A 230,177-nucleotide genomic window follows, 5' to 3' on the forward strand; every position below is an offset into this window, starting at 1 on the left:
TGCAGGATTTTCTGAAAGCCCAAACGCCTGGGGCCGAGCAAGACACACAAGGCATAAAGGGAGACAAATCATGACTGCTTTGACATTGACCGTGAATGGCGGCATTGCCCGCATCACGCTGACCCAGCCCGAGATTCGCAACGCCTTCAGCGATGAAGTGATTGCCGAGCTGACTGCCGCCTTTCGCAACGCCGGTGACCGCCCGGACGTGCGCGCCATCGTGCTGGCCGCTGAAGGCCCGGCTTTCTGCGCAGGTGCCAATCTGAACTGGATGCGCCGCATGGCCGATTACTCCCGCGACGAGAATCGCGTGGATGCAGGCCTGCTGGCCGAAATGCTGCGCGTCATCTACGAATGCCCCAAGCCCACCATCGCGCGGGTGCAAGGCGATGTGTATGCCGGCGGCATGGGGCTGGTGGCCTGCTGCGATATGGCAGTGGCTGTGGATACCGCAGGCTTTTGCCTGAGCGAAGTCAAGATTGGCCTGATTCCCGCCACCATCAGCCCCTACGTGATTCGCGCCATGGGCGCACGGGCTTCGCATCGCTACTTTCTGACGGGTGAGCGCTTTTCCGCGCAGGAGGCACTGCGCATCGGCTATGTGCATGAGGTGGTAGAGGCCGAGCAGCTGGACGCGGTGGTGGACGGCTGGCTCAAGCATCTGCTCAGCGCCGGGCCTGCGGCAGTGCGTGCCTGCAAGCGTCTGGTGCTGGATGTGGCTGAGCGCGAAATCAACGAACAGCTGGTGGCTGCGACGGTGGAGCAGATTGCCACCATCCGCGCCAGCAGCGAGGGCAAGGAAGGTGTGCAGGCCTTCCTCAACAAACGCAAACCCAACTGGCTTCCCGGTTGAAGACAGGACGAAACAGAGCTGAACTGACAAATCCTGGGCCTGTGACGCTTTAGAGTGCGCCCCATAGCCACTCGGCACGCAGACAAGGAAACACACCATGGATATCTGGCAAACCATCATCGACTGGCTGCATCGCGCTGGCCTGCATGTGGACCCCGGCACGGCTGAAGCCGTGGGGCACGCGGCAGACCAGATTGGCGATGTGGCGGCCAAGGCAGGCAATGCCGTGGGCCAGATGGACATGGGATCCATGCTGGCGCTGGCTGCCGCGCTGGGCTGGGCCAGTGGCTTTCGCCTTTACGCAGTGGTGTTTGTCGTGGGCTTGCTGGGCGCTACGGGCTTGATGCCGTTGCCGGGCGGGCTGGGCGTGCTCAGCCACCCCATGGTGCTGGTCATCAGCGGCGGGCTGCTGTTTGTGGAGTTTTTCGCAGACAAGATTCCGCTGGTCGATTCGGCCTGGGACATGTTTCAGAGCGTGCTGCGCATTCCAGCAGGTGCCGCGCTGGCTGCCATGGTGTTTGGGGCCGACAACGCCACCATGGCCACGGCAGCCGCGCTGATGGGCGGCACGCTGGCGGCCACCAGCCAGGCGGCCAAGACGACGACGCGTGCGCTGATCAACACCTCGCCCGAGCCGTTCTCGAACGTGGGCGCAAGCCTGGCAGAAGACACGGCCTCCGTCGGCGCCATCTGGCTGGCGCTGACCAACCCGCTGGTGTTTGGCGGCGTGCTGTTGGTTGTGGTGATTGTGATGTGGCTGGTGATATGGGCGCTGTGGCGCTTTCTGAAGGCGATTTTCAGGCGCCTGCGTGGCGATGCAAGCACGCAGGAGGCATTGCAAAAAACATAGCTGCTTGCGCTTGAAGGATATGCGCTAGGCGGTGATTTGAATGGAAACCGGAGACGATATGTTTAAAAAAATTCTGATTGCCAATCGTGGTGAAATCGCCTGCCGGGTTGCGGCCACTGCCCGTCGCATGGGTGTGCAAACCGTCGCCGTCTATTCCGACGCTGATGCGCAGGCCAAACATGTGGCGGCCTGCGACGAAGCCGTGCACATTGGCGGCAGCGCCCCCAAAGACAGCTATCTGCGCTGGGAGCGTATTCTGGAAGCCGCCAAGGCCACGGGCGCCGAAGCCATTCACCCCGGCTACGGTTTCTTGAGCGAGAACGAAGACTTCGCCAATGCTTGCAAGTCCGCGGGATTGGTCTTTATCGGCCCCCCCGCCAGCGCCATTCGCGCCATGGGCTTGAAGGCCGAATCCAAGCAGTTGATGGAAAAGGCGGGCGTGCCCCTGGTGCCCGGCTACCACGGTGCGGGCCAGGACCCTGCCATGCTGCACAAAGAGGCTGACCGCATTGGCTACCCCGTGCTTATCAAAGCCAGCGCGGGCGGCGGCGGCAAGGGCATGCGTCTGGTGGAAAAGACCGAAGATTTCGCCGCATCGCTGGAGAGCTGCAAGCGCGAAGCCATCAACAGCTTTGGCAACGATGCCGTGCTAATCGAAAAATACGTGCTGCGCCCCCGCCATATCGAAATTCAGGTGTTTGGCGACACACATGGCAACTGCGTGTACCTGTTCGAGCGCGATTGCTCAGTGCAGCGCCGCCACCAGAAGGTGCTGGAAGAGGCTCCTGCCCCCGGCATGACCGAAGCCCTGCGCAAGCAAATGGGCGAGGCCGCCGTAGCTGCAGCAAAAGCCGTGAACTACGTGGGCGCAGGCACGGTGGAATTCATCGTCGAGCAGCCCGGTGGCTACGACCAGCCCGACGCCATGAAGTTCTACTTCATGGAAATGAACACCCGCCTGCAGGTGGAGCACCCCGTCACCGAAGCCATCACCGGCGAAGACCTGGTGCAGTGGCAACTGCTGGTGGCCAGCGGCAAGCCTTTGCCCAAGCAGCAGGGCGATCTGAAGATCATTGGCCACGCCATTGAAGCGCGTATCTGCGCAGAGAACCCTGAAAACAACTTCCTGCCCGCCACCGGCCATCTGGCCGTTTATCGCAAGCCTGAATGCAGCAGCTTCGAGATTGCCAATGTGCGTGTGGACGATGGCGTGCGCGAAGGCGATGCCATCAGCCCTTTCTACGACAGCATGATCGCCAAGCTCATCGTGCGCGGTGACGACCGTGCGCAGGCGCTGGCACGGCTGGATGCGGCGCTGGCCAAGACCCATATCGTGGGCCTGACCACCAATGTGCAGTTTCTGCGTCAGGTGGTGAAGAGCCAGGCTTTCAGCAATGCCTTGCTGGATACCGCGCTGATCGAGCGTGAGCGCGATGCCCTGTTTGGCAAAGACTTTGTGGGCCGTGATCTGGCTGCAGCAGCGGCCATTGCCCATCAGCTGCAGCAGGAGCAGGCCGCGCAAGGCGCAGACCCCTTCAGCCGCCGTGATGGCTGGCGCATGTCGGGCCGCTATGAGCGCCCGTTTTCTTTTGACTACCGTGGCGAGGTGTTCAACGCCGGTCTGGCCTATGGGCGTGATGCCCAGCTGCACCAGCTGGGCGTGGGCGAAGGTGAAACCCGTACCGATGCCACGCTGCAATGGCGTGCGCTGCCCGACGGTCGGCTGGAGCTGAATCTGGGTGGCCAGCGCACTGTGGCCGTGGTGCATGCACAGGGCGATGTGCTGTCCATCTTTACCGATGCTGGCAGCAGCCAGATCACCGTGGTGGATCAACTGGCCCACGCCGCAGGCGGTGGCAATGAAGGCGGCCGCCTGACAGCACCCATGCCCGGCAAGGTGGTGTCGTTTGCAGTCAAGGCGGGCGACAAGGTCAGCAAGGGCCAGCCGCTGGCGGTGATGGAAGCGATGAAGATGGAACACACCATTGCAGCACCTGCTGACGGGACCGTGGTTGAGCTGTTGTTTGCCCCCGGCGATCAGGTCATGGATGGCGCAGAGCTGCTGCGTTTGAGCGTCGCCTGACGGAATGCAATGGCGCCCTTGTTCGGGTTGGGTCGCGGGGCTATGGTTTGCGGCCATGGCCTGGATTCAACCTGCCTGTGCGGGTGCCATGCCTGAGGTTGCAAAGCACAGTAGCCAGCCGGTCGATGTGCAGATTGACTTCTTCCGCGCCGTTGAGCGTGGCGATACTGCAAAGGTTCGCTCGTGGCTGGCTCGCGGCATGGATGTCAACAGCGGTCAGAGCTATGGCTTTGATGAAGGGCGAACGCCTTTGATCGTTGCTGCTGCAAGTGGCAATGCCGAGATGGTGGATTTTTTGCTCAAGCAGGGCGCCAAGGTGAACCTGCGTGAATCGCGCAGCCAGGAAACGGCCTTGTTCCGGGCGGTTCGCTTCTCGGGAAGTGAGGGCATCAGCGATCATTACCGCATCGACTTCCCGCGTACCGTGACGCTGTTGCTCAAGGCCGGGGCGGATCCCAATGTGCCAGATGGCAACGGCTTTGTGCCTCTGTATTTTGCACCGAGCACCGTAATCCTGAGCATGCTGCTCAAGGGCGGAGCCGATCCAAATATCCGAACCGAACGGCCACCGTTGCTGGAGCATGCAGGAGACGTGGAGCGCCTGCGGCTATTGCTCAAAGCGGGAGCCAACCCCAATGCAGTCGATGCATCGGGTCGCACAGCCTTGCATCTTGCGGCGTTGGGTCAGATCGCCGCCGTGCGTTTGCTGCTGCAGAACATGGCTCCGGCTGGGGTGCGTGCTGTGGATGTAGATGGCAATAGTGCGCTGGATATTGCGGCAGGCGCTGGTAGAGCGGATATCGTTTCACTGTTGCTGGCTCAAGGGTTGGAGCCGACTGCGAACGGCTGGTCCCGCGCGTTGAGTGGCGGGTGGTTGCAGACTGCGGCCATGTTGGAGCAAGCACACCATGGTGACAAATGGCCTTTGCCTGAGGCAAGTGAACTCGACGCGGCACGGCTTTACGGCTTGATTTTGCGTGGGGAAAAAACACAAGCGCGCCAGACTTACGAGCAATCCCAGAATAGTGCTTGTGGCCGACTGACACCCTTGATGCAGGCCGTTGAAATGCACAATGAAGAGGCGGTACGTGCCTTGCTTTCTTTGGGCATTGATGTGAACTTTCAGGCGCCTGCGGCGATTCGCTCGGTGTCTTTCGTGCCCGCCATGTCATCGTCGGGGCGTGCAGTTCAGCAGTATGTGTTGCCACCGCCTTGTGCAGACAAGCCAGTGGCGGTCGTCAGCAGCGGTAGCTCGGCCCTGATGCTGGCCGTTGCCAATCAGTCTTTGGGTATTGCGCAACTGCTGGTGGCTGCAGGGGCAGACCCTGCTCAGCGTAGCCACTATGGGGCTCAGTATTCGGCGCAGAGTCTCTGGCAAACCCAGACATTGCAAAACAAGAGCGATCATGCTGCTTGGAAGCGTGTTTTACGTCTGGCTTGATCGCAAAGAGTTAATAACAAATGACCGCAGTGAGTCCTTCAAACCGTTAGGCTTCACACCTATGAAAATCGCTTTTTGCTGTGAAGATACGCGGCCAGAACCCTGGCTCAAAGGTTTGAATGAGGCTCTGCCCGGTGCCGAGATCGCTATCTGGGAGCCGGGTGTGGCGCAGGCTGATTACGCCTTGGTCTGGGCGCCTCCCCAGCAGTTCATCGACGAGCAGGCTACGGGCCTGAAAGCCATGTTCAACATCGGCGCGGGGGTAGATGCACTGCTGCCGCTGACGATTCCTGCGGAGCTGCCCGTCTACCGCCTGGAAGACGCGGGCATGGCAGTGCAGATGGCCGAATATGTGGCGCAGGCGGTGATTCGCTTCTTCCGTGGGCTGGACCAGTACGAAGCCGACATGGCGGAGGGTGTGTGGCAGCACCAGCGCAATCCCAAGCGTGCAGACTATCCCGTGGGTGTGATGGGCCTGGGCAAGATGGGCGAGCGCGTGGCCAAGGCGCTGACGGTGTTTGATTTCAAGGTCAATGGCTGGAGCCGCTCGCTGCGCGACATGGATGGTGTGCAGTGCTTTGGCGGCATGGCGCAGCTGGACGACTTCCTGCGCCAGAGCCGTATTCTGGTCAATCTGCTGCCGCTGCATGCCGAGACAGAAAATATCATCAACGCCCGCACGCTGGCGCTGCTGCAGCCCGGTGCTTATGTCATCAACGTGGGGCGTGGCGGTCATCTGGTGGATACGGACCTAATTGCGCAGATCGATTCCGGTCATGTCAGCGGCGCCATGCTGGACGTGTTTCGTGAGGAGCCTCTACCAGAGTCACACCCCTTCTGGAAGCAGCCAAAAATCATACTTACCCCCCATACTTCGGCCCGCACGCTGGCGGCAGACAGCATTGCTCAGATCGTTGGCAAGGTCGCCGCCATGAGCCGAGGAGAGTCCGTCTCAGGTCGCGTTGATCTGAGAAAAGGCTATTGATTCCAAGGAGATAGAAATGAAGTACCCCGCACGCGTGAAACTCATCGACGTAGGCCCGCGCGACGGCCTGCAGAACGAAAAGCAGCCGGTGCCCGCTGACATCAAGATTGAGCTGGTGCAGCGCCTGCAGGACGCGGGCCTCAAGGAGATTGAAGTCACCAGCTATGTGTCGCCCAAGTGGGTGCCGCAGATGGGTGACAACGTCGAGGTGATGGCAGGCATCACGCGCAAGAGCGGGGTACTTTATTCGGTGCTGACGCCCAACCTCAAAGGCTTTGAGGCGGCTGTGGCATCCAATCCCGATGAGATTGTGGTGTTTGGCGCGGCCAGCGAGGCCTTTAGTCAGAAGAACATCAACTGCTCGATTGCTGAAAGCATTGAGCGTTTTGCGCCCGTGGTGCAGGCTGCGCTGGATGCTGGCATTGCCGTGCGCGGTGCCATGAGCTGCACGGTGGGTTGTCCGTATGAGGGCGAGATCGCCCCCGAGAAGGTGAGCTATTTGGCGGGCCTGATGAAGAACATCGGCGTGCAACGCGTGGACGTTGCCGACACCATTGGCGTGGGAACGCCCATCAAGGTGCAAAAAGCGCTGGAGGCCACGCTGGCGCACTTTGATATCGACCAAGTGTCTGGCCATTTTCACGACACCTATGGTCAGGCCTTGAGCAACACGCTGGCGGCGCTGGAGGTGGGCGTGTGGAATTTCCAGTCGTCAGTGGCCGGTCTGGGCGGCTGCCCGTATGCCAAGGGCGCAACGGGCAATGTGGCGACCGAAGACGTGGTTTATCTGCTTCACGGCATGGGCATTGAGACCGGCATTGATCTGGACAAGCTCATCGATGCAGGTCAGTTCATCAGCGAGTTTCTGGGGCGTCCTACGCAGTCGCGTGTGGCCAAGGCTTTGCTGACCAAGCGTGCTGGCTGACGCATGGGGGCATTGGGCGGCGCTAGGATATTGGGCATGCCAAATCAATCTCGTCATGCCCTGAAACGTCTGGGCTTTGCCTCGCTGACTCTGTCCCTGGGCCTTCTGCTTTCTGCCTGCGCTGGCATGGATGCCCAGGAGTGCAAAGACACCGACTGGGCCTATCTGGGCCAGCTGGATGCCATGGATGGCAAGCTCGACATCAACACACGGGGCAAGCGCCATTTCAGAACCTGTAAGGACAACGGTGTGCAGATGGATGCGCGCGCCTACCAGCAGGGCTGGATGCGTGGCCTGAGGGATTTCTGCACGGCAGAGAGCGGCAAAGCCTTTGGTGAAGCAGGTCGTAAATACCAGTACGGATATTGCCCTGCACAGCTGGAGCCCGCCTTTATGCAAGGCTATGGCCCGGTGCGCGATCGCCGTGAGGTGCAGGAAGAGATGCAGCAGCTGGAGCGTCGCATCGACATGAAGAAAAAAGAGCTGCGTGAAGCCCGCAGCGCCAAGAACAGCGCCAGTCACATCGCCTATGTGGAAAAGGACTTGCGTGATCTGAATATCGAAATGCTGCAGCTGCGCTTCAAATTCGCGCAGATGCCTCAGCCATGAGCCACATGCAGACGGCGGCGGATTTCATTGCAGCGCTTGATGTGGATGAGTCCGTCAAGGCCATGCAGCTGGAGTCGGTTTCTCGCGCACTCATGCCCTGGCTGCAGCAGGCACCTGCCGCAGAAGTCAATCAACTGGCGCAAGGGCTGCTTGCCGCCAATACGCGCTGGCATGTGACGCTGCACGATACCCTGTCCTGGCTGGCCGATGAAGACTGGCCTGCGCTGGTGGATGCAGCGCTGCGCAGCGCACAGGCGCGCGCCAGCATGAGCGAGGCAGAGCGCACGGTGCTGGAGGCAGCCAGTTATCAACAGCCTGAACTCATCAAACCTTTGATAGCTCAGCTCGTAGACCTGGACTTCGATGTAGAGCTGTTTGAGACTGAAATGCAGGAGCAGACAGCGCAAGCTGCTATGCATTTGATATTTCCGCCGCGCTATCTGCAGCGTGAAATTGCATGGATTCCCCGGCACTGGCACCCCAGCTGGAATCTGCAGCCCGGCCCTGAGAGCTATTGCTTTGGAGGCCCGGGTGAGGGCCACTGCCAGCATTGTGGCAGGCAGTTGCAACACCTGATCAGCCTGCCTGCAAGCCAGGTGTTTGGCTGCGATCAGCCAGCAGGCAAAACCGTGCATCTGCAGCTGTGCCTGTCCTGCATGGAAAGCGGCGTGGGCGAGCTGCATTACCGCCATGACTCAGAAGGTGTGGCGCATTGCCTGAATGCGGCGCAGGATGGGCAGTTGCAGGAGCCAGACATGGAGTGCGGCCCTTTGCGTGCTACCGAAGCTGCACTGTCTGCAACGCCCGCACGCTGGCAGCGTCAGGACTGGGGGCAGTCCAACGGCCGTGAGAATCTGTATCGCGTGGGTGGTACGCCTGCATGGATTCAATCACCATGGGTGCCAGTGTGTACCTGCTGCGGCCAGAGCATGCGTTTTGTGCTGCAGCTGGATTCTCAGATTCCGCAGGCCGATGGCGCAGTCGCCCATTACTGGGGCAGCGGCGGCATGCTTTACGGCTTTGCCTGCGCTCCTTGTGCTCACAGCGCCTACATCACTCAGTACACTTGATGCGCAGGGCGCGGTGGGCGCTCTTTCTTCGAGAGTTTGTATGTGTGGATCAGAACTTCACGCGCTGCCGGAAGGGGTGCAGCGCGTCAGCCGCTTTTTGCAGGATGCTGGCCATCCCCTTGCGCCGCAGATGCTGGACGGTGCTGCCCGCACAGCGCAGGAAGCGGCAGATCAGCTCAGCATTCTGGTCGGCCAGGTTGCCAAGAGCATCATTTTCAAGCGCAGGTTGGATGGCGCTGCCGTGCTGGTGGTGACATCAGGCGACAAGCGCGTGGATGAAAAAAAAGTGGCAGAGCTGGTGGGCAAGATTGGCCGTGCAGATGCGGACTTTGTCAAAGCCAGTACAGGCTTTTCGATTGGCGGAGTCAGCCCTGTGGCGCATGCCAGCAAGGTGGTGACGCTGATCGATCAGGAACTGCTGCGCTTTGATGTGGTGTGGGCAGCGGCAGGCCACCCGTATGGCGTGTTTCCCGCAACGCCTACCCAGTTGCAGGCGCTGACCGGCGCCCCATGGTCCGATGTGGTGGAGCAGACATGAGTGAAATTCTGAACGAGCAAACGCTGCAAGAGCAGCAGGCGCAACAGCAGCAGCTGGTGCAACTGGCCACCAGGGCCGAAGTGGCACTGGCCTGGGCTGAGGCCGATCAGCCCGTGGCATCGCCCTGCATCAATGTCTGCCGCATGACGGAAGACCGCAGCCACTGCAAGGGCTGCTTCAGAACCATTGATGAGATTCGTGCATGGTCCAAGGCGGACAGCGAGCAGCGTCAGCAGATCTGGACGCAGCTGCTGCAGCGCGCTGGATTGCAGGACCCAAGAGTTGCGGATTTGTGAGCGACAAAGGCAGGCAGGACATGAAGCACATCACTTTCTATCTGGATTTTGTTTCCCCCTACGCCTGGCTGGCGCTGGAGCAGATACCGCAGGCCTTGCAGGGCATCAGCCACCATATTGAATACCGACCTGTGTTGCTGGGGGCCTTGCTGCAGGGCGATGCGAACCCCGGGCCGGCTGGCATTCCCGCCAAGCGCACCTGGACGTATCGGCATGTCAGCTGGCTGGGGCAGTCGCTGGGGATTCCATTGCAGATGCCTGCACAGCATCCTTTCAACCCTTTGCCTTTGCTGCGGCTGGCGCTGGCCCATGGGCGTAACGGCAGCATCAACCGCTTTGTGGCACAGGCGGTGATGCAGCATGCCTGGGTGGGAGGTTTGGATGCAAATGCGCCAGAGCGCTTGCAGGTACTGCGTGAGCTGCTACTGGAACAGAAGCATGCGGAAGAAGCAGGCGAGGACGTCAAGCAATGGCTGCGCAGCAATACCGATCAGGCCAAGCAGGTCGGCGTTTTTGGCGTGCCCGCCTGGGAGGTCGATGGCAAGGTGTTCTGGGGCCAGGATGCGCTGCCCATGCTGCGCAGCTACTTGCAGGGTGACGCATGGTTTGAGCCGCAATGGGAAGCTGCGGCGCAGGTGGAGTCAGGACTGAAGAAGAGCTGATGCATGACCAGAATCAGCAGAAACGGCGACTTGGGTTGATGTCGCTGTTCATAAAAAAGGAGCTTTATCGGCTCCTTTTTTTTGAGGGCGCAATGGGTTTCAGGAAACAAAGACTTCCGTGATGGGCTGGCCCAGGCTGATCAGTTGAGCGGCTAGTTCTTCCTGGCGCACTTTGTCCTTGCCGCCCGCCCATTTTGCGTTGATGGGGTGGGTATCCGCGCTCCATGCTGCTTTGAAATCCACCTTGAATTTGTCGAGCGCGCCGTACATGTCGAGGACAGTGGCCAGAACGTGAAGGTGGTCAACGCGGGTTGCAAATTTGCCGGTCTTGACGCGATTGGCGGGGCCGTAAAACAGTGTGGTGATCGGGTCGTGACCATACATATAACTGGTCTTGCCGCCGAAATAGGTGTCCATGCCGACGTTGGCTACGCCGTTGCTGGAATCTGTGAAGCCGTCTTCATCGGTGGTGATGATGAGCAATGCGTCGTTGGCCTTGGCCCAGTCGGCATAAGGCTTGATGTGTGTCTGCAGCCAGTCGTCGGCCGCCTTGAAGGTGCCGGTATGGATGTTTTCCATATTGTTGGGCACGACCAGGGAGACCGTTGGAAGCGCATCGAAGGATGCGGCTTTACCCTCTTTGTCCACCGCAAATCCAGGGTACTTGCTGCCATCTGCATCGACCGTGTTGGTCATGGCCAGGTTGGTGCTCACGGGCAGCGTAAAGCGCAACTTATCGCTGGGAACCGTCTTTCCGTAGGCAGGGAAGTTGATCCAGTTGATGGCCGGGTTGTGGCGGCGTGCATAGCCATCGGCAACGCCAGCGGGGTTGAACGCTTTTTCGTTGTACGAGGGGTAGGGCAGCGACGAAGAGAAAGTCGCGAAGGTGAAGCCTTTGTCAATGATGGCCGAGCCCAGATTGGGGGTCGTAAAAGGCAGCGACACATTGGGAAAGCTGGTGACCAATTCGTTCGATAGACCCACTTCTGCTGAAAAATTGGGTGCAGGTTTTCCGCTGGCATCAACAAGCGTGTTGCCATATTGGTCGGCATAGGCAGCCACGGCGGCAGGGCTTGTTTTACGGCCCGAGCCGGGGGACTCGAACCAGTCTGGCAGAAAGCCCTGGTTGTGCCCCGCAAACTGGTAGAAGTAATTGGTCTGGCTACCGCGTGCAGGTACGGGGTGCACGAACTGAGGGCCCATGCTCCAGGTGCTAGTGCCTGGGCTTTTGGGGTCTGAGGCAATCACGGCCCCGCCCACAGGGATTCGGCCATACGGCGTGGGGGCTGCATAGGAGGCCGTTAGCAGCGCGCTGGCAGATGCCAGCTGGTTGAGGTACGGCATTTCCTGGTTGTCTATCAACTGCGAGAAAGACTTGTTCTCCAGTATCACCACCACCGTCTTTTTGGGCGCCCAGCGCGCCGTGACCTTGTCTTTGTTGTCGCTTTCCGTGCTGTCATTTCCGCCGCCGCAAGCGGTGAGCAATGTGGCGCCAAAGCCGCCTGTCAAACCGGCAGCAACGGCACCTCGCAGAATCTTGCGGCGCGAGATATCTGTGCTCAAAGAAGCGTTTTCGTGAGCGTTCGGGGATTTTTGATCAGGCATTTTTATGGCGTCGTGGGAGTCAATAGCGGCGAACTCTACGGTGTGGATATGACGAAGCTGTGACGAGTGCCCTGGTTCATGCATCTGTCATACGCATGTCATGTCCATGACAAAAATGCAGGTCTTCAGATCTCCTGCGACTGCTGCGCATATGGCCCTGCTGTATCGGCCTTTGCGCTTTTTCCTTTGTTCGAATGAAAAGTCTTTCTTCGCTTGCATCCCCCGCATTTCTGTTGACTGCAATTGCCGCTGGTGTGCTGCTGGGCGCTTGCAGCGAGGGTGGAGACAATTCAGAAAAGGCTGCAGTGAAGCCGCAAGCCACGGCTGCTATGAGCCCTACTGCGGAGCTGGGAAAAAAGCTGTTTTTCGACAAGTCACTATCAGCATCGGGTGCCATGTCTTGTGCCACTTGTCATGACCCCGCATATGCCTATGGGCCGCCCAATGCGCTGGCGGTGCAAATGGGCGGATCTGCGCTCGACAAACCGGGTTTGAGGGCGGTGCCTTCGCTGCGCTACAAGCTGGTAACGCCTGCGTACTCTGATGCTTTGTTTGACCCAGATGGCGCAGAGCCGCCGGGGCCTGGCGGAGGCTTTAACTGGGATGGCCGTTCCAATACCCTGGCAGAGCAGGCGGCGCAGCCTTTGCTCAGTGATTTTGAGATGGGCAACCGCTCTGCGCAGGAGGTGGTGGATAAGGTGCGCCAGGCAAGCTATGCGCCCATGTTTCTGGAGGCATTTGGAGGCCAGGCGTTTGCCGATGCTGACAAAGCCTTTGTCTTTATCACCCAGTCGCTGGAAGCTTTTCAGAAAGAGGACCCGGACTTTCGCCCTTACTCCAGCAAATTTGACGCTTATGTGATGCGTGGTGAAGGCGTTCTGAGCGTGCCAGAGCAAAGAGGCAAGGCTGTTTTTTATGACCCAAGGCGTGGCAATTGCGCGGCCTGCCATATCCCGGATCTCAATCAGTTCACAGACCAGATGTATGCCTCCATTGGCGTGCCGCGCAATCCGGCGATTCCGGCCAATGGCAGTGAAAAATTCTATGACCTGGGGCTGTGCGGGCCGCTGCGCAAGGGGTTTACAGGGGCTGTTCCTGATTCATCGGACGAGTTGTGCGGCATGTTCAAGACGCCAACATTGCGAAATGTGGCTACGCGCAGCGTGTTCTTTCATAACGGCGTCATCACCTCTCTGGAGCAGGCGATTCGCTTCTACAACACACGCGATACGCATCCGGAAATCTGGTATCCGACGAAGGGTGGTGTTCCTCGTTCCACACCGTCTGCCAGCTTCCCTTCGTATGGGTTGGTCGCTACGCAGTACGACGGCGGCAAGGTCCAGAAGTTCAACGATCTGCCCGAGCGTTATCGAGAAAACATTGATCCGCAGATGCCCCTGGATGGACGGGCACCAGCATCTGCTCCTGCCATGAGTGAGCAGGACATTGCAGACCTGATCTGCTTTCTCAATACCTTGACGGATGGGTTTGTAAAGCCTGCTGGCAAGGATGCAAGCTCAGGAAAGTGCGTGAGCTGATTGAGCGGAAGAAATACCAAAAAGGAGCGCATTGAGCGCTCCTTTTTGGTGTGAGCCTGCAGTGAAGGCTACAGGTGAGTCGTTGGCGATTGGCGGGCTATCAGTGACCCGAAGCACCCGATGCACCCAGGCCCGTTTCGGAGCGGACTTGCTGCGCTGCGAAGGCTGCTTTTTCCTTTTCTGCCTGGCCGCTCTTGTCGAGCACCGAGAACAGCCACACGCCCACGAAACCGATGGTCATAGAGAACAGAGCGGGTGAGGTGTAGGGGAACCAGGCCGAGCCAGCAGGGTTGCCCAGGGTGGCTTCCCAGACGGATGGCGAGACGATGGTCAGACCCACGGAGGAGATCAGGCCCATGAAGCCGCCAATGACGGAGCCCTTGGTCGTGCAACCCTTCCACAGCACCGACAGCAGCAGCACAGGGAAGTTGGCCGATGCGGCGATGGCGAAGGCCAGTGCCACCATGAAGGCGACGTTTTGCTTCTCGAACACAATGCCCAGCAGCACGGCGATGACGCCCAGGGTCAGCGTGGTCAGACGCGAAACCTTCAGCTCCGAAGCGCTGTCGGCCTTGCCGTTCTTGAACACGGTAGCGTACAGGTCGTGCGACACGGCAGAGGCGCCCGACAGGGTCAGACCGGCCACCACGGCCAGAATGGTGGCGAAGGCCACGGCAGAGATAAAGCCATAGAACACATCGCCGCCCACGCTCTTGGCCACCAGCACGGCAGCCATATTGGCTGTACCTGCGCCGCCCTTGATGACGCCCTTGACGGTGTCAGACATTTCGGGGTTGGTGAGCACCATGGTGATGGCGCCAAAGCCGATGATGAAGATCAGGATGTAGAAGTAGCCGATCCACACCGTGGCCCAGCCCACGGACTTGCGGGCTTCCTTGGCGTCAGGCACCGTGAAGAAGCGCATCAGGATGTGGGGCAGGCCCAGCGTACCGAACATCAGTGCCATGCCGAAGCTGATGGCGGAGATGGGGTCCTTGATGAAGCCGCCTGGGCCCATGATGGATAAGCCTAATTTGGCCGCCACATCAGGCTCTTTGCCGCTGGCAGCTGCAATTTCGGTCTTGACGCGCACACCGTCGGCGAACAGCTTTTCAAAGCTGAAACCGTAGTGAGACATGATCATGAAGCCCATGAAGGTCACGCCGGCCAGCAGCATGCAGGCCTTGATGATCTGCACCCAGGTGGTGGCGGTCATGCCGCCGAACAGCACATAGACCATCATCAGCACGCCCACCAGCACCACGGCAATCCAGTAGTCCAGGCCGAACAGCAGCTTGATCAGTTGGCCTGCACCCACCATCTGGGCGATCAGGTAGAAGGCCACCACCACCAGCGTGCCGCTGGCGGCAAACATGCGGAACGGGCCTTGGGCAAAGCGGTAGCCGGCCACGTCGGCAAAGGTGAACTTGCCCAGGTTGCGCAGGCGCTCGGCCAGCAGGAAAGTCAGGATGGGCCAGCCGACCAGAAAGCCGATGGAGTAGATCAGGCCGTCATAGCCGCTCATCATCACCTGAGCGGAAATGCCCAGGAACGATGCGGCAGACATGTAGTCACCGGCAATGGCCAGGCCATTCTGAAAGCCGGTGATGCCGCCGCCTGCGGTATAGAAATCCGCAGCGGATTTGGTGCGTCCAGCAGCCCATTTGGTGATCCACAAAGTGGCCAGCACGAAGACGGTGAACATGATGATCGCCGTCCAGTTGGTGGCCTGTTTGGCGACATTGCCGATGTCGCCACCGGCGGCCAGGGCAGAACCAGCAGCCGAGAGCAGGACAGAGGTAGCCAGCGCTGGAGCCAGCGCGCGTTGCAGGGAGCTCTTCATTTCTGGGCGTCTTTCAGAATCTGCTGGGTCATCTGGTCGAACTCGTTATTGGCACGACGGATGTAGAACAGGGTGATGACCACGGTGAACACGATCACAAACAGGGCGATGGGAATGCCCAATGTGGTGACGCCAGAGCCAAGGGGCTGGGCCAGGAATTCCTTGTCAAAGGCAATCAGGGCCACATAGCCGTAGTAAACGATGAGCATCAGCAGCGTCAGCACACCGCCCAGTCGATTTCGCTTGCTGCGCAGCTGCAGGTAGGCAGGGTTGCGCTGAATTTTTTCTATCACCGGATCATTCACAGTGTTGTCTCCTTGGAAGGCATGCCTGCTCGCTTTTATCGATATGAATTGCTGTGCAGGTCGAGCCATTCTGTGAACCCCATCTGACCGCCTCCTTACTTACGATATGGGTGTTTTCACTGGGTTTTTCATATCGAAAAAAAGTGGGTTCGGGTTAATCCTGAAAGGGTCGGGAAAAGCCTTGTCCCAATTTTTGACAAAGCAAATTTTTGTAAGTTAGCGGTCAGTTGCCACTTTGATATTGGAAAAACAGGCGGGTTGGCGGCGCCTGAAATCAATATTAAGGAGACAAACATGGCCATCAATGCGACAGCAAATGCGGGAGGTAAATCGGCTTCACGGCCGATGAGTTCAGAAGAGCGCAAAGTCATTTTTGCGTCATCACTTGGCACGGTGTTCGAGTGGTACGACTTCTATCTATACGGCTCGCTGGCGGCCATCATCGCCAAGCAATTCTTCAGTGGGCTGGATGCGGGGTCAGCCTTCATCTTTGCGCTGCTGGCTTTTGCGGCTGGTTTCATCGTGCGGCCGTTCGGGGCGCTGGTGTTCGGCCGTTTGGGTGACATGATCGGGCGCAAGTACACCTTTCTGGTGACGATTCTGATCATGGGCCTGTCCACCTTCATCGTGGGCATCTTGCCAACCTATGCCAGCATTGGCGTGGCAGCTCCCATCATTCTGATTGCCTTGCGCATGCTGCAAGGTCTGGCGCTGGGCGGTGAGTATGGCGGCGCTGCCACCTATGTGGCTGAGCATGCGCCTGATGGCAAGCGTGGTGCCTATACATCCTGGATTCAGACGACTGCGACACTGGGCCTGTTCCTGTCTCTGCTGGTGATTCTGGGTGTGCGCACCTCGGTGGGCGAGGAAGCATTTGTGGACTGGGGCTGGCGCATTCCATTCCTGGTGTCCATCCTGCTGCTGGCTATCTCGGTATGGATTCGCATGACGCTGTCCGAGTCGCCTGCGTTCCAGAAAATGAAGGCCGAGGGCAAGGTTTCCAAGGCGCCGCTGAAGGAATCCTTTGGTCAGTGGAAGAACCTGAAAGTCGTGATTCTGGCCCTGCTGGGCCTGACGGCAGGGCAGGCTGTGGTCTGGTACACAGGTCAGTTCTACTCGCTGTTCTTCCTGACGCAGCAACTCAAGGTTGACGCGGTGACCGCCAACCTGATGATTGCCGCCGCACTGCTGCTGGGCACGCCTTTCTTTGTGATCTTCGGAACGCTGTCCGACAAGATTGGCCGCAAGCCCATCATCATGCTGGGCTGCATTCTGGCGGTGCTGACTTATTTCCCCGCATTCAAGGCGCTGACCGAAGCGGCCAATCCTGATCTGGCCGCTGCGCAAGCCAAGAACAAGGTGGTCATCGTGGCAGACCCTGCGGAGTGCTCGTTCCAGTTCAACCCCACAGGTACAGCCAAGTTCACCAGCTCATGCGACGTTGCCAAGCAAGCTCTGGCCAATCGCTCTGTGAGCTATGAAAGCGAAGAAGCACCTGCAGGTACACCCGCTGTTATCAAGATTGGCGCAGACACCATTCCCAGCTATTCCCTGGCAGGCCTGAGTCCTGATGATCTGAAGGCCAAGGGTGCGGAGTTCAGCAAGGCTGTGACGGAAACCCTGAAGAAGGATGGCTATCCTGACAAGGCTGACCCCAGCAAGATGAACAAGCCCATGATGATTGCCATCCTGTTCTATCTGGTGCTGCTGGTGACCATGGTCTATGGCCCGATTGCAGCCATGCTGGTGGAGCTGTTCCCCACCCGTATCCGCTACACCTCGATGAGCCTGCCCTATCACATCGGCAATGGCTGGTTTGGTGGGCTGCTGCCCACCATGTCCTTCGCCATCGTGGCGCAGACCGGCAATATGTATAACGGCCTGTGGTACCCCATCATCATTGCCGGTGTGACGGCTGTGATCGGGACGCTGTTCGTGTCCGAAACCAAAGATCGCAATATCTACGCAGAAGACTGATGAACGCATGGGCGCTGCACTTGTTGCAGCGCTGCAGCCAGAGCCCGCAAGGTGAATGCCCTGTGGGCTTTTTGCTTTATCTAGGGTCTGTTGAGAATTGAGCGAGGTCGCGAAGGATTCTGGCCGCTTGCCAATCTAGGCGCGTGACGCCGTGCGGGTGCTCACCCGCACAAGAAGCGCAACGACGAGTGGCGGGCGGCCAGATTCCTTCCCTTCGGGTTGCCGCGACAGGAGACCGTCTGCGTTGTTGCATGCCCTCGCAAGGCATGAGCATTGCTTCGGCCATGCGCCTAGCATCCAGCTTCCTGTCGCTGCAACGCGATCCTCGCCTAAATCTCAACAGACCCTAGCGATCATGAGTTACAGCAGTGTGGCAACAAAGCATCAGTGCTTCATTTTTTTAAGCGGCAAATCAAGCTTTTGAGAGCCTCCCGCCTAGAATCACTCCTAGCCGCGAGAGGGCCAAAAGCCTACAAGCCAATGCGGTGCAAAAACACTATCTCAAGATTCAGGAGCATTGAATGACCAAGATGACTCGCATCGCACTGGCCGCACTGGCTGTGATGGGCGCAACCACTGCAATGGCACAGAGCAGCGTGACGCTGTATGGCCGTATCAATACCACTGTTGAGCGCCAGAAAATTGGTGACCAGAGCAACACAGTAATGCAAGACAACAATTCGCGTTGGGGCATTCGTGGTACAGAGGATCTGGGAGGTGGCCTGAAGGCTGGCTTTATCTTGGAAAGCGGCTTTAAGTCTGATACCGGTGCAGGCTCGGCAGCCGGCGGCATGACTTTCGGTCGTCAAAGCGAACTGAACCTGTCCGGCAACTTCGGTATGGTTCGTCTGGGTAACTTCTTCCCTGAGTCGTATTTCGCATCCGCCGACTATGTCAGCATGCATAACCATGACACCGGACCTTCCAGCGACGCTCTGTATCAAGATCCCAACTGGATGGGTGCTTCTGCAGGCGGTCAAGGTGGTGCAGGTGGTGTAGGTACTACCAATAAGGTTGCCTATCGCACGCCTTCCATGAGTGGCTTCTGGGCGGAAGGCTCTGTATCTCTGCACGAAAAGGCAGCAGGCACTGCCAACAAAAATGGCTATGACCTGGCTGCCAACTATGCCGCAGGCCCTCTGCACCTGGGTGCCGCATACAGTAACTGGAACAGCAACTGGCAAGCTTCGTTGCGTGGTCTGTACTCCTTTGGTGCTGTGACCTTGGGTGCTTACTACCAGCGCAATGATGAGACTTTTGCGGGTTCGCGCAACAACTTCCGCCTGTCCGCTATGTACGCTATGGGTGCGTCTGAGTTCCATGCGAACGTGGGTCGTGCAAATAGCTGGAGCAATATCAGCAACTCTTCTGCAACTCAATACACATTGGGTTACAACTACAATCTGAGCAAGCGTACGAAGCTGTATGGTTACTACACTCGTGTTAACAACAGCACCAATGCTTTCTATGGGTTGAATGCTGCAGACAAGGGCAAGGACTTCAGCTCCTTCGCTCTGGGCGTGCGCCACAACTTCTAATTTGTGCACCGCGTAAGCGGTGTCTCCAGCACCTGCAGCTGATAATGCAGACCATTACTCCAAGTTCATACCCCATGTCGAAAGGCATGGGGTTTTTTCGTATGTGTTTTGGCTGCTGTAGTAAGCCATGTGAAAACTCCATATTGCTCAATGTTCAGGCGTGAGAGGGAGAGCGTTTCTTGCGCACTCATTCAACAACTTCGGAGACGTCTATGTGGAAGATTGCGATCGGGTTCGTGGTGTTTGCGGCGATATCGCTGTTTGTGATCTTCAAGGCTGGTGACAGCGTTGATATGAGTGGAGAAAAGCATGGGGCGGATGCCATTCATGCGCCAGCAGAATCAAAATGAATAACGCCTTATCTGGCTGCAGGCCCCGCATGACGGGGCTTTTTTGCATCTGTTGATGTGGTGGGCAAAGCCTTAATGCACATGCCACGCCAAGGTGCATATCAGGACTGCCTAGAATGTTTGGCCTCCATAGAAAAGACCGCAGAACATGACGCAGGGCCTGATCCGTATCCGTGGTGCTCGCCAGCACAATCTTCGCAATCTGGACATCGATATCCGCACTGGTGAGCTGACCGTCGTCACCGGCCCCAGTGGCTCGGGCAAGTCCAGTCTGGTGTTCGACACGCTGTATGCCGAAGGTCAGCGTCGTTATGTAGAGACTTTCTCCGCCTATGCACGCCAGTTCCTGGATCGCATGGACAAACCGGCGGTGGACAAGGTCGAGGGCGTGCCTCCTGCCATTGCCATCGATCAGACCAACCCGGTGCGCAACTCGCGCTCCACCGTGGGCACGATGACGGAGATCAACGATCACCTCAAGCTGCTGTTTGCGCGCGCGGCCAAGTTGTTTGACAGCAAGACCGCCATGCCGGTGCATCACGACACCGCAGATTCGATCTATGACGAGCTGACACGGCGCTGCGAGGCGGCGGGCGCCCCGCGCATTGCCATCACCTTTCCGGTGGAGTTGCCCGTCAACACCACGGCCGAAGAAGTCGAGCAATGGCTGTCTGCCAGCGGCTTTACCAAGGTACAGGCCGAGCGCGAAGTGGAGCGTGCTCAGCCTGTGGCGGATGAGGCCGCCAAGGGCAAGAAGAAAGCCAAGGCGGCGCCTGAGAAGATCAAGGTGCTGGATGTGATTGCAGATCGCTTTCGCCTGAGCAAGGCTGAGCGCTCGCGTGTCATGGAGGCGATCGAGGTAGGCCTCAAGCGCGGCAGCGGCAGGCTGACTGTGTATGTACTGCCTGAAAGCGGTGCAGAGAGCGCTGAACCTGAGCTGTGGAAGTTCTCGCAAGGTCTGCATTGCCCGGAAAGCAACCTCTCCTATCAGGAGCCGATTCCTTCGCTGTTTTCTTTCAACTCGGCGGTGGGGGCCTGTGATGCCTGCCGCGGCTTTGGTCGCGTGATCGGAGTGGATTGGGGGCTGGTGATTCCCAACGAAAAGCTCACGCTGCGCACCGGTGTTATCAAGCCGATTCAGACGCCGGCCTGGAAGGAGATTCAGGACGACCTGATGCGCCACTCCGAAGCCGAGGGCATTCCACGCGACACGGCCTGGTCCAAGCTGACCAAGGAGCAAAAGGACTGGGTCATTGAAGGCTCGCCCAACTGGAATGGCAAGTGGAGCCAGACCTGGTATGGCATTCGCCGCTTTTTCGAGTACCTCGAAAGCAAGGCTTACAAGATGCATATCCGGGTGCTGCTGTCCAAATACCGCAGCTACACCGAATGCCCGACTTGTGGCGGGGCTCGTCTCAAGACCGAAAGCCTGCTCTGGCGCATTAGCGGCAAGCAGGCCGCGGACGCCGTGCTGCCACCCGGCGATGAAAGTGGCCGATACCAGCGCTTTATGCCGCAGGGCGTGGGCTGGAGCCGTGAGCAGCTGGACGGCTTGCCGGGCCTGTGTTTGCACGATTTGATGCGCTTGCCCATCACTCGATTGCGCGAGTTTTTTGCGCAACTGGCCCCCAGTGCGGCGGACAAGAACGATGGTGAAGCACAGGCCCTCAAGATGCTGCACGCAGAGGTCATGACGCGGCTGCAGTATCTGTGCGACGTGGGTATTGGCTACCTCACGCTGGACCGCCAGAGCCGCACACTGAGCGGCGGCGAGGTGCAGCGTATCAACCTGACCACTGCCCTTGGGACCTCGCTGGTCAACACTTTGTTTGTGCTCGACGAGCCATCGATTGGCCTGCACCCGCGCGATATGGAGCGCATTACCGAAGCCATGCAGCGCCTGCGCGATGCGGGCAATACGCTGGTGGTGGTGGAGCATGACCCCGCCGTGATGTTTGCCGCCGACCGCATGATCGACATGGGGCCTGGACCCGGCGCACGCGGTGGTCAGATTGTGTTTGACGGCACACCCGAGGATTTGCGCAAGGCCGACACCTTGACGGGCGCCTATCTGGGCGGGCGCAAGCAGGTGGGCTTTGGCCTCAAGCGCATGGTGACGGAATCCACGCCGCGCCTGATTCTGGAAGGTGCACGTGAGCACAATCTGCGCGATATCAGCGTGGACTTTCCGCTGCAGCGCCTGGTCACCATCACCGGGGTTTCAGGCTCAGGCAAATCCACGCTGATTCAGGATGTGCTGGTGCCCGCGCTGATGCGCCATTTCGGCAAGCCCACCGATGCGGCGGGCGCATTCGAGCGCCTGCTGGGCGCCGACCATCTGGCCGATGTGATGTTTGTGGACCAGTCGCCCATCGGCAAGACGGCGCGCTCCAACCCGGTCAGTTATGTGGGGGCCTGGGATGCGCTGCGTGAGCTGTTTGCGGTGGCGCCGCTGTCGCGCCAGCGCGGCTACACCGCTGCCAAGTTCAGCTTCAACAGCGGTGATGGCCGTTGCCCCACTTGCGGCGGCTCGGGCTTCGAGCATGTGGAGATGCAGTTTCTCTCGGACGTCTATCTGCGCTGCCCCGATTGCAATGGCACACGTTATCGCCCCGAGATTCTGGAAGTGAAGATCGAGCGCAACGGCCAGTCGCTGAATGTGGCCGATGTGCTGGAGCTCACTGTCGCCGAAGCCGCGCTGCTGTTTGCGCAGGATCGCGATGTGATCCGCGCGCTGCAGCCCATCGTCGATGTGGGGCTGGAATATGTGAAGCTGGGCCAACCCGTGCCCACGCTGTCGGGTGGAGAGGCACAGCGCCTCAAACTCGCAGGTTTTCTGGCAGAGGCGGCCAAGGCGCAGTCCAAGAGCAAACAATCGCTGGCCAAAAAAGGCACGCTGTTCCTGTTCGACGAGCCTACGACGGGCCTGCACTTTGAAGACATTGCCAAGCTCATGCGTGCGCTGCGCAAGCTGCTCGAAGCCGGACATTCGCTGATCGTGATTGAGCACAATCTCGACGTGATTCGCGCCAGCGACTGGCTGATCGATCTGGGCCCAGAAGGCGGTGATGGCGGTGGACTGGTGGTGGCCGAAGGCTCGCCCGAAGATGTGCGCAAGGTCGATGCCTCCTATACCGCGCAGGCCTTGCGCGAATACGATCTGGCCATGGGCGTGGGTGGCGAAGCGGTGCGTGAAGTGGCCCCCATGCTCTATAAACCAGAGCGCAAGGCCAAGGCGCAGCAGGTTCAAGCGGGCAAAAATGCCATTGAAATCGTCAACGCCAAAGAGCACAACCTCAAGTCGCTGACGGTGGATGTGCCGCGTGGCAAGTTCAATGTGGTGACGGGGGTCTCGGGCTCGGGCAAGTCCACGCTGGCATTCGACATTCTGTTCAATGAGGGCCAGCGCCGCTACCTCGAATCGCTCAATGCCTATGCGCGGAGCATCGTGCAGCCTGCGGGCCGCCCTGAGGTGGATGCGGTCTATGGCATACCGCCCACGGTGGCGATTGAGCAGCGCCTGTCGCGTGGTGGTCGCAAATCTACGGTGGGCACAACCACTGAGGTCTGGCATTTTCTGCGCCTGCTGTATGTGAAGCTGGGCGTGCAGCACTGTGTTCACGACGATGCCATCGTGCAGCCGCAGACGGAAGAAAGCATTGCCGCGCAGCTGATGACGAGTTTCCGTGGCCAGACTATTGGCCTGCTGAGCCCGCTGGTCGTCAACCGCAAGGGCGTCTATACCGAGCTGGCCGACTGGGCGCGCCCCAAGGGCTACACGCATTTGCGCGTGGATGGCGAGTTCTTGCCAACCACGGGCTTTCCGCGCATTGACCGCTTCAAGGAGCACACGATTGAGCTGCCCGTGGCCAGCGTGACGGTCACGGCGGCCAACGAAAAAGAACTGCGCGGCCATCTGCGTCAGGCGCTGGAGATTGGCAAGGGCGTGCTGCATGTGCTGTCCGGTATCGAGAATCTGGCCGAGGCCATGCAAGGCGGCCAGAGCACAGCGGGTATCGGTGCGCTGCAGGTGTTCTCCACCCAGCGCGCTTGCCCGGTCTGCGCCACCAGCTATGCAGAGCTGGATCCGCGATTGTTCAGCTACAACAGCAAGCATGGCTGGTGCCCCGACTGCGTGGGCACGGGCGTGAAGCTGACCAAGGACCAGCGCAAGGTGTATGACGACACCTTGCTTGCAGACGATAACCGGGGCCGTGAAGTGAAGTTCGAGGGCCAGGAGGTGGAAGACCTGGCGGAAGTTGTTTGTCCCAAGTGTCAGGGCACACGTTTGAACCCCGTGGCGCGGGCCGTGAAGTTCCATGACGAAGCGATTACCGATATTGCGCAACTGTCGGTGAGCGATGTGCGCCGCTGGGTGCAAGGGCTGGACCTGTCGGGCCGCGAAGCCGATATTGCCCGTGATCTGATTCCCGAGATCCAAAGCCGTCTCGAATTCCTTGAAGAAGTCGGCCTCAACTATCTGACGCTGGACCGCGGAGCGCCCACGCTCAGCGGTGGCGAGGCACAACGTATTCGCCTGGCAGCGCAACTGGGCAGCAATCTGCAGGGCGTGTGCTATGTGCTGGATGAACCCACGATTGGCCTGCATGCGCGTGACAACCAGATTCTGCTCAATGCGCTGCACAAGCTGGGTGACAAGGGCAACACGCTGGTGGTGGTGGAGCACGACGAGGATACGATTCGCCGCGCTGACCATGTGATCGATATCGGCCCCAGCGCTGGTATTCGCGGTGGCCGTCTGGTCGCCGAGGGTACGGTTCAGGACATCATGGAGGCCAAAGATTCGGTCACGGGCCGCTATCTGCTGCATGCCATGCGCCATCCCTTCAAGCCACGACTGTGGGTTGGGGAAGGGGAACCCCCTGCTGCACCGGCTGCTATCAATGCAGAAGCTGCTACCGTTGTTGAATCAGCCGTTGCAGAGAAAAAAGTCAGTAAGGCCAAGAAAAGCAAAGCGCAGGCAGCTACTGAAACGGTAGCAACGGAAGAGAGCAAGGCCTTGCACTGGCTCAAGGTGCTGGGCGCCAATATGCACAACCTGCAGGGCGTGGATGCACGCGTGCCGCTCAAGCGCCTGGTGGCGGTGACGGGCGTTTCCGGCTCAGGCAAATCCACGCTGGCGCGTGATGTGCTGCTGACCAATGTGGCAGCCTGGGTGCAGCAGCGATCGACCAAGGCCGGGCGCGATGCCATGGACGAAGGAAAGTCCCCCGCGCTGGTGGGCTGCAAGGGTATCAAGGGCTTTGAGACGGTGGACCGGGTGCTGGAAGTGGACCAGACGCCCATTGGCAAAACGCCGCGCTCCTGCCCTGCGACTTACATCGGCTTCTGGGACACGATTCGCAAGCTGTTTGCCGAAACGCTGGAGGCCAAGGCCCGTGGCTATGCGGCGGGGCGCTTCAGCTTCAACACTGGCGAAGGCCGTTGCCCGGCCTGTGAAGGCCAGGGCGTGCGCACCATTGAAATGAGCTTTCTGCCCGATGTGAAAGTGCCTTGCGAGACTTGTCACGGCGCGCGCTTCAACCCCGAGACGCTGGCCGTCACCTGGCGCGGCAAAAGCATTGGCGATGTGCTGCAGATGGAAGTCGATGAGGCGGTGGAATTCTTTGCCTCCATGCCTTCGATTGCCCATCCGCTGCAGTTGCTCAAGGACGTGGGCCTCGGTTATCTGACGCTGGGCCAGCCGTCGCCCACGCTGTCGGGTGGCGAGGCCCAGCGCATCAAGCTGGTGACCGAGCTGACCAAGGTGCGCGACGAGGTGGGGCGGCGCGGGCAGAAGGCGCCACACACGCTGTATGTGCTGGACGAGCCCACCGTCGGTCTGCACATGGCCGATGTGGACAAGCTCATCCATGTGCTGCATCGTCTGGTCGATGGTGGCCACAGCGTGGTGGTCATTGAGCATGATCTGGATGTGATTGCCGAAGCCGACTGGATCATCGACCTGGGCCCCGAAGGCGGCAAGGACGGCGGCCGGATTGTGGCCACGGGAACGCCTGAAGAGCTGGTGGCGATCGGCACGCACACCGGCAAGGCGCTGGCGCCCGTGCTGGCGCGCGCATAGGGTGGTGATTTGCGCAAGATCTACACAAATGTTCTAAGAGCACTCCAACTATGTAAATCTTGCTCAAACCATGGTTTTCAGAGGCTCTAAATTCCTCGGAAAACCATAGGCTCGCTCAATAATGACGGTCAGAAAAGAGCGGCGCCACCAGGTTCGGAAGCACGGTTGCTCCGGGTAAGTCCGCTGACCCCATGTCCGACACTATTGTTTTGCGCGGGCCAGAACGGCCAGACCTTTTGCGCCAGGAGGTGCTGGCCGATATTTTTGAGGCCACGGCTCAGGCTCATCCGGCGCAGATTGCGCTGATGGAAGGTCAAGGGGAGACTTTAAGGCAGCGTAGTTATGCACAGCTCGATGCCGATGCCAGCCGCGCTGCCCACAGGCTGATAGAGGCTGGCATACGCCCCGGCGATATGGTGGGGCTATGGCTGCCACGTGGTATCGAGCTGCTGACCCTGCAGCTGGCCATTGCCAAGACGGGTGCGGCCTGGTTGCCGTTTGATGCCGAAACGCCGCTGGAGCGCATTGCCACCTGTCTTGAAGATGCATCGGCCAAAGCGCTATTGATAGCGCAGCAGCATGCGCAGTCTGTACAAGCGCAGAAGGACATTTCTGCACAGACTTTTACGGAAGCTGATCTGCTGGCTGACCTGCCTGCAGATACCGTGCTGCATCAGCGTCAGGGCGCATTGCCCGAGCATCCGGCCTATGTGATCTACACCAGCGGCTCAACGGGCAAGCCCAAGGGCATTGCCATTACGCAGGGCAGCATCTGCCACTTTCTGCGCAGTGAAAATGCACGGCTGGGTGTGCGCCAGAGCGACAAGGTTTATCAGGGTTTCTCGGTGGCCTTTGATATGTCCTTCGAGGAAATCTGGATCAGCTATCTGGTGGGTGCCACGCTGTGGCTGGCTCCGCGCGAGATTGCGGGTGACCCCGAGGCCTTGCCCCGCGCACTGATGGAGCAGCAGGTCACGGTATTGCATGCGGTGCCTACATTGCTGGCGCTGTTTGCCCAGGACGTTCCGAACCTGCGCCTGATCAATCTGGGTGGCGAAATGTGCCCGGAATCGCTGGTGGCGCGCTGGGCCAATGCATCGCGTCAGATGTTCAACACCTATGGCCCCACCGAGGCCACGGTGTCTGCCAGTCTGGCAGAGCTCAAGGCGGGCGAGCCGGTGACGATTGGTACGCCGCTGCCCAATTACAGCCTGGTCGTGGTGCAGGTGATAGAGGCTGACAGCTTTCCTGCAGGCACGGCACCCCAACTGGTGGGGCTGCCCCAGGGCGAGGTGGGTGAGCTGTGCATTACCGGGCCTGGCGTGGCCGCGGGTTATCTGGGCCGGCCGGAACTGACGGCTGAAAAATTTCTGCTCAACCCCTGGCCCAGCGGGCCGCATGACACACGCCTTTATCGCACGGGCGATTTGGCCCGTATCGATGAGCATGGGCAGATTCATTGTCTGGGCCGGGCCGACGATCAGATCAAAATTCGCGGCTTTCGCGTAGAGCTGGGCGAGATCGAAGCTGTGCTGGCTCAGCAGCCCGGCGTGGGTACCACGGCGGTACTGCTGCGCAAGGATGACGGCATGGATCAACTGGTGGCCTTTTATGTGCCTGCCGATGAGCCTTGCACCGTAAACCAGTTGCGTGCGGCACTGGCGGAGCGCCTGCCGCCTTATATGGTGCCTGCGCGATTTGAGGCGCTGACCGAGATGCCGCGCCTGACATCGGGCAAGATCGACCGCAAGGCGCTCAAGGCCATGGAGCTGGCGCAGGCAACTGGGCCAACCGACTCGGATGTGGCGGAAACAGAAGCAGAGCAGGTGCTGTTCGCGGCGCTGGCCCAGATTTTTCCGGGGCAGGCGATTCACCGTGGCCAGGATTTCTTTAGCGACCTGGGCGGCCACTCGCTGTTCGCGGCACGGCTGACATCGCTGCTGCGCGCAGACCCGCGTTTTGCTCAGGCGACGGTCAGCACGGTCTATCAGCAGCGCAAAGTGGGCTTGATTGCCGAGGCCTTGCAGGCCGTCATGACCGTGGGTGGCTCTACAGAGCAGCAGCGCCCCTTCCGCATTCATTCGGCGTGGCGGCGCTGGCGCTGCGGTGCGGCGCAGTCTGTGGCCATTCCACTGCTGGTCTTGATCAAGATGGCGCAGTGGCTGGCGCCGTTTTTCACCTATCACTTCTTCACGGGTGACGAAAACGATTCCGTGGCCTTTGCGGTGGCCATGTCGGTGCTGGCCTTTGCCGTCGCCACCGTGGCAGAGTTTGGCATTGCCTGGGCTGGCAAATGGCTGGTGGCTGGACGATTGAAGCCGGGGCGCTATCCGCTCTGGGGTGTGACGTATTTCCGCTGGTGGTTCGCCGACCGTCTGGTTGAAGCGGTGCCCATTGCCATGATTACCGGCTCATCGCTGCATCCGGTGTGGCTGCGTGCGCTGGGGGCCAGGGTTGGGCGTGAAACCAATCTGGGTTCGATGACAGTGCGCGCCCCTGATCTGCTGCGTATCGGCGACGGCGCCAGCATTGGCAACGCCGTGGCGCTGGAAAACGCACGCGTTGAAGGCGGTGAGTTGATACTCGGTCGCATCGATATTGGCAACGAGGTCTGCATCGGCTCGTATGTAGTGATCGAAGGCAACACCCGGCTGGAAGACTGGGCGCATCTGGATGGGCAATCCGCGCTGGCAGATGGCTCGGTGCAGCCTGCACGCAGCATCTGGGCGGGCTCGCCTGCGCGTGCGAAAGGGGTTTTTGACCCTGCTACTTTGCCGCAAAGACAAGTGGTCAGCCCACTGCGTCATGCGCTGGAAATGCTGGTGTTTGTCTTTGGTGGCCTGCTGGTGGCGACCTTGTTCTTCATGCCTGTGTTTCCGACATTCATGTTGATTGACACGCTGGACATCGAAGCCATTTCCGTGCGCCCTTTGTTGGAGCAGGGTGTGGTCGATGCGGGCGGAGCCTTCATCCTGCGTCTGCTCAAATTCTTCATGCTGGCGCTGCCATCCAGTCTGGTGCTGGTGGCCTGCACGGTACTGGTCGCAGCCCTGGTTCGCTATCTGTTTCTGCCCAGAACCCGGGCCGGTACCTGGTCTGTGCACAGCGGGCGCTATCTGGGCAAGTGGATGGTCAACCAGATTCAGGAGGCCAGCTTGGGCACGCTGCACGGCATTTATGCCACGGTGTATTCATCGACCTGGTACCGACTGCTGGGGGCCAAGGTGGGCAAGCAGACCGAGCTGTCCACCGCTCTGGGTGTGGTGCCAGACATGCTGACACTGGGAGACGAATGCTTTGTGGCCGATGCCGTGATGCTGGGTGACGAACATATCGATGGAGGCTGGATGACGGTGCAGCCCACGGTGGTTTCGCGCCGCAGTTTCATTGGCAATGGTGCTTATGTTCCTGATGGGTCCACCATTCCCGAAAACGTGCTGATTGGCGTCATGACGGCAGTGCCGCGCAATGCCGATATGAAAGATGGCGATACCTGGCTGGGCTCTCCGGCCATCAATCTGGCCGCACGAGAGGTGGCGCAGGGCTACCCTGAGCACCTGACGTTTGCGCCATCGCCATGGCGGCGTCTGGGGCGTGGTCTGGTCGAGGCTGCACGCATCGCCGTACCCCATGCCGTGGTCATTGCCGTCGGTTATGCGATTGTTCTGGACGCCATGCCGCTGGCATCCGAAGGGCGCTGGGGCGCTGTGGTTCTGGATCTGGCTGTGGCTGGCATCATTTTTGGCTTGGTTGCTTTCCTGGTCGTGGCCTTGTTCAAATGGCTGGCTGTCAGGCGCTACGCGAAGACGGCGGTTCCCATGTGGACACCGTTTGTCTGGCTCTCCGAGGCGGCAACCAATATGTATGAAGGTTTGGCCATTCCGAACTTTCTGCGCTATTTGCGCGGCACGCCATGGCTGCCGCTGGCCATGAATCTGATGGGCAGCAAGATCGCTCCCAGTGTCTATCTGGACACCACAGACATCACCGAGCATGACTGCGTGACCATTGGTGAGCACAGCGAGCTCAATGCGCTGTGCTGCCCGCAGACACACTTGTTTGAAGATCGTGTGATGAAGATCGACGAAGTCATCATCGGCAAGCGCGTCACCATGGGCGCGCGCTGCACGGTGCTCTATAGCGCCAGTGTGGGCGACGATGTGCAACTGGGCCCGCTGACGCTGGTGATGAAGGGCGAAACCCTGCCGGCCCGCACGCGCTGGGAAGGCACGCCCGCTGCACCCGTGCGCCAGCCAGTCTGATGCAGATTCAGCCCTGCTGCCTGGATGGAGCTGCTGGAGGCAGGCCGCAGCTGCGGCTGGTGCAGGGGCTGGATGAGGGCGACAGGGAGGTTGCCCGGCTGCAGGCCAGGGCTGCGCTGGTTTGCTGTCTGGCGGCAGAACTGGGCTGTGCAGAGGCGGAGCTGAAAATCAGCAATCTGCGCGGCCAGGCTCCGCAAGTTCAGCTGCGTGGGCAGTTGCTGAAATCCTTGCATTGCTCTATCAGCCATGCGCAGGGAATGGCGCTGCTGGCCTGGCACTTTGGGGCGGCGGTTGGTGTAGATATTCAGGCGGTGGACAGACATGTGTCCCGACCGGAACTGCAAGCGGTAGCGCAACTTTTTTTTGCGCCTGAAGTGGCTGAAGTCCTTTCAGATATTGCGGTAGATGCTCTTTTTTTTGAAGCGTTTGCGCAGGCCTGGGCAGGGCAGGAGGCGCGGCTTAAATGCGCGGGGCTGGGCCTGGTGGAGTGGAGTGGCGAGCTGGAGGCAGGTCTGGCGGGTATTCACAGCGCATCAGTGCCACTGCCCATGTCTTTCACTGCCCTCGTCTGCAGGGCAGCTGTGGCCTGGCAAGACAAGGTCGGCGAAGACAGTGCTACCTGACGCATCAAGGCCGAAACATCACTGCAACCAGCCACCGCGTTTGGCATGAATGCGAGTCCAGGCGTCGTCCAGTCTGTCGTTATGAATTTCGCAGGAGGCCTGCTTGTTGGCAGAACCCTCGGAAGCAATCCCCCACTGGTTGGTAGCGGAGTAGCGCACCGGAATGGTGATGGTCACCACCCGCCTGTCTTTGGTGTAGTCCAGATACATGGCGTCTAGCGGCAGCTGCATCTCTTTCTTGTACCAGTCCAGACACATGCGTGCTTCGCGCTCATAGACCGCGGTGGGCAGGTGACTGGAGGGCGCTGGAAGTGGCTGGCTGGGTTCCTGCGGAAGGGAGATGACGCGCCCGCTGCCCGATAGCGGTGCGCTCTGCAAAGGTGCTGCAGGTGCCATGGAAGTGCTGTTGCTGCCAGCGGGGCAGGCCATATCCTGATACCAGACTCTGCCACCCCCTTCGCAGCGCTGAATGGCCGAAGCCAGAGAGCACAGGCTGGCGAGCAGTACAAAAGGCAGCAGTTTCTTCATGATCGGTGCTGTAGTTGTGTAGGTGGGCCTATTGTCCTGAAACGTGTCGTCTGATTGATTTCAACATGACCGTACCGCAACGAAAAAGGGCTGCACAAGGCAGCCCTTTGAGAGAAAGCAGTGAGGCTTACTGGAAACCCAGCGTATGCGGCAGCCAGGTTGACAGCGCGGGGATGAAGGTCAGCATGCACAGCACGATGAAGTGGGCCAGCAGGAACAGCGGCATCTCGCGCGTCAGGTCGGTAATCGATACGCGTGTGGCGACCGAAGTCACGAACAGCAGGCCACCCACTGGCGGTGTAATCATGCCCAGCGTCAGGTTGACGATCACCACCATGGCAAAGTGCGTGGGGTCGATGCCCAGAGTGAAGGCAATCGGTGCAAGGATGGGCACCAGAATCATCACGCCAGGCAGTGGCTCCATGAAGATGCCGAAGACCAGCAGCAGAATGTTCACGGCGATCAGGAACATGGTGGGCGACAGGTCCCAGCTCACGATCAGTTCAGACAGATACTGCGGAATGCCTTCCACCGTCAGCACCCAGGCAAAGGCTGCCGAGGTGGCCATGACCAGCAGCACCGAGGCAGTCAGCATGGCTGAGCGGGCCAGAATGCCTGGAAGGGCAGACCATTGCAGCGTGCGGTAAATCCATTTACCGCAGATCAGCGCATAGAACACCGCCACGACGGAAGCCTCTGTCGGCGTGAAGATACCGAAGCGGATGCCGACCACGATCAGCACAATCAGCATCAGTGCGGGGATGGCCTTGAAGCTGTTGACCCACATCTCGCGGGCGCTGGGGCGTGGCTCGGTGCTGCGGTAGTCGCGCTTTTTGCAAACCCACCAGTTGACCGCAGCCATGGCCAGTGCAATCAGAATGCCGGGGATAAAACCGGCCATGAACAGCCCGCCCACGGACACGTTTTCATCCTGCAGCGCATAGATGATCATGCTGACTGAGGGCGGAATGATGGGGCCGACGATGGCCGTGCTGGCTGTCAGCGCCGCCGCATAAGGGCGGCCGTAGCCAGCCTTGTCCATCATCTTGACCATCATGGAGCCGGGGCCGGCGGCATCGGCCAGAGCCGAGCCAGAAATGCCCGAGAACAAGGTCAGCGACAGCACGTTGGCATAGCCCAGACCGCCACGCAGATGACCGACAAACTGCGCCGCAAAGCGCAGCAGCACAGCGGTGAGTGCGCCGCCTGACATCAGCTCGGCGGCCAGAATGAAAAACGGCACGGCCATCAGCGGAAAGCTGTCGATGCCCGTGAACATTTCCTTGAAAACGATCAGCTGTGGATAACGTCCACCGACAAAGACCGCCAGCGCCGCCGAAATGGCCAGCGCAAACGCCACCGGAAAGCCCAGCGTGAGCAGGACGATGATGGCAACAAATAAAGTGATACCCATGATGTTTAACCTGCTAGCTCTTAGATGGACGCTGCGGCGTCTGCGTCCATTTCGTCGGATTCAGCAAAGCTGCCGGCGGTGATGTAGCCGCGCGCAATGAACAGCAGGTGAATCAGCATCAGCACAAAGCCCACAGGCATGGCGCCGTAGATATAGGAGATCGGGATGTCCGTGGCTGCAGTGGTCTGAAAGCGCGTGGCGTAAACGTACTGCGACGCGGTCACGGTCATCACGACAAAGAACACAGCCAGACTGACCACGACAATGCCGCGAATGATCTGTGCGCTGCGTGTGCTGACGGTGCGGTGCAGATTGTCGATGGCCACATGGCCACCAAAGCGCAGCACCAGGCCAGCGCCTAAAAAGGTGACCCAGATCATCATGTGGCGGGCTACTTCTTCAGCCCAGACAATGGAGTCGCCCGTGGTGTAGCGCAGCACGACGTTGGCAAAAACGATGCAGGCCATGGCCAGCAACAGCAAGATCAGCAGCCAGCGATTGCAGGCTACGAGAATGCGTTCGATACGATCAAGCATAGGAGTGGGGGTGAGCAGTCGCGGCAGTGAAGTCGCTGCCGACGTGGACTGCGTCACGAAGTTGGGGCTGCTTCATCATTGGCATGAATTGGCGCAAGTCCATTCGTGCTGACCACAGCCGGGCAAAGCGGGCTTTGCCAGTGAGATGAAAAACTAGCAGGCCCGCTGCAGGGGGCGCAGGCCTGCTGCGGGATTACTTGACGGCGGTGATGGAGTCCAGTGTCTTCTGGCCAAACTTTTTGGCGTATTCCTTGTACGCAGGCTCCAGTGCAGCGCGGAATGCGGCCTGGTCAATCTTCTCCACAACCTTCATGCCATTGGCTTTGGCTTCTTCGACGCCCTTCTTTTCCACGTTGTCCACAAAAGCGCGCGAAGCCAGAGCGCCCTTCTTGGCAGCTTCGGTGAAAGCGGTCTTCTGGGCTGCGTTCAGCGAACCCCAGAACGAGGGAGAGACGATCAGCGCCATGGGAGCGTAGACGTGAGCGGTGAGTGTCAGGTGCTTTTGCACTTGCCACAGCTTGGCCGAGCTCAGCACGGAGATGGGGTTCTCCTGACCGTCAATCGTGCCCTGCTGCAGCGCGCCGATCACTTCGGGCCAGGACATGGGAGTGGGCGATGCACCCAGCGTGCGGAAGGCCGTGATGTGCACGGGGTTCTCGGTCACGCGGATTTTCAGGCCCTTGAGGTCAGCCACGCTGGTGACAGCGTGCTTGTTGTTGGTCAGGTGGCGAAAACCTTGCTCACCCCAGGCCAGCGCAACCAGGCCGCGCTTCTGGAACTTGGCCAGCAGATCCTGGCCAAATGCGCCATCCATCACGGCACGAGCGTGATGGGTGTCACGGAACAGGAAGGGAATATCGACCACGCCCACATCGGGCACGAAGTTGCTCAGCGCGCCAGTGGAAACGATGGCGGCTTCCACGGTGCCCAGTTGCAGGCCTTCGATCAGTTCACGCTCGCCGCCCAGTGCGGACGCGGGGAACTGCTTGAACTTGTAGGCGCCGTTGGTGCCTTTTTCCACGCCTTCAGCCCAGGCGTTAGCAGCTGCGCCGTAGTGCGAATTGACCGCCAGCGCATAGCCAATCTTGACTTCCTTGCCTTGGGAAAAAGCGGTACCTGCGGTCAGTGCGGCGGTAGCTGCCACAGCGGAGGCGACGAAAGTGCGGCGAATCATGCGCATGGTATGGGTCTCTCGGAAATGTTTTGAAATAAATCAAAAATTGTAGTGAGTACCAACCGTGGGTTTTTACGCATCAAGGGGTCGTCTTATGCGTGTATGTGCATCGTGGTTGACGATGGATGAGGCGTAAAAAAGCCCGCAAGGTATCAAGTTGCGGGCTTTGTGGTGAGCGTGTTCGGCGCTCTCTATCGATAGATATCAAGGCAATTCATCGCTGAAACCTTTAATTAATAGGCGCTGGCTGCTCTTATTTTTGAGTATTTAGAATCTGATTAGCCAGCTGCACAAAGCCGTCGCCGCGCTCGGCGGTGGTGACATAGCGCGGCAGGTGGTGCAGCTGCGGCACAAAGCGCGCGATATTGGCCACGCCCACGGACAAGGGCATGTGCTGGAACATCAGCTGGTCGTTGGTCGAATCGCCGATGTAGATCCACTGGCCCAGTGTGGCGTCCAGGTCGATATCGAACAGCTCGCGCACAATCCAGCGCGCACCTTCGAGCTTGTTGTGGCCACCAAACCAGCCGTTGATGTGGATGGAGCTGACCGTGGCGTTCATGCCCGCGTCGCGCATGATCTGCACGCACTGGTCAATCTGCGCCTGGGGCATGTGGGTGAACTCGCTGTGGTCCACGGCAATATCGCATTCGCGGCCCATCGAATCGGTGGCCCGGTTGGCACCGGGCACGGTGGCTTCGATCTGGCTCAGCACCTCCTGCATGCGCGCAAAGTTGCGGGCGCGTTCAGCATCGCCCTGCTGGTAGAGCTTGTCCAGGCCCGCCGCGCTATTGCGGCGCAGTGCCACGGCGCCGTTTTCGGCCACGATGGCATCCACCGGCCAGGCCGATGCAAACGGCACGCTCCAGCCCACCGGGCGGCCGGTGATGGGCACCACCTTCAGACCCGCGTCTTTCAGGCGCGCGATGGCCGCCACCACATGGGCGGGCACTTCCCCCTCGGTGGTCAAGGTGTCGTCGATATCGGTCAGCACGCCCAGCAGGTTGGCGGGAACCGGCAGTTCCGACAAAGGGCGCAGAAATTCGTTACTCACAAAAGCTCTCTCAATATAGATCCACGCATAACATTGGCGAGGCCCAACTCAGAGACATCGAGCAAGAGCCGCCTCGCAGCGAGGATGTCGTCCCCCTCCGGCGCGCAGCGCCAGAGAGGGGGAAGCGGCAAAGCCGCTCAGGGGGTGAGGCTCAGTTCGCTGAGCCTAGTGCCAGTCCAGCGTGTTCACGCAAGGGGTGGAAGTGGATTTTGGGGAAGCGCTCTTGCGCCAGTCGCACGTCATACGGGCTGGTGCACAGATAGGCCAGCGTGTCGGCGGCATCGTGTGCCAGGCGCATGGGATAGGCGTTTTCAAATTCGCGCAGCTCGGCGGGAGAGTCGGCCGTGATCCAGCGCGCACCGGTGTACTGGCAGCCTTCCAGGCGCACATCGCAGTCGTATTCGGTCTTCAGGCGGTGTTGCACCACTTCAAACTGCAGCTGACCGACAGCGCCCAACAGCATATTGCCGCCGACATCGGGCTTGAACACCTGAATCGCGCCTTCTTCGCCCAGCTGCATCAGACCTTGCTGCAGCTGCTTGGTGCGCAGCGGGTTCTTCAGCACCACGGTCATGAACATTTCCGGGGCAAAGAAGGGCAGGCCGGTGAACTGCAGGTTGGGACCATCGGTGATCGAATCGCCCAGCTGCACACCGCCGTGGATGGTGAAACCGATGATGTCGCCCGCATAGGCTTCGTCCACTGCTTCACGACGCTGCGACATAAAGGTCACCACGCTGGTGGGGCGCAGTTCTTTGCCGGTGCGCTGCACCTTCATCTTCATGCCGGGGGTGTACTTGCCGCTGGCCACGCGCACAAAGGCGATGCGGTCGCGGTGGTTGCTGTCCATATTGGCCTGCACCTTGAACACCACGCCCGAGAAGCCGCTGTCTTCTGGCTTGATGATGCGTTCTTCGCGGTTGCGGTTCACTTCCGTGAAGGCCACGCGCGGGCCGGGTGGGGGCGACATGTCCACCACCGCGTCCAGCACTTCCATCACACCGAAGTTGTTCACACCCGAGCCGAAGAACACGGGCGTCAGCTTGCCGGCCAGAAAGTCTTCGTGGTTCCACTCGGCCGAGGCGCCTACGGCCAGCTCCATCGACTCCAGAGCGTCGTCATAAGCCTTGCCAAAGCGGGCGCGCAGCTTGTCGCCTTCGCTCAGGGGAATGACTTCAAAGTCCTTGGGGCCGCGGTCGCTGCCGGGGGCAAACACCGTCATGCTCTGCGTGCGCAGATTGATGATGCCGCCGAAGCTCTTGCCCTGGCCCACGGGCCAGGTGATGGGGCAGCAGGGCATGCCCAGCTCGCGCTCGACTTCGTCCATGATGTCCAGCGGGTCGCGCACTTCACGGTCGAACTTGTTGATGAAGGAGATGATGGGCGTGTTGCGCTGGCGGCACACCTCGATCAGGCGGCGGGTTTGCGATTCCACACCGTTGGCCGCATCAATCACCATCAGCGCCGAGTCCACGGCCGTCAGCACGCGGTAGGTGTCTTCCGAGAAGTCCTTGTGGCCGGGGGTGTCGAGCAGGTTGATCACGTGGTCGCGGTAGCTCATCTGCATCACCGACGATGCCACCGAGATACCACGCTGCTTTTCAATCTCCATCCAGTCGGACGTGGCGTGGCGCGACGCCTTGCGGCCCTTGACGGCGCCAGCAATCTGGATCGCACCCGAGAACAGCAGCAGCTTTTCGGTCAGCGTGGTCTTACCCGCGTCCGGGTGGGAGATGATGGCGAACGTACGACGGCGCCGGGTTTCTGGGGCGTATGACACAGTATTGAGAGCTGTAAATACAGCCGGAGAACGCCGGCTGTGACAACAAAAGGTGCAGCGGTCCGCTTGCTGCACAAGGCCGCGACCAGACGGACGGGCCTGTGAATAAGGCTTGAGGGCGCTTATTTTAACGGCAGGGGCAATTCATGGAGGCGGCGCGGAATTGAGAGCCTTCCGTTCGCATTGGCTGGGGCTGGGCACAGATGGTGAGGCTCTTGCCGAGAGCACAATAGCTGCATTGCCCCAGGTTTTTGCTTTCCCGCCATGAACAGCGCTCCACGCGATGTGAATACAACCTTCGCCACCCAACCGCAAGATTCTGCTGCCCCTGTATGGATACAGCGCGGAACAGCCCAGTACTGGCGGGTCAGCGTGGCCTTGTTTCTGGCGGGCTTTGCTACTTTTTCGCTGCTGTACTGCGTGCAGCCATTGCTGCCTGAGCTATCTCAGACTTTTGGCGTAAGCCCTGCGCAAAGCGCGCTGGCGCTGTCTGTGTCCACGGCTTGCCTGGCGGCTTCCATTGTGCTGGCGGGCGCTTTGTCCGAAGGGCTGGGGCGGCGCAAGCTGATGTTCATCTCGATGGCGCTGGCGGCACTGTGCAATCTGGTGGCTTCGTTTTTGCCACAGTGGCATGCCATGCTGGCTGCACGTGCGCTTGAGGGCATCTTGCTCGGCGGCGTGCCTGCCGTGGCCATGGCTTATCTATCGGAAGAGATCGACCCCAAGGGCCTGGGCTTTGCCATGGGTCTTTATGTGGGCGGTACGGCACTGGGTGGAATGCTGGGCCGCATCGGTATGAGTGCCATGACGGAGTTCTGGGGCTGGCGCCATGCCATGGCAGCTCTATCGGTGCTGGACTTGCTGGCGGCGCTGGGCTTTGTCTTGCTGCTGCCCAATTCGCGCAACTTCGTCAAGAAAACAGGGCTGGGCGCCCGCTATCACCTGCAGGCGTGGGGCCGTCATCTGCACCACAAAGGGCTGCCGCTGCTGTTTCTGATTGCATTTGGCCTGATGGGCGTGTTTGTCAGCATCTACAACTACGCCGGCTTTTTGCTGAGCGCGGCGCCTTACGGCATGAGTCAGTTACAGATCAGCCATATCTTCTACGCCTATCTGTTTGGCATGGTGGCCTCGCCAATGGCTGGCGGTCTGGCTGACCGTCTTGGTCGTGGTCCGGTATTGATTGCGGGTGCGTTGCTGATGGCAGCAGGCGTGGTACTGACCCTGTTCCATGCGCTGGCAGCCATCGTGCTTGGCATTGTGTTGCTGACGGCAGGCTTCTTTGTGGCCCACTCTGTCGCCAGCGGCTGGGTGGGGCGGCTGGCCACGCAAAGCAAGGGCCATGCGTCATCGCTCTATCTCTGGGGCTATTACATGGGTTCCAGCGTGCTGGGTGCCGGTGCAGGCTGGTTCTGGTCGCGCTGGGGCTGGAATGGCGTGGGCATGGTCTCCCTGCTGGTGCTGACCCTGGTGATCGGGCTGGCGCTGCGCGTGCAGTGGCTGGCTGCGCAGGCGGCCAAGCGTGCGCTGCAGGCTTGATCCATCCACATCTATACGCCGTCTTGATACGGCTGGCGCCAATCTCTACTCGCCCTTGACGGGCTGACTTCTACATTTCCTCCATCACAAACGGGCCGCAACGGCCTGCGGGAGGAAATAAATGCACATCACATGGATTGAGACCCTGGCCGCCATCACGGCGGCAGGGCTGTTTGCCTATCTGGGCTATGCGCTGCTGCGCCCCGAGAAGTTTTGAGGGGGCCGCCATGCAAGTGCTGCAAGACCTCATTTTTGTGGGCCTGACGCTTGTCTGCTTTGTTGGGCTGCTGGGCTTCCTGCGCGCTCTGGCGCGGATCTAAGAATTACCCCCTGAGGCGCTGTGCGCCTTCCCCCAAGGGGGACGGCGCCGTCGCTGCGGGGCGGCCCTTGCTTGGCACCTCTTGTTTGGATGGTGCAGGTGCGAACGCAAGCGGCTGAATCGGAGAAATTTTATGTGGTTACCCTGGATGGAATTTGCCGCGGTGCTGACCGTGGCGACCTTGCTGACCATTCCCATGGGGCAGTGGCTGGCGCGCTGCTTTACCAGCGAGCACCACAGCTGGCTGGAGCGCGCCACCTATGGCGCCCTGGGCGTGAACCCGGCCGAGCGCATGGGCTGGCAGCGCTACGCCAGCGCTCTGGTCTTGTCCAACGCAGCCATGTTGCTGCTGGGCTATCTGCTCTTGCGGCTGCAAGGCAGCTTGCCGTTGAACCCGCTGGGCATTGCGGCGCAAACGCCCGATCTGGCCTTCAACACCGCCACCTCGTTTCTGACCAATACCAACTGGCAGGCGTATGCGGGTGAGAACAGCTTGAGTAATGCCACGCAGATGGCCGCCATCACCTTTCTGATGTTTGCCGGTGCTACCACGGGGGTAGCGGCTTGCGCAGGTTTTGTGCGCGGTCTGGCACGCTCCAGCAGCCAGGATGTGGGCAATTACTGGGTGGACTATGTGCGCGTGTTCTGGCGCGTGCTGTTGCCGCTGTCGTTTGGCATGGCGCTGGTCTATGTGTGGCAAGGCATGCCTCAGACCCTGGGCACCGAGGCAGTAGCCAGCACGCTGGAAGGCGCCCGGCAGCAGTTGCTGATGGGCCCGGTGGCCAGTTTTGAAAGCATCAAGCACCTGGGCACCAACGGGGGCGGCTTCTTCAGCATGAATGCGGCCCACCCGTTCGAGAACCCCACGCCGCTGACCAATCTGCTGCACATTTTGTCGATGCTGCTGATCCCCGCCGGGCTGACCTATGCCTTGGGTTCCATGCTGCTGCGCCGCAAGCAAGGCTGGGTGCTGTTTGGTGCCTGCATGGTGATGTTCATCGGCTTTCTGGCACTGGTGTTTACGGCCGAGCAAAACGGCAGCAGCCTGCTGGCCCGCGCCGGTGCCGACCAGCAGTGGAGCACCACGCAAAGCGGCGGCAATATGGAAGGCAAGGAGCTGCGTTTTGGCATTGCCGACACCGCCTTGTTTGTGACCACCACCACGGCGGCCACCACGGGCTCGGTCAACGCCATGCACGATTCGCTGACCCCGCTGGGCTCCATCACGCCGCTGGCGCAGATGATGCTTAACTGCGTGTTCGGCGGTGATGGCGTGGGCCTGATCAACCTGATCCAGTACGCCATCCTCACGGTGTTTCTGGCCGGCATGATGATTGGCCGCACACCCGAATTTCTGGGCAAGAAGATCGAGGTGCGCGAGATCAAGCTGGTGATGCTCTCGGTGCTGGCGCATCCTGCCGCCATCCTGGGCTTTACCGCGCTGGCCGTGCTCTGGCCTGATGCGGTGGCCAGCTTGAACAACCGCGGCCCGCACGGCTTCTCGGAAATCCTCTACGCCTATGCCTCGGGCACGGCCAACAACGGCTCGGCCTTTGCGGGGCTGAACGCCAACACGCCGTTCTTCAACACCACCATCGGCTTGGCCATGCTGGCGGGGCGCTTCTTGACCTTGCTGCCCCTGCTGGCCGTGGCCGGCAGCATGGCCGCCAAGGCCACGGTGCCCACCGGGCCCGGCACCTTTCCTACGGCCACGCCGCTGTTCATGGGGCTGTTGGTGTTCGTGGTGCTGGTGGTGGGCGGGCTCACTTTCTTGCCGGCCCTGGCGCTGGGGCCGATCGTGGAGCACCTGCAGATGCTGGTGGGCCAACTGTATTCCTGAAGCCACCGAATCGCACCTATTTTGCCAACGAACTGCGGTCGCCCTCTTGTGCGCTGACCGCAGTCCAAGGAGCAAGTTATGAAATCTTCTTCTCAAACACTTTCCACAGGGGCGGTGTCTGCTGTGGTGTCTGCACAAGGCGATGTGCCGGCGGCCTCCTGGGGCCGTTTGCTGGCCAGCAGCGTGCGCGCGGCCGTGGTGGTGATGCTGGTGGGCGGCATCGCCTATCCGCTGTTCACCACCGGTGTGGCCCAGGCGCTGTTTCCCCATGCGGCCAACGGCAGCCTGATCGAGCGCAACGGCCAGACCGTGGGCTCGGCGCTGATCGGTCAGCAGTTCGACGGCGCCCGGTATTTCCATGGCCGGCCCAGCGCCACCACGGCGCCTGATCCTGCCAAAGAGGGGGCCAGCATTGCCACGCCTTACAACGCGGGCCTGTCGGGCGCCAGCAACCAGGGCGCCACGCACAAGGACCTGGCTGATGCCGTAGCCCAGCGGGTGGCGCAGTACCGGGCCGACAACGGCCTGGCGCCGGATGTTGCCGTACCGGTGGATGCGGTCACGGCCTCGGCTTCGGGGCTGGATCCGCATATCTCCGTGGCCAATGCCCAGCTGCAACTGCAGCGTGTGGCACAGGCACGCGGGTTGAATGCCGATCAGGTACACACCTTGATGAATGGCGCGACCGAGTCGCGCACCCTGGGCCTGCTGGGCGAGCCGCGCGTCAACGTGCTGCGCCTCAATCTGGCTCTGGATGATTTGACTCAACAGCCTGCAGCGCGCAAGGAGTAATCGATGTCAGCTATCAAAACAAAAGCAGGCAGTGGCCTGCTGGATGCTGCGCTGGTTCGCAGCGCGCTGTGGGGTGCGCTGTGCAAGCTCTCGCCGCGCACGCAATGGGCCAACCCGGTGATGTTCGTGGTCTACCTGGGCGCCATGCTGACCACCTTGCTGTGGGCGCAGGGACTGGTGGAAGGCGAGGACAGTAAGTCCGGCTTCACGCTGGCGATTGCGCTGTGGCTGTGGTTCACCGTGTTGTTTGCCAACTTTGCCGAAGCCCTGGCCGAGGGCCGCAGTCGCGCCCAGGCTGCCAGTTTGCGGGGCATGAAGCGCGACACGGTGGCCAAGGTGCTGGAGCAGCCGCGCCACGGCAGCGCCTGGATTCCGGTGCGCGCCAGCGAGCTGCGCAAGGGCGTGACCCTGCTGGTCGAAGCCGGCGACACGATTGCGCTGGACGGCACGGTGATCGCTGGTGTGGCCTCGGTGGATGAAAGCGCCATCACCGGCGAATCGGCACCCGTGATCCGTGAGGCAGGCGGCGATTTTTCCTCGGTCACCGGCGGCACCCGCGTGCTGTCGGACTGGCTGGTGGTGGAAGTCACCGTCAACCCCGGCGAATCGTTTCTGGACCGCATGATCTCCATGGTCGAATCGGCCAAGCGCCAGAAGACCCCCAACGAGCTGGCGCTGACCATCTTGCTGGTGGGCCTGACCTTGGTGTTTTTGATGGTCATCGTCACGCTGTGGCCGTTTTCGGCCTTTGCCGTGGCGCAGACCGGTACCGGTCAGGTGGTGGGTATTGCGGTGCTGATTGCGCTGCTGGTGTGCCTGATCCCCACCACCATTGGCGGGCTGCTGTCGGCCATTGGCGTAGCCGGAATGAGCCGCATGATGCAGGCCAATGTGATTGCCACCTCGGGCCGCGCGGTGGAGGCCGCAGGCGATGTGGATGTGCTGCTGCTGGACAAGACCGGCACCATCACCCTGGGCAACCGCCAGGCCAGCGAATTTCTGCCCGCGCCCGGCACCACGGCCCAGCAACTGGCCGAGGCCGCGCAACTGGCATCGCTGGCGGATGAAACCCCCGAAGGCCGCAGCGTGGTGGCGCTGGCGCAAGAGCGCCACAGCCTGCCCGCACGCAATGCCGCTGAGTTGCTGGCCGAGTTTGTGCCCTTCACGGCCCAGACGCGCATGAGTGGTGTGGATTTATCGACACCCCAAGGCCCGCGCAGCCTGCGCAAAGGCGCGGCTGATGCCGTGCGCCGCCATGTCGAGGCATTGGGAGGCAGCTTCCCCGCACCGGTGCAGCAGGCGGTGGACAACGTCTCGCGCAAGGGCAGCACGCCGCTAGTGGTGGCCGATGGGGCCAAGGTGCTGGGCGTGATCGAGCTCAAGGACGTGGTCAAACCCGGCATGAAAGAGCGCTTTGCCGAGCTGCGCCGCATGGGCATTCAGACCGTGATGGTGACGGGCGACAACCCTTTGACCGCAGCCGCCATCGCCGCCGAAGCGGGCGTGGACGATTACCTGGCCGAGGCCAAGCCCGAGGACAAGCTGCAGCTGATCCGCAACCACCAGGCCGCAGGGCGTTTGGTGGCCATGACTGGCGACGGCACCAACGACGCGCCCGCGCTGGCCCAGGCCGATGTGGCCGTGGCCATGAACAGCGGCACGCAGGCGGCCAAAGAGGCCGGCAATATGGTGGACCTGGACAGCAATCCCACCAAGCTGATCGAGGTGGTGGAAACCGGCAAGCAAATGCTGATGACGCGCGGCGCGCTCACCACCTTCAGCATTGCCAACGATATGGCCAAGTATTTCGCCATCATTCCGGCGGCCTTTGTGGGCACCTATCCACAGCTGGCATCGCTCAATGTGATGCAACTGCACAGCGCCGATTCAGCCATCCTGAGTGCCGTGATCTTTAACGCGCTGATCATCATTGCGCTGGTACCGCTGGCCCTGCGCGGTGTGCCGTACCGCGCCGTGGGCGCCGCCGTGCTGCTGCGCCGCAATCTGCTGATCTATGGCCTGGGCGGCCTGATCGTGCCCTTTGTGGGCATCAAGATCATCGATCTGTTGCTCACGGTGCTCGGCCTGGTCTGAGCGTTCCTCTGGTATTTGAGCTTCGCCCTGTGTTGCCCGCGCTTTGTTGCGGCGGCAGGGGCAAGCCTTGTCTCTTGTGAATTCCTATGTGCAAATCTGCCGTCAAAACATTCCTGGCCAAACGTTCCTTCGCCATTGCATCGACGTTGTTGCTGATCGCGATTTCTTATGCTAGTTCGGTCAAAGCCGAGGAAAATAAATATCAGGATGCTACTGAAAATGCAGCAAATGTACCCGCCGAACACAAGCTGCCGCTGACCGGCAGCCTGAGCCTGCTCAGCGACTATCGCTTTCGCGGCATCTCCCAGACTTGGCAGGGCGCTGCCGTGCAGGGCGGGGTGGAACTGGCCCTGCCCCAGGGCTGGTATCTGGGCACCTCGCTGTCCAATGTCTCCACCAACAGCTATGGCCTGGGCCAGGGACTGGAGCACGATATCTATGGCGGCTGGCGTGGCGAGGTCGCGCCCGACTGGCAGCTTGATGCCGGCCTGCTGCAGTACCGATACCCCGGCGCCCGCCTGGCCACAGACAGCGGTGGCAGCAAGCGCTTTGATACCACCGAAGCCTATCTGGGTACCACGCATGGCGGCTTCAGCGCCAAATGGTCAGTGGCGTTGACGCCGTATTTCGGCCTGCGGGACAGCACGGCCGGATCGGCCTTTGCTTCGGCGCTGCCCCCTGAAGGCAGCAGCCGTGGCAGCCAGTATCTGGATCTGAACTACCAGCATCCGCTGGGCGACTGGGCCACACTGGGTCTGCATGGCGGCTATACCTATGTGCGCAACTACAGCGCGGTGTCTTATGCCGACTGGCGCGTCTCGCTGGCCAAGACCTGGGGCGCATGGACGGCCAGCCTGGCCTATGCCGGAACCTCGGCCAACGAGCGCTATTACAGCGCCGTCAACAGCCAGGGCCAGTGGCGCAGCCTGGGCCGCAGCGGCTGGGTGCTGGGCCTGAGTGCGGGCTTCTGAGCCTGTATTTGAGTGATACGCTGAACGCCTGATGCCATCTTCTTCCTCTTCCTCCCCTGTGCTACGCCCCGATCCCGATGCGCTGGTCGCCCAGTTGCAGGCCGAGCAGGCTCAGGCCGCACGCGGCAAGCTGCGCATCTACTTTGGCTCCAACGCAGGCGTGGGTAAGACCTATGCCATGCTGGCCGCCGCCCAGCGCGAGCGCCAGTCCGGCCGCGCGGTGCTGGTGGGCCTGGTCGAAACCCACGGCCGGGCTGAGACCGAGCAGCAACTGCACGGCTTGCGGCAGCTGCCGCGTAAGCCTTTGCCCTATCAGGGGCGGCGGCTGCCTGAGTTTGATCTGGATGGTGCGCTGGAGCAGCACCCCGATGTGCTGCTGCTGGACGAGCTGGCGCACAGCAACGTGCCCGGCGCGCGCCACCCCAAGCGCTGGCAGGATGTGGAAGAGCTGCTGGCCGCCGGCATCAACGTGTGGACCACGCTGAACGTGCAGCACCTGGAAAGCCTCAACGATGTGGTGAGTGGCATCGTCGGCATCCAGGTGCACGAAACGGTGCCCGACCATATCTTTGACGATGCCGACGAAGTCATCGTGGTCGACATCCCGCCCGAGGAGCTGCTCAAGCGCCTCAAGGCCGGCAAGGTCTATGCGCTGGAGCAGGCCGAGCGCGCCTCGCACAACTTCTTTCGCCTGGGCAATCTGCTGGCGCTGCGCGAGTTGGCGCTGCGCCGCACGGCCGACCGGGTGGACGAGGACATGCGCGACTACCGGCGTGAACGGGCGATTGGCGATGTCTGGCCCGCGCGCGAACGCCTGCTGGTGGGCGTGGGTGGCCGCGCAGGAGACGACGCGCTGGTGCGCCAGGTGGCGCGGCTGGCGCGTCGGCTGGAGGCCGACTGGGTGGTGGTCTATGTGGATGCCCCCGCGCGCCAGCACCGCCCGCGTGCGGCGCAGGAGCGGGTTTTAAAGACGCTGGCCCTGGCCGCCCGCCTGGGCGCCGAAACCGCCACCATTCCGGGATCGGATGTGGCGCAGGCGCTGGTGGACTTTGCGCGCGAGCGCAATGCCAGCCACCTGGTGCTGGCGCGCGTGGACCGAGGCCGGGTCAGCCGCTGGCTGCCTTGGAGGCCAGCCAGCCTGCCGGAGCAGATTGCCCAGCACAACCCCAATCTGGATGTGCTGCTGTTGTCCACCGCGCACAGCAAAAATGAGAGCGCCTTGAGCGCGCCGGTAGCGCGCGAGAAGGGTTTTTCGTTCATATCCTATATCGGCGCCACGCTGGCCTGCCTGGCCGCCACTGGCGTGGCCGAGTTGCTGCTCAATGTGTTTGACCCTGCCAATGTGGTCATGCTTTTTTTGCTGGTGGTGGTGCTGTCGGCACTGCGCTGGGGGCAGGGGCCGGGCGCCTGGGCAGCGCTGGTGTCGGTGCTGCTGTTTGACTACTTCTTTGTGCCGCCGATTGACTCGTTCAGCGTCAACGACACACAGTACATCTTCACCTTCTGCTTGATGCTGGGCGTGGCCCTGGTCTGCGGCCAGCTCATGGCCAGGCTGCGCCACGAGGCACGTGTGGCGGCAGAGCGTGAACGCCGCGCCGGTGCGCTGGCGCGCCTGGCGCGCGATCTGTCGGGTGCGCTCAAGCAAGAGCAGGTGGTGCAGATTGCGCTGGGCACCGTCAGCGGCGTGTTTGATGCACAAACCGGTTTGCTGTTGCCCGATGCGGCAGAGCAACTGCATGTGGCCCAAGGCAGCGAGGGCAATATCGACATCAGCATCGGCCGCTGGAGCATGGAGCACGGCCAGAGCGCCGGGCAGGGCACCGATACGCTGGCGGCATCGCCCGCGCTCTATGTGCCGCTGATGGCGCCGGTGCGTGCGCGCGGCGTGCTGGTGCTGCACCTGCGTGCGCCGGAGCGCCTGCGCGTGCCCGAGGAGCGCCGCCTGCTGGACGCCTGTGCCAGCCAGATTGCGCTGGCGCTGGAGCGCGTGCACTTTGTGGAGGTGGCGCAGCAAACCCAGATCGCCATGGAGGGCGAGCGTATGCGCAACACGCTTCTGTCCGCCGTGTCGCACGATTTGCGCACGCCGCTGACCGGCATTCTGGGCGCGGCGCAAACGGCCTTGCCCCATGCGGCGCCTGGCCCGGTCAACGACATGCTGGTGCAGATCCGCAACCAGGCCCAGTCCATGCAGCAACTGGTGGACAACCTGCTGGCCATGGCACGGTTGCAGCAGGGCGGCGTGCACCTGAAGCGCGAATGGCTGCCGGTGGAAGAACTGGTGGGCAGCGCACTGCGCCAGATGCACGAACGCCTGGCAGGCCACACCGTGCGCACCGCGTTGCCGGTCGATCTGCCGCTGCTGCAGGTGGATGGCGTGTTGATGGAACGGGTGCTGGTGAACCTGCTGGACAACGCCGTCAAATACACGCCCCAGGGCACGGCGATCGAGATTGCGGCCCGGATGGAGGGGCAGGATTGCCTGTTGGTGCTGCAAGACGCCGGCCCCGGCCTGCCGCAGCACCTGAGCGCCCAGGCGCTGTTCGAGCCATTTACCCGGGGCGTGAGTGAATCCTCGGTGGCCGGCATGGGCCTGGGCCTGACCTTGGCGCAGCGCATTGTGCAAGCCCATGGCGGATCGCTGCAGGCGCAGCCGCTGGCAGCGGAGACGGCTGGCGAAGGTGGCACGGGCACGGTCTTCACCATCCGCCTGCCTGTGCCCGAGCAGCCGCGGCTGGACGAATAATGGAGAGTTATGGATCACAGCCCCCGCATTTTGCTGATTGAAGACGATGCCAGCATCCGCCGCTTTGTGCGCCTGGCGTTGGAAGACGAAGGCTGGCAGGTGTTTGAATCCGAGACCGCCAAGCGCGGACTGATCGACGCCGCCAGCCGCCAGCCCGACGCCGTGGTGCTGGATTTGGGTCTGCCCGATGCCGATGGCAAAACCGTGATCGCCGAGCTGCGCGGCTGGAGCCAGCTGCCCATCCTGGTGCTGTCGGCGCGCGAGCGCGAAGAAGAAAAAGTGGCCGCGCTGGATGCCGGTGCCGACGACTACCTGACCAAGCCCTTTGGCGTGCCCGAGCTGCTGGCCCGCCTGCGCGTGATGCTGCGCCGCCGCCAGCAGGTGACCACGGCCGACAAACCCCGCAGCCGCGCGCAGTTTGGCGAGGTGCTGGTGGACCTGGCCACGCACGAGGTCAGCCGCGCCGGCCAGGCCGTGCACCTGACGCCTATCGAGTTCCGCCTGCTGGCGGCACTGATTGCGGGCCAGGGCAGGGTGATGACGCACCGCCAGCTGCTGCTGCAGGTCTGGGGCCCGGAATACCTGGATCGTCCGCACTATCTGCGCGTGCACATGGCCAATCTGCGCCAGAAGATCGAGGCCGACCCGGCCCAGCCCGCCCATCTGCTGACCGAGCTGCAGGTGGGTTATCGGCTGGTCGGTCTGGCGCTCTGACAACAGCTTGCCGGTATAATCGCGGCTCATCCGAGGAGCGTTGCAGCGTTCCCCAGCCGCACCATTAGCGCGGCATCAGCGGGGCGTGAGGCTCGGATTCATACCCCCGCAACGACGCTCACCCACGCTTTCTGTGCGGTGAGACGGCTTTTCCTTCTTGCGCAGAACGTGGTTTTTCATTCATTTTTTGGAGAAAACCATGAACGCTGCTGTGCGCTTCAACCCCGCCGATTCGGCCATTACCGACATTTCCCTGGCCGCTTGGGGCCGCAAGGAAATCAAGATTGCCGAAACCGAAATGCCTGGCCTGATGGCTGTGCGTGAAGAGTTCGCTGCGAAGCAGCCCCTGAAGGGCGCGCGCATCACCGGTTCGCTGCACATGACCATCCAGACCGCCGTGCTGATCGAGACGCTGACGGCGCTGGGCGCCCAAGTGCGCTGGGCTTCGTGCAACATCTTCTCCACCCAGGACCATGCTGCCGCCGCCATCGCCGAAACCGGCGTGCCCGTGTACGCCATCAAGGGCGAGTCGCTGAAGGACTACTGGGATTACACCCACGCCATCTTTGAATTCGGCGCCAAGGGCACCGAAGGCGAAGGCCCCAACATGATTCTGGATGATGGCGGCGATGCCACCATGCTGATGCACCTGGGCAAGCGCGCCGAGAAGGATATCTCCGTGCTGGCCAACCCCGGTTCGGAAGAAGAAAAGATCGTCTTCGCCGCCATCAAGGCCAAGCTGGCCGTGGACTCCACCTGGTACAGCCGCAAGTCGACCCAGATCATGGGCGTGACCGAAGAAACCACCACCGGTGTGCACCGCCTGAACGAAATGTCGGCCAAGGGCACGCTGCTGTTCCGCGCCATCAACGTGAACGACTCGGTGACCAAGTCCAAGTTCGACAACCTGTACGGCTGCCGCGAGTCGCTGGTGGACGGCATCAAGCGCGCCACCGACGTGATGATCGCCGGCAAGGTGGCTTGCGTGGCCGGTTACGGCGACGTGGGCAAGGGCTCGGCCCAGGCACTGCGTGCTCTGTCTGCCCAAGTGTGGGTGACCGAGATCGACCCCATCAACGCCCTGCAAGCCGCCATGGAAGGCTACAAGGTCGTGACCATGGAATACGCTGCCGACAAGGCCGATATCTTTGTGACCACCACCGGTAACAAGGACATCATCCGCCACGAGCACATGGTGGCCATGAAGGACCAGGCCATCGTCTGCAACATCGGCCACTTCGACAACGAAATCGACGTTGCTTCCATCGAGAAGTACAAGTGGGAAGAAGTGAAGCCCCAGGTCGACCAGATCGAGTTCCCTGACGGCAAGAAGATCACCCTGCTGGCCAAGGGCCGTCTGGTGAACCTGGGCTGCGCCACCGGCCACCCCTCGTTCGTGATGTCCAACTCGTTTGCCAACCAGACCCTGGCGCAGATCGAGCTGTTCACCCGCCCCGACGCCTACGAAGTGGGCAAGGTCTATGTGCTGCCCAAGATCCTGGACGAAAAGGTCGCCCGCCTGCACCTGAAGAAGGTGGGCGCCATGCTGACCGAGCTGACCACCGAGCAAGCTGCCTATATCGGCGTGAGCAAGGAAGGCCCTTACAAGCCTGAGACTTATCGCTATTAAGCACCCCCTGAGGCGCTGCGCGTCTTCACCCCTCTCTCTACGCGCTGCGCGCTAGGGGAGGGGGACGACAGCTTCGCTGCGCGGCGGCGCTTGCTCGCTGTCACTTTGCTAGGCTCTGCCAGTATTAGTGAGCGGCTGTCGTGGTTTAAATTTGATAGCTGCTTGCACACGTTGTTTCTTGATTTCAGATGCATATTTATCTGAAATTAAGGTGTATCAAGCGCAAACAGCTATCTAAAAAGATTTCTTTTGCCCGCTGCGCATCAAGTGCAGCGCTTGGCGCCGGTTTATTTCAAAGGAAGCGACGCTATGCGCGCAGATGTTTTTTTGGTGGAAGCAGGTCATGCTTCCACGCGCTCACAGGCTCAGCGTCTGATTGCTTCGGGCGTCGAGTGGCGCCTGACACCTCTGGCACCCTGGAAGAAGGTTGCCAAGAACGGCGACGATATTCCTGCGGGCGCAGAGCTGAACTTGCTGGATGCCGCAGAGGCCAAGTACATCTCGCGTGGCGGCCTCAAGCTCGAAGGCGCCTTGGCTGCGACGGGTATTGCCGTCAAGGGGCTGCGCTGCCTGGATGTGGGGCAGAGCACCGGTGGCTTTACTGATTGCCTGCTGCAGGCCGGTGCCGCGCAGGTGATTGGCATTGATGTGGGCCACAGCCAGCTGCACGACCGTCTGCGCAGCGATGAGCGCGTGGTCTGTGTGGAGAGCTTCAATGCCCGCACGCTGACGCCTGAATCGCTGGAAAAAGCCTGTGACGAAGCGCTGTGCGACGTCATCGAGGAAGAAGAAGACAACGACACCCAGCCCGTTGCCCCTTATGCATGGATGCGCAACGGCGGTCAGGTCGATGAAGACTATGACGACAGTGACGACGCCAAGGAGCAGGACGTCGAAAACTTCAAGGCCGAGCGCGCCGCCAAGGCCAAAGCCAGGGCCGAAGGCTCCTCGCCCGTGGAACTGCAGCGCCGCGAAGGGACTGAGAACATCGACATCACGCCCGCATTTGACTTTGTGACGGGCGATGTGTCCTTTATCTCGCTCACGCTGGTGCTGCCTGCCGTGGTGCAGGTGCTAAAGCCCCATGGCCAGCTGCTGATGCTGGTCAAGCCCCAGTTCGAGCTGCAGCCCGGCCAGATTGGCAAGGGCGGCATTGTGCGCGATACGGCGTTGTACGCTGAAGTGGAAAAGCGCATTCGCGATTGCCTTGCAGAGCTGGGCCTGACGGTCAAGCAGTGGCTGGATTCGCCCATTGAAGGTGGTGACGGTAATCACGAATTCTTTGTCTGGGCCCAGCAGGGCGCAGAAATCAAGGCACCCGCACCGGTGGCTGCAGAAGACGCGGAAACCGCCAAACCCGCTGTCAAGACTGCCGCCAAGCGCCCTTCGCGTGCCGATATCAAGGCCCAGCGCGCCAAGCAGGAGCTTTATGAAGACCCTGAGGCGGCCAGCTTTGGTCAGCCCGGCCCCGGTCGTGCCAAGCAAAAGAAGCGTAACGAACGCTGAGGCCTGAGCCCTCGGTCAGATTCACAGAAACCAGAGACAAAAGCAGCCATGAGTTTTCCCGTCAGCTTTGAGTTTTTCCCTACCAAGACCCCCGAAGGTGCGGCCAAGCATGTGGCTACGCGCCAGGCCCTGTATGCGCGCAAGCCCCAGTTCTGCTCCGTCACCTACGGGGCAGGCGGCTCCACCCAGTCGGGCACGTTTTCCATGGTGCAGGCCATTCAGAACGAGGGCATGGCTGCGGCTTCGCACTTCTCCTGCATCGGCGCCACGCATGAATCCGTACGTACCGAGCTGAGCGAGCTCAAGGCCATGGGCGTCAAGCGCATCGTGGCCCTGCGCGGCGACCTGCCAAGCGGTTATGGGCTGGGCGGCGAGTTCCACTACGCCAGCGATCTCGTTGCATTCGTGCGACAGGAATTTGGCGACTGGTTTCATATTGAAGTGGCCGCTTACCCTGAAACTCACCCTCAAGCCAAGTCCCCACGCAGCGATCTGGACGCATTTGTTGCTAAAGTACGCGCTGGCGCAGATTCCGCCATCACGCAATACTTCTACAATGCCGACGCGTACATGCGCTTTGTGGACGAGGTGAAGGCCCTGGGGATTGAGACTCCCGTCGTTCCCGGAATCATGCCTATCACCAGCTCTACACAGCTGATGCGTTTCTCGGATGCCTGCGGCGCCGAGATTCCGCGCTGGATTCGCCTGCGTCTGCAGGCGTTCGGAGATGACACAGCATCCATTCGTGCGTTCGGCCTGGATGTCGTGACCCATCTATGCGAGCAGTTGCGCAGCCAGGGGGCTCCCGGGCTGCACTTCTATACGATGAACCAGAGCGTCGCCACTCTGGAGATCTGCGACCGACTCGGGCTCTGAGCACCTGTGTGCCTGGCCCCTGGCCGGGCCAGTCTTGGGCGGCACTCACTTGAGGCAATCAAGGAGGCAATCCGCCCATGTCCCGCATGAACCGCTGCTGGCGATCGTGCCGCTGGCTGGCCCTCGGCGTTTTTAGCGCCGCGCTGGCTGGCTGTGCACCGACCACAGAACGCGAAGGCGCTGATCCAGTGCAGATCAGTGCCGCTGCTGCGCCTGCGCTTCCCCCTGCCTCTGCCAAACGTGTGGCCACCACCGAACTGGGTGTGGATGGCTATGACCTGTCTTCGCGGGTGATGGGCCCACCGGAGGTCGAGCGTCCTGATAGCGCCGCCATGCCGCAAGTTGTGGATAACTACATCTCCAGCCATTACAAAGATAAAGGCCTGGGTGTGAAGGCGGTCCGTCCACCGGTTGAGCCGCGTGTGGATGCCGATGACCCCGATAAATACGAACTCAAGGCCCCGGCCCGTGACAGTGACCAGCAAGGTCAGGCGTCCTGGTATGGCGAGCAGTTTCATGGTCGCCGTACCGCCAGCGGAGAGCGCTTTGACCTCAATGAAATGACAGCGGCGCACCGCAGCCTGCCTTTTGGTACCAAGGTGTGCGTGCGCAGTGCCGTGACTGGCAAGTCCGTGGTCGTGCGAATCAATGACCGCGGCCCGTTTGCACCGGGGCGTGTGATTGATCTGAGCAAAGCTGCCGCCAAGGAGCTCGGCATGATGGGCCTGGGTATCAAGCCCGTGGAAATCTGGCGTCTGGGTAAAAACGAAGAAGCTTGCCCTGAAGTAATGCTGAATGCCGGGCACAAGGGCAAGTCACAAACCGTGCAGGCCAAAGTGGAAAAGCGCAAGGTCAGCACCAGGCAGCACGCCAGACGCCGCTGAGGGGCTGGCCAGCAGACGGTTCAACGAAAAAGGCACCCGAGGGTGCCTTTGTGCTTTTTGGTCAGCTCTTGTTCTTGAGGCTCAGTGCCCGCCAGATTCCAGCGTGAATGTCGCGTTGGGGTCCTGGCCCAGCAGCTTGACCAGTTGCGGCATGGCGGGCTTGAGCTGCTCTTTCAGGCTGAACGGCGGGTTGATCAGGAACATGCCGCTGGCAGGCAGGCCGCCGCGCTCGGAGGTCTTGTTGCTCTTGACGGTGAGTGTGGCGTGCAGCCAGCTCTTGCCAGCCTTGGTGGCCATCGTCTTCAGGCGCTTGGGCAGGTCATGCGCCTCGGGGCGCGGAATGATGGGGTACCAGACGGCATAAGTGCCGGTGGGGAAGCGCTTGAGGCTGTCTGCCACCATATCCAGCACGCGGCCATAGTCGCTCTTCAATTCATAGCTGGGATCGCACAACAGCAAAGCGCGGCGCGATGGTGGAGGCAGAAACTTCTTCACGCCCTCAAAGCCGTCTTCCAGCAAGATGGCCACCTGACGCTTGACTTCCAGCTGGGCCATATTACCCGTCAGAGAGCGCATGTCCGTGGGGTGCAGTTCGAAAGCTTTCAAACGGTCATGACCACGCAGCAGCGACTGGGTGATGAAGGGCGAGCCGGGGTAGTTGCGGATGGTATTGCCCTGGTTGAAGCTGCGCACCAGCTGCATATAGGTCTGCAGTACGGGGGCGAGTTCTGCCTCATTGGCAGCAGCCAGGCGCAGCACGCCGTCTTCGGCTTCGCCGCTCTTGCTGGCGTAGTCGCCATCAAGACGGTACAGACCGGCTCCGCCGTGGGTGTCGAGCACCGTCAGCGCAGCCTCTTTTTGCGTGAGGTATTGCACGGTGGCAATCAGCACGGTGTGCTTGAGCACGTCGGCGTGATTGCCTGCATGGAAGGCGTGGCGGTAACTGAACATAGAAAGGGATGGTAACCAGCAGGGCAAGAGGGGAACAGCACTTTTTACCCTGTGGTCTTTAAAGGCTGTTGGCGCCTGTGTGCAGAGCGGGAAATGGCCTTTGGGGGCTGATTCACAACAGGCTGCTGCACGAAAACGCGCGGGTTCCGGCGTTTTTGTATAATGGCGGGCTTCGCAGCGATTTTATGGTTCCCGCGGCGAAGGCTTGGATCTCGGTTCAAGTAACCCCGCCTAAGAGGCTTCCTTTAAAGACTCGTCTTTTCAAGAAGAAGCACCGACCGCGGAAAAGGGACCGCCAAACCCTCTTTGAAAGAGAAAACTCATGTCTACATTCAGCGCAAAGCCCGCTGAGGTGCAACACGAGTGGTTTGTGATTGACGCCACCGATAAGGTGCTCGGACGTGTCGCCAGCGAAGTGGCACTCCGTCTGCGCGGCAAGCACAAGGCCATTTACACACCTCACGTTGACACCGGTGACTACATCGTCATCATCAACGCCTCCAAGCTCAAGGTCACTGGCACCAAGAACCTGGACAAGGTGTACTACCGTCACTCCGGTTTCCCCGGTGGCATCACTGCTACCAACTTCCGCGACCTGCAAGCCAAGTTCCCTGGCCGTGCACTCGAGAAGGCCGTCAAGGGCATGCTGCCCAAGGGTCCTCTGGGTTACGCCATGATCAAGAAGCTGAAGGTTTACGGTGGTGCTGAGCACCCCCATACCGCACAGCAGCCTAAGGCTCTGGAAATCTAAGGAGACCTAGATGATTGGTGATTGGAACAACGGTACAGGCCGTCGCAAGTCTAGCGTCGCTCGTGTTTTCCTGAAGAAGGGCTCCGGCAAGATTACTGTGAATGGCAAGGACATTCAGCAGTACTTCGGTCGCGAAACCTCCATCATGATCGCAAAGCAACCCCTGGTTCTGACTGAGAACCTGGAGACTTTCGACATTCAAGTGAACGTCCATGGCGGCGGTGAATCCGGTCAAGCCGGTGCAACTCGTCACGGCATCACTCGTGCCCTGATCGACTATGACGCAGCTCTGAAGCCCGTCCTGAGCCAAGCTGGCTTCGTGACTCGCGATGCTCGTGAAGTCGAACGTAAGAAGGTCGGTCTGCACTCCGCACGCCGCGCCAAGCAGTTCTCGAAGCGTTAATTCGTTTCCACTGCTGGAAAGGTTCTTCGGGGCCTTTCCCAAAAAAGCCGCTCAGAACGCAAGTTCCGGGCGGTTTTTTTATGGGCGTTTGCGGGCGGGGTTGCTGCAGTGGGGCAAAGCCCCCACTTGCTCTGGCGACAAAGCAATGCGACCGGTATTCCCGAGCCCCTTGCTGTACCATTTCGATCAATCAAGAAACTACGGAGTATTGCCATGAGCGCCGTTGCTGAAACCACGACTACCGAAATGCCTTCCCCCATCGTCTTCACCGACAGCGCCGCTGCCAAGGTGGCCGATCTGATTGCCGAAGAAGGCAATCCTGACCTGAAGCTGCGCGTGTTTGTGCAAGGTGGTGGCTGCTCCGGTTTCCAGTACGGTTTCACCTTTGATGAGATCACCAACGACGACGACACCACCATGACCAAGAATGGCGTCTCTCTGCTGATCGACTCCATGAGCTACCAGTACCTGGTGGGCGCCGAGATCGACTACAAGGAAGACCTGCAAGGCGCTCAGTTCGTGATCAAGAACCCTAACGCCACAACCACCTGCGGTTGCGGCTCCAGCTTCTCGGTCTAAGCACCATGCATATCAGCGTGCCAGCCACCTCGGTCTGGCATGCGCACACCATTCAAGCCGCTGCTTCCCAGCGGCTTTTTTGTTTTTTGAGCTCCGGAGTTGCCTATGGGTGAAACGCCCGCCGTGCACAGCAGTGCGCCTCATAAAGAAAGATTGCTGTGGCTGGTGGCCATAGGCTTTTTCATGCAGTCGCTGGATGCCACCATCCTCAACACGGCGCTGCCTGCCATGGCGCGGGAGCTGGGCGAAAGCCCCATGAAGATGCAGTCTGTCATCGTCGCCTATGCGCTGACCACGGCCATGCTGATTCCGGCCACAGGCTGGGTGGCAGACCGCTTTGGCACCCGGCGCGTCTATGGCTGGGCGATTGCTCTGTTTGTGCTGGGCTCGGTGCTGTGCGCGCTTTCGCCCAGCTTGCCATTTCTGGTTGCTGCGCGTGTGGTGCAGGGCGTGGGCGGTGCCATGATGCTGCCCGTGGGGCGGCTGGCTGTGCTGCGCACCTATCCGCGCGGTGAGTTCATCCGGGCCATGAGCTTTATTGCGATTCCCGGCCAGATCGGCCCGTTGCTGGGCCCGACGCTGGGTGGCTGGATGGTGGAGTACGCCAGCTGGCACTGGATTTTCTGGATCAACGTGCCCGTGGGCCTGATCGGGCTGTGGGCGACCTGGCGCTGGTTCCCGCAAAGCATGCCCGTGCCTGTGCACCGTTTTGATGGCAAGGGCTACGCCATGCTGGCCTTTGGCATGGTGGCCATATCTGTGGCACTGGATGGCCTTTCCGGCATGGGGCTGGGCATGGCGCTGGTGGTGGTGCTGATGGTGTTTGGCCTGGCCAGTCTGGCCAGCTACTGGATGCATGCGCTGAAGGTGGAGGAGCCGCTGTTTGCCCCGGCACTGTTCAAGGTGCGTTCGCTGCGCGTGGGGCTGCTGGGCAATTTGTTCACCCGTTTTGGCAGCGGCGCTGCACCGTTTCTGATTCCGTTGCTGCTGCAGATTGGCCTGCAGATGTCGCCCATGAATGCCGGCATGATGATGCTGGCAACCGTCACGGGCAGCATGCTGGTCAAGCGCTTTGCCGTCAGCACCGTGCAGCACTTTGGCTACAAGCGGGTGCTGCAGATCAACTCGGTCATGCTGGCGCTGATGCTGGCGTCGTTTGGCCTGGTGGTGCCTGGCATGCCAACCTGGCTGCTGCTGGTGCAGCTGTTCATTTTTGGTGGCTTCAACTCCATGCAGTTTTCGGCCATGAATTCTGTCACCCTCAAGGATATGGAGGGTGAATTTGCCAGCAGCGGCAACAGCCTACTGTCCATGGTGCAGATGCTGGCCATGAGCATGGGCGTGGCGCTGGCGGGTGCGCTGCTGACCGGCTTTACCGAGATGTGGCCGGGCCAGAGCGATGAGCGCATGCTGGCCATTCGCGCCACGTTTGTGACTGTGGCGCTGATGACGCTGGCCGCCACGCTGGTGTTCAGCCAGCTCGATAGTGATGAGCCTGTGCGCCCTGCCCCGGATGGTGGTGATGCCTGAAAATTGATAGCTGCTTGCGCTTTTGGTACATGTATTTCAATTGAAATTCATAATGAATCACCTATCTATAAAGCGCTTGTAGCTATCAATTGGTGAGTGGTGCTCATCCTCCTTGGCAAGAGGTGGGCCTGGTACTTACCCGTGGAACAGGGCATTTTCCGCGGGTTCTCCCTTGATTTTGGTCATGGATATATGCAGCGCTACATAGCCGCTATGAGCACTGTCATATGAGAAGCTGTCGTGGCACGCGTAGTCTTGCCTGATTGACAAATGCTGCGTGTGGAATACATCTTGCATGCAGGCATTTCTTCTCTTTTTGTCCCACGATCATGAGCCATAACCAGAACACACAACCCATACGCTTTTTCCATCGAGGCGAGGTGGTCGAGGTGCAGGGCCCGCATCCCACCCGCTCCGTGCTGCAGTGGCTGCGTGAAGATGCGCACTGCACAGGCACCAAGGAAGGCTGCAACGAAGGGGACTGCGGCGCCTGCACTGTGGTGATTGGCGAGCTGGCTGAGGCGGGTGATGCCCAGGCTATCAACGGCCTGAAGCTGCAGACCGTCAACGCCTGCATCCAGTTTCTGCCCAGCCTGCATGGCAAGGCGCTGTTCACGGTGGAAGATCTCAAAAGCCAGTGCCCTGCCAAGGGGGCAGGCCAGGGCGCTTGTGCTGGCAAGCCTGCGGCTCAGAATCTGCACCCCGTGCAGCAGGCCATGGTGGACTGCCATGGCTCGCAATGCGGCTTTTGCACGCCCGGCATTGTGATGTCGCTGTGGTCGGCCTACGAGCATCACCAGCAGCAGGGCACGCAGCCCTCGCGTCAGCAACTGGCTGATGAGCTGTCGGGCAATCTGTGCCGCTGCACGGGCTACCGCCCCATTCTGGATGCGGGCCAGCGCATGTTTGACCTGCCTTCCGTGCGGCTGGACACTGCACCCGTCGTGGCAGCGCTGCAAAGCCTCAATGCCGAGGGTGCAGGGCTGAACTACGCGGCTACGCAGAATGCGCGCACCGACCATTTCCATGCACCGCGCACGCTGGTAGACCTGGCCAGCCTCTGCGAAGCCAAGCCCAAGGCGCGCATCGTGGCGGGGTCCACCGATGTAGGCCTCTGGGTGAACAAGCAGTTTCGTGATCTGGGCGACATGATCTATGTGGGCGATGTGGCTGAGATGAAGCGCATCGAGGTGCGACCTGATGCTGAAGGTGGCGAGCTGTACATCGGTGCCGGTGCTTCGCTGGAGGCCGCTTGGAGCGCGCTGGTGGCGCGTGTGCCCAGTCTGGCTGATGTGTGGCTGCGTTTTGCTTCCACGCCTATTCGCCACGCGGGAACCATGGGCGGGAATGTGGCCAATGGCTCGCCCATTGGCGATTCGCCGCCGGTGCTGATGGCGATGGATGCGCAGATCGAACTGCGTAAGGGCGAGCGCGTGCGCCGCATGCTGCTGCAGGATTTCTATGTGGACTATATGAAGAACCAGCTTGAGCCTGGCGAATTTGTGCAGGGCATGGCCGTGCCGCTGCCCGCCATGCAGCGCCAGGTGCGTGCGTACAAGATCAGCAAGCGCTTTGACTGCGATATCTCGGCTCTGTGCGCAGGCTTTGCGCTGGAGCTGGATGGCGACATCGTCAAGGCTGTGCGGCTGGCTTTTGGGGGAATGGCTGCTACGGTAAAGAGAGCTGCTGGCGCTGAATCTGCCTTGCTTGGGAAGGCATGGAATGCTGAAAGAGTCAAGGCTGCGCAGGCAGCACTGGCGCAAGACTTCAAACCCATGAGCGATATGCGCGCCAGCGCTGATTACCGCCTGAAGGTGGCGCAGAACCTGATTCAGCGCCTGTGGCTGGAAACCCGTGTCGATCAGCCCATGAATACACAAGCCACCAGCGTCTGGAGCGTCATGCCCCATGCTATTCCCGTCGCTGCAGCGCAAGGAGTCTGAGATGAACCACCCGCATGAACTCAAGAGCGAGATGGTCGCCGAAGCCTTTGCCGACTACCGCAAGAACACCGCCTATCGCGTCAATGAAGGCGCGGAGGCCAAAGCCCATGAACAAGGCACCCGCGTGGGTATCAGTCGCAAGCATGAATCTGCCCATTTGCACGTGGCGGGCGAGGCTGCGTATATCGACGATCTGCCCGAGCTGGAAGGCACGCTGCACTGCGTGCTGGGCCTGTCGCCCGTGGCCCATGGCCAGTTGACGGCGCTGGCGCTGGATGCCGTGCGCGCCATGCCCGATGTGGTGGATGTGATGACGGCGGCTGATATTCCGGGCGTCAACGACTGCGGCTCCATCATTCACGACGACCCGATTTTGTGTGACGGCGAAATCCGCTACGTGGGCCAGCCCCTGTTTGCCGTGATTGCCCGCAACCGCGATGCGGCCCGGCGTGCTGCCGCTCTGGCCAAGAGCGTTGCCACCATCAGCGAGCTGCCTGCTGTGCTGACGCCGCACAAGGCCCATGAGCTGGGCCAGTATGTGATGCCGCCCATGCATCTGGCGCGCAGCACCCGCGAGGGCGGGGCGCGTGCGGCACTGGAACAGGCGCCCCATCGCTTCAAGGGCAGCTTTGATGTGGGTGGCCAGGAGCAGTTCTATCTGGAAGGGCAGATCAGCTACGCCATCCCCAAGGAAGATGGCGCGGTGCATGTGCATTGCTCCACCCAGCACCCCAGCGAGATGCAGCACTTGGTGGCGCATGCCCTGGGCGTGGCCTCGCACAGCGTGCATGTGGAATGCCGCCGCATGGGGGGCGGCTTTGGCGGCAAGGAATCGCAATCAGCACTGTTTGCCTGCGTTGCGTCGGTAGCGGCCACGCGTTTGAAAAAGCCGGTGAAGCTGCGTCTGGACCGTGATGATGACTTCATGATTACAGGGCGCCGTCATTGCTTCTGGTACGAATACGAAGTGGGGCATGACGACGAGGGGCGCGTGCTGGGCGTGGAAATTTCCATGGTCTCGCGTGCGGGCCACTCGGCAGATCTGTCTGCGCCGGTGATGACGCGTGCGCTGTGCCACTTCGACAATGCCTACTGGTTGCCCGATGTGGACATGCACGGTTATATGGGCAAGACCAATACTCAGAGCAACACCGCATTTCGCGGCTTTGGCGGGCCGCAGGGTGCGATCGCGATCGAGAACATTCTGGATACGGTGGCGCGCAATCTGGGGCGTGATCCGCTGGATGTGCGGCGCATCAACTTCTACGGCAAGGGGCAGAACAATGTCACGCCCTACGAGCAGGCCGTCAGCGACAACGTCATTCACGAACTGGTGGCCGAGCTGGAGGCATCCAGCGACTACCGTGCCCGGCGTGAAGCCATCAATGTGTTCAATGCGCAAAGCCCTGTGCTCAAGCACGGGCTGGCGCTGACGCCGCTGAAGTTCGGCATCTCGTTTAACGTGGCCCACTTCAATCAGGCGGGCGCTCTGGTGCATATCTACACCGATGGCTCCATTCTGGTGAACCATGGCGGCACCGAAATGGGGCAGGGCCTGAATACCAAGGTGGCCCAGGTGGTGGCGCATGAGCTGGGTGTGGCTTTCGAGAAAGTGCGCGTGACGGCGACGGACACTAGCAAGGTGGCCAATACCTCGGCCACGGCAGCATCCACCGGCGCTGACCTCAATGGCAAGGCCGCCCAGGATGCGGCCCGCCAATTGCGCGAGCGACTGGCCGCATGCGCAGTGCGCCTGCACGGCGGTAGCGAAGCCGATGTGCGCTTTGGCAATGACTGCGTGCAGGTCAACGGTCAGAGTGTTGCCTTTGCCGATCTGGTGCGCAGCGCCTATCTGCAGCGTGTGCAGCTATGGTCTGACGGCTTTTATGCCACGCCGGGCCTGCACTGGGATGGCAAGGCCATGAAGGGGCATCCTTTCTTCTATTTCGCTTATGGCGCTGCTGTCAGTGAGGTGGCCATCGACACGCTGACGGGTGAATGGAAGCTGCTGCGCGCTGATGTGCTGCACGATGTGGGCCGCTCGCTGAACCCTGCCGTGGACGTGGGCCAGGTCGAGGGTGCTTTCATTCAGGGCATGGGCTGGCTGACCACGGAAGAGCTGGTCTGGCATCCGCAAAGCGGCAAGCTGATGACGCATGCCCCCAGCACCTACAAGATTCCGACGGCCAATGACTGCCCGCCGGTTTTCAATGTGCGCCTGTTTGAGGGCGAGAACTACGAGGACTCGATTCACCGCAGCAAGGCCGTGGGCGAGCCACCGCTGCTGCTGCCGTTTTCGGTGTTCTTCGCCATTCGCGATGCTGTGTCGGCTGCGGGAGATCACCGCGTTGACCCACCGCTGCAGGCGCCCGCAACATCGGAATCCATTTTGCGAGCAGTGGATGCCGTGCAGGGGCACACTGCCTAGCTTTTCCTCAAGGGTGTTGTCGCCCCGCGGGCGGCAGCCAATCTGAATCATGGCTGATTGCTGCGGGGCAAGGTCATGTGCTGCACCGCCAATGCAACGGGGGCAGGAGTTGGCGCGTTCCTCACGTTGCGCCTTGCATGTAAAACAACACGGAGACTATGCAATGAACTGGACAGAGCGGATTTTCAAACTCAACGAGCACCACACCAATGTGCGAACGGAGCTGGTGGCAGGGCTGACCACCTTTCTTTCAATGGCCTACATCATGTTCGTCAATCCCTCGATTCTGGGGGATGCGGGCATGCCCAAGGGGGCGGTGTTTGTCGCGACCTGCCTGATCGCAGCGCTGGGCTCCACCATCATGGCGCTCTATGCCAACTACCCCATCGCACTGGCGCCAGGCATGGGGCTGAATGCCTATTTTGCTTATGTCGTGGTGCTCAAGATGGGCTACACATGGGAAGCTGCGCTGGGGGCCGTGTTTGTTTCCGGCTGTCTGTTTCTGATCTGCACCATGCTGGGCCTGCGTGAGCTCATCATCAAAGGCATTCCTCAGTCCATACGGGTATCCATCACTGTGGGTCTGGGCCTGTTTCTGGCGTTGATCGCGCTGAAAACTGCGGGCGTGGTTGCCGCGGATCAGAATACCTATGTGACGCTGGGCGATCTGCACAAGCCCGAAGTCATCATGGCTGCGGTGGGCTTTTTGCTGATTGTGGTGCTGGACCGGCTCAAGGTGCCCGGTGCGCTGTTGATCGGCATTCTGGCGGTGACGGTTGGCTCATTCTTCTTTGGCGGCAACAAGTTCAATGGCGTGTTCTCCATGCCACCGTCCATCGAGCCAACCTTCATGAAGCTCGACATCAAGACCGCCGTGACGAGCGGTATTCTCAATGTGGTGCTGGTCTTCTTTCTTGTGGAACTGTTTGATGCCACTGGCACGCTGATGGGCGTGGCACGCCGAGCAGGCCTGCTGGTGCCTGAGCGTATGGGTCGTTTCAACCGTTCGCTGCTGGCGGATTCTGGAGCCATTTTCTTTGGCTCCATCCTCGGCACTTCCAGCACCACGGCCTATGTGGAAAGTGCTGCTGGGGTGCAGGCCGGTGGCCGCACGGGCCTGACGGCGCTGACGGTTGCCGTCCTGTTCCTGGCATGCCTGTTCATCGCGCCGCTGGCCGGTGTGGTGCCCGGTTATGCGACAGCGCCTGCGCTGCTGTTTGTGGCCTGCCTGATGCTCAAGGATCTGACAGAGGTGAAATGGGAAGAGACCACGGAGTCCGTGCCTGCGGTGATTACGGCGCTGATGATGCCTTTCACCTACTCGATTGCCAACGGTCTGGCCTTTGGTTTCATTACCTATGCCGTGCTCAAGCTGTTCACCGGCAAAGTGCGCGAAGTGCACTGGATCATGTGGGTGATTGCAGGCCTGTTCCTGTTCAAGTTCATCTATCTGGGCGGCCACTGAGGCACAGCCCCTGAAATGAAAAAGGCGACCGCTGGGTCGCCTTTTTTTGTGCTCGCTTTGTCAGGCCGGATAGATGGCACCCAGAATGCGCGGGCCTTGCGCGCCAGTGACGCTGGCCAGATTGCCGGGCAGGCCCCGCATGCATTGGCGTGCCAGCCAGGCAAAAGCGGCGGCTTCAACCTCCAGCGGCGGCAGGCCACGGTCTGCGGTGGTGGTGACGCGGACATTGGGCAGCAAGGCTGCCAGCCTCTGCATCAGACAGGTATTGAGCGCGCCGCCGCCGCACACCAGCAACTCCTTGCCGCCTTTGCCAAAACGCTTCACCGCATCAGCGCAACTGGCGGCAGTGAATTCGGTCAATGTGGCTTGCACATCGGCGGGGCTGGCATGGGCCGCATGCTGGCGCAGATGCTCCGCTAGCCAATCGGCGTGGAACAGATCGCGGCCCGTGCTTTTGGGGGGGCTTTGTGCCAGATAGGGATCGCTCAGCATGGCGGTCAGCAGCCCGACGATGACTTGCCCGCTGGCCGCCCACTGGCCGCCCGCGTCATAGGGCTTGCCAGTGTGGCGCAGGCACCAGCCGTCCATCAGCGCATTGCCGGTGCCTGTGTCAAAGCCAAGCACCGAGCCATCAGCGCCCAGCACGCTGAGGTTGGCAATGCCGCCGATATTGAGCACCAGCGCCGTTTCCTGTTCTTTCCCAAACACGCCTTGATGAAAGGCCGGTACCAGTGGTGCGCCCTGACCGCCAGCGGCCACATCGCGGCTGCGCAGATCGGCCACAACGGTGATGCCCGTCAGTTCGGCCAGTAATGCGGGGCTGTTGAGCTGCAATGTATAGCCAGTGCCATCAAACATCTGAGGGCGATGGCGAACGGTTTGACCATGTGCCCCGATGGCCGCAATCTGGCTGGCCTGCAGGCCGCTGGCTTGCAGCAGCTGCGCAACGACCTGCGCATAGTGGCGAGCAATGGCATTGGCTGCCAGTGCGGCGCGGTGCAGCTCGTTATTGCCATCCGGACTGTTCAGTGCCAGTAGTTCTGCACGCAGCGTGCTATCAAAATCACAGCTGGCATGCTGCTGAACCTTTGTGCCCTGGCTGAAGTCCACGATCACGCCATCCACACCATCGAGCGAGGTGCCGGACATCAGCCCGATGTACAGAGATCGTTGGGCAGCTTGTTCAATGGCGTTGGGCATGAAAGGCATTCGAGAAGAAGGTGTGCACTATCTTAGCTGTAGCGCATGGCGCTTGATGGATAAGCGCTAGCGGCGATACGGATGCTGAACCCATGAAAAAGGGCTGCATCTGCAGCCCTTGAGAGTCGTCGCCCGGAAAAAGGGGCTTACTGTGCGCTTGCCATGGCGTAGGAGCGAGTGCCTGCAGCGAGTTCTACGCGCATCTGTGCGGCCAGCTTGTCAAAGGCTGGACGGGATGCTTTGGAGATGGCTTTGGCCGAGTCTGTTGCCTGAGCAATCGTCAGAGGATCGCGCTGTTCACCCTTTTCGCGGAATTCGAAGTGCAGGTGCGGGCCCGTTGCCCAGCCTGTTGATCCCACGGCGCCGATCACGTCACCTTGCTCAACGCGCTGACCCTGTCTTACATCCATGCTGCTCAGGTGGGCGTACACGGTGGTGCGCTGGTTGGAGTGCTCAACAAACACAACGTTTCCGTAGCCGTTTTGCACGCCGGCAAAGGAGACTGTGCCTTCACCAACAGTACGCACCTTGGTGCCTGTAGGGGCGGCAAAGTCGGTTCCCAGGTGGGCACGCCAAGTGTTTTGAATGGGGTGCAGACGCATGGCAAAGCCGCTGCTGATGCGGGAGAACTCCACGGGGTAGTTCAGGAAAGCCTGCTGTTTGCTCTTTCCATCCAGCGTGTAGTAGCCACCCTTTTGCCCAGGCTCCTGGAACCAGATGGCTTGCAGAGTCTTGCCACTGTTGTGGAACTCGGCGCTCAGCACGCGTCCAGCGCGCAGAGGTTCTCCGTCGGCCTCCAGGGCTTCATACGCAACGGCGAAGCGATCACCTTTGCGAATGCCGCGATGGAAATCAAGCTCGCTCTGAAAAATATCGGCCATCTGCACCGCAATGCTGTCGGGAATGCCTGCGTCATCGGTGGTGGTGAAGAAGGAGTTGCGGACGATGCCGCCAGCCAGGCGCGGCGTGGCCACCAGCTTGTCTGTTTCCGTGCGGGTAGCCAGTTTGCCGTCCTTGCGCTCGACGATAAGACGCTTGAAGGTGCCATCATCATCAGGCGCCCAGCGCACGGTCAGCTTGGAGAGTTCATGCTGGGATGTAACCTCAGCACTGACGAGTCTGCCAACGCGGCCTAGTATGTTCTGGCGAACATCGTTGTTCGAGCGCATGAAAGCTGCAGCCTGAGGGTCTGCAATTCCCAGGCGCTGCAGGAGCGACTCGGAACTGTCGTTGTTACGAACAGTCTCGGAGCGGTAAAGGGAGAACGCCTGCAGGTCTGTCAGCTCGGCCAGGTCATGGCCGGTGGCCAGAGACACAACGGGTTCTGTCAGTGTGCGAACGGGGAGATCGGCGGGGTCGGGGCCCAGGTTGGCCACAGCGAAGGCGCCACTGCCACCGGTCAGCAAGACAGCCGCCAGCGCAGCCGAGGCGCGCTTGGGGTGTTTTTGCAAAGCCGATGTCAGCCGTGCCATCAGTGTACCGCCGGCATTTTTCAAGCCAGTCATCAAAATCGGAGATCCTTGGAAAACGTGTCTGAGAAGTTGGCATAAGTCGCGGCTGACACGTCTCCAGCAGCTCAACCGTGCCATAAGTCCATCCAAAGAGGTCACTATGAGGGAGCAGTCTAGAATTGGCCGCGAGACCAAACCCCCAAGTATATCGATCGCGTCCTACCGCGCCTGCCGAAAAACCCTTATGAATCAATCTGCTGTTACAACTTACCCCGTGACCGACAGAGTGAACCAGGCCCTGGAAGTCACTCTTCGCGGAGTCGATGAGCTGCTGCCCAAAGACGAATGGGTCCAGAAACTGGCCAAGTCCGAGGCCACGGGTGTGCCTTTGCGCATCAAGCTGGGTCTGGATCCAACGGCGCCCGACATCCACCTGGGTCACACCGTGGTGCTCAACAAGATGCGCCAGCTGCAGGATCTGGGCCACCAGGTGATTTTCCTGATTGGTGACTTCACCACGCTGATTGGCGACCCTTCTGGCCGCAACAGCACACGCCCGCCACTGACGGCCGAGCAGATCAAGGTCAATGCCGAGACTTACTACACCCAGGCCGCCAAGGTGCTGGACCCGGCCAGGACCGAGGTTCGTTACAACAGCGAGTGGTGCGACAAGCTGGGCGCGCGCGGCATGATCGAACTGTCGGCCAAGTACACCGTGGCCCGCATGATGGAGCGCAACGACTTTCACACGCGCTTTACCGAAGGCAGCTCCATCAGCCTGCACGAGTTTCTGTACCCGCTGCTGCAGGGCTATGACTCGGTGGCGCTCAAGGCCGACCTGGAACTGGGCGGCACGGACCAGAAGTTCAACCTGATGATGGGGCGTCACCTTCAGGCTGAATATGGGCAGGAGCAGCAGTGTGTGCTCACAATGCCGCTGCTGGTGGGGCTGGATGGCGTGCACAAGATGTCCAAGTCCAAGAACAACTACATCGGTATCACCGAAGACGCCAACACCATGTTTGCCAAGGTGCTGTCGATTTCGGACGACCTGATGTGGGACTGGTTCACCCTGCTGTCCTTCATGAGCCTGCCCGAAATCGCAGCGCTCAAGCTGGAGATTGAAGGCGGACGCAACCCCAAGGACGCCAAGGTGCTGCTGGCCAAGGAAATCACGGCGCGCTTTCACAGCGCTGCGGCAGCCGAGGCGGCGGAGCAGGACTTTATCAACCGCTCCAAGGGCGGCATTCCTGATGACATTCCTGAAGTGAGCGTGTCCGGCGCGCCCATCGGCATTGCGGCCCTGGTCAAGCAGGCCAATCTGGCCGCCTCCAACGGCGAAGCCAACCGCCTGATCGACGGCGGTGGTGTGCGCGTGGATGGCGTGGTCATCAGCGACAAGGGCTTGAAGCTGGACGCTGGCACCTTTGTGCTGCAGGTGGGCAAGCGCAAGTTTGCGCGAGTGACCTTGAGCTAACCCCCTGAGGCGCTTTGCGCCTTCCCCCTTTCTCTACGCGCTGCGCGCTAGGGAAGGGGGACGACAGCCTCGCTGCGGGGCGGCCCTTGCTTGCTGTCTCTTGGTTGCAGTGCCCTGCTTTTAAAAAGAGAGCTGTTCGCGCTTGATGCTGCTGTGTTTCAAATCACTTTGTGTTTGAACACTGCATAGATCAAGCGCTGGCAGCTCTCTTTTTATGACTCGGCGCTTTGCATGGCGCTGCAGGTTTGTTGCGCCTCAGCCATCAGCCACTGGCAAAAAGCCTGTACTTCGGGGCGTTCCTTGCTGCGCGGGCCTTGCAGCAGCCAGTACGACAGGGGAGATGCCAGGCGTTGCTGTGGCAGCACTTCTACCAGATGGCCCGCAGCCAGCGCATCGGCCACCAGCGGCAGGCGGGCAATGGCCAGGCCTTGCCCGGCCAGGGCGGCCTGCACAATCTGGTGCGCGTAGTTGAAGTACAGCCAGCGCGGCGGCTGCAGCTGATCGCAGTGGTTGGCGGCAAACCAGCGCTGCCAGCTCAGCCATTCCAGCTGGGGCATGCGGTGTACATCGCCGGTTTCGATCAGGGTATAGAGCGCGGCGTCGGCAGGCTTGTGCAGCGGCGGGCCGTTTTGCAGCAGCGCGGGGCTGGCGACGATGACCAGTTCTTCGCCAAACAGCGACTGGGCAGATGCATCACTCACGCTGGCACTGTAGCGTATGGCCAGATCTACGTCGGTGGTTTCCAGATCGACCACGGCATCGCCCGTGTCGATGCGGATATCAATATCAGGGTGGGTGCGCTGAAAAGCCTCCAGGCGCGGAATCAGCCACATGGCGGCAAAGCTGGCCCAGGTGGTGATGGCCACGCTTTTGCGCCCCACGGTCTGGCGAATCTGGCGCACCGTGGCGTCAATGGACTCCAGCGCGGGTTGCACGGCATGCAGCAACTGGGCGCCAGCGCCGGTCAGCTCCACAGCGCGGGAATGGCGCAGAAACAGGGGTACGCCCACTTCGTCTTCCAGTGATTGAATCTGGCGGCTGACGGCAGACTGGGTCAGTGCCAGCTCATCGGCGGCTGCACGAAAGTTCAGATGCCGGGCCACGGCCAGAAAAGCGCGCAGATGGCCAGCGCCAATGGCGCGGGTGCGAAGCAGCGGGGTGGGGCTGGTGGTGGCGTGGGGCATGAAGCCACAAGCATACGGCCTTGAATGCCGGTTTGATGCCTTTGTTGCACGGGCTGACGGGTACGCAGCCGGGTATGGGTCGATAATTGGCTGGTTATTGACCTCACGAACAACTATGACCGCACCTCTGGACATCGTCATCATGGCCGCCGGCAAAGGCACCCGCATGAAAAGCCGCCATCCCAAAGTGCTGCAAAAGCTGGCCGGTCGCGCCCTGCTGCAGCATGTGCTGGATACGGCCGCGCAGCTAAAGGCGCGCTCTGCCGTGGTGATTACGGGTCATGGTGCTGCAGAAGTGGAAGCAGCTCTCACAGGCGCACAAAGCGCTGAAGCCGGTTTTGACTTGCTGTTTGCGCGTCAGGAGCCCCAGCTGGGAACCGGCCATGCGGTGCAGCAGGCAATTCCCCAGCTGGCCGATGACGGCCTGGTGGTTGTGCTTTCGGGAGATGTGCCCCTGACGCAGGCCGCCACATTGCAAGGCTTGGTGGATGCAGCGGGCAGCGACAAGCTGGCGCTGCTGACGGTGAGCATGCCCGACCCTACAGGCTATGGCCGCATTGTGCGCAACGAGGCTGGCACGGTGCAGCGCATCGTGGAGCAAAAAGACGCGAACGATGCTGAGCGCGCCATCACCGAGATTTACAGCGGCATCATGGCCGTTCCAGCCAAGCATTTGAAGGTCTGGCTCTCCAAGCTCAATAACAACAATGCCCAGGGCGAGTACTACCTGACCGACATTGTCGCCATGGCCGTGCAGGATGCCGTGCCTGTGGTGGGGCATCGCATCAGCGATGTGCTGCAGGTGGCCGGGGTGAACAGCCCGCTGCAACTGGCTGAGCTGGAGCGTGCGCACCAGTTGCGCCAAGCCCGCCAGTTGATGGAGCAGGGCGTGCGCATGGCCGACCCCAAGCGCTTTGACGTGCGTGACGACACGCGCGGCACCAAGGCGCGTCTGTCTTGCGGGCAGGATGTGGAGATTGATGTGAACTGCATCTTCACTGGCAATGTGACGATTGGTGCGGGGGCCCGGATTGGTGCCAACTGCCATATCAGCAATGTGAACATTGCCGAAGACGCCGTCATTCACCCCTTCACGCATATCGACGGTGAAAATGCCGGGATTGAAGTGGGTCAGGGCGCATTGATTGGCCCGTTTGCGCGTCTGCGTCCCGGTGCCAAGCTGGGTCGCGAAGTGCATATCGGCAACTTTGTGGAAGTGAAAAACTCCACCATGGCCGATGGCGCCAAGGCCAATCATCTGGCCTATCTGGGCGATGCCACGGTGGGCGAGCGTGTGAACTACGGCGCTGGCAGCATCACAGCCAATTACGACGGAGTGAACAAGCATCGCACCGTGATAGAGGCTGATGTGCACATTGGCAGCAACTGCGTGCTGGTGGCTCCGGTGACGATTGGTGCGGGCGGCACTGTGGGTGGCGGCTCTACCGTGACCAAGAGCACCGAGCCCGGCAGCCTGACGGTGGGCCGTGGCAAGCAGGTCAGCATCAGCAACTGGCAACGCCCTGAAAAGCTGCCAAAGCCCTGATGGATAAAGCGCAGCAAGCTTTAGAAAGCATAGCGCCTCAGACGCTGGAAGAAGCGCTGGCGCTGCTGGCGCGGCGCGATGCTGAGCTGGCTGCGCTGCGCAGTGCCCAGCAGCAATGGGTGCATGCGGTCTCGCATGATTTGCGGGCGCCGCTGCGCCACTTGCTGGCATTCAACCCCTTGATTGCCGAGCTGCTGCAGCAGCCCAATCCCGGGGCCGATGACCTGCAGGAGGCTTGCAGCTTCCTGCAGACCATGGATCAATCGGCGCAGCGCATGGGTGCCATGTTTGATGGCCTGCTGGTGCTGTCACGCGCAGCACGTCAGCCGCTGCAATGGCAGGCGGTGGACTTGCAAGCCATGCTGCAGCGCATTCAAAGCCAGTTGCAGCCGCAATGCGCGGGCAGGGCGATTGAGTGGCAACTGCCCTCATGCAGTGTGCAGCTTGAGGCGGATGCGCCGTTGCTGGAGCAGGCTTTGACGGCTGCGCTGTCCAACGCTGTCAAGTTCAGTCGCCAGCAGGCACTGGCCCGTATTGGCGTGGCGGTGCAAGCGGTCGAAGGCGGCTGGCAGATGGTGGTGAGTGATAACGGCTGCGGCTTTGACGGCTCTCGCGCCGATCGCCTGTTTGGTATTTTTCAGCGCATGCACCGTGAAAATGAGTTTGAAGGCGTGGGCACGGGGCTGGCCTTGATTCAAGGCATTTGCCAGCGCCATGGGGGGCAGGCACACATACAGGCCCAGACCGGGCTGGGCTGCGAACTGCATATGTTCTGGCCGCAGGTAGCTGCTGCCCAATAGAGTGCCTCAGGGTTGGCTCAAACCACGGCATCCTGCTCTCTGGCTGGCAGAGCGGTTTTGCCCTCGGGCATTGGAATGGTGGCCGGGCTATTGCTTGGACGATTCGCAGGCGGATGGGTGGCATCTATTACCTGGTCGCGCCCTGCGGTTTTGGCGCTGTAAAGGGCCGAGTCGGCCGCATTGATCCAGTCGGCCACCGATTCAAAGCTGGAATCTGCTGCTGCCACACCAATACTGGCACTGATGCGCAATTGCGGATGCTCACGCACCCGAATCTGCGCCAGTTTGTCGCGAATGCGCAGCGCCACAAAATAAGCGTCTTCCGCTTTGGCATGCTTGCACAGCACCGTGAATTCATCACCGCCATAACGGCCAGCAATATCGTTGCTGCGCAGGCACTGACGAATGCTCAGTCCAATCAGTTTCAGGACTTCATCGCCAACGATATGGCCGTATTCATCGTTGATGCGTTTGAAATGGTCAATATCAATGACCAGCAGGCATGTCTGTTCATTACGGGTGTGCTGCAGGCGCAGTGCAGTGCGGGCCTTTTGCCACCAGTAATCGCGGCTGTAAACCGTGGTCAGCGGGTCTATGCGGCCCAGTAATTTGAGCTGCTGATTCTGCCGTGCCAGTTCCTTGAGTATTCGGCGAGTTGAATGGCTGGTATAGGCTGTATGCAGAATAACCAGCGGCAGCAGACTGATCTGCACCCCCAGAGGCGCCAGCCACTGAGGGCTGGGCTGTATCAGCGCAGCCATGATGCCTGCGCCCAGCAGCAAGGCAATGACAAAGTGCAGCCAGCGTTCTTTCAAACCCAGAAACGAGCGATCTGACAGGCTGATGGCCATGATGCAAATACTGGGCAGCAGGCTCCAGTGCAATAGTGCAATCCAGCAGCCCACGATCAGTGAATCAACCAGCGCATTCAGATATTCGGATTGAACCGGGTCGCGCTGGCGACAGGAATGCCAATACGCAATATGTGGCCAGGCCAGAGCACTGACAGCAGTGAATGCCCACCAGACCATATTCGCCGGTTGATAAGCCAGACTCGCGGCCACTACCAACCCGCCCAGTCCCATATGGGAAGCGCGCACGGGATAGGTTCTGCGATGAATCCTTTGATGCAGGGGCATCGGGCGAATGCGTGGGTTCAAAAGAATGAAGAATAATTCAAATCAATTAACTTGTATCAATTTATAACAATTGCGAGAGGTGTTTATGCCACAGCTGAAATAATCTAATGTGGAGTACGAAGGCAGTGATTGCTTGCGTCGTTCAGGGCATTGGCAGCTCAGTGGTGAATTTCGCGCGCTTTACTGCAAAGAACGCTTTCACATTGCGCACATTGGCATCCTGTGTAAACAGCTTCTGGCTGAGGGCCAGATAGGACGGCATATCCAAGGTGGCAATGATGAGTACAAAGTCTGGTCCCGGGGAAACACGCCAGCATTGCTGAACACTGCTTTGCGCAATGGCTTTGTGCTCAAACTGCAGCAGGGAGCTGCTGTCTTGCCTGTCCAGAGACACTTCGACAATGGCCTGCAGGCCATGACCTGTGACTTGTGCCAGTTGTTCCCGGTTCAGTATGGCGACCTGCTTTTCGATCAGACCCAGTGAATGCAGGCGTTTGACGCGGCGCAGGCAGGTGGGGGGCGACAGGTGCAGCAAAGCGGCCAGCGCCTGATTGCTGAGGCTGGCATCGCGCTGCAACTGGCGCAGTAGTTGCAGATCGACCGAGTCCAAAGATATGGAATTTTCATTCATTGATCTGAATTTTATTGAATAAAAATTCAAACAAGGTATTTGTAGAAATTTATAGTCACTTTTGACTAAAAATTGAATGAAAATTTCTTTTTGCTGCGCGTAGCATGCGCTGCAAATTAACACTGAAGGTGTGCATCTATGTGCGGCATTGTGGCGGCGGTTTCTCACCGCGATATCGTTCCTGTTCTGGTTCAAGGCCTGCAGCGTCTTGAATACCGTGGCTATGACTCCTGCGGCGTGGCGGTGCAGGCAATGGACTCCAATGGTTTGAGTCTGGGTCTGCAGCGTGCTCGTTCAACGGCACGTGTGGCAGAGCTGATGGAACAGGTCAAGACCGAGCATGTGGATGGCCTGACCGGTATTGCCCACACCCGCTGGGCCACCCATGGCGAGCCTGCTGTGCGCAACGCCCACCCCCACTTCAGCCATGGCCCCGGCATTTCAGCCGTGGCTGATGCGGATGCCCCTGCCCGTGTGGCGCTGGTGCATAACGGCATCATCGAGAACTACGAAGCTCTGCGCGCAGAACTGCAGGCCAAGGGCTATGTGTTCGCCAGCCAGACTGATACAGAAGTGATAGCGCACCTCGTAGATAGCCTCTACGCTGGAGACCTTTTTGAGGCCGTTCAAACCGCGACAGCACGACTGCACGGTGCATACGCTATTGGCGTGATGCACAAGGATGAGCCGCATCGCGTGGTGGGCGCTCGTGCCGGTTCCCCCCTGATTCTGGGCGTTGGCAAGGATGGCAGCGAGAACTTCCTGGCCAGCGACGCCATGGCTCTGGCCGGTGTGACGGACCAGATCGTCTATCTGGAAGAAGGCGACCTGGTGGATCTGCAGCCCGGCCGTTACTGGATTGTGAGCAAGAGCGGCGAGCGCCTGACGGACAAGCAACGCCCCGTCAAGACCGTGCTGGCGCATAGCGGCGCTGCCGAGCTTGGCCCCTATCGCCACTACATGCAAAAGGAAATCTTCGAGCAGCCACGCGCCATTGGCGACACCCTCGAAGGTCTGCAGAACATCGTGCCCGAACTGTTTGACGGCGTGACCCCGGAAGGCAAGACCGGTGCGGCTGCCTGGCGTGTTTTCAAGGAAATCGACCGTGTGTTGATTCTGGCCTGTGGCACCAGCTATTACAGCGGCTGCACCGCCAAGTACTGGATCGAATCCATCGCCGGCATCCCCTGCAATGTGGAAGTTGCCAGCGAATATCGCTACCGCACCAGCGTTCCTGATCCCCGGACGCTGATCGTCACCATCAGCCAGTCAGGCGAAACGGCCGACACGCTGGCGGCGCTGCGCCATGCCCAAAGCCTGGGCATGAAGCACACCCTGACCATTTGCAACGTGGCCACCAGCGCCATGGTGCGCGAATGCGAGCTGGCCTATATCACCCGCGCAGGTGTGGAAATTGGCGTGGCTTCGACCAAGGCCTTCACCACCCAGCTGGCAGGACTGTTCCTGCTGACACTGGCGCTGGCCCAGTCCAAGGGGCGTCTGCCTGAAGAAAAAGAGCAGCAATACCTGACCGCCATGCGCCACCTGCCCGTGGCCCTGCAGTCCGTGCTGGCGCTGGAGCCGCAGATCATCAGCTGGGCTGAAGACTTCGCGAAGAAGGAAAACGCACTCTTCCTGGGTCGTGGCATTCACTACCCGATTGCACTGGAAGGCGCGCTCAAGCTCAAGGAAATCAGCTACATCCACGCCGAAGCCTACCCCGCCGGTGAACTCAAGCATGGCCCGCTGGCACTGGTGGATAACGCCATGCCCGTGGTCACAGTTGCTCCCAACGATGAGCTGCTGGAAAAGCTCAAGAGCAATATGCAGGAAGTGCGTGCGCGCGGCGGTGTGCTGTATGTACTGGCCGATGCCAAGACCAATATCGACAGCGCAGAAGGCATGCATGTGATTCGCATGCCTGAAAATTACGGCTCGCTCAGCCCCATCTTGCATGTGGTGCCGCTGCAGCTGCTGGCCTATCACACGGCCGTGGCGCGTGGCACTGATGTGGACAAGCCCCGTAACCTGGCCAAGAGTGTGACGGTGGAATAAGAAGAAAGCGCTCCTTGTGAGCGCTTTTTTGTATGCGTTCAGGCCTGTTTCAGCTCATGCACCAGCAGCGAAAACCGGTGCAGCGAGATATAGCGACTGCCACGTCTGCTGCATTCTCGCAGCAGGCCTTCATGCGTAAATCCTGAGGCGGTCAGCAGCCGAATGGAGGCCTGGTTTTCGGGCTCCACATAGGCTACGCAATTGTGCAGTTGCAGTCGCGCAAAGGCAGAGGGGAGCCACTGCGGCAAGGCTGAACGCATCAGGCCAAGTCCCCAGTGGCTGGGCAGCAGCCAATAGCCTAGCTCTGCGCTGTTGCCATCCTCTTCCAGGTCGTAGATGCCTATTCCTCCAACGACCTGGCCGGAAATGCAGATGGCCTGCCACCAGCCATCGCCATCTTTGGCAAGCTCCTGATACCAGGCCAGTTGCTCCTTGGCAATGGCGCGGGCGTCGGTCTGTGCTGTCTCAAGCCCATAGAACTGCGTGACCCTTGTGTCTCCCATTGCACTGGCCAGGGTGGGTAGATCTGTAGCGCTGAAATCGCGAAATTGCAAGGTGGTGGTCATGTTCGTAAATGTGCGGGCAGGTCAGCCCCTTGGCCAATGAAAAGAGCACGCTGGCGGCGTGCTCTTCTGCGGGGCGGCCAGCCTTACATATGGTTGGGCAGCACTGTCACGATCTGCGGAAAGATCCAGAGTATGACGAGTGCAATCACCATCAGCACAAAGTAGGGCAGGCAGACTCGGGCCAGGTAGGTGATCTGCTTGCCGGTCATGCCTTGCAGCACAAACAGATTGAAGCCCACGGGCGGCGTGATCTGGGCGGTTTCTACCGTAATGACGAGAAAGATGCCGAACCACAGAGGGTCGATACCCGCCGCCTGGATGATGGGAAGCACCACGGCCGATGTCAGCACGATGGTGGAGATGCCATCCAGAAAGCAGCCCAGCACGATATAGAACAGGCCCAGCACCACCATCAGCATGGCGGGCGACAGGTTCAGGCTGCCCACATATTCGGCCAGTTGACGCGGCAGGCCGATATAGCCCATGGACAAGGTCATGAAGGCCGCGCCCGCCAGAATCAGCGCGATCATGCAGTACAGGCGTGTGGCGCCAAATAATGCGGCTTTGAAGTTGTCCCAGGTCAGCGCGCCCTGCACGGCGGAAAGAATCAGCGAGCCCACCACGCCAATGCCAGCAGCCTCCGTAGCGGTGGCAATGCCGGTGTAGATGCTGGCGATGACCGAGGCAATCAGCAGCACCACAGGAATCAGATGGCGGGATTCGTAGATCTTTTCCTTGAAGCTCAGGCTTGAATCGGCCTTGGGCACCTTGCCGGGGTTCATCAGTGCCCAGACGATGATCCAGCCGCTGAACATGATGGCCAGCATGATGCCGGGGAGCACGCCTGCCATGAACAGTTTGGAGATCGACAGCTCGGCCGATACGCCATACACGATCAGGATGATGGACGGCGGAATCAGCAAGCCCAGCGTGGCAGGCCCGCCCAGCGAGCCAATCACCATGTTCTCGGGGTAGCCGCGCTTCATCAGCTCGGGCACGTTCATCTTGCCCACGGTGGCGCAGGTGGCGGCCGATGAGCCGGACACTGCCGCAAAAATGGTGCAGCCGATCACATTGGTGTGCAGCAGGCGCCCGGGCAGGGCGTTGACCCAGGGGGCGAGACCCCGGAACATGCTTTCGCTCAGATTGGTGCGGTAGAGGATTTCACCCATCCACACAAACAGCGGCAGGGCTGTCAGCGTCCAGCTGCTGGCAGAGCCCCAGATGGTCATGGCCATGGCATCACCCGCCGCGCGTGCCGTGAAAAATTCCATGCCAAACCAGGCAACGCCTGCAAGCGTCAGGCCCACCCAGACGCCGCCGCTGAGCAAGACAAGCAGCACCACAATGAGGAGGATGCTGGCGGTAATTTCATTCATGGTGCGCGTCCTCGTTCACTGCGTTTTGGCGTTTTCCTTGTAGCTCCAGCACCAGATCATCGAGCAGTGCTATGAAAAAGATAACGGTGCCCAGTGCCATGAAGATCTGCGGTATCCACATGGGGGTGGCGTCGATACCTACCGAGATGTCTTCAATATCCCAGGACTGCCAGGTCAGCCGGACCGAATAGAAAGCCAGAAAGCCGCTCAGAAGCGTTGCAATGCTCAGTGCTAGGACTTCCATCACCTTGAGTGGAGTTCCCTTGAGCGCACCCAGCAACAGCGTGACGCGGATGTGCTCGCCTTTTTTGAAAGTGCTGGCCAGTGCCATAAAGCCAGCGCCTGCCATGGCGTAACCGGCATAGGCATCTGTGCCGGGGGCGCTGAAGCCGACCAGGCGGCTCAGAATGGTGAGCAGCACCATCACCAGAATGCCGATCATGGCCAGCCCCGCCAGCCATGCGGCTGTGCTGTACAGGCCGTCGAGAAGTTTGCGCATGTATGAGCTCCAGCGCGCTACGCCCATCTGCGGTGGCGGATGGGCGTAGCTGTGTAAGGAGGAAAAAGTGTCTCGAATGGCGCGGGCCTTATTTGGCTTTGTAGGCATCCAGAATGGCTTTGCCATCTGCGCCAGCCTTCTCGATCCATTCCTTGATGACGGTGTCGCCCACCTTGGCCAGGTCAGCCTTCAACTGGGCAGAGCCGGGGTCTACCGTCATGCCACCGGCTTTCAGTGCGGCGATGGATCGGACATCCACCTCCCGGGATTCCTTCCAGCCGCGCTCTTCGGCGGTGGCCGCAGCTTTGAGGAGAGCATCCTGCTCGGACTTGCTCAGCGCGGCAAATGCCTTTTTGCTCACGGTGACGGCATTCTTGGGAATCCAGGCCTGCACGTTGTAGTAATACTTCAGGCTTTCGAACAGCTTGTTGTCCGCACCTGTGGCGCTGGATGTGATCAGGCCATCCACCACGCCAGTAGCCAGTGCCTGGGCCAGTTCGGCTTCCTGCACGGTTACCGGCTGGGCTCCAATGAGTTCGCCGATGCGGGCTGTGGTGGGTGAATACACACGCCACTTCATGCCTTTCAGGTCGGCAGCCGAATTGATGGGCTTCTTGGTATAGATGCCCTGGGGCGGCCAGGCCACGGAATAAAGAAGTACTTGTCCTTGCTTGTCCAGCAGCTTTTGCAGCGCAGGCTTTTGGGCTTGGTAGAGCTTGAAGGCCTCGTCATAGTTGCTCACCAGAAAGGGCAGGCCGTCCACGCCAAAGATTTGCGATTCGTTCTGGAAGCTGACCAGGAAGAACTCACCCATCTGCGCATTGCCAGTCTGCACAGCGCGTTTGATTTCGGGCATTTTGAACAGCGATGCACCAAAGTGCGGTGTGATCTTGAGCTTGCCGCCGGTGGCTGCGTCCACATCCTTCACAAAAAGCTCGTTGTTCTTGGAGTGAAAGTTGCCGGGGCCATATGCCGTGGCGAAATCCCATTTGGTCTGGGCTGCCGCTGCGCTGGCAAAGCCGATGCTGGTAATCAAAGTGGCGGTGGCGCAGAAGATGTGACGCTTCATGGTGACTCCTGTGTAAGTGAGACATTCAGCCTGCGGTGCAAGCCTCAAGGTAGTGACGAATGACTAGCAAGTTGCAGGCCAAAACTATCACCGCTGTCTCAGATAAGGCACTAGGGATTTCAACAATGAATTGTTTTTGTTGGAGTTTTTTGGCGTGTTTGGTGAATTTCGTGGCTGAGATTGTTGAGCGAGTTGCCGTGTGTTGTGGGTGGAGCTAAGGCTTTTCTTGCCAGAGGTCCTCGTTCAAGATCAGCTGCTGAAGCAAGGCTTCGTCTCTTTGAGTCTGTTCAGTATCTGCATCGTCATGGTCTGCTGGCCAGACATTGAAGCCTTCGCGTGCATTGGCAACAGGTGTGGCGCAGTACAGGCAGCGTGGTGTGATGCCAAATTTGAAGTGTCCGGTGCAGGCGCAGGGCCGAAGGCGGGCTTCCACCGCTGGCATGACAAGGCCCAGATAGTTGCTGTCCATTTCCTGTGCGGTGTGCGTGTCGCTGACCTGTTTTTCAATCTCTTGAAAGACGCTGTCATACACGCTCACATCCACGCGCCTGGGGCAGGTGTCGCAGTACAGGTAGTAGCCGTTTTCAAACGGCGAATGCTCCAGCATCAACAGCGTTGCCTGGCATTTGTCGCAGTGAACGGGGTAACTGGCCAGCCAGTGATTGTCATCACCGTCTTCGGCGGGCAAGGGTGTTGTGCTCTCAGTCATAAAGCGTCTCCATACCTGCAAAAGGCATCGCTTACACGCTCTTGATGCCGGCTTCCGCCAGTTGGCGGGCGTAGGCAGCGAGGATGATGCGCTCTGAATGCACCAGGTAATCGTGCAGCTCTGCTGCTGCATCTGCAGGCTTGCTGTTTTCAAAGGTTTGCAGGATGTGCTGGTTCATTTCTACATAGGGCGCATGCAGAAAGCGCGGGTCGCGCAGCAGGCCAAAGGCCAGGCGCAGCTCGGCCAGCAGGTGCGAGAACATTTCATTGAGGCGTTCGCTATCGGCCAGGGCCACGATGGCTTTATGAAACGCCATATTGGCCGTACCGACTTCGGCCCAGTTCTCTTGTTCGCTGAAGCGCAGCCCATCGGCTACTGCCTGATGCATCAGCGCACGGGCCGGGTGCATGGGGTAGGCCTGGGCCAGTGCCTGGCACTCGATCATGCGGCGCACGCGGTAGATGTCGATGATGGACGCCATGCTGGGGACGGCCACCGACACGCCCTTGTTGGGCTCGTGCACCAGCAGACCTTCCTTGGTCAGTACGCGAAACACTTCGCGCAAGGTGTTGCGCGAGATGTCCAGCGCTTCGCTGAGAGCGGCTTCGGACAGGCGCTGCCCTGGTGCCAGCTCTGCGTTGACCAGCTTTTCTCGTATCTCGTCGGCTATCCGCTCGGTCAGATTCTGGGTGTCTGTTGCGGCTTTCATAGGTCTCCCATCAGTCATGGCCTGAGTGTAGCGACTGCTGGATTGGGCCAATTTTTCCCAAAAAAATGCCAAAACCTAGGGTTTGCCCTGTAATTGTTATTTAATTGTTCTTTAGAAAATGAAATTTGTGCAATCAATTGATATTGATTGTTCAACAATGTGAAAGACCCGGAAGCTGCTGAAAGTTGAGGATGGGTGCTTTCAGTCGAAGTGAAAGGGCAGCGCGGGACATGTTTCTTCGTTGTCCGAGGTTGGCTTTCTTCTATTGAAAAGCTTGTTTCTGGAGGCTCACATGCCTGTTGACATCAATTTGTGGCCGCTGATTGGCGTGCTCATCATCATTGCGGGCTTCGCGCTGCGCTTTAACCCCATGCTGGTGGTCATCGTGACCGCCATCGGCACGGCCTTTGCGGCGGGCTTTCCGCTGGACAAGGTGCTGGCCGCCATTGGCACCGGTTTTATCAAGACGCGCAATCTGCCGCTCATCATCTTGCTGCCACTGGCCGTGATTGGTCTGCTGGAGCGCCATGGTCTGCGTCAGCATGCGCAGAACTGGATCAGCTCCATCAAGTCGGCAACGGCCGGTCGCCTGCTCATCGTCTATCTGGCTGCGCGCCAGTTGACGGCTGCTATTGGCCTGACCAGCCTGGGCGGTCACCCCCAGATGGTGCGCCCGCTGTTGGCCCCCATGGCTGAAGGCGCAACGGAAAGCCGCTACGGCAAGCTGTCTGCGAAGGTGCGTGAAAAGCTGCGAGCCATGTCTGCCGCGACCGACAACGTGGGTCTGTTCTTTGGTGAAGACATTTTTGTGGCCTTTGGTGCCATCGTGCTGATGACCACCTTCCTGAAGGAAGCGGGTATCGAGGTTGAGCCGATTCATGTGGCGCTGTGGGGCATTCCGACGGCGACCTGCGCGTTCTTGATTCATGCGTTCCGCCTGCACCGTCTGGACAAGCAACTGGCGCGTGAAATTGCTGCAGAACAGAAAGCAGCCCAGGGAGAACAGGCATGACCATCACCATTCAATACCTGTACTACCTCGTCGGCGTGGTGCTGGCGGTTACCGCCGTCATGACGCTGCGCGATGCCAGCAACCCGCGCCGTTTCTCGGCGGGCCTGTTCTGGGCGCTGTATGCGCTGGTGTTTCTGGTGGGCGACTTGCTGCCACCCGCATGGGTGGGCGCGGTGGCCATCGTCATGGCGCTGATCGCCGGCTTTGGTGGCGTGCTGGGTGGCAAGCACCAGCCACGCACGGATGCGCAATACCTGGAAAGCGCCAAGCGTCTGGGCAACAAGCTGTTTGTGCCCGCGCTGGCCATTCCGCTCATCACCATGGTGGGCACGCTGTCGGCCAAGCATCTGGTTTTTGGCGGTGTGCCCTTGATCGACCCCAAGAACAGCACGCTGGTCAGCCTGGGCATTGGCTGCGTGATTGCGCTGGGGCTGGCCTGCAAGATGACGCGTGAAACCCCGGTGCAAGGCCTGCGTGAATCGCACCGCCTGATTGATGCACTGGGCTGGGCCCTGGTGCTGCCGCAGATGCTGGGCATGCTGGGCCTGGTGTTCTCCGATGCGGGTGTGGGCAAGGCCGTGGCCTATGTCACCACCACCTACATCAACATGGACGTGCGCTTTGTGGCCGTTGCCGTGTATGTGATTGGCATGGCGCTGTTCACCGTCATCATGGGCAATGGCTTTGCGGCCTTCCCGGTGATGACCGGCGGTGTGGGCGTGCCCGTGCTGGTGGGTGTGTATCACGGCGACCCCGCTGTGATGGCGGCGGTGGGCATGTTGTCGGGCTACTGCGGCACGCTGTTGACGCCCATGGCGGCCAACTTCAACCTGGTGCCAGCGGCGCTGCTGGAAATTGACAAGAATGCGGTGATCAAAGCGCAGGTGCCTACGGCCATCACGCTGCTGATCGTGAACGTGTTCTTGCTGAACTTCCTGATGTTCCGTTGATGGAAAAAACTGCTATGACTGCGCCTGCTGCCCCCCGCATTCTTTTGACCGGCTTTGAGCCTTTTGACCAAGACACCGTCAACCCCTCCTGGGAAGTGGCGCGTGCGCTGAATGGCGAGCTGATTGCCGGTGGCCAGGTGCATGCCGTGCAACTGCCATGTGTATTTGGCGCGGCCATGCAGGTACTGGATGAAGCGTTGGCGCAGCTGCAGCCCACGCTCATCATCAGCCTGGGTCTGGCGGGTGGGCGCACCGACATCACCCCCGAGCGCGTGGCCATCAATATCGACGACGCACGCATCCCCGACAACGCGGGCAATCAGCCTGTGGATGCATCGGTGGTGGAAAAGGCCCCCGCGGCCTACTTCTCCACCTTGCCCATCAAGGCCATGGTGCGCCATCTGCGCGATGCAGGCATTCCCGCTTCGGTGTCCAACACTGCGGGCACCTTTGTCTGCAACCACGTGTTCTACGCGCTCATGCACCGCCTTGCGCGCCGGGCTGCGCCGGGCGTGCGCGGCGGATTTATCCACATACCGGCGCTGCCGCAGCAGGCAGCGCAGCACCCAGGTATGGCCAGTATGGCGCTGGAGACGCAGGTTACAGGCATACGCGAAGCCATTCGCACAGCGATGACAGTGCAGCAGGACTTGCTGGAAAACGCAGGTCAGCTGCACTGATCGCGAGGAGAGAGAAATGAAAATGGATTTGAACAGCGACCTGGGCGAGAGCTTTGGCGCCTGGACCATGGGCGACGATGCCGCCATGCTGGACATCGTCAGCAGCGCCAACGTGGCTTGCGGTTTTCATGCGGGCGATGCGGCTGGCATTCTGGCCACGCTCAAAGCTGCCAAGGCCCGCAACGTGGTGGTGGGGGCGCATGTGGCCTACCGCGATCTGGCTGGCTTTGGCCGCCGCAATATGGATGTGGCCAGCAGCGATCTGGTGGCTGATGTGATCTACCAGATCGGCGCCTTGCAGGGCCTGGCGCAGGTGGCAGGCACCACCGTGAAGTATGTGAAGCCGCATGGCGCGCTGTACAACACCATTGCCCAGGACAAGCGCCAGGCCACCGATGTGATCAACGCCATGAAGGCGATTGACCCGTCGCTGGTGCTGATGGCGCTGGCCGGCTCGCCCCTGATTGGCTGGGCACGCGATGCCGGCCTGACCGTGGTGGCCGAAGCCTTTGCCGACCGTGGCTACACGCCCAGCGGCGCGCTGGTGTCGCGCCGCGAACCCGGTGCGGTGCTGCACGACGAGGCCCTGATTGCCCGGCGCATGCTGACCTTGGTGCGCGACGGCGTGATCGAGGCTGTGGATGGCAGCATGGTGCGCGTGGAGGCTGACTCCATCTGCGTGCATGGCGACAGCCCCGGCGCCGTGGCCATTGCTCGCACGATCCGCCAGCGCTTTGAACAAGAAGGCGTGCAGATCGCCTCGTTTGTGGCTTGAACGGGATAAGCGAGATGCGTTTTCTTCCCGTCAACCGCCAGGCGATTCTGGTGGAGCTGGCCGATCTGCAGCAGACACTGGTGCTGCTGGCTTCGCTGCAGGCACAGCCCATTGAAGGCGTGCAGGAACTGGTGCCCGCTGCACGCACCATCCTCGTGTATTTCTCGCCGCAACGTATTACCGCCGCAGCACTGGTGCAGGCCATTGCCGGTCGCGACCTGCAGGGATCGGTCCAGCGCTCGGATGTGCTGGTGGAAATCCCCGTGCACTACGACGGCGAAGACCTTGCCGAAGTGGCGCAGATCCTGGGTATCAGCGCCGATGAAGTGGTGCGCCGCCATACGGGCAGCGAATGGTCGGTGGCCTTCACCGGATTTGCGCCGGGCTTTGCGTACCTGAGCGGAGGCGACGCCACCTTCAATGTGCCGCGCCGCGCCACACCGCGCACCAAGGTGCCTGCGGGCGCCGTGGCGCTGGCCGGTACCTTCAGCGCGGTCTACCCGCAGGCCAGCCCCGGCGGCTGGCAGATCATTGGCGTGACGGATACGGCCATGTGGGACCTGGAGCGTGATCTGCCTGCGCTGCTGCAGCCTGGGTACCGCGTGCGCTTTGTGGATGCAGAGAAAACCATAGCTGCTTCAGCGCCTGAATTAAACCTTTCCTTGTCAAAAGATATGGAAATCGAGAGCGGGTGCGCTGAACCTGCTCCTGAAAAAGAGTGCGCTGCATTGCGCGTGCGGGCCACGGGCCTGCTCACCGTGTTCCAGGATCTGGGTCGCCACGGTCAGGCCGGGCAGGGTGTATCCGCCTCCGGCGCCATGGACCAGGCCGCGCTCAAATCGGCCAATCGTCTGGTGGGCAATGCCAGCAATCTGCCCGCACTCGAAACCGTGGGTGGCGGTCTGGCGCTGCAAAGCGTGGGCGAGAACGTGGTGGCCGTCACCGGGGCCGATGCACCGCTGACCATTACCACCGCCCAAGGCCAGCGCTGGAGCGCACCGTCTTACGCCGCCGTGGCACTGGCCGATGGCGATACCTTGACCGTGGGCCAACCGGTGGCTGGCGCCCGCTGCTATGTGGCAGTGCGTGGCGGCTACCAGGTTGCACCGGTGTTGGGCAGCGCCGCTACCGACACGCTGGCCCATGTTGGCCCACCCGCTTTGCAAGCAGGGCAGTTACTGGCCGTGCAGCCCGCCGCGCATGCGGTGACGGCTGCGCCGGAGCTGCCGCCTGCGCATCTGCCAGCCGTGGATGCAGAAGTCGTGCTGGATGTGGAATTGGGCCCGCGCACCGACTGGTTCACGCCCGAGGCCGTGGCCCTGCTGGCCAGCCAGCGCTGGCAAGTCACTCCGCAATCCAACCGCGTGGGCCTGCGCCTGGCGGGAGATGTGGCACTGACCCGCGCTATCACCGCCGAGCTGCCCAGCGAAGGCACGCCACTGGGCGCGATTCAGGTGCCCGCAAGCGGCCAGCCCGTGCTGTTTCTGGCCGATCACCCATTGACCGGCGGCTACCCCGTAATCGGCTGTGTGGCGCCGCACCACCTGGATCTGGCGGGGCAAATTCCCGTTGGCGCCTGGATTCGTTTTAACCCTGTACGTTCTTTTGAAGAACTCACTCCCGCCCCGTGAGGTCCTTCCATGATTTCTAAAGTTCTGATTGCCAACCGTGGTGAGATCGCCGTCCGTATCGCCCGCGCCTGCGCCGACTATGGCGTGAAGTCCGTAGCCGTTTACGCCAATGCCGATATCGACGCCCTGCATGCACGCATGGCCGATGAAGCGTTTGGTCTGGATGGCGACAAGCCTGCAGACAGCTATCTGAATATCGACAAGCTGATTGCCATTGCCAAAAAATCCGGTGCCGACGCCGTGCACCCCGGCTACGGCTTTCTGTCGGAGAGCGAAGCCTTTGCGCGCGCCGTGCTGGATGCCGGCCTGATCTGGATTGGCCCGCGCCCCGACACCATTGCCCAGCTGGGCGACAAGGTCGAGGCACGCAAGATTGCGCTCAAGGTGGGGGCGCCGCTGGTGGCGGGCACGGCCGACCCCGTGAAAAACGCCGACGAGGTGCTGGCGTTTGCGCAACAGCACGGCCTGCCCATCATCATCAAGGCCGCGTTTGGCGGCGGCGGGCGCGGCATGAAGATCGCGTGGCGCATGGATGAGGTGGCTGAGCTGTACGAGTCGGCCGTGCGCGAAGCCGTGACCGCTTTTGGCCGTGGCGAATGCTTTGTCGAGCAGTTCCTCGACAAGCCGCGCCATATCGAAGCCCAGGTGATTGCCGATACGCACGGCCATGTGGTGGTAATGGGCACGCGCGACTGCTCGCTGCAGCGGCGCAACCAGAAACTGGTGGAAGAGGCGCCTGCACCTTTCATCACTGAAGAGCAGCGCGAAAAAATTCATAGCGCTGCACGCAATATCTGCGCCGAGGCTGGCTATATCAGCGCGGGAACCGTGGAGTTTTTGCTGTCTGCCAATGGCGCTATCTCTTTCCTCGAAGTGAACACCCGGCTGCAGGTGGAGCACACGGTGACCGAGGAAACCACGGGCGTGGATCTGGTGATTGAGCAGCTGCGTGTGGCCGATGGCCTGCCGCTGTCCATCACTGCAACGCCAGCGCCGCGTGCGCACTCCATTGAATTCCGCATCAATGCCGAAGATGTGGGGCGCGGCTTTCTGCCCACGCCCGGCCCGGTGGTGAAATTCCTCCCGCCATCAGGCCCCGGTGTGCGCGTGGATTCGGGGGTGGAATCGGGCTCCATCATTCCTGGCACTTTTGATTCGATGATGGCCAAGCTCATCGTCACCGGCGCCACGCGCGAGCAGGCCATGGCCCGTGCCCGCCGCGCGCTGCGCGAGTTTCAGATCGAAGGCGTGGCCTCGGTGCTGCCGTTTCACAAGGCGGTCATGGATCACCCCGACTTTGTGGGTACTGATGGCTTCAAGGTGCATACGCGCTGGATCGAATCCGACTTTGCCGAACCGCTGGCCGCTGCCGTGCGTGCCGAGCCACTGGCCGACACCAGCTTGCTGCGCACCGCTATCGAAATCGACGGCCGCCGCGTAACCCTGGGCTTGCCGGCCGTGCTGCTGCAGGGCTTGGCAGCAGGCGCTAATGGCGGCGTCACTGCAGCTGCAGAAAAAGAAACGATCGACCCGGCCGCAGTGGCCTCGCCCATCGCTGGCAATCTGCATGCGTGGAAAGTCGCTGATGGCGATGAAGTCAAGGAAGGCGATGTGATCGCCGTGATGGAAGCCATGAAAATGGAGATGCAGGTCTCTGCGCACAAGGCGGGCCGCATTTCGCTGGCCGCACAGGCGGGCACTGCACAGGCGCTGGGCGCGGTGATTGCGCATATCCGCTGATCTTTTTTGCTCTCAGCGCAACGCGGCCCTGGAAAATTTCTAGGGCCGCGTTTTTGTTTGCACGCAGCTCATGGCCATGGCGACCAGCATGTCCAGAAAGGCATCACCTCGTGCAAGTTCGGGAACATCCTGCACGGCGCTGTGAATGATTTCACGCAGACCTTTGCCCAGCAGGTAGGCCGCCAGTTCTGGCGTATCAGTCTGCACTTCGCTGGCATGCATCTGCAAAAGCGGCAGCCAGGTGGTGTTGATAAATTCCTGTGTGCTGCCACGCGGTGCATGCCACTGACCCAGATGCAAGGCGGTGCTGTAGCGCATGTGAAAGCCCTGGCTCAGGTCACGCAGGCGCAGCTCCACGCGAATCATATTGGCGAAGACCTGGCGCAATATGGCCTGCAGCTGCAGGCCTTTGAGCTGCTCGCGCATTTCGTAGAGCTGGCTTGACTCCTGATCGAGGATGCGCTCGTACACCGCCGCAATCATTGATTCCTTGTGCGGGAAGTACTGGTAGATGGAGCCGACGGTGGCGCCCGAAACCTCGGCAATCCGGTTGACCGTCAGCGCATCTTCACCTTCCTTTTCCAGAATGCGTAAACAGGCTTCGGCGATGGCATCGACCAGCGCCCGCGAGCGTGCCTGCACAGGCTGCTTGCGAGGCTGGGGCAACTGGTGCTTGGGGCTTGGGGCGGAGGTGGCGTCCATGAAATGCAAGTGCTATGAATCTAGTGGCGTGAAAAGTCCATAAAAGCAATGTTTATCAACAGCTTGCATTGCATTATTTTGGCTGGCAATGCGAGTGGAAAAACCTCTTTGAGCTCTCTAGACTTTGTCCGTGGCAGCCCTGAATCCTAGCGGTAAAGAGCGGCCGCCAGTATGGATAAAAAGTACCTGGAATCAAGAGGAGACATTACACCGTGCCAACCCCATTCACCCTCAATCCACTGGGTCCGCGCATAGGCGCAGAGGCCTTGCAGCTGGATCTGGCGGGCAAGCTTTCCGAGCAGACCTTGCAGGCGCTGGAAGCGGCCCTGATCAAGCATGAAGCGCTGGTGCTGCATGTGCCGGAAATGACGCCCGATCAGCATCTGGCCATCGCCAGCCATTTTGGTGAGTCAGAAGTTCACACCTTCTACCCGAACCTGGGTGGTGGCTATGAGCAGATTACGGTCATCGACTCCAAGCTGGGCGACCGCGCCGATATGTGGCACCACGATGAGAGCTTTTTACCCAGCCCGCCCATCGTCACCATGACCCATGCGCAGATTCTGCCCCCCACAGGTGGCGATACCTGCTGGATCAGCATGACCAGTGCCTACGATGCGCTGTCGCCGCGCATGAAGCAGTACCTGGATGGGCTGAGTGCCTGGCATGACATGAATGCGCCCATGACCGCAGCGCTGCAGCAGGGCGTTGTCACCCATGAGCGCTATGTGCAGGTGGTGGCGCAGAACCGCCGCCATCTGCACCCCATGGTGCGTGTGCATCCGATCACCGGGCGCAAGGCGCTGTACATCAGTCCCACCTATGTCACGCACATTGATGGCGTGCCGCCTGCAGAGAGCCGCGCCATTCTGGAGTATCTGCATCAGCATTGCATGCAGGTTGAATTTCTGTTCAAGCACCGCTGGACACAGGGTGACATGGTCATCTGGGACAACCGCAGCGTGATTCACAACGCCATCCTTGATTACAAGCCGCACCAGCGCCGCATGCACCGTGCATCGGTGTTTGCACGCCAGCCTGAAACCACATCTGCTCCACAAGACAAGGAGGCCGCATGCGCCACGACGGTTTGAACCACGAATTGCTGGCCCGCTATGCACCGCGTCCGGGGCGCAAGCCTTTGCTGCAGGAGCTGACTGAGCGCCAGCAGGTGGCACTGCTATGCCGTGTGCTCTCGCGTGAAGGCTATAACGACCATATTGCAGGCCATGTCACGCTGCGACTGGATGACGGAACATATCTGGCCAACCCCTGGGAGCTGACCTGGAGCGAATTGACCGCCTCCGACATCTTGCGGCTCGATGCCAAGGGTAATGTCATCGAAGGGGACTGGAATATCACCCCAGCCATTCAGCTGCACATGGACATTCATGACAAGCGTCACGATGTGCGGGTGGTGATTCACAACCACCCGGAGTGGAGCTCTGTCTGGTCCGCTACAGGCCGCATTCCTCCTGTATATGACCAGACATCGGCCCTGGTCGATACCGATCCCGTGGTCTACGACGAGTACCGCGGCACGGTGGAACAGCGCGAACTGGGCAATGCGGCGGCTAATGCATTGGGGCAGGAGAAATGGGCGCTGCTGGCCAACCATGGTGCGGTGGTGGTGGGCTCCAGTATTCGTCAGCTGCATCTGCGCGCCATCACGCTGGAGTGGCGTTGCCGCCTGGCATGGCGGGTTGAGGCGCTGGGCGGCGGCAAGCCGCTGTCGCCTGCGGTGGTGCAGGCCACGGGTGGGCGCACCGACCTCAATGGCTTCCCGTTCCTCTGGGAGGCCATGTGCCGCGAAGAAGTCCGGCGCGATCCGTCGGTTCTGGAGTAAGCACTGCATTGCCTCCCATCGCATTGCGGATGGGGGGCAAGAAGATCTATTTTTTGAAAGTACAAGCCATGATCTGTCAGGCCGCGACCCCGCACCTGCTGTTGTTCACGCCCGTGCCGCCTGCGATGCGAGCCACGCTGGAGCAGCGCTTTGCATTGCATGACGATGCCTTGCTCGATGAGGCAGAGCGGAGGGCGCTTTCAACCCAAGTCCGTGCGCTGCTGTGCAATGCGCAATCAGTGGTCAGCAAGGTGCAGATGCAGCAATGGCCCGCGCTGGAGTTGATCTCCGTGATTGGCGTAGGCATGGATGGCATTGATCTGGAGGCGGCGGCTGAGCGAAACATCACCGTGCGCAACACGCCCGATGTCTCGACCGAAGACATTGCAGACCACACCATGGCTTTGCTGCTGGCCGCCACACGGAAAGTGGTGCAAGCCCATCAGTTTGTGCAGCAAGGCGAGTGGGCGTGGGGGCGCTTTGCACCCACCCCCAGGTTCTGGGGCAGGCGTCTGGGTATCGTGGGGTTGGGGTGCATTGGGCGCGCAGTGGCCAGGCGGGCACAGGCCTTTGATTTGTCGATTGCCTATACCGGACGCTCGCCCAAGCCTGATGTTGCCTATCACTGGTATGCCGATGTTGAGGCGCTGGCACACCATGTGGACTTTCTGGTGGTTTGCGCCAGTGGCGGGGCTGAAACACAGGGAATGATCAATGCAGCGGTGTTAGAGGCTTTGGGCCCGGATGGTGTATTGGTCAACATTGGTCGTGGCTCCATCGTCGATGAAGTTGCACTGCAGCATGCATTGCAGAGCAGAACAATTGCAGCGGCAGCGCTGGATGTGTTTGCCAATGAACCGCAGGTTTCGCAGTCCTTGTGCAGCCTGAGCAATGTGGTTGTGACGCCGCATATGGCCAGCTCCACCCAGCAAGGGTTGCAGGCCATGGTTCAGCAGGCGCAGGACCATTTGCTGGAGCACTTCTCCATGCCTGAAGTCGCAAGCTGAGGCTTGAAATGAGGACATCGAAAAGCGCTTGACCTTTACATGATGTCAATCTCTACAGTGCATGCCATGTGAATGGAGAACGTGATGAATGCACTGAGCAAGACGAGCGCTTTCGAGCTGTCGGTGGAAGGAATGACCTGCGCATCCTGCGTGGGCCGGGTGGAGCGTGCGCTCAAGAAGGTGCCCGGTGTGCAGAACGCGGTGGTCAACCTGGCCACCGAGAAAGCCAGCCTGACGGTGGATGACCCCGCACAGGCCGCTGCTGTGCTGCCATTGGCGGTGGCTGCGATTGAAAAAGCGGGTTACGCCGTTCCAGCGCAAAACGTGGATTTGCAGGTGGATGGCATGACTTGCGCATCCTGCGTAGGCCGTGTGGAACGGGCGCTGAAAAAAGTGCCGGGCGTGCAAAACGCCGTGGTGAACTTGGCCACCGAACGCGCCAGCGTGCAGATCAGCGACGGCACCGACGTGGGCGCGCTGATTGCCGCCATTGCCAAGGCCGGTTACGAAGCAGCGCCAGTGCCCAAGGCGGGTGAGGGCCAAGCCGTGGAAGACGCCACGGCCCAGCGCCAGGCGGCAGAGCGCGACGCACTCAAAAAATCGCTGATCTTTGCCACCGTGTTTGCGCTGCCCGTGTTTCTGCTGGAAATGGGGGGGCACATGGTGCCCGCGTTTCACCACTGGATTGCGCACTCCATTGGCACGCAAAACAGCTGGTACATCCAGTTCGTGTTGACGGCGATTGTGCTGTTCGGTCCGGGCCGTCGTTTCTTTGAAAAGGGCGTGCCTGCCTTGCTGCGTGGCGCGCCGGACATGAATTCGCTGGTGGCAGTAGGCACCACGGCGGCCTTTGCCTTTTCGGTGGTGGCCACTTTTATCCCGAGCTTGCTGCCCGCAGGCACGGTGAATGTGTATTACGAAGCCGCCGCCGTCATCGTGGCGTTGATCCTGCTGGGCCGCTTTATGGAGGCACGGGCCAAGGGCAATACGTCCGAGGCGATCCGGCGCCTGGTGCAGCTGCAAGCCAAGACAGCCCGCGTGCGCCGCGATGGCGCAGTGCAGGAGCTGGACATCGCCCTGGTGCGCAGTGGTGATGTGATCGAAGTGCGCCCCGGTGAGCGCATTCCCGTGGATGGCGAGGTCATTGAAGGCCAGAGCTTTGTTGATGAATCCATGATCAGCGGCGAGCCCGTGCCGGTCGAAAAAGCCGTGGGCGCTGAAGTGGTGGGCGGCACCGTCAACCAGAACGGTGCGCTGGCTTTCAAGGCCACCAAGGTGGGTGCCGATACCTTGCTGGCGCAGATCATCCGCATGGTGGAGCAGGCCCAGGGCAGCAAGCTGCCCATCCAGGCGCTGGTGGACAAGATCACCATGTGGTTTGTGCCTGCGGTGATGACAGCGGCGCTGATCACCTTTATGGTCTGGCTGATCTGGGGCCCCGACCCCGCGCTGAGTTTTGCGCTGGTCAATGCGGTGGCCGTGCTCATCATCGCCTGCCCATGTGCCATGGGGCTGGCCACGCCCACGTCCATCATGGTGGGTACGGGCCGCGCCGCCCAAATGGGTGTGCTGCTGCGCAAGGGTGAGGCGCTGCAACAGCTCAAAGATGCCAAGGTGGTGGCGGTGGACAAGACCGGCACCTTGACCAAGGGCCGTCCCGAGCTGACCGATCTGGTGTTGGCCGATGGCTTGCAGCGCAGCACCGTGCTGGTGCAGGTGGCTGCCGTGGAAGACCGCAGCGAGCACCCGATTGCCCGCGCCATTGTGGATGCGGCCAAGGCCGAGGGCCTGCAGATTCCCGCTATCAGCGACTTTGAATCCGTCACTGGCTTTGGTGTGCGCGCCGTCGTGGACGGCAGCAAGGTGGAGATCGGTGCCGATCGCTTTATGCGTGAGTTGGGCCTGAGCGTGGACGGCTTTGCTGCCGAAGCCCAGCGCCTGGGCAGCGAAGGCAAGACGCCGCTGTACGCCGCCATCAACGGCCAGCTGGCCGCCATGATTGCCGTGGCCGACCCTATCAAGCCCACCACCAAGCCCGCGATTGACGCGCTGCATGCGCTGGGCTTGAAGGTGGCCATGATCACCGGCGACAACCGCCACACCGCCGAAGCGATTGCCAAGCAGCTGGGTATTGACGAGGTGGTGGCCGAAGTGCTGCCAGGCGGCAAGGTCGATACCGTGCAGCGCCTCAAGGCCGAGCACGGCACGCTGGCCTATGTGGGCGATGGCATCAACGATGCGCCCGCGCTGGCCGAGGCGGATGTGGGCATCGCCATTGGTACGGGCACCGATATCGCGATTGAAGCGGCCGATGTGGTGCTGATGTCGGGCGATCTGTCGGGCGTGCCCAATGCGATTGCGCTGTCCAAGGCCACGATGAAGAACATTGGCGAAAACCTGTTCTGGGCCTTTGCCTATAACGTGGCGCTGATTCCGGTGGCCGCCGGCCTGCTGTACCCATTCAACGGCACGCTGCTGTCGCCCGTGTTTGCAGCGGGGGCCATGGCGCTGTCCAGCGTGTTTGTGCTGAGTAATGCGCTGCGGCTCAAGCGCTTCAAAGCACCGCTGTAAACGCAGTCAGGCTGCGCCTGTCATAGAGCGCAGAAGGTCTTGATCTACGATGCGGGCTATGACAGGTCGAATTTCTCGGGCATCCGCAGTGCGGATGCCTTGTTTTTGGGGGCTGCTGCAGCGTGGCCTGTGGGGCATGGCGCTGCTGTGGGCCTTGCTTTGCGGTAGTGTGCAGGCCGCAGCGGCGGCGACAGCACCCGCTTGCGCGCCACAGCTCCTGGGCAGCTGGGGCGCTCAAGAAACCGTCGATGGTCAGCGGCCTGCGGATGGTTGGCAGGCCTTGAAAATCCCCCATGCAGCCACCCAGACTTGGGTCGACTGGAGCGGGCCGGTCTGGTACCGCCTGGATTGGCAGCTCCATTGCCAGCCCGGCGCAGCGGCGAGCGATGCACAACTGGCGCTGGCGATTGCGGGCATACGGCTGGCAGGCACGGTGTACTGGAACGATGCGCTGCTGTGGAGTGATCGTTCATTGGTGGAGCCGTTTTCGCGCAGCTGGAATATGCCGCGATGGTGGCCGGTGTCGGTGCACAACGTCAACGCCGTGCAAACCGTGTGGGTGCGCGTGGTGTCCCCGCAGGCGGAGCTGACCGGCATAGGCTATGTGAAGCTGGGGCCTGTCGCTGCGATCCAGGAAGAATATGACGCCCGCTTCTGGCGCCAGCGCACCAGCTATGTGCTCACGGCCGGGCTGTCGCTGACCATCGCCTGCGTGGCCTTGGTGGTGTGGCTGTGGCGGCGCAGTGAAAAGCTGTATCTCTGGATGGGACTGATGCAGCTGTGCTGGACACTGTACCTGTCGGTTGTCCTCAGCCTGAAGGGATGGCCGGGCATCAGCAGTGGCACGCTTTCGCTGCTGAACCTGGTCTTTTTCATGCTCTATGGCCATTGCTTCTTGATCTTTGTGCTGCGCTTTCACGGGCAACGCAAGCGCTGGCTGGAGCGTGCCGCATGGACGGCGTTGGCGGTCTGGATTGTCTATATCACGGTGGATTCCAGCCGCATGCGATTGATTGGCGAGCTGTCCTTGGTGTGGGGTGTGGTGGTGTTCAATGCAGGCTGCCTGTATGCCATCTACAGGGCCTTGCGCGTGCGGGCACCTCAGAACCTTCTGCTGGGCGCTGCCTGCGCCGCAATGGTGGTGGTGGCGGTGCACGATATTGAAGTGGCACTGCGCCGCTGGGACAACGACCTGACCTGGTCGTATTTTATCTGGCCTTTGAATATGCTGGTTCTGGCTGTGCTGCTGGGCTGGCGGGTGGCCCAGTACATGCGCCGCATGGAGCACTTCAACGAAGAGCTGACCGCGCATGTGGCCCAGGCCCGTGCCGAACTGGCGCAGTTTCTTGAGCGACAGCACGCCAAGGATTTGCAAAGTGCCAAGCTGCAGGAGCGGGTGCAACTGGCCCATGACCTGCACGACGGGCTGGGTGGCAGTCTGGTGCGTTCCATGGCGCTGGTAGAGCAGGCGCCGCAGCAACTGAGCAATGAGCGCGTGATGTCGCTGCTCAAGACGCTGCGCGATGACTTGCGCCAGGTCATTGACTCGGGCTCCAGTGGCGGTGCAGCGGTACCGGAAAGTCCTGTGCAATGGCTGGCACCGCTGCGCCACCGGTTTACGCAGGTGCTGGATGAAATGAATATCTCCACGCACTGGCAGGTAGAAGCGCAGTGGAAGCAGCCACCCAGCACCTTGCAATGCATGGGGCTGGCCCGTTTTCTGGAAGAGGCGTTCACCAACATCATCAAGCACAGCCGCGCGACGGAGGTGTGTGTGATTTGCACCATGCCAGATGCCAATCTGCTGGAGCTGAGCGTGGAGGACAACGGCCTAGGCTTTGATGTGGATGCCGTGCTTGCGGCCAGCATGGGGGTGGGCATGCGCAGCATGCAGCTGCGCGTGCGACGCATTGGGGGCGAACTGCAGATCAGCTCACGCCCGGGTCAAAGCCTGCTGAAGGCCTGTGTTGCAGTACACAGAATGTAGTGAGTTTGCTATTTAATAGATAGCTTTCTACGCTTGAAGTACAAGGTGTTGCGGCAATTTTTAGTGAAAAAACTGTCAGGCTGGACATTTCTTGTCCGGCCCGCAGTCTTTTAACGTGGCCGGTACATCAGCAGCTTCTGCGTATCGCTGACGGTGAAGTAATCGGCCGGGCCACCGCCACGCAACAAGGGCTGGCCTGCGGCGGTCTGATAGATACCGTCCTTGAGCAGGCGCTCATCGATATGCACCATCACCACTTCGCCCAGCACCAGCCAGGTTGGCACCTTGCTGCCATCAAGGCCTTGCAACTGCAGAATCTGCGTGCAGCGGCACTCCATGCTTACAGGGCTGGCTTGCACGCGGGGTGGTTGGATGAGCAGGGATGGCTCGGTCGCAAGGCCTGTGAGTTCAAATTCGTTGACATCAGGTGCAACGGCGGCGCAGCTCTGGTTCATCTGCTGGGCCAGCGGTTCGCTGGCCAGATTCCAGACAAACTCGCCCGTGGCTTCGATATTGCTCAGCGAATCTTTGCGCCCGATGCTGGCAAAGCCAATGATGGGCGGCACATAGTTGAAGGCGTTGAAGAAGCTGTAGGGTGCCAGGTTCAGCACGCCGTCAGCACTCTGGCTGGAGATCCAGCCAATCGGGCGCGGGCCGATGATGGCGTTGAACGGGTCATGCGGCAGGCGGTGACCGTTGCGGGGCTCGTAGCTGTGAATACTCATGGCTGCGGCAACGTCTCAAGAGGAAATTTTGGGAACGTCCACAAAGTCATCCAGGCTCAACCCCTTTTCGGCCAGCAGCGCTTCCAGTACGGGCTTCAGGCGGCCCAGGCTGGCCTCTACGGTTTCGCGCACGGTATCGACCACAACTTGGGTGCTGCGCTCGATCTCGATATTGACCTGATCGCCCACCTTCTTGGCGCCAAACACTGTCATGCGCAGTGTCTCGGGAATCAGCCAGACCTCGAACCAGCCTTCTTTGCGGTTGACTTCGGCCACCGTCAGGCTGGCACCGTTGACGGCGATATAGCCCTTGGCAAATACGTAGGGGCGGAACGCTTCGGGAATGCCAAAGCGAATCTTGTGATTGGTGTCGGTCTTGACGATTTCCAGCAGCGGTGCGGTGAAGTCCACATGGCCGGACAGTGGGTGGCCGCCAATCTCGGCGCCATCCTTGGCGGCGCGTTCCACGTTGATGGCATCGCCCACCTGGTACTGGCCCAGTGTGGTGATGTTCAGGCTTTGTAGCATCACATCAAAGGTGGCGCTGGTGGGGGAGAGGTTTTCCGTCACCGTCAGGCATACGCCATCGTGCGAGACGCTGGCGCCAATGGCCAGGTTTTCGCAAAAGCCTGCGGGAAATTCCATGGTGAAGGTGCGCAGACCATCCTGGTCGCGCAGCGCGGCAATGGTTGCCACGGCCTGAATGATGCCGGTAAACACGGGTGGACTCTCTTCTCAGCAGGTCAAAAAAGCTATTTTGCCTGCTTGCCGGGTAACCTGACTGGGTTCAGGCGAAGGAGGCCTGAGGCTCCCAGAAGCCGCTGATAAGCCCCTTGGGCTTTTTCATCGCCCGCACCCAGGCGCAGTCAGGCCATGCATCCATCTGCACATTCATGCCTGCAAATACGCCATAGCCATCGCCTGCGGAAATTTCGCCATCGGATTGCAGCGTCTCGCCCGTGCGGATGCTGCAGGCCGCGCGAATATCGCCCAGCGCCTTGATGCCCCAGCCCGCCTGAATGTGGTTGCCGCACTCGATGTGGCTATTGCTGGCAATGCCGTGGCCCACTTCCAGCAGGCCTTGCACCTCGACGGCATCGCCTGCACGAAGGCCCTTGGCGCATTGCATATCGCCTTGCACATCGACTTCCCGGCCAATATGGGCACTGCCTTTGAGCTTGACGTTGCCCTCGCAGCGCAGCTCCCAGCCGGTGCGCAGGTCTTCGGCGCGAATATCGCCTTGCACTTCCATGCTCCAGGCGGTCTTGATACTGCCGCCAGCCTGCAGCAGTTCATCGGCAAAGATGGCGCCGCCGCACTGGATGTCTTCACCCACTTCCAGCTTGCCTGCGCGAATGCCGCCGCCCGCCTGCAGGCTGCGGCCGACCAGCAACTGGCCGGGCACGCGCACATCGCCATGCACGATCAGCGTTCCGGCATAGACAAAGTTATCGGCTTCCAGATGCTCAAGCTCCAGCACGCTGTTGGTAGAGCCGAAGTTCTCCAGCAGCCAGCGAGCGTCTTCAACGCGCCCGGCAGCCACCTGGGTGTCCATGGCGGCCTGATAGTCGCCCCCAGCCAGGTTGTTGCGCACAAACCAGCGGTAACCCATGGCGCAAGGGTTTTTGCCGCGCAAGAAATTTTGAGTGAGTTCCATGTCCATGGCTGACCTCCGGATCGTCCGTTGAGCAAATGCGGCGCGTGGCAGGACGTGACCTTGCGGTCGTGGACGTACCTGCCCCTTGCACCTGGGGTTGTGCTGTTCTGGAAGGCCGTGCGGAGGATGTGAGCTGTGGTGCTTCAAGCCATCCGCACGGCGGCGGAAAGCATGGCCGTGACACCGCTCAGGCTCACGAATGCGGTCGGAATGCCATGGCGGCGGGTGTGCAGAGCACGCAGCACGCAGCCACATGCGGGCAGCTCTGCCTGAAGGGCAAAGCGGCGCAGGCGGGCAGCGGTGGACAGGTGCTTGATGGCCATGGGGATAAGAAGAAGGAGTGCCCCCAATTATGCCCGCACTGCTTTTTTGCAGTGCGGCGCTGAGTTATCCATCAATGGCTGGTCTGGAACATGAGCGCTATCTGCAGCTTGAACATTTCGCTGGTGGGCAGCTTGTGCCGGGGCTGAATGACTTCGTTGTTCATCATGCCCAGCCACAGGGGCGCCAGCAATTGTTCCGGGTACTGAAGAATGAGCGGGTTTTTGAGCTCGCCCCTGTCATCCGCCAGTTTTGTCAGGCTGCGTATGCGCTCGACCAGGGGCAGATGCGCGTGGCGGGCATACATCTGGGCAAGCAGGGGAAATTCCAGACCTTCTGCAACAACAAATCGCGCCGTGGCTGCGCGCCCGCTTTTTTCCAGTTGCGCCATGACGGGGGCCAGCACGCGCAGCAGAAAGTCGCCCACCAGCTCGCCTTCGGAAGGCTCAAGCTGCTGCATGGTGAAGGCCGCAGATGCAATGTGCCGCTGAATCACCGCGTCGAACAGGGCTTCCTTGGTTTCAAAGTAGCGAAACATGGTTGCCTTGGACAGCTGCGCCCGCTGGGCAACGCCAAGCATGGTGGTGCGAGCGTAGCCGCGCTCCAGAAAGTCAGCGTATGCCGCATCAATGATGGAGAGACGTGTGGCATCCGTTTTTTGCGGGCTTGGCCCGCGCGGCGTGCGTGCAGGTTTGGCCGAATCGGTCTTTTCCGGGGTCTTGCGGGGCTGCTTCTGGCTGTCTTTGTGGTCGCGCATGCCATGGATTGTGGCTCAGCGCATAGGGCCGGCATCAGGCAGTGCCGTCAAAGGGTTTCTTTAAAATAAAACCATGAAGTCTCATTTTGAATAGAATCGGGCTGCAACTCTTGTAGAAGACAGGTGCTGGGCGCCGCGAAACGCGGCGTCATTGCCAGCGGAACCCTTGTCTTGCGTTGCCATGCCATTGCGCAATTGCCGTGGCGTTCCAGATTCCCTTGAAAGCGAGAGATGACAACACTTCGTTCTGAGGCCGGCAAGGCGTCAGGCCACAAGCCTGCACGCCTGTTTCCGGTCATATTCTTTTTACTGGGCCTGGTGCTCGCCATTGGCGGCGGCCAGCTCGCGGGCCTGGGTGGCTCCTGGTACTACCTGATTACCGGCGTGGCGCTGCTTGCCAGCAGCGTGTTGATCTGGCGTGGCAATGCGCTGGGCGGCTGGCTGTATGCCGCAATGCTGGCCTGGACGCTGGTGTGGTCGCTGGCCGAAGTGGGTCTGGATTTCTGGACGCTGCTGCCACGTCTGGCACTGCTGTTTGTGCTGGGCCTGTGGCTGCTGACGCCGCTGTACCGCCGCAGTGTGGTGACCGGCCCTGTCTCTGCACAGGGCGGCAAGGCTGCAGCCGGTGTGCTGACCGTGGCCATGGCTGCTGTAGTCGTGGTTGGTCTGGCCAAGGGCGACAAGCATGAAACCAAGGCGGCGCAGGCTTTGCCTGAAATTCAGCAGGCTGCTGCGCAGGAAGCCGCGCAGGATGAGTGGCACTACTACGGCAACAACCAGGGTGGCCAGCGCTTTTCACCGCTGGAGCAACTGACACCCGAGAACGTCAAGGGCCTGGAAGTGGCCTGGACTTATCGCACCGGTGACTATCCGCCCAGCGAAGGCCCCAAGCGCCGTTTTGAAGCCACCCCGCTGAAGATTGGCGACAGCCTGTACTTCTGCACACCGCGCAACGACATCGTGGCGCTGAATGCTGAAACGGGTGAAGAGCGCTGGCGCTTCAACGCCAAGGTCAATCTGCGCGGCGTGACGGGTTCTGCCGCCTGCCGTGGTGTGGCCTATACGAAGCTGCCTGAGCCGCAGCCCAATGGCGTGTGCCAGGAACGCATTTATGGCCCCACGGTGGATGCCCGCCTGCTGGCAGTGGATGCCAAGACCGGCCAGCCTTGTGCCGACTTTGGTGTGAATGGCCAGGTTGATCTGAAGAAGGGTATGGGCGACATCATCCCCGGCTATTACTACGTCAGCTCCATGCCCCAGGTCGTGCGCGGCAAGGTGGTGATGGGCGGCTGGGTGTCCGACGGTCAGATGACGGGCGAGCCCTCGGGCGTGATCCGCGCGTTTGATGCCAAGACCGGTGCCTTCTCCTGGGCGTTTGACATGGGCAAGCCAGACTTCCACGGCGAGCCTGCCGAGGGCGAGCACTACACCCGTGGCACGCCCAACTCCTGGGCGCCCATCAGTGCTGACGACAAGCTGGGCATGGTTTACATCCCCACCGGCAACGCCACGCCTGACTACTACGCCGGCCACCGCACCGAACTGGACAACAAGTTCAGCGGCTCGGTGCTGGCCATCAATGCCGACAACGGCAACCTAGTGTGGAACTTCCAGACCACGCACTACGACGTGTGGGATTACGACGTGGCTTCGCAGCCCAGCTTGCTGGACCTGAAGGTCAAGGGTGAAACCGTGCCCGTGTTGGTGCAACCCACCAAGCGCGGCCAGAACTTTGTGCTGGATCGCCGCACCGGCAAGCCCGTGTTTGATGTGCAGGAATTGCCTGTGCCCCAGGGTGGTATTGAAGACCCGGCCCGTCTGTCCAAGACCCAGCCGCATTCCACGGGCATGCCAACTTTTGCCGGTCTGGACCCCAACGAAACCTATGGTGTGGGCGAAAAGGACATGTGGGGCATGACCATGCTGGACCAGATGTGGTGCCGCATCCAGTTCAAGAAGGCCCGCTGGGAAGGTCCGATGACACCCGCAGGCAAAGACACCGTGTTCTTCTTCCCAGGCTCGCTGGGCGGATCGAACTGGGGCAGTGTCTCGTTTGACCCCGAGCGCCAGATCATGGTGGGCAACTGGAACCGCGTGCCCATGCTGCTCAAGCTGATTGACCGCGAAGAAGCCAACAAACGTGGACTCAAGGCTGCCGATGGTTCGCCCGGAACCTCGGTGGGCGGTGCTGTGCCGCAAGAAGGCGTGCCTTACGCCGCAGACTTGAAGCCCTTTCTGTCGCCCATGGGTGCACCGTGTATTGCTCCTCCTTTTGCACTGGTAACCGCCATTGACCTGAACACCCAGAAAGTGATCTGGGAACGCCGCAGCGGAACGGCTGAAGACTCTGGCGTGGCCGGTATCCGCACGCACCTGCCCATCCCCATGGGCGTGCCGGGCCTGGGTGGCTCCATTACCACCAAGGGTGGTCTGGTGTTTGTGGCTGCTTCGGGCGAGCAATCGCTGCGCGCCCTAGACTTGAAAACAGGCGATGTAGTCTGGAAGGGGCGCCTGCCAGCCGGTGGTAATGCCACACCGATGACCTATGAGTCCAAGGAAAGCGGCCGACAGTTTGTGGTGATCGCCGCTGGCGGCCACAACCTGATGCAGACCCAGCCAGGGGACTACCTGGTGGGTTATGCACTGCCCAAGCAAGCCAAAAAATAAGCCCCATTTCACCGTGGCCTGTGTCTGCAGGTTGCGGTGACTTTGCAGGTTTCACAAAACACAAGAGCGAAAGTCTCCGTTTCGCCCACCTCGAAGGTATTTCGCGGTGGGCGATTGTCTTTGCGCTCTCAACTCACCTTGATTGAAAAAATGAAAAAACACTCACAGGCAGCGCATATTGCCGCTGCTTTTCTGGCCGTCTTCAGCGTGCAGGGCGCGTTTGCCGCAGATTCCAGCTCTGGCTCTTCCGTCACGCTTTACGGTGTGGTGGACACCAATGTGCGCGTGAGTACACACGAAAACGCATCGGGTGGCAGCAAGACGCAGATGGATGCGGGCGGCCCCATCACCGGCAGCCGCTGGGGCCTGCGCATGAAGGAAGACCTGGGTGGCGGTCTCTCCGCATTCAGCATTCTGGAATCTGGCTTTGACACCGGCACCGGCCAGCTGCTGCAGGGCGGCAGAGCCTTTGGGCGCCAGTCGCTGATTGGTTTGCAAGGTGCATGGGGGCAGGTCACGGCAGGCCGCCAGTACACCGTGGCCCATGAAATGGCTGCAAGCTATGAGGCGCTGGGCATTGCCAACAACTCTTTGCTGGGCTTCCAGTCCGGATACACCAATCTGCGCCAGGACAATCTGCTGCGCTATGCAGGCAACTTCGGCCCCGTCTCGCTGATTGCGGGCTGGACTTTTGGCGAACAGGCCGGGTCGGGGCAGAAAGGCGCAACCAAGGCGCTTGCTGCTGCCTACAAAAATGGCCCGCTGCGCATTGGCGGCACACTGCAGCGCAGCAACAACGTCAGCACCTATCTGGGCACGGCAGTGGCGGAGAGCCGGGAAGACTTCTACTCGCTGGGCGGCACTTACGACATCCAGAAAACCAAGCTCTTCTTCAGCTTCAACCGCCATCGTCTGGACAACGCAGGCTATGCCAATAATGCCGTCACCGTCGGCATGAATATGCCGGTTTCAGCGCGTGTGACCTTGATCGGCACGGCCATGGTCGATCGCATGCAGCATGCACAAGGCAGCGGCAAACGCATGGTGGCGGGCGGCGTGCTGGAATATGCGCTCTCCAAGAGTGCGACGCTGTATGGCGTGATTGACTACACCCACCTGAGCGGCGAGTGGATGAATGTGGCCACTCAGCCCGGCTTTGCCACGCCGTTTTACGGCAACGACAACACCCGGCTGGGGCTGGGTCTGGGAGCCCGGGTACGGTTCTGATCTGGACTGAGCGCATGGCACCAGAGCGCCTGTGCTACCCCGTCTGCAGCGGGGCATAGGCCCAACCCTTAAAATCAGACGCTTCGACGGGCTGCCACTGTGCGCCCCTCACTGATTTTGAATCGTCCGTGACTGGCTGGCTGTCAATGCCATCTGGGCCAGAGAACGGGCGCCTGCTGGTGCTTTCATGAACAACACCCCCCCATCTTTTTTGAGCCGCATCGCCATTGCGATCGGCAGCTTTTTTGCCATCCTCGGCAACGGCCGCCTGGCCGCCGACGTGACCCGCGTTCGCGCGGGTGAAGCCTTTGCCGCCGATGTGGCGCCCAAGGAAGTGCGCGTCGAAGTTCCGGTCGAGAAGATCGTGGAAAAAATTGTGGAAACGCGCATCGAGGTGCCTGTTGAGAAGATTGTCGAAAAAGTCGTAGAAAAGCGCGTCGAAGTCCCGGTGGAAAAACTGGTCGAAAAAACCATCGAGGTCACCAACAACGCCGCCGCCCTGCAGTTGCTGGGCCTGATGCAGCGCGAGGCGCGCTTTGTCGATTTCATCCAGGAAGACGTGGCGCCCTATACCGATGCCGAAATTGGCGCCGCTGCCCGCGTGGTGCACGAAGGCTGCCGCAAGGTGCTGCGCGACAACTTCACCATTGCCCCCGTGCGTACCGAAGCCGAAGGCAGTCGCATCACCTTGCCCGCCGGTTTTGACGCCGCTGCCGTGCGCCTGACCGGCAACGTCGTGGGCCAGGCTCCGTTCACTGGCACCTTGGGCCACCGCGGTTGGCAGGCCACCGAAGTGAAGCTGCCACAGCTGACCGACAGCAAGGCCGCCAATGTGATCGCCCAGGCGGAAGTGGAGCTGTAAACCATGAGCGTTTTTTCCTCCATCGCCCAGTCGGGCAGCGCCGCCGCATCCCAGGGTGAAACTACCAATTCCGTAGCTGCTCCAGCGCCTGCAGCAAGCGCTACAGGCCAAAACGATGTGAAATCGACAGCCGCGCACTACAGCATCGGTATCGACCTGGGCACCACGCACTGCGCGCTGTCCTTCGTCAACAAGACCGCCAGCGATGGCGAGAAGGTGGTGCAAGGCGTGCTGGACATTCCCCAGCTCACGGCGCCCGCCAGTGTGCAAGCCCTGCCGCTGCTGCCGTCCTTTTTGTACCTGCCGCATGAAAGCGAGCTGACCGAGGCCGAGCGCCGCTTGCCCGGCGCAGCGGCGCAAAACTTCATCACCGGCGAATTTGCCCGCAGCCGTGGCGCGGCCACGCCCATCCGCTTGGTGAGCAGCGCCAAGAGCTGGCTTTGCCACCCCGGCGTGGACCGCCGCGCAGGCATCTTGCCGGCCGATGCGCCCGAGGAAGTCAGCCGCATCTCGCCATTGACGGCCTCCATCCGCTATCTGGAGCACCTGCGCTGGGCCTGGGAGCAAGCCCACCCCGAGGCACCGTTTGCCCAGCAAGACATCACCGTCACCATCCCCGCGTCCTTCGACCCCGCCGCGCGCGAGTTGACGGCCGAGGCCTGCAAGGCCGCAGGCTTTGCCAACCTCACGCTGCTGGAAGAGCCGCAGGCCGCGCTGTACAGCTGGATTCAGGCCAGCGGCGGCAACTGGCGCAAGCAGGTCAAGCATGGCGACATCATCCTGGTGGTGGACGTGGGCGGTGGCACCACCGACCTCTCGCTGATCGCCGTGCTGGAGCGCGAAGGCAACCTGGAGCTGCAACGCATTGCCGTGGGCGAGCACATCTTGCTGGGTGGCGACAACATGGATTTGGCGCTGGCCTACGGCGTGGCGCGCAAGCTGGCCGCCGAGGGCAAGCAGCTGGACGCCTGGCAGACCCGTGCCTTGTCGCACGGCTGCCGCGCTGCGAAGGAGCAACTGTTGGCCGACGCCACGCTGCAATCCGTGCCCGTGGTCGTGCCCAGCCGGGGCAGCAAGCTCATCGGCGGCAGCATCCGCACCGAAGTCACGCGGGACGAAGTGCTGGCCATGCTGGTCGAAGGCTTCTTCCCGAAGGTGGCAGTCAGCGACAAGCCCAAAACCCGCGCCCGTGGCGCGCTCACGCAGCTGGGCCTGCCCTATGCGCAAGACGCCGCCGTCACGCGCCATCTGGCCGCCTTCCTGACCCGTCAGGTCAACGCTCTGGCCGAGATTGATGGGCTGAACGGCGACCAGGTGGAAGGCTCCACCTTTCTGCACCCCACGGCCATCCTGTTCAACGGCGGCGTGCTCAAGGCTCCGCAGATCGAGCAGCGCATTCTGCAAGTCATCAACGGCTGGCTGGACGAAGAGGCCTGCGAGCCCGCCCGTCTGCTGGATGGTGCCAATCTGGATCTGGCCGTGGCACGCGGCGCGGCCTACTACGGCCACATTGCCACCAGCGGCCGCGGCGTGCGCATCCGCGGCGGCACAGCGCAAAGCTACTACGTGGGCGTGGAATCGAACATGCCCGCCATCCCCGGCATGGAGCCGCCCATTTCCGCCCTGTGCCTGGCTCCGTTCGGCATGGAAGAAGGCACCGAAGTGGCGCTGCCGGATGAGGAGTTTGGCCTGGTCGTGGGCGAGCCCGTGCGCCTGCGCTTCTTCGGCTCCAGCGTGCGCCGCGCCGACACCGTTGGCACCATGCTGGACTTCTGGGGCGCGGAAGAGCTGATCGAGCTGCAAGAAATTGAGCTGAATCTGCCCGCCGAAGGCCGCGCCGCTGGCGAGGTGGTGCCTGTGACATTGGCAGCGCGGGTGACCGATATCGGCACCTTGGAGCTGAACGCCGTGCCCGTGGGTGGCACGGAGCGCTGGAAGGTGGAGCTGGATGTGCGGGCGGAGACCGCTGCTGACGAGTAAAACCTGCGCTGCCCTTTGGCCTATGAAGCCTGCTGACCGACTGGTTGGCAGGCTTTTTTGTTGGGATTGCTGCAGCTTCTGTGTTGCAGGGCTTGCAGTGAAGCTATCTGCTGGAATATGGCTCTGTCGCTTATCTATCAAGCGCAAGCAGCTCATATTTTTGATGTGAAAAAGGCGCGCACCACCCCACCAGAACATGGTGCGCGCCTATCACTGCAACTGGTTTGAAACAGCTTAAAACGCGTGGCGCAGGCCCACGCTGAAGCTGCTGGCATTTTGCCCGTAGCCCACGCCCCCCTTGAAGTTGTAGCCATAGGCTACGCCGCTTCCGTTGTCGATATGGGTGTAGGCCGCGTACAGCTTGGTGCGTTTGCTCAGGTGGTGGTTGTAGCCAAGAATCCACTGGCGGGCGCTGCTGCCGGGCACATGGCTCCAGCGGCTGGCCCAGCCATAGCCGAGCGCAACTTCTGAAGCGCCCACCCGGTATGCCGCCGTTACGCGGGCCGCATCGCGGGTGCCGCAGCCTGCCCCTGCATTGCTGCACATGGAGCCTGAGCCGTTGTCAGAGCGCTGATAGTAGGCACCGATTTGCAGCGCGCTCCAGCTGTAGTGGCCGCGCAGGCCGAACTGTTTATCGTTACCCAGCTGGGTGTAACCCGCGCCCAGAGCCAGCGGGCCGCGCTCCCAGTTGGCATAAAGGTCGTAGCCATTTTTCTGCACCGCGCCAGCGGCTTTTTCGTGCAGCGAGGCCTGGGCCTCCACCGTCAGCCCGCCCATGACGGGGCTGCGGTAGCCAATCTTGTTGGTGTTGCGCATGACATAGTCGTACAGCGCATCGGCAATGGAGCCGGTGTCGTGATTGGGTTCGTCCAGCGCACCATAGTCGGCAATGCCGAAATAGGTGGCCGCACCAAAGCGGCCCACGCGCAGCTTGCCCCAGTTTCCGGAGAGATTCACTTCGCTCTGGCGCTGAAAGGCGAGTGCGCCGCTGCTGCCAGTGCCCGCGCCGGTGTCGGAGTCAAAGCCTGACTCCAGCTGAAAGCCCGCCTTGAGGCCGCCACCCAGATCTTCGCTGCCCACAAATCCAAAGCGTGAGTTGTTGTTGAACAGCCCGGTAAGACTGTTGCCGCCGACTTTCTGGTGCTCGGCAGAGGTATTGATGCGGCCATAGATCTGGACGCTGCTTTGGGCCAGTGCGGCCGAGGATGCGGCGGTGGCCAGGGTCGCGATGAGGATGCGGGACAGAGTTGTTGTTCTTGCGTGCATGGAGCAGATGGCCTTCGGTCGTTGCGATGAAACTTGCGCGGAACTGCGCATTTGTTACAAGGCAAAACCCGTGCCAGCACCGATGCACTGATTTGGGGTGGCTTGGAGCCACGCGGTGGCCTGTCCTGTTGTGTGCTGCAGGCATCGGGTCTTGTTACGATCGGCGCACCGTTTTCGAGTCCTTCCTGTCGTTCCATGCACCCATCCCGCACTACTTACGCCGTCGGCATTGACCTGGGCACCAGCCATACGGTCGTGGCAAGCGTTCCACTGGCCGGGGCGGCTGCAGACATTGCGCTGCTGAACATTCCCCAGCGCAGCACGGCAGGCGAGGTGCTGGCTCAGCCCCTGCTGCCTTCGGTGCGCTATCAGGCTGCAGCCGGGGAGCTGGGCGATAGCTGGCAGCAGCCCTGGCCACCGCAAGGTGCCGATGCACAAGCGCCCGCCGTCATTGGCCGCTGGGCGCGTGACCTGGGGGCCGCTGTGCCGGGGCGGCTGGTGGCCAGCGCCAAAAGCTGGCTCTCGCACCAGGGGGTGGACCGCACAGCGCCCATCCTGCCCTGGGGCGCGGGTGACGATGTGGCCAAGGTATCTCCGCTGGCGGCTTCAAGCTCGTATCTGGCCCATGTCAAAGCAGCGTGGGATCAGGCGCACCCCGCGGCCCTGTTGCACGATCAATCTGTGGTGCTGACGGTGCCTGCATCGTTTGACGAAGGCGCCCGGGCACTGACGCTGGAGGCCGCAAAACTGGCAGGCCTGCCCGATGTGCAATTGCTGGAAGAGCCCAAGGCCGCTTTTCACGACTGGCTGCTGCTGCAGGGCGACCAGTTGGCCCAGCAACTGGCCCACAGCCGCCTGGTGCTGGTGGTGGACGTGGGCGGCGGCACCACCGACCTGACGCTGATTCGCGTGCAGGCCTCGCAGAGCGACGAGCTGCCCACGCTGACCCGCATCGCCGTGGGCGAGCACCTGATGCTGGGCGGAGACAACATGGACCTGGCGCTGGCCCATCAGCTTGAACCTGCTTTTGCAGGCGAAGGCCAGCGCCTGCCCGCGCAGCGTTTCGCGCAACTGGTGCAGCGCTGCCGCATGGCCAAGGAGCAATTGCTGGCGGCCGATGCACCAGAGCAAATCAGCATCACCCTGCTGGGCGCTGGCAGCCGTTTGCTGGCGCAAACACAGTCGGTTCAGCTCACACGCGCACAGGTGCAAAGCACGGTGGTGGAGGGCTTTTTGCCATCTGTGCCGATGGGGGACATGCCCGCCAAACGCCAGAGCGCTTTGCGTGGCTTTGGCCTGCCATACCCGGCAGATGCGGCCATCAGCCGCCATCTGGCGCAGTTTCTGAGCGTGCATGCAGATGGCGCGCTGCCAGACACGGTGCTGCTCAATGGCGGCGTGTTTCATGCCCATGCGCTGGTGCAGCGGCTGACGGATTTGCTCTGCACCTGGCGCGGCAGCCCGGTGCGCGTGCTGCACAACCCGCATCCCGACTGGGCGGTGGCACGCGGCGCGGCAGCGTATGGGCTGGCGCGTGCGCAGGATGAGCTGGCGGCTCAAACACCGTCAAATCAGGCTGTGGTCAAGGAAGTACAAGCGCCAGCAGCTATTAAAAAAATAGTACCCCGCATTGGCGGCGGCGCGGCGCGCAGCTACTGGCTGCTGCTGCCCGGCAAAAAAGGCGATGCCCCGCAAGGCATTTGCCTGCTGCCACGCGGCACGGAAGAGGGTGTGCGCATCGTGCTTTCGGGGCGGCGCTTTGCGCTCAAGCTCGGCCAGGCCGTGCGCTTTAATCTGCTGGCCAATAGCCAGAGCCATGCGCCCATGCAAGCCGGTCAGATCGCTGCGTTGACGGGTGATGGCTGGGTAGAGCTGCCGCCGCTATCCACCGTGCTGCCCGCGCCCGAAGGCAAGGCGCAGACCCAAGTTGAAGTGCAGCTGCAAGCCAGCATGACTGAAGTGGGCACGCTGGAAGTGCGCTGCGTGGCGGTGCAGGATGCTGCCCAGTCCTGGTTGCTGCCTTTTGCGCTGCGTGGTGCAAGCGTGGCGGATGCTTCAGAAAGCATAGCTGATAGCGCAGATGCAGAAAGCGCTGAAGGGCAAAAGGGTTTGAAGTCTGGTGCCGCCAAACTGCCTGAAGCCGTGGCGTTGATAGACCGCATCTTTGGCACGCAAGGGCAGGACGTTGCAGCAAGGGAAGTGCGTCAGCTGCGGCAGTCGCTGGAAAAAATTCTGGGCCCCCGTGAAAGCTGGGACGTGGGCCTGCTGCGCGCCCTGTTTGATGCGCTGCTGGCCCGCGCCAAGCGCCGTCGCCGCACAGCAGATCACGAGCGGGTGTGGCTCAACCTCGCAGGCTGGTGCCTGCGCCCCGGCGTAGGGGCCGAGCTGGACGGCTGGCGCATCGCGCAGGTGTGGGCTTTGTACGCGCAAGGCCTGGGCCATGCCAAGGAAACCGCCAACTGGACGGAGTGGTGGGTCTTCTGGCGCCGCGTGGCAGCGGGCCTGAATGAGGCGCAGCAGATGGAGCTGCTGGAAGACGTGGCGGGCCACATGCAAAAAGCCGTGCAGCAGAACACGCGTGGCAAAAGCAGCCACGGTAGTTACGACGACATGCTGCGCCTGTTCGCCGCCATGGAAGCTGTGCCCTGGCAGTACCGCCAGGAAATGGGCCAGTGGATGCTGCAGCGCCTCAAGCGCGCTGATGAAACCGTGCAGACCTGGTGGGCCATTGGCCGCCTGGCCGCCCGCCAGTCGCTGGCCGCCAACGCCCATCTTGTCATGCCGCCCGATGCAGCGCAGGAATTTTTGAATGCCACCTTGGCCCAGGACTGGCGCAAGAACGAAACCGCCATGTTCGCCGCCGTGCAAATGGCACGTATGACGGGCGACCGCACGCGCGATCTGTCGGAAGATATGCGTGCCCAGGTGCTGGAAAAAATGCGCACCAGCGGCGCGCCAGAGCGCTGGCTGGCGATGGTGGAACAGGTGGTGCAGATGGAAGCTGAAGACCAGAAGCGCAGCCTGGGGGATAGTTTGCCGCCGGGCTTGGTGTTGTTGCACTAGGGTCTGTTGAGATTTAGGCGGGGATCGCGTTGCAGCGACAGGAGGCTGGATGCTAGGCGCATGACAGAAGCAATGCTCATGCCTTGCGAGGGCATGCAACAACGCAGACGGCCTCCTGTCGCTGCAACCCGAAGGGAAGGAATCTGGCCGCCCGCCACTCGTTGTTGCGCTTCTTGTGCGGGTGGGCATCCGCACGGCGTCACGCGCCTGGATTGGCTAGCGGCCAGAATCCTTCGCGACCCCGCTCAATTCTCAACAGACCCTAGCTATTTTGCAATGATAATAAAAATATAAAAACGGAAGGTAGATATGAAACTGAATCTAAAATCACTCATTACATTATTTGTTGTTTTGTGGGTTGTTTCCGCCATTATGGTTTTGTTTTTTGCCAAGGACTTGCAAGAGGCAAATAATTTTGGGGGAAGTTTTGGTGCGGTTTCTGCACTTTTTTCGGGACTGGCTCTGGCATTAGCAATATATTCAATGCTTCTTCAGCAGAAGCAGAGTATGGACTTTGAAAAGGCAACGCTGGCGGCTTTAGAACAGCAAAGCACTACAGCTGAAAATGTCAAAATCAGTTTGCTTCAACAAGCCAATGCGATTAAATTAATTGAGATGAGTTTGACGTCTCAAGCAGCTGCTGCAAAAGTGAATGCACTTTCAGTTGTTATTTCTCAAGAAGAGCAGAGAATCGAGACGCTCAAGCAATGGGGTGAAATGGCCGGAGATATGAATAAATATTCGAATGGAATTAAAGCATCACAAAAAAGGCTTGAAGATTATCAAAAGAAGCTTAGAGAATTTATTTCTGATTAAGGCGTGACGCACGTATATTTGCAGTGAAGTCTTGGATTATTTTCCGCTCCCGCCTCGGGCTTGCTCTCCTCTCTTTCGTCATCATCGCCCTCGGCCTTGCCTCCCGCCGAGGCTATTTCCCATTCCCTGAAGCGCTTGGCAACTACCCCGGTGATGCACTCTGGGCTTGGGTGGTGCTGCTGTGCGTGGCCTGGGTGCGGCCCGCCATCACGCGAACCAAGTTGATCGGGTGGTCGCTGCTGATCGCCTTTGCCATTGAGTTTCTGCAGCTCTACCAAGCCCCATGGATGCAGGCGCTGCGCGCCAACAAGCTGGCGTATCTGGTGCTGGGTAATGGCTTTGATCCGCTGGATTTGCTGGCCTATGTGGTGGGCATTGCACTGGGTGCAGCAGTAGATTGGGCCTGGCAGCGCGGGCGACAGGGGCGCTGAGTCGGCGGTTTACCATGCAGTTTTCATGGCGGAGCTTTGCATGATGTTTGATGTCTCCAGCGTGCCCGCATTTGCCGCATGCCAGACGGGCGAGCCGCGCGATGATGGGCTGATGATCTATGCACCCGAGCAGATTGCCGAGCGCAGCCAGACCTATGAGGTGGCGCAGTATCTGCCAGATCATTTGATGATTGGCGACGATAGCGGCGGCCAAGGCATTCTGGTGGACGGCCAGGGTGCCGTCTGGATCTGCGGCATGGGCGCCTTCTTTGAAGACTGTCGTGAGCTGCTGTCACCGCATCTGGCGCAGTGGGTAGAGCAGGACTGCCCTTTGCCATCATGGGATGACGATGAATAGCGGGCCGCACTTTGATTCGGAGTTTGTGCAGTCGTTGCATGCCATTGCCTGGTTCTCGCGCTGTGGACAGAGCTTGCCCGATGCACTGCTTTCAAGTCTGCCGTTTGAAGCCGTTCCGGTTGCCACTTTGAAGAAAGCCATGCGCCAATGGGGCTCCTCGCAATGGGAGGACGCGACGCTGGAGGCGCGCAATGAGTTGACTGGCTTTCTGGCCGTGCAGGCACGCGATGCCTACCAGCAATGGAACATCATCACAAGGCAGGCCAAGGCAGAAGTGGCGCAGCCGCTGGCTGAAAAATTCTGGCAACCCTATGCGCAGCAGCATGGGTTGGATGCCAACTTTCTGCACAGCGTGCAGTGGGATGTGCTGGCGCTGTGCATGGAGCATGCTTACCGCCAGCAGCGCGGCTTGCCGCAGTTTTTTCACGTGTTGCTCAAGGTCTATGCGGCAGGGCATATGCCTTGCGGCTGGGAAGGCGGCAAATACCCCAAAGGGCGGTTGCTGATCTGGTGATGCCCGGTGGCTGGATATCTGCACATAGTGATACAGACAGTGAAAGACCTCTGCCGCTAAGCTGGCCCGCATCTCTTTACGGATGGAGTGATGCATGAAGCATGGTTTGTTGCGTGGTGTGGCTGCTGCGGCGCTGCTGGGGTCGATGGTTGCGGCGCAAGCCCAGAGTCTGGTGTTGCCCAGCATTCCCGAGGCGACGGATGCCATTGTCGAAATGTTCTCTGGAACGGGTATGCCCAGACCTTCCAAGGTCAAACTGGGCACCTGCATTGCGGCGGTTGAGGCTACGCACCCCGGACAAGTGGCTTGCACGGTAGCGGTGACGCTGGGAGCGGGGATCAGCGAGAACCAGATGGATTTCTACAAACAGGGCAAGCGCTGGAAAGTGCAGCCCAGTGTGTCGCAGGACAAGCTGCCGTTTCCTGATCCCAAGCTGAATTAAAGTGGCCAGATATCTGGCCTTCAAGGGTTAACTCTGCCTTGGAAGCGTCCCATACTTGTCATAGCAAGTTAGCATGAGTGGCTAGAATTTTTTCAATCCCTGGTCATTCACCACGCCCGGCCTTGCGCATCTGCAGGGGGATGAGGGTCGGCACAGATGAGACATGCGATGAGCTCTGCATATCCTGATACCCAGCTTTTGATCGACGGTCAGTGGCAGGACGCTGCCAGCGGCAAGAAAATTGAGGTGCGCAACCCGGCCACGGGCGAGGTGATCGGCCATGTGGCCCACGCCGATATTCCCGATCTGGACCGTGCGCTGGCCGCTGCAGACAAAGGCTTTCAGGTCTGGCGCAAGATGTCGGCCCACGAGCGCGGTGCCATCATGCGCAAGGCGGCCAGCCTGCTGAAAGAGCGCGCCGATGAAATTGCCGCGCTGCTGACGCAGGAGCAGGGCAAGCCGCTGGGTGAAGCCAAGGTCGAGATCGTGGCGGGCGCAGGCATCATCGAATGGTTTGCCGAGGAGGCCTTGCGCGTCTATGGCCGCATCGTGCCCTCGCGCAAGCCCGAGCAGCAGCAACTGGTCATCAAGGACCCTGTGGGCCCTGTGGCGGCGTTCACCCCCTGGAACTTCCCCGTCAATCAGATCGTGCGCAAGATTGGCGCGGCGCTGGCTTCGGGCTGCTCTTTCCTGTGCAAGGCTCCTGAGGAAACACCGGCTTCGCCCGCCGCACTGCTCAAGTGCTTTGTGGACGCAGGCATTCCCGCCGGTGTGGTGGGTCTGGTCTATGGCAACCCCGCGCAGATTTCCGAGTATCTGATTGCCCACCCGGTCATTCGCAAAGTGACCTTTACGGGTTCGACCGCTGTGGGCAAGCAACTGGCGGCACTGGCCGGTCAGCACATGAAACGCTGCACCATGGAGCTGGGTGGCCACGCCCCCGTGATCGTGGCTGAAGACGCTGATGTGGCGCTGGCCGTGAAGGCTGCGGGTGCTGCCAAGTTCCGCAATGCGGGGCAGGTCTGCATCTCGCCCACGCGCTTTCTGGTGCACAACAGCGTGCGTGAGGAATTTACCCGCGCCATGGTGGCGCATGCCGAAGGACTCAACGTCGGCAACGGTCTGGAAAAAGGCGTGCAGATGGGCCCGCTGGCCAACCCACGCCGCGTGACCGCGCTGACGCAGTTGATTGCCAACGCCGAGCAAAGCGGTGCCCAACTGCTGACCGGCGGCAAGGCCATTGGCGACGCAGGCAACTTCTTCGCCCCCACCGTGCTGGCCGATGTGCCCCTGACCGCCGACATCTTCAATCAGGAGCCTTTTGGCCCCGTGGCGGCCATTCGCGGTTTCGACAAGATTGAAGATGCGATTCAGGAGGCCAACCGCCTGTCTTATGGCTTGGCGGCCTATGCGTTCACGCGCTCGCTCAAGACTGCGCACCAGCTGTCGCAGGATGTGGAAGCCGGCATGCTGTGGATCAACCAGCCCGCATTGCCCTCGGCCGAGCTGCCATTTGGCGGTATCAAGGATTCGGGCTATGGCTCCGAAGGTGGGCCTGAGGCGCTGGAGGCGTATCTGGTTTCTAAGGCTGTAGCTATAACGTGTGTTTAACCCCCTGAGGCGCTTCGCGCCTTCCCCCTTTCTCGCTTCGCGGAAGGGGGACGACGCCATCGCCGCGAGGCGGCGGGGCCGCCTAGGACTTGCTTGGCGTCTCTTTGTTGGAGGGCGCCAGTTTTTTGGCGTGTTGTGAATGAAAAAGCCGCTGTTTTGGCAGCGGCTTTTTCTATGGTGATTGCTGTTGGGTGTCAGGCAATTTTTGCGGTGGTTGCAAAGAATTTCTTGTGCTCGGCAATGTCCTGGGCTGCCAGTTGCAGTTGCAGCGCATTTTCTGGCTGGCGCAGTTGGATGCGCTCGGCCACGCCTTGTAGCAGGGGCAGGGCTTTGGTGGGTGAATTGGGCAGGTGCTGCAATCTTTGTAGCGCGCTGCGCACGCTGCGCAAGGTGCTTTCGCTCATAAGGACATCACCCTCAAGGGTGTGCAAGATCAGCACGGCTTTGCCTACGCGCAGGGCAGCCAGGCCGCAGTCGGCCGCTTCCTGGGCGCTGGAGGCACTGACTTTTTCCGAGGCGCGAATCAGGCGCAGCAGGCGGTGATAAAGACGTGCGCGCCAGACACGCACTTCGCGGGCGTGTTGCGGGGCGGCAGCCATGTCCTGAATTTCATGAACCATCATGGCGCGCAGGCCGTCAAGGCGGCCCTGAGCCGTCACGGGCAGGATAAAGCGATAGGCCAGCCAGCCGGCCAGCGGCCCGGTGACGATGGCAAACGCCATGGACAGCGAGTGGCCCACATCCAGCTGGTACGGAAAGTGCGGCCACAGCGCCAGCAAAATGACCATATTGCAGTCATAGCCCGCCAGCATGGTGCGGCGGTGGCTGAAGAGCAGTGCGCCGATGAAGATAAAGGGCAGCATCATCAGCACCATCTGCAACTGGCTGGTGGCAAACGGCCAGGCAAACCACTGGCAGGCCAGTGCCACGCCCGCACCCATGGCCTGACCCATGGTGACAAAGCGCATGGTGAAGACCGGGTTCTCGAACGAGGAAAACACCGTAATCATCACCGACAGGCCCAGCAGCATATAGGCGCCGCCATGCCAGCCGGTCACCACCCAGATCAGGCCCACCAGAAAGATGGCGCTGAAGGCGCGCAGCATGGCGCGGCGGGCGCCCACCCAGTCGCTGTGCAGCACCACGGGCAACTGGCGTGCGCGGTGATGCTCGGGCAGGGGCAGGTCGCTGGCAGCCACAAAGTGGGCCTGCAGGGCTAGGCCCAGGTTGGTCAGAATCTCTTCGGCATGGCCCCAGCCCGCTGCGGCCTGTCTGGCCGTGGCAATGGATTCGATGGCGGCCAGTGGCAGGGGCTGGGTTTCCAGCAGCTTGGCGGCATGCTCCAGCGCCTTGTTCATGGTTTGCGCATGTTCGGGGGTGAACTCTGCGGTCAGCGTCTTGCCGGTGCTGTCACGCAGCCACAGCAGGGCGGAAATCTGCGTGTTGATCAGGCGGCGCAGTGCCCGCACGGAGCGGCGCGAGCGCTGCGAGCCTGCGGCGTGCGGGTCCAGCCCTTCTTCAATGGCGGCCATGACGGCCAGACGTTCGGCCAGATCCTTGGGGCTGAGCACGCTTTGCCCACGCGCGGCGGCTTGCGATGCGGCGGCAATATCGCGCAGCAGGCGGGCGCACAGGCGGCGCACCTTGTCATTGCCGGGAATTTCTGCGCCCACGGGGGTGAACAGCCAGCCCACGATCAAGGCCGCAGCCACGCCGGTCAGCGCGGTAAAGAGGCGGTCCCAGCCCAGCTCATAGACATGGGCGGGGTTGCCGCTGTCCAGCAGCGCGACCATGGAGGCCGAATAACCGGCCAGCATGGTGCCGTAGCTGGCAAAGCTGCGCTGCAGATTGCCAAGGCCTGCGCAAATACCCATCCACACGGCCAGACCGGTGACCAGCCAGAGCAGATTGCCATTGGCCACCAGCACCAGCGCCACACCGGCGGCGGTGCCGATGATGGTGCCCGTGGTGCGGTAAAAACTTTTCTCCAGCAACTGGCCACGCAGCGGCTGGGATGCGGCCCATACCGTCATGCCCGCCCATTGCGGGTGCTCCAGCCCCAGCGCCCAGGCCGCAAACACGGCGATACAGGCGGCAAAGGCGGTGCGCAGATGCTGGCGCAGGCGGGCGCTGTCAAAACCCCATTGGGCCGCGCGTTCCAGAAAGCGATCGTAGGCAGCAATGCTCATGCGCGTACCTCGGCTTCAGTGTGGGACTGGGTGTAGCGCTGGGCGTGCATCTGGTCGATGCGGCTGCGAATTTTCTGCACGCCGCCCAGCATGGCTTCAACCTCGGCGTCATCCAGGTCCTGCAGCATGCTCAGCTCAGCCTGCAGCATGGTGGCGCGGATGCTGTCCACGGCGGTATTGCCTTCCTCGGTCAGAAAGATGCGCTTGCTGCGGCGGTCTGCCGGGTCGGCACAGCGCTCTACCCAGCCCTTGCCTTCCAGAATGTCCAGCAGGCGCACCAGGCTCGATCCGTCCAGGCCCACGCGCTCGGCCAGTTCCTTCTGCGTGACCCCATCACCCCAGGCGCGCAGGTGCAAAAGCGGCGTCCAGGTGGCATCGGTCAGGCCGCTGACGGCCAGCTGCTCTTCCACAAAGCGGCGCCATTGGCGGGTGAGGGTGACCATGAGAAAACCCAGGCGGTCACGGGAGGGGGCATCGACAAAAGACATAGCCCTCCATTTTGGTTCTTACCTAATTAATTTGCAATTCAAGCTAATTGAATCTGCATTGATATATAGGGTATTCCCTTGATTGGTCAGGCGCATAAAAAAAGAGAGCGCATTGCGCTCTCCTTCAAAGGCTTTTAGCCTGTTTTTATTGAGCTATCCAGCTACATCAAGCGCAGGCTGCTATCAAAACAGCGTGGGAATCCACAGATTCAAAGCCAGACCGGCAACCAGCAGCCAGACGAACAGGGCCAGTGCCAGAATCAGCGGCTTGGTGCCCGCAGCCCGCACGGCGCGGATATGGGTGGTCAGGCCCAGGGCGGCCATGGCCAGTGCAAGTAGCGCGTTGTCCAGCTGAATGCCTGCGTTGACGACTTCCTTGGGCAGCAGGTCCAGAGAGTTAAAGCCAGCCATCAGCACAAAGCCCAGTGCAAACCAGGGGATGGTGATCTTGCCGCCCGCCTGACCGTCGCTCACACCGCTCTTGCGATCGCTGCGCGACAGCCACATGGACAGCACCAGCAGGAAGGGGGCCAGCATCATCACGCGCACCATCTTGGCGATCACGGCCGTATCGGCAGCCTGGCTGCCAATGGCTTCGCCAGCGGCCACGACCTGGGCCACTTCGTGAATGGTGGAGCCGACAAAGACACCGTATTGCTGCGCGCTGACGTTGAGCCAGCCGTACTCGGCATTCCAGTGAAACAGCGCGGGGTAGAGGAAAGTGCCAACAGTGCCAAACACCACCACCGTGGCCACGGCCACCGCCACATCTTCGGCGCGGCCCTTGGCCACAGGCTCGGTGGCCAGCACGGCGGCCGCGCCACAGATGGAGGAGCCTGCGCCCACCAGCAGCGTGGTGCGCTTGTCCATGCCCAGCAGCTTCTGGCCAATCCACTGCGCCAGCAGGAAGGTGCTGGACAGCACCAGTGCATCAATCACCACACCGGCCATGCCGACATGGCCAATGTCCTGAAACGTCAGGCGCAGGCCGTAGAGCACGATACCGGCGCGCAGCAGGCGTGCTTTGGTGAAGGCGATGCCACTGCTGCACTGGCTGGCAATGGAGGGATAGACCGTGTTGCCAATGACCAGGCCTATAAGAATGGCCAGCGTCAGCGCGCTCAGGCCATTGTTTTTGATAGCGGGAAACTGGGCCAGCCAGGTGGCTGCGGCGGCAATCACGCCAGCCAGCAGCAGGCCGGGCACCATGGCGCCCGCCTTTTGCATCCAGCTCTGGGGCTGGCCTGCGGCAGAGAGTGTTGTTGTGTTCATGGGACCTCCGGCTGCCAGATGCTCACCAAGCGTGGCTAGCAGCGTTGGAGGTGACTTTAGATGTCTTGGTTATATTTGTATAACGAATAGTTTGGCTAAGATCAATCGATAAAACAGGTAGATTCTGGCTGAATCTCCTTTGAAACCTGCTAGAAGACTGCCTGCTTCACAGCGCAATCAGCGCCTGTGTAAGTGCAGCGATATCACCTTCCTGCACCAGCGTCAGCCCCGCCTGAGGCATCAGCCCGCAGGCCGGCGTGGTAATCACCGGCAGGCCGCAGGCCAGCGCACGGCGCAGCGCGTGGGGTGCGTGTTCCACATGGGCGGGCAGCACCACGGCCTGGGCCTGGCTGATCCAGTCGGCACTGTGGCCCATGCGCTGTAGCTGCACATGGGGCGGCAGATGCTGCGTATCAAACACCGTGCCCAGCACGATCAGCTGCAGGGGCTGGGCGGGCAATTGCGGCAGTTGCGCCAGAGCGGCGCACAGCTCACGCCAGCCTTTGCGGGCCAGGGTGCTGGCCGGGAACACAATGGTTTTGATAGCTGTCTGCGCTTGTCCATCAAGCGCTGTGGCTGGTTTGGGTGTCCATTCCAGTTCTGTCACTTCCGCTGAAATCTGGCTGCGTGCCCACTGCGCCACGGCATGGTGGGGCGTGATGATCTGGCGGGCCTGCTGCAAGGCGTGCGACTCGGCCTGCACCAGCGCGGCATCAGGCCGAAAGTCACGCAGGCTGGGCTCGTTGGGCCAGCGCTGCGCTGCAGCATCCAGCTGGGCAATGATGGCCTGCATGGGCAGGGCGGGCATCCAGACGCTGAAAGTGCGCCCCGCCAGCTGGCCGCTGCGCCATAGCTCAGGCAGATAGGCCTGATCGACCAGCAGCGTGGTGGCAGTGATGGGCAACTGCCGCAGCGCATGGCGGGCCTGCCAGCGCTGGCCGTCCAGCACGCTGGCCTGCCGCCGCCCCTGAGACTTGGCATTCCAGCGCAGCCACAGTGCGCGGCGCAGGGCGACGATGCGGGCGGGAAAGGTCTCGGCAGACAAGGTCCAGTCGCTGGCAGCCAGATGGCGGGCCACCTGCTGGCGCTGGCCAGTCGTCACAGCCTGCGGCAAATGCAGGGTGTCGCGCAACTGAGGGTGCTGCTTCAGATATTGCGCCAGCTCGGGCGTCAGCCCATCAAGCAGGGCGGCGCTGCTGCCCAGCTGGCTGTCCAGTCCCGCCAGATCGGGTTGGTGGCGAAAGCAGCTAGTTTCATCGCAGGTCACGCAGCTGCGCACCACCGGGGCTTGGCTGGCTAAGCGCTCTCGGGTGTGAATGCGGATGGGGAATTGCGGTATCAGGGTTGGGGCCTGAGCGCGCAGCCGCAGCGTGAGGTGGCTGGCATCCATCTGCACTTCCAGCCGCAACGGGCGGTCGGTGGCAATGCGCAGGTCTATATGTTTCCAGAGCACGGTGGCATCGACCTGGCTGCTGGGCACGCCAGCTGCTTCAATGCGGGCAGTGTGGCCGTGGCGCTCCACCAGCGTCAGCCCGGCGCGGGTGGCGGCGGTGGCCAGGGCATTGCTCAGCTGGCAGATGCCGCCGCCAATGGTGGGCACCACGCAGCCTTCACGAATTTCGCGGCCCAGCACAAAGCCTTTGCGGGCGCTGATGCGGCTCAGTTGCTGCCAGAAACTGAGCATGGCGCCTGCAGGCAGCTCTACCCCATCGAAGGCGGCAATGGCCTGGCGCAAGTTGTGCACCTTGCCAGCCACCAGCGCAAATTCATCGCTGCGCCCATCGCTCCACAACGGGCTGCGCAGCTCGGCAATCACCGATGCCTGCGCCAGCGGGCTTTGCGTGGCGGGCACTGCGGGCCAGCGGCGCACATGGGGCGAGAGGGCATCTTGCGCCAGGCGCTGGGCCGTCAGCAGCCGTATGCGCAGCCAGAACCACAGGGCCTGCCTGCGCGAGGGCAGGGTGAAGGGGGTGGACGGTTCAGCGGGAGCAGCGCTATGGGGCGGCAGGGCACTCATGGCCGCAGATCTTAGGAGAGAAGCCGCGCAGCAGCTGTTGGAGTTTTGTTACCGCGTATATTCGCTCACACGTTCCTTGATTGCTTCTTCTACCTGTCAAACCGATAAGCCATGCTGCACCTGACTTTGCGCCAGTTTGAGATTTTTTGCGCTGTAGCACAGTCAGGAACTACGGTGGCTGCTGCAGAAGCGATAGCGCTTTCGCAGTCTGCCACCAGTGCTGCGCTGCAGCAGCTGGAGTCGGGCTTGGGCGTGCCGCTGTTTGAGCGCGTGGGCAAGCGCTTGGTCCTCAACGATGCGGGGCGCGCCCTGCTGCCGCAGGCGCTGGCAATGCTGGAGCAGGCACGGTGCATTGAGCAGGCGTTTTCCGCCAAGGCCACGAATATGCCGGTGCGCCTGCGCGTGGCGGCCAGCACCACGATTGGCACTTATGCGCTGCCCCAGGTGCTGGCGCGGCTGGCGCAGTCACATCCACTGGTGCGGGTGGATTTGCAGATTGCCAATACGCAGGAAGTGGGCGAGGCCGTGCAGGCGCTGGAAGTGGACATGGGCCTGATTGAAGGCAGCAGCCACTGGCAGGGGCTGGAGGTGGAGCCGTGGCTGCGCGATGAGCTGGTGATCGTCGCATCGCCCCAGCATGCGCTGGCGCAGCAGGCACGCAGCAAGCCGCTGGATGTGAAGGCGCTGCGCAAGGCCCAGTGGCTGCTGCGCGAAGCAGGCTCGGGCACACGAGAGATGGTGGAGCATGCCCTGCTGCCGCATCTGCACCAGTTGCCTGCGGCGGCCACGCTGGGCAGTTCAGAGGCGATTGCACGCTGTGTGGAGCAGGGGTTGGGCATCAGCTGCCTGTCGCGGGTGCTGGTGCAGTCGCTGCTGCAAACGCAGGCGCTGGAGATTCTGCCCACCACGCTGCCGCGCATGTGGCGCAATTTCTCGCTGGTGCAGCGTGCGGGCAAGCGCAGATCGCCTGCGCTGGAGGCATTTGTATCCGCCTGTCATGCCTGTGCACCGCAAGATTCGGTATAAAAACGCCCGATAGTCCATTGGATATAGGCGCTGTCAGCTATGGTTTTTATCAATGACGGTTTCGCTTGTGGCAGCAGTTTTTGGCCCTATATTGCATAGACAAGCCCGGCAACCATCGTGCAGCGCCGGGCGATATCTGTTGGGAGGACACCATGAAAACCATCGATGAAATGCTGCACCTGGACTTGCTGACACAAGAGCAGCATTCGCAGATCAGCCACTGGATTGACAGCGCTGACTCCCCCGAAACCATTTTGCAGATGCCCGCGCCGCTGTGGCAGGCCGTGGAGCGCGCCAGCCAGACCATGGGCGTGAATGAAGACCTGCAGCGCCCGCCTGCGCTGGATGCAGGCGGGCTGCTTTTCAGCTAAAAAAGCTGCTGGCCCCTGTTCGGCAGATCAGGGGCTAAACAGCTAGGGGCTGAGCACGCCCTTATTTTTTGAGCGGAATCGGCGTTGTATGTGGCACAGCCACGGCAGTCACGCTGTTCTGGGGCGAGCCTTCGATGACGCGGTCGGAGTACGTCATATAGACCAGCGCGTTGCGCTTGGCGTCCACCATGCGCACCACGCGCAGGCGTTTGAAGAGCAGCGAGGTGCGCTCGGTAAACACTTCTTCCTGCTGCTTGAGCGGCTCGGTCACCTGAATGGCCGCAGTGGCCTGGCAGACGATGGAGGCTTCGCTGCGATCTTCGGCCAGGCCCAGGCCGCCCTTGATGCCGCCCGTCTTGGCGCGAGAGACATAGCAGGTCACACCTTGCACCTTGGGGTCGTCATAGGCATCGACCACGATTTTGTGGTCAGGGCCAATCCACTTGAAGACGGTATCCACTGCGCCGATTTGTTCAGCGTGGCTCATGCCAACAAAGGCCAGAGTTCCTGCGGTGGCGGCGGCAACGGCCAAAACGGCGGAGAGCAATTTCATGGTGGTTCGCATGGGTGATTAAGGGTTAACCCTTGAGTGTTCGCAGGGCATTGTGCACGATGCGCATCGTAGACCAAGCGCAGTCGCGACAATGTCAGTCTTGCTGCCGAGCAAGCAGGTGGGCTGGCTTTCACGGCCCCGCACCTGCTTTATGCGCACAGGTGTGCTCATGTTCAGCAGGGCCGGGCTGCTGCGCAGTATCTGGCCTTCCCTCCCTCTTTTTGAATGCGCTCCCCCGCTCGGGTGGGCGCTTTTCGGCTTTTCCTCTCTGTCAGCGTCACACCGGTCAGGTGGTGGCGGGTTTTTATGTCGGCTTCTGTTTCTGCGCCCGGTCTGAGCGCTTCTTCTCTGGTGTTGATGGCGCTGGCCTGCGGCCTGTGCGCGGGCGGCAATTATTTCAATCAGCCGCTGCTGCATTCCATCGCACAGCATTTTGAGGTGACCGAGTCCGCAGCCGCCACCAGCGTGACGCTGGCGCAGGTGGCCTATGCCTGCGGCTTGCTGCTGCTGGCGCCGCTGGGCGACAAGCTGCAGCGCCGGGGGCTGGCCGTCTCGCTGATGCTGCTGGCGGCTGTGGGGCAGGCGCTGTGCGGGCTGGCGGGCAATCTGAACCTGTTTTTGCTGGGCACGTTGATGGCGGGCCTGTTCTCGGTGGCGGCGCAGGTGCTGGTGCCTATGGCGGCGGCGCTGGCGCAACCGGGGCAGAGCGGGCGTGCCGTGGGCTGGGTGATGAGCGGGCTGCTGCTGGGCATTTTGCTGGCACGCAGCGTGGCCGGTGTGGTGTCAGACACCTGGGGCTGGCAGGCCGTGTACCAGGGCGCGGCGCTGGTGATGGCGGTGGTGGCGCTGTGGCTGTGGAAGGCCTTGCCTGCATCGCGCAACCCCAGCCCTGTGAGTTATCCCCAGGTGCTTGCCAGCATGTGGCAGTTGCTGCGCAGCCAGCCGGGCCTGCGCCAGCGCACGCTGGTGAGCGCTTTGGCGTTTGCATCGGTCAGCGTGCTGTTTTCCACCATGGCGCTGCAGCTGTCCAGGGGCCCGTTGGGGCTGGATGATGGCCAGATTGGATTGATCGGTCTGGCGGGCGCTGCCGGTGCGCTGGTGGCCACGCAGGCGGGCCGGCTGGTGGACAAGGGACTGGGCCGTGTCAGCTGCGCAATTGGTGCGCTTGCCCTGCTGCTGTCCTGGCCCATGCTGTGGTGGGGCGGCGCACACTTGGGCTGGTTTGTGCTGGGCATGGTGGTGATTGATCTGGGCCTGCAATGCCTGAACATCACCAATCAGGCCACCGTGGCGCAACTGCTGCCCGCAGCGCGTGGGCGCATGAATGCTGTCTATATGACGGGCTACTTTACGGGCGCAGCGGCAGGCTCGGCGCTGGGTACGCTGGCCTGGCGGCTGGATGGCTGGCAAGGCGCGTGTGCGCTGGGTGTGGTGCTGGCGGTGATGGCAGGTCTTGGCACTTTCAGCATGCGCAAGACCCACCGTTTGCAAGCCGCTTAAGAGCCGGTAACAGCACCCAGCAAACCGAAGGTTTGCGATTGAGACGAGGCGCCGGGCCGCGTCAGGCAAAGCCGCAGGCAGAAAAGTACGACCAGGCTAGGCGCCCCCGACGAAGCAACGACGTATCAAGGGTGGTGTTAGCGGGTCTAAAGATCCCAGCGCAGCGAGGCCGTGTAGGTCCGCTGCGGGTAGGGGTGAAAGTTCCAGTACTGGTAGTTGTTGAGGTTGTCTATGCCAAAGGCCGCCGACAGCTGTTTGTCTATTTGATAGCGTGCACGCAGATCCACAGTGAAGTATTTGCTGGCCCCCATATAGGTGCTGGCATTGACATCGCTGTTGTCCAGATTAGAGAACTGGCGACCGCTGTAGCGTGCAGCCACCGTCAGTGCCCAGCGGTCTGTGGGCTGATAGGTGGCCCAGGCCGTGGCACGCCAGCGTGGCACGCGGGGCTGCCATTTGCCCACGCTGGCGGGGTTGGCGGCATTGGCCACGATTTTGGAATCTGCAAAAGTCATGCTGGCGCCCAGATCCAGCCCGCGAACCCATACCGATTGGGCGGAATACGCCAGCTCAAGCCCCGTGGTGCGCACCTTGTCCACGTTTTGCACGGCAGAGGTGGTGGTGCCGGGAATAAGCTGGCTGTAAAGCGCATCGCGTGTGCTTTCGTGAAACAGCGTGGCGCGCAGCAATCCATTGCCCAAATCCTGTTCGGCAGATAGCTCGCTAGTCCAAGATTTTTCAGGGCGAAGATTCGGGTTGTTGATAAATGACAGCGCACCACCCGAAGTCGCGCCATACAGCTCGCCCACAGTGGGAAAGCGCACAGATCGGCCCAGCGATGCCTTGAGCGTGGTGTGGCTGGCCACCTGCCAGGCCAGCGCGGCCTTGGGCGAAAAATGCGATTCGCTGCGCTTGTCGTTGCCCAGCTGGCTGCTGGCTGTGGCGGTGTGGCCGTCGCTGGCCGTCCAGTCTTCCCAGCGCAGGCCCAGCACGGCTTTCCATTGGGGCGATAGCTTCCAGCTGTCTTGCGCCCAGAGGTAGCGGGTCTCGCTGCGCCCGCCCACCTGGCTGACCAGTGCCTGCGGATTGGCGGCACCGGATTGCCAGTCGCCCAGCACACCGTATTTGCTGATGTTCAGCTTGTAGGCATCGCGGCCAGCGCCAAAGTCCACGATATGCGTGCCTTGCAGACCATCGGGGCGCCAGGTGCCTTTGGCGGCCAGCGTGTTCCAGCCTGTGCCGTCTTGATCTTGCAAGGTGCCTGCGCCGCCCGCGGCAGCGGCAGGCAGGGCAATGGTGGGCACGCGTTGCTGGTCCTTGCCGTAGTCATACAGGCTGGCGCTGAGCTCCCAGTCAAGGTTGCCCTGTGTATGGCTTTTGAGCGATGCGCCATGCATGGTGTGCGTCTGGCTGTCGTTGCTCTGGCCAAACGCGGTATCGGCTAGCTTGTAGGTTTTGCCGTCGATATTGATATTGCCGCTGTAAATGGTCTGGCCGTCTGGGCCTTTGAGATAGCTCTCCGACCGGCCCTTGGCGCTGTTCTGCCACCAGCCCAGTGTGTAGCTGGCGCGTAGCGTGGGCGTGATGTCATAGGCCAGCTTGATTTTGGCGTGATCCTGCTGTGTGCGGTACTGCGTGCCAGCACCGAGGAGGTACCAGGGCTGGTTCGTAGTGTTCAGGCCAGAGATGGCCCCGCTGACTGGGGTACCTTTTGTGCCAGAGGCGCCTGCAGACTGCAGCACAAACGGGAAGGTCAGCGGCTGGCTGTTGCTATCCGTATGGTTGAGATTGATCCAGAACGACCAGGGGCCGCTTCTGCTGCCGATGGAGGCACTGCTGTTCCAGCTGCTGTAGTGGCCGCTGCTGCCCAGAACGCTGCTGGGCTGGGACGAATAGCCCGCTGCCACATGGGCTTCTAGCTTGTCAGGCATGCGCGTCACATAGTCAACCACCGCACCGGCCGAGTTGCCGGGGTAGGCCGCAGAGAACGGGCCGTACATCACATCCACACGCTCGATTTCCTCGGGCGTCACCAGCCCCCAGCGCGGCGCGTAGTTGCTGCCATTGGCAATGCCATTGCCCAGATAGTTGGACAGCAGAATGCCATCCGCATAAACGGCAGAGCGTGCGCTATTGCCCGTGCCCGAGGCGCGTGTGGACAAGATGGCGTGGTTGTAGTCGCCGATATAGCGCTTGCGCACCAGCAGACTGGGCATGTACTTGAGAGCATCTTCGCTGTCCGTGGCGTTGATGCGGGTCTCGATTTCCTCGCGCGTGATGCCCTCGATGGTGGTTGGAATCTGCGTGGGCAGCGAACTGGGCTGGCCACCGTTGACGGTGACTACGCCCAACTCTCGACTGCGTTCGGGAAGGTTGATGGATGCAGCTGTGCTCTGCGCCAGGCACGGCAAGGCGATACCACTCACCACGAGTAGCAAAAAATGCTTTTTCATGAATTTACCCCGGAGCGTTTGGCTCCTATGAAACTGATAGCGGCTAGCGCAAGCAATGCTTAGGCTTAAGCCGGAAATGCTTCAAAAAAGGGCAGGTGGCGGCCCGCGTGCGGGCAGAGGTGCGGCAGTGATGGCCGCAATGCGAGCGCGTTCTACCGGCTGCAGCGCATGCCACAGCGGTGACTCGGTAGGCGGTGGCAATTGCAGCGCGGGCGGTGGTGGAGCGGCCAGTGGCAGGCACATGGGGCAGTCCAGGTGGCCTGCGCCCAAGGTGTTGTTGCCGTCTTTGCCTTTGACGATCAACTTGACCGAACCTGTGCTGGTGCAGATCAGCTCGAAAGCCTTTCCCTGAATCAGTGGAGATGCCGCAGCCACACCTACAGACAGCGTGAACCATGCCAGAACCCAGAGGCCCAGCAAGCGAACAGCAATCTGGCGAAAGCGAAACAAATCCATGAAGAGGAAACAGGTCGGTCAGCAGGTTCGAAGAGCTTGCGCATCATAAGCGAGGCGATGTTCTGCACAGTAGCTGCATGCACCTGAAGCTGGCGCATATCCATATCTGTTTTCCTTCCTTCGCGGGCGCTGGCCAAACTTCTAGAGTCATTCCATGAGTCGCTGACCTCGATCATTTTCCGAGCGAGGTGGTGTCGACTAATGCTTCTTGAACGGCTTTATGGAACAGCTTCTACATTCTTCGTTTTTGCCATCCCGGCGCCGCCTGCTGCAAGGGGCAGGTGCTTTGTCTCTGGCATCCGTGCTGCCCGGGGCTGCCTTTGCCCAGAGTGATCTGCGCGGCATTACCTTGCGTGTAGCTACCTATAAAGGTGGCCACAAGACTTTGCTGGAGACAGCGGGCCTTGCGCAGACGCCCTATCAGATTGAGTGGAAGGAGTTCAACTCCGGCGTGCTGCATATCGAGGGCATCAATGCTGACGCACTCGATCTGGGTTCCGGAAGCGAGATACCCGCTGTATTTGCCGCCAAGGCAAAAGCCTCTGTCAAGGTGGTCGGGGTCTATCACGAAGACCTGAACAATCAGGTCACGCTGGCGCAAAAGGATGCACCCATCCATAAGGTGGCAGACCTGCGCGGCAAACGTGTGGGTTATGTGCGTGCCACGACTTCGCATCTGTATCTGTATCAGCAGCTCAAGGAAGCAGGGCTGAGCTTTGATGACATCAAGGCGGTCAATCTCTCGCCTGCCGATGGCCTTTCTGCATTTGCGCGTGGAGATATCGATGCCTGGGCCATCTATGGCTACAACGGCCAGCTGGCACGCACAAAGCACGGCGCCCGCACCCTCAAGACGGCGGTGGGCTATTTGTCTGGCAACTTCCTGATTTATGCCAACCCCAAGGCCGTGGAGGACGCCGGGCGCCAACTGGCCTTGGCCGATTTGCTGCAGCGTCTGCAAAAAGCCTATGTCTGGGGCAATAGCAATTTTTTGGTGTATGCCAAAGCGCAGTCTGCGCAAACACGTGTACCCGTTGGCGATCTGGTCGAGATCTACAACAACCGCAGCCAGAACAGCAGTCTGGTCGCCATCAGCGACAAGGCCATAGAGAGCCACCAGCGTGTGGCGGATGCGTTTCAGGCCATGGGCGTGCTGGAAGCTGGCACGGATGTGAAGCCACTGTGGGACAAGACATTCAACCGTTATCTGGGCGTGAAGGCCTGATGCAAGGAGAAGTTAGATGGGAAAACGACAACTGAAGGCAGGCTTTGTTCTGCATGGCGTGGGAGCGGGATGGGGCGATTGGCGCCATGAGGCCGCGGTCACCGATGGCAGCGTGAATTTCAGCTTTTATCGCGAACAGGCGCAACTGGCCGAAAAAGCGGGCTTTGAATTTCTGTTCGTGGCGGACAGTGTGCACATCACGGAGCGCTCCAGTCCGCATTACCTCAACCGTTTTGAGCCGCTGACCATTCTGTCTGCATTGGCCGGAGCGACTTCTCATATCGGGCTGGTTGCAACCATTACTGCCAGCTATAGCGAGCCATTTACGGTGGCTCGCCAGCTGGCATCGCTGGACCATATCAGCGGCGGTCGTGCGGGCTGGAATGTGGTGACGTCGTGGCTGGATGGCAGTGCGCGCAATTACAGCCGCCTTGAGCACTATGCCCATGATGTGCGTTACCGCCTGGCGGGTGAGCACCTGGATGTGGTGCAGGGCCTGTGGGACTCCTGGGAGGACGATGCTCTGGTGCGTGATAAGGCCAGTGGGCAGTTTTTTGACAAGAAGAAACTGCACAGGCTGGACCACAAGGGCGAGTTCTTTGCGGTTGAAGGGCCGCTCAATATCGCGCGTTCACGTCAGGGGCAGCCGGTGATATTTCAGGCCGGAGCATCAGAGGACGGCAAGAACTTTGCAGCATCCCGCTCGGATGCCATCTTCTTTCATGCCGACACACTGGAGCAGGCGCAGGCCTATTACCGCGATGTGAAGGCGAGAGTCGCAGGGTTTGGTCGTAACCCCGATCAGGTGTTTCTGCTGCCCGGCATTCGCCCCATTGTGGGTCGTACCGAAGCCGAAGCGCAGGAAAAATACCGCATCGCTGCCAGCCTTGTACCTATAGAGAATGCACTGGCAGCATTGGCTAGGCCTTTCAATGATCATGACTTTTCCGTGTATGCGCTCGATGCGTCGTTTCCCGACCTCGGCGATCTGGGGCGCAACAGCCAGCAAGCCGCCAGCGACCGTATCAAGAAGGTGGCGCGCGACAATGGCTGGACCTTGCGTGAAGTGGCGCAGTGGTTTGCCACACCCAAGACAGCGTTTGTAGGCACGGCAGAGCATGTAGCTAACGAGATTGAGCGCTGGTTCAATCACGAGGGGGCTGATGGTTTTAATTTCTTTGAAGCCTTGCCCAATACATCGCTCAAGGACTTTGTGGAGCTGGTCGTGCCTCTGCTCAAACAACGCGGCATCTGGCGCGAGGCATATGAGGCAGATACCTTCCGCGGCAATCTGGGCCTGGGTGTACCCGTGAACCGGAATACCGCAAAGCGCTTGAAGGCTGCCGAGGGAGATTTTCAGCACAGGTCCGAACTGGCCGGACTCGCTGTTGCCTGAGCATGCAGACATGAAAAAAGGCAGCTTTCGAGCTGCCTTTTTCTTGGGGATCAGATGACTCGGAAACCGTGGGTGCCGTCGCGCCCCAATTGTTCTACCAGCCCGAACTCCCAGTCCAGATAGGCCTGCATGGCTTGTTGCGCATTGTCCGTGCCTTCATAGGGGCGACGGTAGCGGTCCACACGCGGGCTGGCCAGGCGCTGCTCGCCAGACTCCACTGGCAGGCCAGCTTCGACCCACGCCTGGTTGCCGCCTTCCAGAACTTCCACCGTGGCTCCGGTAGCTTCGGCAAATTCCTGCACGGCGTACTTGGCCAGCAGGCTGCTGCCGCAGGTCAGCACATAGCGGCTGGCCCTGGGAATATGTGCCAGCGCCTGCGTGAGGTCGGTGCGCAGCGCAAACCATGCGCCGGGAATGTGGCGGCGCACATGGTTAGCGCTGGTGGTCAGATCAATCACCGCAATGCTATCGATGGGTGACTGGGCAATGGCCTGGGCCAGCTCTTGTGGCTTGATCCAGTGAATGGCGGCAGTGGGCTGAGGCAGGTTCTGAGGTGCAGGGCCGGTGGTGGAAAAATCTGCAGCAGACAACCCATCCAGCACATGGGTTTCCCAGCCCATCTGGGCCAGCCATGACGCCGTCATATTGGCCCGCACACCATCATCGTCTGCCAGCACAATTCTGGCGCCCCGCACGGGGGCAGAGAAATCAGTTTCCTGCACCAGCTGGCCGCCTGGTGCGCTGCGAAACCCATCAATATGCCCGGCAGCAAATTCTTCGGGCGTTCTGACATCCAGAAAATAGGTGGTTCGCTGGCCATCACTGCGCCAGCCAGGAATCTGTTGTGCGGTAGCGCGGCGTACACCCGCCTTGTCTGCAACGCTACGGGTCTGAAGACCCGCTGCAAGCAACTGTTCGGGCGCTACAGTTTCAGGTGCGCGGCGGCTGGCGCCATGTTCCAGTGCCTGGCCTGCCAGAGTCCAGCCAATGGTCCCATTGCGCAAGGCAGATATGGGGTTGGGCAGGCCTGCATTGACGAGAGACTGCGTGCCAATGATGCTGCGGGTGCGCCCTGCGCAGTTGACCACGATGCGTGTTGCAGGATTGGGGGCCAGAGTCTGTGCACGCAGCACCAGCTCTGCACCGGGAACGCTGGTACTGCCCGGAATATTCATGGTCTGGTATTCGTCGAAGCGCCGGGCATCGAGCACCACTACATCGGCGTTCTGATCCAGCAATGCCTTGACCTCTTCGGCTGCCAGCGAAGGTGTATGGCGCTTCGATTCCACCAGCTCGCCAAACGACTTGCTGGGGACGTTGACGTCGATGAAAATTTCTGCGCCTGCATCGCGCCATCCCTGCAGACCGTTCTCCAGCAGGCTGACTTGCGTGTATCCCAGAGCCTGCAGACGCTGGAGTGCAATGGCAGCCAGACCTTCGCCATTGTCATAGACCACGATGTTGGTGTTCAGACGTGGAATACGCAGATAGGCATCCAATTCCAGGCGACCCAGAGGGAGGTTGGCGGCGAACAGAGGGTGCCCCTGCGCAAACAGATCTTCCTCGCGCACATCCAGTAGTGCGATTTCATTGCGAGCAAGCAGGGCTTCGCGCACCTGTGCGGTCGTAGTGTGAGTAAAAGCTTGGGTCATGGGAGGGCGATCAATGAAACGTGGCGGGGTGCGATGGAGTTTCGCGAGACAGATCCCAGAGGTTGGGCAATGTGTCGTTGCTGTAGCCGGAGATGAACTGCACTTCGCGGCCATCTTCATTGAAGACGGAGCGCCGCACAGCGCCGATATTGGCTCCATACACATGGATGCTGATGGAGGTCTGATCTGCCAGCGCATTGCTGACCTGATGCACATCCCCAATAGAGGGTGAGACAGCTTCCACATCGCCGGGCTGGAGTACATGAGCTGGGCCGCTGCGTTGCCAGTGTGTGGAGGCATCACGCGTAAAGGCCTGTGATTGCTCAGACCCGCGCAGCATGCCGATCAGTCCCCATACCGTGTGGTTGTGAACAGGTGTTGTTTGCCCTGGCCCCCAGACGAAGCTCACGACAGAGAAACGATTTTGAGGATCTGCATAAAGCAGGTATTGCTGGTAGCGCTCTGGCGATGGCTGGGCATAGTTCTCGGGCAGCCAGTCGTCATGGCGCACCAGCTCTTGCAGCAGTGATGTGCCGCGCTGCAGCAGTGGTGCTTCTTCGGTTTCGTCCTGAACCAGTTGTGTCAGCTGCGCAAGAAAGCGGCGCAGTCTGGCCGGGTTGTGGTGGGTACTCATCGGCGTCTTCAATAAAAGTGAATGCTCAGAGGATTGCAGCAGAAGCACGCGCGATACAGACCGAATACTTTTGCATAAGGATTCTTGTTTTTCTTCGTTGATGCACCGGTGGTGCCATGGGTTCAATGTGGGCTTGGCAATATCGAGAGGAGCGGGTTTATGGCGGTATTCGAACCGGGGCAGTGGAGCGAAGGAGTGGGTTCAGGTCGGCGGAATTTCTTGCGCACGGCTTCTGCTGTGGGGGCTTTGGGAATGGCAGGAATCGGAGGCAGGCAGGTGCTGGCTGCACCACCTGTGCGCAATTTGAAGCTGGCCTGGAACACCAATGCAGTCTGCCTTTCACCAGCGCCTGTGGCAGTGCAGCGCGGCATTTTTGAGAAGCATGGTCTGAATGTGGAGCTGGTCAATTTCAGTGGCTCCACAGACCAGTTGCTGGAGGCTATTGCCACAGGCAAGGCGGACGCGGGCGTGGGCATGATTCACCGTTGGCTGAAGCCACTGGAGTCGGGGTTTGACGTCAAACTGGTGGGTAGCAGCCATGGCGGCTGTGTGCGTCTGGTGGGCTATAAGCCTGCAGGTGCTACGTCACTGCAGGCTCTCAAAGGCAAGACGATTGCCGTGTCGGATCTCAACAGTCCGGGTAAGAATTTCTTCTCGATCATGATGCTCAAGGCAGGGCTGGACCCTGAGAAAGATGTGAGCTGGAGGCAGTTTCCTGGCGATATGCTGGGGGTGGCTGTGGAGAAAGGTGAGGCCCACGCAATTGCCGATGGAGACCCCAATCTCGCCATCATCGAGCGACGCACCAAGGGGCTGGTTGAGCTGGCCACCAATCTGAGTGGCGAGTACGCGACCAAGACCTGCTGTGTGGTGGGTGTAACTGGCAAGCTTGTGCGCAACGAAAAACCAGTGGCTGCCGCATTGGCCAGGGCGATCAATGAGGCCTCTGATTTTGTTGCGAACTACCCCGCTGAAACCGCACGCATTTACAGCGCCTATTCCAAGGTGTCAGAGGCTGATTTGCGAGCTGTGCTGGCAACGCTGACGCACAAGCATCACCCTCAGGGACAGGCCTTGCGGCAGGAAATTGAGTTCTACGCCCGCGACTTCAAGCTGGTTGGCGTGCTCAAGCCTGGGACGGACCCTGCCAGATTTGCTGCCCATGTCCATGCAGATGTTCTGACTTGAGGAGATAGCGCATGAGTGCAGTCAATATCTCGAATGTGCTGAGGCAAGTCGCTCCACCACAAGGCGCGAGCAACCTGTCATGGCGTTCAAGACATGTGAGTCAGTCGATCTGGAAAACAGGGCTGCTTGCCGCGGCTTCCTGGGGAGTGCTTGCGGCAATCACCTTGTATTGGCCGAATACGGTTGTAGGGTTCAGCGACTGGGCGTACACGACGGAGTTTGGGTGGCTGGCGGTTGCTGTGGCAGCGGGGCTTTTTCTGCTGGCGTTGCTACCTTTGGCAGGTGTGCAACTGGCCGCACGGATCAAGGCACTGGGCCCGTGGCTTGTGGTGTTGGGCGCGGCGCTTGCTGTCTGGGAGGTTCTGACTGCCAAGCTTGCGCAACTGCCAACGCCATTCTTTGCCCCGCCACAGAGCCTGATTGAAGTCTTTGCGACGGACGCAGGCAAGTTGTTCGACAGCACGGCCAACTCTTTGCTGCTGCTGGCAGCGGGTATTGGTTTCGGTGCGCTGACGGGCTTTCTGGTTGGTGTATGGATTGGCTGGTCGCGCCAAGCCAGCTACTGGATTCACCCTGTGCTGCGGGTGCTGGGGCCCATTCCCACTACGGCCTTGCTGCCGGTATCGTTTTTCTTTTTTCCTTCGAGTTGGTCAACGGCGGTGTTCCTGATTGCACTGGGTACGGGCTTTCCTGTGGCGGTGCTGACATGGTCCGGAGTATCGGGTGTCAACAAGAACTTCTACGACGTGGCCCGAACCATGGGGGCATCTCCTTGGTTTCTGATTTTGCGTGTGGCAGTTCCAGCTGCCTTGCCGCAGGTTTTTGTGGGACTTTTCATGGGGTTGGGCGCAGCATTTTCTACGCTGGTTGCTGCCGAGATGCTGGGCGTGAAGTCCGGTCTGGGCTGGTATCTGACATGGGCGCAGGGCTGGGCCGCCTATCCCAATATGTATGGCGCGTTGATTGTGATGGCGCTGCTGTTTTCCGGGCTTATCAGCTTGCTGTTTTTGGTGCGTGACCGTGTGCTGCGCTGGCAAAGGGGAGTGGTGAAATGGTAGTGATTCAAAGCCGTGCAGAAGGTGCAGCGGCGGAGCTGGAGCAGGTCGGCGCGCGTATTGAAATCAATGCAGTCAGTCACTGGTTTGGCGATGCTGCAAAACGGCTTCAGGTGCTCGATGAGCTGTCGCTGAGTATTGCGCCTGGTGAGTTTGTCGCCTTGCTGGGGCCCAGTGGTTGCGGTAAATCCAGTTTGCTGCGCCTGGTTGCTGGGCTAGAGCGGCCGGTGGCAGGCGAAATCAGCCATGATGATGTGCGGGTAGAGGATCCAGATCCATCGCGCCTGCTGGTTTTTCAGGACCCGACGCTCTTCCCATGGCGTACGGTCCGAGACAATGTCCTGTTGGGCCTGCAGGCCAGAGGTTTGCAGAAGCAGCATGCAGAACGTGTTGACCAAGCGCTGGCGCTGGTGGGCTTGCAGGACTTTGCGCAGGCATTTCCTCACCAGTTGTCTGGCGGTATGGCTCAGCGTGCTGCGCTGGCCAGAGCGCTGGTCAACGACCCGGAGCTGTTGATTCTCGATGAGCCGTTGGGCAAGCTGGATTCGCTGACCCGGTTGAGCATGCAGACAGAGATTCTTCAGCTCTGGCAGCGTCAAAAATTTTCGGTGCTGATGGTGACCCACGATGTGGAGGAAGCGCTTTTCCTCGCCCAGCGTGTGGTGGTGCTGTCGGAGCGTCCGGCACGCATCAGGGCAGTGCTCAACAACGACTTGCCTTACCCTCGCCAGCGCAGTCATCCGAAGTTGACTGAGCTGCGTCATCAAGCGCTCACGCTGCTGGGGCTGGATGCAAGCTGGTAATTTGGTGCTAGCTGGGAGTCAGTTGATATGACGGATGAGGCGGTGGCCAAGCTGCTTGAGATATTGCAGCAAGGCCAGCTCTGGCTAGCCAGTGGGCTTGAAACACTGGGATTGACTCAGGTTGTTCATGGCCAGGCGGCGTGGCCCTTCAGCCAGCGCTTCGCGGCGGAGCAGCTCTTGTTTGATCACGGTCAGGCAAAGCGTTTGGTCTGGGCTGCCTGCGCATCGACGGCTTTGCTGCTGATGGCGCTGCTGATGATCTGGTGGCGAACAAAGCCGCGCCGGGTCTTGGGGCTGTTGCTGGTGTCTTTGCTCGTTGGTTTGTGCACGCCTTGGCCCTTGTGGGCACTGCTGTTTGCACCAACTGTGCCTACCGTGTTTCATCACAGTGCGGTGCCGCTGACTGCACATAGCGTGGTGCGTGGTCAGCAGTTGTACCAGACGCATTGCCTGGAATGTCATGGGCCTCAAGGTGACGGCGATGGAGCGCTGGCGCAACTGCAGCCGGTGTGGCCGCCAACATTGAATCGGTCACTTCTGTGGAAGCGCTTCGAAGGTGAACTGTTCTGGAGCGTGCGCCACGGCATGCACGACAGGTATGGGCGGATCACCATGCCTGCTGCGGATGCGCATCTCAGCGATGAAGAAATCTGGGATGTGCTGCACTTTGTTCGCGCACAGTCAGCGGGGCAGTCACTTCAGCGCGAAGGACTGTGGCCTTTTCCTGTGCGCATGCCTGCATCCTCTGTTGTTTGTGGTCATCAGCAGCGCAGGTCGGACCATTGGCGTGGGCAAACTGTGAGAGTGGTGTTCCCGGGGACGGAGGCTTTGCACGAGGATCCTCGTTTGGTGACGATCTCCATCGGAGCAGCGGATGGTATTGATTGCAGCAGTACGGATGCTGATACGCGCAGCTTGCTGTCGATATTGACGGGCCAGCAGGTGCACGAGCTGGCGGGCTATCAGTGGCTGGTGGATCGGCAAGGCTGGTTACGGGCGTTGTCCAGACCTGGCAGTGGTGGCTGGAGTGAGGATGACCTGGTGTGCCGCACTAATGCTGCGCAAGTGGAGCTGGGCCAGCCACCGTCGCAGGATGGCTTGCAGGCGGTGATTCGGCGCATGGATGCAGAACCTGTGCGTGCCGTGATCGCCGGCTTTGCGCATTGAATGGCTGGCACGGTTACTTCATGCGAAAAGCGGATGTGATTACGCGTTTTTCTTCGTTGGTGGACTGGCGCCTGAGACCTATGGTTGCAGCCATTGCTCCACTTTCAAGGAATACACATGAGCGCACGATTCATAGGCATGATTCAGCCACACGAAGTCTCAGAAACCTTTACAAAAAAAGGACCGGCAGTAGACCCCGCCTATGTGCGTGCATTTGCTCAGGCACATGAATATGCAGGGTTTGATCGGATTCTGGTGCCCGCCAGTGGAAGTGCTCCAGATACTTTGCTGACGGTGAGTTATGCCGCTGCAGCCACCCAGAAGATTCAGTTTTTGCTGGCGCACAGGCCAGGCTTTGTAGCGCCAACATTGGCAGCCCGGCAACTGGCTACGCTGGATCACTACACGGGCGGTCGCGTGGCGGTTCATATCATTTCTGGTGGCTCGGACGAAGACCAGCAGCGCGACGGCGATTTTTTGAGTCATGACGAGCGCTATGCCCGTACAGACGAGTATTTGCAGTTGCTGCGACGTGTCTGGACCGAAGATGAGCCCTTCGACCACCACGGGCACTACTACCAGGCCAAAGCGGTATGGTCTGAAGTCAAACCACTGCAGCAACCGCACATTCCCATTTATTTCGGTGGTGCTTCCGCTCCGGCGCTGGAGGTGGCTGGCCGCCATGCCGATCTGTATGCGCTGTGGGGTGAGTCGCTGGCTCAGGCTTCGGATCTGGTGCAGCGTGTGCGGGCTGCGGCTGCGCAGCACCAGAGAGAGCTTGATTTCAGCATCTCTTTCAGACCGATTCTGGGCGCCACAGAAGGCGAAGCCTGGGATCGAGCGCAGCACATTCTGGAAACAACAAGACGTATCCGATCAGAGCAAAGTTATGCGCGTGGAGGTCCGCAGCAAAGCGAAGGTGCACGCCGTCTGCTGGCCGATGCGGCCCATGGTGACCGCGTCGACGAACGTCTGTGGACTGCTATTGCCCGTGAAACAGGGGGGCGCTCGAACACCACATCGCTGGTGGGCACTGCTGAACAGGTGGCAGATGCATTGCTCAAGTACTACGACCTTGGTATTCACACTTTTCTGATTCGCGGTTTTGACCCCTTACCCGATGTGCTGAGCTATGGGCGCGAGCTGCTGCCGCTGGTTCAGGACAAGCTTGCAAGGCGCAAGCGCAGCTCTGTGGCTGTTCACGCTTCACAGCCCGCCCAGCACGCGCTGGCCGCCTGATACTTTCATATTGACGGATTGCAAATGTCTACTGTGATTGCCTTGCAGGAGCTGGCGACTGGCCAGCAGCTCAACCTTAATCCACACCCCAGACGCCAGGACTGGTTTGAAGGCCCTCTACCCCAGCGCAGCTTGTTGCAGGAGCGGCAACACCGCCGTGAGCAGCTCGCCATCGCATTCAGGCTGTTTGCCCGCCACGGGCTGCATATCGGCATGGCTGGCCACATTACGGCACGTGACCCTGAGTGGAGCGACCATTTCTGGGTGAATCCACTGGGTATCAATTTTTCCCAGATCAAGGTGTCTGACCTGCTTTTGGTCAATTCGGCCGGCGAGATCGTGGTGGGCAAAGGGCCGCTCAATCGTGCAGCGTTTGCGATTCATGCCGCGCTGCATGAGGCCAGACCCGATGTGGTTGCTGCTGCTCATACGCATTCCACTTATGGCAAGGCCTGGTCCACACTGGGGCGCTTGCTTGACCCGCTGACGCAGGATGCCTGCTCTTTCTATGAGGACCACGCGCTGTTCGAGGATTACTCAGGCGTGGTGCTTGAAACCGATGAAGGTGAGCGCATTGCACAGGTACTGGGCCAGCGAAAGGCCGTGATTTTGAAAAATCACGGAATCCTGACGGCGGGCCCCTCTATCGAAGCGGCAGCCTGGTGGTATATCGCGCTGGAAAATGTCTGCCATACACAGTTGCTGGCAGAGGCCGCCGGTACACCTCAGCCCATTTCGCATGAGGTTGCAGTGCGCACGCATGCACAGATTGGTGGCCCGGGTGGGGCATTTCATACTTTCCGCGACCTGGCTGCTGTGATCGTGCGAGATGAAGCAGAGGTGTTGCAATGAACGCTGCCTTGAACCTGCCGGAGCTGGTGCGCGGTCTGGCTGCTGATTTTGCACAGCGTGCTGCAGCACATGATCGAGATGCCAGTTTTCCATTTGAGAACTTTGCGGATCTGCATGCCTCTGGATTATTGAATCTGGCCGCACCTGTCGCCCTGGGCGGACAAGGGGCAACACTGGCGCAGCTCAGCGATGTGATTGGCGCCATTGGTCGAGGTGATCCGGCCACGGGGCTGGTGCTCATCATGCAATTCACGCAGCACCGTGGGCTGGGGCGCCAAGGCAATCGCTGGCCTAGAGAGCTGGCTCAGAAAGTAGTGCGGGATGCTGTTGAAAAAGGTGCGTTGATCAATGCCTTGCGTGTAGAGCCAGAGCTGGGATCGCCTGCTCGCGGGGGATTGCCGGCCACGATTGCGCGGCGAACCCCCGAGGGTTGGCGCGTTTCCGGGCGAAAGCTGTATTCCACGGGCTCTCCTATCCTGAGCTGGTATGCGCTGTGGACTCGTACTGATGAGGAGCAGCCAAGGGTTGGCTATCTGCTGGTGCCTGCAGGTCTTGCTGGTATCAGCATTGAGGAGACCTGGGACCATCTGGGCTTGCGTGCCAGCGGAAGTCATGATGTGGTGTTCGACGATGTACTGGTGCCGCAGGAGAATGCGGTAGACCTGCGTTTGCCCAATGAATGGGTGGGTGCGGACCCGCAGGCGCAAGCCGAGCTTGCCGTGCTGATTTCGGCGCTCTACACCGGTGTTGCAGAAGCTGCCCGTGACTGGCTGCTGGAGTTCCTGCATGCACGCAAGCCGTCTTCCTTGGGGGCGTCATTGGCGAGCTTGCCGCGTGCGCAGGAGCATGTAGGGCGAATTGAAGGCTTGCTGCTGAATAATCGTCGCCTGATTGCAGGTCTGGCCTCTGATCTCGACGGCGGCGCTTTGCCTTTGGCAAACGAAGCGGGCTTGATCAAGAGCCTTTGCACCAACAATGCCGTTCAGGCAGTAGAAATTGCGCAATCACTGACCAGCAATCACGGGCTGACTCGCCATAACCCCTTGGAGCGTCATTGGCGCGATGTGCTTTGCGGGCGGATTCATACCCCGCAGGACGACAGTGTGTGGGTGGCTGCAGGGCGCAAGGCTTTGGGGCTCTGAAACGATGAGCAAAGGAAGAACATCGGTATGACCGCGTCTGCTCGAAAAGTCACAGTGCTCAACCAGCTGGGGCACGACGTACTGTCCTCCTTGCGGGGGGTGAAGGTTCTGGATGCAGGCAGAGACAGGGCGTGGGAGCGTATGCAGGAGGCGGATGTGCTGCTCACTGCTCCACGAAGTGGCTGGCATGGTGCACCTCGCGAGAAGCCACCTGGCTGGCCGGGCCAGCTGCGCTGGATTCATCTGGCTTCGGTAGGCATGGATTATTTTCCCCGATGGCTGTTTGACGATGTGCAGGTCAGTTGCTCACGTGGAGTCGCTGCTGGCCCTATTGCCGATTACGTGCTGTCAGCCCTGCTGGAGCAGTCTCTGGGCCTGAATGCCAGACAGGTGAAGAACGCGTCTGATTGGGGGCGAGAGTCTGCCAGAGTTTTTTCTCAACCCATGGCTGTGCTGCGCAACCAGCGGCTGGGCATTGTGGGCTATGGAGCCATAGGCAAGGCTGTAGCGCATCGCGCCAAGGCTTTTGGCATGCAGGTGCAGGCCCTGCGCAGAACACAGCAACTATCGCCGTCCCATGCGGACGATGGAACTGAATACGCCAGTAGCCTGCAGGCTCTGCTGGGCAGCAGCGATCATGTTGTGCTGGCCTTGCCACTGACGGAGGCGAGCAGGCATTTGCTCAATGCGGATGCCTTCGCGCATTGCAAGCCGGGAATGCATCTTGTAAATGTGGCGCGTGGCGGCTTGGTGAAGCAGGAGGCGTTGCGGCAGGCGCTGGATTCCGGCCTGCTTGCTGCGGCGACTCTGGATGTGACCGAGCCGGAGCCACTGCCCGAAAAACACTGGCTGTACAGTCACCCCAAAATCAGGCTGACACCGCATATTTCCTGGGCTGCGGGTGATGTGCAGGCAAGAATAGGATCCAAGTTTGCTGAAAATCTGCAGCGCTATCGCAATGCGCTGCCGCTGCTGGATCTGGTGGATCTGAGCCGTGGCTATTGAATTTGGGTATCCGCGATTCAGGCACATCGTTTTACGCATAAGCATCTGCAAATAACTCGCTTCACTTGAAGTGCCTTGGCTGCTGCAATGGTTCTTGCATTTCGAAAATGACAAGGATATTTATGCAAAGAAGGCAATTCACCGGACTACTGGGCTCCGTGCTGGCAGGAGTCAGTCTGTCTGAGGCAGTGCAGGCACAGACGCATCGTGTAGAACTGCGTGCCGGTGATCAAAAGGGTGGGCTCAAGGCCTTGCTGGATGCTGCGGGGGAAAGCAAGGGTCTGCCATATGACATCAAATGGAGTGAATTCCCGGCGGCGGCACCCTTGGCGGAAGCTCTCAATGCCAGGGCCATAGATTTTGGCGTGATTGGCGATGCGCCGCTGCTGTTCAGCCTGGCTGCGGGCAGTCAGGTCAAGGCCTTTTCCGCGCAGCGCTCTGATGCCTATGGCACGGCCATTCTGGTTCGACCAGATTCGGCATTCAAATCCATCGCTGATCTCAAGGGTAAAAGCATTGCCACCAATCGCGGCTCCATAGGCCATTTTGTGGTGCTCAAGGCCTTGGATGCAGCAGGTCTTCCTCTGGATTCGGTGCAAATAAAGTTCATTCCACCGGCCGATGCCAAACTGGCTCTGACTCAGGGGGCAGTCGATGCGTGGGCAACATGGGAGCCTTATACGGCGCTGGCGGAAACCAGTCAGCATGCACGCGTTCTGGTGAGCGGACGCGGACTCTGGAGCGGATTGAGCTTTCTTGCAGCCACGGATGTGGCACTGAAAGAAAAGCGTGAAGCCTTGCAGGATTTCAGATTGAGAGTGGCAAGAGCGCAGGTCTGGTCTTATCGCAATGCGAACGCTTATGGGCAGTCGCTTGCCAAAATCATCGGTATTCCTGTCGCAGCGGCCAAGTTGCAATTTGAACGCCGGGCCATGCGATGGCAAAACATTGATGCGCAGGTTATTGCCGACCAGCAGCGCACTGCCGATTTTTATGTCAAGGCAGGCTTGCTCAAGCAAAGGCTTGAGGTGCAGTCCACCTTTGATACCGGATTCAAGCCCCTGGCATAACCGCAAGGGTGTGCCAGCGCACATGAAAAAGCCCCTGATGCAGGGGCTTTTTTTGTGAGTGCGGCAGCGCTTATTGTGCTGCTACGTGCTTGCGCAGATGCTCCAGCGCCTCTTCCACCTGGTCCACCAGCACCAGGCACAGGTCGCCGGGTTGCAGGCGTTCCAGAGCGTGGTCGATGGCGATGAACTCGCCGTGGATTTCGGTGATGTAGCTGGTGCGTGGAGCGCCTTGCAAGCCTTGTTGCAACAGGGCCAGCACTTCGCCGTCTTCACGGCCACGCTGGCAAGCGTCCTGGTACAGGATCACGTCGTCGAACACTTTGCCCAGAATCTGGGTCTGCTCCACGATGTCCTGATCGCGGCGGTCACCTGCGCCGGAGATCACCACGCTGCGCTTTTTGGCGGGCATGGCTTCCACGGCTTGAACCAGGGCGCGCATGGCGTCGGGGTTGTGACCGTAGTCGGCAATGATGGTGGCGCCACGGTAGTCCATCACGTTAAAGCGTGCGGGAGCGTTGTCGCTGTCGTTCAAAAAGCCTGCCAGACCGCGGCGGATGGTTTGCCATGGCAGACCGGATGCCCATGCAGCACCGATGGAGGCCATGATGTTTTCCACCTGGAAGGTGATGGTGCCGTTGCGGGTCAGAGGAATCTCGCGCAGCGGGATCGATTCGCGCCAAGAGCCTTCTGCGGCCACGATATTGCCTTCGTCCACATAGACCACACGGCTGCCTTGGGCGCGGTGCGTGGCCATGACGGGATGGTGGCGGTCGGCGGCAAAGAAGATGACCTTACCGGGGCAGACATGGGCCATATTGGCCACCAGTGGGTCGGCCGCGTTCAGCACGGCGTAGCCATCGGTTGCCACGTTCTGCACGATGACGCGCTTGAGCACGGCCACGTCTTCCTTGGTGGTGATGAAGTTCAGACCCAGGTGGTCGCCTTCGCCCACGTTGGTCACCACAGCCACCTGGCAGCGGTCAAAACCCAGGCCTTCGCGCAAGATACCGCCGCGTGCGCATTCCAGCACGGCAGCATCGGTCTCTGGGTGGGCCAGGGCGTTGCGGGCGCTCTTGGGGCCGGAGCAATCGCCGCTGTCGATCTGGCGGCCATTGACGTAAACACCGTCGGTGTTGGTCATGGCGGTGCGCCAGCCGTGCGAGGTGAACAGATGGGCGATCACGCGGGTGGTGGTGGTCTTGCCGTTGGTTCCGGTCACGGCCACTACGGGGATGCGGCCATCGTCGCCAGGCGCAAACAGCTCATCGACCATGGGCACGCCCACGTTGCGAGGGCGACCAAAAGAGGGCGCCAGGTGCATGCGCAGGCCGGGGGCGGCGTTCACTTCCACAATGCCGCCGCTTTGCTCTTCCAGTGGCTTGAGCATGGTTTCGCACACCACGTCCACGCCGCAGATGTGCAGGCCGATGGTCTGGGCCGCTTCAATGGCGCGGGCGGCGATTTCGGGGTGCACGTCGTCCGTCACATCGGTGGCGCTGCCGCCGGTGGACAGGTTGGCGTTGTTGCGCAGCACCACGCGCTGGCCTTGGGCGGGCACGGATTCGGGCGTCAGGCCTTCGCTGGCAATGCGGGCAATGGCGATGTCGTCCAGGCGAATCTTGGTCAGCGCTGTGCCGTGGCCGGTGCCGCGGCGGGGGTCCTGGTTGACGATATTGACCAGCTCGCGGATGGTGTGTGTGCCGTCGCCTAGTACTTGGGGCGGCTCGCGGCGGGCAGCCGCCACCAGCTGGCCGCCGACGACCAGCATGCGGAAATCGTGGCCGGGCAAAAAGCGCTCAACCATGATTTCATCGCCAAATTCGCTAGCCACTTTGAACGCGGCTTCCAGGCCTTCGCGGGTGGTGATGTTGACCACCACGCCCTTGCCCTGGTTGCCGTCTTGCGGTTTGACCACCACGGGCAGGCCAACTTCAAGGGCCACATTCCAGGCGTCGTCCACGTCCACCACGGGGCGGCCCATGGGCACGGGAACGCCAGCGGCGTGCAGCAGGCGCTTGGTCAGGTCTTTGTCTTGTGCAATCGATTCGGCCACGGCGCTGGTCGAATCAATCTCAGCCGCTTGGAAGCGGCGGGCCTTGGAGCCCCAGCCCAGCTGCACCAGCGAACCGGTGGTGAGGCGGCGGAAGGGAATGCCACGGGCCACGGCGGCGTCCACAATGGCGCCGGTCGATGGGCCGATGCGGTCGTCTTCGTCCAGTTCGCGCAGCTCGGCGATGGTGGCTTCGGCGTCAAAAGCAGTGTCGTTCAGCGCGGCCTGGACCAGCGCCTCGGCGCGTTCCATGGCCAGCTTGCCCACGGCTTCTTCGGTGTACTCGACCACCACCTGGAAGGTGCCGTGCTCCACGGTCTCATGCGTGCGGCTGAAGGTGACGGGGCAGCCTGCCTGGGCTTGCAGCGACAGAGCGGCGACTTCCAGCACATGGGCCAGCGACAGGCGCTGGTCTGCGCCATGGGGCTGCAGTGTGCCGATGGTGGGAAAGCGCGCGCGCAGCTTTTCTTCAAAGCCGGGCATGGCGGTGTACAGCAGCTCGCTGTCTTCGCAGTGCACGATGGACTCGATGGCGGTGCTGCGGGTCCAGAGGTTAGGGCCACGCAGGGCTCGTGTGCGGGTGATCTGCATAGTTTTCTTTCAGCTGGAAATCAAGCTATTTCTTGGCTGGGCACCTATGTGATAAGCGCCAGCAGCTATATTTATTGAAGCGTTTGATGAGCTATCAGGCCTGGTACTCAAAGGTCTTGATGCCCGCGCCGATCAGCTCGGGCGTGATGTCAAGCGCCCAGGCCGTGGCAATCGCGGCCAGCAGTGCAGGGGTATCAGGCTTTTTGCCGCCGGGCAGACTCAGTGCATCCAGCGTGCCCAGCACGCGCTCTTGCGCACCGGTGGCCAGCACCACATTGCTGCCCTTGACGAAAACGGCGCGGCCGCCTTCATGCTGAGCTTCGGTGTTGGCGCGGTGGGCGGCAACGGCTTCGTTGGCGGCGTTGAGCGAATACAGAATCACTTCACCGTCGCACAGCTCGGCCAGCTCGGCCACTTCAGGCAGGTCGGCGTTCAGCACGCCTGCGCCTTCGTCCAGCACCACGTCAATCTGGGTGCGGATCACGCGGCGCATCTGGCCTGCTTCGTGCACATCATGGTCGGCCAGGGTTTCAAAGCCATCCATATCCGTGACCACGCCCACCAGACAGCGGTCATAGGCCAGGCCTTCTTCCAGAATGGAGCGGGCAGTGGTCTGAATGACCGCAGCCTGGGCCAGGCGGTTGGTCAACAGGCGGTGTGCGCCAGCCCAGTTGCCGGTGTTGGTCTTTTGCGTCTGGCGGTTGGCAATGAACATGCCTTCGCTGCTGGCCACGCCCGTGAGCTTGCCCGACAGTTGCAGCAGCCAGCCCACCAGACGGGCGATGAAGGCGTTGTTGCGTGTGCCGACGATACCGGCGATGGGGATACGACCAGCGCCGGGGCCATCTTCACGGGGGAAGAGGTGGTCGGCAATGGCCATGCCCACAGGGCGGGGTGCGCCGCTCGTGGGTTTGAGGTGCATCAGCAGACCTGGGCCTGCATTGACTTCCAGAATGGCGCCCTGGCCCTGCATGGGCTTGGAGACGTCCTTCAGGATCATGTCCATGCCTGCGATGTCCAGACCCACAATCTTGGCGGCCAGCACAGCGTAGTACGCCACATCGGGGTGCACGTCGTCCAGGCAGTCAATGGCCATATTGCCATTGCGCTGCAGCAGCACGGCCTGGCCTTGGGGGACGACGCTGTCGGGCGTCACATGCTGGCGGTTCAGTTCCAGCTTGACGGCACCGGCTTCCATATTGATCCAGTCCAGCGGGTATTCCTGCTCGGGGCCGCGGCGGGGGTCTTGGTTCAGCACTTCCACCAGATCGCGCAGGGTGGCCTTGCCGTTGCCATAGACGGAAACGGTCTCGCCCTTGGTGGCGGCAACAACCTTGCCACCGACCACCAGCAGGCGGTGTTCCACACCGTCGATGAATTTTTCGACGATCACGTCCGAGCCTTCGGGCTCGGCCAGCGCAAAGGCCGCCTTGATATCGGCTTCCTTGTACAACTCCAGCGTCACGCCACGGGCATGGTTGCCGTCTGAAGGCTTGACAGTGACGGGAAAGCCAATGTCCTGCGCCACTTCCCAGGCTTCTTCGGGCGATGCCACGATCTGGCCTTCGGGCACGGGCACGCCGCAGGCCGTCAGCAGGCGCTTGGTGAAGTCCTTGTCCTGGGCAATGCCTTCGGCAATGGCGCTGGTCTGGTCGGATTCAGCCGTCCAGATGCGGCGCTGTGCGGCGCCATAGCCCAGTTGCACCAGATTGCCGTCGTTCAGGCGAATGTGGGGGATGCGGCGCTCGGTAGCGGCATCAACGATGCAGCCTGTGGATGGGCCGAGGTAGCGGTCATTGATGGCAGTCTTGATGGCGTGAATGGCGGGCTTGAGTTCAAAGCTCTCGTCATTGATGGCCGCCATCAGCAGCTTGTGGCCATATTCCAGCGCCACGCGGGCCACGGCCTCTTCGGGGCAGCGGAACACCATGCGGTATACGCCGCGCTTGGAGATTTCACGCGTCTGGCCAAACTCGGCAGGCATGCCCGCCAGGTTCAGCAGCTCGATGATGACGTGCTCCAGCACGTGACCCATCCAGGTGCCGCCTTCCAGGCGCTGGATAAAGCCGCCGCGCTCGCCCACGCCGCAGGTGTGCTCGATCAGATCGGGCAGCCAGGTGGTCAGGCGCTCGTTGAGGCCGGGAATCTTGTTGGACGGAAAGTCTTCCAGCTCTCCCAGATCCAGCCAGACTTCCAGTACCGGGCGGTAGGTCCAGACACTGGGGCCACGCAGGAAAGTAGTGCGCAAGAGTTGGATGTCGTTGAATTTCGCCATGTTTATCAGCGGATAAATGGGGGGAGAACAGGATTTTTTAGAATCCTGTCCAAGATGGATTGGCATTGTGCGCTCAGAATTTGCATTGTGTCGCTTGTCAGCCTAAATGCAGGTTGGCGCGTTAACCAGAGGGTATTGGGCGTCAGGCACAGCCACGTTCACCATGTCGATGCGCTTACTCGCATGACTCTTGGAGCCGTCATCGGCGGAGAAAAATAACTCAATATGCAACATCACCATACTGTGGACGCCTCGGCAGTCTTTGCCGGTCCCCTGGGGGACGAACTGCGAGCCAAGCTCGCTTCTCATGAAAACGTATTAGCTGTCGTCCCGGTTGACCTGAGTGCGCAATTACAGTTTGGCAACGGCCTTCTGGCCCTGACGCAAGACCGTCTGCTGGCCTGTGATTCCCAGACCCATCAATGGGCTGAGTGGCCGCTGGCCGTGGACCAGAGCCTGAAGCTGCAGGACCATGGCGGGGTGGGTAATCTGGAGCTGCATGACCACGATGCCCGTCTGGCGCAGTGGTTCATCACGCTGACGCACCAGACCTCGATGTTGCAGCTGATGCAGCAGTTTGACCGCCAACGCGAGCGCATTGCCAAGCAGGAGGCCTACAGCGCCGTCAGTGATGAGAACCAGGCGCATTGCCCGGTCTGCCACACCGTGCTGCCCCCCGATACCGAGGAATGCCCCGCCTGCGCCCGCCAGCAGGCGCCGCAAACGTCCACCTGGGTGCTGCTGCGCCTGTGGCGCTTTGCCAAGCCCTACCAGGGCCAGCTGTTGCTGGGCTTTTTGCTGACGCTGGCCACCACGGCCGCGCAGCTGGTGGCGCCGTACCTGACCATCCCGCTGATGGACAAAATTCTGATTCCCTTTCAGAACGGCGAAAAAATTGACCGTGATTTGGTCGTTTTCTACCTGGGAATGCTGCTTTTGTCGGCACTGGTGGCCTGGGCACTGGGCTGGGCACGCACGTTTGTGCTGGCCAAGGTGTCGGAGCGCATAGGCTCGAACCTGCGCACCACCACCTATAACCACCTGCTGAACCTGTCGGTGGACTATTACGGCAGCAAGCGCACGGGTGACCTGATGGCGCGTATCGGCGCTGAAACAGATCGTATCAATCTGTTCCTCTCGCTCAACGCCCTCGATTTTGCGACCGACGTGCTGATGATCGTGATGACATCGGCGATTCTGTTCTCCATCAACCCCTGGCTGGCGCTGGTCACCCTGGTGCCGCTGCCCTTTATCGCCTGGATGATCCACACCGTGCGCGACAAGCTGCGCACCGGCTTTGAGAAGATTGACCGCGTCTGGTCCGAAGTGACTAACGTGCTGGCCGACACCATCCCCGGCATCCGCGTGGTCAAGGCCTTTGCCCAGGAGCAGCGCGAAGCCGACCGCTTTGCCGACGCCAACCTGGTCAATCTGCAAGCCAATGACAAAGTCAACAAAACCTGGTCGGTGTTCACCCCTACCGTCACGCTGCTGACCGAAGTCGGCATTCTGGTGGTGTGGGCATTTGGTATCTATTTGGTAGCAGGCGGCTCCATCACTGTGGGCGTTTTGACCGCTTTTATTGCCTATATCGGCCGCTTCTATACGCGTCTGGATTCGATGAGCCGCATTGTCTCGGTCACGCAAAAGGCTGCAGCCGGTGCCAAGCGCATTTTTGACATTCTGGACCACGTCAGCAACGTGCCTGAGCCAAGCAACCCCGTGAAGCTGCCCAGCAAGGCCAAGGGCGCCATCACCATGGAAGACGTGAGCTTCCGCTACGGCAGCCGCGCCGTCATCAAGCACCTGGATCTGCAAATCAAGCCCGGTGAGATGATTGGCCTGGTGGGCCACAGCGGCTCGGGCAAGAGCACCTTGGTCAACCTGATCTGCCGCTTTTACGACGTGTCCGAAGGCTCGATTCAGCTGGACGGCGTGGATGTGCGCCGCATGTCGGTGTCGGACTACCGCAGCAATATCGGTCTGGTGCTGCAGGAGCCCTTCCTGTTCTTTGGCACGATTGCCGAAAACATTGCCTACGGCAAGCCCGATGCCACCCGCGAAGAAATCGTGGCCGCAGCCCGCGCCGCCCATGCACACGAGTTCATTCTGCGTCTGCCCCACGGCTATGACTCGCTGGTGGGCGAGCGCGGCCAGGGTCTGTCCGGTGGTGAGCGTCAGCGTATTTCCATCGCCCGCGCACTGCTGATTGACCCGCGCATCCTGATTCTGGACGAAGCCACCTCCGCCGTGGATACCGAGACTGAAAAGGAAATCCAGAAGGCGCTGGACAATCTGGTGCAAGGCCGCACGACGATTGCCATTGCCCACCGCCTGTCTACGCTGCGCAAGGCCGACCGCCTGGTGGTGATGGATCGCGGCGAGATCGTGGAAGTCGGCCCGCACGATGAGCTGATGGACCTGAAGGGCCACTACTTCCGTCTGTACGACGCCCAGGCCCGACGAGCCGAAGAAGATGCACAGGCTGCTGGCCTGAAGCTGCAGAGCAAGGAGCAAGCATGATTGAAGCCCCCCATTCCAATCTGACCGGCATGCAGCTGGTGCGCAATGCCCATGGCCGTCTGGTGCTGACGCTGGGCGATGGCACGGTGTTCGAAGCCGTGGTGCCCGTGCGCGCCTTCCCGATTGCTGCGCCTACCGAAGGTCTGTCGCTGATTGCCTCGGATGGCAAAGAGGCTCTGTGGGTGTCCCGCATGGCGGACCTGCAGCCCGAACATCGCCAGTTGATTGAGCAAGACTTGGCTGTGCGCGAATTTGTGCCCACCATTGAGCGAATTCTCAAGGTCTCCAGCTACTCCACGCCCAGTACCTGGGATTTGCAGACCGATCGTGGCCTGACGCAGATGGTGCTCAAGGCCGAGGAAGACATCCGCAAGCTGGCGGGCCGCACCAAGCTGCAGATCACCGGTCAGGACGGCGTGCAGTACCGTATTCCCGACAGCAACAAGCTGGACAAGCCATCACGCAAGCTGCTGGAGCGCTTCCTCTGAGTTGAGCCAAGCCATCTTGCTGACATGAAGACCTCGCGGGAAACCGGCGAGGTCTTTTTTTTGATGTCTGCGCAGAAATTGACATGAAATATCGCGCTGGCCTATGCCCAATATGCGCTGCCAGCTATCAAACTTGAACTGTAAAAAGTTCTCAAGATTTCTCAAGCATGGCCGATAACAAGGCGAGATAGCTGTTTTCCCGCCTGAACCTTTTCAACTGCCGAGGGCCAAGCCATGCAAATTTCACCTCTAGACCGTACACAGACGCCCTGGCGTACCCAGGGTGCGGATTTGTATTCCACAGGCGCCTCGGGGGCAGCGCAGGTGCGGCCCGTGAATGCGGTCAACGCGACGGAGTCTGTGGACAAGATTGGCGAAGGGCGAACGGTACGCACGCCCGAGCAGCCTTCGGCCCCGGATACGGAAAACCGCGACTGGACGCTGGCCGAAGAGATCAAGCAAAAGGAAGAGGTGGATGAGCCGCCCAAGGAGCCTATCTCCAAGCAGCTGATCGAGTTCATCCAATCCATGTGGCGCGCCAGTGCCCAGGCGGTGGATCAGGCGCAGGAAAGCAGCAAGAGCGAAGATTTGCTGCAGAACAAGCAGACGGCGCGCAGTGAGCCGCTGACCTATTCGGAGCCCCGAATTAAACGGAAGTAGCTCCCCTGAGGCGCTGCGCGCCTTCCCCCTAGGGCGTGTTCACATTACCTCAGGTGTTCGCAAATCAAAGCCATTGAGATAAAGGTCGCGTACACAACATCGAGCTTGTCATAGCGCGTGAAGATGCGCCGGTAAGCCTTGATCCGCCGGAACAAGCGCTCGATCTCATTGCGCTGGCGGTATCGTCGTTTGTCCAATTGCCAAGGGTGTTTGCGCAGTGGGTGCGCAGGGACGACAGGTATCAAGTTGCGCTCCAGTGCCTCAGCTCGCAAGTCACCGCCGCCGTAGGCGCTGTCCATCAGCAGATACACAGGTGCGTCTTGGACGCCAATGACTTCAATGAGGTGACGGCCTTCGGGGCCATCACCGGCTTGGCCTGCTGTCAGGCTCCATACCAAAGCATCTCGACAACTGGCGGCCACCATGTGAATCTTGCTGCTCCAGCCACCCCGGCTCCTGCCTATGGCTTGTGGACCGTTTTTTTGCGAGCCCCGCAGCCATCAGGGTGGACTTTGACGATGGTTGAATCCAGACTCAACGCTTGGACACACCACTGGCTAAGTCGGTCCTGCTGTAAATGTGCAAGTACTTCCACCAGGACGCCGCTGTGCGCCCATCGGTACAGACGCATGTAAATCGTATGCCATGGGCCAAATCGAGTTGGCAGTGCGCGCCATTTACAGCCGTTACTGGCCATGTAAGCCAGCGCATTGAGCAAGCGATAGTGGCTGATACGACGACTGCCACGGGGCTTAGGTAACAGATGGCGGATGCGCTTGAATTGAGAGCGAGAGATGTACATGCAGGCGCTGGATTGTCAGCGCCTGCATGAGCAGTCAACTATTAATGTGAACACGCCCTAGCCGGGCGCCCCTCTCTCTACGCGCTGCGCGCTATGGGAGAGGGACGACAGCGTCGCTGCGGGGCGGCGCTTGCTTGCTTGCTGTCACTTTGTTGGAGTGCGCCGGTTTTGGAGTGCAGTTATCTTTTTGATAGCTACTTGTGCTTGATTTTTAAGCGCTTTAATTGGTTTTAGGGGCTTATTTGCTTTCAGGCTCTACGCTGGCAGCTTCTGAATGGCTAGCAGCTGACTCCGCTGCGGGAGCGGATTCTGCCGCTGGCGCCTGGGCCGTCTTGGCCTTGTCCAGACCCCGCTCGGCGCGGTATTTGACGGCGTAGGCCCGCACTTCTTCGTAGCTCACAAAACCGTCCTTGTTGGTATCGGTTTCATCAAAGGCCGCGGCCAGCTTGGGGATGAAGGAGACTTCCTTGCGGCTGAGCTTGCCATCCTGGTTGAAGTCCAGCATCTTGAACTGGCGCTGGGCCTTGATTTCGCCCTTGGACAGCTGCGTTTCAGGCTTCTCGCCCGTTGCATCTTCGGCGCGAGCGGTGGGCAGCAGCAGGAAGGCGCTGGTCAGCAGCACGCCCATGGCCGCCTTGACGACGGTGGTGCTGCGCTGGGGCAGAGAGTGTGTTTTGGCTTGACGCATGTCTTTGAAAGTGAAGGCCATGGCGGCATTTTCAAGCGCACTGGCCTTGCGCAGTCAGCCTTTTGCAATCCCTTGCCAAGCTTTGCCGGGGCTTTACGAAGGGGCTTGCGCCTTTTCGTGCGCAATGCCACTGCGCACATGGCCAGATGGCACATGGCTTGCGGCATTGCGCACATGGCCGGTCTGGTCGTCAAAGAAGAAGTCGGGCTCGAACTCACGCAGAAACTCGCCCTTGGCCAGGCCGCCCAGGAACATGGCTTCGTCCACATCGATCTTCCAGTCCATCAGCGTGTTCAGCGCACGCTCATGCGCGGGGGCGCTGCGGGCGGTCACCAGGGCGGTGCGTATGCGCATGCCCGGCACATCCACCTGCTGCAGGCGGTGCAGCGCAGCCAGCAGCGGTTTGAACGGGCCTTCGGGCAGGGGCTGGGCGGCTTTTTCCAGCTCGTGCTTCTGAAACGCTTCCAGCCCTTCGGACTGAAACACACGCTCGGCCTCGTCGGAAAACAGCACGGCGTCGCCGTCAAAGGCAATGCGCACTTCCTGCGGGTGGTGGCCGCTGGCGCGCATGGAGTCGGTGAAGACATGGGCCGCCGGGTAGCCCAGTTGCAGGGCTTGTGTCACGTCATCGGCATTGGCTGACAGAAACAGCTGTGCCCCCAGCGGGCGCAGATAGCCAAACGGGTCGCGCCCCTGTGTGAACACGCCGCGCTGGATGCTGTGCAGCCCATGCGCCTTGGCGCTGCGAAACACCCGCATACCGCTGACCGGGTCGTTGCGCGACAGCAGCACCACTTCCACGCGCTGCAGGCTGTCGGTATTGAAAGCCAGCAGCTTTTTCACCAGCGACAAGGCTACGCCGGGGGCGGCGGGAACATCCAGCCGCTCGCGCTGCAGGCGCAGATAGGTGTTGGGGTCGCTGCGCTCGAAGACCGAGTTTTCCTCTTCAAAGTCAAAGAGTGCGCGCGAGGAGATGGCGACGACCAGCTTGTCGTCCAGAGTCACGGCCATGGTGTGTTCAGTTTGAAGTGAGAGGACAGGCTGGAATCATACGCAGGCCCTGACCCAGGGTGAAAACGGTGTGATCTCCCTGTCGTGTTTGCGCTATCTGCTGCGGAAGTGATAGCTGTTGGTGGCCTCTTTACGCTTTTTATTGTTGCGATTTTTGAAATAAAGCGTTGTGAATCCTAGGGTTTTTCCGGGGTCTGGAAGTGCCTAAAGTTCAGGTCATGGGCTCGCTGCAACCGGTCAATTTCAGCATCAGTCAACGAGCCATTGAACAAGAAGGTCTGGAGAAAATCATGAAAAACACTATCCGTTTTGCCGCTGTCGCCGCTCTGGCTGTGTCCGCTATGGCTGCTCAGGCTGCTGGCCTGGACTTCACCGGCGATCACTACCCTGTTCAAGTGCCATCGCAAAGCCAGCTGACACGCGCTCAAGTGTCGGATCAGGTCAAGCAGGCTGTGGCCAACCACACCATGCCTGTGCAAGGTGAACGTTATGTCGTGCCTGCTGCACAAAAAGGCAGCTCGCTGAGCCGCGAACAAGTGCGCCAGGAAGCCGCTGCAGCCGAAGCCGCTGGTTTGCTGAACTTTGGTGCCTGAGTAAACTTTGGCGCCGAGTATGGAGGGCTTGAGGCCCTGACAGCTCGCCCAGGAGTGACAAAGCCCGGTGCATGCCGGGCTTTTTTGTGTCTGGAGTGCGCTGGGTTCGCTCTATTTGACGAACTGGTTGAGCTGAATGATGGGCATGAGCACGGCCAGCACAATCAGCATCACCACCAGCCCCATGGCGACGATGAGCAGCGGCTCCAGAATGGTGGCCATGTGCATGGCGCGGCGCTGCACTTCGGTGGAGAGCTGGGTGGCGGCGCGCTGCAGCATCAGTGGCAGCTGGCCGGTTTGCTCGCCCAGGCGGGCAAACATGGCAACCAGCCCCGGAAAGCGCTTTTTCTGTGCAATGGCCGAGGCCAGTGGCGCGCCTTCGCGCACCAGCACCAGCGCGTCCATGGCGTCGGCGCGCATGGCGCGGTTGTTCAGGGTTTCGGCGGCGGCCTGCAAGGCTTTCAGAATGGGTACGCCTGCACCCGCCAGCATGGCCAGCGTGCCAGCAAAGCGGGCGGCGTTATAGCTGCGGGCCAGGCGGCCCACCAGCGGCAGGTGCAGCCACTGGGCGTCGAAACGCTCACGAAAACCTTCATTTTTCAGGGCGATGCGAAAGCCGATGGCGCCCAGCACCAGTGCAATCAGCATGAACCAGCCGTAGCTGCGCACAAAGTCGCTGACGGCCAGCATCATGACGGTGAGAATGGGCAGCGACCGCTTGGTGCCCGCAAACACGCTGGCCACCTGCGGCACCACATAGCTGACCAGAAATATCACGATGACGATGGCCACCAGTGTGACGATGGCCGGGTACAGCGATGCGCCAATCAGCTTGGACTGAAGGGCCTGGCGCGCTTCCAGGTCGTCGGCCAGATTGTCCAGCACGGCGCCCAGGCTGCCGCTGGATTCGCCCGCGCCAATCACGGCGCAGAAGATGTCGGAAAACTCGCGTGGGTGCTGCTCCAGCGCGCGGGCAAAGCTCGATCCTGCATTCACTTCAGCGCGCAGCGCGGCCAGCAACTGGTGCTGGCGGGCGTCTTCAGCCTCTTCGGCCAGCGCGGCCAGGGCGCGCTCAATGGGCAGGCCGGAGTTGACCAGGCCCGAGAGCTGGCGCGTCCACACCGCCAGACTGGTGGAGTTGAAGACCGGGCGCGTGAACCAGTCTGATGCACTGCCGCGCTTGCTCTGGCCTGCGGCGACCGGCTCGACCTGCAGCGGCACCAGCGCCTGGTTGCGCAACTGGCTGCGGGCAGCGCGGGCGTTGTCGGCTTCCAGAGTGCCCTTGCGGGTCTGACCCTGAGCATCAAGGGCTTCGAAGGTAAAGGCGGGCATGCGCGAATCGAGGGCTTTGTAACGAGTTAGCGCAGATGGTAGCGAGTATTGATGTCAGCGCGGCGGCTTTTTGAACAAGCCGGTCTGTCTTGAGGCAGGTCATGGCCGGCTTTCGGCGGCTGGGCACAATGAAGTCATAGATCTTTTTTGCGGAGGCGTAGATGCTCAAAGACAAGGTTGCGTTGGTTACAGGTGCTGCATCGGGCATAGGTCGCGCAGTGGCGCTGGTTTGGGCGCGTGAAGGTGCACGGGTGGTGGTCTCTGATATCCATGAAGAGCAGGGCCAGGAAACCGCTGCGCTGGTGCGCGAGCTGGGCTCGGAAGCCTTGTTTGTGCGCGCTGATGCGGGCGTGGCGGCTGACAACGAAGCGCTGGTGGCGCAGACGCTGCGCAACTTCGGGCGGCTGGATGCTGCCTGCAATAACGCAGGTATTGGCGGCGTCAGTGCGCCCACGGCAGACTATCCGCTGGACGCCTGGGACGATGTGCTGCGCATCAATCTGTCGGGCGTGTTCTATGGCTGCAAATACCAGATTGCCGCCATGCTGCAGACGGGCGGCGGCTCCATCATCAATATGGCGTCCATTCTGGGCGCTGCAGGTTTTGCCAACGCGCCCGCCTATACCGCCGCCAAACATGGCGTGCTGGGCCTGACCAAGGCTGCAGCGCTGGAATACTCGGCCAAGGGTGTGCGCGTGAACGCCGTGGGGCCGGGCTTTATTCACACCCCCATGATTAGCGGGCTGGAGCAAGACCCTGCCACCCATGCCGCGCTGCTGGCTGCGCACCCCATAGGCCGACTGGGCCAGCCCGAAGAAATTGCCGAATTGGTGGCCTGGCTGGCCAGCGACCGCGCATCGTTTGTGACAGGCGCTTATTACCCGGTGGATGGTGGCTATCTGGCGCGCTGAAATATCTGTGCTGGCTTGCTATCGGTTTTGATGGCACAGCGCTTGACTGGCAAGCGCTGCAGGCCAGAAACCTTTAAGCCACTGGTGCCGTGAAAGCGGCTTGCATATCGCTGTCGATCTCGTCGGCCCGTACCGCGGCTGCGCGCTGCAGCAGCGGCATGGCATAGGCCTCGAATTCGGGCAGCTTGGGCAAAGTGCCATCCATCATGCTCCAGCCGATATAGCTGGCCAGATACAGATCAGCGGCCGTGAAGTGCTCGCCGCAGACATAGCGTTTGCCGCGCACCGCATGCTGCAGCGTGCGCACGACATCGTCAAAGTGCCCAAACCCGGCGGACAGGGCTTGCTGAGGGGTTTGCGACTTCAGCCAGCCTGATTTCTGGGCGGTGGTGGATGCCTCCACCGGCCCGGCCACAAAGAACAGCCAGCGCAGGTAGCTGGCGCGCTCGGGGCTGCCCATGGCGGGGGCCAGTTGTTTATCCGGGAAAAGCTCGGCCAGATAGGCCAGGATGGCTCCGGTTTCGGTGATTACGGCATCGTCATGCTGCAGCGCAGGCACCTTGCCCATGGGGTTGATGGCCAGATACTCGGGCGATTTCATCTCGGGGCCGAATTCCAGGTTCACGGTTTCATAGTCGGCACCGCATTCCTCCAGCATCCAGCGCACCATGCGGGCGCGTGACCTGGGGTTGCTGAAAAAGCGCAGCTTGGGCGGGTGGGGTGTGGACATTGCGGCTCTCCTGGTTGGGCGGTTGTGGCATGGCAAAAACGCCATGCAGCCAATGTAGGAGCGGGGGCTGACAGTTTTTGTCAGCAGCACAGAGGGCCGCTGCCGGGCCCTATATCGAGTAGCCGGTCTGCTCCAGCCAACGCTGTATCAGCGTCTGGCGCCGCTCAGGGTAGCGCTGGCCTAGGTCCTGCAAGGCGTGCACACGGTCGGCGCGAAAGTGGCGAAACTCCTGGCGCAACTCGCACCAGGCGGAGACTACGCGGGCACGCTCGAAATACGCCATGGCAAAAGGCCACACCCGGCGCTCTGTCAGCGCGCCATGTCTGTCTTCGTAATGCAGCACCACAATGTGTTCGGCACGGATGGCGCGACGCAGCGCGGTTTGCCAGGTTTCTGGCTCGGGCGACTGCTGCATGCTGGGCACCAGCAGGCCGCTGGTGTCAACGGCAATGCGCAACTCCAGCGGCAGCGCGCTGCGGATGCGGTCCATGGCGGCCCTGGCAGCCTGGGCCAGTTGCGGGTCGGCCTGCAGGCTGGCCCAACTGGCACCCAGCAGCAGGGCTTCCAGCTCGTCGGCATTGAACATCAGCGGCGGCAGCAAAAAGCCGGGCCGAATCTCAAAACCCAGGCCCGGGTCGCCCAGAATGTCTGCCCCCTGCGTGCGCAAGGTGGCAATGTCGCGGTAAATGGTGCGCAGGCTCACGCCCAGGGACTGGGCCAGCTGCGGCCCGGTCTGCGGCTGGCGGGCGCAGCGCAGGGCATCGAGCAGCTGCAGCAGACGGGCGGACCGGCTCATTCGATGAGGCTTCAGGCGTTCCTGGCCTCAGCGGTGATTTCCAGACTGCGCAGGCGTAGATCGGCGTCGTACACATCGCTGACCAGCATGAACTCATCCGCCTGCGTTTCATCGGCCAGCTTCTGCAGGCCCTGGCGCACGGTTTCAGGGCCGCCAATCACGCCTACGGCCAGAAAGTCGCTGATGGCGGCTTGCGCACGGCTGTCGAGTTGTTCCCAGAAGTTTTCCACAGGTGGCATCAGGCGGCTGCGGTTGCCAGTCAGGATGCCCAGCACGCGCTGATGGGTGCTGCTGGCCAGAAACTGCGCTTCCTCATCGGTGGGTGCGGCAATCACGGGCACGCCCACGATGGCGTAAGGCTTGGCCAGCGTGGCGCTGGGCTTGAACATCTGGCGGTAGATGCTGAGGGCCTGATGCAGCATGCGCGGCGCAAAGTGCGAGGCAAAGGCATAGGGCAGGCCCAGGTGCGCGGCCAGCTGGGCCGAGAACAGGCTGGAGCCCAGCAGCCAGATGGGCACATTGGTGCCCGCACCGGGCATGGCGATGATGCGGGCGCCGTCCTGGTCGTCGCCCAGCAGGCGCTGCAGCTCTTGCACATCGCCGGGGAAGTCTTCTTCGCTCTCCACCCGGTCGCGGCGCAGGGCGCGCATGGTGGGGCCATCGGTGCCGGGCGCGCGGCCCAGGCCCAGGTCGATGCGGCCGGGGTAGAGCTCGGCCAGCGTGCCGAAGGCCTCGGCCACGACCAGCGGCGCATGGTTGGGCAGCATGATGCCGCCCGAGCCCACGCGAATGCTTTGCGTGGCACCGGCAATGTGGCCAATCAGCACGGCAGTGGCCGAGCTGGCAATGCCGGGCATGTTGTGGTGCTCTGCCAGCCAGTAGCGGGCAAAGCCCAGCTTTTCTGCCTGCTGGGCGGTGCGCACGGCGATTTGCAAAGCGTCCGCCACGGTGCCGCCTTCGCGCACGGCGACCAGATCCAGCATAGAGAGCTTGACGTTGTTCAGTGATTTCATGGCTGCCTTAGTGCTTTGAATTCAATAGCTGCTTGCGTTTGATAGATCAGCGCCTCATGCCAATTTCTTTGCCGAAAATCAGACCCGCCAGCACGCCCCAGACCAGCAGCACGATGGCCATGGCGTAGTAAGTGCCGCCCGCCTGCATGGCAAAGACCGAGCCCAGCAGCGCCACCAGCGCAGCGCCGCGAATCACGCGGCGCAACTGGTCCAGCGGCAGGCGCTTGCGGATGTTGAACAGCACCGCCAGACTGATGACGGCCAGCGCAATCAGCAGCAGAAAAAGATCGCCGCCGTGGGGCTGAGCGAGGGAGCGAAGGTTCTCAAGCATGGATTCATTGTGGCAAAGCCAAAAGAGCTTTGCGTGGCGAGGTCATGAAAAAAGGCCCGTCAGTGGACGGGCCTAAGACCTTGGCGACAGAGAGCAGTTAGTTGATACCCAGCGTGGCGAGCAGTGCGTTGGTCGCCGTCTTGTTCAGGCGTTGCTGGAAGCTGGTGGTGGGCTTGTCCTTGAAGCCGACATGCGTGACGCCATTGCGCTCCACAAAGATGCGTTCTCTGGGGAAGCTGCTGGTATTGAGCTGTGCGGGCTCTGCCTTGAAGCGCAGCACTTTTGCACCGCCCTGATCGCTGATGCTGTAGCTGCTCTCCAGAATGGTTGTGCAGGCCGGGGCTGCATCGGTCTTCTGGCTGACCTGGGTCGCTGGGGCAGGAGCTGGAGCTACCCCTGATCCGCTTGAGCCGCCTGATTCGCCTGAGCCGCTAACTTCGCACTCATAGAAGCGCGCGCGTTGTGCGCCCCCGGTTTCAAAACCGACCAGATAGCGTTTGTACGCCAGGCTGCCGTCGGTCTTGAGATAGATGGGACCTTGCACTAATGCACGGGCGTTGTTGCCGTTCAATTGGTCCAGCGAGACATTGGGGGCAAAGTCACCAGCGTTCTGGGACGTGAACTCTGCCAGCGAGGCAGAGCGCCAGCTGGAAGTTGCAGGATCGAGGAACGAAATGGTGGTGTTGCGCGAGTAATAGTCCGCGCTGTAGTCTATGACGTTGTGGTAGGCCAGTGTGGAGCCTGCAGGCCATTTGGCTGTGGAGGGAATGCTTTCAGGGTCTGCACCCCAGCTCATAAAGCTGCCCTCAGACGAGTCCAGCAGTGGCGAGGATTGAATTTCCTTCACGATGGAGCGCATGCTCAAGCCGGAGATATCGCGCACATTCTGCTTGGTCGTGCTGCGCAGGGACTTGCAGTACAGAGAATCAAATTGCCCGGGTGTGCTGGAGGGTGTGATTTCATTCACAAAGTCGTTGGGGCAGTCGAACCATTCAGTACCCGTCCAGTAGATGTTGGGGCGCACCCAGGGGGAGGCCTGGCCGTCATAAATGCTTTTCCGGTATTCCGAGAAATGGAGCTTGCCTTGGGCATCTGGCGTGTTCTGCGCAGCGGTTGCTGTAAACACGCGCAGATAGTAATTGTTGGTGGCACCGAACCAGAGCCAGCGCAGGCTGCTGGTGTCTGTGGGGGTGGATGGCTCAGAGACATTGCCTGGCGTCTGAGAGGCAAGCAGAGGCCCCGCGTTGGAGCTGTTAAGGCCAGATGCTTCCGCCAGCTTGCTTGCCGCAGCAGACATGGCGCTTTCCTTGTCTGCGATGGACTTGCTGGTGTCGCTGAGCGTCGGGTTGTCCAGCACCGTGGTTGCCAGGGTCTGTAGCTGCTGCAGCAACTGCAGGTGGATGACGCTGCTGATCTGGGCATTGCTCAGTGGCTTGCCATCCACGTCCAAAGCACCCTCGGTGTTTTTGGTCTGAGTCTGCGCCGTCACCACGATCAGCCGCGCCAGAGTGGCAGCCAGTTTTCCACTGGCTGAACTGTCTTCTGTGAAATTGGCCAGTGCGGAGCCCTCCAGTCCCAGCTGGGACTGTATGGCCGCTGCCGCATCTGCGGTGTTGCTGCCCGTGCTTTCACGCAGAGTCTGCACAAGCGTAGTCAGCGGGCTGACCACGTCTGTGGCATCAGGTGGTGCCTTGAGGATATAGGCCGTGGTGACAGGGCCGGTGTCGGCATCCTTGGCATCTGTGCCGACCATTGCGACGATGGGGAACTTGCCCACATCAGCAGTGGGCACATCCAGCGAGGCACTGCCTTTGCTATCGGTGGTTGCACTGAGCTCACCTGGGTCGCACAGGCCGTTGGTGTTGCGGTCCAGGCAGACCAAGGCTTTTTCCAGTGGCCCGTCCACCACTGTCATGCTGACGGGCGTTGTTGCCGGGGATGAGGGTGGTGGAGGTGGTTCCGCAGAAGAGGAGGAGCCGCCGCCACCGCAAGCCGCGAGCGTGGCAATCAGGCTGGTTACCGCCAGCGCGCAGGCATGCCGTTTCAGGCTCAGTGGTGCTGGCTTGCCGGGTTGAGGGGCGGGGGCGATGAGTGCTTGGGCAGAGGAAGTCGTCATGACAGCCTTTCAGAGAGTTTTTCAGCGCGAGAGATAGGGTGAGAGCTGTTGGTGACGGCATGCACCGTCACCGAAGGGGCTTTTAGAGTCCAAGCGCGGACTTCATTCCAGCCCAGGCGTTGCCATCGAACAGCTGCACATAGCTGAGCGCATCGTCTTCGCTCTGATGTGGGCGGCTCTGGTGATAGGTGTAGACGCGGCCGTTGTATTCGGCGTAACCACGTAAGGTGGGGCTGGTTGTTTGAGGGAAGCTTTCCAGGCTCAGCACCTTGGAGCCACCAATCGTTCGTACTGTGATGGGTGATGTGGCCAGGGCTGCGCAGTTACGCGGGTTGTCATAGTTGGGCTGATCGGCCTCGCAGCGATAGAGCGCAATCGTGCTGGCGTCCACAAAGGCGCCGCGCACCGAATGCGTCTGGTCAAAGGCACCCAGTCCACCGATGGTGCCGCTGGCAGTCGCCAGGTCCACAGCCGATGCAGGTCGTGCAGCGATCAGTGCGTTGAGACTGGGGAAGTTGCCAATCGTGTCGGTTGCAACGTCGCGAATAAAGCGCGGCATCTGGGTCTGAATGTTGACCATGGTTTTCAGCGACGACTTGCTGGGGAAGGTTGCGGTGCCGAGCTGAGCAGGGTTGAGCCAGATGTTCTGCATCCACTTGATACCCTCCTGATTGAGGGCATCCGAGCCACCAGGCAGCTTGCTCACGACATCAGCCATGGATAGGCCCGAAACATCGCGGCTGGAGAACTGGAAGGCATAGAAAGTGCCATTGCAGCTGTTGCTGCGGTTGGGGGTGCCGCGTGGGACCAGCCTGGCTGTCTGTCCATCGCAGCGCAGCCAGCCTTGTTCGGTGATGAACAGAGAGTTGGGAATCGATGCCGGAGGCGAATACAGCGCAGCCGCAGGAATGGGGTTGCCTGCGTTTTTGCCCTCGCGGATGTCGGTCTGGCTGATCAGTCCGGATGAGTTTTCCGCCCCGTCTGTCTGGCCCAGCGCGAAGAAGTAATTGGTGGGGTCTCTATATTCCAGCCGGGTCAAAAGCTGAAGTGCTTCTGCAGCATCAGTCCTGGCAAAGGTGCGCAAGTCGGCCCCCATTTCAATGGCGTATGACGTGACCTGCGCGGCGGTGCGGGCGTTGTCCGGCAATACGGCGCTGGAAGATGCAGGCAATGACTGGTAGTCGTAGATTTGTTCAACCGGGATGCCCAGCTGCAGCGCCACGGCGGCTTCTGCGTCAGCCAAGCTGGCACCGCTGCTGCGCATATGGCGCTGCACCAGCGTGGTCAGCGGGTTGATCTGCGTGATCTTTTCTGCGGGTGCAGACAGTGTGAATTTCTTTCTCGCTGCGGTTTCGTTGGGCTTGGCGCTATCCACAGAGTCGGTGTTGATCTGGGCCAGCAAGCTTGCGGCTTTGCTGACGCCGGCGGCTGTTTCATCAGCGGGGGCATAGCTGATCTGAAACGCTCCGTCGGCTTCCGTGGCGGCGGAGGCTGGTTCGTCGCTGTCACAGCTGCCGTTGGCATTGAGGTCCACGCAGACCACGGCTTTTTGCACGCTTTGGTCGATGAATACCTTGCCTGACCATTGCTGGCTTGGAGGTGGTGACACGGAAGGTGGTGGTGGCGGTGCGGGTGGATCAATATTGCTGGAGGGGGGCGAGTTGCTGCCGCCATCTCCGCCTCCACATGCCGTCAAGCTGAGCAAAAGTGCAACGGCAAGAGCTGTGGGGGCCAGAAAAAAACGGGATGGTGCTTTGAAGGATGGGGGCAGTGGGGGCTGAGGAAATGGTTGTGTCATGGAGGTCTTTCAACAAATGTTTCTTGATGGATTTCCCACCTCGGTTATAGAAAGGCCGTCTCCTGAAAACATCACCAAAATTGGTGAAGGGTTTGCTTTGATGTGGAGTTGTGAGTAAATGTGTGAAACGACTCATCGCAACGTCATGCCCTGAGGAGGGGGTCAATGGCAGACGCTCATCTTTCATTCAGCCTGCAGCAGCAGGTGCCAGCATTGATTGCGTCCATCTACGAGGCTTCCCTGGAGCCGCAGCGCTGGACCGGATTTCTGGAAAAGTTCGGTGCTGTGCTGCGCTCTCCAGGCAGTCAGATATGGGCCAATGACTTTGCGCAGCGCACGGTGGACCTTGATGTGGGCTTTGGCAGCTTTGGAGCTACGCAGGGCTTTGCGACAGCTGAGATGAATAGCTTTGCCGCGCACTACTGCCAGTGCAATGTGTGGCTGGAGGACCCCTGCCTGCATCACCCCGGAACGGTGGTGAACTCATCGGCCTTGTTTTCCGACCAGAAGCTGCCATCAACAGAGTGGTATGGCGACTGGCTGCGCCCGCAGGATCTTTTCTATTCCTGCGCGGCAGTGGTTGATGTGCAGCACGATCGCTCTTTCAATGTGACGCTGCTGCGCTCGCGCAGCGCCGGCGAGTACAGCCGCGAAGAGCTGGGGCTGGTGCAGCAGCTGATGCCGCATTTGCAGACGGCGTTTTCCATTCATCGCAGGCTGTACAGGACACAAGCCTTGTTGAATGCGTCTCTGGCGGTGCTGGACGAGTTGCCCATGGGCATGGTGTTGCTGGATGAGCGAGCGCAGGTGATGCATCGCAACCGCAGGGCACAAAGCCTGATGCAGCGCAGCCAGTTACTTAGCGAGACGGGCGGCAATGGCCTGAGAGCCGCGAATCCGGCAGATGACCGCTGGCTGCAAAAAGCCATGCGTGAATGTGTGGCCACGGGGCTGAGCAAAGCCGCGCATGTGGGGCGAGCCAGCCGTTTTCGGGGGCTGGCAGGGCAGCAGTTGCAGATCATGGTGGCGCCGCTACCTATCCGGTCTTCACCGTACGGTGAAAGCTGCGCTGCCATGGTGCTGATCAGCGATCCGGAGCTGGGTATTCCCAGCTTGCACGAGGTGCTCAGAGGGCTGTATCGCTTGACGCTGGCCGAAGCACAACTGGCGCAGTCTCTGATCAATGGCTGGAGTCTGCAGGAGTTTGCAGACCGGCAAGGCGTTTCCATTCACACGGCACGCAGCCAGTTCAAGTCAGCCGCTGCCAAGGTGGGAGTGAGTCGGCAGGCTGATTTTGTGCGCGTGCTGCTTACCGGCCCTGCCATGCTGCGTTGGCAGGAGCCGGCGCAAATCAATCTCGCGTAACGCGCATCACCTCTTCGGCGGTGGTGATGCCTTCGCGCACCAGACGCTCGCCGTCTTCGCGCATCAGCTGCATGCCTGTGGCCTGCGCGGTTTCGCGGATTTCTGCCTCGCTGGCGCCACGGTGAATCTGGGCTCGGATGGCATCATCCACCACCAGCATTTCGAAAATACCGGTGCGGCCCTTGTATCCGCTAGGCTCAGTGCTATCAATTTTTCTAACCAGCCGCTGGGCCAGCACGCCCAGCAGGGACGAGGACAGCAGGAAAGGTTCCACGCCCATGTCGATGAGGCGCGTAACGGCGCTGGGCGCGTCGTTGGTGTGCAGTGTGGCCAGCACCAGGTGACCGGTGAGCGAGGCCTGAATGGCGATCTGCGCGGTTTCGAAGTCGCGGATTTCGCCGATCATGATGACGTCCGGGTCCTGGCGCAGGATGGCACGCAGGGCCTTGGCAAAGGTCAGGTCAATCTTGCTGTTGACCTGGGTTTGGCCCACTCCGCCCAGCTCATATTCGATGGGGTCTTCCACCGTCATGATGTTGTTGTGGCTGGCGTCCATGCGCTGCAGCGCGGCGTACAGCGTGGTGGTCTTGCCCGAGCCCGTGGGGCCGGTGACCAGCACAATGCCGTGGGGCTGCGCCGTCAGGTGCGTGAAGCGCTGCAGCGTTTGCCCGCCCATGCCCACGGCTTCAAGGCTGAGCTTGCTCTCGCTCTTGTCCAGCAGACGCAGCACTGCGCGTTCGCCATGGGCGCTGGGCAGGGTGGAGACGCGCACGTCAATGGCGCGGGTGCCCAGGCGCAGGCTGATGCGGCCGTCCTGCGGCAAGCGCTTTTCGGCGATGTCCAGGTCGGCCATGATCTTCAGGCGCGAGATCAAAGCGGCATGCAGTGCACGGTTGGGCTGCACGACTTCGCGCAGGTCGCCATCGACACGAAAGCGCACGCTGGAATGGCGCTCGTAAGGCTCGATATGGATGTCCGAAGCGCCGTCGCGCGCGGCCTGCGTGAGCAAGGCGTTGAGCATGCGGATGATGGGTGCGTCGTCGGCCGTTTCCAGCAAGTCTTCAACGGCGGGCAGGTCCTGCATCATGCGCGTCAGATCGGCATCGGATTCGACCTCGCTGACCACCATGGCGGCGCTGGAGTCGCTTTGCGCATAGGCCGCGCTGATGCGGTGGGCCAGTGCAGCGGAATCCAGAATTTGCCAGCGGTGTACGCCATGCTTGCGCTGCACTTCCGAGACGGCTGACCAGTCGGGCTGCGGGCTGTGCCAGAGCACGGTGTCCTGGCCGTCATCTTCAATCAGCAACTGGCTGCTGCGTGCAAAGGCATAGGGCAGTGGGTAGCGCATGCGTGGCCTTTGCTTACAGGAGATTCGGTGCCGTGGCCCCGCTGCCGGCGGGCTGTGGTGTGACGGCGGGTGCGGGCACTGGGGCTGTGGTGGGCGGCACGTTCAAAGGCTGGCCATCCACCGTGGGGCGGTTGGGGCGGGTGAAGTCCACCAGCTCGGGCTTGGAACCGGGCACGATGACCACATTGGGCTGTGTGGGCGGCAGTGGCGCGCCAAAGCCGGGAAGCACCGGGGCGGCATTGACATTGCGCATCAGCAGGTTCGGGTCTGGCTGCGCACTTTGCTGCACGCCGCGAATGGCCTCGTAGCGATCCTGAGACAGCTGCTGGGTTGAAGTGGCATCGCGCAGCACCGTGGGGCGCAGGAAGACCATCAGATTGGTTTTTTTGCGGGAACGGCTAGTGTTGCGGAACAGGTTGCCCAGCAAGGGAATATCGCCCAGCAGCGGTACTTTTTCCTGGCTCTGGCTGTACTCATCGGCAATCAAGCCGCCGAGCACCACAATCGCGCCGTCTTCCACGAGCACGTTGGATTCAATGGAACGCTTGGTGGTTGTCGCGCCCTTGGCGGCATCGGCCGTGCCAGCTTTGACTGCAGAGTTTTCTTGATAAACGGCCATTTTGATGGTTCCGTTTTCATTGATCTGCGGGCGAATTTTCAACAACGTACCCACGTCCTTGCGCTCATAGGTGATGAATGGGTTGTTTGTGCTGGTTAGGGTTGTGGTGCCGGGAACAGGAATGTTCTCGCCCACCATGATGCTGGCTTCTTCGTTGTCCAGCGTCATGAGGTTAGGTGTCGACAAGATATTGGTATCGCCATCACCCTGCATCAGATTGACCAGAGCACCAAGACTCGTATTGCCTCCCACCGACTGGGTGAAGCCCAGATTCATGCCTTTCATGCCTGCGATGGCAGCGCTATTGGCGGTAGCTGTGTCGGTGTTGGAGGAGGTGGTTCCGCTGACCAGGCTGCCAACAGCGCCGGAGATGCTGAAGATATTAGGAATGCCGGCGATCTGCGAGCCGTTGCCCAGCACGCCCACTACGCGTCCGTTGTTGCGAATGATGGAACTCCACTGCACGCCCAACTGCGCCGCCTTGTCTGCGGAGACTTCAACGATCAGGGCCTCAATCAGCACCTGAGCACGACGCCCATCGAGCTTGTCGATGACCGCGCGCAGCTGGCGATACAGTGGGGCTGGTGCGGTAATGATCAGCGAGTTGGTGGTGGGGTCGGCCTGAATCATGCCGCCCGTAGAAGGCTGCTGGGCTAGGCCAAAATTAGAGCTGGGGCCGCTGGTGCCGCTGCTTCCCAAACCGATGGTGGCGCCACCGCTGGTGCTGCGTGAAACAACAGGCTGAGGTGAATTGCTGCTGCCAGTCACGCCACCCGTTGTTGCGGTGGTTGCGGTTTGATTGCCCGTGGCGCTGGCGGCCGTTTGCTGCGCGCCAATGGCGGCGCGCAAGGTAGCCGCCAGAGAGGTTGCCTCGGCATTCTTCAGATACACCACATGAATATTGCCTTCATCGCCACCGCCCATCATGGCGGGTTGGTCCAGACGCGCAATCAGCGAGCGAATCTGTGCCAGCTTGGCGGGGTTGGAGGCGCGGATCAGCACGGCGTTGCTGCGCGGCTCGGCCAGGATGGATGTGCGAAAGCTGGTATCGCTTTGCCCGGCGGCAGCGGCCACGCCACCGGGCTGCGCCGCAGCGCCTGTGGTGGCAGAGCCGCCATCGACCAGACGGGTCACCAGCGCCACCATGTCGCCAGCGACGGCGTGGCGCAGCGGAATGACTTCCACATCGGTGGCGTTGGAGACATCAGAGCTGGCAATGATGCGCGAGATGCGCTGCAGATTGTCCGCATAGTCGGTGATGACCAGCGAGTTGTTGCCGGGGTTGACGTTGATGGTGTTGTTGGGGCTGATCAGCGGGCGCAGCACGGGCACCAGATTGTTGGCGTTCTCGTAGTTGAGCTTGAAGATCTGGGTGACGATGCCGCCACCGCTGTGGCCGCCGCGGCCCACGGCCACCTCGTTGGTTTGCAGCTTGGCATCGGCCTCGGGAATGACCTTGAACAGCCCGGCGGACTCGACCACGGTGAAGCCCTGCATGCGCAGCGCGGCCAGGTATTGCTGGTAGGCGGTGGCGGGAGAGACAGCCTTGTCCGTCAGCAGCGTGATCTGGCCTTTGACACGAGGGTCTACCACCACATTGCGGTTGGTGATGGCGGCCATGGCGCGCGATACGGCTTCGATATCGGCGTTGGTGAAATTCAGTGTGACGGGCTCGCCCGGGCGCAGACTGGGCGTGGATTGAGCATGAATTTGGCCGCTGGCGCACACCACAATTGCGGCAGCAGCTATGGATTTAAGAGTGTTGCGCCAGGGGGAGCACGGGTGCTGATTCATAGGTCAACCAAAAGTGATGATGGAGCGCGTGCCTTGGCGGCGCCCCAGAATATTGAGCAGATTGGAGAGGGCGGCCTCGCGCTCGGGGCTGGCGCTGGCCTCTCCATTGAAATGCAGGCGTGCGTCCACCCACTGGCCCTGACCGCTGAGTTGCAGATCGCCAGCCAGCGTGGAAAGCTGCAGTTTGGGGTTGTCGCCGCCCTGAATATCCAGACGGTAACTGCCCAGTGGCTTGAGGGGCGACAGGCGCGAGGATACGGCCAGCGCTTCCAGCCGGGTCAGGCCCTGGCTGTTGGCGCGACCTGCGCGGTAATGCAGTTGCAGGCTCTGGGTGGACAGGCGCAGCTGTCCCTGCAGGGCCACGGTGTTCCAGGGCGTGCCCAGACCGGCCAGCAGCTCGGCGGGCAGCTCGATCACGCTGTCCTGCACCTGGGCGGTCATGGCGTTCCAGCCGGGGCTCAGGCGTGCTTGCAGCGGTGTGGCAGTGCAGCAGTCGCTTTGCAGCGCAATGTTCAGACCGGTGAGTGCGGGGCGTAGCGTCCACTGCAGGCGTGTGGGCAGGCTGCTGCGGTCACGGCTGCCTTCGCCTTCGGCTAGCACCAGGCGGGCCGAGCCATTCCAGACTGTGCCCCGCGCTTCCTGCAGCAGCACCTTGCCTTCGGAGGCGGTTTGCACGGCATAGACCAGCCAGGTTGCCGGGGCCCAGATCACGGCTGCCAGCAAGGCACCGCAGACGGCACCAGCCACGGCCCAGCCGCGTGGTGAGCGCAGGGCGCTGACACCGCGGGCAGCACGGGGCGGGGCGATGGGCATCAGGCTTGGTTTCATGATGCGGGCTTACTGAGCCGTGCTGCCGGGCAGGTCCAGCAGCAAGGTGCCGCTCCAGCGCGTGATGGCATCGCTGGCGTTGCTACCTGTGCTGGTGGCCGCCTGGCGGTTGAGCTTCATCTCTGCCACGGCGGCATGGCTGTTGTCTCTGGCCTGGCTCAGCCAGCGCGCAAGCGCTGGTGCGGGTGTCTGGGTCAGCGTGATCTGGGCGCGCAGGCCTAGCCACTGCAGCTTGGCGGTGGCGCCCAGCTCGGCGGTGACGGATTGCTCCAACAAGGCTTTGGAGTCGGCGCTGCTGCTTTGCGGCTGCTGGCGCAGCAACTGGGCCTGTGCCTGCATCTGCAGCATGGTTTGCAGTTCGCGGTCAGCAGCGGCATGGCGAGCCGGGGCGGTGCGCAGGCTATGCAGGGCCGGTGCCAGTGCGACCCACCAGACCAGTGCCAGTAGCACGATGGAGGCGGCCAGCAGCACCAGGTTTTGCTCGCGCTGGGCCAGTGCGCTCCATTGCTGGCGCAGCGGGGCGATGGCGGTTTGAAGGGCGTTGGGCTGCTTCATGGCTGGCTGGACGAAGTCTTGGCGCTGAGCAGCAGATCGGCACCATCGGGGTTGAGCTGGTAGCCAATGGCCTGCAGGCTTTGCTGGGCGTCAGTCAGTGCCTCAGGTGCGAGCTTGAGGCCGGAGATACGCAGCTGCTTGTCCTGATACTGCAGGGCGCTGGCATTTTGCACACCGCTGATGCTGGCGCTGGCCGTCAGCAAGGCCTCTGCATCGCTGGTGGAAAGTGCGCCAGAGTTGCTGCGCAGCAAGTCCAGCTCGCGCTGCATTTGTACGGGGGCATCCACCACCACAGGAACCTGGGGGAAGGTGTCTTTGAGCACCTGCTTGGCCTGTTGCTGGCGCTGGGTGATGGAGCGGTTTTCCTTGAACGCCCAGGCGTTCAGGCCCACCAGCTGGGCGACGATGGCAAGCCCGGTTGCCCAGCGCGCAGCGCGCCACTGGGGGGCTTTGGCAAAGCTGTTCCAGGCATCCAGCAAACGGCGGCGCAAACGGGTATTGCCCCCCAGATCCAGCGCGAACTGGGCCAGGTCGCCCTTGTAGTGGCTGGCGGCCAGCAGGCGCTGGGCTGGTGTGTAGATGCTGACGGGGCGCTGCAGGGCCTCTGCCGCACGCGTGTGCTGGGGCTCGGTCAGCAAGGCAATCTCGGGGGGCAACTGGCTCAGCAGCGATTGCAGCAAGGCGGCATCCGCCTGCAGCGGCAGCTGGGCCAGACTGAATTTTTGTTCCAGCCCAGTGGCGGTGAGCTGTGCGCTGCTGGCATCACCCGACAGCCACAGCTGCGGGGTGGCACTGGGCCATTGCAGAGGGGCAATGCGGCTGGCGGCATGACCGGCGGACTCCAGTGCCTGCAGATGTGCCTGCAGCCAGGCCTTGTCACAGGCGGCAACCCAGCTGGGCTGACCGGCTTCAGCGGCATCGTCTAGCGCCAGATGCAACTGGGCGGGGTCGTCCAGCAGTTTTTCTTCCAGCAGACCATCCAGCACGGCGCGCACACGCTGCTGATGACGGCGGTTGTGCAACTGCAGGCCCGGCGGCAGAGTGACGCAATGCCAGGAAAGGCGCGATGCGGGAATGACCGCTGTGACCTGTGCGGCGCGGCCAGCAGCAGGAAGCAGGGACGCCGAAGCCTGGCCGCTGCGCTGGATGTGCAGGCCATCGTTGCTCAGAACGTAGGAATATTCATCGCCTGCGCTGGCGTATTCCGCTGGCAGTTGTATTAGCAAATTGCTCATGAGAGGGATGGAGCATTCTATGAGGGCAATATGACATTCGGGCGTCAGCGCTGCGGGATTGCGGGCAATCCCCAGTCCGCCTGTTCCTGCCACAGCGTGTTGACGGTCATGTCATTGCGTTGAATCAGTGAGCGCTGGCTCAGTACGTTATCCCCAAGGCGCAGCCTTCCATGGGCCTCGAAGTACGAGGTGGTGACGCTGTGCGCGCTGTTGTTGAGGGCATTCGGGCGCCCCAGAGCAGTGCGTGCAGCTGCAACCGATTTGAAGGGCGAACTGTCGCGTAATTGCACCAGCTGGTTGGCGCTGGCCCAGTCCAGCTCTTCGTCGCTGGCGTACAGCACCTCGGCGCTGGCCGTGTTGATGTTGATCTGCGTCGCCTCGGGCAGCAGGCACACATAGGGTTCGATGCGGGCTATCAGCTGTGGATCGACACCCAGCCACACCAGCTGGCGCACGGTGCGGGGCATCAGCGGCGCATTCTGGGCTGTGCCGCGCGCAGCCTGCTGCAGGCCATTGGCAAGCTGCATGGCGGCACTGGCGGGCAGGTTCAGGCGGTCGAGCAGGCGGGTAAAGGGCTTGAGCGACTCGGCAGAGATCTCCTGATTCAGCCCTTTGTAGAGATTGCGCAGGTTCAGGCGCGACTGCATATCGATGACTTCGCCAGACAGAAAGGCATCCTGCACATCGGCCATGCTGCTATCGACCTGAGAGATATTTTTCTGGGCAGAGAGAAAGGTGGACAGACGCGCTTCCTGCAGCGGCACCGCCCAGGGCTCGCCCAGATGGTCTATTGGATTGCTGCGGTTGGCGCGGGAATCCTCCTGCAGCACCACCCGCGACCAGTCCAGCGCACCCAGCAGCAGCCATGCGGCCTGCACACGATTGCGCTCGGCAGTCTCCACCTCCACATCACGCCACTGCTGCCACAGCGCCGCAGAAGCCAGCGTGGCCACCATCACCACCGTCAGCATGGCCGCCAGCAGCGCTGCGCCGCGCTGGCGCAACTTTGCAGAGGGCGCGGCCCAAGTGAGGGACGCCGAGCAAGAGCCGCCTTGCGGCGAAGGCGTCGTCCCCCTTGGGGGGAAGGAGCGAAGCGACACAGGGGGGGTCATGATCGATTATTCGAGCGCAGCGGGTTCACCCAGTCCAGCGTCAGCACGCCATTCATGGCGCGCCCTGGCGGCAAAGTCAGCTCCAGCCGGATGCCTTCGGGCAAGGTGGGCAGGGCGCGGCTGCCGTCATCGGACTTGCTGCCTTCGCTCGATTGCGGGTTGGTCCAGGCATTGTTGCGGTAGTAATACACGCGCCACTGGTCCAGCGGCAGCAGCACGGTTTCGCGGCGCATCTGGTCGCTGGATGGGTTGCGGCCCCATTGCGCAGCCTGTATCCAGGCGTCATTCCATTCGCTTGCAGTGCGCAGCGGCAGCGATTGCCAGCGCACCCACTGAAACTGCCCGTCCACATTGCGGCGGCTCCAGGCCACCACCCAGGCACCGTTGTCCACAGGGCCGCTGCTTTTGCGCGTCATGCGAAAGACCTGGCCATCCCACTCCAGCGCCTGGCGGCCGGCCAGCGGCATCAAGGCATTGAGGTCGGCATTCCACTGTGCCAGCACAGTCTGCAGCACGGCTTGCTGCTCGCCCTGCGTGCGCGTGCTTTCCTGCGTGCGAATCATGCCATCCAGCCCGCGCCAGCTCATCACCGCGACCAAAGCCATGGCGGCCAGCGCCACCAGCAACTCAATCAGCGTAAAACCGCGATTCCGCTTTTTAGAGAAGGCGAAAACAGGTGGCCGAGACAAAAAACCGACACAGCCTAAGTCGGAGACGGCCAGCAAGGGCCGCACCGAAGCAACGGACATCGTCCCCCCGCGGGGGGAAGGCGCGAAGCGACTCAGGGGGGCCATCAATATTTCCCCACAATGGTTGAAACCTGCAGCATGGGGGCAGAGTTGGCAAAGACCTGTGCATCCACCCGCCGGAAGCTGGGGTTGGGCGTGGGGCGCACGCTGACCTGCACTTGCAGCTGGCGGCCTAGCTGGGGGCAATTGACCGTGGTATCGCCCACGGCTGGCATCTGGTTGATCAGGCGCAGGCGCACCAGTTCGTTCTGTGCGCAGGTCTGGGCCAGAATGACATCGGCCTGACGCTGCGCATTGCGTGTCAGTGCACTGCTGGCCTGAAGCCCGGCCAGCAGTGCCACGGCCACCATGCCTACGGCAACCAGCACCTCGATCAGCGTAAAGCCTTGCTGGACGAAACGTGGTTTCATGGCCTGCCGCCTTGCAGCGATTGCACCTTGAAAGGGCGCAGGCCATCGGTCACCAGTTGCAGCGCGGGCGATGAGTTGTCGGGCAGGGAAAGCGTAATCGTCTGGCGCGGAATCAAAGGCTCTGGCCCCAGTACAACCGGTGTGGAGGGCTGCACAGTGACAGGCGTTTGCAGCCACTGCATGGGCATCTTCACACCGGGTGGCAGGCCTTCAAACCGAAAGCCCTGAGGCATGGGGCGCCAGACCACCAGCGTGCCATTCGCACGGGCCTGGGCGCGCGCGGATTCCAGCAGCGTAGCCAGGCGCTCGGCCTCGCGCTCCAGTTGTTGGCCGCCGTTGTCACGAATGGCCAAGCTCACGCCCGCCGTTGCCAGCGCCATGATGGAAATCACGACCAGCAACTCTAGCAAGGTAAATCCAGCGTGTTTGAGTTGAGCCATGAAGGAGTGAGCGGCCGAGTTTCTGATGTGAAGCGGGTTAGACGGGGGATGTTTCGCCGCCGGGCAGCCCCAAGGCGAAACTCGGCTTTAGCCGGTCAGGGCCCCTTGGGGGCAGCGACCACACGCAGTGAGGGAGCGTGGGGTCGATGCTCTCGTGGGGGCTCATTGTTATTGCCAGGAGCCAATATCCGCATCCTTGCCTTCACCGCCGGCCTTGCCATCAGCGCCAAACGACATGATGTCGATGGGGCTCTTGATGCCGGGGTTCAGATACTGGTACGGATTGCCCCAGGGATCGTTGGGCAGCTTTTCCAGATAAGGCTTCCAGTTGGTGGGCACAGGGCTGGTGGTGGGTTTGGTCACCAGCGCCTGCAGGCCTTGCTCGCCTGTGGGGTAACGCTGGTTGTCCAGCCGGTACAGCTTCAGGGCCTGGTTGATATTGGCGATATCGGTTTTGGCGGCTGTCACGCGCGCATCGTCGGCGCGGTCCAGCACATTGGGTACGATCAGAGCGGCCAGCACGCCAATGATGACAAGCACCACCATGAGTTCGATGAGGGTGAAACCACGGGTTGCCGTATGGCGAATGGCTTTCAAATGGCGTCGGCTGAAAATTGTCATGTGGCGCTTGTAGGATGGATGCTGTACGTCACGATCATAATCTGCGAATGCGACGCTTATCTTTCAGCTCTGGTCAGGGCAGCTCCTTACCCGTCAAACTCACTACCGCGCTGCTGTGGGCAGGCGCTGCGGCAATTGTGGTGTTCTGGGGGCTGCGCTTTGCTGGCAGTGCCGATGCACACAGCCCGGTGGTGCCCGCCGCTCAAGCCGTGCAGGCCAATGCACAGGCTCTTGCCAAGGCGCTGGGCGCGGTCGCTTTGCCTGCGGCAGGCCCGGTGGTTGCGCCTGTGGCCAGTCGCTATGCCTTGATGGGCGTGGTGGCAGGGCGCGAATCAGGTGCGGGTGCCGTGGTGATTGCCGTGAGCGGCCAGCTAGCCAGAGCGGTGCGAGTAGGTGACGCAGTGGAAGAGGGCGTGATTCTGCAGTCCCTGAGCACGCGCGAAGCCCGCCTTGGCCCAGTCAGTGGGCCTGCAACGACGGTGCTGGAATTGCCCAAGCCTGCGATTGCCGCCCTCAACTAAGGCTTAGTTTCAGCCACTGCCCGCAGGCCGGTGCAGGCAGCGTCCAGTCGGCGCTTTGCGGTGGGCGACTGCCGTGTTGCAGCAGCCATTGCACACAGCGGGCCACACCTGCATGGGTGATCCACACCTGATGCGGCTGCGGGGCTAAACGGGATTGCTGCAGCGCCGCATTCACGCGATGGAGCATCTGCATGAGTGACTCGCCACCGCCGGGGGCATGGGCGGCCAGGTCTTGCGCCCAGGCGCTGATGGCTGCTTCGCCAATCGCATCCCAGCTTTCGCCCTCCCAGCTGCCGAAATCCATCTCCTGCAATCGCGCATCGGGCTTTGTAATGAAATCAGGTTCTAGCGCTTTCAATTCATACGCTAGCTGCTCACATCTTTGCAGTGGCGAGTGCTGTATGTGGAGATTGCCACGCCAGGGCTGCAAAGCCTGCGATAAGGCTAGAGCCGCATCTTGTGTGGCCTGTGCATCGGCAGGCACATTCAGGCGGCCATAGCAGCGGTCAGCCTCAATCAAGGGGCGTGCATGGCGCACCAGCCATAGCGTCTTCATACGATCTGGTGCACCGCCACGGCGGCGGCCAGCAAGATCGCCAGTTCATTGAGCTGCTGGCAAGCGCCCAGGCAGTCGCCCGTCATGCCACCCAGACGCTGGCGAAACCAGCGCTGCACCAGCCATGTGGTCAGGGCGCAGGCGATGAGGACTTTCAGTACTAGCTCGCCAGACCCCAGCCACCACAGCAGCGCAATAGCGGGCAGGCACCAGACGCCGCCTGTTATCAAGCCACGCCAGTTCAGCTGTTTGCCTGCCACATTCAAAGTCTTGCTGCTGGCCGCCAGGCCGACATGGGGCAGGCAGTGCATCAGCACCAGCGGTGTGAAGCGCGACAGCACATGCGCGCTGCACAGCAGGGCCATGATGGGCAGCGGGCTCCAGAAGGGTTTGAGGCTGTTCATCAGTACCGCAATCAGCGTGACTTTTGTCAGCAGCACCGTCACCAGCGTCATCACGCCATAGGACCCCAGCCGCGAGTCCTTCATGATCTCCAGCGCACGCTCGGGCGGCACAAAGCCACCCAGTCCGTCTGCCACATCGGCCAGCCCGTCCTCGTGAAATCCACCCGTCAGCCATAGCGTGCCAGCAGTGCTGATGACGGCGGCCAGCAGCGGCGTCCAGGGGCTGTGCAGCACCAGCCACTGCACCAGTGCCACCAGCAGCGCAGCCCACAGGCCCACCAGCCAGCCCACGCCCGGCAGATGCGCGGCGCTGGCACGCTGCATCTCGGGGCTCCAACCGACCCAGGTGGCCAGCCGCCCGTTGACGGGAATGCGGCTGAAGAATTGCACTGCCAGCAGAAAGTGGCGCAGGGCTTTCATGGGTGATTCAAAAAAGTGAGCTGCTTGCGAATATCCAGTAAGCGAAAGAGGCCTAAAGGCCTCTTTTTTATTTCAAGAACAGTTGATAAGCCGGGTTGTTGGTTTCTTCCACCCAGGGGTAGCCCAGGTTTTTGAGGAAGGCATCGAACTTCTTGCTGTCCTTGGCTGGCACCTGCATGCCCACCAGAATGCGGCCGTAGTCCGCGCCCTGGTTGCGGTAGTGAAACAGCGAGATGTTCCAGGTGGGGGCCATCAGGCTCAAAAATTTGAACAGCGCACCGGGACGTTCGGGGAAGACAAAGCGCAGCAGGCGCTCGTCTTGCGCCAGCGGCGAATGGCCGCCCACCATGTGGCGCAAATGCTCCTTGGCCATTTCGTCAAAGGTCAGGTCAATCGCGTCAAAGCCATTTTTCTGGAAGTTCTTGCAGATCTTCTCGCTCTCGCCCTTGGTGGGCGTGGTCAGGCCCACAAACACATGGGCTTTGCTGTCGTGGCTGATGCGGTAGTTGAACTCGGTCACATTGCGCGGGCCGCCGGGCAGCTTGCCTACCACCTCGCAAAAGCGCTTGAAGCTGCCGCGCTCTTCGGGGATGGTCACGGCAAACAGGGCTTCGCGCTCCTCGCCCACCTCGGCACGCTCGGCCACAAAGCGCAGGCGGTCGAAGTTCATGTTCGCGCCGCTCAAGATGGCGGCATAGGTCTCGCCCTTGGTCTTGTGCTTGGCTACGTACTGTTTGATAGCGGCCACGCCCAGGGCGCCCGAGGGCTCCACGATGGAGCGGGTGTCGGTAAAGATGTCCTTGATGGCGGCGCAGACGGCGTCGGTGTCCACGGTCACAAAGTCGTCCACCAGGCCCTTGGTGATGCGGAAGGTTTCCTCGCCCACCAGCTTGACAGCCGTGCCGTCGGCAAACAGGCCCACATCGGCCAGTTCCACGCGCTCACCGGCTTGCACCGACTGCATCATGGCGTTGGAGTCCTTGGTGTGTACGCCGATCACCTTCACATCGGGGCGCACGGCCTTGATGTAGTTGGCAATGCCGGCAATCAGGCCGCCGCCGCCGATGGGTACAAAAATCGCATCCAGGCGCTGGCTGCCCAGTTGCTGCAGCTGGCGCAGCATTTCCATGGCGATGGTGCCCTGGCCGGCAATCACGTCCGGGTCGTCGAAGGGGTGAACAAAGGTCAGGCCCTGCTCTTTTTGCAGCTTGATCGAGTGCTTGTAGGCATCGGAATAGCTGTCGCCAAACAAGACCGCTTCGCCGCCCAGTGCCATCACGGCATCCACCTTGACCTGGGGCGTGGTCGTGGGCATCACGATCACGGCGCGGCAGCCTAGCTTCTTGGCACTCATGGCCGTGCCCTGGGCGTGGTTGCCGGCGCTGGCGCAAATCACGCCTTTTTGCAGCTGCTCGGCCGTCAGATTGGCCATCTTGTTGTAGGCGCCGCGCAGCTTGAAGCTGAACACGGGCTGCTGGTCTTCGCGCTTGAGCAAAATCTTGTTGTGCAGGCGGCGCGTGAGGTTTTTGGCGGGCTGCAGATCAGATTCCACGGCCACGTCATAGACGCGGGCGTTGAGGATGCGGGTCAGATAATCGGCGGGAGTCAGAGCTTGAGGCATGGGCAAAAAGAACAGATCAATTGCCTGGCACCCAAGTGAGGCACAGTCACAGAGCTTGTGTTCGTGAGGCAGGGCGCAGGATTGCAGCCATCATAGGCGCTTGGGTGTGCCACTGCAGTACTGCCTCAAGAGGTGAGTCCTGTCTGATGGAGAACTGCAAAGGTGCAGGAGGCAGGCGGCCAAAAAAAAGCCCCCAGCTGTGAAGCTAGGGGCTGAATCCACCATTAGAGGAGGTGGAGGAGACAAGTGGTGCGATACAGACTAGTGCTTTCCATAGATCTGTGGTCCATCTGCGGGTTTGACCTCACAGGTAACGCTTGAGTTGTATTGTAGGGGTCTTGAAATTTCTGTGCATCAAAAGATTCGGGTTTTTATGTATTTGATGCAAAATTGCAACAGCTTTGAGAGGAAATACGATGGAATGCACAGTTAGTTGGACAGGCGCGGCCACTGGAATGCGCTCTGGCATGGGTTTTGTGGCAGAGACTGGCAGCGGCCATGTGGTGAACATGGATGGCGCGCCCGATGAGAGGAATCCGGCCAACGGCGGCCGCAATCAGGCCCCGCGCCCCATGGAAATGCTGCTGGCAGGCGCTGGCGGCTGCACCGCCTATGACGTGGTGCTGATCCTCAAGCGTGGCCGCCACGATGTGAAGGGCTGCAGCGTTCAGCTGACATCCGAGCGCGCAGACACGGATCCCAAGGTCTTCACGAAAATCCATATGCAGTTCACCGTCAGCGGCAAGAACCTGCCTGCTGCAGCAGTGGAGCGTGCCATCGAGATGAGTCACGACAAATACTGCTCGGCCACCATCATGCTGGGCAAGACGGCTGAAATCACGACCGGTTTTGACATCGTCGAAGCCTGAGCGGTATCGCTGATGAAAAACGGGTCCTGTGTGGACCCGTTTTTTGTTGGATGGCGGTGATGTCAGATGCGGTGTGCAGTTGTTGTCATGACCTTGGCTGCAACACGCATCAAGCCTTGTATCGCGGGAGGAAGCTGTACAGCACCCTCATCAATGGCCGCTGCTGCGTGGCGCTCTTCATCATCCTTCATGCGCTCCACCACGGCGCGCGAGGCTTCATCCTCTTCGGGCAGGCGGCCCAGATGGCTGGCCAGGTGGGCTGAAACCTGATTCTCGGTTTCCACGACAAAGCCCAGACTTGCCGCATCACTGACCTTGGCTGCAATCGTGCCAATGGCAAAAGCACCGGCAAACCACAGCGGGTTCAGCAGCGACGGGCGATCCCCCAGCGCATGCAGACGTTCACGAGTCCAGGCCAGGTGATCCATTTCCTCGCGTGCGGCATGCAACAGATGCTCGCGCAACTCTGCATCCTTGGTCACCATGGCCTGAGCGTTGTATAAAGCCTGCGCGCAGACTTCTCCCACATGGTTGACGCGCATCAATGCGCCAGACAGGCGGCGCTGATTCTCATCGAGACTGGCCTCGGCAATCCCGGAGGCCGGGGAGCGCTCGGCCGCAGGAGGGTCAGCAAACAGGGTGCGAAGGGCTGCATCTGCAGCAGTCAGAAATTTATCCATGGCTCTTGAAACAACACGGTGCGGCACATGCATCGTGCCAATGTGCATAAGGTACACCAGAGTGCTTCACCCGCAACTTGCGCTGGGGCAATGCCAAGGTGGAACCCTTAAGTGCCGCACCTAATAGCGCGTCAGAGTTGTTTGTTGCGGTAGTGCAACGAAAATCGCCGGAATCCGCCGGTTTTGGGTGAATTCCTTTGCGCTGCTGCCGGGGGTCTGGTGCAATAGACCCAACTTCCCCACCAGGAGGTTGGCGCGGGAAACCGGTGGAGCTCGAGGCTCAAGTCTCTCTCCCATAGAACCGGCGCCCTTCTAAACCTTGGAGTAACTCGTAATGAAAAAATCTCTGATCGCCCTGGCAGTGCTGGCCGCTTCCGGCGCCGCAATGGCTCAATCTTCCGTGACCATGTTTGGTGTGGTCGACACTGGCGTTGCCTACCTGAAGGGTACTGGCGATGGCAGCACTAAGAACTACGGCCTGTCCACAGGCGGCAACGCTTCTTCTCGTCTGGGCTTCCGCGGCGTGGAAGATCTGGGTGGCGGTCTGAAGGCTGGTTTCTGGCTGGAATCCGGCTTCAACAGCGATACCGGTAACGGTGCTGCTGCTGGCGCTTCTGGCAATGGTCTGGAATTTGCTCGTCGCTCCACTGTGAGCCTGATGGGTAACTTCGGTGAAGTGCGCCTGGGTCGTGATGAAACCGCTGCTTACAACAAGCTGTCGGCTTACTCCAACTTCAGCGTGATCGGCGTTGGCGGCTTCCGCGGCTGGAACAGCACTGTTGGTGACGGCATCCGTCAAAACAACATGATCGCTTACTTCACGCCTAACTTCTCTGGCTTCACAGCTGGCGTGAACTACGCTTTCGGTGAATCCACTCAAGGTGGCGCTTACAACCGTTACGTTGGTGGCTTTGCTGCTTACAACAATGGTCCTCTGAGCGTCACAATCGGTGCTGATCACAAGAACGGCGCTTCGCTGGCTCAAGCCGGTTTTGCTAACAGCACTGTGGAAACCTACGGTCTGGGTGCCTCCTACGACTTTGGCGTTGCCAAGGTGAACGGTCTGGTGCTGCAAGCCAAGGAAAAGGGTCAAGCAGTGAACACCAAGCAAACCAGCTACGCTTTGGGTGTTTCCGCTCCTGTGGGTGGCGTGGGTGAAGTGAAGGCTCAGTACGCTCTGTACGACGGCAAGAATGGTGCTGCTCAAGGTGATGGCAAGGCTCATCAACTGAGCCTGGGTTATGTGCACAACCTGTCCAAGCGCACTGCTCTGTACGGTACATACTCGTACATGAAGAACAAGGATGGCCGTGCTATGACCCTGATCAACAGCGGTGCAGGCGGCTACACTACTGGCGTGAACGGCAACAACCACGGTATCCAAGTGGGTCTGCGTCACGCTTTCTAATCAGTTGCTGGCATAAGCCAGTAATTGCTTAAAGCTTAAAAGGCCTGTCGAAAGACAGGCCTTTTCTATTTTTGCGGATAAAACTGAAAGGGTGATTACTGAGAGGGTAAATCCGCGAGGGAAAGGCCTGTGTTGTGCTTGCGCCAATCGTTACGCAATGTGTGGATGGATTTTTAGAATGAAATTTCCACCAACTGTTTGTGAACTAAGAGAGAGGCAACACAATGACAACTTCATTTGTGAAAAAGACGCTGGCTTTGGCTGTATTGGGTGCCTTGGGAGGCATGGCTTATGCGCAAAGTAGTGTGCAGCTTTATGGCATTGTGGATGCAGCCATTCGCCATACAACCAATGAGGGGGCTGATAAGAGTGGCGTGACTAGAATGATTGGTGGCGGTATGTCTCAGAGCCGCTGGGGTATCAATGTTACAGAAGACCTAGGTGGCGGCCTTTCTGCTATTGCGAACCTAGAGAACCGCTTTTTGACTGACTCTGGCTCGGGGGCTTCCTCAAATTATTTTCAGCAGTCCTGGGTAGGACTGCGTAGTAAGAGCTTTGGTCAGATCACCATGGGGCGCCAATACAATATGTTGTTTGACTTGGTGACCTCCACATATTCATCCTTCCCATATTCCCCTTATATGGAGGCGTACAAGCCTGAAATTGGGATGTCGATGGGGGCTCGTGCAGACAATATGTTGAAGTATGTTGCGGAGTTTGGTCCAGTGCGTGGGGCATTGCAATATTCTTTTGATGAGAAAAATACAGGAGCTAATTTCTCTCCGACAAATGCCGCAATGAAGACAGCAGGTGGTTATCTGCGCTATTCGCAGAGTGGAATTTCAGCAGGGCTTGGTTACTTGGGAACCACTTTGCCAATGGGTACCAAGGTTGATGCTTGGACTTTGGGTGGTTCTTATCGTACTGGAGGCCTTTATTTCAATCTTGGCTATGCACAAAATAAGCGCAAGGATGTAAAGGGTGCCACTGATATTGCAGTTCTGACCTCAATGTGGCAAGGTACTGCAGGTGTTTATGCTGCTGCAAATGGTGCTTTTAGTGCCGGTGATGCAAATAAACGTGAGATGTTTAAGATCGGTGTGGGTTATCAAATTACGCCGCAAGTCAATGCAGGTGTTCATTACTTCCATGCTAAGCAGTCGGGTTCGGCTAGCGGGGCCTATAACGGTAAAGCAGATTTTGTGGTTGCTGTTGTTGACTATGCTTTCTCTAAGAGGACAGATGCCTATTTCGGTGTAGACCATACAAAGGTCAGCGGAGGCAGCAAGATGTTTGTGGATGGCAATGGAGCAACAAAGCGCACAGGTATTACAGTTGGCCTACGCCACCGTTTCTGATGGTGTTGAATTAATCTAAAAATACCCGGTCAGTGTAAACTGGCCGGGTATTTTTCAATCAGGGACCAAACAAAAAGGCCGCATTCGCGGCCTTTTTGTTTTTGAGCAGAACCGGGTGAATGAAGCACCCGGTCAGCAGCCTGGCAATTACATGCCCATGCCGCCCATGCCACCCATGCCGCCCATGCCACCCATGTCAGGGGCACCAGCGCCTTCAGCCTTGGGGGCGTCAGCGATCATGCACTCGGTGGTCAGCAGCAGGGAAGCCACGGAAGCGGCGTTCTGCAGAGCAGTACGAGTTACCTTGGTGGGGTCCAGGATACCCATTTCCAGCATGTCGCCGTAGGTGTCGTTGGCGGCGTTGAAGCCGAAGTTGCCGTTGCCCTTCAGGACGGAGTCCACCACCACGGAGGGCTCGCCACCGGCGTTGGCCACGATTTCGCGCAGAGGAGCTTCCACGGCCTTCAGCACCAGCTTGATGCCAGCGTCTTGCTCGGCATTGCCGGTCGCCAGAGCGCCCACAGCTTGCTTGGCGCGCAGCAGAGCCACGCCGCCACCGGCCACGATGCCTTCTTCCACAGCAGCGCGGGTAGCGTGCAGGGCGTCTTCAACGCGGGCCTTCTTTTCCTTCATTTCGACTTCGGTGGCAGCGCCAACCTTGATCACGGCAACACCGCCGGCCAGCTTGGCCACGCGTTCTTGCAGTTTTTCGCGGTCGTAGTCGGAAGTGGCTTCTTCGATCTGGATGCGGATTTGCTTGACGCGGGCTTCGATTTCGTCAGCCTGGCCAGCACCGTCGATGATGGTGGTGTTTTCCTTGCCGATTTCGACGCGCTGAGCCTGGCCCAGGTCTTCCAGAGTCACCTTGTCCAGCGACAGGCCCACTTCTTCAGCGATGACCTTGCCGCCAGTCAGGATGGCGATGTCTTCCAGCATGGCCTTGCGGCGGTCGCCGAAGCCAGGAGCCTTCACAGCCACAACCTTCAGGATGCCGCGGATGGTGTTGACCACCAGCGTAGCCAGGGCTTCGCCTTCGACGTCTTCAGCAATGATCAGCAGAGGACGGCCAGCCTTTGCAACGGCTTCCAGGGTAGGCAGCAGGTCGCGGATGTTGCTGATCTTCTTGTCGAACAGCAGCACGAAGGGGTTGTCCAGAATCGCGGATTGCTTTTCGGGGTTGTTGATGAAGTAGGGCGACAGGTAGCCACGGTCGAATTGCATGCCTTCGACGACATCCAGTTCGTTGGCCAGGGACTTGCCTTCTTCAACAGTGATCACGCCTTCCTTGCCGACCTTGTCCATGGCTTGAGCGATGATTTCGCCCACGTCAGCGTCGGAGTTAGCGGAGATCGTGCCCACTTGAGCGATTTCCTTGGAAGTGGTGGTGGCCTTGGATTGCTTCTTCAGCTCTTCCACCAGGGCAGCGACAGCCTTGTCGATACCACGCTTCAGGTCCATGGGGTTCAGACCAGCGGCCACGTACTTGGAGCCTTCGCGCACGATGGCTTGTGCCAGCACGGTAGCAGTCGTGGTGCCGTCACCGGCGATGTCGTTGGTCTTGGAGGCCACTTCCTTCACGAGCTGGGCGCCCATGTTCTGCAGCTTGTCCTTGAGTTCGATTTCCTTGGCCACGGACACACCGTCCTTGGTCACGGTAGGGGCGCCGAACGAGCGCTCCAGCACCACGTTACGACCCTTGGGGCCCAGGGTAACCTTGACTGCGTTAGCCAGAATGTTCACGCCTTCAACCATGCGTGCACGTGCTTCACCGCCGAAAACTACGTCTTTTGCTGCCATTTGTGGCTCCTAAAGATTTGGATCAATTTGCCTGCCAGCCCTTATCTAATAAGCGCTGGCAGCTATGAAATTCGATGTTTGAAAGGGGTAATTCGCGCAGCGAATTACTTCTCGACGACTGCGAACAGGTCGTCTTCCTTCATGACCAGCAGCTCGTCGCCGTTGATCTTCACGGCTTGGCCGGAGTACTTGCCGAACAGAACGCGGTCACCGACCTTCACGTTCAGAGCGATTTGTTCGCCCTTGTCATTGCGCTTGCCGGGGCCCACAGCCAGCACTTCGCCCTGGTCAGGCTTCTCGGTGGCAGCATCAGGGAGCACGATGCCCGAGGCTGTCTTGGTTTCGTTTTCGAGGCGCTTGACGATCACGCGATCGTGCAGGGGACGCAGGTTCATACCAACTCCTAAATACATCAACAAAGTTGAAACAAGACTTGCCAGCCATCCTGGCCGACATTCGGAATATCTAGGGTCAAGCTGTTAGCACTCAACCCCTTCGAGTGCTAATAATAAGGCAATTTCCCGCGCTTTCAAGACCTCGCTCCAGCCGATTGCAGGGGCAATCCGTCAGGACGCAGGGTTTGTTCTGAGCTATCTGTAACGCGAATTTACAAATAGGCCTGGCTTTTGCTCTGCCAGAGCATGCCTCCAGAAACCATGATTGCCCCGGCGCAGCGCGCCCGTGAACTGCTACAGACAGACGCCTTCATTCCTCATATGCGCCGAGTGGGGCGCTGCGAGAGCTCGCTGCGCGAGCTGAACCTGATGTGGCGGCTCATAGAGTCCTCCGCCAAGATGAATTGCCCGCAGGAGGCACAGGCCTTGCTGCCCATGATGGCCGCCACGCGTGGCGGCTTCGAGAGGCTGGAGCAGGACCTGGTGCAATCCATGGTGGCACAGGCGGTGGCGGGCGTTACGGCAGGACAGGCCAGCCAGGCGCAGCATTTGATGGATACGCTGGTGCGTAATCTTTACGAGCGCACTGCCGATGTGGGGTTTCTGGCGACCGATGCCGTGCTGTGCCGTTTCCTGGCGGGGCTGGATGGCGATAAGGCAGCGGTCACGCAGCGCCTGCGCGCCTATCGCAGCAAATACACGGTGTATGAGGATATTTTGCTGCTGGATACCGAAGGCCGGGTGCAGGCGCGCGCTCAAGAAGACGAGAGCAGGCAGGGCGCAGATCAGCCATGTCAGGATTCGCTGATTGCCACTGCCCTGCAAAGCCAGGGCTTTGTGCAGCGTTTTGGTGCCACTGACTTACTGCAGGGGCATCGCAATGGGCTGATCTATGCCCAGCGCATGCTGCACCCGGTCAGTCGGCGGCCCATGGGTGTGCTGTGTCTGTGCTTTGACTTTGAAGGCGAGATGCAAGGCATCTGGAGTGGGCGCGAGCAGGCGGACAGCAGCAGTGCGCAGGGGGCGCAGACCCGTATTGCTCTGCTACTGGATGGCCAGGGAATGGTTCTGGCCAGCAGCGATGTGCACTGGATTGGTGTGGGTGCGAAGCTGCGACCTCACCGCGATGGTGCGGGTGTGCTGTATGTTCATGGCGGTCGCACTTATCTGGTGCAGTCAGCGGCTTCGGCGGGCTATCAGGGCTATATGGGGCCACAGGGCTGGCGGGCGCAGATCATGACGCCACTGGAGCTGGCCTTCGGGCTTCAGCCGCAAGCGGGCATGGAGGGGCTGGATGCTGCCGTGGCGCAGGGCTTGCTGGCACATGCACACCGCTTTTGCCCGCCTTTGCATGCCATTCACAGCGCGGCGGACACCATACGTCGCGTGGTCTGGAACGGGCGTGTCATGACCGCTGGCAAGCAGCTGGACAACACCCGGCTTCAGGCCATGTTGGAGCAGATTGGCGAGACCGGGGCGCGAACCAACGAGGTGTTTTCTCAATCCATTGATGCGCTTTACGGCACGGTGCTCAATACCGCATTGAGAGACAACAGCCTGCTGACGAGCCTGCTGGTGGACTTGCTGGACCGTAATCTGTACGAGCGCGCCAACGACTGTCGCTGGTGGGCTTTGACGCCGCAGCTATCGGCGCTGCTGGAGGATCAGGCGCTGGGAGAGGCGAGTGCCAGTCAGGTGGACGAAGTTTGCGAGCTGCTCACCGGCATTCACGCGCTGTACACGGTCTATCAGCAAATCATGGTCTATGACACGCGCGGCAGGGTTGTGGCCTGCAGCCAGCGGGGCCGGGCAGACGCCGAGTTTCAGGACCTTCTGGGCACCGACATAGAAGCGGACAGCCTGCAGCAAGTTCTGGCGCTGGGCGCGTCTCAGGCCTATCACGTCTCGCCATGGCGGCCATGTCTGCAGCATGAAAAGGGCGGCTCAACCTATGTCTATTACGCGCCCATACGCAATGCCGATGGTGTGATGCTGGGCGGCATTGGCCTGGTGTTTCATGCGCAGCGTGAATTCAAAGCCATGCTGGAAGGTGTGATGGGCGTGCAGCAGGAAAGTGCAAGCAGCAGGCGGGTGGCTTATCTGAATCGCTTGGGCGTGGTCATGGCATCTTCTGACGAGGCGCTGCAGCCGGGCATGAAGCTGGAGCTGCCGCCGCAGATGCTGGCCCTGGCGCCGGGCCAGACCATGGCGCGTGCCATGGTGTATCAGGACCAGTACTGCGTGGTGGCGATCACTGCGGGCAGTGGCTACCGGGAATTCAAGCGCAGCGACGGCTACTGTGAAGAGGTTCTCGCGCTGTCTGTTCAGGCGTTTGGTGCCGTGCAGGGTGACGCGCTGGCAGCCGTCTGGCGCCGCAATACGCGGGTGCAAAGCTGCAGCGCTGCACCCGGCCTGGAGATGGCGACCTTTTTTGTGGGGCGTAGCGTGCTGGCGGTCGATGCGGCCTGTGTGCTTGAGGCACAGAGCGCCTCTGCCATTGCTCCTGTATCGGCCGGTCGTTTGCCGTATTGCGTGGGCACGCTGGCACGGCGCAGTCAGGGGGCTGTGGCAGGGTATGTCTGGGTTTTTGATCTGGGGGCGCTGCTGTTTGGCAAGCCCTTGACCCGAACGGCACAAAGCCAGGTGATTGTGCTGGAGCACGAGGGCATCAGGCTGGGCTTGCTGGTCAGCGACCTTGAAGGCGTGGTGCGCTTCGAGAGTGAACAGTTGCGAGTGGCACCCGCTTTGGCGGGCCTGCAAGAGCAGCTAGTGCAGCACCTGATCTATGCCAATGATGGAGGCCTGCTGATACAAGGCCTGAGCGTTGCGGCTTTGGTGCGCGCGGTCAAGGCACCGCTGTAGGCGGTGCTGGCCGCATGCACGGATGCACAGGGCGTCAGCCGCTTATTGCACCGGGAAGGGGTTTTTTTCGTCGCGGGGGGCGTCGAAGTCAATGAACGTTGGCTTCTGGATCTCGTACTGACTGCGATCCTTGCCTTCAATCCATTTGGGCGGCTTGCCACGGCCAGTCCAGGACGCACCACTTTCGGGGTCGTAGTACTTGGCTTCGACCTTTTTCTTTTCCTCAGGCTTCCAGGGGAAGACCTGCTGGACCGTAAATCCAAAAGTGTTGATCAGTTGTTTGATATTGGCCAAAGCCTCTTTGGCTTCGGTGTCACGCACTTCTTCTATGCGCTTGTCCAGCTCGTTCTTGCGAGCCATGAGTTCTTGATAGCTAGGCATCCACGGATTCCCATTGTGTGTGATAGGGCGGCATATGCCGCCTCTGTTCTTGTTTTGGCAAACCCCTCATTTTCACCGAAAGCCGATTTACGGGCCGCCCGGATATTGCATAGGGCACATTTGTTCTGCGCCCATGCATCAGTTTGAAGGGTTTTTTCGGGGAATTGATGCCGTTTTGGCGTTCCAGGCCCGGGTTTCAGGCTTTGGGCTGGGCCAGGGTCTGTAGTGCATCGCCAGTCATGCGGTAGCGAATCCACTCGGTCTGGGGCAGTGCACCCAGACTGTCGTAGAACTTCAGAGATGGCGTGTTCCAGTCCAGGCAGCTCCATTCAAAGCGGCCGCAGTCTTTTTCCAGCGCAATCTGCGCCAGGCGCTGCAGCAGGGCCTTGCCGGCGCCGTGGCCGCGGGCGTCGGGCGTCACGTACAGGTCTTCCAGGTACAGGCCGTGCTGGCCTTGCCAGGTGGAGAAGTTGAAGAAGTACACGGCAAAGCCGACGGCCTTGCCATCCACTTCGCAGATCAGCCCAAAGACGGCTGGATGCTCGCAAAACAGGGTGCGGCGAATATGCTCGGGCGTGGCCTTGGCTTCGTCTTCTGCTTTTTCGTAGATGGCGAGTTCGCGCACAAAGTGCAGGATGAGGGCTATGTCCTGCTCGGTCGCGGGACGAATAATCAGTTGGCTCATGAAATTACCGTAAAAAGTGGCGAAAGCCCTTATTTAATAAGCGCTGTCAGCTATTGTTTTTGAAATTCTGTGCGCTTCAGGCCGGTTGCCGTGCTGGCTCGTGGTGGGCCAGTGTGATGGGCAGGAACTGGCACAGAATCTGGAAGTGGTCTTCAAAGAAGTCGCCTTCCATTTGCGCCAGATCAGCAATCGGCACCCAGCGGGCCAGGGCTGCATCGTCAGCGCCCTGCACCGGCGGCAGGCTGGGTTGCACGCCCAGGTCCAGATAGTGCACATGGGTAATGGTACGCCCGCGCAGGCTGCGATCAGGGTGGTCAAACACTTGAACCGCCTGCAGTGCTGCCAGCAGATCGGCTTCGCTGATGGCGGAACAGGTTTCCTCGCGCAACTCGCGCACGCAGGATTGCCACAGGCTGTCGCGCTGCTCCAGAAAGCCGCCGGGCATGGCCCACAGGCCCTGGCCGGGCGCATGGCCGCGCTGAATCAGCAGCACCTGGTCCTTGCCCTTGGCGTGGCAGCGCAGCAGGGCATCCACCGTGACGAACACGGGCGAGTAAGGCGCTTTGGCCCAGGCTTCCTTGTAGGCCTGCAACATGTGCCATTCTTTTTGCATGCGCACATACAGGGGGGTGTGGGCCCAGTGGCGCAAAAAGGCCAGAGTGCTCGCAGGCATTTGTGTGGAAAGCTTGGTCAGCGCCGCTTCCATGGCTTCGGGCGAGGCAGAGCCTTCGCCAAAGAAGATTTCGCGCAGCGGCGTGGCATCAAACTGGCCCAGGCGCGGCAGGCTGATGAGTTCCCAGCCGGGAAAGCGTGCGAGATAGCTGCTGCTGGAATCCTTGAAGTGGCCCACCAGTGCCACGCTGGCGCCCTCGGGCACATGGGTGGCCACGGCGTCGCGCACGGCATGCACCCACAGCGGCTCGTTGTAATAGTCGCGCACAGGCACGCAGTGCACGCGCTCGGCGTCCTCTTTGGATAGCGCATCGCGCATCATCTGCGCGCGTTCCTGCCAGCTAAAAGGGTTCTTGGGGTTGGGCGCCTGCCAGGCGCTGCCCAGCACCACGACGACCTGGCGGGCCCGCTCCAGCGCGGCGTGCAGCAGTGCCATATGGCCGTTGTGCAATGGCTGAAAGCGGCCAATCAGCACCGCAGTGTGCAGGGGCACGGACGTGGGCAAAGTCTCGGGAGAGGCAGAGATAACGCGCTTGCTGGCGGTATGGGAACTGGCTTGAGGCATGTGAGCGAAACCCGTACTGAAAACACGGCCCCTGAGGGCAGGAAATAGATAAAAAGTGGCTGTGGCGCTTGATGGGTAAGCGCTACCAGCTCACTTTTTAATAGATGGCAGCTTACTCGTAGTGTGCCGCAATTGGCATTTGCCGGCCCGTGCCAAAGGCGCGTGGGCGCACACGCAGCATGGGCGGGGCCTGGCGGCGCTTGTATTCGCTGCGAAACACCAGCTTTTGCACGCGGGCAATGGTCTCGGGGCCGCCCGCTTGTGTTCTGAGCTGTTCCACAAAAGCGGCGGCCTGCGCATATTCCTTGCTGGAAAGGTGCTGGCCTTCCACATGCCATTTCAGAATTTCGTCCAGCACGGGGTAGGGCGGCAGGCTGTCGTCATCGCGCTGGCCGGGGGCCAGTTCGGCCGATGGCGGTTTGTCGATGATGACCTGCGGAATCAGCTCGCGCCCCGCATGGGTGTTGATGTGGCGCGACAGCTCAAAGACTTCGGTCTTGTACAGATCGCCCAGCAGGCCCAGGCCGCCGTTGGTGTCGCCATACAGAGTGCAATAGCCCACGGACACTTCGGACTTGTTGCCCGTGGTCAGCAGCAGGTGGCCAAAGGCGTTGGAAAACTCCATCAGCGTGGTGCCGCGTGCGCGGGCCTGCAGGTTCTCCAGTGCCAGGCCTTTGAGCGGCTCGCCAAAGCTGGCCTCGAACTGGCGGGCATAGGTGGTGACCAGTTCCTTGATCGGGTGCTCGTAGAGCTTGATGCCCAGGTTGCGGCACAAGTCCACGGAATCATCGACCGAGCCTGCCGAGGAATAGTTGGACGGCATGGTGATGCCCACCACGTTGTTTGCGCCCAGTGCATCGACAGCCAGAGCCAGCGTCAGCGCCGAATCAATGCCGCCCGAGCTACCCACCACCACCTGCTTGAAGCCGCAGCGGCGTGCATAGTCGCGCAGGCCCAGCACGATTTGCTGGCGGTAGAACTCCATGGTGGGCAGGCCCTGTGCGGGCACGGCCTGGAACGATGTGCCATCCACAGGCTGGAAGTGGCCGTCGTCGCCCAGCTCCAGCGTGTAGACATCTTCTTCAAAGCGCTTGGCTTCAAACACCACACCGGCTTCGGGCTCGACTGCAAACGATGCGCCGTCAAACACGATCTGGTCCTGCCCGCCAATCTGGTTCACATAGAGGATGGACAGTTTGTGGCGCGTCGCCGCTTGCGTAAACACTTCGTGGCGCTGCTCGCGCTTGCCCAGGTGGCTGGGGCTGGCATTGATGCTGATGACCATGTCGGGTGCGGCATCGCCCATGCGTGAAAACGGATTGGTGGCGTAATCCGCGCCTTCATCGTTCCAGCCGTCTTCGCAGACCAGAAAGCCCACCTGGCAGTTGCCCACACGCAGCACCTTGGCGGTGTCGGCGCCGGGCTCGAAGTGGCGGCGCTCGTCAAAGATGTTGTAGGTGGGCAGCAACTGCTTGTCGTACTGCAGGCGAATCTGCCCGTCTTTCAGAACCAGCAGGCTGTTGTGCAGCGGCTTGCCCGGCCCTTTGTGGCGGGTGGGCGCACCCACGACCCAGTGCAGATCGGGGTGCTGGCGCGTGGCGGCCAGCAGGTCTTGCAGGCCAGTGTCCAGGCGCTGCAGAAAGCTGGGCTCGTCCAGCATGTCGCCGGGGTAGTAGCCCGACAGCGACAGCTCAGAGAACACGACCAGATCGGCTTTGTCAGCGGCTGCCTTGGCGGCGGCTTCGCTCATGCGGCGGATATTGCCGCTGATATCGCCCACCATGTAGTTGAGCTGGGCCAGGGTGACTTTCAACATGTTTGCTTCTCCAGTGGATTCAGGCGACTTCTTCTGACTTGTCAGGAAGTTTTTGCAGCAGGCTCGGGAATGCTGAAGACCTGGCGCAGATAGGCCAGATAGGTTTCATCGTTGCACAGCGTCTTGCCGGGCGAGTCCGAAATCTTGGCCACGGGCTGGCCGTTGGCGTGGGTGAGCTTCATCACGATATTGATGGTCTCCAGCCCCATGTCGTTGGTCAGGCGTGTGCCAATGCCAAAGCCGCACTGAATGCGATCGGCAAAGCGGTGGTACAGGGCAAGCGCCGTGTCCAGGTTCAGACCGTCCGAGAACACCAGACGCTTGTTCTGCGGGTCTATGCGCAGCTTGGCGTAGTGGTTCAGGGCTTTTTCGCCCCACTCGAAAGGGTCGCCAGAGTCATGGCGCAGCCCGTCGAACAGCTTGGCAAAGTACATGTCGAAGTCGGCCAGAAAGGCATCCATGCCCACGGTATCGGTCAGCGCAATGCCCAGATCGCCCCGGTATTCCTGCACCCAGTCTTCCAGCGCGGCCACCTGAAAGTCGCGCAGGCGCACGCCCAGCGCCTGGTAGCTTTGCAGATATTCGTGGGCCATGGTGCCAATGGGAACGAGGTTGAGGTCGCGGGCCAGCAGCACGTTGGATGTGCCTTTGAACCACTGCGAGGTCTCCTTGGCAAAAGCCTGCACTACCTCGCGCTGCCAGGGGCCGGAAAAGCGGCGGCGCACGCCAAAGTCAAACAGCTCAAAGGGGTTGCGCAGCTTGGCTTCCACAGCCAGGTGCTTGAGCTGTTCAATCTTCAGCGCTAGGCGCTTGCGGCCTTCGATCAGCGCGGCCTCGGCATCGAAGCGGCGGAAATACAGTTCATTGACGATGGCCAGCACATAGATCTCGAAGCCCATCACATGCACCTGCGGGCCACGCGCCACGATGTGCAGGGTGTCGCCCTCGGCCCAGGCTTTGATGAAGGAGCGTTGAAACTGGAAGATGCGCAGAAAGTCGATGAAGTCGCTCTTCATGAAGCGCAGGCTGGCCAGATAGTCCAGATCTTCCTGCGTAAAGCGCAGGCTGCACAGGGCGTCCAGCTCGCGCTCTACCTCGGGCAGCAGCTCGGTCAGCGGGAAGGCGGTGGGCGTGCGGCAGACAAATTCATACTCCGCCTCGGTCTGTGGGTGGCGGTGCAGCATGGCCTGCCACATGGTGAACTTGTAAAGGTCGGTATCCAGCAGGCTGGTGATGATGGGAGTCATGCCGTTCTTCTTTTCAAAAATGTGAGCTGCTAGCGCTTGATATATAAGCGCTAGAGGTCAATTTGTCTCATAAACCAAAGCGGGCGCTGGTTTCGCACCTTACACCGATTGCCTGCATGCGCTGCAGGAAGTCGGTGTGGGCAGATTCAAAGCCGCCAACGGGGCTCATGCAGTCTGTCAGCAGAACAATGCGCGAGAAGTCATGGCTGCCCCAGTTTTCCACAATGTGCTCAGTGGTGGCGCGCACGCAGTGGCTGCTGGCCTCGCCCGCAATCACCAGCTGGCTGCAGTCACGCAGTTGGGCCAGCAGGGCGGTGTTCAGGCCAGTTTCAGGGTCCTGCGGGTCGGGCACTTCGGCGCGGATGGCGCTGTAGTGCTCGGTAAACGGGTTCATGCCCTTGAAGACATGGCGGGCGGCGCGCAGCTGGCTTTCTTCCCAGTTGCGATAGGCCTTGAGCACGGCTGCGTGCACGCCATAGCCCCAGCTGCCGATTTCGCAGTGCATGGGCCAGACCATCAGCGTGTAACTGCCCTGGGCTTCGAGCTGATCCAGATAGGCCAGGGCGCGGGCCAGTTCCTCGCGGTTGCGGGGCGCAAACTCACCAGCGCGCACCTGTGCTGCCGTGATCTGCGTGAACGGGTTCACCGCCGTGCCATTGCCCTGCTGCCAGAAGGCGGGGTGGGCAATGTCATAGCTCTGGTGCGAATCCAGCGTCACCGTAATCTGGTCAATGCGGGCGGCGTTGGCGCTGATCCAGTCGGCCAGTCGCAACATGTCTTCGTGTGCGCCTGCAACTGGCAGCACTGGGGCCTGAACGGGCTCAGGGTGCTGGCCGGGGTGGGAGTAAGCGGGCAGCCAGTTGTCCGGCAGATCGCAAAAGTCGTTTTGCGGATCAATGATGAGTAGCTGTGTGCGGTGAGTGCTCATGATTTTCATCTTCCGTGCATTGTGCGATGGCTGCAGTCTAATTTACTTAAAACAAATTTGCAACTAAGTAAATTAAGACCGATGTGAAATAATCTTTGCAAGAGGAAAAGACTTGGTAAAAAAATGAATCAAACTGCTGAAGCCAGACCGCCGGTGCATGTCAGTGTGGACGTGGTGCTGCTCACGCTGATCGCGCAGCAGCTTCACGCCGTCCTGCTGCGCCGCGCTGCAGCGCCGTTTGCGGGTGTCTGGGCTTTGCCGGGTGGCTATATCCATGCCGAGGAAGATGCCGATGCACAGGCCAGCGCCGCGCGCGTGCTGCGCAGCAAGGTCGGTATTGAGGGCGCGTATCTGGAACAACTGGCGACCTTCACCGGCCCGGCACGTGACCCGCGTGGCTGGTCTGTCGCCATTGCCTACTGCGCCTTGCTGCCAGAGCAGAACCTGCCAGCAGTTGCGGAAGACATCAGCGTGGTGCCGGTGTCCCAGCTGCCGCAACTGCCGTTTGACCACCGGGCCATCGTCGATGCCGCGCTGGCCCGGGTGCGCAGCAAAAGCCTGTATTCATCCCTGCCTGTGCATCTGTGCGGCGAAACATTCACGCTGCCGCAGCTGCAGCAGGTCTATGAAAACATCCTGGGCGAGCCGCTGAACAAGGTCAGCTTTAGACGCAAGATGGATGAGATGGACTGGTTGGAGGCTGTGCCTGGTGCCTTGCAAAGTGGCGCTGCGCACAGACCGGCGCAGCTCTATCGCGTCAAACCTGCCTTCAAGCAAGAACTGGCGCTGAGCCCCAGAGGGCTATGACCCGCCCATCAAAAAATGCCTGCGTACTTGCAGGCATTTTTTGATGGAGTGCAAACCGGCTAGCTGACGGCGCCAATGCCCAGCAGGGCCAGCACGACAAAGATCACGGCAATGGCAATAAAGATAAAGAACAATATCTTGGCAATGCCAGCCGCACCGGCTGCCACGCCTGTAAAGCCGAAGACACCAGCAACCAGCGAGATGACGGCAAAGATGATGGCCCACTTGAGCATAAAGACTCCTTGTTTGCGTTGATAAGCAAGGCTAGGCGGTGTCGGACGATGGGGCAGTGCGTCTTTTTGGCGTCTTTTCGTAGGTTCAGACCGAAAATAAAAAAAGCCACTCGAAAGTGGCTTTTTGAGGTGAGGCTTTTGAATTACTTCAGACCGGCTGCTGCACGCAGTTCCGCAGCCTTATCGGTTCGTTGGCTGCGGCACGGGCCTTGTGGCCCTTCACTTCGCTGCGCGAAATGAGCCTGCGCCGAAAGCCGGACAAGCTCACTTCGTTCGTTAGCCTTTCAGGCCTGCAGCTGCGCGAAGCTCCGCTGCCTTGTCCGTCTTTTCCCACGTAAATTCAGGCTCTTCGCGGCCAAAGTGGCCATAGGCAGCGGTCTTGCTGTAGATGGGGCGCAGCAGGTCCAGCATCTGGATGATGCCCTTGGGGCGCAGGTCAAAGTGCGCAGCCACCAGCTTGGCGATTTCCGCATCGGGAATCACGCCGGTACCTTCGGTGTACACAGTGATGTTCATGGGGCGGGCCACGCCAATGGCGTAGCTGACCTGAATCTGGCACTGGCGGGCCAGACCAGCAGCCACAATGTTCTTGGCCACATAGCGGGCTGCGTAGGCTGCCGAGCGGTCCACCTTGGTTGGGTCTTTACCCGAGAAAGCACCGCCGCCGTGAGGGCAGGCACCGCCGTAGGTGTCCACAATGATCTTGCGACCGGTCAGGCCGCAGTCGCCCTGAGGGCCACCCACGACGAAACGGCCGGTGGGGTTGATCAGGTACTTGGTGTCCTGCAGCCACTCGGATGGCAGCACGGGCTTGATGATTTCTTCAATGATGGCTTCGGTGAACGAGGCCTTCATCTTGGTAGCCGTTTCCGACTGGTCGGGGCTGTGCTGGGTGGACAGCACCACGGTGTCGATGCTGTGAGGCTTGCCATCCACATAGCGCATGGTCACTTGCGACTTGGCATCGGGGCGCAGGAAGGGCAGGCGGCCGTCCTTGCGCAGCTGGGCCTGGCGCTCGACCAAACGATGCGCGTAGTAGATGGGCGCGGGCATCAGCTCGGGCGTTTCGTCGCAGGCGTAGCCAAACATCAGGCCCTGGTCGCCAGCGCCGGTGTTCAGCTCGTCATCGCTGGCCTTGTCCACGCCCTGGGCGATGTCCTGGCTTTGCTTGTCGTAAGCCACCAGCACGGCGCAACCCTTGTAGTCGATGCCGTAGTCGGTGTTGTCGTAGCCGATGCGCTTGATGGTGTCGCGGGCGACCTGGATGTAGTCGACATTGGCGCCGGTGGTGATTTCACCCGCCAATACCACCAGACCGGTGTTGGTCAGTGTCTCGGCTGCCACGCGGCTGTGCGGGTCTTGGGTGAAAATAGCGTCCAGAATCGCGTCGGAGATCTGGTCCGCCACCTTGTCCGGATGGCCTTCAGAGACCGATTCCGAAGTGAACAGAAAATCGCTGTTTGCCATAAATGAAAAAACTCCTTCAGAACTTGGGCAATTGCGTTGCCCGGGCCCTTCAGGAGCTTGGCGAACGCTTTAGCAGTTTTGTTTTAACGTCGCCCTGCAAGTTGCTCTTTAACTCAGCGACCCCTCTATTCTAATGCCTTCCCTGTTTCGACTGTTTGCTGCACTGCCTTTGTGGCTATTGCATGGCCTTGGCGCAGCTATGGGCTGGGTGACCTGGGCGCTATCTCCCACCTATCGGCGCCGATTTGCGGCTAACGCCGCGCAGGCGGGCTATGGCTTCGGGCAACTGAGCGCGGCCGTGGGACATGCGGGGCGCATGGTGTTCGAGATGCCGCGCATCTGGCTGGGCCAGTTGCCTGCGTGCGACATCGTGGGGGGCGAATGCGCAGAAGCGGCCTATGCAAAGGGCAAGGGCATTGTCTATCTCACACCGCACCTGGGTTGTTTTGAGATGTCGGTGCAGGCCGCGGCCCGTCGCTGGTCGGCCAAGCATGGCGATATCACCGTGCTGTACCGCCCTGCGCGCCAGGGCTGGCTGGCCGAGATTCTGGAAACCGCCCGCAATCGCCCCGGCGTGCAGGCCGTGCCCACCACGCTGGCAGGTGTGCGGCAGATGATCAAATCGCTGCGCCAGGGCAAGGCCGTGGGCCTGCTGCCTGACCAGGTGCCGCCCAACGGGCAGGGCATCTGGTCACCATTCTTTGGTCGTGATGCGTATACGATGACATTGGCAGCACGCTTGGTGCTGCAGACCGGTGCGACGGTGATCGTGGCCCGGTGTGAACGCAAGTCCTGGGGGCGGGGCTATGCGCTGTATTTAGAGGAATTGCCTGTGCCCGAATCTCAGACGCTGGAAGCCACGGTTCAGCAAATCAACGAGGCCATGGAGGCCACGATTCGCCAGTGCCCGCAGCAATACCTGTGGGGCTACGGCCGCTACAAGCAGCCGCGTGAAGAAAAATTGCAGGGGGGAAAGGCATGAGTGCCAGCAAGATCGCCATTGGATTCATGCATGTGCTGGCCAAGCTGCCGCTGCCCATGCTGCGCGGTCTGGGCAAGTTCATCGGTCGCGTGCTGTTTGTGGTGGCCGGTCAGCGCCGTCGCATCGCTTTGCGCAATCTGGAACTGTGCTTTCCCGATGTGCCCGAAGCCCAGCGCAAAGCCTGGGCGAAAGAGTCTTTTGAAGTCTTTTGCCAGACGTTTCTCGACAGAAGCTGGCTGTGGTTTGGCTCGGAAGAGCTGGTGCGCAGCCGCGTCAAGCTGGTGGGCGCCACGCATGAGCTGGAAGGCGATATGCCCACCATCGTGTTCGCGCCGCACTTCTACAGCATGGATGCGGGCGGGCTGGCGCTGCCGCTGAACACCGAGCGCGAGTTCACCTCGATTTTTGCGACCAATCCCGATCCGGATCTGGACGCCTGGTTCATGGCGGGCCGCCAGCGTTTTGGCCATGTGAAGATGCTCAACCGTGCTGATGGTGTCAAGCCCATCATCTCTTGCGTGCGCAAGGGCGGGCTGCTCTATCTTTTGCCGGATATGGACTATGGCAAGAACGACTCGGTCTTCGTGCCCTTCTTCGCGGTAGAGAGCACGGCCACCATCCCCTCGCTGTCGCGCTTTGCCCGCCTGGGCAAGGCCAAAGTGGTGGCGCTGTACAACCGCATGACGCCTGAAGGCTATGTGGCCGAGCTGACGCCCGCCTGGGAAAACTTCCCCACGGATGACCATGTGGCCGACACCGCCCGCATGAACCGCGAGCTGCAAGCGGCCATCATGACCATGGTTCCCCAGTACTACTGGGTGCACAAGCGCTTCAAGACGCGCCCGGACGGTGAGGCGTCGCTGTACACCAAAAAATAGTCGTAAAAATGGCCGGGAGCCATTGTTAATAAAGTGCTGCCAGCTTCTTTTTCAGGAGTGATGCTGGCTCAGAAAGTCTGTCAGCGCATGTCGCACAGCCTCTGGCCTTTCATGCACCACCCAGTGGCTGCAGCCTTTCAGGTGCTCGACCTGCAGGCGCGGCACCCATTGCTCCAGCCCATCAAGCAGGGCAGGGTGTAGCGCAAGGTCGCTGTCTCCCCACAGAATGCGCACGGGCACAGGAATATGCAGCATCTCCTCGGGCAGGCTCAGCCCGCGAATGTCCTGCAGCTCGTCTTCGCTGCCTTCGGGGCGCGGCGGCACCAGGGGGCTGGCAGCATAGAACATGCAGGCGCCATGCACCCCCAGATTCCAGTGATCGCGATATTGCTGCTGGCGCTCAGGTGTCAGCCAGTCGGGCAGGCTGCCGTCGGGGTGCTGGAAAAAGCCCAGCATGCGGCTCCAGTCGTTTTCGGCCAGCAGCTCGGGGGCATCGGGGCGACGCAGAAAATGCATGTACTGGCTCGCTGCCTGCTGCTGCGGATTTTTCTGAAGTTCGCGCAGAAAAGCGCCGGGATGCGGGGAGTTGAGTATCAATAAGCGCTGAACCTGCGCAGGGTATCGATTGGCCAGCCCCCAGGCCACGGCGCCGCCCCAGTCGTGGGCAATCACGCAGGCGGCGTTCCCCGCGCCTTCGATGGTGATCAGTGCGGCCAGATCTTCCACCAGATGTTTGGCGCGGTAGTCGCTGATGGCTGTGGGCTGGCTGGATTTTCCGTAGCCGCGCAGATTGGGCGCGACGCAGCGGTAGCAGTTGCCAAAGTGCGCCAGCAGGCTATCCCAGATGAAAGCGCCCTCGGGAAAACCGTGCAGAAACAGCAACAGGGGCTGACCCGGCTGGCCGCTGGTGCGGCATTCCAGTTCAACCCCTGTGGGAAGAGTGTGCATGCAAGCTGCGACCATGAAGCTCTCCTTTTTGTAGCTTCTGGCGCTTGCCAAATAAGCGCCTAAGGCTGATTTTGCTCAGGTGCTTTGTCAGCGGGCGTCGCTTGGGCGACGGGTTCTGCCTGTGGCAAACCCTCGGGGTGGCACCAGTGCCACAGCAGCTGGGCCACATCGCCCACGCCCTGCTTTTTGAGGGCAGAGAACAAACGCACCTCGCCACCACCGGCGTTGAGCTTGGTGATGGAGAGAATCTTGGCCTGCTCGGCGCGGGTCAGCTTGTCGGCCTTGGTCAGCACGATCAGGAATTTCAAGCCCGCTTCCACGCGGGGGCGAATCGCGTCCAGCAGGGCTTCGTCCAGCTCGGTCAGGCCCAGGCGCGGGTCGCACAGCAGCACCACGGCCGAGAGGCTTTCGCGGCTCATCAGGTAGTTGAGCATCACGCGCTGCCAGCGGGCCTTGTCTTCGCGGGACACAGCAGCGTAGCCGTAGCCTGGCAAGTCGGCCAGCACGGCATCGGTCACGCCCTGCTTGCCCAGGGCAAACAGGTTGATGTGCTGGGTGCGGCCGGGCTTCTTGGACGCAAAAGCCAGCTGCTTTTGCTGGGTCAGCGTGTTGATGGCGGTGGACTTGCCCGCGTTGGAGCGGCCCACAAAAGCAATTTCAGGAACTTCGACCTTGGGCAGCTGATTGAGCTGGGCAGCGGTCGTGAAGAAGCGTGCGGTGTGCATCCAGCCCATCGCAAGCTTGCTGTCGATCAAAGAATGTGTTTTTCCGGGATCTGTATCCGGGGAAGCATGGGTCATGACGGTAACTATTTCAGGGGGGCCCATTGTAGAATTTGAAGGATTAGCACTCTCAACAATAGACCCAGCCCCTCGATATGAAGTTGCTTGCCTCTTTGCTGACTGCTGCCATTTTCGCAGCACCTGCCTTCCCTGCATTTTCAGCGGGAGAAACACCTGTCAAGGCAGATGCCGCGAAAGGGCAGACCAGTTATGGGGCGGTTTGCGCCTCTTGCCACGCCGCTGATGGTAATTCCACCATCCCCTTGCAGCCCAAGCTCGCAGGTCAGCATCCAGAATATCTGGTCAAGCAACTGCGCGAGTTCAAGGACGGCAAGCGTAACGACCCCGTGATGAAGGGCTTTGCCTCTTCGCTGAGCGAGGGCGATATGCAGAACATTGCTGCCTGGTTGCACACCCAGACGCCCAAGACCGGATTCTCCAAAGAGAAGGATCTGGTGGCACTGGGTGAACGCATCTACCGCGGCGGTATTCAGGATCGCCAGATCGCCGCCTGTGCCAGCTGCCACAGCCCCAATGGTGCGGGCCTGCCAGCGCAGTACCCGCGTCTGTCGGGTCAGCACGCCGATTACACCGTGAAATCTCTGACGGACTTCCGTGACGGCAAACGCAGCAATAGCATTCCCATGGCTCAGGTTGCTGCCAAGCTTAATGATCGCGAAATCAAGGCCGTGGCAGACTATATAGCTGGCTTGCGTTAAAGAGCTTTCACTGCGATGCCTGAGTGATCCGGGAACTTTCAGGCTTCAGGCAACCCCCAAGTCAGGCGGGCCATCGGCTGCATCAGCAGATGGACCCGCCTTTTTGCGTCCGGATATTTCAAATCGTTCATGTCAGACCTTCCACTTCGCGATCGTGACTCCTCTCGCTCACCGGCAGTGCGCGCGACTCTGGAGTTGCTGGCCTCGATGCGCTTTGCCATCTCACTGCTGACGGTGATCTGCATCGCATCGGTTATCGGTACGGTGCTCAAGCAGCATGAGCCGCTGGTCAACTACGTCAACCAGTTCGGCCCCTTCTGGGCGCAGCTGTTTCTGTCGCTCAAGCTCAATGCCGTTTACAGCGCCTGGTGGTTTTTGCTGATTCTGGCGTTTTTGGTGGTCAGTACCGGCCTGTGCGTGGCGCGCCATGCACCCAAATATCTGGCTGATATCCGCACTTACAAGGAAAACATTCGCGAGCAAAGCCTCAAGGCCTTTGGCCACCGGGCTGAGGCGGATGTGCCCGGCACCACCGAAGAAGCGGCCAAGCGCCTTGGGCAGCAACTGGCTTCGGGGGGCTGGAAGGTCAAGCTGCAGCAGCGTGATACCGCAGCAGGCCCGGGAACAGGCTGGATGCTGGCTGCCAAGTCGGGCGCAGCCAACAAGCTGGGTTACATCGCGGCGCACAGCGCCATTATTCTGATTTGCCTGGGTGGCCTGTTTGACGGCGACTTGATTGTGCGCGCCCAGATGCTGCTGGGAGGCAAAACACCTTTTACCGGCGGCGGCATGATCTCGGAAGTGGCGCCTGAGCACCGTCTCTCGCCCAAAAATCCCACCTTCCGTGGCAACCTGATGGTGTCCGAAGGAACGCAGTCTGGCACCGCTATCCTGAATCAATCAGATGGCATCTTGCTGCAAGAGCTGCCATTTTCGGTGGAACTCAAGAAATTCATTGTGGAGTACTACTCCACTGGCATGCCCAAGCTATTTGCCAGCGATATCGTGATTCACGACCGCGAAACCGGCGAAAAGCTGGAAAAGCGCGTGGAAGTGAACCATCCGGCCAGCTACAAGGGCATAGAGATCTATCAGTCGAGCTTTGATGACGGCGGCTCCACCGTGAAGCTGCATGCGCTGCCCATGGATGGCGTCTCTCAGCCCTTTGATGTGGAAGGCGTGATTGGCAACTCCACCCAGTTTGTGCGCAAGCAGGCGGATGGCCAGGAAGACAAGGTCACGCTGGAATACACGGCGCTGCGCACCATCAACGTGGAAAACTTTGGTGGTCAAGACAAAGGTTCAGCTGGCAGTGCAGGCGGCACTGATGTGCGCAAGGTGGACTTGAAGCAGGCCATTGGCGACCGTCTGGGCGCAGGCCACAAGACCACCGAGAAAAAGGATTTGCGCAATATCGGCCCCAGCGTGGGCTACAAGCTGCGCGATGCTTCAGGTCAGGCGCGTGAGTTCCAGAACTACATGCTGCCTGTGGATACGGGCGAAGGTCAGCCCGTCTTCCTGCTGGGCGTGCGTGAAAACCAGGCCGACCAGATGCGCTATCTGCGCGTGCCGGCAGACCCGGAAGGCACGATGAACACCTTCATGAGCCTGCGCCAGGCCATGCAGAACAAGGAACTGGCGGAAAAAGCCGCCCGCGCCTATGTGCAGAAGGCTGTGGATGTTTCCAAGCCCGAGCTGGCCGAGCCGCTGACCCAGTCGGCCCTGAAGGCGCTGGAGCTGTTTGCTGGCAAGGACAGCAAGATCAAAGGCCCCGATGGCCGCCAGCTTGGCGGTCTGCAGGCGATTTCGGACTTCATGGACAGCAATGTGCCCGAAGCCGAGCGCGAGCGTGCGGGCGAAGTGCTGGTGCGTATTCTGAACGGCGTGCTGTATGAGCTGGCCCAGCAGATGCGTGCGCAGGCGGGGCTCAAGCCGTTTGAAGGCGACGAGAAAACACAGGCGTTCATGACGCAGTCGGTCTTCTCGCTCAGCGACGCTCAGTTCTACCCTGCACCTGTGGTCTTCATGATGACCGACTTCAAGCAGGTGCAGGCCAGCGTCTTCCAGGTGGCGCGTGCGCCTGGCAAGAATATTGTTTATCTGGGCTGCCTGTTCCTGATCATCGGCGTGTTTGCCATGCTGTACGTGCGTGATCGCCGTATCTGGATCTGGCTGACGCCCGTAAACGGTGCAAGCCATGCGAACATGGCTTTGTCCACCAACCGCAAAACCATGGATGGTGACCGCGAATTCACCATGCTGGCTGATAAGCTGATCGGGGCCAAACCCGTGCAAAAGAAGACTCCCGGAGGTTCTGTATGAACACCGCCACGACGACATTGACACTGAACGAAGGCTATTTCGCCCGCCGCAACTGGTTTGACTGGTTGTTTGCGGTCGTGGTGGCCGTGGGTCTGGGCTATGCGCTGCAGCGCTATGCCAGCTATATGGACGTGTATGAGAAAGGCATTTTGCTGGCCTCTATTCCCGCCATGATCTGGCTGGGCTGGTTCTGGCGGCCGCTGGCCGTGCTGATGCTGGCGGTGGCCGGTTTCTCGCTCATGGCCGTTGGCCTGTATCAGGGGGCGGATGGCGGCGATCTTGCGCGTTCAGAGCAGGTCTTTGGCCTGAAATACTTCCTCTCCAGTCAGTCCGCGATTCTGTGGATGAGCATGGTGTTCTTCATCAGCACGGTGTTTTACTGGATTGGCATTTTTGCCAAGGGTGAACGCTCCGTCATGTCGCTGCTGGGCTCGCGTCTGGCGTGGCTGGCTGTGGCCATGGCACTGATCGGCACCATGGTGCGCTGGTACGAGAGCTATCTGCTGGGCCCGGACATTGGTCACATCCCCGTCAGCAACCTCTACGAAGTGTTCGTGATGTTCTGCTGGATGACGGCGCTGTTCTATCTGTACTACGAGAACCATTACGACACCCGCGCTCTGGGTGGCTTTGTGATGCTGGTGGTCAGCGCGGCCGTGGGCTTTTTGCTCTGGTACACGCTGGTGCGCCAGGCCCATGAAATTCAGCCTCTGGTGCCTGCTCTGAAGAGCTGGTGGATGAAGCTGCACGTGCCCGCCAACTTCATTGGTTACGGCACGTTTGCACTGTCGGCCATGGTGGCGTTTGCCTACCTCATCAAGCAGCAGGCCACTGAGACCAAGTGGTACAAGCTCGCGCCGCTGTGGCTGCTGGGCATTGTGCTGTGCTTTGAGCCCATCGTCTTTCGCAAGGGTGCGACGGCCAATGGCGGCAGCTACTGGATCGTCTATTTCGGCATTTCCGCGTTGATCGTGGCCGGTATTCTGCTGGCACGCAAGCGCATTGCCGCACGTCTGCCTTCTTTCGAAATTTTGGACGACGTGATGTACAAGGCCATTGCCGTGGGCTTTGCCTTCTTCACCATTGCCACTGTGCTGGGCGCGCTGTGGGCGGCTGAGGCTTGGGGCGGCTACTGGAGCTGGGACCCCAAGGAAACCTGGGCGCTGATCGTCTGGCTCAACTACGCGGCCTGGCTGCACATGCGTTTGATGAAGGGCCTGCGCGGCACGGTATCCGCATGGTGGGCGCTGGCGGGTCTGGCCGTCACCACCTTTGCCTTCCTGGGCGTGAACATGTTCCTCTCGGGTCTGCATAGCTACGGTGAGCTGTAAGCCTTAATTCAAGCACTCTGATAAAAGGAGCTGCTTGCGCTGGTTGAATAAGGGTTTCAGGGTTGTATGGCCTTGAGATGCTTTGATATCAGGCGCAAGCAGCTCCTTTTTTATTTGCCTGCGCCCCGGAACTTTGCTGACGCAGGCGGTTCTGAAATCGCAATACGCTTGATCGTCCGCAATCAGAAAGCACGCACATGCTGATACGCAATAGCCACCAAGGTTTTGACCACCCGCTGAGCAGCGAAATCACGCCGCAGGCCCAGTATTTGCAACGCCGCGCCTTCATGCAGACGCTGGCCATGGGGGCTGCGGGCGCCACCTTGGCTGGCTGGGCTGGGCGCGATGCGCTGGCGGCGGCAGACCGCGTGCATCTGCCCGCCCTGAAGGGTGTGGCCAGCAAGGTAGCGGGCGCCATGACCATGGATGCGATGACCAGCTACCAGGATGTGACGGGCTACAACAACTACTACGAGTTCGGGCTGGACAAGGACGAGCCCGCCCGCAACGCCCATACGCTCAAGACCCGGCCGTGGACAGTGCGCATCGAAGGTCTGGTGCAAAAGCCGCAGACGCTGGATATCGACAGCCTGCTCAAGCTCGCACCGATGGAAGAGCGTATCTATCGCCTGCGCTGTGTGGAAGGCTGGTCCATGGTCATTCCGTGGGTGGGCTATTCGCTGTCTGAGCTGCTCAAGAAAGTGCAGCCGCTGGGCAATGCCAAGTATGTGGAATTTGTCACACTGGCCGACAAGGCGCAGATGCCTGGTCTGAAAAGCGGCGTGCTGGACTGGCCCTACACGGAAGGCCTGCGGCTGGATGAAGCCATGCACCCGCTGACGCTGCTGGCCTTTGGCATGTACGGCGAGGTGCTGCCCAACCAGAACGGTGCACCGCTGCGCCTGGTGGTGCCGTGGAAGTACGGCTTTAAAAGCGCCAAATCGCTGGTGGCCATTCGCCTGACGGACAAGGAGCCGGGCACGGCCTGGAACAAGGCTGCGCGCAATGAATACGGCTTCTATTCCAATGTGAACCCCGAGGTCGATCACCCGCGCTGGAGCCAGGCGACGGAGCGGCGCATTGGCGAAGGTGGCCTGTTTGCCAAAAAGCGCAAGACGCTGCTGTTCAACGGCTATGCCGAGCAGGTGGCGCAGCTGTACGCGGGCATGGATTTGAAGAAGTTTTATTGATGCAGGCCAGTTTGCAGAAATTGCTGCTGCAGCCCTGGGTCAAGCCGCTGGTCTTTTTGCTGTGCCTGCTGCCCTGTGCGTGGCTGTTCTACGCGGCTTTGACGGATGGGCTGGGTGCCAACCCGGCAGAGGCTTTGCTGCGCAGCACGGGCGACTGGACGCTGCGTTTTCTCTGTATCGTGCTGGCGGTCACACCGCTGCGCCAGCTGAGCGGCTGGACTGCGCTGGCGCGCTATCGGCGCATGCTGGGTCTGTACGTGTTCTTCTACGCCTGTCTGCACCTGCTTTGCTATGCCTGGTTTGACATGGGGCTGGAGTGGGGCGACATCGTGGCCGATATTCCCAAGCGGCCATTCATTCTGGTGGGCTTTGCGGCCTGGGCGGTTTTGCTGGTGCTGGCCGTCACTTCGCCCAAGGTCGTGGTCAAGGCGCTGGGCGGCAAACGCTGGCAGTGGCTGCACCGCACGGTCTATGCGGTGGTTCCGCTGGCGCTGCTGCACTTTTTCTGGATGCGCGCAGGCAAGAATAATTTGGCAGAAGTCGCTGTCTATGCAGTAATTCTGGCTGTACTGCTTGCCTGGCGTGCGGTGCGCGCTATCAAAAAATAATCAGCTGGCGGTGGCGCCCTGCGGCGCGCGCACCTGGCGCGAAACCGGGTCAATCTCGGCGGCAGGCAGCTGATAGGCGCGCTGGTCAAACAGGTCGATACCGCACTGCAGGCCTTCCAGCCAGTTGAACAGGTCGGTAATGGCGGGCTTGCCCATGATGGGCGCGCCGTGCTGGGGCACGATCATGTCGATGGGCAACTGGCGTGCCATCTGCACCCACAGACGCAAGATCTTGTTGGAGACCATGTAGCGGCGGTGAAAGCCTTCCATGCGTGCGATGTGGGGCATGAGGTCGGTGACCGGCTTCTGCGCCTCTGCACCTGTCGTCAGCGAAACACCCAGATCGCCGGTGAACAGAATCTTGCTGATCGGATCGTAGAAGTGGAAATTGCCTTCTGCGTGCAAAAAGTGCGCGGGCAGCAGCACCAGCTCGGTCTTGCCCAGCGGCAGGCGGCCGCCAGAGTCGGGCACGCCAATCACGCGGTTTTCCGTCTTGCCCACCTTGGTGAAGTGGGGGGCAAAGCGCTCCCAGATGCGTGAAATCACCAGCTGGGCGCGGGTGCTGGTCATCCAGCGGTCCAGCGAGGCGATGATGTCCGGGTCGGCATGCGAGGCCACCACATAAGCCAGCTTTTGCGGCTGAAAGTGGCGCGACATGCCCATGAACAGCTCGTTGAAAGCGAGGTTGCCACCGGGGTCGATGATGGCGCCGGTGCCGTTGTCCACAATCAGGAACTGATTGGCCTGAATGGCTTGACCGTCCTCTTCGATGAGGTCGGTAAACATCAGGCAGGCATGGGTTTTATCGCGATAGAGCTCTATGGGCATGGCAGGCAGTTTGTCAAAGGACAATGTGCCTGCACTCTAGGGCTGAACCCACGGTGGCATGTTGATATGTATCAAGCCTCAGGGCCGGCTCTGAACTGGCTGGGTGATAGCCGGAAGGTTGGCTTCATCCTCTTCTGGTGCGGGTGGAGGTGGCAGCTTTGCGGCAGACGCAGGCTGCGGCGTGCTGGAGCGCGATGAAATGCCCAGAGATTCAGGCAAAGTGGCGCGATTCTGGGCCGCTGGCTCTACCGGAAGATAGAGCGGGCCGCGTTGTCCGCAGGCAGATAGTGCGGCCAGGGACGCCGCACAAGCTGCAAGGGCAATGCTCCTGACTAGAATTTGATTGGCTTTCAACATGGGCAAATTGTAATGACTGACCTTGAATATCTGGACCGCGCGGACCAACTTCTGCTGGCTGTGGAGCAATGCTGTGACCGCATCAACGATGAAACCGATGCAGACCTTGATGCGCAGCGCGTGGGGGGCATGGTGACGCTGGTGTTTGCAAACCGCAGCCAGATTGTGATCAACCAGCAAAAGCCCCTGCATGAAATCTGGCTGGCCTCCAAGGCGGGCGGGTTTCACTATCGCTTTGACGAGGCACAGCAAGTCTGGCTGGATACCAAGGGTGCGGGCGAGTTTTTTGCCAACCTGAGCCAGCATGCGAGCGAGCAGTCTGGCCTGACGCTGGCGTTCAAGGCTCTGGCCTGAAACTGAGGCTCACTTCTCAATAAAAAAGCCTGTCACCGTGAGGTGGCAGGCTTTTTTTTGTGGGCGCAGACCCTGGCGGGCCTGCGGTGCAGAGCGGATATCAGTTTCTGAACAAGTCCAGAATGCGGCTGCGTTCCTCGGATGCTGGCGCTGGCGTGGCGCCTCCTGCTCCAGCCCCTGCGCCATTGTCGGCAGGCGCTGCGCTTTCCATGCCCAGGCTGGGCACGCCACCGCCACGGGCATTTTCTTCGTAGTACCAGTCGCCGCCCATGTTCACGACGCCGGGTGGGGCATGAACTTCGGCCACAGGAACGCCCTTGAGTGCGTGCTGCATGAAGCTGATCCAGATAGGCAGGCTCAGGCCACCGCCGGTTTCGCGGGAGCCCAGATTACGCGGCGTGTCATAGCCAATCCAGGAAACCGCTGCCAAAGAGGGCTGGTAGCCCGTGAACCACGCGTCCACAGAGTCATTGGTTGTGCCGGTCTTGCCATAGAGGTCAGGGCGCTTGAGCGTGGCCTGGGCCTTGGCCGCCGTACCTACGCGCGCTACATCATTGAGCATGGTGCCCGTGAGGAAGGCATTGCGTGCGGGAATGGCCTGAGGCAGCTGGCTGACGGGAGGCGGCGTGAATTCAGACAGCACGCGACCCTTGTGGTCAGTGACACGGGCGATCAGCCAGGGGTTGACACGGTGGCCGCCATTGGCAAACACCGAGTAGGCGCTGGCCATCTGCAAGGGCGTGACCGAGCCAGCACCCAGAGCCATGGTCAGATAGGCAGGCTGCTTGGCGGCTTCAAAGCCAAAGCGGGTTGCCCATTCCTGGCCCGCCTTGGGGCCGATGGCCTGCAGCAGACGAATGGAGATCATGTTCTTGGACTTGTTCAAGCCCGTGCGCATGGTCATGGGGCCGGCGTAGGTGCCGTCGTAGTTCTTGGGTTCCCAGGGCTGACCACCGGTTGTTGCTGCGCTGAAGAAGATCGGCGCGTCATTGATGACGGTGGCAGGCGAGAAGCCGTGCTCCAGCGAAGCCGAATAAATGATTGGCTTGAAGCTGGAGCCAGGCTGACGCCAGGCCTGGGTTACGTGGTTGAACTTGTTTTTCTCGAAGTCAAAACCACCGACCAGAGCGCGAATGGCGCCGGTTTCAGTCGATGTGGCAACAAAAGCACCTTCCACTTCGGGAAGCTGGGTGATTTCCCAGGAGCCCTTGGCTGTCTTGATGGCTCGAATCACGGCACCAGGGCGGATCTTGGTGTTGGGCGGAGCCTTGGGGCTCAGTCCCGATTCGGCGGGGCGCAGGCCTTCGCCGGTGATGTCGAAATGCTCGCCGTCCGCACGCGCCGCCACAATCTTGCGGGGAGAGGCATCCAGCACCACAGCGGCAATCACATCGCCGTTATCGGGGTGGTTGGCCAGCACGTCATCAATGGCGTCTTCACGCTCCTGCGCATTGCTGGGCAGGTTGATGAACTTTTCAGGGCCGCGGTATTTCTGGCGGCGTTCATAGCTCATGATGCCTTCGCGCAAAGCCTTGTAGGCAGCTTCCTGTTCACCCGCGTTCAGCGTGGTGTAGACGTTCAGGCCGCGTGTATAGGCTTCGTTGCCGTATTGGGCAAAGATCAGCTGGCGCGCCATTTCTGCCACATATTCCGCATGCACGCGGGTGGAGTTGCTGGCGGTGCGCAGCTTCAGCGGCTCTTCACGGGCCTGCTTGGCTTGATCGGCTGTGATGAAGCCGTTTTCTTCCATGCGGTCGATGATGTAGAGCTGACGGATGCGCGCCCGCTTGGGGTTGCTGATGGGGTTGTAGGCCGAAGGTGCCTTGGGCAGGCCGGCCAGCATGGCGGCTTCTGCAACCGTGATGTCCTTGAGCGGGTGGCCGAAGTAGGCTTCGCTGGCAGCAGCAAAGCCATAGGCGCGGTTGCCCAGGAAGATCTGGTTCATGTAGATCTCAAGGATCTGTTCCTTGGTCAGCAGGTGCTCCAGCTTGAAGGTCAGCAGGATTTCATAAATTTTGCGGGTGTACGTCTTCTCGGAGGAGAGGTACACATTACGCGCCACCTGCATGGTGATGGTCGAAGCGCCCTGACTCTTGACCTTGCCGAGGTTAGCCAGCGCAGCGCGCAGCATGCCCTTGTAGTCAACGCCGCCGTGCTCGAAGAAGCGGGTGTCTTCGATGGCCAGCACCGCGTCCGTCATGACCTTGGGGATCTCCTTGATCGGGGAGAGGGTGCGGCGCTCTTCGCCAAACTCGCCAAGCAGAGCCCCTTCGCTGGAGTAGATGCGCAGGGGAAGCTTGGGCCGGTAGTCGGCCAGTTCGCTCACGTCTGGCAGATTGGGGTAGGCCATGGCCAGTGCCACAGCAATTGCCAGCACAAGGGCCAGGGCGCCAGCGATGGCGATTCCGAACAACCAGAAGATGGAGCGCAGCAGCCAGTGCATGCGTTTTTTGGGAGCAGGCTGACCAGGAGGTGGAGCCTGATGGGTTGAATATTCTGAGGGCGGCATTTCGCTGTTATGACAGAGGGTAGGGCATTATAGAAATGCACCCTTGAGAGCGGGACAGGGCGGCCGAATTGGGCTGATCCTGTGAAATCCTAATGCACCGGCTTAGCAATGCTTTGATGATGGTCGAAACAGTTGCTGCATTTGATCGTGAGCAAAAATGTCTTTTTTTAGCCACTAATCTTGGTGAGATAGCCTGTAGCAAAGGGTTCGCTGCTATAGCTTGCTGCTAGCATGACGTTATACGGTGGGCTTTTGTTTCTATTTTTACAAAACAGGGGGGCATGTTGATTGCTCTGAGTTCTTTATTCAGCCGTCAGCCTGCTCCTTTGCTAGGCATTGATATCAGCTCCTCCAGTGTGAAGCTGGTTGAGCTGAGCAAAAGCAAAAGCGGTGAGTGGCAGCTGGAGCGTTGCGCCATTGAGCCGCTCGAAAAAGGGTGGATTACCGACGGCAACATCGAAAAATTCGATGAGGTGGCCGAAGCGGTGCGCCGTCTGGTCAAAAAAAGCGGTACACGCACCAAGCATGTGGCCATGGCTTTGCCCGCTGCTGCGGTGATCACCAAGAAAATTTCGCTTCCTGCAGGTTTGACTGATCTGGAGATGGAAGTTCAGGTGGAATCCGAAGCCAATCAATACATTCCATTCTCACTGGACGAGGTGAGTCTGGATTTTTGCGTTATTGGCCCTTCTGCAGTGTCTGCTGGCGACGTGGATGTGCTGATTGCCGCATCACGTAAGGAAAAGGTGCAGGATCGCCAGGGTCTGGCAGAAGCAGCGGGGCTCAAGCCCGTGGTGGTTGATATCGAGCCTTATGCTGCCCGCATGGCTGCGACCCGGCTGGTCTCACGTCTGCCCAATGAAGGGCGGGATGCGGTTGTTGCGCTGTTTGAAGTCGGAGCCATGACGACCAGCATGCAGGTGCTGCGCAACGATGATGTGCTGTATGAGCGCGATCAGGCTTTCGGCGGTGCACAGCTGACCCAGCTGATTGCCCGCCAATACGGTTTTTCTCCGGAAGAAGCAGAAGCCAAGAAGCGCAGCGGTGAGTTGCCGGAGGACTACGCGTCCGGCGTGCTCAAGCCTTTTGTGCAGAGCCTGACCCAGGAAGTGGCGCGGGCGCTGCAGTTCTTCTTCACCAGCACCCCTTACAACCGCATTGACCATATCTTGATGGCCGGTGGTTCTGCTTCGCTGCCGGGCCTGGTGGAAGCGGTGAGCCAGCAGACGGGATGCGCGTGCAGTCTGGCCAATCCCTTTGACGGCATGGAGATTGGCAGCAGTGTTCGCTTGAAAAAGATGGCGCGTGAGGCGCCTTCTTATCTGACCTCCTGTGGCCTGGCAATGCGGAGGTTTGCAGCGTGATCTCAATCAATCTATTACCGCACCGCGAAGCCGCCAAGAAGCGCAGAAAAGAAGCGTTTCAGGTCAATATGGTGCTGGCTGCCTTGGGAGGCCTGCTGATTGCAGGCCTGATCTATTGGTATTTCCAGGTCATGATCGAAGGCCAGCAGGAGAAAAACAATCTGCTGCGCTCCGAGATCAAGGTGCTGGAGGCACAGATCAAGGAAATTGAAGGGCTGGAAAGCGAAATCACGGCTTTGCGTGCACGTCAGAAGGCGGTGGAAGATCTGCAGTCTGACCGCAATCTGCCAGTCCATATGCTTAACGAACTGGTCAAGCAGCTGCCTGATGGGGTCTATATCACCAGCATCAAGCAAGATGGCTTGCTGGTGACCATGCAAGGCACTGCGCAGTCCAATGAACGCATTTCCGAAATGCTGCGCAATCTGACCGACGGTACCCCCTGGTTCTCCAAGCCTGAGCTGCAGGAAATTGTGGCCAAGACTGTAGATGTGAGTGCCAAGGAAAAGCGCCGAGCTGCAGCATTTACCCTGCAATTCAATCTGACCAGAGCCAGTGATGCAGAGAAAAGCGTGAACCCGCCAACGACTCCGGCAAAGGCGCAGTAATGGCTCAAAAAAAATCTCTGAACATTGATTTCTCGGCGCTGCAGGAAAAGATTCAGCGTCAGTTTCGAAATCTTGATCCCAATGACCCTTCTGTCTGGCCAGCGCTGCCTAAGGCATTGCTGTACGCGGCTGTCGCCATTGCGGTGGCCGCATTGCTGTGGTTTGTTGTGCTCAAAGACTATGAAGCAGAGCTGGAGCAGGAGCGAGCGACTGAGGTGACGCTGCGCGAGGATTACCAGAAAAAGCTGATCAAGGCCGTGAGCCTGGATGGCTTGAAGAAGCAGCGCGAGCAGGTGGAGCAATATGTGACGCAGCTGGAGAAACAACTGCCCAGCAAGGCTGAAATGGCTGCCTTGCTGTCTGATATCAATCAGGCAGGTCTGGGCCGCAGTCTGCAGTTTGATGTCTTCCGCCCTGGGGCCATGGTGGCCAAGGAGTACTACGCGGAGTTGCCGATTACTCTGAAAGTGACCGGGCGCTATCACGATATTGGCGCGTTTGCCTCTGATGTTGCGTTTCTGTCTCGTATCGTGACCCTGAACAACCTGTCGATTGCGCCCGCCGGAAAGGATGCAGACATTTTGACCATGGATGCAACGGCCAGAACTTTCCGCTATCTGGATACGGATGAAGTTCAGGCGCAGCGTGCGGCGGCCAAGGGGAAGAAATGAGAAACATCACTATTCCTCTGAGCGCGATTTTGATCGGCAGTGCTTTGCTGGCAGGCTGCACCGCCTCGGATGAGGATGAACTGCGTGCCTGGATGGCGCAAGAGCGTGCCAATGCCAAGCCGCGTGTGACGCCGCTGGAAGAGCCCAAGCCGTTCAAGCCTCAGGCTTATACGGCTGGTGAAGGCATGGATCCCTTCAATCCATTGAAGCTGATCCAGGTGCTGAGAAGAGAGTCGGCGCAGGCCAATATCAGCACGGATTTGCTGGCACCAGAGCTCAATCGCCGCAAAGAGCCTCTGGAGGCTGAGCCACTGGATGCGATGACCATGGTGGGTAGCCTGGATAAAAAAGGCGTTCCCACCGCGCTGCTGAGAGTTGGAACGCTGCTGTATCAGGTTCGCGTTGGTAACTACTTGGGTCAGAACTACGGAAAAATCACCAAGATCACTGAAAACTCCATCCAATTGCGCGAAATTGTTCAGGATGGTGGTGGTGACTGGATTGAAAGAACGAGCACTTTAGAGTTGCAGGAGGGTAGCAAATGATGGGCATTAACCGCAGTATTCTGGCGAAAGCCCATTGGGGCGTCGCTCTCGGGGGGCTCCTGCTGTCTTCGGCGGCCTGGGCGCAGGCACGTATTGAATCTGTGACTGGCGGTTTGCAGTCTGGCACTGAGGTCATCCGTGTCGAAATGTCTGAGCCTCTGGCGGCTGATCCCACGGGGTTTGTGGTGCAGTCGCCTGCGCGTATCGCGCTGGATTTTCCCGGGGTGAGCAATGCCTCCGGCAAATCTCTGGTGGATTTCAATCAGGGCAATTTGCGCTCTGCCAATATTGTGGAAGCGTCAGGCCGTTCGCGACTGGTGCTGAATCTCAAGACAGCAACCACGTACAAGGTGCAGCGACAGGGTAAAAGCCTGCTGATTCTGCTGGACCCTGCGGGTGCAGCCGCAGCAGCAACCAATGCCGCACCCAGCCCTGTGGCTCATGTGTTTGAGAACAAAACGGCGAGTTCCGATATTGCGCCAATTCAAGGGGTGGACTTCCGCCGCGGCAGCGATGGGTCTGGTCGTGTCGTCGTAAGCTTGAGCAATAGTCAGGTGGGTGTGGATCTGCGCCAGGAGGGCAAGGGTCTGACGGTTGATTTCCTGAGAACCGCATTGCCAGAAAACCTGCGCCGCAAGCTGGATGTTGCAGACTTTGGAACACCTGTTCAAACCATTACCACCACTCAGCAGGGCGATCGAGTGCGTATGCGTATCGATCCTCTGGGCGAATGGGAGCATAGCGCCTACCAGAGCGATAACCAGTTTGTGCTGGAAGTGCGTCAGAAAAAGGTCGATGCCAGCAAGCTGACGCAAGGCCCTGGCTACAGCGGTGAAAAGCTCTCTCTCAATTTCCAGAATATTGAGGTGCGTTCGCTGCTGCAGGTGATCGCCGACTTTACGAACTTCAATATCGTGACGTCCGATACCGTGACCGGTGCACTGACCTTGCGGCTCAAGGATGTTCCTTGGGATCAGGCGCTGCAGATCATCATGGATGCCAAGGGACTTGGCATGCGCAAATCGGGCTCGGTACTGTGGATTGCACCCAAGGATGAAATCGACGCCCGCACCAAGCGCGACTATGAAGCAGCCATGGAAATCCAGAAGCTGGAGCCATTGCGCACTCAGGGCTTTCAGCTGAACTACGCCAAGGCAGCCGATATCCTGACTCAGATCACCACCTCGTCTGGTGGCGGTGCAGGAGGAACGGGTGTCAGTACGCGATTCCTGTCAGCACGTGGCTCTGCCATTTCTGAACCCCGTACCAATCAGCTGTTTGTGACGGATACCCCTTCCAAGCTGGAAGAGATGAAAGCCTTGCTGGCTACGCTGGACGTGCCTGTGCGTCAGATTTTGATTGAAGCTCGAATTGTTGAGGCAAGGGATACTTTTGGACGAGCTTTGGGTGTTCGTTTGGGCGGCGGTGACCTCCGGGCCCAGCAAGGTGGAGACGGCGGATACAGACTCTCAGGAAACAACCGTTTGGCAATTGGGACTGGCTATAACAATGCAGTGGCATCCAGTGGTATGGGGAGCACCGTTGATACCACCGGCAATTTTGTGAATTTGCCCGCAACATTGTCTGGTGTAACTGGAGGTGGCACTTTTGCAGTTTCTATTTTTAATTCGGCAGCTAATCGATTTCTGGCACTCGAGTTAAGTGCAATGGAGGCCGATGGACAGGGGAAAATTGTATCCAGTCCAAAGTTGGTTACAGCAGATCAAACTAAGGCCCTGATTGAGCAAGGTACCGAGTATCCATATTCAGTAACGGCTCCTAATGGCGCAACTACAATCTCTTTCAAGAAGGCTGTTCTGAAGCTGGAGGTCACTCCGCAAATTACGCCTGAAGGGGATATTATTCTGGATCTGGATATTAATAAAGACTCTCGTGGTGAGACAACCACCCAAGGTGTTGCTATTGATACAAAGCACATAAAAACCCAAATTTTGGTTCAGAATGGCGGAACCATTGTGATTGGTGGTATTTTTGAAATGGAAGAAACGAATCAGGAAAATAAAATTCCATTGCTGGGAGATATTCCGGTGCTTGGAAATTTGTTTAAAAGTCGTGTTCGCCAGTCAACAAAAAGAGAAATGCTGGTGTTCATAACACCAAAAATGATCGCGAATGCTAGTATTCGTAATTAATAAGGAGCGGTGGAGATGAGGTTTTTGATTTCGGCAATTTCTATTGCAGTGATGGTGGTGGCTTGTGGTGGTGGTGGTGGTAGTGGTGGAACTCCGGTTGGTGGGGGCTCTACAGGTGGTTCAACTGGCGGAGGTTCTACTAGTACTGCAGATGCTGCATCTGTTGAAGTTTCGCTTGATAAGACGGTCATTACCAATTCTGGCAGTGACGCTGCAACGCTGACAGTACTGGCTTTAGACAGTAACCGAAATCCGGTAGCAAATGTTCCTGTGAGCGTGACTTTGGATTCTGGTGTCTTTAAGCCAGATGCGAAGGTGACAGATGATTCAGGGCAGGTGACTGGAAAGATTGAGATCGGAGCGAATAAATCTAATCGTGATATCAAGTATCAGCTGAAGGCTGGCACTCAGTCGGCTTCTGGCTCGGTTTCAGTCACCGGTAGTCAAATTGTCCTGAATATGGTTCCATCTCCACCTGTGCCAGGCCAGGACGTGGAGGCGACAGTCAAAGTCTCTGATGTGAGCGGCACAGGCATTGCAGGTACGGAGGTTAATCTTTCAGGTTCCATGTTGAGCAGTGCTCCTAGTTCGGTCAAAACGAATACAGCGGGCATTGCAACCTGGACCTTCAAGGCTCCTGTAACTGCGCAGATGTATACCTTGCAGATCAAGGCTTCTGGTGTGGCCAAAAGCGAGCAGGTGATGGTGACAGGCGGAGGTTCGTTCGTGGTGCCAGATGCTGTAGGCGTCGTCAGTGCAGCAAGCTTGGCCATTACTCCTAACACGGTGAAGCCAAACAAGGATGGTGGAAAAACGAACACAGCGGATTTGCGCGCCCTGTTCGTGGACAAGGACAACCGAGCAATTCCAAACATGCGTGTTCGCTTCGAAATCGTGAAGCCGGGCTTGGGCGATGGTGAGGCTATTTCGTCAGGTGATCAGACAGTTCTTACAAATGCCAGTGGCATAGCTCTGGCACAATATATTCCTGGTAAACGTGTAAGCCCTACGAATGGCGTGACTATCCGCATGTGCTATGGTTTAACAGATGCATCTGTGGCAAATAATCAATGCTCTGCGCCAGTATTGAGCACCCTGACAGTGGCCGAGGACCCAGTTTCCATCACTATTGGTGATAATAACGAGTTGGAAAAAGGCGCCAATAATCTCACCTATATCAAGAAGTTCGATGTGGCTGTCGTGGATGCTGCTGGCGTAGCTGTTTCCGGTTCTGAAACATCAGTTAGTGTTGATTTGCTTCAATATGGGTATGGCGCATTCAATGCTGCAAAGACAGCACATGATCTTGGTTCAGGATATTGCCTGAATGAAGATACAAATCGGAATGGTAACTTGGATGTTGGAGAAGATTTAAACAAGGATGGTAAGCTGACTCCTCCCAAGGCGGATATTGCAGTGTCCTATCTGAGCGGCTCGAAGACAGGGGCGAATGGACGGTTGGCTATTCAAGTGGAGTATCCGCAAAATGTCGCTACATGGTTGGCGTATAAACTGACGGTGAGTTCCAATGTCTCTGGTTCGGAAGGACGTGCAGAGCGTGTTTTCTGGACGGAGTTTGTTGAGGGTGATGAAAAGGATGGCTCTTTCCTGCAATCCCCCTATGGAGCGCTTTTTGCAGGATGTGTCAAATAATGAGGAAGTGAGTATCTTCTAAGGAATTCTCAAGAAGTCTCACTTCACTAAAAAAGGCCTGCATGTTGATCGTGCAGGCCTTTTTGTTATGGGCATGCGTTTGGCTGCGACAATATCAAAAAGAAATGTGAAGTGCGGCCAGAGTGCTGCACGCGAGAGGAGCGAAGTTGAAAACAGATGTGCATATCGCTCTGGTCGGCCTGCCAGGCTGCGGCAAGTCCACCATAGGGCGCTACCTAGCTAGGCGCTGGTCCATTCCCTTTGTGGATGTGGATGCCGTGATTGAAGAGCGCATTGCTTGCAGCATTCGAGATTTTTTTGCGAAGGAAGGCGAGGCGCGCTTTCGGGATGTGGAGCAGGAGGTTCTGGCAGAGCTGCTTGCCAAGGACAAAAAGTCGGTGATTTCTACGGGCGGCGGCGCTGTTCTGCGGGCTGAAAACCGGGTGGAACTGACTGCACATGCACAGGTGGTGTACTTGAGTGCATCGCCCCATGAGATTGCCAAGCGACTGCAGCGTGATACGCAGCGCCCCCTGCTTCAGGTGGACAATCCACTGCAGCGATTGCTGGATCTGCATGTCATCAGAGACCCGCTCTACAAAGAAGTGGCGAATTTTGTCGTGGCAGGCAGCGGCTTATCGGCTACACAGGTGGCGCAGAGGGTTGCGATGCAGGTGGAATTGGGACAGCATTCCTGATTTATGTGAAAAGTGCCTCTAGCGTATGTTGAATATGCGCTGGCTGCTATGTATTTTGAGAGGATATGGACGTGGAAACGGTGCACATTGATCTGGGCGAGCGCAGCTATCACATCGTAATTGCGGAGGGCTTGCTGACGCAGAGTTCAATTTGGAGTGAGTTGCCCAAGTCTGCAACTGCCCTGATCGTGACGAATGATGTGGTGGCACCTCTCTATCTGTTCTCACTCAAGCAGGTGCTGAGTGCGCAATATGCGCAGGTTCACACGGTGGTGCTGCCCGATGGTGAGGCTCACAAGGACTGGCAGACGCTGAATCTGATTTTTGATGCGCTGCTCACCCATGGCTGTGATCGCAAGACGGTGATGTTTGCGTTGGGGGGGGGAGTTGTTGGCGATATGACCGGCTTTGCGGCTGCCAGCTATATGCGCGGCGTGCCTTTTGTGCAGGTACCCACCACGCTGCTGTCTCAGGTGGATTCTTCCGTGGGTGGCAAGACTGCGATCAACCACCCCATGGGCAAGAACATGATCGGGGCCTTCTATCAGCCTCAACTGGTGGTTTGTGATTTGACGACACTGGATACCTTGCCTGCGCGTGAACTGAGCGCAGGACTGGCTGAGGTCATCAAATATGGACCCATTGCCGATATGCAGTTTCTGGCCTGGCTTGAGGACAATATGGATGCCCTGCTGGCCCGTGATCGCAAGGCCCTGTCGCATGCGGTCAAGCGCAGTGTGGAAATCAAGGCCTGGGTGGTGGGGCAGGATGAAAAAGAGTCGGGCCTGCGCGCGATTCTGAATTTTGGCCACACCTTTGGTCATGCGATGGAAGCAGGCATGGGCTATGGCAACTGGCTGCACGGCGAGGGGGTTGCCGCAGGCATGGTGATGGCTGCAGAGCTGTCTTGCCGCCTTGGAATGGTAGATCAAGCCTTTGTGCAAAGACTGCGCCGCTTGATTGAACGAGCCGGTCTGCCCGTGCGCGGCGCTGTCATTGATGCCAAGGACAATGCGGGCCGCTATCTTGAGCTGATGCGCGTTGACAAGAAATCCGAAGCTGGAGAGATTCGCTTTGTGCTTATCGACGGGCCCGGAAAAGCGGTCATGCGCTCCGCCCCCGATGCGCTGGTGCGCGAGGTTATTGACAGCTGCTGCGCCTGAGCTGATAGAGTGGTCTTCACATTTTGATGATTTGTGAAGGCTGCCAAATGAGTTCTCTGGCCTCTTATGCCTGCAATCCTGAGCGCAGCCGCGGACGTCGCCATGAAGAAGCCGCTGCACCCACGCGCAGTGATTTTCAGCGCGACCGCGATCGCATTGTTCACTCTTCGGCCTTCAGGCGTCTGGTTTACAAAACCCAGGTCTTTGTGAACCATGAGGGAGACCTGTTTCGCACGCGGCTGACGCATTCGCTGGAGGTCACCCAGCTGGGGCGTTCCATTGCCAGGGCGCTGCAGCTGGAAGAGGATCTGGTCGAGGCCATTTGTCTGGCGCACGACCTGGGGCATACGCCGTTTGGTCATGCAGGTCAGGATGCGCTCAATGACTGCATGCGGCTTCATGGCGGCTTTGAACACAATCTGCAGAGTTTGCGCGTCGTCGACAGGCTGGAGGAGCGCTACCCTGCATTTGATGGTTTGAATCTGACCTTCGAGACACGGGAGGGGATTCTCAAGCACTGTTCAAGAAGCAATGCTGAGCTGATCAATGCCCGAGAACCTGGTGGCGTGGCGCAGCGCTTTCTGGATGGCACCCAGGCTTCGCTGGAGGCCCAGCTATGCAATCTGGCAGATGCAATTGCCTATAACGCCCATGATGTGGATGACGGTGTGCGTTCAGGCCTGATTTCCATGACGCAGCTGTGCGAGGCCGTGCCGCTGTTCGCGCGTTACTTTGAGGCCACGCTGACAGACTGGCCCCAGTTGCGCGCTGAAGAGGCGCAGCGCAAGCTGCTGTACGAATCAATACGGCGCATGCTTAGCGATCAAGTCTATGACGTCATTGACCAGTCTCGCCTTCAGCTCAAGCAGGCTGGGGTTGCCTCCGCCGCTGATGTACGCCAGTGCCCCAGACCTCTGATTGGCTTTTGCGAAACGATGAAGAATCAGTCATTGGTGCTCAAGCAATTTCTTTTCAAGCAGCTCTACCGCCACCCTCAGGTCATGCAGACCATGGAGAGCGCGCAGCAGGTTGTGCGTGATTTGTTCGCGGCCTATATGCAGGAGCCTGAGCGCATGAAGCCACGCTTTGTTCAGCGGGCCAGGGATGCCAATCAGATCAGCGATAGAGCCAGGGTGGTGGCGGACTTTATTGCGGGCATGACAGACCGTTATGCCGCTCGAGAGCATGAACAAGTGACGGGGCTGCGCCTGCTGGTGAGTTAGGCGCGGGCCCAGCTTTACCGGGCTGCTGAGCAGTCTTTAGCGAGCCTCGTTAAAATGCCTGCCGGTACACGCCAGAGCCAGTGTTTGCGCTCCGTGGATCACATCAGGGGGCGCTTGCCCCCATTTGCATTTTTAAAGGCTGAGTCATGACTGAAATCTCTACTGTCGCGGATCAGGAGTTTCCTCCTGAGCTTGTCATTGAAGACACGGTGCGCTGGCTGGAGAAGGCGGTGATCGGGCTCAACCTCTGCCCCTTCGCCAAGGGTGTGCATGTCAAAGGGCAGATTCACTACGCTGTCAGCCAGGCCACGGATGCCGAAGCCGTGGCCGAGGATTTGTACCGTGAGCTGGAAGCACTGGCAGAGGCCAATGCGGAAAAGCGCGACACCACGCTGCTGATCCTGCCGCACGCCTTGCAGGATTTTCTGGACTTCAATGATTTTCTTGAGGTGGCGGATGCCATGATTGAGGAGCTGGACCTGGGCGGCATTTTGCAGGTCGCATCCTTTCATCCGCAGTTTCAGTTTGAAGGCACGGATGTGGATGATGTGACTAACTGCACCAATCGTGCGCCATATCCCATCTTGCACCTGCTGCGCGAAGACAGCATCGACAAGGCTGTGGAGGTGTTTCCTGAAGCGGAAACCATTTATGAGCGCAATATGGAGACACTCGAAAAAATCGGCATCGAAGGCTGGTTTGATCTGGATGTGGGTCCCCGTTGCCCTGTGACCGGGCATGTCGCAGCAAAGGTGCAGCAGTAATGGCCAAGAATGACAAAAAGCTGGCGGGAAAGAAGCCGGCAGCTACTGGTCAGGATATTTCTGCACAACTCGATCTCAAACCTGGTCAGAGTATTGAGCTGCTCAAGGCGCTGCATATCCTGACGCGGGAGGGCAAGCTCAATCAGGACTCGCGTCGCAAGCTCAAGCAGGTCTATCACCTGTATCAGTTCATTGAGCCAATCCTGAAGGATCTCTCAAAAGACGGTGCTTCGGTCACGCTGGCAGACCATGGAGCAGGCAAGTCCTATCTGGGTTTCATTCTTTATGACCTGCACTTCAAGGCTGCGGGGCAAGGGCGTATCTATGGCATTGAAACCCGCGCTCCGCTGGTAGAAGCCTCTCAAAAACTGGCGGTGGAGCTGGGGTTTGAGCGCATGGAGTTTTTGAACATGTCGGTGGCAGAGTCCACCCATGTTGATTTCATGCCCGCTCAGTTTGATGTAGTGACAGCTTTGCACGCCTGCGACACTGCAACGGATGATGCCATTGCGTTTGGCCTGGAGAAAAAAGCCAAGGCAATGGTGCTGGTGCCTTGCTGCCAGGCCGAGGTGGCAGCCTGTCTGCGTCAGACCAAGGCAATGAGCCTGTCTCGCACCCCGCTGGCCGAATTGTGGCGCCATCCCATTCACACCCGGGAAATGGGCAGCCAGATCACCAATGTGCTGCGATGTCTCTATCTGGAGGCTTGTGGCTATCAGGTCACCGTGACCGAGCTGGTGGGCTGGGAGCACAGCATGAAAAATGAGCTGATCGTGGCGCGTTACACGGGTCAGAAAAAGCGCAGTGCCGCCCAGCGTCTGCGTGAGTTGCTCAAGGAGTTTGGGCTGGAAACACTGGCGAAAGCACGCTATCCCCATTTGCCGGAATCACTGCCCGAGCCGGGAGCTCAGGCGGAGATTGCTGCTGATTGATTAGTGTCCTGTTAGTGTTTCGCCTGCGCAAGGCGCTTCATCAGCCCTTGCGTGGATGGGTCCACGCCTGACCAGTCGTCGCGCTCAAGGTGAGAGTGCAGTTGTGTGGCCAGTTTCTTGCCCAACTCGACCCCCCACTGGTCAAAGCTGTTGATATTCCAGATGGCGCCGGAGACAAAAATGCGGTGCTCATAGAGAGCAATCAGCGCACCCAAAGAGGCGGGGTCAAGTCGCTGCAGCAGCAGGAAACTGCTGGGGCGATTGCCGGCGCAGAATTTCTCGGCACCGTCGCCATCACGTCCAACCATCAAAGCCTGTGCTTGTGCAATCGCATTGATGACCAGGCTCTGGTGGTGTTCACCCAGGTATTTGCCGCCATCGCGCAAAGCGATGAACTCAACGGGAATCACATCGGGCCCCTGGTGCAGCATCTGAAAGAAGGCATGTTGCCCATTGGTGCCAGGCTCACCCCAGACTACAGGAGCCGTTGGAACATTCAAGGCATGCCCGTCGCGGGTCACACTTTTGCCATTGCTCTCCATCTCCAGTTGCTGGAGGTAGGCCGTCAGGCGGCGAAGGCCATGGCTGTATGGGGCAATGCAACGGCTGGATAGTCCGCAGAAATCTCGATACCAGACATCGAGAAGGCCCAGGCGTACAGGAAGGTTCTCTGCGAGAGGGGCTTCAAAAAAGTGAGCATCCATTGCATGTGCACCATCAAGCATGGCTCTGAATTGCTCTGAACCAATAGCAATCGCAATGGGGAGTCCGATGGCAGACCAGAGTGAGAAGCGGCCGCCGACCCAGTCCCAGAATCCAAGGGTGCGCTGAATTCCGAACTCGGCAGCGGCATTTTTGTTGGTGGTCAGGGCGACAAAGTGCTGATCGATGGAGCAATCGGCTTCTGGCGCTTCATTGCCACCGTTCTCCAGAAACCACTGACGTGCAGAGCGCGCATTGAGCATGGTCTCGGCAGTGGTGAAGGACTTGGAGGCGATCAGAAACAGCGTGCTTTCCGGCTTGATGCGTCTGAGCACATGTCCTAGCTCGTGCCCATCCACATTGGAGACGAAGTGAAAGCGCTTGTCGCCATCCACCCAGTCTTCCAGTGCGTTGACCACCACTTCGGGTCCCAGGTGCGAGCCACCAATACCGATATTGACGATATCGGTGATCTCCGGATTGCTGCGTATCTGATCTGCCAGAGCCAGCATTTGATCCAGAGATTCATGTACATCCTGTAATGCCTGGTGCATATCGGGCGACCAGGCGCGAACAACAGGTGATCTTGCAAGCGCCCCTTGGTCTGCAGGCATGCGCAGCAGCCAGTGCATGACACTGCGGTTTTCAGTGTTGTTGATGCGCTCCCCCGACAGCATGGCATCGCGCTTTTGCGTCATGCTGCTTTCGGTGGCGAGTTGCTGCAGCAGAGCCTCGGTTTCCTGCGTCCAGCGGTTTTTGGACAGGTCTGCAAAGATATGGGGAGCCTGAATACTCAGCTGGTTGATACGCTGCGTATCCTGTGCGAATGCCTGGCGCAAATCCAGAGATTGAATTCGCTCCTGATAATGTTTTTTCAGTTGCTGCCAGGCAGGCAGTTCATGGCACAAGGTGGTCAAAAGATATTCCAGTCAGTGATGCATCTCATGCAGCGGCTTGCTGCATCAGTGCTTCCAGCTTGAGTGTGTCGACAGTAAAAGCGCGAATGCCTTCGGCCAGCTTTTCCGTAGCCATTGCATCTTCGTTGAGTGCGAAGCGGAATGCTGCTTCGTTGAGATGAATGCGCTCAAGCGATTGCACCTTGGCATTGGCGGGGTCCAGCGCACGCGACAAGGCGGTGGGGGCGCTGGTTTGCTGAGACAGTTGCGCCAGCAGTTCAGGGGCAATGGTAAGCAGATCGCAGCCAGCCAGTGCCAGAATCTGCCCCGTGTTACGAAAGCTTGCACCCATGACTTCAGTGGCAATGTCAAAGTGCTTGTAGTAATTGTAGATCGCCCGGACGGAGCTGACGCCGGGGTCGTTGGCGCCGGACATGGCGGCTTCATCCCATTGGGCACCTGCCTGTTTTTTATACCAGTCGTAGATTCGGCCCACAAAAGGCGAAATCAGCTGAACTTTGGCCTGACCGCAGGCCACGGCCTGACAGAACGAGAACAGCAGGGTCAGATTGGTGTGGATGCCGCGCTGCTCCAGAATGCGGGCTGCTTCAATGCCTTCCCAGGTGGCTGCAATTTTGATCAGCACCCGCTCGGTATGAATGCCGGAGGCCTGATAAAGCTCAATCAGGCGTTCTGCGCGTGTAATGGTCGCGTCTGTATCGAAGGACAGGCGGGCATCAACCTCTGTGGAAACCCGGCCGGGAATGGTGTTGAGAATCTCGCAGCCGAAGCGAACCAGAATCCTGTCCATGATTTCGTCTTGCGCACGGTCTTTGAATTGCGCCACGGTGGCGCGCATCAGGGGGGCATATTCAGGCTTCTGAACGGCTTTGAGAATCAGGGATGGATTCGTGGTCGCATCCTGAGGCTGAAATTGCGCCAATTGATGAAAATCCCCCGTGTCCGCGACGACGGTGGTGAACTGCTTGAGCGCCTCCAACTGATTCATGTCCATCCTTTGCTGTTATTCAGACGAATAGACAAGTGTAGAGCGTGAAATCGTCATCTGAGTGCGGAGCAAGTCATGTTTTTTTGTCTGGATATGCGCGGCTGATTTCGTGAATCTGGCAAAACACTCACGGTTTATTTGCGGAAATCGGGGCATTTTCAGGAACGCTGCAGCATTGGGCGCTGGTTCGGTCTTATGCTTCACGGCTTCTCCCATTCATTAATGGCATCTGCTCAAACTATCGCGCCTATGCTTGATCGCATCACCGCATCTCTCCCATCCCTGGCGCCCGCAGAGCAGCGCGTGGCCCGTCTGGTGCTGGCGGATCCTCGTGTATTTGCGCATCTTCCGGTGCGTGAGTTGGCCGCCCGTGCCCATGTGAGCAAGCCCACGGTGGTGCGCTTTTGCCGCAGCATGGGGTATGACGGTCTGGCGGATTTCAAGCTCAAGCTGGCCGGCAGCGTCAGCGAAGGCGTGCCGTTTATCCACCGCAGTGTGGATAGTGACGACAAAACCAGCGATGTGATGGTCAAGGTGGTGGATAACGCCGTCGCCGCATTTCTGCAGTACCGCAATGCCGCCAGCACGGCTGCCATTGAGCAGGCTGCCCAGGCCATTGCTGCCACCTGGCAGACCGGCAAGCGCATCGAGTTTTATGGCGCAGGCAATTCCGGCATCGTGGCGCTGGATGCGCAGCACAAGTTCTTCCGTCTGGGTGTGACCAGTCTGGCCACCAGCGACGGGCATATGCAGGTCATGAGTGCCACGCTGCTGGGACCCGGTGATTGCGTGGTCATTATTTCCAACTCCGGTCGCACACGGGACCTTATGGATGCTGCGGATATAGCTCGCAAAAACGGAGCAACCACAATCGCCATCACGGCCAGTGGCTCGCCGCTGGCATCCGCCTGCCAGGTTCATCTGGCTGCCGACCACCCAGAGGGCTATGACCGCTACAGCCCCATGGTGTCGCGATTGCTGCACCTGCTCATCATTGATGTGCTGGCCACCTGTGTGGCTTTGCGCATTGGCCCAGCGCTGCAGCCAGCGCTGGAGCAGATGAAAAACAACCTCAGAGCCAAGCGCTACACGGGCTAATAGCTCTCAAAAAGAGAGCATTAGACCTTTTCAAGAATCAAGGCAATGCCCTGGCCCACGCCGATGCACATGGTGCACAGGGCATAGCGGCCACCCAGAGTGTGCAACTGGTTGATTGCCGTGGTGGCCAGGCGCGCGCCTGATGCGCCCAGCGGGTGGCCCAGGGCAATGGCGCCACCCCATTGATTGACGCGTGGGTCATCGTCCTTGAGCCCCAGGTCGCGCAGAACAGCCAGGCCCTGTGCGGCAAAGGCTTCATTGAGTTCAATGACGTCCATCTGCGCAAGCGTCAAGCCTGTCAGCTCCAGCACCTTGCGCGTGGCGGGCGCGGGCCCTATGCCCATGATGCGTGGCGCCACTCCTGCTACGGCCATGCCTACGACGCGAGCTTTGGGAGTCAACCCATATTGCTCGGCCGCTTCTTCGCTGGCCAGCAGCAAGGCGCAACTACCGTCATTGACGCCAGAGGCATTGCCAGCGGTCACAGAGCCATCCGGGCGCACCACGCCTTTGAGTTTGCCCAGCGCCTCCAGTGAGCCGAGTCTGGGGTGCTCGTCCTGGCTGACGACAACAGGATCGCCCTTCTTGCTAGGGATGTGAACGGGCACGATCTCGCGTGCCAGATAGCCCGCTGCAATGGCTGCGGCAGCCTTTTCCTGGCTGGCCTGTGCCATGCGATCCTGCGCTGCGCGTTCGATGCCGAATTCAACGGCGACGTTTTCGGCGGTTTCTGGCATGGAGTCCACGCCATACTGGGCTTTCATCTGCGAATTGATAAAGCGCCAGCCAATGGTGGTGTCATAGATGGCATTACTACGCGCAAAGGCAGAGTCGGCCTTGGGCATGACAAAGGGCGCACGGCTCATGCTCTCCACGCCGCCTGCAATCATGAGCCGTGCCTCGCCCGCCTTGATGGCGCGAGCGGCAATGCCAACAGCATCCAGACCTGAGCCGCAAAGCCTGTTAATGGTGGCGCCAGGTACATCAATGGGCAGGCCAGCCAGCAATGAAGCCATATGCGCCACGTTGCGGTTGTCCTCACCCGCCTGGTTGGCACAGCCATAGATCACATCGGTGACGGCTTTCCAGTCCACGCCGGGGTTGCGCTCCATCAAGGCCTTGAGTGGCAGGGCAGCGAGATCATCTGTGCGCACGCCAGATAGCGCGCCGCCGTAGCGCCCGATGGGGGTGCGGATTGCATCGCAGATAAATGCCTGAGGGCTGCTTGCCATAAGTGTCTCCGGGTAACTTGATCGCACGGTGATGAATGTGGGAAAAGCGCACCACAGTCTAGAGGTTTCAGCGACGAACGCCTGTGCACACTGGTGACAGGCGCTGGCGGGATAATGAAGCGGCTGATCTCTACCTCTTGCAAACATGGCCCGACTTCCCCGTCTCACACTGGCAAACATGCCGCACCACATCATTCAGCGCGGCAACAACAGCGGCGAGATTTTTGTGGACGCACAGGACCGCCTGACCATGCTGGATTTGCTGCGCGAAATGTCACGGCGCTTTGAGGTAGATGTGCACGCCTATGTGCTCATGCCCAATCACTTTCATTTGCTGTTGACGCCGAAGACAGAGCAGGGCGTGCCCCAGTTCATGCAGGCGGTGGGGCGCAGCTATGTGCGCTACTTCAATAATCGTCACGGGCGCAGCGGCACCTTGTGGGAAGGTCGGTATCGCGGCACCGTGCTGCAGGCGGAGCCTTGGCTGCTGCCGACCATGGTGTCCATGGACCTCAACCCGGTGCGGGCAGGGCTGGTGCCGCGTGCGGTGGACTGGCCCTGGTCCAGCTATGCCCACAACGCAGGCTTGCAAAGCGATGCACTGGTCACGCCTCACGCAACCTTCTGGGCTTTGGGGAATACGCCGTTTGCGCGAGATGCGGCCTATGTCAGCGCCGTCGAAGCAGGACTGGGCTCTCATGCGCAAGAGCAAATCAGCCATGCCGCTTTGCGTGGCTGGGCGCTGGGTGATCCAGATTTCATTGAAAAATTGCAACAAAAAACCGAACGCCGCGTGAAGCGAGAGAAGGCAGGGCGGCCTTCAAATCGCACAGATTCGGTGCAAGAAAGCTAAAAGAGGGTTTCTATCTTCTTGTTTTTATTGGAATCTTCTTTGTGTATTTTATATGTCCCCAATTTAAAATGATGATATGTTTTTTTGATTTAATTGGTATCTGACCCCAATTAAAAAATATTGCATAGATCTATGCGGTGTCGTAATCTTGCGTTCCCCGCGATTGATATAAGAGGATTCCCCCATGACGACGGCTGCAGAGATCAAGCATCTCCAGGACCACGGTCTGTATTCCAAGAGCAACGAGCATGACGCCTGTGGTCTGGGTTTTGTCGCCCATATCAAGGGTGTCAAACGCCATGACATCGTTCTGGGCGCGCTCAAGATTCTGGAAAACATCGACCACCGTGGTGCCGTGGGTGCAGACCCGCTGATGGGCGACGGCGCGGGGATTCTGATTCAGATTCCGGACCAGCTCTACCGCGAAGAGATGGCCAGGCAGGGCGTGGAGCTGCCGCCCGCTGGTGAATATGGCGTGGGCATGATCTTCCTGCCCAAGGAGCACGCCTCCCGTCTGGCCTGCCAGCAGGAGATGGAGCGCGCGATCAAGGCCGAAGGCCAGGTGCTGCTGGGCTGGCGCGATGTGCCGGTGAACCGCGACATGCCCATGTCGCCCACTGTGCAGGAAAAGGAACCTATCCTGCGCCAGGTCTTCATCGGCCGTGGCACGGACGTGATCGTGCAGGATGCGCTGGAGCGCAAGCTGTACGTGATCCGCAAGACGGCCTCCGCAGCCATCCAGAACCTGGGCCTCAAGCACAGCAAGGAATACTACGTTCCCAGCATGAGCAGCCGCACCGTGGTCTACAAGGGCCTGCTGCTGGCTGACCAGGTGGGCGTGTACTACAAGGATCTGTCCGATGAGCGCTGCGTCTCGGCCATCGGTCTGGTGCACCAGCGTTTCTCCACCAACACTTTCCCAGAGTGGCCTCTGGCCCACCCCTACCGCTATGTGGCGCACAACGGTGAAATCAACACCGTGCGTGGCAACTACAACTGGATGCTGGCGCGCGAAGGTGTGATGGCTTCCCCCGTGCTGGGCGAAGACCTGCAAAAGCTCTACCCCATCAGCTTTGCTGGCCAGTCCGACACCGCCACGTTCGACAACTGCCTGGAACTGCTGACCATGGCGGGCTACCCCATCAGCCAGGCCGTGATGATGATGATTCCCGAGCCTTGGGAGCAGCACGAAGCCATGGATGAGCGCCGCCGCGCTTTCTATGAATACCACGCTGCGATGATCGAGCCCTGGGATGGCCCAGCTTCCATCGTGTTCACCGATGGCCGCCAGATTGGCGCCACGCTGGACCGCAATGGCCTGCGTCCTTCGCGCTACTGCATCACCGATGACGATCTGGTCATCCTGGCTTCCGAAGCTGGTGTGCTGCCCGTGCCCGACAGCAAGATCGTGCGCAAGTGGCGTCTGCAGCCCGGCAAGATGCTGCTGATCGACCTGGAACAAGGCCGCATGATTGAAGACGAAGAGCTCAAGGCCAATGTCGTCAACACCAAGCCCTACAAGCAGTGGATCGAGAACCTGCGCATCAAGCTCGATCAGGTGGAAATTCCTGCCGACTTCGTCGCGCCCGCTGCCAAGGCGGACCTGTCTCTGCTGGACCGCCAGCAGGCCTTTGGCTTCACGCAGGAGGACATCAAGTTCCTGCTGACACCCATGGCTGAAAAGGGCGAAGAAGGCATTGGCTCCATGGGTAACGACAGCCCGCTGGCCGTGCTGTCCGACAAGAACAAGCCGCTGTACAACTACTTCCGCCAGATGTTCGCCCAGGTGACGAACCCGCCCATCGACCCGATCCGTGAAGCGATCGTGATGTCGCTGGTGTCTTTCGTTGGCCCCAAGCCCAACCTGCTGGACATCAACCAGGTCAACCCGCCCATGCGCCTGGAGCTGCAGCAGCCCGTGCTGGATGTGGAAGGCATGGCCAAGCTGCGCGAAATCGAAAAGCACACGCACGGCAAGTTCAAGAGCGCCACGATCGATATCACCTACCCGCTGAGCTGGGGCAAGCAGGGCGTGGAAGCCAAGCTGGCTTCGCTGTGCGCGCACGCCGTGGACGAGATCAAGGGCGGCGCCAACATCCTGATCATCAGTGACCGCAACCTGAGCGCCACGCAAGTGGCCATTCCTGCGCTGCTGGCGCTGTCGGCCATCCACCAGCATCTGGTCAAGGAAGGTCTGCGCACCACCGCCGGTCTGGTGGTGGAAACCGGCACAGCCCGCGAAGTACACCACTTTGCCGTGCTGGCGGGCTACGGTGCAGAAGCTGTGCACCCCTACCTGGCACTGGAGACCCTGGAAGACATCTTCGGTCGTGAAGGTGCTCCTATCTCTGCCGAAAAGGCCATCTATCACTATGTGAAGGCCATCGGCAAGGGCCTGTCCAAGATCATGTCCAAGATGGGCGTGTCCACCTATATGTCGTACTGCGGTGCGCAGCTGTTTGAAGCCGTGGGCCTGAACAGCGAAACCGTGGACAAGTACTTCACCGGCACGGCCAGCCGTGTGGAAGGCATCGGCGTCTTCGAGATTGCCGAAGAAACCATCCGCAACCACACTGCTGCGTTCAGCGATGACCCCGTGCTGGAAACCATGCTGGACACCGGTGGCGAATACGCCTGGCGTGCCCGTGGTGAAGAGCATATGTGGACGCCGGAAGTGATTGCCAAGCTGCAGCACTCCACCCGCTCCAACAACTTCAGCACCTACAAGGAATACGCCCAGCTCATCAACGACCAGAGCAAGCGCCACATGACGCTGCGCGGCCTGTTCGAGTTCAAGTTCGACCCTGCCAAGGCCATTCCGGTGGAGCAGGTCGAATCGGTTAAGGAAATTGTCAAGCGCTTTGCCACCGGTGCCATGTCGCTGGGTTCGATCTCCACCGAAGCCCACGCTACGCTGGCTGTGGCCATGAACCGTATCGGCGGCAAGAGCAACACCGGTGAAGGCGGCGAAGACCCCAAGCGCTACCGCAATGAGCTCAAGGGTATCGCCATCACCAAGGGCGAGACTCTGGGCTCCATCATCGGCAAGGACAAGGTTGAATCCGACATTGAACTGCTGGCGGGAGACTCGCTGCGCTCCAAGATCAAGCAGGTCGCATCCGGTCGCTTCGGTGTGACGGCCGAATATCTGGCTTCTTCGGACCAGATCCAGATCAAGATGGCCCAGGGCGCCAAGCCCGGTGAAGGTGGTCAGCTGCCCGGCGGCAAGGTCTCCGACTACATCGGTGCACTGCGTCACTCCGTGCCTGGTGTGGGCTTGATTTCGCCTCCTCCTCACCACGACATTTATTCGATCGAAGACCTGGCACAGCTGATTCACGATCTGAAGAACGTGGCGCCGCACGCCAGCATCAGCACCAAGCTGGTGTCTGAAGTCGGTGTGGGCACGATTGCCGCAGGCGTGACCAAGTGCAAGAGCGATCACCTGGTGATCGCCGGCCACGATGGCGGTACCGGCGCTTCGCCCTGGTCCTCCATCAAGCATGCCGGCGGCCCCTGGGAAATCGGTCTGGCTGAAACCCAGCAAACGCTGGTGCTCAACCGCCTGCGTGGCCGTGTGCGCGTGCAGGCCGACGGTCAGATGAAGACTGGCCGTGACGTGGTGATTGGTGCGCTGCTGGGTGCGGATGAATTTGGCTTCGCTACCGCGCCGCTGGTGGTGGAAGGCTGCATCATGATGCGCAAGTGCCACCTGAACACCTGCCCCGTGGGCGTGGCCACGCAAGACCCCGTGCTGCGCAAGAAATTCACCGGCAAGCCCGAGCATGTCGTGAACTACTTCTTCTTCATCGCCGAAGAAGTGCGCCAGATCATGGCCCAGCTGGGCATTGCCAAGTTTGACGACCTGATTGGCCGCTCCGACCTGCTTGACACCCGCAAGGGCATTGCACACTGGAAGGCCCAGGGCCTGGACTTCAGCCGTCTGTTTGCCCAGCCCGAAGTGCCTGCCGACGTGGCCCGTTTCCATGTCGAGTCGCAAGACCACCTGCTGGACAAGGCGCTGGACGTCAAGCTCATCGAGCGCTGCCAGCCCGCCATTGCCAATGGCGAGAAGGTGCGCATCATGGAAGTGGCGCGCAATGTGAACCGCTCCGTGGGCGCCATGCTCTCCGGCGCGGTGACCAAGCAGCACGCCGAAGGCTTGCCAGATGACACCATCCGCATCCACTTTGAGGGTACGGGCGGCCAGTCCTTCGGTGCCTTCCTGTGCAACGGCATCACGCTGAACCTGACCGGCGAAGCCAACGACTACACCGGCAAGGGCCTGTCCGGCGGCCGCGTGGTGGTGCACCCCAGCCATGAATTCCGTGGCAACAGCGTGAGCAACACCATCGTGGGCAACACCGTGATGTTTGGCGCCACCAGCGGTGAAGCCTTCTTCAGCGGTGTGGCTGGCGAGCGTTTTGCCGTGCGCCTGTCCGGCGCCACAGCGGTGGTCGAAGGCGTGGGTGACCACGGCTGCGAATACATGACGGGCGGCACCGTGGTCGTGCTGGGCAAGACGGGTCGTAACTTCGCAGCTGGCATGAGCGGCGGCGTGGCCTATGTGTACGACGAAGACGGCAAGTTTGCCGAGCGTTGCAACACCGCTTCGGTGAAGCTGGAGAAGGTGCTGCCGCACGACGAGTTTGTCTCGCGTGTCGATCCCGGCATCTGGCACCGTGGCCAGAGCGATGACCAGCAACTGCGCGCCCTGATTGAGTCGCACAGCCGCTGGACGGGCTCTACCCGTGCCCGTGATCTGCTGGACAACTGGGCCGCAGCGCGTGCCAAGTTCGTCAAGGTGTTCCCGACCGAGTACCAGCGTGCACTCGGCGAGATCTATGAACGCAAACAGAAGGAAAAGCAAGCTGCGCAAGCGCAAGCCACTTCCAAAACAGAAGCAGTAGCCGCCAAGTAAACAGGCTGGACGCGGTGGCGCAAACGTTGCCACCGCACTGCTCGCGAACACAGATTTCAAGGATTAAAGATCATGGGAAAGACCACCGGCTTCATGGAATACGAACGCATCGAAGAGGGCTACGCCCCCGTTGCGGAACGCGTCAAGCATTACAAGGAATTCGTCATCGGTTTGACGAACGAGCAGGCCAAGGTACAGGCTGCGCGCTGCATGGATTGCGGCACGCCTTTCTGCAACAACGGCTGCCCGGTCAACAACATCATTCCGGACTTCAACGACCTCGTGTACCGCGGCGACTGGAAAAACGCCATCACCACGCTGCACAGCACCAACAACTTCCCCGAGTTCACGGGCCGCATCTGCCCCGCACCCTGCGAAGCGGCCTGCGTGGCCAATATCAATGGCGATGCCATCGGCATCAAGTCGATTGAGCACTCCATCATCGACCGCGCCTGGGCCGAAGGCTGGGTCAAGCCCCTGCCACCCAAGCACCAGACCGGCAAGAAAGTGGCCGTGGTCGGCGCCGGCCCTGCCGGCATGGCCGCAGCCCAGCAGCTGGTGCGTGCCGGCCACGACGTGACCCTGTTTGAAAAGAACGACCGCGTGGGCGGCCTGCTGCGCTACGGCATCCCCGACTTCAAGCTGGACAAGGGCTTGATCGACCGCCGCATGGAGCAGCTCGTGGCCGAAGGCCTGAAGGTGCGCACCGGCGTGCTGATTGCGGGCAAGGACGGTCTGGGCAAGGACTCCAAGGTCAC

Annotated in this window: 197 protein-coding genes and 1 riboswitch (2 of these 198 cut by a window edge); of the genes, 113 read left to right on the top strand and 84 right to left on the bottom strand. The window is 60.3% G+C overall.

All coding sequences use genetic code 11. The annotated features are described in order from the left end of the window. The 12 genes from JDW18_RS02855 to JDW18_RS02910 all read left to right on the top strand — a co-directional run. Window positions 1-74, top strand: partial view of an alpha/beta hydrolase family protein gene (locus JDW18_RS02855; RefSeq protein ID WP_246610238.1) — the 3' end only. 820 nt of this gene lie to the left of the window's left edge; only the last 74 of its 894 coding nucleotides appear in the window; its start codon lies off the left edge, out of view; its stop codon occupies window positions 72-74. After that, window positions 71-853, top strand: coding sequence for an enoyl-CoA hydratase/isomerase family protein (locus tag JDW18_RS02860; RefSeq protein WP_218242247.1), 783 nt, complete (start codon window positions 71-73; stop codon window positions 851-853). The genes JDW18_RS02855 and JDW18_RS02860 overlap by 4 nt, the downstream gene beginning before the upstream one ends. A 97-nt stretch (window positions 854-950) precedes the next feature. Next, the gene (locus JDW18_RS02865; protein ID WP_218242248.1) at window positions 951-1,703 is read left to right on the top strand and encodes a DUF4126 domain-containing protein; all 753 of its coding nucleotides are present in this window, start codon (window positions 951-953) and stop codon (window positions 1,701-1,703) included. Window positions 1,704-1,761: 58 nt separating this feature from the next. Continuing rightward, a complete protein-coding gene (locus JDW18_RS02870; protein WP_218242249.1) occupies window positions 1,762-3,786 on the top strand; it encodes an acetyl/propionyl/methylcrotonyl-CoA carboxylase subunit alpha in 2,025 nt (674 codons plus the stop codon). A gap of 55 nt (window positions 3,787-3,841) precedes the next feature. Continuing rightward, window positions 3,842-5,227 (top strand): ankyrin repeat domain-containing protein, encoded by a 1,386-nt coding sequence (locus tag JDW18_RS02875; RefSeq protein WP_218242250.1) that lies wholly within the window; start codon window positions 3,842-3,844, stop codon window positions 5,225-5,227. Window positions 5,228-5,288: 61 nt separating this feature from the next. Then, window positions 5,289-6,212, top strand: coding sequence for a 2-hydroxyacid dehydrogenase (locus tag JDW18_RS02880; protein ID WP_218242251.1), 924 nt, complete (start codon window positions 5,289-5,291; stop codon window positions 6,210-6,212). Window positions 6,213-6,228: 16 nt separating this feature from the next. Beyond that, a complete protein-coding gene (locus tag JDW18_RS02885) occupies window positions 6,229-7,137 on the top strand; it encodes a hydroxymethylglutaryl-CoA lyase (RefSeq protein ID WP_218242252.1) in 909 nt (302 codons plus the stop codon). Between the two features lie 36 nt (window positions 7,138-7,173). Next, a complete protein-coding gene (locus JDW18_RS02890) occupies window positions 7,174-7,746 on the top strand; it encodes a DUF2799 domain-containing protein (protein WP_218242253.1) in 573 nt (190 codons plus the stop codon). Then, the gene (locus JDW18_RS02895) at window positions 7,743-8,816 is read left to right on the top strand and encodes a hypothetical protein (RefSeq protein WP_218242254.1); all 1,074 of its coding nucleotides are present in this window, start codon (window positions 7,743-7,745) and stop codon (window positions 8,814-8,816) included. Before JDW18_RS02890 ends, JDW18_RS02895 begins: the two co-directional genes overlap by 4 nt. Window positions 8,817-8,856: 40 nt before the next feature. Then, window positions 8,857-9,354, top strand: coding sequence for a YbaK/EbsC family protein (locus JDW18_RS02900; protein WP_218242255.1), 498 nt, complete (start codon window positions 8,857-8,859; stop codon window positions 9,352-9,354). Further along, a complete protein-coding gene (locus tag JDW18_RS02905) occupies window positions 9,351-9,650 on the top strand; it encodes a DUF1289 domain-containing protein (RefSeq protein WP_218242256.1) in 300 nt (99 codons plus the stop codon). Before JDW18_RS02900 ends, JDW18_RS02905 begins: the two co-directional genes overlap by 4 nt. Before the next feature lie 20 nt (window positions 9,651-9,670). Continuing rightward, the gene (locus tag JDW18_RS02910) at window positions 9,671-10,312 is read left to right on the top strand and encodes a 2-hydroxychromene-2-carboxylate isomerase (RefSeq protein ID WP_218242257.1); all 642 of its coding nucleotides are present in this window, start codon (window positions 9,671-9,673) and stop codon (window positions 10,310-10,312) included. A gap of 99 nt (window positions 10,313-10,411) precedes the next feature. Here JDW18_RS02910 and JDW18_RS02915 read toward each other — a convergent pair whose 3' ends face one another. Both JDW18_RS02915 and JDW18_RS22520 read right to left on the bottom strand, forming a co-directional pair. Next, window positions 10,412-11,875, bottom strand: coding sequence for an alkaline phosphatase family protein (locus JDW18_RS02915; RefSeq protein ID WP_218242258.1), 1,464 nt, complete (start codon window positions 11,873-11,875; stop codon window positions 10,412-10,414). A 118-nt stretch (window positions 11,876-11,993) separates the two neighbouring features. Then, entirely contained in the window at window positions 11,994-12,314 is a 321-nt protein-coding gene (locus tag JDW18_RS22520; protein ID WP_246610240.1) for a hypothetical protein, read from the bottom strand. On the opposite strand from JDW18_RS22520, the gene JDW18_RS02920 reads away from it, so the two are divergent. Continuing rightward, the gene (locus JDW18_RS02920) at window positions 12,313-13,455 is read left to right on the top strand and encodes a cytochrome-c peroxidase (RefSeq protein ID WP_246610242.1); all 1,143 of its coding nucleotides are present in this window, start codon (window positions 12,313-12,315) and stop codon (window positions 13,453-13,455) included. The genes JDW18_RS22520 and JDW18_RS02920 overlap by 2 nt on opposite strands. 100 nt (window positions 13,456-13,555) lie before the next feature. Here the strand turns inward: JDW18_RS02920 and JDW18_RS02925 are convergent, their stop codons facing one another. From JDW18_RS02925 to JDW18_RS02935, 3 genes are all read right to left on the bottom strand, one after another. Next, window positions 13,556-15,298, bottom strand: a complete 1,743-nt coding sequence (locus tag JDW18_RS02925; protein WP_218242260.1) for a cation acetate symporter — start codon at window positions 15,296-15,298, stop codon at window positions 13,556-13,558. Then, on the bottom strand, window positions 15,295-15,603 hold the full coding sequence (locus tag JDW18_RS02930) for a DUF485 domain-containing protein (RefSeq protein ID WP_218242261.1): 309 nt from the start codon (window positions 15,601-15,603) through the stop codon (window positions 15,295-15,297). Before JDW18_RS02930 ends, JDW18_RS02925 begins: the two co-directional genes overlap by 4 nt. Before the next feature lie 128 nt (window positions 15,604-15,731). Beyond that, window positions 15,732-15,974, bottom strand: a complete 243-nt coding sequence (locus JDW18_RS02935) for a hypothetical protein (protein ID WP_218244034.1) — start codon at window positions 15,972-15,974, stop codon at window positions 15,732-15,734. Between JDW18_RS02935 and JDW18_RS02940 the strand changes: the two genes are divergently transcribed. The 6 genes from JDW18_RS02940 to JDW18_RS02965 all read left to right on the top strand — a co-directional run bounded on the left by JDW18_RS02940 (window position 15,898) and on the right by JDW18_RS02965 (window position 30,438). Next, window positions 15,898-17,580: an MFS transporter gene (locus JDW18_RS02940; protein ID WP_218242262.1), complete on the top strand. Its 1,683-nt coding sequence runs from the start codon at window positions 15,898-15,900 to the stop codon at window positions 17,578-17,580. The two genes, JDW18_RS02935 and JDW18_RS02940, sit on opposite strands and share 77 nt — an antisense overlap. Before the next feature lie 521 nt (window positions 17,581-18,101). After that, window positions 18,102-19,118, top strand: coding sequence for a porin (locus JDW18_RS02945; RefSeq protein ID WP_218242263.1), 1,017 nt, complete (start codon window positions 18,102-18,104; stop codon window positions 19,116-19,118). Between the two features lie 212 nt (window positions 19,119-19,330). Next, entirely contained in the window at window positions 19,331-19,468 is a 138-nt protein-coding gene (locus tag JDW18_RS02950) for a hypothetical protein (RefSeq protein WP_218242264.1), read from the top strand. Between the two features lie 148 nt (window positions 19,469-19,616). Beyond that, a complete protein-coding gene (gene uvrA, locus JDW18_RS02955; protein ID WP_218242265.1) occupies window positions 19,617-25,553 on the top strand; it encodes an excinuclease ABC subunit UvrA in 5,937 nt (1,978 codons plus the stop codon). A 191-nt stretch (window positions 25,554-25,744) separates the two neighbouring features. After that, window positions 25,745-29,815 (top strand): Pls/PosA family non-ribosomal peptide synthetase, encoded by a 4,071-nt coding sequence (locus tag JDW18_RS02960; protein ID WP_218242266.1) that lies wholly within the window; start codon window positions 25,745-25,747, stop codon window positions 29,813-29,815. Then, on the top strand, window positions 29,815-30,438 hold the full coding sequence (locus tag JDW18_RS02965) for a 4'-phosphopantetheinyl transferase family protein (protein WP_218242267.1): 624 nt from the start codon (window positions 29,815-29,817) through the stop codon (window positions 30,436-30,438). The genes JDW18_RS02960 and JDW18_RS02965 overlap by 1 nt, the downstream gene beginning before the upstream one ends. Before the next feature lie 18 nt (window positions 30,439-30,456). On the opposite strand, the gene JDW18_RS02970 is transcribed toward JDW18_RS02965, so the two are convergent. The 6 genes from JDW18_RS02970 to JDW18_RS02995 all read right to left on the bottom strand — a co-directional run bounded on the left by JDW18_RS02970 (window position 30,457) and on the right by JDW18_RS02995 (window position 36,924). Beyond that, window positions 30,457-30,966, bottom strand: a complete 510-nt coding sequence (locus JDW18_RS02970) for a hypothetical protein (protein WP_218242268.1) — start codon at window positions 30,964-30,966, stop codon at window positions 30,457-30,459. A 127-nt stretch (window positions 30,967-31,093) separates the two neighbouring features. Then, entirely contained in the window at window positions 31,094-32,380 is a 1,287-nt protein-coding gene (locus tag JDW18_RS02975) for a TRAP transporter large permease (RefSeq protein ID WP_218242269.1), read from the bottom strand. A gap of 20 nt (window positions 32,381-32,400) precedes the next feature. Further along, window positions 32,401-32,916 (bottom strand): TRAP transporter small permease, encoded by a 516-nt coding sequence (locus tag JDW18_RS02980; protein ID WP_218243752.1) that lies wholly within the window; start codon window positions 32,914-32,916, stop codon window positions 32,401-32,403. 193 nt (window positions 32,917-33,109) lie between these two features. Further along, complete coding sequence (locus JDW18_RS02985; RefSeq protein WP_218242270.1) at window positions 33,110-34,096, bottom strand: TRAP transporter substrate-binding protein; 987 nt, start codon at window positions 34,094-34,096, stop codon at window positions 33,110-33,112. A gap of 247 nt (window positions 34,097-34,343) precedes the next feature. Beyond that, window positions 34,344-35,144, bottom strand: a complete 801-nt coding sequence (locus JDW18_RS02990) for an HAD-IIB family hydrolase (protein WP_218242271.1) — start codon at window positions 35,142-35,144, stop codon at window positions 34,344-34,346. Between the two features lie 151 nt (window positions 35,145-35,295). Continuing rightward, window positions 35,296-36,924 (bottom strand): peptide chain release factor 3, encoded by a 1,629-nt coding sequence (locus JDW18_RS02995; RefSeq protein ID WP_218242272.1) that lies wholly within the window; start codon window positions 36,922-36,924, stop codon window positions 35,296-35,298. Between the two features lie 264 nt (window positions 36,925-37,188). On the opposite strand from JDW18_RS02995, the gene JDW18_RS03000 reads away from it, so the two are divergent. From JDW18_RS03000 to JDW18_RS03055, 12 genes are all read left to right on the top strand, one after another. Further along, entirely contained in the window at window positions 37,189-38,463 is a 1,275-nt protein-coding gene (locus JDW18_RS03000; RefSeq protein WP_218242273.1) for an MFS transporter, read from the top strand. 121 nt (window positions 38,464-38,584) lie between these two features. Continuing rightward, window positions 38,585-38,680: a K(+)-transporting ATPase subunit F gene (gene kdpF, locus JDW18_RS03005; RefSeq protein ID WP_218242274.1), complete on the top strand. Its 96-nt coding sequence runs from the start codon at window positions 38,585-38,587 to the stop codon at window positions 38,678-38,680. 235 nt (window positions 38,681-38,915) lie between these two features. Continuing rightward, window positions 38,916-40,622 (top strand): potassium-transporting ATPase subunit KdpA, encoded by a 1,707-nt coding sequence (kdpA, locus tag JDW18_RS03010; RefSeq protein ID WP_218242275.1) that lies wholly within the window; start codon window positions 38,916-38,918, stop codon window positions 40,620-40,622. Window positions 40,623-40,700: 78 nt separating this feature from the next. Then, window positions 40,701-41,414: a K(+)-transporting ATPase subunit C gene (gene kdpC / locus JDW18_RS03015; protein WP_218242276.1), complete on the top strand. Its 714-nt coding sequence runs from the start codon at window positions 40,701-40,703 to the stop codon at window positions 41,412-41,414. Window positions 41,415-41,417: 3 nt separating this feature from the next. After that, window positions 41,418-43,508, top strand: a complete 2,091-nt coding sequence (gene kdpB, locus JDW18_RS03020) for a potassium-transporting ATPase subunit KdpB (RefSeq protein ID WP_218242277.1) — start codon at window positions 41,418-41,420, stop codon at window positions 43,506-43,508. A gap of 86 nt (window positions 43,509-43,594) precedes the next feature. Then, the gene (locus JDW18_RS03025) at window positions 43,595-44,479 is read left to right on the top strand and encodes a TorF family putative porin (RefSeq protein WP_218242278.1); all 885 of its coding nucleotides are present in this window, start codon (window positions 43,595-43,597) and stop codon (window positions 44,477-44,479) included. A gap of 31 nt (window positions 44,480-44,510) precedes the next feature. Further along, a complete protein-coding gene (locus JDW18_RS03030) occupies window positions 44,511-47,225 on the top strand; it encodes a sensor histidine kinase (RefSeq protein WP_218242279.1) in 2,715 nt (904 codons plus the stop codon). 9 nt (window positions 47,226-47,234) lie between these two features. Continuing rightward, entirely contained in the window at window positions 47,235-47,939 is a 705-nt protein-coding gene (locus JDW18_RS03035) for a response regulator (RefSeq protein WP_218242280.1), read from the top strand. 26 nt (window positions 47,940-47,965) lie between these two features. Beyond that, window positions 47,966-48,066: riboswitch (S-adenosyl-L-homocysteine riboswitch) on the top strand. Window positions 48,067-48,138: 72 nt separating this feature from the next. Next, entirely contained in the window at window positions 48,139-49,569 is a 1,431-nt protein-coding gene (ahcY, locus tag JDW18_RS03040) for an adenosylhomocysteinase (RefSeq protein ID WP_218242281.1), read from the top strand. 309 nt (window positions 49,570-49,878) lie between these two features. Continuing rightward, entirely contained in the window at window positions 49,879-51,075 is a 1,197-nt protein-coding gene (locus tag JDW18_RS03045) for a TlyA family RNA methyltransferase (protein ID WP_218242282.1), read from the top strand. A gap of 48 nt (window positions 51,076-51,123) precedes the next feature. Then, complete coding sequence (metF, locus tag JDW18_RS03050) at window positions 51,124-51,951, top strand: methylenetetrahydrofolate reductase [NAD(P)H] (RefSeq protein WP_218242283.1); 828 nt, start codon at window positions 51,124-51,126, stop codon at window positions 51,949-51,951. 77 nt (window positions 51,952-52,028) lie between these two features. Continuing rightward, complete coding sequence (locus tag JDW18_RS03055; RefSeq protein ID WP_425514771.1) at window positions 52,029-52,835, top strand: septal ring lytic transglycosylase RlpA family protein; 807 nt, start codon at window positions 52,029-52,031, stop codon at window positions 52,833-52,835. A gap of 81 nt (window positions 52,836-52,916) precedes the next feature. On the opposite strand, the gene JDW18_RS03060 is transcribed toward JDW18_RS03055, so the two are convergent. Then, window positions 52,917-53,786 (bottom strand): 23S rRNA (adenine(2030)-N(6))-methyltransferase RlmJ, encoded by an 870-nt coding sequence (locus JDW18_RS03060; RefSeq protein ID WP_218242284.1) that lies wholly within the window; start codon window positions 53,784-53,786, stop codon window positions 52,917-52,919. Between the two features lie 322 nt (window positions 53,787-54,108). Here JDW18_RS03060 and rplM point away from each other — a divergent pair, with 322 nt between their 5' ends. The 7 genes from rplM (at window position 54,109) to JDW18_RS03095 (ending at window position 62,885) form a co-directional block, all read left to right on the top strand. Continuing rightward, complete coding sequence (gene rplM / locus JDW18_RS03065) at window positions 54,109-54,537, top strand: 50S ribosomal protein L13 (RefSeq protein WP_003059004.1); 429 nt, start codon at window positions 54,109-54,111, stop codon at window positions 54,535-54,537. A gap of 10 nt (window positions 54,538-54,547) precedes the next feature. Beyond that, window positions 54,548-54,940 carry a 30S ribosomal protein S9 gene (gene rpsI, locus JDW18_RS03070; protein ID WP_218242285.1) on the top strand — a complete coding sequence of 131 codons (393 nt, stop codon included), beginning with the start codon at window positions 54,548-54,550 and terminating at the stop codon, window positions 54,938-54,940. 213 nt (window positions 54,941-55,153) lie between these two features. Continuing rightward, window positions 55,154-55,519, top strand: coding sequence for an iron-sulfur cluster insertion protein ErpA (erpA, locus tag JDW18_RS03075; protein ID WP_158385348.1), 366 nt, complete (start codon window positions 55,154-55,156; stop codon window positions 55,517-55,519). Between the two features lie 105 nt (window positions 55,520-55,624). After that, window positions 55,625-57,049, top strand: coding sequence for a multidrug transporter subunit MdtD (gene mdtD / locus JDW18_RS03080; RefSeq protein ID WP_218242286.1), 1,425 nt, complete (start codon window positions 55,625-55,627; stop codon window positions 57,047-57,049). A 329-nt stretch (window positions 57,050-57,378) separates the two neighbouring features. Continuing rightward, a complete protein-coding gene (xdhA, locus tag JDW18_RS03085) occupies window positions 57,379-58,992 on the top strand; it encodes a xanthine dehydrogenase small subunit (RefSeq protein ID WP_218242287.1) in 1,614 nt (537 codons plus the stop codon). A gap of 1 nt (window position 58,993) precedes the next feature. Further along, window positions 58,994-61,420: a xanthine dehydrogenase molybdopterin binding subunit gene (gene xdhB / locus JDW18_RS03090; protein WP_218242288.1), complete on the top strand. Its 2,427-nt coding sequence runs from the start codon at window positions 58,994-58,996 to the stop codon at window positions 61,418-61,420. A 163-nt stretch (window positions 61,421-61,583) separates the two neighbouring features. Further along, window positions 61,584-62,885, top strand: a complete 1,302-nt coding sequence (locus JDW18_RS03095) for an NCS2 family permease (protein WP_218242289.1) — start codon at window positions 61,584-61,586, stop codon at window positions 62,883-62,885. Window positions 62,886-62,945: 60 nt separating this feature from the next. Here JDW18_RS03095 and JDW18_RS03100 read toward each other — a convergent pair whose 3' ends face one another. Beyond that, entirely contained in the window at window positions 62,946-64,085 is a 1,140-nt protein-coding gene (locus JDW18_RS03100; RefSeq protein ID WP_218242290.1) for an anhydro-N-acetylmuramic acid kinase, read from the bottom strand. Window positions 64,086-64,231: 146 nt separating this feature from the next. Then, window positions 64,232-65,590 (bottom strand): M23 family metallopeptidase, encoded by a 1,359-nt coding sequence (locus JDW18_RS03105; protein WP_218242291.1) that lies wholly within the window; start codon window positions 65,588-65,590, stop codon window positions 64,232-64,234. 190 nt (window positions 65,591-65,780) lie between these two features. Here JDW18_RS03105 and tyrS point away from each other — a divergent pair, with 190 nt between their 5' ends. Beyond that, window positions 65,781-67,013: a tyrosine--tRNA ligase gene (gene tyrS / locus JDW18_RS03110; RefSeq protein ID WP_218242292.1), complete on the top strand. Its 1,233-nt coding sequence runs from the start codon at window positions 65,781-65,783 to the stop codon at window positions 67,011-67,013. Between the two features lie 212 nt (window positions 67,014-67,225). On the opposite strand, the gene JDW18_RS03115 is transcribed toward tyrS, so the two are convergent. After that, complete coding sequence (locus tag JDW18_RS03115; RefSeq protein WP_218242293.1) at window positions 67,226-68,197, bottom strand: LysR substrate-binding domain-containing protein; 972 nt, start codon at window positions 68,195-68,197, stop codon at window positions 67,226-67,228. Window positions 68,198-68,312: 115 nt separating this feature from the next. On the opposite strand from JDW18_RS03115, the gene glmU reads away from it, so the two are divergent. Continuing rightward, window positions 68,313-69,743, top strand: coding sequence for a bifunctional UDP-N-acetylglucosamine diphosphorylase/glucosamine-1-phosphate N-acetyltransferase GlmU (gene glmU / locus JDW18_RS03120; RefSeq protein ID WP_218242294.1), 1,431 nt, complete (start codon window positions 68,313-68,315; stop codon window positions 69,741-69,743). Continuing rightward, the gene (locus tag JDW18_RS03125; protein WP_218242295.1) at window positions 69,743-70,543 is read left to right on the top strand and encodes a sensor histidine kinase; all 801 of its coding nucleotides are present in this window, start codon (window positions 69,743-69,745) and stop codon (window positions 70,541-70,543) included. Before glmU ends, JDW18_RS03125 begins: the two co-directional genes overlap by 1 nt. 17 nt (window positions 70,544-70,560) lie before the next feature. Here the strand turns inward: JDW18_RS03125 and JDW18_RS03130 are convergent, their stop codons facing one another. Next, window positions 70,561-71,643, bottom strand: a complete 1,083-nt coding sequence (locus tag JDW18_RS03130; protein ID WP_246610244.1) for a sensor domain-containing diguanylate cyclase — start codon at window positions 71,641-71,643, stop codon at window positions 70,561-70,563. Between the two features lie 181 nt (window positions 71,644-71,824). After that, the gene (locus JDW18_RS03135) at window positions 71,825-72,313 is read right to left on the bottom strand and encodes an Lrp/AsnC family transcriptional regulator (protein WP_218242297.1); all 489 of its coding nucleotides are present in this window, start codon (window positions 72,311-72,313) and stop codon (window positions 71,825-71,827) included. A gap of 138 nt (window positions 72,314-72,451) precedes the next feature. Here JDW18_RS03135 and glmS point away from each other — a divergent pair, with 138 nt between their 5' ends. After that, window positions 72,452-74,368, top strand: coding sequence for a glutamine--fructose-6-phosphate transaminase (isomerizing) (glmS, locus tag JDW18_RS03140; protein WP_218242298.1), 1,917 nt, complete (start codon window positions 72,452-72,454; stop codon window positions 74,366-74,368). A 38-nt stretch (window positions 74,369-74,406) separates the two neighbouring features. Here glmS and JDW18_RS03145 read toward each other — a convergent pair whose 3' ends face one another. From JDW18_RS03145 to JDW18_RS03170, 6 genes are all read right to left on the bottom strand, one after another. Beyond that, on the bottom strand, window positions 74,407-74,934 hold the full coding sequence (locus JDW18_RS03145; RefSeq protein ID WP_218242299.1) for a GNAT family N-acetyltransferase: 528 nt from the start codon (window positions 74,932-74,934) through the stop codon (window positions 74,407-74,409). An 83-nt stretch (window positions 74,935-75,017) separates the two neighbouring features. Then, window positions 75,018-76,313: a TRAP transporter large permease gene (locus JDW18_RS03150; RefSeq protein ID WP_218242300.1), complete on the bottom strand. Its 1,296-nt coding sequence runs from the start codon at window positions 76,311-76,313 to the stop codon at window positions 75,018-75,020. Then, window positions 76,306-76,812, bottom strand: a complete 507-nt coding sequence (locus JDW18_RS03155) for a TRAP transporter small permease (protein ID WP_218242301.1) — start codon at window positions 76,810-76,812, stop codon at window positions 76,306-76,308. The genes JDW18_RS03150 and JDW18_RS03155 overlap by 8 nt, the downstream gene beginning before the upstream one ends. Before the next feature lie 88 nt (window positions 76,813-76,900). Then, window positions 76,901-77,881: a TRAP transporter substrate-binding protein gene (locus tag JDW18_RS03160; RefSeq protein ID WP_218242302.1), complete on the bottom strand. Its 981-nt coding sequence runs from the start codon at window positions 77,879-77,881 to the stop codon at window positions 76,901-76,903. Between the two features lie 214 nt (window positions 77,882-78,095). After that, entirely contained in the window at window positions 78,096-78,590 is a 495-nt protein-coding gene (locus JDW18_RS03165; RefSeq protein WP_218242303.1) for a hypothetical protein, read from the bottom strand. A gap of 31 nt (window positions 78,591-78,621) precedes the next feature. Continuing rightward, entirely contained in the window at window positions 78,622-79,299 is a 678-nt protein-coding gene (locus JDW18_RS03170; protein WP_218242304.1) for a GntR family transcriptional regulator, read from the bottom strand. Window positions 79,300-79,591: 292 nt separating this feature from the next. Between JDW18_RS03170 and JDW18_RS03175 the strand changes: the two genes are divergently transcribed. Genes JDW18_RS03175 through JDW18_RS03200 form a run of 6 tightly spaced genes read left to right on the top strand, consistent with a single transcriptional unit; the run spans window position 79,592 to window position 86,087 of the window. Continuing rightward, entirely contained in the window at window positions 79,592-80,311 is a 720-nt protein-coding gene (locus JDW18_RS03175) for a DUF969 domain-containing protein (protein ID WP_218242305.1), read from the top strand. Beyond that, on the top strand, window positions 80,308-81,261 hold the full coding sequence (locus JDW18_RS03180; protein WP_218242306.1) for a DUF979 domain-containing protein: 954 nt from the start codon (window positions 80,308-80,310) through the stop codon (window positions 81,259-81,261). Before JDW18_RS03175 ends, JDW18_RS03180 begins: the two co-directional genes overlap by 4 nt. A 14-nt stretch (window positions 81,262-81,275) precedes the next feature. Beyond that, window positions 81,276-81,941 (top strand): pyroglutamyl-peptidase I, encoded by a 666-nt coding sequence (gene pcp / locus JDW18_RS03185; RefSeq protein ID WP_218242307.1) that lies wholly within the window; start codon window positions 81,276-81,278, stop codon window positions 81,939-81,941. A gap of 16 nt (window positions 81,942-81,957) precedes the next feature. Further along, the gene (locus tag JDW18_RS03190) at window positions 81,958-82,716 is read left to right on the top strand and encodes a LamB/YcsF family protein (protein ID WP_218242308.1); all 759 of its coding nucleotides are present in this window, start codon (window positions 81,958-81,960) and stop codon (window positions 82,714-82,716) included. A gap of 14 nt (window positions 82,717-82,730) precedes the next feature. After that, window positions 82,731-84,347: a 5-oxoprolinase subunit B/C family protein gene (locus tag JDW18_RS03195; protein ID WP_218242309.1), complete on the top strand. Its 1,617-nt coding sequence runs from the start codon at window positions 82,731-82,733 to the stop codon at window positions 84,345-84,347. Window positions 84,348-84,359: 12 nt separating this feature from the next. Beyond that, on the top strand, window positions 84,360-86,087 hold the full coding sequence (locus tag JDW18_RS03200; RefSeq protein WP_218243754.1) for an acetyl/propionyl/methylcrotonyl-CoA carboxylase subunit alpha: 1,728 nt from the start codon (window positions 84,360-84,362) through the stop codon (window positions 86,085-86,087). A 39-nt stretch (window positions 86,088-86,126) separates the two neighbouring features. On the opposite strand, the gene JDW18_RS03205 is transcribed toward JDW18_RS03200, so the two are convergent. Next, the gene (locus JDW18_RS03205) at window positions 86,127-86,789 is read right to left on the bottom strand and encodes a TetR/AcrR family transcriptional regulator (protein ID WP_218242310.1); all 663 of its coding nucleotides are present in this window, start codon (window positions 86,787-86,789) and stop codon (window positions 86,127-86,129) included. Window positions 86,790-87,001: 212 nt separating this feature from the next. Here JDW18_RS03205 and JDW18_RS03210 point away from each other — a divergent pair, with 212 nt between their 5' ends. From JDW18_RS03210 to JDW18_RS03230, 5 genes are all read left to right on the top strand, one after another. After that, the gene (locus tag JDW18_RS03210) at window positions 87,002-87,883 is read left to right on the top strand and encodes a TauD/TfdA dioxygenase family protein (RefSeq protein ID WP_218242311.1); all 882 of its coding nucleotides are present in this window, start codon (window positions 87,002-87,004) and stop codon (window positions 87,881-87,883) included. Further along, complete coding sequence (locus JDW18_RS03215; RefSeq protein WP_218242312.1) at window positions 87,865-88,635, top strand: class II aldolase/adducin family protein; 771 nt, start codon at window positions 87,865-87,867, stop codon at window positions 88,633-88,635. Before JDW18_RS03210 ends, JDW18_RS03215 begins: the two co-directional genes overlap by 19 nt. Window positions 88,636-88,688: 53 nt before the next feature. Further along, a complete protein-coding gene (locus tag JDW18_RS03220; protein ID WP_246610247.1) occupies window positions 88,689-89,642 on the top strand; it encodes a 2-hydroxyacid dehydrogenase in 954 nt (317 codons plus the stop codon). An 84-nt stretch (window positions 89,643-89,726) separates the two neighbouring features. After that, window positions 89,727-92,213 (top strand): heavy metal translocating P-type ATPase, encoded by a 2,487-nt coding sequence (locus JDW18_RS03225; RefSeq protein ID WP_218242313.1) that lies wholly within the window; start codon window positions 89,727-89,729, stop codon window positions 92,211-92,213. 94 nt (window positions 92,214-92,307) lie between these two features. Beyond that, window positions 92,308-94,200, top strand: coding sequence for a sensor histidine kinase (locus JDW18_RS03230; RefSeq protein ID WP_218242314.1), 1,893 nt, complete (start codon window positions 92,308-92,310; stop codon window positions 94,198-94,200). Between the two features lie 110 nt (window positions 94,201-94,310). Here JDW18_RS03230 and JDW18_RS03235 read toward each other — a convergent pair whose 3' ends face one another. The 5 genes from JDW18_RS03235 to JDW18_RS03255 all read right to left on the bottom strand — a co-directional run bounded on the left by JDW18_RS03235 (window position 94,311) and on the right by JDW18_RS03255 (window position 97,660). After that, entirely contained in the window at window positions 94,311-94,925 is a 615-nt protein-coding gene (locus JDW18_RS03235; protein WP_218242315.1) for a flavin reductase family protein, read from the bottom strand. A gap of 15 nt (window positions 94,926-94,940) precedes the next feature. After that, window positions 94,941-95,645 (bottom strand): riboflavin synthase subunit alpha, encoded by a 705-nt coding sequence (locus tag JDW18_RS03240; RefSeq protein WP_218242316.1) that lies wholly within the window; start codon window positions 95,643-95,645, stop codon window positions 94,941-94,943. 67 nt (window positions 95,646-95,712) lie between these two features. Continuing rightward, the gene (locus tag JDW18_RS03245; RefSeq protein ID WP_246610248.1) at window positions 95,713-96,582 is read right to left on the bottom strand and encodes a hypothetical protein; all 870 of its coding nucleotides are present in this window, start codon (window positions 96,580-96,582) and stop codon (window positions 95,713-95,715) included. A gap of 143 nt (window positions 96,583-96,725) precedes the next feature. After that, entirely contained in the window at window positions 96,726-96,905 is a 180-nt protein-coding gene (locus tag JDW18_RS03250) for a hypothetical protein (protein ID WP_218242318.1), read from the bottom strand. 71 nt (window positions 96,906-96,976) lie between these two features. After that, entirely contained in the window at window positions 96,977-97,660 is a 684-nt protein-coding gene (locus tag JDW18_RS03255; protein ID WP_218242319.1) for a TetR/AcrR family transcriptional regulator, read from the bottom strand. A 231-nt stretch (window positions 97,661-97,891) separates the two neighbouring features. On the opposite strand from JDW18_RS03255, the gene JDW18_RS03260 reads away from it, so the two are divergent. The 4 genes from JDW18_RS03260 to JDW18_RS03275 all read left to right on the top strand — a co-directional run bounded on the left by JDW18_RS03260 (window position 97,892) and on the right by JDW18_RS03275 (window position 104,396). Beyond that, on the top strand, window positions 97,892-100,327 hold the full coding sequence (locus JDW18_RS03260; protein WP_218242320.1) for a membrane-bound PQQ-dependent dehydrogenase, glucose/quinate/shikimate family: 2,436 nt from the start codon (window positions 97,892-97,894) through the stop codon (window positions 100,325-100,327). A 150-nt stretch (window positions 100,328-100,477) separates the two neighbouring features. Further along, a complete protein-coding gene (locus JDW18_RS03265; RefSeq protein WP_218242321.1) occupies window positions 100,478-101,554 on the top strand; it encodes a porin in 1,077 nt (358 codons plus the stop codon). A gap of 187 nt (window positions 101,555-101,741) precedes the next feature. Further along, complete coding sequence (locus JDW18_RS03270; protein WP_218242322.1) at window positions 101,742-102,416, top strand: DUF2760 domain-containing protein; 675 nt, start codon at window positions 101,742-101,744, stop codon at window positions 102,414-102,416. Window positions 102,417-102,419: 3 nt separating this feature from the next. Next, the gene (locus JDW18_RS03275; protein WP_218242323.1) at window positions 102,420-104,396 is read left to right on the top strand and encodes an Hsp70 family protein; all 1,977 of its coding nucleotides are present in this window, start codon (window positions 102,420-102,422) and stop codon (window positions 104,394-104,396) included. 234 nt (window positions 104,397-104,630) lie between these two features. On the opposite strand, the gene JDW18_RS03280 is transcribed toward JDW18_RS03275, so the two are convergent. Next, complete coding sequence (locus JDW18_RS03280) at window positions 104,631-105,662, bottom strand: porin (RefSeq protein ID WP_218242324.1); 1,032 nt, start codon at window positions 105,660-105,662, stop codon at window positions 104,631-104,633. A gap of 195 nt (window positions 105,663-105,857) precedes the next feature. Here JDW18_RS03280 and JDW18_RS03285 point away from each other — a divergent pair, with 195 nt between their 5' ends. The 7 genes from JDW18_RS03285 (at window position 105,858) to JDW18_RS03315 (ending at window position 112,897) form a co-directional block, all read left to right on the top strand. Next, window positions 105,858-108,725, top strand: a complete 2,868-nt coding sequence (locus JDW18_RS03285) for an Hsp70 family protein (protein WP_218242325.1) — start codon at window positions 105,858-105,860, stop codon at window positions 108,723-108,725. A 309-nt stretch (window positions 108,726-109,034) separates the two neighbouring features. Then, the gene (locus tag JDW18_RS03290) at window positions 109,035-109,541 is read left to right on the top strand and encodes a hypothetical protein (protein WP_218242326.1); all 507 of its coding nucleotides are present in this window, start codon (window positions 109,035-109,037) and stop codon (window positions 109,539-109,541) included. A 23-nt stretch (window positions 109,542-109,564) separates the two neighbouring features. Next, window positions 109,565-109,972 (top strand): ribosomal maturation YjgA family protein, encoded by a 408-nt coding sequence (locus JDW18_RS03295; protein WP_246610250.1) that lies wholly within the window; start codon window positions 109,565-109,567, stop codon window positions 109,970-109,972. A gap of 40 nt (window positions 109,973-110,012) precedes the next feature. Further along, window positions 110,013-110,330, top strand: a complete 318-nt coding sequence (locus JDW18_RS03300; protein ID WP_218242327.1) for a hypothetical protein — start codon at window positions 110,013-110,015, stop codon at window positions 110,328-110,330. Next, a complete protein-coding gene (locus JDW18_RS03305) occupies window positions 110,317-110,844 on the top strand; it encodes a hypothetical protein (RefSeq protein WP_218242328.1) in 528 nt (175 codons plus the stop codon). The genes JDW18_RS03300 and JDW18_RS03305 overlap by 14 nt, the downstream gene beginning before the upstream one ends. Window positions 110,845-110,938: 94 nt before the next feature. Beyond that, complete coding sequence (locus JDW18_RS03310; protein WP_218242329.1) at window positions 110,939-111,286, top strand: hypothetical protein; 348 nt, start codon at window positions 110,939-110,941, stop codon at window positions 111,284-111,286. A 168-nt stretch (window positions 111,287-111,454) separates the two neighbouring features. Then, entirely contained in the window at window positions 111,455-112,897 is a 1,443-nt protein-coding gene (locus tag JDW18_RS03315; protein WP_218242330.1) for an NAD-dependent succinate-semialdehyde dehydrogenase, read from the top strand. Between the two features lie 194 nt (window positions 112,898-113,091). On the opposite strand, the gene JDW18_RS03320 is transcribed toward JDW18_RS03315, so the two are convergent. From JDW18_RS03320 to JDW18_RS03335, 4 genes are all read right to left on the bottom strand, one after another. Then, on the bottom strand, window positions 113,092-115,086 hold the full coding sequence (locus JDW18_RS03320) for an FUSC family protein (RefSeq protein ID WP_218242331.1): 1,995 nt from the start codon (window positions 115,084-115,086) through the stop codon (window positions 113,092-113,094). Beyond that, complete coding sequence (locus JDW18_RS03325) at window positions 115,083-115,574, bottom strand: MarR family winged helix-turn-helix transcriptional regulator (RefSeq protein WP_218242332.1); 492 nt, start codon at window positions 115,572-115,574, stop codon at window positions 115,083-115,085. The genes JDW18_RS03320 and JDW18_RS03325 overlap by 4 nt, the downstream gene beginning before the upstream one ends. A 183-nt stretch (window positions 115,575-115,757) precedes the next feature. After that, window positions 115,758-116,846, bottom strand: a complete 1,089-nt coding sequence (locus tag JDW18_RS03330) for a YeiH family protein (RefSeq protein ID WP_218242333.1) — start codon at window positions 116,844-116,846, stop codon at window positions 115,758-115,760. Window positions 116,847-117,012: 166 nt separating this feature from the next. Beyond that, entirely contained in the window at window positions 117,013-118,863 is a 1,851-nt protein-coding gene (locus JDW18_RS03335; RefSeq protein ID WP_218242334.1) for a VanW family protein, read from the bottom strand. Window positions 118,864-118,974: 111 nt separating this feature from the next. On the opposite strand from JDW18_RS03335, the gene JDW18_RS03340 reads away from it, so the two are divergent. Beyond that, window positions 118,975-119,889, top strand: a complete 915-nt coding sequence (locus JDW18_RS03340) for a LysR family transcriptional regulator (protein WP_218242335.1) — start codon at window positions 118,975-118,977, stop codon at window positions 119,887-119,889. Between the two features lie 152 nt (window positions 119,890-120,041). Continuing rightward, window positions 120,042-120,260 carry a hypothetical protein gene (locus JDW18_RS03345; protein WP_218242336.1) on the top strand — a complete coding sequence of 73 codons (219 nt, stop codon included), beginning with the start codon at window positions 120,042-120,044 and terminating at the stop codon, window positions 120,258-120,260. Window positions 120,261-120,321: 61 nt separating this feature from the next. Here the strand turns inward: JDW18_RS03345 and JDW18_RS03350 are convergent, their stop codons facing one another. After that, window positions 120,322-120,825: a CreA family protein gene (locus JDW18_RS03350; protein ID WP_218242337.1), complete on the bottom strand. Its 504-nt coding sequence runs from the start codon at window positions 120,823-120,825 to the stop codon at window positions 120,322-120,324. A 294-nt stretch (window positions 120,826-121,119) separates the two neighbouring features. Here JDW18_RS03350 and JDW18_RS03355 point away from each other — a divergent pair, with 294 nt between their 5' ends. Continuing rightward, window positions 121,120-122,313 carry an MFS transporter gene (locus JDW18_RS03355; protein ID WP_218242338.1) on the top strand — a complete coding sequence of 398 codons (1,194 nt, stop codon included), beginning with the start codon at window positions 121,120-121,122 and terminating at the stop codon, window positions 122,311-122,313. 146 nt (window positions 122,314-122,459) lie between these two features. Here the strand turns inward: JDW18_RS03355 and JDW18_RS03360 are convergent, their stop codons facing one another. Together JDW18_RS03360 and JDW18_RS03365 are read right to left on the bottom strand one after the other, a co-directional pair. Further along, window positions 122,460-124,766 carry a TonB-dependent receptor gene (locus JDW18_RS03360; protein ID WP_218242339.1) on the bottom strand — a complete coding sequence of 769 codons (2,307 nt, stop codon included), beginning with the start codon at window positions 124,764-124,766 and terminating at the stop codon, window positions 122,460-122,462. An 81-nt stretch (window positions 124,767-124,847) separates the two neighbouring features. Next, window positions 124,848-125,222 carry a DUF2946 family protein gene (locus tag JDW18_RS03365; protein ID WP_218242340.1) on the bottom strand — a complete coding sequence of 125 codons (375 nt, stop codon included), beginning with the start codon at window positions 125,220-125,222 and terminating at the stop codon, window positions 124,848-124,850. A gap of 220 nt (window positions 125,223-125,442) precedes the next feature. Here JDW18_RS03365 and JDW18_RS03370 point away from each other — a divergent pair, with 220 nt between their 5' ends. After that, window positions 125,443-126,447: an ABC transporter substrate-binding protein gene (locus tag JDW18_RS03370; protein WP_218242341.1), complete on the top strand. Its 1,005-nt coding sequence runs from the start codon at window positions 125,443-125,445 to the stop codon at window positions 126,445-126,447. A gap of 16 nt (window positions 126,448-126,463) precedes the next feature. Further along, complete coding sequence (locus JDW18_RS03375) at window positions 126,464-127,843, top strand: LLM class flavin-dependent oxidoreductase (RefSeq protein WP_218242342.1); 1,380 nt, start codon at window positions 126,464-126,466, stop codon at window positions 127,841-127,843. A gap of 50 nt (window positions 127,844-127,893) precedes the next feature. On the opposite strand, the gene JDW18_RS03380 is transcribed toward JDW18_RS03375, so the two are convergent. Together JDW18_RS03380 and JDW18_RS03385 are read right to left on the bottom strand one after the other, a co-directional pair. Beyond that, on the bottom strand, window positions 127,894-129,495 hold the full coding sequence (locus JDW18_RS03380) for a rhodanese homology domain-containing protein (RefSeq protein ID WP_218242343.1): 1,602 nt from the start codon (window positions 129,493-129,495) through the stop codon (window positions 127,894-127,896). 10 nt (window positions 129,496-129,505) lie between these two features. Continuing rightward, window positions 129,506-130,129: a cysteine dioxygenase family protein gene (locus tag JDW18_RS03385; RefSeq protein ID WP_218242344.1), complete on the bottom strand. Its 624-nt coding sequence runs from the start codon at window positions 130,127-130,129 to the stop codon at window positions 129,506-129,508. 252 nt (window positions 130,130-130,381) lie between these two features. Here JDW18_RS03385 and JDW18_RS03390 point away from each other — a divergent pair, with 252 nt between their 5' ends. From JDW18_RS03390 to JDW18_RS03400, 3 genes are read left to right on the top strand one after another with little or no spacing between them, the layout of a single operon-like run. Beyond that, window positions 130,382-131,317: an ABC transporter substrate-binding protein gene (locus tag JDW18_RS03390; RefSeq protein ID WP_246610252.1), complete on the top strand. Its 936-nt coding sequence runs from the start codon at window positions 130,382-130,384 to the stop codon at window positions 131,315-131,317. Window positions 131,318-131,328: 11 nt separating this feature from the next. After that, window positions 131,329-132,375 (top strand): ABC transporter permease, encoded by a 1,047-nt coding sequence (locus JDW18_RS03395; RefSeq protein WP_246610254.1) that lies wholly within the window; start codon window positions 131,329-131,331, stop codon window positions 132,373-132,375. Then, the gene (locus JDW18_RS03400; RefSeq protein WP_218242345.1) at window positions 132,369-133,175 is read left to right on the top strand and encodes an ABC transporter ATP-binding protein; all 807 of its coding nucleotides are present in this window, start codon (window positions 132,369-132,371) and stop codon (window positions 133,173-133,175) included. The genes JDW18_RS03395 and JDW18_RS03400 overlap by 7 nt, the downstream gene beginning before the upstream one ends. 191 nt (window positions 133,176-133,366) lie before the next feature. On the opposite strand, the gene JDW18_RS03405 is transcribed toward JDW18_RS03400, so the two are convergent. Next, on the bottom strand, window positions 133,367-133,504 hold the full coding sequence (locus tag JDW18_RS03405; RefSeq protein ID WP_218242346.1) for a hypothetical protein: 138 nt from the start codon (window positions 133,502-133,504) through the stop codon (window positions 133,367-133,369). A 46-nt stretch (window positions 133,505-133,550) separates the two neighbouring features. Between JDW18_RS03405 and JDW18_RS03410 the strand changes: the two genes are divergently transcribed. The 6 genes from JDW18_RS03410 to JDW18_RS03435 all read left to right on the top strand — a co-directional run bounded on the left by JDW18_RS03410 (window position 133,551) and on the right by JDW18_RS03435 (window position 139,650). Beyond that, a complete protein-coding gene (locus JDW18_RS03410; RefSeq protein WP_218242347.1) occupies window positions 133,551-134,342 on the top strand; it encodes a c-type cytochrome in 792 nt (263 codons plus the stop codon). 117 nt (window positions 134,343-134,459) lie between these two features. Next, window positions 134,460-135,581, top strand: coding sequence for an LLM class flavin-dependent oxidoreductase (locus JDW18_RS03415; RefSeq protein ID WP_218242348.1), 1,122 nt, complete (start codon window positions 134,460-134,462; stop codon window positions 135,579-135,581). Between the two features lie 24 nt (window positions 135,582-135,605). Continuing rightward, a complete protein-coding gene (locus JDW18_RS03420) occupies window positions 135,606-136,433 on the top strand; it encodes a class II aldolase/adducin family protein (RefSeq protein ID WP_218242349.1) in 828 nt (275 codons plus the stop codon). After that, window positions 136,430-137,575: an acyl-CoA dehydrogenase family protein gene (locus tag JDW18_RS03425; RefSeq protein ID WP_218242350.1), complete on the top strand. Its 1,146-nt coding sequence runs from the start codon at window positions 136,430-136,432 to the stop codon at window positions 137,573-137,575. The genes JDW18_RS03420 and JDW18_RS03425 overlap by 4 nt, the downstream gene beginning before the upstream one ends. 27 nt (window positions 137,576-137,602) lie before the next feature. Further along, complete coding sequence (locus tag JDW18_RS03430) at window positions 137,603-138,580, top strand: D-isomer specific 2-hydroxyacid dehydrogenase family protein (RefSeq protein WP_218242351.1); 978 nt, start codon at window positions 137,603-137,605, stop codon at window positions 138,578-138,580. A 122-nt stretch (window positions 138,581-138,702) separates the two neighbouring features. Then, entirely contained in the window at window positions 138,703-139,650 is a 948-nt protein-coding gene (locus JDW18_RS03435) for an ABC transporter substrate-binding protein (RefSeq protein ID WP_218242352.1), read from the top strand. Between the two features lie 70 nt (window positions 139,651-139,720). Here the strand turns inward: JDW18_RS03435 and cphA are convergent, their stop codons facing one another. Continuing rightward, window positions 139,721-142,291, bottom strand: coding sequence for a cyanophycin synthetase (gene cphA, locus JDW18_RS03440; RefSeq protein ID WP_218242353.1), 2,571 nt, complete (start codon window positions 142,289-142,291; stop codon window positions 139,721-139,723). A 94-nt stretch (window positions 142,292-142,385) separates the two neighbouring features. Beyond that, window positions 142,386-144,566, bottom strand: a complete 2,181-nt coding sequence (locus tag JDW18_RS03445; protein WP_218242354.1) for a cyanophycin synthetase — start codon at window positions 144,564-144,566, stop codon at window positions 142,386-142,388. A 225-nt stretch (window positions 144,567-144,791) separates the two neighbouring features. Here JDW18_RS03445 and JDW18_RS03450 point away from each other — a divergent pair, with 225 nt between their 5' ends. From JDW18_RS03450 to JDW18_RS03460, 3 genes are all read left to right on the top strand, one after another. Next, window positions 144,792-147,089, top strand: coding sequence for a cyanophycin metabolism-associated ABC transporter (locus JDW18_RS03450; RefSeq protein ID WP_218242355.1), 2,298 nt, complete (start codon window positions 144,792-144,794; stop codon window positions 147,087-147,089). Beyond that, on the top strand, window positions 147,086-147,577 hold the full coding sequence (locus JDW18_RS03455; protein WP_218242356.1) for a cyanophycin metabolism-associated DUF1854 family protein: 492 nt from the start codon (window positions 147,086-147,088) through the stop codon (window positions 147,575-147,577). The genes JDW18_RS03450 and JDW18_RS03455 overlap by 4 nt, the downstream gene beginning before the upstream one ends. Before the next feature lie 234 nt (window positions 147,578-147,811). Then, window positions 147,812-148,237 (top strand): hypothetical protein, encoded by a 426-nt coding sequence (locus JDW18_RS03460; protein ID WP_218242357.1) that lies wholly within the window; start codon window positions 147,812-147,814, stop codon window positions 148,235-148,237. A gap of 44 nt (window positions 148,238-148,281) precedes the next feature. Here JDW18_RS03460 and JDW18_RS03465 read toward each other — a convergent pair. The 3 genes from JDW18_RS03465 to JDW18_RS03475 form a co-directional block, all read right to left on the bottom strand. After that, window positions 148,282-149,039, bottom strand: a protein-coding gene (locus JDW18_RS03465) for an IS5 family transposase (protein WP_218240878.1) whose coding sequence is annotated in 2 segments (ribosomal slippage) — window positions 148,282-148,724 and window positions 148,724-149,039 — 759 coding nt in all. Because the reading frame shifts where the segments join, the coding sequence is not laid out codon by codon here. Window positions 149,040-149,277: 238 nt separating this feature from the next. After that, the gene (locus JDW18_RS03470; protein WP_218242358.1) at window positions 149,278-149,748 is read right to left on the bottom strand and encodes an EF-hand domain-containing protein; all 471 of its coding nucleotides are present in this window, start codon (window positions 149,746-149,748) and stop codon (window positions 149,278-149,280) included. Window positions 149,749-149,820: 72 nt separating this feature from the next. Then, window positions 149,821-150,738: a 5'-nucleotidase gene (locus JDW18_RS03475; RefSeq protein ID WP_218242359.1), complete on the bottom strand. Its 918-nt coding sequence runs from the start codon at window positions 150,736-150,738 to the stop codon at window positions 149,821-149,823. Window positions 150,739-151,028: 290 nt separating this feature from the next. Between JDW18_RS03475 and JDW18_RS03480 the strand changes: the two genes are divergently transcribed. After that, the gene (locus tag JDW18_RS03480; protein WP_218242360.1) at window positions 151,029-151,331 is read left to right on the top strand and encodes a DUF4148 domain-containing protein; all 303 of its coding nucleotides are present in this window, start codon (window positions 151,029-151,031) and stop codon (window positions 151,329-151,331) included. 111 nt (window positions 151,332-151,442) lie between these two features. On the opposite strand, the gene gspF is transcribed toward JDW18_RS03480, so the two are convergent. After that, the gene (gene gspF, locus JDW18_RS03485; RefSeq protein ID WP_218242361.1) at window positions 151,443-152,663 is read right to left on the bottom strand and encodes a type II secretion system inner membrane protein GspF; all 1,221 of its coding nucleotides are present in this window, start codon (window positions 152,661-152,663) and stop codon (window positions 151,443-151,445) included. A 161-nt stretch (window positions 152,664-152,824) separates the two neighbouring features. Here gspF and JDW18_RS03490 point away from each other — a divergent pair, with 161 nt between their 5' ends. Continuing rightward, window positions 152,825-153,574 (top strand): SDR family NAD(P)-dependent oxidoreductase, encoded by a 750-nt coding sequence (locus tag JDW18_RS03490; RefSeq protein WP_218242362.1) that lies wholly within the window; start codon window positions 152,825-152,827, stop codon window positions 153,572-153,574. Window positions 153,575-153,647: 73 nt separating this feature from the next. Here JDW18_RS03490 and JDW18_RS03495 read toward each other — a convergent pair whose 3' ends face one another. The 6 genes from JDW18_RS03495 to JDW18_RS03520 form a co-directional block, all read right to left on the bottom strand. Then, window positions 153,648-154,304, bottom strand: coding sequence for a glutathione S-transferase family protein (locus tag JDW18_RS03495; RefSeq protein WP_218242363.1), 657 nt, complete (start codon window positions 154,302-154,304; stop codon window positions 153,648-153,650). A 109-nt stretch (window positions 154,305-154,413) separates the two neighbouring features. Then, window positions 154,414-155,100 carry a helix-turn-helix transcriptional regulator gene (locus tag JDW18_RS03500; protein WP_218242364.1) on the bottom strand — a complete coding sequence of 229 codons (687 nt, stop codon included), beginning with the start codon at window positions 155,098-155,100 and terminating at the stop codon, window positions 154,414-154,416. 11 nt (window positions 155,101-155,111) lie between these two features. Beyond that, entirely contained in the window at window positions 155,112-156,113 is a 1,002-nt protein-coding gene (locus tag JDW18_RS03505) for an LLM class flavin-dependent oxidoreductase (protein WP_218242365.1), read from the bottom strand. Window positions 156,114-156,159: 46 nt separating this feature from the next. Continuing rightward, complete coding sequence (locus JDW18_RS03510) at window positions 156,160-156,444, bottom strand: hypothetical protein (RefSeq protein WP_218242366.1); 285 nt, start codon at window positions 156,442-156,444, stop codon at window positions 156,160-156,162. 97 nt (window positions 156,445-156,541) lie between these two features. Beyond that, window positions 156,542-158,560 (bottom strand): hypothetical protein, encoded by a 2,019-nt coding sequence (locus tag JDW18_RS03515; protein WP_246610257.1) that lies wholly within the window; start codon window positions 158,558-158,560, stop codon window positions 156,542-156,544. 82 nt (window positions 158,561-158,642) lie between these two features. Further along, complete coding sequence (locus tag JDW18_RS03520; protein ID WP_218242367.1) at window positions 158,643-160,358, bottom strand: hypothetical protein; 1,716 nt, start codon at window positions 160,356-160,358, stop codon at window positions 158,643-158,645. Between the two features lie 165 nt (window positions 160,359-160,523). Between JDW18_RS03520 and JDW18_RS03525 the strand changes: the two genes are divergently transcribed. Then, window positions 160,524-161,723, top strand: coding sequence for a helix-turn-helix transcriptional regulator (locus JDW18_RS03525; RefSeq protein ID WP_218242368.1), 1,200 nt, complete (start codon window positions 160,524-160,526; stop codon window positions 161,721-161,723). On the opposite strand, the gene JDW18_RS03530 is transcribed toward JDW18_RS03525, so the two are convergent. From JDW18_RS03530 to gspG, 10 genes are all read right to left on the bottom strand, one after another. Next, entirely contained in the window at window positions 161,710-163,071 is a 1,362-nt protein-coding gene (locus tag JDW18_RS03530; protein WP_218242369.1) for a GspE/PulE family protein, read from the bottom strand. The two genes, JDW18_RS03525 and JDW18_RS03530, sit on opposite strands and share 14 nt — an antisense overlap. Window positions 163,072-163,084: 13 nt before the next feature. After that, on the bottom strand, window positions 163,085-165,484 hold the full coding sequence (gene gspD / locus JDW18_RS03535; protein WP_218242370.1) for a type II secretion system secretin GspD: 2,400 nt from the start codon (window positions 165,482-165,484) through the stop codon (window positions 163,085-163,087). A gap of 3 nt (window positions 165,485-165,487) precedes the next feature. Continuing rightward, window positions 165,488-166,312: a type II secretion system protein N gene (gene gspN / locus JDW18_RS03540; RefSeq protein ID WP_218242371.1), complete on the bottom strand. Its 825-nt coding sequence runs from the start codon at window positions 166,310-166,312 to the stop codon at window positions 165,488-165,490. A 9-nt stretch (window positions 166,313-166,321) separates the two neighbouring features. Continuing rightward, window positions 166,322-166,867 (bottom strand): type II secretion system protein GspM, encoded by a 546-nt coding sequence (gspM, locus tag JDW18_RS03545; protein ID WP_218242372.1) that lies wholly within the window; start codon window positions 166,865-166,867, stop codon window positions 166,322-166,324. Then, a complete protein-coding gene (gene gspL / locus JDW18_RS03550) occupies window positions 166,864-168,102 on the bottom strand; it encodes a type II secretion system protein GspL (RefSeq protein WP_218242373.1) in 1,239 nt (412 codons plus the stop codon). Before gspL ends, gspM begins: the two co-directional genes overlap by 4 nt. Window positions 168,103-168,146: 44 nt before the next feature. After that, window positions 168,147-169,073: a type II secretion system minor pseudopilin GspK gene (gene gspK, locus JDW18_RS03555; protein WP_246610492.1), complete on the bottom strand. Its 927-nt coding sequence runs from the start codon at window positions 169,071-169,073 to the stop codon at window positions 168,147-168,149. Between the two features lie 137 nt (window positions 169,074-169,210). Beyond that, window positions 169,211-169,963: a prepilin-type N-terminal cleavage/methylation domain-containing protein gene (locus tag JDW18_RS03560; RefSeq protein WP_218242375.1), complete on the bottom strand. Its 753-nt coding sequence runs from the start codon at window positions 169,961-169,963 to the stop codon at window positions 169,211-169,213. A gap of 44 nt (window positions 169,964-170,007) precedes the next feature. Next, window positions 170,008-170,373 carry a type II secretion system minor pseudopilin GspI gene (gspI, locus tag JDW18_RS03565; RefSeq protein WP_218242376.1) on the bottom strand — a complete coding sequence of 122 codons (366 nt, stop codon included), beginning with the start codon at window positions 170,371-170,373 and terminating at the stop codon, window positions 170,008-170,010. Then, a complete protein-coding gene (locus JDW18_RS03570; protein WP_218242377.1) occupies window positions 170,370-170,813 on the bottom strand; it encodes a prepilin-type N-terminal cleavage/methylation domain-containing protein in 444 nt (147 codons plus the stop codon). Before JDW18_RS03570 ends, gspI begins: the two co-directional genes overlap by 4 nt. A gap of 168 nt (window positions 170,814-170,981) precedes the next feature. Continuing rightward, window positions 170,982-171,434 carry a type II secretion system major pseudopilin GspG gene (gene gspG, locus JDW18_RS03575; RefSeq protein ID WP_218242378.1) on the bottom strand — a complete coding sequence of 151 codons (453 nt, stop codon included), beginning with the start codon at window positions 171,432-171,434 and terminating at the stop codon, window positions 170,982-170,984. 47 nt (window positions 171,435-171,481) lie between these two features. Between gspG and JDW18_RS03580 the strand changes: the two genes are divergently transcribed. Further along, window positions 171,482-171,955 (top strand): general secretion pathway protein C, encoded by a 474-nt coding sequence (locus tag JDW18_RS03580; RefSeq protein WP_218242379.1) that lies wholly within the window; start codon window positions 171,482-171,484, stop codon window positions 171,953-171,955. Here the strand turns inward: JDW18_RS03580 and JDW18_RS03585 are convergent. From JDW18_RS03585 to ilvA, 3 genes are all read right to left on the bottom strand, one after another. Continuing rightward, complete coding sequence (locus JDW18_RS03585; protein WP_218242380.1) at window positions 171,948-172,511, bottom strand: histidine phosphatase family protein; 564 nt, start codon at window positions 172,509-172,511, stop codon at window positions 171,948-171,950. The two genes, JDW18_RS03580 and JDW18_RS03585, sit on opposite strands and share 8 nt — an antisense overlap. After that, a complete protein-coding gene (locus JDW18_RS03590) occupies window positions 172,508-173,335 on the bottom strand; it encodes an adenosylcobinamide-GDP ribazoletransferase (RefSeq protein WP_218242381.1) in 828 nt (275 codons plus the stop codon). The genes JDW18_RS03585 and JDW18_RS03590 overlap by 4 nt, the downstream gene beginning before the upstream one ends. A 67-nt stretch (window positions 173,336-173,402) precedes the next feature. Then, window positions 173,403-174,956 (bottom strand): threonine ammonia-lyase, biosynthetic, encoded by a 1,554-nt coding sequence (gene ilvA, locus JDW18_RS03595; protein ID WP_218242382.1) that lies wholly within the window; start codon window positions 174,954-174,956, stop codon window positions 173,403-173,405. A 416-nt stretch (window positions 174,957-175,372) separates the two neighbouring features. Between ilvA and JDW18_RS03600 the strand changes: the two genes are divergently transcribed. After that, window positions 175,373-175,825 (top strand): OsmC family protein, encoded by a 453-nt coding sequence (locus JDW18_RS03600; protein WP_218242383.1) that lies wholly within the window; start codon window positions 175,373-175,375, stop codon window positions 175,823-175,825. A 62-nt stretch (window positions 175,826-175,887) separates the two neighbouring features. Here the strand turns inward: JDW18_RS03600 and coq7 are convergent, their stop codons facing one another. Beyond that, window positions 175,888-176,505 (bottom strand): 2-polyprenyl-3-methyl-6-methoxy-1,4-benzoquinone monooxygenase, encoded by a 618-nt coding sequence (coq7, locus tag JDW18_RS03605; protein WP_218242384.1) that lies wholly within the window; start codon window positions 176,503-176,505, stop codon window positions 175,888-175,890. A gap of 334 nt (window positions 176,506-176,839) precedes the next feature. On the opposite strand from coq7, the gene JDW18_RS03610 reads away from it, so the two are divergent. Both JDW18_RS03610 and JDW18_RS03615 read left to right on the top strand, forming a co-directional pair. Further along, the gene (locus JDW18_RS03610) at window positions 176,840-177,913 is read left to right on the top strand and encodes a porin (protein ID WP_218242385.1); all 1,074 of its coding nucleotides are present in this window, start codon (window positions 176,840-176,842) and stop codon (window positions 177,911-177,913) included. A 224-nt stretch (window positions 177,914-178,137) separates the two neighbouring features. Beyond that, window positions 178,138-179,271, top strand: a complete 1,134-nt coding sequence (locus tag JDW18_RS03615; protein WP_218242386.1) for a porin — start codon at window positions 178,138-178,140, stop codon at window positions 179,269-179,271. Window positions 179,272-179,418: 147 nt separating this feature from the next. Here the strand turns inward: JDW18_RS03615 and groL are convergent, their stop codons facing one another. Both groL and groES read right to left on the bottom strand, forming a co-directional pair. Then, the gene (groL, locus tag JDW18_RS03620; RefSeq protein WP_218242387.1) at window positions 179,419-181,068 is read right to left on the bottom strand and encodes a chaperonin GroEL; all 1,650 of its coding nucleotides are present in this window, start codon (window positions 181,066-181,068) and stop codon (window positions 179,419-179,421) included. 104 nt (window positions 181,069-181,172) lie between these two features. Continuing rightward, entirely contained in the window at window positions 181,173-181,463 is a 291-nt protein-coding gene (gene groES, locus JDW18_RS03625) for a co-chaperone GroES (RefSeq protein WP_158389406.1), read from the bottom strand. Between the two features lie 246 nt (window positions 181,464-181,709). On the opposite strand from groES, the gene JDW18_RS03630 reads away from it, so the two are divergent. Then, window positions 181,710-184,325, top strand: coding sequence for a chemotaxis protein CheW (locus JDW18_RS03630; protein WP_246610259.1), 2,616 nt, complete (start codon window positions 181,710-181,712; stop codon window positions 184,323-184,325). A 42-nt stretch (window positions 184,326-184,367) separates the two neighbouring features. Here the strand turns inward: JDW18_RS03630 and JDW18_RS03635 are convergent, their stop codons facing one another. The 6 genes from JDW18_RS03635 to JDW18_RS03660 all read right to left on the bottom strand — a co-directional run bounded on the left by JDW18_RS03635 (window position 184,368) and on the right by JDW18_RS03660 (window position 190,619). Continuing rightward, entirely contained in the window at window positions 184,368-184,706 is a 339-nt protein-coding gene (locus JDW18_RS03635; RefSeq protein WP_218242388.1) for an H-NS histone family protein, read from the bottom strand. A gap of 196 nt (window positions 184,707-184,902) precedes the next feature. Next, window positions 184,903-185,391 carry a GNAT family N-acetyltransferase gene (locus JDW18_RS03640; protein WP_218242389.1) on the bottom strand — a complete coding sequence of 163 codons (489 nt, stop codon included), beginning with the start codon at window positions 185,389-185,391 and terminating at the stop codon, window positions 184,903-184,905. A 76-nt stretch (window positions 185,392-185,467) separates the two neighbouring features. Then, window positions 185,468-186,628: a bifunctional nicotinamide-nucleotide adenylyltransferase/Nudix hydroxylase gene (locus JDW18_RS03645; protein WP_218242390.1), complete on the bottom strand. Its 1,161-nt coding sequence runs from the start codon at window positions 186,626-186,628 to the stop codon at window positions 185,468-185,470. A gap of 112 nt (window positions 186,629-186,740) precedes the next feature. Beyond that, complete coding sequence (locus tag JDW18_RS03650) at window positions 186,741-188,444, bottom strand: NAD+ synthase (protein WP_218242391.1); 1,704 nt, start codon at window positions 188,442-188,444, stop codon at window positions 186,741-186,743. Between the two features lie 41 nt (window positions 188,445-188,485). After that, on the bottom strand, window positions 188,486-189,691 hold the full coding sequence (pncB, locus tag JDW18_RS03655) for a nicotinate phosphoribosyltransferase (RefSeq protein ID WP_218242392.1): 1,206 nt from the start codon (window positions 189,689-189,691) through the stop codon (window positions 188,486-188,488). A 67-nt stretch (window positions 189,692-189,758) separates the two neighbouring features. After that, complete coding sequence (locus JDW18_RS03660) at window positions 189,759-190,619, bottom strand: cysteine hydrolase family protein (RefSeq protein WP_218242393.1); 861 nt, start codon at window positions 190,617-190,619, stop codon at window positions 189,759-189,761. A gap of 123 nt (window positions 190,620-190,742) precedes the next feature. On the opposite strand from JDW18_RS03660, the gene JDW18_RS03665 reads away from it, so the two are divergent. Next, entirely contained in the window at window positions 190,743-191,426 is a 684-nt protein-coding gene (locus tag JDW18_RS03665) for an NUDIX hydrolase (protein WP_218242394.1), read from the top strand. A gap of 59 nt (window positions 191,427-191,485) precedes the next feature. Here JDW18_RS03665 and JDW18_RS03670 read toward each other — a convergent pair whose 3' ends face one another. Further along, window positions 191,486-191,659 (bottom strand): DUF1328 domain-containing protein, encoded by a 174-nt coding sequence (locus JDW18_RS03670; RefSeq protein ID WP_218242395.1) that lies wholly within the window; start codon window positions 191,657-191,659, stop codon window positions 191,486-191,488. A 276-nt stretch (window positions 191,660-191,935) separates the two neighbouring features. Further along, window positions 191,936-193,126 (bottom strand): methionine adenosyltransferase, encoded by a 1,191-nt coding sequence (gene metK, locus JDW18_RS03675; protein ID WP_218242396.1) that lies wholly within the window; start codon window positions 193,124-193,126, stop codon window positions 191,936-191,938. 133 nt (window positions 193,127-193,259) lie between these two features. Here metK and JDW18_RS03680 point away from each other — a divergent pair, with 133 nt between their 5' ends. Continuing rightward, a complete protein-coding gene (locus tag JDW18_RS03680; RefSeq protein ID WP_218242397.1) occupies window positions 193,260-194,108 on the top strand; it encodes a lysophospholipid acyltransferase family protein in 849 nt (282 codons plus the stop codon). Next, on the top strand, window positions 194,105-194,986 hold the full coding sequence (locus JDW18_RS03685) for a lysophospholipid acyltransferase family protein (protein ID WP_218242398.1): 882 nt from the start codon (window positions 194,105-194,107) through the stop codon (window positions 194,984-194,986). Before JDW18_RS03680 ends, JDW18_RS03685 begins: the two co-directional genes overlap by 4 nt. Before the next feature lie 51 nt (window positions 194,987-195,037). Here JDW18_RS03685 and JDW18_RS03690 read toward each other — a convergent pair whose 3' ends face one another. Both JDW18_RS03690 and yihA read right to left on the bottom strand, forming a co-directional pair. After that, window positions 195,038-195,949 (bottom strand): alpha/beta fold hydrolase, encoded by a 912-nt coding sequence (locus tag JDW18_RS03690; protein WP_218242399.1) that lies wholly within the window; start codon window positions 195,947-195,949, stop codon window positions 195,038-195,040. A gap of 44 nt (window positions 195,950-195,993) precedes the next feature. Beyond that, complete coding sequence (gene yihA, locus JDW18_RS03695) at window positions 195,994-196,734, bottom strand: ribosome biogenesis GTP-binding protein YihA/YsxC (RefSeq protein ID WP_246610262.1); 741 nt, start codon at window positions 196,732-196,734, stop codon at window positions 195,994-195,996. Between the two features lie 77 nt (window positions 196,735-196,811). Here yihA and JDW18_RS03700 point away from each other — a divergent pair, with 77 nt between their 5' ends. From JDW18_RS03700 to JDW18_RS03720, 5 genes are all read left to right on the top strand, one after another. Further along, window positions 196,812-197,435 carry a c-type cytochrome gene (locus tag JDW18_RS03700; protein WP_218242400.1) on the top strand — a complete coding sequence of 208 codons (624 nt, stop codon included), beginning with the start codon at window positions 196,812-196,814 and terminating at the stop codon, window positions 197,433-197,435. Between the two features lie 129 nt (window positions 197,436-197,564). Beyond that, window positions 197,565-199,757 carry a cytochrome c biogenesis protein ResB gene (locus tag JDW18_RS03705; RefSeq protein WP_218242401.1) on the top strand — a complete coding sequence of 731 codons (2,193 nt, stop codon included), beginning with the start codon at window positions 197,565-197,567 and terminating at the stop codon, window positions 199,755-199,757. Then, window positions 199,754-201,088, top strand: a complete 1,335-nt coding sequence (gene ccsB, locus JDW18_RS03710; RefSeq protein ID WP_218242402.1) for a c-type cytochrome biogenesis protein CcsB — start codon at window positions 199,754-199,756, stop codon at window positions 201,086-201,088. The genes JDW18_RS03705 and ccsB overlap by 4 nt, the downstream gene beginning before the upstream one ends. A 197-nt stretch (window positions 201,089-201,285) precedes the next feature. Then, the gene (gene msrP / locus JDW18_RS03715) at window positions 201,286-202,278 is read left to right on the top strand and encodes a protein-methionine-sulfoxide reductase catalytic subunit MsrP (protein WP_218242403.1); all 993 of its coding nucleotides are present in this window, start codon (window positions 201,286-201,288) and stop codon (window positions 202,276-202,278) included. Then, the gene (locus tag JDW18_RS03720) at window positions 202,278-202,886 is read left to right on the top strand and encodes a protein-methionine-sulfoxide reductase heme-binding subunit MsrQ (RefSeq protein ID WP_246610264.1); all 609 of its coding nucleotides are present in this window, start codon (window positions 202,278-202,280) and stop codon (window positions 202,884-202,886) included. Before msrP ends, JDW18_RS03720 begins: the two co-directional genes overlap by 1 nt. On the opposite strand, the gene JDW18_RS03725 is transcribed toward JDW18_RS03720, so the two are convergent. After that, a complete protein-coding gene (locus JDW18_RS03725; RefSeq protein WP_218243762.1) occupies window positions 202,887-203,714 on the bottom strand; it encodes an oxygen-binding di-iron domain-containing protein in 828 nt (275 codons plus the stop codon). Between the two features lie 78 nt (window positions 203,715-203,792). Further along, complete coding sequence (gene lptM, locus JDW18_RS03730) at window positions 203,793-204,071, bottom strand: LPS translocon maturation chaperone LptM (RefSeq protein WP_218242404.1); 279 nt, start codon at window positions 204,069-204,071, stop codon at window positions 203,793-203,795. Between the two features lie 12 nt (window positions 204,072-204,083). On the opposite strand from lptM, the gene cyaY reads away from it, so the two are divergent. Beyond that, on the top strand, window positions 204,084-204,425 hold the full coding sequence (gene cyaY / locus JDW18_RS03735) for an iron donor protein CyaY (RefSeq protein ID WP_218242405.1): 342 nt from the start codon (window positions 204,084-204,086) through the stop codon (window positions 204,423-204,425). A 100-nt stretch (window positions 204,426-204,525) separates the two neighbouring features. Here the strand turns inward: cyaY and JDW18_RS03740 are convergent, their stop codons facing one another. Continuing rightward, on the bottom strand, window positions 204,526-206,868 hold the full coding sequence (locus JDW18_RS03740; protein WP_218242406.1) for a penicillin-binding protein 1A: 2,343 nt from the start codon (window positions 206,866-206,868) through the stop codon (window positions 204,526-204,528). A gap of 347 nt (window positions 206,869-207,215) precedes the next feature. On the opposite strand from JDW18_RS03740, the gene JDW18_RS03745 reads away from it, so the two are divergent. The 11 genes from JDW18_RS03745 (at window position 207,216) to JDW18_RS03795 (ending at window position 218,708) form a co-directional block, all read left to right on the top strand. Further along, complete coding sequence (locus tag JDW18_RS03745) at window positions 207,216-208,298, top strand: pilus assembly protein PilM (RefSeq protein WP_425514772.1); 1,083 nt, start codon at window positions 207,216-207,218, stop codon at window positions 208,296-208,298. Beyond that, entirely contained in the window at window positions 208,295-208,906 is a 612-nt protein-coding gene (locus JDW18_RS03750; protein ID WP_218242407.1) for a PilN domain-containing protein, read from the top strand. The genes JDW18_RS03745 and JDW18_RS03750 overlap by 4 nt, the downstream gene beginning before the upstream one ends. Continuing rightward, window positions 208,906-209,577 carry a type IV pilus inner membrane component PilO gene (locus tag JDW18_RS03755; protein ID WP_218242408.1) on the top strand — a complete coding sequence of 224 codons (672 nt, stop codon included), beginning with the start codon at window positions 208,906-208,908 and terminating at the stop codon, window positions 209,575-209,577. Before JDW18_RS03750 ends, JDW18_RS03755 begins: the two co-directional genes overlap by 1 nt. Next, entirely contained in the window at window positions 209,574-210,122 is a 549-nt protein-coding gene (locus JDW18_RS03760) for a pilus assembly protein PilP (protein ID WP_218242409.1), read from the top strand. The genes JDW18_RS03755 and JDW18_RS03760 overlap by 4 nt, the downstream gene beginning before the upstream one ends. After that, window positions 210,119-212,275 carry a type IV pilus secretin PilQ gene (locus JDW18_RS03765; RefSeq protein WP_218242410.1) on the top strand — a complete coding sequence of 719 codons (2,157 nt, stop codon included), beginning with the start codon at window positions 210,119-210,121 and terminating at the stop codon, window positions 212,273-212,275. Before JDW18_RS03760 ends, JDW18_RS03765 begins: the two co-directional genes overlap by 4 nt. A gap of 15 nt (window positions 212,276-212,290) precedes the next feature. After that, window positions 212,291-213,928, top strand: coding sequence for an Ig-like domain-containing protein (locus JDW18_RS03770; RefSeq protein WP_218242411.1), 1,638 nt, complete (start codon window positions 212,291-212,293; stop codon window positions 213,926-213,928). A gap of 167 nt (window positions 213,929-214,095) precedes the next feature. After that, window positions 214,096-214,626, top strand: a complete 531-nt coding sequence (locus tag JDW18_RS03775) for a shikimate kinase (RefSeq protein WP_246610266.1) — start codon at window positions 214,096-214,098, stop codon at window positions 214,624-214,626. 65 nt (window positions 214,627-214,691) lie between these two features. Then, the gene (aroB, locus tag JDW18_RS03780; protein ID WP_218242412.1) at window positions 214,692-215,789 is read left to right on the top strand and encodes a 3-dehydroquinate synthase; all 1,098 of its coding nucleotides are present in this window, start codon (window positions 214,692-214,694) and stop codon (window positions 215,787-215,789) included. Between the two features lie 47 nt (window positions 215,790-215,836). Beyond that, entirely contained in the window at window positions 215,837-217,012 is a 1,176-nt protein-coding gene (locus JDW18_RS03785; RefSeq protein WP_218242413.1) for a deoxyguanosinetriphosphate triphosphohydrolase, read from the top strand. Between the two features lie 146 nt (window positions 217,013-217,158). Further along, complete coding sequence (locus JDW18_RS03790; RefSeq protein ID WP_218242414.1) at window positions 217,159-217,776, top strand: DUF1415 domain-containing protein; 618 nt, start codon at window positions 217,159-217,161, stop codon at window positions 217,774-217,776. Beyond that, window positions 217,776-218,708, top strand: coding sequence for a class I SAM-dependent methyltransferase (locus JDW18_RS03795; RefSeq protein WP_218242415.1), 933 nt, complete (start codon window positions 217,776-217,778; stop codon window positions 218,706-218,708). Before JDW18_RS03790 ends, JDW18_RS03795 begins: the two co-directional genes overlap by 1 nt. 11 nt (window positions 218,709-218,719) lie before the next feature. Here JDW18_RS03795 and pgi read toward each other — a convergent pair whose 3' ends face one another. Both pgi and tal read right to left on the bottom strand, forming a co-directional pair. Further along, window positions 218,720-220,327, bottom strand: coding sequence for a glucose-6-phosphate isomerase (pgi, locus tag JDW18_RS03800; protein ID WP_218242416.1), 1,608 nt, complete (start codon window positions 220,325-220,327; stop codon window positions 218,720-218,722). A gap of 25 nt (window positions 220,328-220,352) precedes the next feature. Continuing rightward, window positions 220,353-221,315, bottom strand: a complete 963-nt coding sequence (gene tal / locus JDW18_RS03805) for a transaldolase (RefSeq protein ID WP_218242417.1) — start codon at window positions 221,313-221,315, stop codon at window positions 220,353-220,355. A gap of 249 nt (window positions 221,316-221,564) precedes the next feature. Between tal and JDW18_RS03810 the strand changes: the two genes are divergently transcribed. Continuing rightward, window positions 221,565-222,413 carry a MurR/RpiR family transcriptional regulator gene (locus JDW18_RS03810; RefSeq protein WP_218242418.1) on the top strand — a complete coding sequence of 283 codons (849 nt, stop codon included), beginning with the start codon at window positions 221,565-221,567 and terminating at the stop codon, window positions 222,411-222,413. A gap of 20 nt (window positions 222,414-222,433) precedes the next feature. On the opposite strand, the gene pcaF is transcribed toward JDW18_RS03810, so the two are convergent. Then, window positions 222,434-223,645, bottom strand: coding sequence for a 3-oxoadipyl-CoA thiolase (gene pcaF / locus JDW18_RS03815; RefSeq protein ID WP_218242419.1), 1,212 nt, complete (start codon window positions 223,643-223,645; stop codon window positions 222,434-222,436). A gap of 145 nt (window positions 223,646-223,790) precedes the next feature. On the opposite strand from pcaF, the gene JDW18_RS03820 reads away from it, so the two are divergent. The 3 genes from JDW18_RS03820 to JDW18_RS03830 form a co-directional block, all read left to right on the top strand. Further along, window positions 223,791-224,498, top strand: a complete 708-nt coding sequence (locus JDW18_RS03820; RefSeq protein WP_218242420.1) for a transposase — start codon at window positions 223,791-223,793, stop codon at window positions 224,496-224,498. A 184-nt stretch (window positions 224,499-224,682) separates the two neighbouring features. Beyond that, window positions 224,683-229,419 (top strand): glutamate synthase-related protein, encoded by a 4,737-nt coding sequence (locus JDW18_RS03825; protein ID WP_218242421.1) that lies wholly within the window; start codon window positions 224,683-224,685, stop codon window positions 229,417-229,419. Window positions 229,420-229,491: 72 nt separating this feature from the next. Then, window positions 229,492-230,177 carry the 5' end (the start) of a glutamate synthase subunit beta gene (locus tag JDW18_RS03830; RefSeq protein WP_218242422.1) on the top strand. Its footprint extends 790 nt past the window's final position, so only the first 686 of its 1,476 coding nucleotides appear in the window; its start codon is at window positions 229,492-229,494; its stop codon lies off the right edge, out of view.

The organism is Comamonas fluminis, from assembly GCF_019186805.1.
Lineage (GTDB): Bacteria > Pseudomonadota > Gammaproteobacteria > Burkholderiales > Burkholderiaceae_C > Comamonas > Comamonas fluminis.

Excerpts from the sequence above, each read along its gene's own strand:
- JDW18_RS02925 (WP_218242260.1), bottom strand. The coding sequence starts at position 15,298 with ATGAAGAGCTCCCTGCAACGCGCGCTGGCTCCAGCGCTGGCTACCTCT.
- JDW18_RS02970 (WP_218242268.1), bottom strand. The coding sequence starts at position 30,966 with ATGAAGAAACTGCTGCCTTTTGTACTGCTCGCCAGCCTGTGCTCTCTG.
- JDW18_RS03475 (WP_218242359.1), bottom strand. The coding sequence starts at position 150,738 with ATGGCCGTGACTCTGGACGACAAGCTGGTCGTCGCCATCTCCTCGCGC.
- JDW18_RS03785 (WP_218242413.1), top strand. The coding sequence starts at position 215,837 with ATGAGTTCTCTGGCCTCTTATGCCTGCAATCCTGAGCGCAGCCGCGGA.
- pncB (WP_218242392.1), bottom strand. The coding sequence starts at position 189,691 with ATGACTCCCATCATCACCAGCCTGCTGGATACCGACCTTTACAAGTTC.
- tyrS (WP_218242292.1), top strand. The coding sequence starts at position 65,781 with ATGAATCAATCTGCTGTTACAACTTACCCCGTGACCGACAGAGTGAAC.
- ccsB (WP_218242402.1), top strand. The coding sequence starts at position 199,754 with ATGAACACCGCCACGACGACATTGACACTGAACGAAGGCTATTTCGCC.
- JDW18_RS02900 (WP_218242255.1), top strand. The coding sequence starts at position 8,857 with ATGTGTGGATCAGAACTTCACGCGCTGCCGGAAGGGGTGCAGCGCGTC.
- JDW18_RS02895 (WP_218242254.1), top strand. The coding sequence starts at position 7,743 with ATGAGCCACATGCAGACGGCGGCGGATTTCATTGCAGCGCTTGATGTG.
- JDW18_RS02935 (WP_218244034.1), bottom strand. The coding sequence starts at position 15,974 with ATGACTTTGCGCTCTTCTGAACTCATCGGCCGTGAAGCCGATTTACCT.
- JDW18_RS03215 (WP_218242312.1), top strand. The coding sequence starts at position 87,865 with ATGCGCCACGACGGTTTGAACCACGAATTGCTGGCCCGCTATGCACCG.
- JDW18_RS03125 (WP_218242295.1), top strand. The coding sequence starts at position 69,743 with ATGGATAAAGCGCAGCAAGCTTTAGAAAGCATAGCGCCTCAGACGCTG.
- pcaF (WP_218242419.1), bottom strand. The coding sequence starts at position 223,645 with ATGGCAAGCAGCCCTCAGGCATTTATCTGCGATGCAATCCGCACCCCC.
- JDW18_RS03285 (WP_218242325.1), top strand. The coding sequence starts at position 105,858 with ATGCACCCATCCCGCACTACTTACGCCGTCGGCATTGACCTGGGCACC.
- JDW18_RS03670 (WP_218242395.1), bottom strand. The coding sequence starts at position 191,659 with ATGCTCAAGTGGGCCATCATCTTTGCCGTCATCTCGCTGGTTGCTGGT.
- JDW18_RS03335 (WP_218242334.1), bottom strand. The coding sequence starts at position 118,863 with ATGAGTGCCCTGCCGCCCCATAGCGCTGCTCCCGCTGAACCGTCCACC.
- metF (WP_218242283.1), top strand. The coding sequence starts at position 51,124 with ATGAGTTTTCCCGTCAGCTTTGAGTTTTTCCCTACCAAGACCCCCGAA.
- JDW18_RS03490 (WP_218242362.1), top strand. The coding sequence starts at position 152,825 with ATGCTCAAAGACAAGGTTGCGTTGGTTACAGGTGCTGCATCGGGCATA.
- JDW18_RS03230 (WP_218242314.1), top strand. The coding sequence starts at position 92,308 with ATGCCTTGTTTTTGGGGGCTGCTGCAGCGTGGCCTGTGGGGCATGGCG.
- JDW18_RS03355 (WP_218242338.1), top strand. The coding sequence starts at position 121,120 with ATGTCGGCTTCTGTTTCTGCGCCCGGTCTGAGCGCTTCTTCTCTGGTG.
- JDW18_RS03245 (WP_246610248.1), bottom strand. The coding sequence starts at position 96,582 with ATGGAACTCACTCAAAATTTCTTGCGCGGCAAAAACCCTTGCGCCATG.
- JDW18_RS03585 (WP_218242380.1), bottom strand. The coding sequence starts at position 172,511 with ATGAAGACGCTATGGCTGGTGCGCCATGCACGCCCCTTGATTGAGGCT.
- gspF (WP_218242361.1), bottom strand. The coding sequence starts at position 152,663 with ATGCCCGCCTTTACCTTCGAAGCCCTTGATGCTCAGGGTCAGACCCGC.
- JDW18_RS03825 (WP_218242421.1), top strand. The coding sequence starts at position 224,683 with ATGACGACGGCTGCAGAGATCAAGCATCTCCAGGACCACGGTCTGTAT.
- groL (WP_218242387.1), bottom strand. The coding sequence starts at position 181,068 with ATGGCAGCAAAAGACGTAGTTTTCGGCGGTGAAGCACGTGCACGCATG.
- JDW18_RS03310 (WP_218242329.1), top strand. The coding sequence starts at position 110,939 with ATGAAGCATGGTTTGTTGCGTGGTGTGGCTGCTGCGGCGCTGCTGGGG.
- gspL (WP_218242373.1), bottom strand. The coding sequence starts at position 168,102 with ATGAGCAATTTGCTAATACAACTGCCAGCGGAATACGCCAGCGCAGGC.
- JDW18_RS03170 (WP_218242304.1), bottom strand. The coding sequence starts at position 79,299 with ATGAAAGCCGCAACAGACACCCAGAATCTGACCGAGCGGATAGCCGAC.
- JDW18_RS03725 (WP_218243762.1), bottom strand. The coding sequence starts at position 203,714 with ATGCCCATAGAGCTCTATCGCGATAAAACCCATGCCTGCCTGATGTTT.
- JDW18_RS03375 (WP_218242342.1), top strand. The coding sequence starts at position 126,464 with ATGGGAAAACGACAACTGAAGGCAGGCTTTGTTCTGCATGGCGTGGGA.
- JDW18_RS03025 (WP_218242278.1), top strand. The coding sequence starts at position 43,595 with ATGTGCAAATCTGCCGTCAAAACATTCCTGGCCAAACGTTCCTTCGCC.
- JDW18_RS02910 (WP_218242257.1), top strand. The coding sequence starts at position 9,671 with ATGAAGCACATCACTTTCTATCTGGATTTTGTTTCCCCCTACGCCTGG.
- JDW18_RS22520 (WP_246610240.1), bottom strand. The coding sequence starts at position 12,314 with ATGGCACCCGATGCTGATAGTGACTTGTCGAAAAACAGCTTTTTTCCC.
- JDW18_RS02965 (WP_218242267.1), top strand. The coding sequence starts at position 29,815 with ATGCAGATTCAGCCCTGCTGCCTGGATGGAGCTGCTGGAGGCAGGCCG.
- gspN (WP_218242371.1), bottom strand. The coding sequence starts at position 166,312 with ATGAAACCAAGCCTGATGCCCATCGCCCCGCCCCGTGCTGCCCGCGGT.
- erpA (WP_158385348.1), top strand. The coding sequence starts at position 55,154 with ATGAGCGCCGTTGCTGAAACCACGACTACCGAAATGCCTTCCCCCATC.
- JDW18_RS03260 (WP_218242320.1), top strand. The coding sequence starts at position 97,892 with ATGACAACACTTCGTTCTGAGGCCGGCAAGGCGTCAGGCCACAAGCCT.
- JDW18_RS03270 (WP_218242322.1), top strand. The coding sequence starts at position 101,742 with ATGAACAACACCCCCCCATCTTTTTTGAGCCGCATCGCCATTGCGATC.
- JDW18_RS02975 (WP_218242269.1), bottom strand. The coding sequence starts at position 32,380 with ATGGGTATCACTTTATTTGTTGCCATCATCGTCCTGCTCACGCTGGGC.
- JDW18_RS03105 (WP_218242291.1), bottom strand. The coding sequence starts at position 65,590 with ATGACTGGCTTGAAAAATGCCGGCGGTACACTGATGGCACGGCTGACA.
- kdpF (WP_218242274.1), top strand. The coding sequence starts at position 38,585 with ATGCACATCACATGGATTGAGACCCTGGCCGCCATCACGGCGGCAGGG.
- cyaY (WP_218242405.1), top strand. The coding sequence starts at position 204,084 with ATGACTGACCTTGAATATCTGGACCGCGCGGACCAACTTCTGCTGGCT.
- JDW18_RS03315 (WP_218242330.1), top strand. The coding sequence starts at position 111,455 with ATGAGCTCTGCATATCCTGATACCCAGCTTTTGATCGACGGTCAGTGG.
- JDW18_RS02885 (WP_218242252.1), top strand. The coding sequence starts at position 6,229 with ATGAAGTACCCCGCACGCGTGAAACTCATCGACGTAGGCCCGCGCGAC.
- JDW18_RS03000 (WP_218242273.1), top strand. The coding sequence starts at position 37,189 with ATGAACAGCGCTCCACGCGATGTGAATACAACCTTCGCCACCCAACCG.
- JDW18_RS03180 (WP_218242306.1), top strand. The coding sequence starts at position 80,308 with ATGACCATCACCATTCAATACCTGTACTACCTCGTCGGCGTGGTGCTG.
- JDW18_RS03680 (WP_218242397.1), top strand. The coding sequence starts at position 193,260 with ATGCCTTCCCTGTTTCGACTGTTTGCTGCACTGCCTTTGTGGCTATTG.
- JDW18_RS03055 (WP_425514771.1), top strand. The coding sequence starts at position 52,029 with ATGTCCCGCATGAACCGCTGCTGGCGATCGTGCCGCTGGCTGGCCCTC.
- JDW18_RS03500 (WP_218242364.1), bottom strand. The coding sequence starts at position 155,100 with ATGAGCCGGTCCGCCCGTCTGCTGCAGCTGCTCGATGCCCTGCGCTGC.
- glmU (WP_218242294.1), top strand. The coding sequence starts at position 68,313 with ATGACCGCACCTCTGGACATCGTCATCATGGCCGCCGGCAAAGGCACC.
- JDW18_RS03455 (WP_218242356.1), top strand. The coding sequence starts at position 147,086 with ATGATTGAAGCCCCCCATTCCAATCTGACCGGCATGCAGCTGGTGCGC.
- JDW18_RS02860 (WP_218242247.1), top strand. The coding sequence starts at position 71 with ATGACTGCTTTGACATTGACCGTGAATGGCGGCATTGCCCGCATCACG.
- yihA (WP_246610262.1), bottom strand. The coding sequence starts at position 196,734 with ATGACCCATGCTTCCCCGGATACAGATCCCGGAAAAACACATTCTTTG.
- JDW18_RS03580 (WP_218242379.1), top strand. The coding sequence starts at position 171,482 with ATGCGACGCTTATCTTTCAGCTCTGGTCAGGGCAGCTCCTTACCCGTC.
- JDW18_RS03205 (WP_218242310.1), bottom strand. The coding sequence starts at position 86,789 with ATGGACGCCACCTCCGCCCCAAGCCCCAAGCACCAGTTGCCCCAGCCT.
- pcp (WP_218242307.1), top strand. The coding sequence starts at position 81,276 with ATGACTGCGCCTGCTGCCCCCCGCATTCTTTTGACCGGCTTTGAGCCT.
- JDW18_RS03510 (WP_218242366.1), bottom strand. The coding sequence starts at position 156,444 with ATGCTTGAGAACCTTCGCTCCCTCGCTCAGCCCCACGGCGGCGATCTT.
- kdpA (WP_218242275.1), top strand. The coding sequence starts at position 38,916 with ATGTGGTTACCCTGGATGGAATTTGCCGCGGTGCTGACCGTGGCGACC.
- metK (WP_218242396.1), bottom strand. The coding sequence starts at position 193,126 with ATGGCAAACAGCGATTTTCTGTTCACTTCGGAATCGGTCTCTGAAGGC.
- JDW18_RS03045 (WP_218242282.1), top strand. The coding sequence starts at position 49,879 with ATGCGCGCAGATGTTTTTTTGGTGGAAGCAGGTCATGCTTCCACGCGC.
- JDW18_RS03225 (WP_218242313.1), top strand. The coding sequence starts at position 89,727 with ATGAATGCACTGAGCAAGACGAGCGCTTTCGAGCTGTCGGTGGAAGGA.
- JDW18_RS03790 (WP_218242414.1), top strand. The coding sequence starts at position 217,159 with ATGACTGAAATCTCTACTGTCGCGGATCAGGAGTTTCCTCCTGAGCTT.
- JDW18_RS03430 (WP_218242351.1), top strand. The coding sequence starts at position 137,603 with ATGACCGCGTCTGCTCGAAAAGTCACAGTGCTCAACCAGCTGGGGCAC.
- JDW18_RS02870 (WP_218242249.1), top strand. The coding sequence starts at position 1,762 with ATGTTTAAAAAAATTCTGATTGCCAATCGTGGTGAAATCGCCTGCCGG.
- JDW18_RS03420 (WP_218242349.1), top strand. The coding sequence starts at position 135,606 with ATGTCTACTGTGATTGCCTTGCAGGAGCTGGCGACTGGCCAGCAGCTC.
- JDW18_RS03660 (WP_218242393.1), bottom strand. The coding sequence starts at position 190,619 with ATGAGCACTCACCGCACACAGCTACTCATCATTGATCCGCAAAACGAC.
- msrP (WP_218242403.1), top strand. The coding sequence starts at position 201,286 with ATGCTGATACGCAATAGCCACCAAGGTTTTGACCACCCGCTGAGCAGC.
- gspM (WP_218242372.1), bottom strand. The coding sequence starts at position 166,867 with ATGAAGCAGCCCAACGCCCTTCAAACCGCCATCGCCCCGCTGCGCCAG.
- JDW18_RS03255 (WP_218242319.1), bottom strand. The coding sequence starts at position 97,660 with ATGCGCGACCACAAAGACAGCCAGAAGCAGCCCCGCAAGACCCCGGAA.
- JDW18_RS03115 (WP_218242293.1), bottom strand. The coding sequence starts at position 68,197 with ATGCCCCACGCCACCACCAGCCCCACCCCGCTGCTTCGCACCCGCGCC.
- JDW18_RS03460 (WP_218242357.1), top strand. The coding sequence starts at position 147,812 with ATGCAAATTTCACCTCTAGACCGTACACAGACGCCCTGGCGTACCCAG.
- JDW18_RS03095 (WP_218242289.1), top strand. The coding sequence starts at position 61,584 with ATGAACTGGACAGAGCGGATTTTCAAACTCAACGAGCACCACACCAAT.
- JDW18_RS03340 (WP_218242335.1), top strand. The coding sequence starts at position 118,975 with ATGCTGCACCTGACTTTGCGCCAGTTTGAGATTTTTTGCGCTGTAGCA.
- JDW18_RS03305 (WP_218242328.1), top strand. The coding sequence starts at position 110,317 with ATGACGATGAATAGCGGGCCGCACTTTGATTCGGAGTTTGTGCAGTCG.
- JDW18_RS03330 (WP_218242333.1), bottom strand. The coding sequence starts at position 116,846 with ATGAACACAACAACACTCTCTGCCGCAGGCCAGCCCCAGAGCTGGATG.
- gspI (WP_218242376.1), bottom strand. The coding sequence starts at position 170,373 with ATGAAACCACGTTTCGTCCAGCAAGGCTTTACGCTGATCGAGGTGCTG.
- JDW18_RS03100 (WP_218242290.1), bottom strand. The coding sequence starts at position 64,085 with ATGCCCAACGCCATTGAACAAGCTGCCCAACGATCTCTGTACATCGGG.
- glmS (WP_218242298.1), top strand. The coding sequence starts at position 72,452 with ATGTGCGGCATTGTGGCGGCGGTTTCTCACCGCGATATCGTTCCTGTT.
- JDW18_RS03280 (WP_218242324.1), bottom strand. The coding sequence starts at position 105,662 with ATGCACGCAAGAACAACAACTCTGTCCCGCATCCTCATCGCGACCCTG.
- JDW18_RS03265 (WP_218242321.1), top strand. The coding sequence starts at position 100,478 with ATGAAAAAACACTCACAGGCAGCGCATATTGCCGCTGCTTTTCTGGCC.
- JDW18_RS03560 (WP_218242375.1), bottom strand. The coding sequence starts at position 169,963 with ATGTCCGTTGCTTCGGTGCGGCCCTTGCTGGCCGTCTCCGACTTAGGC.
- rpsI (WP_218242285.1), top strand. The coding sequence starts at position 54,548 with ATGATTGGTGATTGGAACAACGGTACAGGCCGTCGCAAGTCTAGCGTC.
- JDW18_RS03060 (WP_218242284.1), bottom strand. The coding sequence starts at position 53,786 with ATGTTCAGTTACCGCCACGCCTTCCATGCAGGCAATCACGCCGACGTG.
- JDW18_RS03810 (WP_218242418.1), top strand. The coding sequence starts at position 221,565 with ATGCTTGATCGCATCACCGCATCTCTCCCATCCCTGGCGCCCGCAGAG.
- JDW18_RS03570 (WP_218242377.1), bottom strand. The coding sequence starts at position 170,813 with ATGGCTCAACTCAAACACGCTGGATTTACCTTGCTAGAGTTGCTGGTC.
- JDW18_RS03150 (WP_218242300.1), bottom strand. The coding sequence starts at position 76,313 with ATGAATGAAATTACCGCCAGCATCCTCCTCATTGTGGTGCTGCTTGTC.
- JDW18_RS03035 (WP_218242280.1), top strand. The coding sequence starts at position 47,235 with ATGGATCACAGCCCCCGCATTTTGCTGATTGAAGACGATGCCAGCATC.
- JDW18_RS03630 (WP_246610259.1), top strand. The coding sequence starts at position 181,710 with ATGCCTCCAGAAACCATGATTGCCCCGGCGCAGCGCGCCCGTGAACTG.
- JDW18_RS03665 (WP_218242394.1), top strand. The coding sequence starts at position 190,743 with ATGAATCAAACTGCTGAAGCCAGACCGCCGGTGCATGTCAGTGTGGAC.
- JDW18_RS03480 (WP_218242360.1), top strand. The coding sequence starts at position 151,029 with ATGAAAAACACTATCCGTTTTGCCGCTGTCGCCGCTCTGGCTGTGTCC.
- kdpB (WP_218242277.1), top strand. The coding sequence starts at position 41,418 with ATGTCAGCTATCAAAACAAAAGCAGGCAGTGGCCTGCTGGATGCTGCG.
- gspG (WP_218242378.1), bottom strand. The coding sequence starts at position 171,434 with ATGACAATTTTCAGCCGACGCCATTTGAAAGCCATTCGCCATACGGCA.
- uvrA (WP_218242265.1), top strand. The coding sequence starts at position 19,617 with ATGACGCAGGGCCTGATCCGTATCCGTGGTGCTCGCCAGCACAATCTT.
- mdtD (WP_218242286.1), top strand. The coding sequence starts at position 55,625 with ATGGGTGAAACGCCCGCCGTGCACAGCAGTGCGCCTCATAAAGAAAGA.
- JDW18_RS03645 (WP_218242390.1), bottom strand. The coding sequence starts at position 186,628 with ATGCCTCAAGCCAGTTCCCATACCGCCAGCAAGCGCGTTATCTCTGCC.
- JDW18_RS03385 (WP_218242344.1), bottom strand. The coding sequence starts at position 130,129 with ATGAGTACCCACCACAACCCGGCCAGACTGCGCCGCTTTCTTGCGCAG.
- coq7 (WP_218242384.1), bottom strand. The coding sequence starts at position 176,505 with ATGGATAAATTTCTGACTGCTGCAGATGCAGCCCTTCGCACCCTGTTT.
- JDW18_RS02875 (WP_218242250.1), top strand. The coding sequence starts at position 3,842 with ATGGCCTGGATTCAACCTGCCTGTGCGGGTGCCATGCCTGAGGTTGCA.
- JDW18_RS03795 (WP_218242415.1), top strand. The coding sequence starts at position 217,776 with ATGGCCAAGAATGACAAAAAGCTGGCGGGAAAGAAGCCGGCAGCTACT.
- groES (WP_158389406.1), bottom strand. The coding sequence starts at position 181,463 with ATGAACCTGCGTCCCCTGCACGATCGCGTGATCGTCAAGCGCCTCGAA.
- JDW18_RS02985 (WP_218242270.1), bottom strand. The coding sequence starts at position 34,096 with ATGCGCATGATTCGCCGCACTTTCGTCGCCTCCGCTGTGGCAGCTACC.
- JDW18_RS03820 (WP_218242420.1), top strand. The coding sequence starts at position 223,791 with ATGGCCCGACTTCCCCGTCTCACACTGGCAAACATGCCGCACCACATC.
- JDW18_RS03690 (WP_218242399.1), bottom strand. The coding sequence starts at position 195,949 with ATGGTCGCAGCTTGCATGCACACTCTTCCCACAGGGGTTGAACTGGAA.
- JDW18_RS03525 (WP_218242368.1), top strand. The coding sequence starts at position 160,524 with ATGGCAGACGCTCATCTTTCATTCAGCCTGCAGCAGCAGGTGCCAGCA.
- JDW18_RS02940 (WP_218242262.1), top strand. The coding sequence starts at position 15,898 with ATGGCCATCAATGCGACAGCAAATGCGGGAGGTAAATCGGCTTCACGG.
- tal (WP_218242417.1), bottom strand. The coding sequence starts at position 221,315 with ATGAATCAGTTGGAGGCGCTCAAGCAGTTCACCACCGTCGTCGCGGAC.
- JDW18_RS03720 (WP_246610264.1), top strand. The coding sequence starts at position 202,278 with ATGCAGGCCAGTTTGCAGAAATTGCTGCTGCAGCCCTGGGTCAAGCCG.
- JDW18_RS03705 (WP_218242401.1), top strand. The coding sequence starts at position 197,565 with ATGTCAGACCTTCCACTTCGCGATCGTGACTCCTCTCGCTCACCGGCA.
- JDW18_RS03425 (WP_218242350.1), top strand. The coding sequence starts at position 136,430 with ATGAACGCTGCCTTGAACCTGCCGGAGCTGGTGCGCGGTCTGGCTGCT.
- JDW18_RS03290 (WP_218242326.1), top strand. The coding sequence starts at position 109,035 with ATGAAACTGAATCTAAAATCACTCATTACATTATTTGTTGTTTTGTGG.
- JDW18_RS02945 (WP_218242263.1), top strand. The coding sequence starts at position 18,102 with ATGACCAAGATGACTCGCATCGCACTGGCCGCACTGGCTGTGATGGGC.
- JDW18_RS03515 (WP_246610257.1), bottom strand. The coding sequence starts at position 158,560 with ATGACGACTTCCTCTGCCCAAGCACTCATCGCCCCCGCCCCTCAACCC.
- JDW18_RS03635 (WP_218242388.1), bottom strand. The coding sequence starts at position 184,706 with ATGCCTAGCTATCAAGAACTCATGGCTCGCAAGAACGAGCTGGACAAG.
- JDW18_RS03765 (WP_218242410.1), top strand. The coding sequence starts at position 210,119 with ATGATGGGCATTAACCGCAGTATTCTGGCGAAAGCCCATTGGGGCGTC.
- JDW18_RS03345 (WP_218242336.1), top strand. The coding sequence starts at position 120,042 with ATGAAAACCATCGATGAAATGCTGCACCTGGACTTGCTGACACAAGAG.
- xdhA (WP_218242287.1), top strand. The coding sequence starts at position 57,379 with ATGAGCCATAACCAGAACACACAACCCATACGCTTTTTCCATCGAGGC.
- lptM (WP_218242404.1), bottom strand. The coding sequence starts at position 204,071 with ATGTTGAAAGCCAATCAAATTCTAGTCAGGAGCATTGCCCTTGCAGCT.
- gspD (WP_218242370.1), bottom strand. The coding sequence starts at position 165,484 with ATGAATCAGCACCCGTGCTCCCCCTGGCGCAACACTCTTAAATCCATA.
- JDW18_RS03700 (WP_218242400.1), top strand. The coding sequence starts at position 196,812 with ATGAAGTTGCTTGCCTCTTTGCTGACTGCTGCCATTTTCGCAGCACCT.
- JDW18_RS03445 (WP_218242354.1), bottom strand. The coding sequence starts at position 144,566 with ATGGCGAAATTCAACGACATCCAACTCTTGCGCACTACTTTCCTGCGT.
- JDW18_RS03250 (WP_218242318.1), bottom strand. The coding sequence starts at position 96,905 with ATGGCCATCAAGCACCTGTCCACCGCTGCCCGCCTGCGCCGCTTTGCC.
- JDW18_RS03030 (WP_218242279.1), top strand. The coding sequence starts at position 44,511 with ATGCCATCTTCTTCCTCTTCCTCCCCTGTGCTACGCCCCGATCCCGAT.
- JDW18_RS03160 (WP_218242302.1), bottom strand. The coding sequence starts at position 77,881 with ATGAAGCGTCACATCTTCTGCGCCACCGCCACTTTGATTACCAGCATC.
- JDW18_RS03755 (WP_218242408.1), top strand. The coding sequence starts at position 208,906 with ATGGCTCAAAAAAAATCTCTGAACATTGATTTCTCGGCGCTGCAGGAA.
- JDW18_RS03135 (WP_218242297.1), bottom strand. The coding sequence starts at position 72,313 with ATGAATGAAAATTCCATATCTTTGGACTCGGTCGATCTGCAACTACTG.
- ilvA (WP_218242382.1), bottom strand. The coding sequence starts at position 174,956 with ATGCCTCAAGCTCTGACTCCCGCCGATTATCTGACCCGCATCCTCAAC.
- JDW18_RS03760 (WP_218242409.1), top strand. The coding sequence starts at position 209,574 with ATGAGAAACATCACTATTCCTCTGAGCGCGATTTTGATCGGCAGTGCT.
- xdhB (WP_218242288.1), top strand. The coding sequence starts at position 58,994 with ATGAACCACCCGCATGAACTCAAGAGCGAGATGGTCGCCGAAGCCTTT.
- JDW18_RS02960 (WP_218242266.1), top strand. The coding sequence starts at position 25,745 with ATGTCCGACACTATTGTTTTGCGCGGGCCAGAACGGCCAGACCTTTTG.
- JDW18_RS03165 (WP_218242303.1), bottom strand. The coding sequence starts at position 78,590 with ATGACTGAGAGCACAACACCCTTGCCCGCCGAAGACGGTGATGACAAT.
- JDW18_RS03470 (WP_218242358.1), bottom strand. The coding sequence starts at position 149,748 with ATGGCCTTCACTTTCAAAGACATGCGTCAAGCCAAAACACACTCTCTG.
- JDW18_RS03505 (WP_218242365.1), bottom strand. The coding sequence starts at position 156,113 with ATGAAATCACTGAACAACGTCAAGCTCTCTATGCTGGATCTGGTCGCC.
- JDW18_RS03350 (WP_218242337.1), bottom strand. The coding sequence starts at position 120,825 with ATGCGAACCACCATGAAATTGCTCTCCGCCGTTTTGGCCGTTGCCGCC.
- JDW18_RS03685 (WP_218242398.1), top strand. The coding sequence starts at position 194,105 with ATGAGTGCCAGCAAGATCGCCATTGGATTCATGCATGTGCTGGCCAAG.
- JDW18_RS03300 (WP_218242327.1), top strand. The coding sequence starts at position 110,013 with ATGATGTTTGATGTCTCCAGCGTGCCCGCATTTGCCGCATGCCAGACG.
- JDW18_RS03395 (WP_246610254.1), top strand. The coding sequence starts at position 131,329 with ATGAGTGCAGTCAATATCTCGAATGTGCTGAGGCAAGTCGCTCCACCA.
- JDW18_RS03600 (WP_218242383.1), top strand. The coding sequence starts at position 175,373 with ATGGAATGCACAGTTAGTTGGACAGGCGCGGCCACTGGAATGCGCTCT.
- JDW18_RS03320 (WP_218242331.1), bottom strand. The coding sequence starts at position 115,086 with ATGAGCATTGCTGCCTACGATCGCTTTCTGGAACGCGCGGCCCAATGG.
- JDW18_RS03770 (WP_218242411.1), top strand. The coding sequence starts at position 212,291 with ATGAGGTTTTTGATTTCGGCAATTTCTATTGCAGTGATGGTGGTGGCT.
- JDW18_RS03450 (WP_218242355.1), top strand. The coding sequence starts at position 144,792 with ATGCAACATCACCATACTGTGGACGCCTCGGCAGTCTTTGCCGGTCCC.
- JDW18_RS03400 (WP_218242345.1), top strand. The coding sequence starts at position 132,369 with ATGGTAGTGATTCAAAGCCGTGCAGAAGGTGCAGCGGCGGAGCTGGAG.
- JDW18_RS02880 (WP_218242251.1), top strand. The coding sequence starts at position 5,289 with ATGAAAATCGCTTTTTGCTGTGAAGATACGCGGCCAGAACCCTGGCTC.
- kdpC (WP_218242276.1), top strand. The coding sequence starts at position 40,701 with ATGAAATCTTCTTCTCAAACACTTTCCACAGGGGCGGTGTCTGCTGTG.
- JDW18_RS03530 (WP_218242369.1), bottom strand. The coding sequence starts at position 163,071 with ATGCGCTACCCACTGCCCTATGCCTTTGCACGCAGCAGCCAGTTGCTG.
- aroB (WP_218242412.1), top strand. The coding sequence starts at position 214,692 with ATGGACGTGGAAACGGTGCACATTGATCTGGGCGAGCGCAGCTATCAC.
- JDW18_RS03365 (WP_218242340.1), bottom strand. The coding sequence starts at position 125,222 with ATGGATTTGTTTCGCTTTCGCCAGATTGCTGTTCGCTTGCTGGGCCTC.
- JDW18_RS02905 (WP_218242256.1), top strand. The coding sequence starts at position 9,351 with ATGAGTGAAATTCTGAACGAGCAAACGCTGCAAGAGCAGCAGGCGCAA.
- JDW18_RS02865 (WP_218242248.1), top strand. The coding sequence starts at position 951 with ATGGATATCTGGCAAACCATCATCGACTGGCTGCATCGCGCTGGCCTG.
- JDW18_RS03495 (WP_218242363.1), bottom strand. The coding sequence starts at position 154,304 with ATGTCCACACCCCACCCGCCCAAGCTGCGCTTTTTCAGCAACCCCAGG.
- JDW18_RS03520 (WP_218242367.1), bottom strand. The coding sequence starts at position 160,358 with ATGACACAACCATTTCCTCAGCCCCCACTGCCCCCATCCTTCAAAGCA.
- JDW18_RS03615 (WP_218242386.1), top strand. The coding sequence starts at position 178,138 with ATGACAACTTCATTTGTGAAAAAGACGCTGGCTTTGGCTGTATTGGGT.
- JDW18_RS03275 (WP_218242323.1), top strand. The coding sequence starts at position 102,420 with ATGAGCGTTTTTTCCTCCATCGCCCAGTCGGGCAGCGCCGCCGCATCC.
- JDW18_RS03415 (WP_218242348.1), top strand. The coding sequence starts at position 134,460 with ATGAGCGCACGATTCATAGGCATGATTCAGCCACACGAAGTCTCAGAA.
- JDW18_RS03325 (WP_218242332.1), bottom strand. The coding sequence starts at position 115,574 with ATGTCTTTTGTCGATGCCCCCTCCCGTGACCGCCTGGGTTTTCTCATG.
- JDW18_RS03740 (WP_218242406.1), bottom strand. The coding sequence starts at position 206,868 with ATGCACTGGCTGCTGCGCTCCATCTTCTGGTTGTTCGGAATCGCCATC.
- JDW18_RS03235 (WP_218242315.1), bottom strand. The coding sequence starts at position 94,925 with ATGAGTATTCACAGCTACGAGCCCCGCAACGGTCACCGCCTGCCGCAT.
- JDW18_RS03175 (WP_218242305.1), top strand. The coding sequence starts at position 79,592 with ATGCCTGTTGACATCAATTTGTGGCCGCTGATTGGCGTGCTCATCATC.
- JDW18_RS03145 (WP_218242299.1), bottom strand. The coding sequence starts at position 74,934 with ATGACCACCACCTTGCAATTTCGCGATTTCAGCGCTACAGATCTACCC.
- JDW18_RS03360 (WP_218242339.1), bottom strand. The coding sequence starts at position 124,766 with ATGAAAAAGCATTTTTTGCTACTCGTGGTGAGTGGTATCGCCTTGCCG.
- JDW18_RS03390 (WP_246610252.1), top strand. The coding sequence starts at position 130,382 with ATGGCAGGAATCGGAGGCAGGCAGGTGCTGGCTGCACCACCTGTGCGC.
- rplM (WP_003059004.1), top strand. The coding sequence starts at position 54,109 with ATGTCTACATTCAGCGCAAAGCCCGCTGAGGTGCAACACGAGTGGTTT.
- JDW18_RS03610 (WP_218242385.1), top strand. The coding sequence starts at position 176,840 with ATGAAAAAATCTCTGATCGCCCTGGCAGTGCTGGCCGCTTCCGGCGCC.
- cphA (WP_218242353.1), bottom strand. The coding sequence starts at position 142,291 with ATGCAGATCACCCGCACACGAGCCCTGCGTGGCCCTAACCTCTGGACC.
- JDW18_RS03590 (WP_218242381.1), bottom strand. The coding sequence starts at position 173,335 with ATGAAAGCCCTGCGCCACTTTCTGCTGGCAGTGCAATTCTTCAGCCGC.
- JDW18_RS02980 (WP_218243752.1), bottom strand. The coding sequence starts at position 32,916 with ATGCTTGATCGTATCGAACGCATTCTCGTAGCCTGCAATCGCTGGCTG.
- JDW18_RS03745 (WP_425514772.1), top strand. The coding sequence starts at position 207,216 with ATGTTGATTGCTCTGAGTTCTTTATTCAGCCGTCAGCCTGCTCCTTTG.
- JDW18_RS03190 (WP_218242308.1), top strand. The coding sequence starts at position 81,958 with ATGAAAATGGATTTGAACAGCGACCTGGGCGAGAGCTTTGGCGCCTGG.
- JDW18_RS02920 (WP_246610242.1), top strand. The coding sequence starts at position 12,313 with ATGTCTTGTGCCACTTGTCATGACCCCGCATATGCCTATGGGCCGCCC.
- ahcY (WP_218242281.1), top strand. The coding sequence starts at position 48,139 with ATGAACGCTGCTGTGCGCTTCAACCCCGCCGATTCGGCCATTACCGAC.
- JDW18_RS03155 (WP_218242301.1), bottom strand. The coding sequence starts at position 76,812 with ATGCGCAAACTTCTCGACGGCCTGTACAGCACAGCCGCATGGCTGGCG.
- JDW18_RS03640 (WP_218242389.1), bottom strand. The coding sequence starts at position 185,391 with ATGAGCCAACTGATTATTCGTCCCGCGACCGAGCAGGACATAGCCCTC.
- JDW18_RS03380 (WP_218242343.1), bottom strand. The coding sequence starts at position 129,495 with ATGACCCAAGCTTTTACTCACACTACGACCGCACAGGTGCGCGAAGCC.
- JDW18_RS02890 (WP_218242253.1), top strand. The coding sequence starts at position 7,174 with ATGCCAAATCAATCTCGTCATGCCCTGAAACGTCTGGGCTTTGCCTCG.
- JDW18_RS03370 (WP_218242341.1), top strand. The coding sequence starts at position 125,443 with ATGGAACAGCTTCTACATTCTTCGTTTTTGCCATCCCGGCGCCGCCTG.
- JDW18_RS03195 (WP_218242309.1), top strand. The coding sequence starts at position 82,731 with ATGCGTTTTCTTCCCGTCAACCGCCAGGCGATTCTGGTGGAGCTGGCC.
- JDW18_RS03435 (WP_218242352.1), top strand. The coding sequence starts at position 138,703 with ATGCAAAGAAGGCAATTCACCGGACTACTGGGCTCCGTGCTGGCAGGA.
- JDW18_RS02950 (WP_218242264.1), top strand. The coding sequence starts at position 19,331 with ATGTGGAAGATTGCGATCGGGTTCGTGGTGTTTGCGGCGATATCGCTG.
- gspK (WP_246610492.1), bottom strand. The coding sequence starts at position 169,073 with ATGCTGACGGTGGTGATGGTGGCCACGCTGGCTTCTGCGGCGCTGTGG.
- JDW18_RS03650 (WP_218242391.1), bottom strand. The coding sequence starts at position 188,444 with ATGTTGAAAGTCACCCTGGCCCAGCTCAACTACATGGTGGGCGATATC.